212 protein-coding genes, 1 tRNA gene, 1 pseudogene and 1 riboswitch (2 of these 215 running past the window's edge) are annotated in these 230,686 nt (G+C 52.6%); of the genes and pseudogenes, 102 read left to right on the forward strand and 112 right to left on the reverse strand.

The genetic code is table 11. The features are described from left to right. The 4 genes in view from DHf2319_RS11135 to DHf2319_RS11150 are tightly spaced (at most 47 nt apart) and all read left to right on the forward strand, a layout consistent with a single transcriptional unit that may run on beyond the window. Nucleotides 1–45, forward strand: the end of a protein-coding gene (locus DHf2319_RS11135) for a penicillin-binding protein activator LpoB (protein WP_243478424.1). It extends 582 nt beyond the left edge of the window; the window shows 45 of its 627 coding nt (coding positions 583–627); its start codon lies beyond the left edge, outside the window; it ends in the stop codon at nucleotides 43–45. A gap of 32 nt (nucleotides 46–77) precedes the next feature. Beyond that, nucleotides 78–1,478: a DUF6844 domain-containing protein gene (locus DHf2319_RS11140; RefSeq protein WP_243478425.1), complete on the forward strand. Its 1,401-nt coding sequence runs from the start codon at nucleotides 78–80 to the stop codon at nucleotides 1,476–1,478. Next, a complete protein-coding gene (locus DHf2319_RS11145) occupies nucleotides 1,462–2,631 on the forward strand; it encodes a hypothetical protein (RefSeq protein ID WP_243478426.1) in 1,170 nt (389 codons plus the stop codon). Before DHf2319_RS11140 ends, DHf2319_RS11145 begins: the two co-directional genes overlap by 17 nt. A gap of 47 nt (nucleotides 2,632–2,678) precedes the next feature. Next, entirely contained in the window at nucleotides 2,679–3,761 is a 1,083-nt protein-coding gene (locus tag DHf2319_RS11150) for a peptidoglycan DD-metalloendopeptidase family protein (protein ID WP_243478427.1), read from the forward strand. 9 nt (nucleotides 3,762–3,770) lie between these two features. On the opposite strand, the gene DHf2319_RS11155 is transcribed toward DHf2319_RS11150, so the two are convergent. Continuing rightward, a complete protein-coding gene (locus DHf2319_RS11155) occupies nucleotides 3,771–4,376 on the reverse strand; it encodes a pyridoxamine 5'-phosphate oxidase family protein (protein ID WP_243478428.1) in 606 nt (201 codons plus the stop codon). A 274-nt stretch (nucleotides 4,377–4,650) separates the two neighbouring features. On the opposite strand from DHf2319_RS11155, the gene DHf2319_RS11160 reads away from it, so the two are divergent. Beyond that, nucleotides 4,651–7,374 (forward strand): cation-translocating P-type ATPase, encoded by a 2,724-nt coding sequence (locus tag DHf2319_RS11160; RefSeq protein WP_243478429.1) that lies wholly within the window; start codon nucleotides 4,651–4,653, stop codon nucleotides 7,372–7,374. Nucleotides 7,375–7,406: 32 nt separating this feature from the next. Here DHf2319_RS11160 and DHf2319_RS11165 read toward each other — a convergent pair whose 3' ends face one another. Beyond that, a complete protein-coding gene (locus DHf2319_RS11165) occupies nucleotides 7,407–8,351 on the reverse strand; it encodes a hypothetical protein (protein WP_243478430.1) in 945 nt (314 codons plus the stop codon). Nucleotides 8,352–8,727: 376 nt separating this feature from the next. Between DHf2319_RS11165 and DHf2319_RS11170 the strand changes: the two genes are divergently transcribed. Continuing rightward, nucleotides 8,728–10,083 carry a Glu/Leu/Phe/Val family dehydrogenase gene (locus tag DHf2319_RS11170; protein ID WP_243478431.1) on the forward strand — a complete coding sequence of 452 codons (1,356 nt, stop codon included), beginning with the start codon at nucleotides 8,728–8,730 and terminating at the stop codon, nucleotides 10,081–10,083. Nucleotides 10,084–10,183: 100 nt separating this feature from the next. Continuing rightward, entirely contained in the window at nucleotides 10,184–10,402 is a 219-nt protein-coding gene (locus DHf2319_RS11175; protein WP_243478432.1) for a DUF4143 domain-containing protein, read from the forward strand. 358 nt (nucleotides 10,403–10,760) lie between these two features. Here DHf2319_RS11175 and DHf2319_RS11180 read toward each other — a convergent pair whose 3' ends face one another. From DHf2319_RS11180 to DHf2319_RS11190, 3 genes are all read right to left on the reverse strand, one after another. Continuing rightward, on the reverse strand, nucleotides 10,761–11,294 hold the full coding sequence (locus tag DHf2319_RS11180; RefSeq protein ID WP_243478433.1) for a superoxide dismutase family protein: 534 nt from the start codon (nucleotides 11,292–11,294) through the stop codon (nucleotides 10,761–10,763). 322 nt (nucleotides 11,295–11,616) lie between these two features. After that, the gene (locus DHf2319_RS11185; RefSeq protein ID WP_243478434.1) at nucleotides 11,617–12,252 is read right to left on the reverse strand and encodes an NrsF family protein; all 636 of its coding nucleotides are present in this window, start codon (nucleotides 12,250–12,252) and stop codon (nucleotides 11,617–11,619) included. 10 nt (nucleotides 12,253–12,262) lie between these two features. Further along, nucleotides 12,263–12,832 (reverse strand): sigma-70 family RNA polymerase sigma factor, encoded by a 570-nt coding sequence (locus DHf2319_RS11190; protein WP_243478435.1) that lies wholly within the window; start codon nucleotides 12,830–12,832, stop codon nucleotides 12,263–12,265. Between the two features lie 123 nt (nucleotides 12,833–12,955). On the opposite strand from DHf2319_RS11190, the gene DHf2319_RS11195 reads away from it, so the two are divergent. From DHf2319_RS11195 to DHf2319_RS11225, 7 genes are all read left to right on the forward strand, one after another. After that, nucleotides 12,956–13,708 (forward strand): DUF3047 domain-containing protein, encoded by a 753-nt coding sequence (locus DHf2319_RS11195; RefSeq protein WP_243478436.1) that lies wholly within the window; start codon nucleotides 12,956–12,958, stop codon nucleotides 13,706–13,708. A gap of 91 nt (nucleotides 13,709–13,799) precedes the next feature. After that, nucleotides 13,800–14,813 (forward strand): arsenosugar biosynthesis radical SAM (seleno)protein ArsS, encoded by a 1,014-nt coding sequence (arsS, locus tag DHf2319_RS11200; protein WP_243478437.1) that lies wholly within the window; start codon nucleotides 13,800–13,802, stop codon nucleotides 14,811–14,813. Between the two features lie 5 nt (nucleotides 14,814–14,818). Next, nucleotides 14,819–17,086 (forward strand): dihydrolipoyl dehydrogenase family protein, encoded by a 2,268-nt coding sequence (locus DHf2319_RS11205; protein WP_243478438.1) that lies wholly within the window; start codon nucleotides 14,819–14,821, stop codon nucleotides 17,084–17,086. Next, a complete protein-coding gene (locus DHf2319_RS11210) occupies nucleotides 17,083–17,778 on the forward strand; it encodes a TIGR04283 family arsenosugar biosynthesis glycosyltransferase (protein ID WP_243478439.1) in 696 nt (231 codons plus the stop codon). Before DHf2319_RS11205 ends, DHf2319_RS11210 begins: the two co-directional genes overlap by 4 nt. After that, complete coding sequence (locus DHf2319_RS11215; protein WP_243478440.1) at nucleotides 17,769–18,383, forward strand: TIGR04282 family arsenosugar biosynthesis glycosyltransferase; 615 nt, start codon at nucleotides 17,769–17,771, stop codon at nucleotides 18,381–18,383. The genes DHf2319_RS11210 and DHf2319_RS11215 overlap by 10 nt, the downstream gene beginning before the upstream one ends. A 10-nt stretch (nucleotides 18,384–18,393) precedes the next feature. Further along, on the forward strand, nucleotides 18,394–19,500 hold the full coding sequence (locus tag DHf2319_RS11220; protein WP_243478441.1) for an FAD-dependent oxidoreductase: 1,107 nt from the start codon (nucleotides 18,394–18,396) through the stop codon (nucleotides 19,498–19,500). A gap of 16 nt (nucleotides 19,501–19,516) precedes the next feature. Continuing rightward, nucleotides 19,517–20,362 carry an MTAP family purine nucleoside phosphorylase gene (locus DHf2319_RS11225; RefSeq protein ID WP_243478442.1) on the forward strand — a complete coding sequence of 282 codons (846 nt, stop codon included), beginning with the start codon at nucleotides 19,517–19,519 and terminating at the stop codon, nucleotides 20,360–20,362. A 17-nt stretch (nucleotides 20,363–20,379) separates the two neighbouring features. Here DHf2319_RS11225 and DHf2319_RS11230 read toward each other — a convergent pair whose 3' ends face one another. Continuing rightward, nucleotides 20,380–20,916 (reverse strand): peroxiredoxin-like family protein, encoded by a 537-nt coding sequence (locus tag DHf2319_RS11230; RefSeq protein WP_243478443.1) that lies wholly within the window; start codon nucleotides 20,914–20,916, stop codon nucleotides 20,380–20,382. 114 nt (nucleotides 20,917–21,030) lie between these two features. Here DHf2319_RS11230 and DHf2319_RS11235 point away from each other — a divergent pair, with 114 nt between their 5' ends. Genes DHf2319_RS11235 through DHf2319_RS11245 form a run of 3 tightly spaced genes read left to right on the forward strand, consistent with a single transcriptional unit; the run spans nucleotide 21,031 to nucleotide 23,719 of the window. Further along, nucleotides 21,031–21,912: an AraC family transcriptional regulator gene (locus tag DHf2319_RS11235; RefSeq protein ID WP_243478444.1), complete on the forward strand. Its 882-nt coding sequence runs from the start codon at nucleotides 21,031–21,033 to the stop codon at nucleotides 21,910–21,912. Nucleotides 21,913–21,940: 28 nt separating this feature from the next. Beyond that, the gene (locus tag DHf2319_RS11240) at nucleotides 21,941–22,978 is read left to right on the forward strand and encodes an NAD(P)H-dependent flavin oxidoreductase (protein ID WP_243478445.1); all 1,038 of its coding nucleotides are present in this window, start codon (nucleotides 21,941–21,943) and stop codon (nucleotides 22,976–22,978) included. Between the two features lie 9 nt (nucleotides 22,979–22,987). Continuing rightward, a complete protein-coding gene (locus DHf2319_RS11245; protein ID WP_243478446.1) occupies nucleotides 22,988–23,719 on the forward strand; it encodes a sulfite exporter TauE/SafE family protein in 732 nt (243 codons plus the stop codon). Between the two features lie 23 nt (nucleotides 23,720–23,742). On the opposite strand, the gene DHf2319_RS11250 is transcribed toward DHf2319_RS11245, so the two are convergent. Then, a complete protein-coding gene (locus DHf2319_RS11250) occupies nucleotides 23,743–24,600 on the reverse strand; it encodes an SAM-dependent methyltransferase (RefSeq protein WP_243478447.1) in 858 nt (285 codons plus the stop codon). A gap of 146 nt (nucleotides 24,601–24,746) precedes the next feature. Next, entirely contained in the window at nucleotides 24,747–26,225 is a 1,479-nt protein-coding gene (locus tag DHf2319_RS11255) for an alanine/glycine:cation symporter family protein (protein WP_243478448.1), read from the reverse strand. A 271-nt stretch (nucleotides 26,226–26,496) separates the two neighbouring features. On the opposite strand from DHf2319_RS11255, the gene DHf2319_RS11260 reads away from it, so the two are divergent. Next, entirely contained in the window at nucleotides 26,497–27,252 is a 756-nt protein-coding gene (locus tag DHf2319_RS11260) for a ParA family protein (RefSeq protein WP_243478449.1), read from the forward strand. A 787-nt stretch (nucleotides 27,253–28,039) separates the two neighbouring features. Then, entirely contained in the window at nucleotides 28,040–28,567 is a 528-nt protein-coding gene (locus DHf2319_RS11265) for an adenine phosphoribosyltransferase (protein ID WP_243478450.1), read from the forward strand. 479 nt (nucleotides 28,568–29,046) lie between these two features. On the opposite strand, the gene DHf2319_RS11270 is transcribed toward DHf2319_RS11265, so the two are convergent. The 4 genes from DHf2319_RS11270 to DHf2319_RS11285 form a co-directional block, all read right to left on the reverse strand. Next, nucleotides 29,047–29,325, reverse strand: coding sequence for a DUF4936 family protein (locus DHf2319_RS11270; RefSeq protein WP_243478451.1), 279 nt, complete (start codon nucleotides 29,323–29,325; stop codon nucleotides 29,047–29,049). A gap of 42 nt (nucleotides 29,326–29,367) precedes the next feature. Continuing rightward, nucleotides 29,368–30,573, reverse strand: a complete 1,206-nt coding sequence (locus DHf2319_RS11275; RefSeq protein WP_243478452.1) for an MFS transporter — start codon at nucleotides 30,571–30,573, stop codon at nucleotides 29,368–29,370. Nucleotides 30,574–30,841: 268 nt separating this feature from the next. Beyond that, a complete protein-coding gene (locus DHf2319_RS11280) occupies nucleotides 30,842–31,360 on the reverse strand; it encodes a cupin domain-containing protein (protein ID WP_243478453.1) in 519 nt (172 codons plus the stop codon). 161 nt (nucleotides 31,361–31,521) lie between these two features. Further along, nucleotides 31,522–32,673 carry an oxygenase MpaB family protein gene (locus tag DHf2319_RS11285; protein ID WP_243478454.1) on the reverse strand — a complete coding sequence of 384 codons (1,152 nt, stop codon included), beginning with the start codon at nucleotides 32,671–32,673 and terminating at the stop codon, nucleotides 31,522–31,524. Nucleotides 32,674–33,030: 357 nt separating this feature from the next. On the opposite strand from DHf2319_RS11285, the gene DHf2319_RS11290 reads away from it, so the two are divergent. Beyond that, a complete protein-coding gene (locus DHf2319_RS11290) occupies nucleotides 33,031–34,734 on the forward strand; it encodes a carboxylesterase family protein (RefSeq protein ID WP_243478455.1) in 1,704 nt (567 codons plus the stop codon). 29 nt (nucleotides 34,735–34,763) lie between these two features. Further along, on the forward strand, nucleotides 34,764–35,108 hold the full coding sequence (locus DHf2319_RS11295; protein WP_243478456.1) for a hypothetical protein: 345 nt from the start codon (nucleotides 34,764–34,766) through the stop codon (nucleotides 35,106–35,108). 63 nt (nucleotides 35,109–35,171) lie between these two features. Here DHf2319_RS11295 and DHf2319_RS11300 read toward each other — a convergent pair whose 3' ends face one another. From DHf2319_RS11300 to DHf2319_RS11325, 6 genes are all read right to left on the reverse strand, one after another. Then, the gene (locus DHf2319_RS11300; RefSeq protein WP_243478457.1) at nucleotides 35,172–35,903 is read right to left on the reverse strand and encodes a response regulator transcription factor; all 732 of its coding nucleotides are present in this window, start codon (nucleotides 35,901–35,903) and stop codon (nucleotides 35,172–35,174) included. A 6-nt stretch (nucleotides 35,904–35,909) separates the two neighbouring features. Next, a complete protein-coding gene (locus tag DHf2319_RS11305) occupies nucleotides 35,910–37,946 on the reverse strand; it encodes a sensor histidine kinase (RefSeq protein WP_243478458.1) in 2,037 nt (678 codons plus the stop codon). Between the two features lie 70 nt (nucleotides 37,947–38,016). Further along, nucleotides 38,017–41,874, reverse strand: a complete 3,858-nt coding sequence (locus tag DHf2319_RS11310; protein ID WP_243478459.1) for a type VI secretion protein IcmF/TssM N-terminal domain-containing protein — start codon at nucleotides 41,872–41,874, stop codon at nucleotides 38,017–38,019. After that, nucleotides 41,871–42,542 (reverse strand): DotU family type IV/VI secretion system protein, encoded by a 672-nt coding sequence (locus DHf2319_RS11315; RefSeq protein WP_243478460.1) that lies wholly within the window; start codon nucleotides 42,540–42,542, stop codon nucleotides 41,871–41,873. Before DHf2319_RS11315 ends, DHf2319_RS11310 begins: the two co-directional genes overlap by 4 nt. A gap of 1 nt (nucleotide 42,543) precedes the next feature. Then, nucleotides 42,544–43,932 carry a type VI secretion system baseplate subunit TssK gene (gene tssK, locus DHf2319_RS11320; RefSeq protein WP_243478461.1) on the reverse strand — a complete coding sequence of 463 codons (1,389 nt, stop codon included), beginning with the start codon at nucleotides 43,930–43,932 and terminating at the stop codon, nucleotides 42,544–42,546. A gap of 73 nt (nucleotides 43,933–44,005) precedes the next feature. Further along, on the reverse strand, nucleotides 44,006–44,758 hold the full coding sequence (locus DHf2319_RS11325; RefSeq protein WP_243478462.1) for a type VI secretion lipoprotein TssJ: 753 nt from the start codon (nucleotides 44,756–44,758) through the stop codon (nucleotides 44,006–44,008). A 46-nt stretch (nucleotides 44,759–44,804) separates the two neighbouring features. Between DHf2319_RS11325 and DHf2319_RS11330 the strand changes: the two genes are divergently transcribed. Beyond that, a complete protein-coding gene (locus DHf2319_RS11330; protein WP_243478463.1) occupies nucleotides 44,805–45,551 on the forward strand; it encodes a hypothetical protein in 747 nt (248 codons plus the stop codon). Nucleotides 45,552–45,561: 10 nt separating this feature from the next. Here DHf2319_RS11330 and DHf2319_RS11335 read toward each other — a convergent pair whose 3' ends face one another. From DHf2319_RS11335 to tssF, 8 genes are all read right to left on the reverse strand, one after another. Further along, the gene (locus DHf2319_RS11335; protein ID WP_243478464.1) at nucleotides 45,562–45,954 is read right to left on the reverse strand and encodes a DUF4150 domain-containing protein; all 393 of its coding nucleotides are present in this window, start codon (nucleotides 45,952–45,954) and stop codon (nucleotides 45,562–45,564) included. 34 nt (nucleotides 45,955–45,988) lie between these two features. Next, nucleotides 45,989–46,645, reverse strand: a complete 657-nt coding sequence (locus DHf2319_RS11340; RefSeq protein ID WP_243478465.1) for a DUF3540 domain-containing protein — start codon at nucleotides 46,643–46,645, stop codon at nucleotides 45,989–45,991. Between the two features lie 38 nt (nucleotides 46,646–46,683). Beyond that, nucleotides 46,684–47,739 carry a pentapeptide repeat-containing protein gene (locus tag DHf2319_RS11345; protein ID WP_243478466.1) on the reverse strand — a complete coding sequence of 352 codons (1,056 nt, stop codon included), beginning with the start codon at nucleotides 47,737–47,739 and terminating at the stop codon, nucleotides 46,684–46,686. A 20-nt stretch (nucleotides 47,740–47,759) separates the two neighbouring features. After that, nucleotides 47,760–50,123 carry a DUF2169 family type VI secretion system accessory protein gene (locus tag DHf2319_RS11350; protein ID WP_243478467.1) on the reverse strand — a complete coding sequence of 788 codons (2,364 nt, stop codon included), beginning with the start codon at nucleotides 50,121–50,123 and terminating at the stop codon, nucleotides 47,760–47,762. Further along, complete coding sequence (locus tag DHf2319_RS11355; protein ID WP_243478468.1) at nucleotides 50,123–51,535, reverse strand: hypothetical protein; 1,413 nt, start codon at nucleotides 51,533–51,535, stop codon at nucleotides 50,123–50,125. Before DHf2319_RS11355 ends, DHf2319_RS11350 begins: the two co-directional genes overlap by 1 nt. A 36-nt stretch (nucleotides 51,536–51,571) precedes the next feature. Continuing rightward, nucleotides 51,572–53,263: a type VI secretion system Vgr family protein gene (locus DHf2319_RS11360; protein WP_243478469.1), complete on the reverse strand. Its 1,692-nt coding sequence runs from the start codon at nucleotides 53,261–53,263 to the stop codon at nucleotides 51,572–51,574. A gap of 88 nt (nucleotides 53,264–53,351) precedes the next feature. After that, nucleotides 53,352–54,362, reverse strand: a complete 1,011-nt coding sequence (gene tssG, locus DHf2319_RS11365; protein ID WP_243478470.1) for a type VI secretion system baseplate subunit TssG — start codon at nucleotides 54,360–54,362, stop codon at nucleotides 53,352–53,354. Next, nucleotides 54,326–56,056: a type VI secretion system baseplate subunit TssF gene (tssF, locus tag DHf2319_RS11370; protein WP_243478471.1), complete on the reverse strand. Its 1,731-nt coding sequence runs from the start codon at nucleotides 56,054–56,056 to the stop codon at nucleotides 54,326–54,328. The genes tssG and tssF overlap by 37 nt, the downstream gene beginning before the upstream one ends. Before the next feature lie 252 nt (nucleotides 56,057–56,308). Between tssF and tssB the strand changes: the two genes are divergently transcribed. The 8 genes from tssB to DHf2319_RS11410 all read left to right on the forward strand — a co-directional run bounded on the left by tssB (nucleotide 56,309) and on the right by DHf2319_RS11410 (nucleotide 65,208). Next, entirely contained in the window at nucleotides 56,309–56,797 is a 489-nt protein-coding gene (gene tssB / locus DHf2319_RS11375) for a type VI secretion system contractile sheath small subunit (RefSeq protein WP_243478472.1), read from the forward strand. Nucleotides 56,798–56,812: 15 nt separating this feature from the next. Then, nucleotides 56,813–58,291: a type VI secretion system contractile sheath large subunit gene (tssC, locus tag DHf2319_RS11380; protein ID WP_243478473.1), complete on the forward strand. Its 1,479-nt coding sequence runs from the start codon at nucleotides 56,813–56,815 to the stop codon at nucleotides 58,289–58,291. Between the two features lie 56 nt (nucleotides 58,292–58,347). After that, nucleotides 58,348–58,836, forward strand: a complete 489-nt coding sequence (locus DHf2319_RS11385; RefSeq protein ID WP_243478474.1) for an Hcp family type VI secretion system effector — start codon at nucleotides 58,348–58,350, stop codon at nucleotides 58,834–58,836. 32 nt (nucleotides 58,837–58,868) lie between these two features. Next, the gene (tssE, locus tag DHf2319_RS11390) at nucleotides 58,869–59,312 is read left to right on the forward strand and encodes a type VI secretion system baseplate subunit TssE (protein ID WP_243478475.1); all 444 of its coding nucleotides are present in this window, start codon (nucleotides 58,869–58,871) and stop codon (nucleotides 59,310–59,312) included. A gap of 109 nt (nucleotides 59,313–59,421) precedes the next feature. After that, nucleotides 59,422–62,046: a type VI secretion system ATPase TssH gene (gene tssH / locus DHf2319_RS11395; RefSeq protein WP_243478476.1), complete on the forward strand. Its 2,625-nt coding sequence runs from the start codon at nucleotides 59,422–59,424 to the stop codon at nucleotides 62,044–62,046. Between the two features lie 12 nt (nucleotides 62,047–62,058). Next, a complete protein-coding gene (locus DHf2319_RS11400; RefSeq protein WP_243478477.1) occupies nucleotides 62,059–62,850 on the forward strand; it encodes a hypothetical protein in 792 nt (263 codons plus the stop codon). Nucleotides 62,851–62,864: 14 nt separating this feature from the next. Then, nucleotides 62,865–64,505: a type VI secretion system protein TssA gene (gene tssA / locus DHf2319_RS11405; RefSeq protein ID WP_243478478.1), complete on the forward strand. Its 1,641-nt coding sequence runs from the start codon at nucleotides 62,865–62,867 to the stop codon at nucleotides 64,503–64,505. A 22-nt stretch (nucleotides 64,506–64,527) separates the two neighbouring features. Further along, nucleotides 64,528–65,208 (forward strand): response regulator transcription factor, encoded by a 681-nt coding sequence (locus DHf2319_RS11410; RefSeq protein WP_243478479.1) that lies wholly within the window; start codon nucleotides 64,528–64,530, stop codon nucleotides 65,206–65,208. Here DHf2319_RS11410 and DHf2319_RS11415 read toward each other — a convergent pair. Continuing rightward, complete coding sequence (locus tag DHf2319_RS11415; protein ID WP_243478480.1) at nucleotides 65,203–67,227, reverse strand: sensor histidine kinase; 2,025 nt, start codon at nucleotides 67,225–67,227, stop codon at nucleotides 65,203–65,205. The genes DHf2319_RS11410 and DHf2319_RS11415 overlap by 6 nt on opposite strands. A 73-nt stretch (nucleotides 67,228–67,300) precedes the next feature. Then, nucleotides 67,301–67,789: an Hcp family type VI secretion system effector gene (locus DHf2319_RS11420; RefSeq protein ID WP_243478481.1), complete on the reverse strand. Its 489-nt coding sequence runs from the start codon at nucleotides 67,787–67,789 to the stop codon at nucleotides 67,301–67,303. Nucleotides 67,790–68,159: 370 nt separating this feature from the next. On the opposite strand from DHf2319_RS11420, the gene DHf2319_RS11425 reads away from it, so the two are divergent. From DHf2319_RS11425 to DHf2319_RS11440, 4 genes are all read left to right on the forward strand, one after another. Continuing rightward, nucleotides 68,160–69,593, forward strand: coding sequence for an SLC13 family permease (locus tag DHf2319_RS11425; RefSeq protein ID WP_243478482.1), 1,434 nt, complete (start codon nucleotides 68,160–68,162; stop codon nucleotides 69,591–69,593). A gap of 146 nt (nucleotides 69,594–69,739) precedes the next feature. Further along, entirely contained in the window at nucleotides 69,740–70,606 is an 867-nt protein-coding gene (locus DHf2319_RS11430; RefSeq protein ID WP_243478483.1) for a hypothetical protein, read from the forward strand. Nucleotides 70,607–70,685: 79 nt separating this feature from the next. Next, on the forward strand, nucleotides 70,686–71,306 hold the full coding sequence (locus tag DHf2319_RS11435; protein ID WP_243478484.1) for a MarC family protein: 621 nt from the start codon (nucleotides 70,686–70,688) through the stop codon (nucleotides 71,304–71,306). 284 nt (nucleotides 71,307–71,590) lie between these two features. After that, on the forward strand, nucleotides 71,591–74,977 hold the full coding sequence (locus DHf2319_RS11440) for a DUF4114 domain-containing protein (RefSeq protein ID WP_243478485.1): 3,387 nt from the start codon (nucleotides 71,591–71,593) through the stop codon (nucleotides 74,975–74,977). Nucleotides 74,978–75,028: 51 nt separating this feature from the next. On the opposite strand, the gene DHf2319_RS11445 is transcribed toward DHf2319_RS11440, so the two are convergent. Continuing rightward, nucleotides 75,029–75,517, reverse strand: coding sequence for an Hcp family type VI secretion system effector (locus tag DHf2319_RS11445; protein ID WP_243478486.1), 489 nt, complete (start codon nucleotides 75,515–75,517; stop codon nucleotides 75,029–75,031). Between the two features lie 306 nt (nucleotides 75,518–75,823). Here DHf2319_RS11445 and DHf2319_RS11450 point away from each other — a divergent pair, with 306 nt between their 5' ends. Beyond that, complete coding sequence (locus DHf2319_RS11450) at nucleotides 75,824–76,186, forward strand: response regulator (RefSeq protein ID WP_243478487.1); 363 nt, start codon at nucleotides 75,824–75,826, stop codon at nucleotides 76,184–76,186. Here DHf2319_RS11450 and DHf2319_RS11455 read toward each other — a convergent pair. Together DHf2319_RS11455 and DHf2319_RS11460 are read right to left on the reverse strand one after the other, a co-directional pair. Then, entirely contained in the window at nucleotides 76,171–78,123 is a 1,953-nt protein-coding gene (locus tag DHf2319_RS11455) for a sensor histidine kinase (RefSeq protein ID WP_243478488.1), read from the reverse strand. The genes DHf2319_RS11450 and DHf2319_RS11455 overlap by 16 nt on opposite strands. A 162-nt stretch (nucleotides 78,124–78,285) precedes the next feature. Then, nucleotides 78,286–78,774 (reverse strand): Hcp family type VI secretion system effector, encoded by a 489-nt coding sequence (locus tag DHf2319_RS11460; protein WP_243478489.1) that lies wholly within the window; start codon nucleotides 78,772–78,774, stop codon nucleotides 78,286–78,288. Between the two features lie 499 nt (nucleotides 78,775–79,273). On the opposite strand from DHf2319_RS11460, the gene DHf2319_RS11465 reads away from it, so the two are divergent. The 8 genes from DHf2319_RS11465 to DHf2319_RS11500 all read left to right on the forward strand — a co-directional run bounded on the left by DHf2319_RS11465 (nucleotide 79,274) and on the right by DHf2319_RS11500 (nucleotide 85,781). Beyond that, nucleotides 79,274–79,561 (forward strand): EF-hand domain-containing protein, encoded by a 288-nt coding sequence (locus DHf2319_RS11465; protein ID WP_243478490.1) that lies wholly within the window; start codon nucleotides 79,274–79,276, stop codon nucleotides 79,559–79,561. 56 nt (nucleotides 79,562–79,617) lie between these two features. Further along, on the forward strand, nucleotides 79,618–80,775 hold the full coding sequence (locus DHf2319_RS11470; protein WP_243478491.1) for a paraquat-inducible protein A: 1,158 nt from the start codon (nucleotides 79,618–79,620) through the stop codon (nucleotides 80,773–80,775). Then, nucleotides 80,768–82,450 (forward strand): PqiB family protein, encoded by a 1,683-nt coding sequence (locus DHf2319_RS11475; RefSeq protein WP_243478492.1) that lies wholly within the window; start codon nucleotides 80,768–80,770, stop codon nucleotides 82,448–82,450. The genes DHf2319_RS11470 and DHf2319_RS11475 overlap by 8 nt, the downstream gene beginning before the upstream one ends. Continuing rightward, the gene (locus DHf2319_RS11480) at nucleotides 82,447–83,073 is read left to right on the forward strand and encodes a PqiC family protein (RefSeq protein ID WP_243478493.1); all 627 of its coding nucleotides are present in this window, start codon (nucleotides 82,447–82,449) and stop codon (nucleotides 83,071–83,073) included. The genes DHf2319_RS11475 and DHf2319_RS11480 overlap by 4 nt, the downstream gene beginning before the upstream one ends. 33 nt (nucleotides 83,074–83,106) lie before the next feature. Further along, a complete protein-coding gene (locus tag DHf2319_RS11485) occupies nucleotides 83,107–83,520 on the forward strand; it encodes a hypothetical protein (RefSeq protein ID WP_243478494.1) in 414 nt (137 codons plus the stop codon). A gap of 111 nt (nucleotides 83,521–83,631) precedes the next feature. Further along, nucleotides 83,632–84,228 (forward strand): UPF0149 family protein, encoded by a 597-nt coding sequence (locus tag DHf2319_RS11490; protein WP_243478495.1) that lies wholly within the window; start codon nucleotides 83,632–83,634, stop codon nucleotides 84,226–84,228. A gap of 18 nt (nucleotides 84,229–84,246) precedes the next feature. Then, the gene (locus DHf2319_RS11495) at nucleotides 84,247–85,053 is read left to right on the forward strand and encodes an alpha/beta fold hydrolase (protein ID WP_243478496.1); all 807 of its coding nucleotides are present in this window, start codon (nucleotides 84,247–84,249) and stop codon (nucleotides 85,051–85,053) included. Nucleotides 85,054–85,385: 332 nt separating this feature from the next. Continuing rightward, on the forward strand, nucleotides 85,386–85,781 hold the full coding sequence (locus DHf2319_RS11500) for a thiol-disulfide oxidoreductase DCC family protein (protein ID WP_243478497.1): 396 nt from the start codon (nucleotides 85,386–85,388) through the stop codon (nucleotides 85,779–85,781). A 3-nt stretch (nucleotides 85,782–85,784) separates the two neighbouring features. Here the strand turns inward: DHf2319_RS11500 and DHf2319_RS11505 are convergent, their stop codons facing one another. Both DHf2319_RS11505 and DHf2319_RS11510 read right to left on the reverse strand, forming a co-directional pair. After that, a complete protein-coding gene (locus DHf2319_RS11505; RefSeq protein WP_243478498.1) occupies nucleotides 85,785–86,534 on the reverse strand; it encodes a class I SAM-dependent methyltransferase in 750 nt (249 codons plus the stop codon). A gap of 95 nt (nucleotides 86,535–86,629) precedes the next feature. Beyond that, on the reverse strand, nucleotides 86,630–87,265 hold the full coding sequence (locus DHf2319_RS11510) for a trimeric intracellular cation channel family protein (RefSeq protein ID WP_243478499.1): 636 nt from the start codon (nucleotides 87,263–87,265) through the stop codon (nucleotides 86,630–86,632). A 236-nt stretch (nucleotides 87,266–87,501) separates the two neighbouring features. On the opposite strand from DHf2319_RS11510, the gene DHf2319_RS11515 reads away from it, so the two are divergent. After that, entirely contained in the window at nucleotides 87,502–88,269 is a 768-nt protein-coding gene (locus DHf2319_RS11515; RefSeq protein WP_243478500.1) for a class I SAM-dependent methyltransferase, read from the forward strand. 10 nt (nucleotides 88,270–88,279) lie between these two features. Here DHf2319_RS11515 and DHf2319_RS11520 read toward each other — a convergent pair whose 3' ends face one another. Together DHf2319_RS11520 and DHf2319_RS11525 are read right to left on the reverse strand one after the other, a co-directional pair. After that, on the reverse strand, nucleotides 88,280–88,573 hold the full coding sequence (locus DHf2319_RS11520) for a DUF411 domain-containing protein (protein WP_243478501.1): 294 nt from the start codon (nucleotides 88,571–88,573) through the stop codon (nucleotides 88,280–88,282). A gap of 430 nt (nucleotides 88,574–89,003) precedes the next feature. Continuing rightward, on the reverse strand, nucleotides 89,004–89,390 hold the full coding sequence (locus DHf2319_RS11525) for a hypothetical protein (protein ID WP_243478502.1): 387 nt from the start codon (nucleotides 89,388–89,390) through the stop codon (nucleotides 89,004–89,006). Between the two features lie 277 nt (nucleotides 89,391–89,667). Between DHf2319_RS11525 and DHf2319_RS11530 the strand changes: the two genes are divergently transcribed. Further along, entirely contained in the window at nucleotides 89,668–90,852 is a 1,185-nt protein-coding gene (locus tag DHf2319_RS11530; RefSeq protein WP_243478503.1) for a CaiB/BaiF CoA transferase family protein, read from the forward strand. A gap of 9 nt (nucleotides 90,853–90,861) precedes the next feature. Here DHf2319_RS11530 and DHf2319_RS11535 read toward each other — a convergent pair whose 3' ends face one another. Then, complete coding sequence (locus tag DHf2319_RS11535; RefSeq protein ID WP_243478504.1) at nucleotides 90,862–92,028, reverse strand: acyl-CoA dehydrogenase family protein; 1,167 nt, start codon at nucleotides 92,026–92,028, stop codon at nucleotides 90,862–90,864. A gap of 199 nt (nucleotides 92,029–92,227) precedes the next feature. Here DHf2319_RS11535 and DHf2319_RS11540 point away from each other — a divergent pair, with 199 nt between their 5' ends. From DHf2319_RS11540 to DHf2319_RS11555, 4 genes are all read left to right on the forward strand, one after another. Then, the gene (locus DHf2319_RS11540; RefSeq protein ID WP_243478505.1) at nucleotides 92,228–93,253 is read left to right on the forward strand and encodes an NAD-dependent epimerase/dehydratase family protein; all 1,026 of its coding nucleotides are present in this window, start codon (nucleotides 92,228–92,230) and stop codon (nucleotides 93,251–93,253) included. Nucleotides 93,254–93,266: 13 nt separating this feature from the next. Next, nucleotides 93,267–93,644: a cupin domain-containing protein gene (locus DHf2319_RS11545; protein ID WP_243478506.1), complete on the forward strand. Its 378-nt coding sequence runs from the start codon at nucleotides 93,267–93,269 to the stop codon at nucleotides 93,642–93,644. Nucleotides 93,645–93,648: 4 nt separating this feature from the next. Next, nucleotides 93,649–94,419: an enoyl-CoA hydratase/isomerase family protein gene (locus DHf2319_RS11550; protein WP_243478507.1), complete on the forward strand. Its 771-nt coding sequence runs from the start codon at nucleotides 93,649–93,651 to the stop codon at nucleotides 94,417–94,419. Between the two features lie 206 nt (nucleotides 94,420–94,625). Beyond that, the gene (locus tag DHf2319_RS11555; RefSeq protein WP_243478508.1) at nucleotides 94,626–95,090 is read left to right on the forward strand and encodes a RidA family protein; all 465 of its coding nucleotides are present in this window, start codon (nucleotides 94,626–94,628) and stop codon (nucleotides 95,088–95,090) included. An 11-nt stretch (nucleotides 95,091–95,101) separates the two neighbouring features. On the opposite strand, the gene DHf2319_RS11560 is transcribed toward DHf2319_RS11555, so the two are convergent. From DHf2319_RS11560 to DHf2319_RS11580, 5 genes are all read right to left on the reverse strand, one after another. Then, on the reverse strand, nucleotides 95,102–95,878 hold the full coding sequence (locus DHf2319_RS11560) for a ferredoxin--NADP reductase (protein WP_243478509.1): 777 nt from the start codon (nucleotides 95,876–95,878) through the stop codon (nucleotides 95,102–95,104). Further along, nucleotides 95,871–97,409: a hydantoinase B/oxoprolinase family protein gene (locus DHf2319_RS11565; RefSeq protein ID WP_243478510.1), complete on the reverse strand. Its 1,539-nt coding sequence runs from the start codon at nucleotides 97,407–97,409 to the stop codon at nucleotides 95,871–95,873. Before DHf2319_RS11565 ends, DHf2319_RS11560 begins: the two co-directional genes overlap by 8 nt. Before the next feature lie 29 nt (nucleotides 97,410–97,438). Then, nucleotides 97,439–99,541 (reverse strand): hydantoinase/oxoprolinase family protein, encoded by a 2,103-nt coding sequence (locus tag DHf2319_RS11570; protein ID WP_243478511.1) that lies wholly within the window; start codon nucleotides 99,539–99,541, stop codon nucleotides 97,439–97,441. Between the two features lie 11 nt (nucleotides 99,542–99,552). After that, the gene (locus DHf2319_RS11575; protein WP_243478512.1) at nucleotides 99,553–100,869 is read right to left on the reverse strand and encodes a tRNA-dihydrouridine synthase; all 1,317 of its coding nucleotides are present in this window, start codon (nucleotides 100,867–100,869) and stop codon (nucleotides 99,553–99,555) included. Between the two features lie 214 nt (nucleotides 100,870–101,083). After that, nucleotides 101,084–101,611 carry a MarR family winged helix-turn-helix transcriptional regulator gene (locus DHf2319_RS11580; RefSeq protein ID WP_243478513.1) on the reverse strand — a complete coding sequence of 176 codons (528 nt, stop codon included), beginning with the start codon at nucleotides 101,609–101,611 and terminating at the stop codon, nucleotides 101,084–101,086. A gap of 404 nt (nucleotides 101,612–102,015) precedes the next feature. Between DHf2319_RS11580 and DHf2319_RS11585 the strand changes: the two genes are divergently transcribed. The 9 genes from DHf2319_RS11585 (at nucleotide 102,016) to DHf2319_RS11625 (ending at nucleotide 113,158) form a co-directional block, all read left to right on the forward strand. Then, nucleotides 102,016–102,993: a TRAP transporter substrate-binding protein gene (locus DHf2319_RS11585; RefSeq protein ID WP_243478514.1), complete on the forward strand. Its 978-nt coding sequence runs from the start codon at nucleotides 102,016–102,018 to the stop codon at nucleotides 102,991–102,993. A gap of 126 nt (nucleotides 102,994–103,119) precedes the next feature. After that, nucleotides 103,120–103,590: a TRAP transporter small permease gene (locus tag DHf2319_RS11590; protein WP_243478515.1), complete on the forward strand. Its 471-nt coding sequence runs from the start codon at nucleotides 103,120–103,122 to the stop codon at nucleotides 103,588–103,590. Next, complete coding sequence (locus DHf2319_RS11595; RefSeq protein WP_243478516.1) at nucleotides 103,580–104,884, forward strand: TRAP transporter large permease; 1,305 nt, start codon at nucleotides 103,580–103,582, stop codon at nucleotides 104,882–104,884. Before DHf2319_RS11590 ends, DHf2319_RS11595 begins: the two co-directional genes overlap by 11 nt. A 333-nt stretch (nucleotides 104,885–105,217) precedes the next feature. Beyond that, the gene (locus DHf2319_RS11600) at nucleotides 105,218–106,309 is read left to right on the forward strand and encodes a TRAP transporter substrate-binding protein (RefSeq protein WP_243478517.1); all 1,092 of its coding nucleotides are present in this window, start codon (nucleotides 105,218–105,220) and stop codon (nucleotides 106,307–106,309) included. 23 nt (nucleotides 106,310–106,332) lie between these two features. Continuing rightward, entirely contained in the window at nucleotides 106,333–108,723 is a 2,391-nt protein-coding gene (locus tag DHf2319_RS11605; protein ID WP_243478518.1) for a xanthine dehydrogenase family protein molybdopterin-binding subunit, read from the forward strand. Next, complete coding sequence (locus tag DHf2319_RS11610; protein WP_243478519.1) at nucleotides 108,720–109,595, forward strand: FAD binding domain-containing protein; 876 nt, start codon at nucleotides 108,720–108,722, stop codon at nucleotides 109,593–109,595. The genes DHf2319_RS11605 and DHf2319_RS11610 overlap by 4 nt, the downstream gene beginning before the upstream one ends. After that, nucleotides 109,588–110,832, forward strand: coding sequence for a xanthine dehydrogenase family Fe-S subunit (locus DHf2319_RS11615; RefSeq protein WP_243478520.1), 1,245 nt, complete (start codon nucleotides 109,588–109,590; stop codon nucleotides 110,830–110,832). Before DHf2319_RS11610 ends, DHf2319_RS11615 begins: the two co-directional genes overlap by 8 nt. A 3-nt stretch (nucleotides 110,833–110,835) precedes the next feature. Further along, nucleotides 110,836–111,486: a TRAP transporter small permease subunit gene (locus DHf2319_RS11620; RefSeq protein ID WP_243478521.1), complete on the forward strand. Its 651-nt coding sequence runs from the start codon at nucleotides 110,836–110,838 to the stop codon at nucleotides 111,484–111,486. Next, nucleotides 111,479–113,158: a TRAP transporter large permease gene (locus tag DHf2319_RS11625; RefSeq protein ID WP_243478522.1), complete on the forward strand. Its 1,680-nt coding sequence runs from the start codon at nucleotides 111,479–111,481 to the stop codon at nucleotides 113,156–113,158. Before DHf2319_RS11620 ends, DHf2319_RS11625 begins: the two co-directional genes overlap by 8 nt. 1 nt (nucleotide 113,159) lies before the next feature. Here the strand turns inward: DHf2319_RS11625 and fdxA are convergent, their stop codons facing one another. Continuing rightward, nucleotides 113,160–113,489 (reverse strand): ferredoxin FdxA, encoded by a 330-nt coding sequence (fdxA, locus tag DHf2319_RS11630; protein WP_243478523.1) that lies wholly within the window; start codon nucleotides 113,487–113,489, stop codon nucleotides 113,160–113,162. A 237-nt stretch (nucleotides 113,490–113,726) separates the two neighbouring features. After that, nucleotides 113,727–114,464, reverse strand: a complete 738-nt coding sequence (locus DHf2319_RS11635; protein ID WP_243478524.1) for a GntR family transcriptional regulator — start codon at nucleotides 114,462–114,464, stop codon at nucleotides 113,727–113,729. A gap of 143 nt (nucleotides 114,465–114,607) precedes the next feature. Here DHf2319_RS11635 and pcaB point away from each other — a divergent pair, with 143 nt between their 5' ends. Beyond that, the gene (gene pcaB / locus DHf2319_RS11640) at nucleotides 114,608–115,987 is read left to right on the forward strand and encodes a 3-carboxy-cis,cis-muconate cycloisomerase (protein ID WP_243478525.1); all 1,380 of its coding nucleotides are present in this window, start codon (nucleotides 114,608–114,610) and stop codon (nucleotides 115,985–115,987) included. A gap of 27 nt (nucleotides 115,988–116,014) precedes the next feature. Here pcaB and DHf2319_RS11645 read toward each other — a convergent pair whose 3' ends face one another. From DHf2319_RS11645 to DHf2319_RS11685, 9 genes are all read right to left on the reverse strand, one after another. Then, nucleotides 116,015–119,695: a molybdopterin cofactor-binding domain-containing protein gene (locus DHf2319_RS11645; protein WP_243478526.1), complete on the reverse strand. Its 3,681-nt coding sequence runs from the start codon at nucleotides 119,693–119,695 to the stop codon at nucleotides 116,015–116,017. Then, the gene (locus DHf2319_RS11650) at nucleotides 119,692–120,183 is read right to left on the reverse strand and encodes a (2Fe-2S)-binding protein (RefSeq protein WP_243478527.1); all 492 of its coding nucleotides are present in this window, start codon (nucleotides 120,181–120,183) and stop codon (nucleotides 119,692–119,694) included. The genes DHf2319_RS11645 and DHf2319_RS11650 overlap by 4 nt, the downstream gene beginning before the upstream one ends. A 7-nt stretch (nucleotides 120,184–120,190) precedes the next feature. Then, nucleotides 120,191–120,940, reverse strand: a complete 750-nt coding sequence (locus DHf2319_RS11655; protein ID WP_243478528.1) for an ABC transporter ATP-binding protein — start codon at nucleotides 120,938–120,940, stop codon at nucleotides 120,191–120,193. Then, the gene (locus DHf2319_RS11660) at nucleotides 120,937–121,719 is read right to left on the reverse strand and encodes an ABC transporter ATP-binding protein (protein ID WP_243478529.1); all 783 of its coding nucleotides are present in this window, start codon (nucleotides 121,717–121,719) and stop codon (nucleotides 120,937–120,939) included. Before DHf2319_RS11660 ends, DHf2319_RS11655 begins: the two co-directional genes overlap by 4 nt. After that, nucleotides 121,716–123,617 carry an ABC transporter permease gene (locus DHf2319_RS11665; protein ID WP_243478530.1) on the reverse strand — a complete coding sequence of 634 codons (1,902 nt, stop codon included), beginning with the start codon at nucleotides 123,615–123,617 and terminating at the stop codon, nucleotides 121,716–121,718. Before DHf2319_RS11665 ends, DHf2319_RS11660 begins: the two co-directional genes overlap by 4 nt. A 21-nt stretch (nucleotides 123,618–123,638) precedes the next feature. Then, entirely contained in the window at nucleotides 123,639–124,799 is a 1,161-nt protein-coding gene (locus tag DHf2319_RS11670; RefSeq protein ID WP_243480099.1) for an ABC transporter substrate-binding protein, read from the reverse strand. A gap of 145 nt (nucleotides 124,800–124,944) precedes the next feature. After that, entirely contained in the window at nucleotides 124,945–125,532 is a 588-nt protein-coding gene (locus tag DHf2319_RS11675; protein WP_243478531.1) for an amino acid synthesis family protein, read from the reverse strand. Then, nucleotides 125,520–126,419, reverse strand: coding sequence for a UPF0280 family protein (locus DHf2319_RS11680; RefSeq protein ID WP_243478532.1), 900 nt, complete (start codon nucleotides 126,417–126,419; stop codon nucleotides 125,520–125,522). Before DHf2319_RS11680 ends, DHf2319_RS11675 begins: the two co-directional genes overlap by 13 nt. 11 nt (nucleotides 126,420–126,430) lie before the next feature. Further along, nucleotides 126,431–128,020: a 6-hydroxynicotinate reductase gene (locus DHf2319_RS11685; RefSeq protein ID WP_243478533.1), complete on the reverse strand. Its 1,590-nt coding sequence runs from the start codon at nucleotides 128,018–128,020 to the stop codon at nucleotides 126,431–126,433. Between the two features lie 181 nt (nucleotides 128,021–128,201). Between DHf2319_RS11685 and DHf2319_RS11690 the strand changes: the two genes are divergently transcribed. From DHf2319_RS11690 to DHf2319_RS11705, 4 genes are all read left to right on the forward strand, one after another. Then, complete coding sequence (locus DHf2319_RS11690; RefSeq protein ID WP_243478534.1) at nucleotides 128,202–128,975, forward strand: ferredoxin--NADP reductase; 774 nt, start codon at nucleotides 128,202–128,204, stop codon at nucleotides 128,973–128,975. A 9-nt stretch (nucleotides 128,976–128,984) separates the two neighbouring features. Beyond that, nucleotides 128,985–129,668, forward strand: a complete 684-nt coding sequence (locus tag DHf2319_RS11695; RefSeq protein ID WP_243478535.1) for a TetR/AcrR family transcriptional regulator — start codon at nucleotides 128,985–128,987, stop codon at nucleotides 129,666–129,668. Between the two features lie 13 nt (nucleotides 129,669–129,681). Beyond that, nucleotides 129,682–130,878, forward strand: a complete 1,197-nt coding sequence (locus tag DHf2319_RS11700; RefSeq protein ID WP_243478536.1) for an amidohydrolase family protein — start codon at nucleotides 129,682–129,684, stop codon at nucleotides 130,876–130,878. A 78-nt stretch (nucleotides 130,879–130,956) separates the two neighbouring features. Next, nucleotides 130,957–131,535, forward strand: a complete 579-nt coding sequence (locus tag DHf2319_RS11705) for an amino acid synthesis family protein (RefSeq protein WP_243478537.1) — start codon at nucleotides 130,957–130,959, stop codon at nucleotides 131,533–131,535. Here DHf2319_RS11705 and phnN read toward each other — a convergent pair. The 6 genes from phnN to DHf2319_RS11735 form a co-directional block, all read right to left on the reverse strand. After that, entirely contained in the window at nucleotides 131,532–133,313 is a 1,782-nt protein-coding gene (phnN, locus tag DHf2319_RS11710) for a phosphonate metabolism protein/1,5-bisphosphokinase (PRPP-forming) PhnN (protein WP_243478538.1), read from the reverse strand. The genes DHf2319_RS11705 and phnN overlap by 4 nt on opposite strands. 9 nt (nucleotides 133,314–133,322) lie before the next feature. Further along, the gene (nadC, locus tag DHf2319_RS11715; protein WP_243478539.1) at nucleotides 133,323–134,153 is read right to left on the reverse strand and encodes a carboxylating nicotinate-nucleotide diphosphorylase; all 831 of its coding nucleotides are present in this window, start codon (nucleotides 134,151–134,153) and stop codon (nucleotides 133,323–133,325) included. 2 nt (nucleotides 134,154–134,155) lie between these two features. Beyond that, the gene (locus tag DHf2319_RS11720) at nucleotides 134,156–136,090 is read right to left on the reverse strand and encodes a TRAP transporter permease (RefSeq protein ID WP_243478540.1); all 1,935 of its coding nucleotides are present in this window, start codon (nucleotides 136,088–136,090) and stop codon (nucleotides 134,156–134,158) included. A gap of 61 nt (nucleotides 136,091–136,151) precedes the next feature. Next, nucleotides 136,152–137,138, reverse strand: a complete 987-nt coding sequence (locus DHf2319_RS11725) for a TAXI family TRAP transporter solute-binding subunit (RefSeq protein WP_243478541.1) — start codon at nucleotides 137,136–137,138, stop codon at nucleotides 136,152–136,154. 227 nt (nucleotides 137,139–137,365) lie between these two features. Further along, on the reverse strand, nucleotides 137,366–138,154 hold the full coding sequence (locus tag DHf2319_RS11730) for an FRG domain-containing protein (protein WP_243478542.1): 789 nt from the start codon (nucleotides 138,152–138,154) through the stop codon (nucleotides 137,366–137,368). Nucleotides 138,155–138,253: 99 nt separating this feature from the next. Beyond that, on the reverse strand, nucleotides 138,254–139,114 hold the full coding sequence (locus DHf2319_RS11735; RefSeq protein WP_369810192.1) for an N-formylglutamate amidohydrolase: 861 nt from the start codon (nucleotides 139,112–139,114) through the stop codon (nucleotides 138,254–138,256). Between the two features lie 257 nt (nucleotides 139,115–139,371). On the opposite strand from DHf2319_RS11735, the gene DHf2319_RS11740 reads away from it, so the two are divergent. Beyond that, a complete protein-coding gene (locus tag DHf2319_RS11740) occupies nucleotides 139,372–139,755 on the forward strand; it encodes a VOC family protein (RefSeq protein WP_243478544.1) in 384 nt (127 codons plus the stop codon). 61 nt (nucleotides 139,756–139,816) lie between these two features. On the opposite strand, the gene budA is transcribed toward DHf2319_RS11740, so the two are convergent. Together budA and alsS are read right to left on the reverse strand one after the other, a co-directional pair. Next, nucleotides 139,817–140,674, reverse strand: coding sequence for an acetolactate decarboxylase (gene budA / locus DHf2319_RS11745; RefSeq protein WP_243478545.1), 858 nt, complete (start codon nucleotides 140,672–140,674; stop codon nucleotides 139,817–139,819). 17 nt (nucleotides 140,675–140,691) lie between these two features. Further along, nucleotides 140,692–142,365: an acetolactate synthase AlsS gene (gene alsS, locus DHf2319_RS11750; RefSeq protein ID WP_243478546.1), complete on the reverse strand. Its 1,674-nt coding sequence runs from the start codon at nucleotides 142,363–142,365 to the stop codon at nucleotides 140,692–140,694. A 546-nt stretch (nucleotides 142,366–142,911) separates the two neighbouring features. On the opposite strand from alsS, the gene DHf2319_RS11755 reads away from it, so the two are divergent. From DHf2319_RS11755 to DHf2319_RS11770, 4 genes are all read left to right on the forward strand, one after another. Then, complete coding sequence (locus DHf2319_RS11755) at nucleotides 142,912–143,664, forward strand: carbonic anhydrase (RefSeq protein WP_243478547.1); 753 nt, start codon at nucleotides 142,912–142,914, stop codon at nucleotides 143,662–143,664. 519 nt (nucleotides 143,665–144,183) lie between these two features. Continuing rightward, nucleotides 144,184–144,522, forward strand: coding sequence for a helix-turn-helix transcriptional regulator (locus tag DHf2319_RS11760; protein WP_243478548.1), 339 nt, complete (start codon nucleotides 144,184–144,186; stop codon nucleotides 144,520–144,522). Further along, entirely contained in the window at nucleotides 144,512–145,795 is a 1,284-nt protein-coding gene (locus DHf2319_RS11765; protein WP_243478549.1) for a type II toxin-antitoxin system HipA family toxin, read from the forward strand. Before DHf2319_RS11760 ends, DHf2319_RS11765 begins: the two co-directional genes overlap by 11 nt. Nucleotides 145,796–145,996: 201 nt before the next feature. Further along, nucleotides 145,997–147,169 (forward strand): ATP-binding protein, encoded by a 1,173-nt coding sequence (locus DHf2319_RS11770; protein ID WP_243478550.1) that lies wholly within the window; start codon nucleotides 145,997–145,999, stop codon nucleotides 147,167–147,169. Between the two features lie 146 nt (nucleotides 147,170–147,315). Here DHf2319_RS11770 and DHf2319_RS11775 read toward each other — a convergent pair. The 7 genes from DHf2319_RS11775 to tyrS form a co-directional block, all read right to left on the reverse strand. Beyond that, nucleotides 147,316–147,406: transfer RNA gene (locus DHf2319_RS11775), tRNA-Ser, on the reverse strand. A gap of 91 nt (nucleotides 147,407–147,497) precedes the next feature. After that, nucleotides 147,498–148,112 carry a riboflavin synthase gene (locus tag DHf2319_RS11780; protein WP_243478551.1) on the reverse strand — a complete coding sequence of 205 codons (615 nt, stop codon included), beginning with the start codon at nucleotides 148,110–148,112 and terminating at the stop codon, nucleotides 147,498–147,500. A 42-nt stretch (nucleotides 148,113–148,154) separates the two neighbouring features. Beyond that, nucleotides 148,155–149,318 carry a bifunctional diaminohydroxyphosphoribosylaminopyrimidine deaminase/5-amino-6-(5-phosphoribosylamino)uracil reductase RibD gene (ribD, locus tag DHf2319_RS11785; RefSeq protein ID WP_243478552.1) on the reverse strand — a complete coding sequence of 388 codons (1,164 nt, stop codon included), beginning with the start codon at nucleotides 149,316–149,318 and terminating at the stop codon, nucleotides 148,155–148,157. Between the two features lie 17 nt (nucleotides 149,319–149,335). Then, nucleotides 149,336–149,806, reverse strand: a complete 471-nt coding sequence (gene nrdR, locus DHf2319_RS11790) for a transcriptional regulator NrdR (protein WP_243478553.1) — start codon at nucleotides 149,804–149,806, stop codon at nucleotides 149,336–149,338. Between the two features lie 10 nt (nucleotides 149,807–149,816). Then, nucleotides 149,817–151,061 (reverse strand): serine hydroxymethyltransferase, encoded by a 1,245-nt coding sequence (gene glyA, locus DHf2319_RS11795; protein WP_243478554.1) that lies wholly within the window; start codon nucleotides 151,059–151,061, stop codon nucleotides 149,817–149,819. A 116-nt stretch (nucleotides 151,062–151,177) separates the two neighbouring features. Then, complete coding sequence (locus DHf2319_RS11800; RefSeq protein ID WP_243478555.1) at nucleotides 151,178–151,819, reverse strand: YbhB/YbcL family Raf kinase inhibitor-like protein; 642 nt, start codon at nucleotides 151,817–151,819, stop codon at nucleotides 151,178–151,180. A gap of 167 nt (nucleotides 151,820–151,986) precedes the next feature. Next, a complete protein-coding gene (tyrS, locus tag DHf2319_RS11805) occupies nucleotides 151,987–153,237 on the reverse strand; it encodes a tyrosine--tRNA ligase (protein ID WP_243478556.1) in 1,251 nt (416 codons plus the stop codon). Between the two features lie 210 nt (nucleotides 153,238–153,447). Here tyrS and DHf2319_RS11810 point away from each other — a divergent pair, with 210 nt between their 5' ends. Together DHf2319_RS11810 and DHf2319_RS11815 are read left to right on the forward strand one after the other, a co-directional pair. Beyond that, nucleotides 153,448–154,788: a M23 family metallopeptidase gene (locus tag DHf2319_RS11810; RefSeq protein ID WP_243478557.1), complete on the forward strand. Its 1,341-nt coding sequence runs from the start codon at nucleotides 153,448–153,450 to the stop codon at nucleotides 154,786–154,788. A gap of 12 nt (nucleotides 154,789–154,800) precedes the next feature. Then, nucleotides 154,801–155,901, forward strand: a complete 1,101-nt coding sequence (locus tag DHf2319_RS11815) for an anhydro-N-acetylmuramic acid kinase (RefSeq protein WP_243478558.1) — start codon at nucleotides 154,801–154,803, stop codon at nucleotides 155,899–155,901. A gap of 6 nt (nucleotides 155,902–155,907) precedes the next feature. On the opposite strand, the gene erpA is transcribed toward DHf2319_RS11815, so the two are convergent. Continuing rightward, nucleotides 155,908–156,276, reverse strand: a complete 369-nt coding sequence (erpA, locus tag DHf2319_RS11820; protein ID WP_243478559.1) for an iron-sulfur cluster insertion protein ErpA — start codon at nucleotides 156,274–156,276, stop codon at nucleotides 155,908–155,910. 234 nt (nucleotides 156,277–156,510) lie between these two features. On the opposite strand from erpA, the gene DHf2319_RS11825 reads away from it, so the two are divergent. Further along, nucleotides 156,511–157,950 carry an amino acid permease gene (locus DHf2319_RS11825; RefSeq protein WP_243478560.1) on the forward strand — a complete coding sequence of 480 codons (1,440 nt, stop codon included), beginning with the start codon at nucleotides 156,511–156,513 and terminating at the stop codon, nucleotides 157,948–157,950. On the opposite strand, the gene argC is transcribed toward DHf2319_RS11825, so the two are convergent. From argC to pmbA, 4 genes are all read right to left on the reverse strand, one after another. Further along, nucleotides 157,929–158,990: an N-acetyl-gamma-glutamyl-phosphate reductase gene (argC, locus tag DHf2319_RS11830; RefSeq protein WP_243478561.1), complete on the reverse strand. Its 1,062-nt coding sequence runs from the start codon at nucleotides 158,988–158,990 to the stop codon at nucleotides 157,929–157,931. The genes DHf2319_RS11825 and argC overlap by 22 nt on opposite strands. Nucleotides 158,991–159,181: 191 nt before the next feature. Next, nucleotides 159,182–159,574 carry a 30S ribosomal protein S9 gene (gene rpsI / locus DHf2319_RS11835; RefSeq protein WP_243478562.1) on the reverse strand — a complete coding sequence of 131 codons (393 nt, stop codon included), beginning with the start codon at nucleotides 159,572–159,574 and terminating at the stop codon, nucleotides 159,182–159,184. A 9-nt stretch (nucleotides 159,575–159,583) separates the two neighbouring features. Continuing rightward, nucleotides 159,584–160,012 carry a 50S ribosomal protein L13 gene (rplM, locus tag DHf2319_RS11840; RefSeq protein ID WP_243478563.1) on the reverse strand — a complete coding sequence of 143 codons (429 nt, stop codon included), beginning with the start codon at nucleotides 160,010–160,012 and terminating at the stop codon, nucleotides 159,584–159,586. Between the two features lie 173 nt (nucleotides 160,013–160,185). Continuing rightward, nucleotides 160,186–161,541 (reverse strand): metalloprotease PmbA, encoded by a 1,356-nt coding sequence (gene pmbA, locus DHf2319_RS11845; RefSeq protein WP_243478564.1) that lies wholly within the window; start codon nucleotides 161,539–161,541, stop codon nucleotides 160,186–160,188. A 78-nt stretch (nucleotides 161,542–161,619) separates the two neighbouring features. Between pmbA and yjgA the strand changes: the two genes are divergently transcribed. Both yjgA and DHf2319_RS11855 read left to right on the forward strand, forming a co-directional pair. Next, nucleotides 161,620–162,180 carry a ribosome biogenesis factor YjgA gene (gene yjgA / locus DHf2319_RS11850; protein ID WP_243478565.1) on the forward strand — a complete coding sequence of 187 codons (561 nt, stop codon included), beginning with the start codon at nucleotides 161,620–161,622 and terminating at the stop codon, nucleotides 162,178–162,180. Nucleotides 162,181–162,184: 4 nt separating this feature from the next. After that, nucleotides 162,185–162,856 (forward strand): alpha/beta hydrolase, encoded by a 672-nt coding sequence (locus DHf2319_RS11855; RefSeq protein ID WP_243478566.1) that lies wholly within the window; start codon nucleotides 162,185–162,187, stop codon nucleotides 162,854–162,856. Here the strand turns inward: DHf2319_RS11855 and DHf2319_RS11860 are convergent. Further along, nucleotides 162,853–165,309 carry a bifunctional acetate--CoA ligase family protein/GNAT family N-acetyltransferase gene (locus tag DHf2319_RS11860; RefSeq protein WP_243478567.1) on the reverse strand — a complete coding sequence of 819 codons (2,457 nt, stop codon included), beginning with the start codon at nucleotides 165,307–165,309 and terminating at the stop codon, nucleotides 162,853–162,855. The two genes, DHf2319_RS11855 and DHf2319_RS11860, sit on opposite strands and share 4 nt — an antisense overlap. 289 nt (nucleotides 165,310–165,598) lie before the next feature. On the opposite strand from DHf2319_RS11860, the gene gltX reads away from it, so the two are divergent. The 6 genes from gltX (at nucleotide 165,599) to DHf2319_RS11890 (ending at nucleotide 175,180) form a co-directional block, all read left to right on the forward strand. Beyond that, on the forward strand, nucleotides 165,599–167,026 hold the full coding sequence (gltX, locus tag DHf2319_RS11865) for a glutamate--tRNA ligase (RefSeq protein WP_243478568.1): 1,428 nt from the start codon (nucleotides 165,599–165,601) through the stop codon (nucleotides 167,024–167,026). Nucleotides 167,027–167,230: 204 nt separating this feature from the next. After that, a complete protein-coding gene (locus tag DHf2319_RS11870) occupies nucleotides 167,231–170,155 on the forward strand; it encodes a ribonucleoside-diphosphate reductase subunit alpha (protein ID WP_243478569.1) in 2,925 nt (974 codons plus the stop codon). 34 nt (nucleotides 170,156–170,189) lie between these two features. Then, a complete protein-coding gene (locus DHf2319_RS11875) occupies nucleotides 170,190–171,407 on the forward strand; it encodes a ribonucleotide-diphosphate reductase subunit beta (protein WP_243478570.1) in 1,218 nt (405 codons plus the stop codon). Nucleotides 171,408–171,655: 248 nt separating this feature from the next. Beyond that, a complete protein-coding gene (locus DHf2319_RS11880) occupies nucleotides 171,656–172,165 on the forward strand; it encodes a histone H1-like DNA-binding protein (protein ID WP_243478571.1) in 510 nt (169 codons plus the stop codon). Between the two features lie 125 nt (nucleotides 172,166–172,290). Beyond that, entirely contained in the window at nucleotides 172,291–172,854 is a 564-nt protein-coding gene (locus tag DHf2319_RS11885; protein WP_243478572.1) for a YggT family protein, read from the forward strand. Nucleotides 172,855–172,858: 4 nt separating this feature from the next. Then, nucleotides 172,859–175,180 (forward strand): mechanosensitive ion channel domain-containing protein, encoded by a 2,322-nt coding sequence (locus tag DHf2319_RS11890; RefSeq protein WP_243478573.1) that lies wholly within the window; start codon nucleotides 172,859–172,861, stop codon nucleotides 175,178–175,180. 70 nt (nucleotides 175,181–175,250) lie between these two features. Here the strand turns inward: DHf2319_RS11890 and DHf2319_RS11895 are convergent, their stop codons facing one another. From DHf2319_RS11895 to DHf2319_RS11930, 9 genes and pseudogenes are all read right to left on the reverse strand, one after another. Then, nucleotides 175,251–175,760 carry an outer membrane lipoprotein gene (locus DHf2319_RS11895; protein WP_369810193.1) on the reverse strand — a complete coding sequence of 170 codons (510 nt, stop codon included), beginning with the start codon at nucleotides 175,758–175,760 and terminating at the stop codon, nucleotides 175,251–175,253. A 45-nt stretch (nucleotides 175,761–175,805) separates the two neighbouring features. Then, a complete protein-coding gene (locus DHf2319_RS11900; protein ID WP_243478574.1) occupies nucleotides 175,806–176,741 on the reverse strand; it encodes a carbohydrate kinase family protein in 936 nt (311 codons plus the stop codon). Nucleotides 176,742–176,775: 34 nt separating this feature from the next. After that, the gene (locus DHf2319_RS11905; protein WP_243478575.1) at nucleotides 176,776–177,798 is read right to left on the reverse strand and encodes a DUF3426 domain-containing protein; all 1,023 of its coding nucleotides are present in this window, start codon (nucleotides 177,796–177,798) and stop codon (nucleotides 176,776–176,778) included. Nucleotides 177,799–177,852: 54 nt separating this feature from the next. After that, nucleotides 177,853–177,957: pseudogene (locus DHf2319_RS13210) on the reverse strand (MJ0042-type zinc finger domain-containing protein); the annotation flags it as partial. Nucleotides 177,958–177,960: 3 nt separating this feature from the next. After that, on the reverse strand, nucleotides 177,961–178,860 hold the full coding sequence (gene prmA, locus DHf2319_RS11910; protein ID WP_243478576.1) for a 50S ribosomal protein L11 methyltransferase: 900 nt from the start codon (nucleotides 178,858–178,860) through the stop codon (nucleotides 177,961–177,963). Nucleotides 178,861–178,885: 25 nt separating this feature from the next. Next, nucleotides 178,886–180,232 (reverse strand): acetyl-CoA carboxylase biotin carboxylase subunit, encoded by a 1,347-nt coding sequence (gene accC, locus DHf2319_RS11915; RefSeq protein ID WP_243478577.1) that lies wholly within the window; start codon nucleotides 180,230–180,232, stop codon nucleotides 178,886–178,888. A gap of 2 nt (nucleotides 180,233–180,234) precedes the next feature. Further along, nucleotides 180,235–180,690: an acetyl-CoA carboxylase biotin carboxyl carrier protein gene (gene accB, locus DHf2319_RS11920; protein WP_243478578.1), complete on the reverse strand. Its 456-nt coding sequence runs from the start codon at nucleotides 180,688–180,690 to the stop codon at nucleotides 180,235–180,237. Nucleotides 180,691–180,755: 65 nt separating this feature from the next. Beyond that, nucleotides 180,756–181,196, reverse strand: a complete 441-nt coding sequence (aroQ, locus tag DHf2319_RS11925) for a type II 3-dehydroquinate dehydratase (RefSeq protein WP_243478579.1) — start codon at nucleotides 181,194–181,196, stop codon at nucleotides 180,756–180,758. Nucleotides 181,197–181,363: 167 nt separating this feature from the next. Then, entirely contained in the window at nucleotides 181,364–181,927 is a 564-nt protein-coding gene (locus DHf2319_RS11930) for a TlpA family protein disulfide reductase (RefSeq protein WP_243478580.1), read from the reverse strand. Nucleotides 181,928–181,998: 71 nt separating this feature from the next. On the opposite strand from DHf2319_RS11930, the gene mpl reads away from it, so the two are divergent. The 7 genes from mpl to DHf2319_RS11965 are packed head-to-tail and all read left to right on the forward strand — an operon-like array spanning nucleotide 181,999 to nucleotide 189,676. Then, the gene (gene mpl, locus DHf2319_RS11935; protein ID WP_243478581.1) at nucleotides 181,999–183,363 is read left to right on the forward strand and encodes a UDP-N-acetylmuramate:L-alanyl-gamma-D-glutamyl-meso-diaminopimelate ligase; all 1,365 of its coding nucleotides are present in this window, start codon (nucleotides 181,999–182,001) and stop codon (nucleotides 183,361–183,363) included. Further along, entirely contained in the window at nucleotides 183,360–183,971 is a 612-nt protein-coding gene (locus tag DHf2319_RS11940; protein ID WP_243478582.1) for a YqiA/YcfP family alpha/beta fold hydrolase, read from the forward strand. The genes mpl and DHf2319_RS11940 overlap by 4 nt, the downstream gene beginning before the upstream one ends. Then, the gene (locus tag DHf2319_RS11945; protein WP_243478583.1) at nucleotides 183,972–185,855 is read left to right on the forward strand and encodes a ribonuclease catalytic domain-containing protein; all 1,884 of its coding nucleotides are present in this window, start codon (nucleotides 183,972–183,974) and stop codon (nucleotides 185,853–185,855) included. Nucleotides 185,856–185,872: 17 nt separating this feature from the next. Further along, complete coding sequence (locus tag DHf2319_RS11950) at nucleotides 185,873–186,754, forward strand: TonB family protein (protein ID WP_243478584.1); 882 nt, start codon at nucleotides 185,873–185,875, stop codon at nucleotides 186,752–186,754. Between the two features lie 7 nt (nucleotides 186,755–186,761). Continuing rightward, nucleotides 186,762–187,640: a shikimate dehydrogenase gene (gene aroE / locus DHf2319_RS11955; RefSeq protein ID WP_243478585.1), complete on the forward strand. Its 879-nt coding sequence runs from the start codon at nucleotides 186,762–186,764 to the stop codon at nucleotides 187,638–187,640. 9 nt (nucleotides 187,641–187,649) lie between these two features. After that, on the forward strand, nucleotides 187,650–188,831 hold the full coding sequence (lptG, locus tag DHf2319_RS11960) for an LPS export ABC transporter permease LptG (RefSeq protein ID WP_243478586.1): 1,182 nt from the start codon (nucleotides 187,650–187,652) through the stop codon (nucleotides 188,829–188,831). After that, nucleotides 188,828–189,676 (forward strand): symmetrical bis(5'-nucleosyl)-tetraphosphatase, encoded by an 849-nt coding sequence (locus tag DHf2319_RS11965; RefSeq protein ID WP_243478587.1) that lies wholly within the window; start codon nucleotides 188,828–188,830, stop codon nucleotides 189,674–189,676. Before lptG ends, DHf2319_RS11965 begins: the two co-directional genes overlap by 4 nt. 22 nt (nucleotides 189,677–189,698) lie before the next feature. Here the strand turns inward: DHf2319_RS11965 and DHf2319_RS11970 are convergent, their stop codons facing one another. From DHf2319_RS11970 to DHf2319_RS12000, 7 genes are read right to left on the reverse strand one after another with little or no spacing between them, the layout of a single operon-like run. Further along, complete coding sequence (locus DHf2319_RS11970; RefSeq protein ID WP_243478588.1) at nucleotides 189,699–190,448, reverse strand: lysophospholipid acyltransferase family protein; 750 nt, start codon at nucleotides 190,446–190,448, stop codon at nucleotides 189,699–189,701. Then, complete coding sequence (locus DHf2319_RS11975) at nucleotides 190,445–191,740, reverse strand: dihydroorotase (protein WP_243478589.1); 1,296 nt, start codon at nucleotides 191,738–191,740, stop codon at nucleotides 190,445–190,447. The genes DHf2319_RS11970 and DHf2319_RS11975 overlap by 4 nt, the downstream gene beginning before the upstream one ends. Beyond that, nucleotides 191,737–192,690 carry an aspartate carbamoyltransferase catalytic subunit gene (locus DHf2319_RS11980; protein ID WP_243478590.1) on the reverse strand — a complete coding sequence of 318 codons (954 nt, stop codon included), beginning with the start codon at nucleotides 192,688–192,690 and terminating at the stop codon, nucleotides 191,737–191,739. Before DHf2319_RS11980 ends, DHf2319_RS11975 begins: the two co-directional genes overlap by 4 nt. Further along, complete coding sequence (gene pyrR / locus DHf2319_RS11985) at nucleotides 192,690–193,226, reverse strand: bifunctional pyr operon transcriptional regulator/uracil phosphoribosyltransferase PyrR (RefSeq protein WP_243478591.1); 537 nt, start codon at nucleotides 193,224–193,226, stop codon at nucleotides 192,690–192,692. The genes DHf2319_RS11980 and pyrR overlap by 1 nt, the downstream gene beginning before the upstream one ends. 11 nt (nucleotides 193,227–193,237) lie before the next feature. Next, nucleotides 193,238–193,642, reverse strand: coding sequence for a Holliday junction resolvase RuvX (ruvX, locus tag DHf2319_RS11990; protein WP_243478592.1), 405 nt, complete (start codon nucleotides 193,640–193,642; stop codon nucleotides 193,238–193,240). Continuing rightward, nucleotides 193,635–194,198, reverse strand: a complete 564-nt coding sequence (locus DHf2319_RS11995; protein WP_243478593.1) for a YqgE/AlgH family protein — start codon at nucleotides 194,196–194,198, stop codon at nucleotides 193,635–193,637. The genes ruvX and DHf2319_RS11995 overlap by 8 nt, the downstream gene beginning before the upstream one ends. Before the next feature lie 6 nt (nucleotides 194,199–194,204). Beyond that, complete coding sequence (locus tag DHf2319_RS12000; protein WP_243478594.1) at nucleotides 194,205–194,369, reverse strand: rubredoxin; 165 nt, start codon at nucleotides 194,367–194,369, stop codon at nucleotides 194,205–194,207. 61 nt (nucleotides 194,370–194,430) lie between these two features. Between DHf2319_RS12000 and DHf2319_RS12005 the strand changes: the two genes are divergently transcribed. The 6 genes from DHf2319_RS12005 to DHf2319_RS12030 are packed head-to-tail and all read left to right on the forward strand — an operon-like array spanning nucleotide 194,431 to nucleotide 200,337. After that, nucleotides 194,431–195,264 carry a bifunctional hydroxymethylpyrimidine kinase/phosphomethylpyrimidine kinase gene (locus tag DHf2319_RS12005; RefSeq protein ID WP_243478595.1) on the forward strand — a complete coding sequence of 278 codons (834 nt, stop codon included), beginning with the start codon at nucleotides 194,431–194,433 and terminating at the stop codon, nucleotides 195,262–195,264. Then, nucleotides 195,261–195,911 (forward strand): thiamine phosphate synthase, encoded by a 651-nt coding sequence (gene thiE, locus DHf2319_RS12010; protein WP_243478596.1) that lies wholly within the window; start codon nucleotides 195,261–195,263, stop codon nucleotides 195,909–195,911. The genes DHf2319_RS12005 and thiE overlap by 4 nt, the downstream gene beginning before the upstream one ends. A gap of 41 nt (nucleotides 195,912–195,952) precedes the next feature. Then, nucleotides 195,953–197,233 (forward strand): glutamate-1-semialdehyde 2,1-aminomutase, encoded by a 1,281-nt coding sequence (hemL, locus tag DHf2319_RS12015; protein WP_243478597.1) that lies wholly within the window; start codon nucleotides 195,953–195,955, stop codon nucleotides 197,231–197,233. Nucleotides 197,234–197,263: 30 nt separating this feature from the next. Next, the gene (gene argJ, locus DHf2319_RS12020; protein ID WP_243478598.1) at nucleotides 197,264–198,490 is read left to right on the forward strand and encodes a bifunctional glutamate N-acetyltransferase/amino-acid acetyltransferase ArgJ; all 1,227 of its coding nucleotides are present in this window, start codon (nucleotides 197,264–197,266) and stop codon (nucleotides 198,488–198,490) included. A gap of 7 nt (nucleotides 198,491–198,497) precedes the next feature. Continuing rightward, entirely contained in the window at nucleotides 198,498–199,379 is an 882-nt protein-coding gene (locus tag DHf2319_RS12025) for an ATP-binding protein (protein WP_243478599.1), read from the forward strand. 4 nt (nucleotides 199,380–199,383) lie between these two features. Then, entirely contained in the window at nucleotides 199,384–200,337 is a 954-nt protein-coding gene (locus tag DHf2319_RS12030) for a Nudix family hydrolase (protein WP_243480101.1), read from the forward strand. On the opposite strand, the gene DHf2319_RS12035 is transcribed toward DHf2319_RS12030, so the two are convergent. Genes DHf2319_RS12035 through DHf2319_RS12050 form a run of 4 tightly spaced genes read right to left on the reverse strand, consistent with a single transcriptional unit; the run spans nucleotide 200,290 to nucleotide 203,840 of the window. Beyond that, the gene (locus DHf2319_RS12035; protein ID WP_243478600.1) at nucleotides 200,290–201,765 is read right to left on the reverse strand and encodes an efflux transporter outer membrane subunit; all 1,476 of its coding nucleotides are present in this window, start codon (nucleotides 201,763–201,765) and stop codon (nucleotides 200,290–200,292) included. The two genes, DHf2319_RS12030 and DHf2319_RS12035, sit on opposite strands and share 48 nt — an antisense overlap. A 29-nt stretch (nucleotides 201,766–201,794) precedes the next feature. Continuing rightward, on the reverse strand, nucleotides 201,795–202,544 hold the full coding sequence (gene zapD / locus DHf2319_RS12040) for a cell division protein ZapD (protein ID WP_243480102.1): 750 nt from the start codon (nucleotides 202,542–202,544) through the stop codon (nucleotides 201,795–201,797). Between the two features lie 29 nt (nucleotides 202,545–202,573). Next, a complete protein-coding gene (coaE, locus tag DHf2319_RS12045; protein WP_243478601.1) occupies nucleotides 202,574–203,176 on the reverse strand; it encodes a dephospho-CoA kinase in 603 nt (200 codons plus the stop codon). Further along, nucleotides 203,169–203,840, reverse strand: a complete 672-nt coding sequence (locus DHf2319_RS12050) for a prepilin peptidase (RefSeq protein WP_243478602.1) — start codon at nucleotides 203,838–203,840, stop codon at nucleotides 203,169–203,171. The genes coaE and DHf2319_RS12050 overlap by 8 nt, the downstream gene beginning before the upstream one ends. Before the next feature lie 227 nt (nucleotides 203,841–204,067). On the opposite strand from DHf2319_RS12050, the gene DHf2319_RS12055 reads away from it, so the two are divergent. After that, a complete protein-coding gene (locus DHf2319_RS12055; RefSeq protein ID WP_243478603.1) occupies nucleotides 204,068–204,697 on the forward strand; it encodes a hypothetical protein in 630 nt (209 codons plus the stop codon). Here the strand turns inward: DHf2319_RS12055 and DHf2319_RS12060 are convergent. The 8 genes from DHf2319_RS12060 to DHf2319_RS12095 form a co-directional block, all read right to left on the reverse strand. Beyond that, a complete protein-coding gene (locus DHf2319_RS12060; RefSeq protein WP_243478604.1) occupies nucleotides 204,612–204,977 on the reverse strand; it encodes a response regulator transcription factor in 366 nt (121 codons plus the stop codon). The two genes, DHf2319_RS12055 and DHf2319_RS12060, sit on opposite strands and share 86 nt — an antisense overlap. A 547-nt stretch (nucleotides 204,978–205,524) precedes the next feature. Continuing rightward, nucleotides 205,525–206,367 (reverse strand): pantoate--beta-alanine ligase, encoded by an 843-nt coding sequence (gene panC / locus DHf2319_RS12065; protein ID WP_243478605.1) that lies wholly within the window; start codon nucleotides 206,365–206,367, stop codon nucleotides 205,525–205,527. Between the two features lie 28 nt (nucleotides 206,368–206,395). Next, on the reverse strand, nucleotides 206,396–207,274 hold the full coding sequence (locus DHf2319_RS12070) for a segregation and condensation protein A (protein ID WP_243478606.1): 879 nt from the start codon (nucleotides 207,272–207,274) through the stop codon (nucleotides 206,396–206,398). Nucleotides 207,275–207,280: 6 nt separating this feature from the next. Beyond that, entirely contained in the window at nucleotides 207,281–207,469 is a 189-nt protein-coding gene (locus tag DHf2319_RS12075; protein ID WP_243478607.1) for a DUF3460 family protein, read from the reverse strand. 99 nt (nucleotides 207,470–207,568) lie between these two features. Next, a complete protein-coding gene (locus DHf2319_RS12080; RefSeq protein WP_305802158.1) occupies nucleotides 207,569–208,309 on the reverse strand; it encodes an amino acid ABC transporter ATP-binding protein in 741 nt (246 codons plus the stop codon). Nucleotides 208,310–208,340: 31 nt separating this feature from the next. Next, nucleotides 208,341–209,441 carry an amino acid ABC transporter permease gene (locus DHf2319_RS12085; protein WP_369810194.1) on the reverse strand — a complete coding sequence of 367 codons (1,101 nt, stop codon included), beginning with the start codon at nucleotides 209,439–209,441 and terminating at the stop codon, nucleotides 208,341–208,343. A gap of 2 nt (nucleotides 209,442–209,443) precedes the next feature. After that, complete coding sequence (locus tag DHf2319_RS12090) at nucleotides 209,444–210,637, reverse strand: amino acid ABC transporter permease (RefSeq protein ID WP_243478609.1); 1,194 nt, start codon at nucleotides 210,635–210,637, stop codon at nucleotides 209,444–209,446. An 84-nt stretch (nucleotides 210,638–210,721) separates the two neighbouring features. Beyond that, entirely contained in the window at nucleotides 210,722–211,738 is a 1,017-nt protein-coding gene (locus DHf2319_RS12095) for an amino acid ABC transporter substrate-binding protein (RefSeq protein WP_243478610.1), read from the reverse strand. A gap of 192 nt (nucleotides 211,739–211,930) precedes the next feature. Here DHf2319_RS12095 and DHf2319_RS12100 point away from each other — a divergent pair, with 192 nt between their 5' ends. Genes DHf2319_RS12100 through mutY form a run of 3 tightly spaced genes read left to right on the forward strand, consistent with a single transcriptional unit; the run spans nucleotide 211,931 to nucleotide 214,564 of the window. Beyond that, entirely contained in the window at nucleotides 211,931–212,602 is a 672-nt protein-coding gene (locus DHf2319_RS12100) for a cell division ATP-binding protein FtsE (RefSeq protein ID WP_243478611.1), read from the forward strand. Then, on the forward strand, nucleotides 212,599–213,507 hold the full coding sequence (locus DHf2319_RS12105) for a cell division protein FtsX (RefSeq protein ID WP_243478612.1): 909 nt from the start codon (nucleotides 212,599–212,601) through the stop codon (nucleotides 213,505–213,507). Before DHf2319_RS12100 ends, DHf2319_RS12105 begins: the two co-directional genes overlap by 4 nt. A 4-nt stretch (nucleotides 213,508–213,511) precedes the next feature. After that, entirely contained in the window at nucleotides 213,512–214,564 is a 1,053-nt protein-coding gene (gene mutY / locus DHf2319_RS12110; RefSeq protein ID WP_243478613.1) for an A/G-specific adenine glycosylase, read from the forward strand. Here mutY and rodA read toward each other — a convergent pair. The 5 genes from rodA to DHf2319_RS12135 all read right to left on the reverse strand — a co-directional run bounded on the left by rodA (nucleotide 214,510) and on the right by DHf2319_RS12135 (nucleotide 220,149). Then, nucleotides 214,510–215,679 carry a rod shape-determining protein RodA gene (gene rodA, locus DHf2319_RS12115; RefSeq protein WP_243478614.1) on the reverse strand — a complete coding sequence of 390 codons (1,170 nt, stop codon included), beginning with the start codon at nucleotides 215,677–215,679 and terminating at the stop codon, nucleotides 214,510–214,512. The genes mutY and rodA overlap by 55 nt on opposite strands. Beyond that, nucleotides 215,676–217,556 carry a penicillin-binding protein 2 gene (gene mrdA, locus DHf2319_RS12120; protein ID WP_243478615.1) on the reverse strand — a complete coding sequence of 627 codons (1,881 nt, stop codon included), beginning with the start codon at nucleotides 217,554–217,556 and terminating at the stop codon, nucleotides 215,676–215,678. The genes rodA and mrdA overlap by 4 nt, the downstream gene beginning before the upstream one ends. Before the next feature lie 13 nt (nucleotides 217,557–217,569). After that, a complete protein-coding gene (mreD, locus tag DHf2319_RS12125; protein WP_243478616.1) occupies nucleotides 217,570–218,133 on the reverse strand; it encodes a rod shape-determining protein MreD in 564 nt (187 codons plus the stop codon). Then, nucleotides 218,120–219,028, reverse strand: a complete 909-nt coding sequence (gene mreC / locus DHf2319_RS12130) for a rod shape-determining protein MreC (RefSeq protein ID WP_243478617.1) — start codon at nucleotides 219,026–219,028, stop codon at nucleotides 218,120–218,122. The genes mreD and mreC overlap by 14 nt, the downstream gene beginning before the upstream one ends. Nucleotides 219,029–219,105: 77 nt before the next feature. Continuing rightward, nucleotides 219,106–220,149 (reverse strand): rod shape-determining protein, encoded by a 1,044-nt coding sequence (locus DHf2319_RS12135; protein WP_243478618.1) that lies wholly within the window; start codon nucleotides 220,147–220,149, stop codon nucleotides 219,106–219,108. Between the two features lie 220 nt (nucleotides 220,150–220,369). Between DHf2319_RS12135 and gatC the strand changes: the two genes are divergently transcribed. Genes gatC through gatB form a run of 3 tightly spaced genes read left to right on the forward strand, consistent with a single transcriptional unit; the run spans nucleotide 220,370 to nucleotide 223,673 of the window. Next, a complete protein-coding gene (gatC, locus tag DHf2319_RS12140; protein WP_243478619.1) occupies nucleotides 220,370–220,678 on the forward strand; it encodes an Asp-tRNA(Asn)/Glu-tRNA(Gln) amidotransferase subunit GatC in 309 nt (102 codons plus the stop codon). Nucleotides 220,679–220,683: 5 nt separating this feature from the next. After that, on the forward strand, nucleotides 220,684–222,222 hold the full coding sequence (gatA, locus tag DHf2319_RS12145) for an Asp-tRNA(Asn)/Glu-tRNA(Gln) amidotransferase subunit GatA (protein WP_243478620.1): 1,539 nt from the start codon (nucleotides 220,684–220,686) through the stop codon (nucleotides 222,220–222,222). Continuing rightward, nucleotides 222,219–223,673, forward strand: a complete 1,455-nt coding sequence (gene gatB / locus DHf2319_RS12150; RefSeq protein ID WP_243478621.1) for an Asp-tRNA(Asn)/Glu-tRNA(Gln) amidotransferase subunit GatB — start codon at nucleotides 222,219–222,221, stop codon at nucleotides 223,671–223,673. Before gatA ends, gatB begins: the two co-directional genes overlap by 4 nt. Here the strand turns inward: gatB and pyrE are convergent. Continuing rightward, nucleotides 223,670–224,350, reverse strand: a complete 681-nt coding sequence (gene pyrE, locus DHf2319_RS12155; RefSeq protein ID WP_243478622.1) for an orotate phosphoribosyltransferase — start codon at nucleotides 224,348–224,350, stop codon at nucleotides 223,670–223,672. The genes gatB and pyrE overlap by 4 nt on opposite strands. A 71-nt stretch (nucleotides 224,351–224,421) precedes the next feature. Between pyrE and DHf2319_RS12160 the strand changes: the two genes are divergently transcribed. Together DHf2319_RS12160 and DHf2319_RS12165 are read left to right on the forward strand one after the other, a co-directional pair. After that, nucleotides 224,422–225,213: an exodeoxyribonuclease III gene (locus DHf2319_RS12160; RefSeq protein ID WP_243478623.1), complete on the forward strand. Its 792-nt coding sequence runs from the start codon at nucleotides 224,422–224,424 to the stop codon at nucleotides 225,211–225,213. Between the two features lie 29 nt (nucleotides 225,214–225,242). Continuing rightward, on the forward strand, nucleotides 225,243–226,109 hold the full coding sequence (locus DHf2319_RS12165; RefSeq protein ID WP_243478624.1) for a universal stress protein: 867 nt from the start codon (nucleotides 225,243–225,245) through the stop codon (nucleotides 226,107–226,109). Between the two features lie 2 nt (nucleotides 226,110–226,111). Here the strand turns inward: DHf2319_RS12165 and DHf2319_RS12170 are convergent, their stop codons facing one another. The 4 genes from DHf2319_RS12170 to DHf2319_RS12185 form a co-directional block, all read right to left on the reverse strand. Beyond that, entirely contained in the window at nucleotides 226,112–227,368 is a 1,257-nt protein-coding gene (locus DHf2319_RS12170; RefSeq protein ID WP_243478625.1) for a muropeptide transporter, read from the reverse strand. Next, a complete protein-coding gene (metW, locus tag DHf2319_RS12175) occupies nucleotides 227,355–227,981 on the reverse strand; it encodes a methionine biosynthesis protein MetW (protein WP_243478626.1) in 627 nt (208 codons plus the stop codon). The genes DHf2319_RS12170 and metW overlap by 14 nt, the downstream gene beginning before the upstream one ends. Beyond that, complete coding sequence (gene metX / locus DHf2319_RS12180; protein WP_243478627.1) at nucleotides 227,974–229,188, reverse strand: homoserine O-succinyltransferase MetX; 1,215 nt, start codon at nucleotides 229,186–229,188, stop codon at nucleotides 227,974–227,976. Before metX ends, metW begins: the two co-directional genes overlap by 8 nt. Continuing rightward, nucleotides 229,179–229,257, reverse strand: a riboswitch (SAM riboswitch). (Overlaps the previous gene by 10 nt.) Before the next feature lie 26 nt (nucleotides 229,258–229,283). After that, nucleotides 229,284–230,180, reverse strand: coding sequence for an AEC family transporter (locus DHf2319_RS12185; protein WP_243478628.1), 897 nt, complete (start codon nucleotides 230,178–230,180; stop codon nucleotides 229,284–229,286). Between the two features lie 108 nt (nucleotides 230,181–230,288). On the opposite strand from DHf2319_RS12185, the gene DHf2319_RS12190 reads away from it, so the two are divergent. Next, nucleotides 230,289–230,519, forward strand: coding sequence for a helix-turn-helix domain-containing protein (locus DHf2319_RS12190; RefSeq protein ID WP_243478629.1), 231 nt, complete (start codon nucleotides 230,289–230,291; stop codon nucleotides 230,517–230,519). Here the strand turns inward: DHf2319_RS12190 and DHf2319_RS12195 are convergent. Beyond that, nucleotides 230,494–230,686, reverse strand: the final stretch of a protein-coding gene (locus tag DHf2319_RS12195; RefSeq protein ID WP_243478630.1) for a hypothetical protein. The gene runs 335 nt beyond the window's last position; the window shows 193 of its 528 coding nt (coding positions 336–528); its start codon lies beyond the right edge, outside the window; its stop codon occupies nucleotides 230,494–230,496. The two genes, DHf2319_RS12190 and DHf2319_RS12195, sit on opposite strands and share 26 nt — an antisense overlap.

Raw genomic sequence — 230,686 nt, forward strand, 5'->3', positions numbered from 1 at the left:
ATTGACATCAAAAAGCTAGGTTCGAACAAGAAATTTGCGTGGTAACTCATCGATCGGTTGACCAAAAGGACTTGATCATGCAACGGCGAATAAAACAACCAACGAAGCACTTGATGCCCTTCATGCAAACTGGGCTCGCGTTGGCTATCTTGTTGACTGCTCAATCGGCTGTGTGGGCACAAACCACCCCAGCTGCGCCTGCGCAGTGCACAGACACGAGGACCGCAACAGACATCGTTCGTGCTGAACTAGATACCTGGCGCGATTCAGCCCTTGGTCAAGCACTCGAAGCTCGATCCGAGCGCGGTGAAATCGTGCTTGCGGTTAGTGATCCCATCATGGTGATGTCACAAGCCACCAGCTCTGATTTCGGGAAATCGAGGGTGTTTGCTTACGACAAAGCGCTGTTAAACGCTCAGGCGAAGTTTATCAAGGAGCGTCAGACCCGGACCGAAACAGAACTGGCCACCAGCCGCTTTGACTCAGCGCCAGCGATGGACCAAATGCAGCTTCAGGAGCAAGAGCGCGAAGGCAGGCTGATGCGAATCGGTGATAAGTTGTTCGCACTAACGGAAGCGAAGCTTGATAATGCCTTGCGTGAGGAAGGTGTCGATGTCAACACCATAGAGAATACCGAGCCGAGCAAAAAGCTAGACATCTATCGAGAACGGGTTGGCCGCAAAAGCGTCACTACAGCGATGGGCCAAATTGCTGGCATGATGCCGATCGAGAACATTGAGGCACTCGACTGCAACGGTACCGCGGCGGTTGCTACGATCGCTGTCTATTCCGACAAAATGCGTCAGTTTGCTCAGGATGTGGCAGCGGGCAAACCTATTGTGGCTGATCCCGCAAAAGCCTCTGGCAAGACTCTAAACGCGACTATTCGAGAGGAAATCCGGGTCGGCGATATTCCGTTTATCGCTGGTTTACGAGTAGTCAACGACCAAGATGGCTTTCCATCGCTAGTCAGCTACGGGCAATGGGCATTTGTGCCGGCTGGCACCACCCCACAAGCGCGTGAACGAGCGAAACAGACAGCTTTGAATTTCGCTGAGGATGCAGCACGTTCGCAAATCGCTCTGTATTTGAAAGGTAGCATGTCGTTAATGGATAGCTCTAGCATAGATGAGCAGTCTAGCGAAGTGGCTACGATCACTCGTAGCGACGTCACAACCGAACAGGTAAGTGAAATTATTGAGCAACAACTGAGAACTGCGTCGGCCAAGGCAACCATCACGATCACTGGCGTGCGTGAGATTGGACAATGGGTTTTAGACCACCCAGATCTGCCTGGCGTACAAATGGTTGGCAAAGTACTGGCTTGGTCGCCGCAATATGCTGACGCGATTCGCTCTGCCACGGGAGACAGTAAGCGCCAGGCCATCAACCCGGTTGCCCAACCCCAACCGCCCCAAAACCCGAGCGACACTACAGTGCGCAAGAGCAAGAGTAAAAACAATGCAGCTGATTTCTAAGCACACAAAAAACTTCGGCGCCAAGTGGCTGGTTGCGCTCTGTGTTTTGTTGTCTGGGCCAGTTCAGGCACAAGTCACTGAAGCCACGATGACTGCAACTGGCAATGGTTTGTCGCGCACTGAGGCTGTTCAAGCCGCACTAGTGAGTGCCGCGGGACAAGCCTTTGGCATCAAACTGGATGCCCAAACTTCAACATCAAGCCTCGCGCTTGAAGCCAATGGCACTCAAGGCAATGAAAATGTCTATTTGTCTGCTCTAAACAAGGTAATCACGCAACGGGTCAATGCACCAAATAACAGTCCAATTCTGGGCTACTCGATTGACAACGTGTCACAAAACGGACCTTCGTGGGAAGCCACCGTCACTCTGCGTTATGCCAAGTTTGAACAGATTGGCCCTCCATCAGATCGTCGCAGCATGATTGTGGTCACACAAGAAAAAAAATTTCGTGACCTGTTAATCAACAATATCGAGCAAGCTTTGGTAGCTAGCCGGCGGTTTGACGTGCTCAATCGAGACAATCAGGCATTATTTGAACAAGAGAAAGCATTTGTGACCGGCTCTGATGCAGCAGCCGCAGAAGTTGCACGTCTGGGGCAAGCCAGCGGTGCAGACTATCTGGTGGTCGCAAGTTTTCCCAGTATGGGCATCAGCAACAATCAGCGCGAAACCATTCGATTAACGGGCGAAGTGCTGGTGCAAAGCTCAGTGAGCGGATCAGTTTCGATTGAGGTCATCGAGTTCTCTTCACGCAAGCTGAAGTGGTCTGGCACGGAAAAATTCTCAGCCACCTACAAAGACGCTACGGCGGTAGGTAACCAGGCGCTTGGCAAACTGGTATCAAACGCATCAGCCAAGCTCGTTGATCAGCTCGTTGATGCGATCTATCCGATTCGAGTAGCCAAAGTCATGGGTAAAAACATGGCCGTGATCAACCGTGGCTCCGCCTCTGTGAAGAAGGGCCAATCGTTTGTGGTGTTTCTCATGGGCGAAGAGATCAAGGATCCGCAGAGTGGCGAGTCACTGGGAGCCCTTGAAATTGAAATTGGCACCGCCAAAGTGATCAACACCAATCCGAAGTATTCTGTTGTGAAACTTGACGACGGCGAATTCGATGCCGAGTCAGATTATCTAGTCAGGCCTGTGCAATAGTCATTCGGATTGGCACATCAGTCTGACCGAGCATCAAGGAACTGTTCATGGAGCAACAAGACATGAAGTCTGGGGCTAGGCTTTATACGATCACTTTTTCGCTAGCCGCAGCTGCAATGCTCGCTAGTTGTGCTGCACCCGAACAACCGCCGCGGAGTCCCGTCAATGATCCCAATGCCCCGATGCGGGTATCAACTGCCCGCGTCAGCACAGCCCAGCCCGATCCGGTCGGCCAGCTCTTTAATGACGGGCCACGACAAGTTGTCACCTACTCAGTCAATACCGATCCGTTGTCGGTACTATTTCGCGATCCAGCGTTCATGGTCAAGCTTTCGCCAACCACGAATGATCAGCGTGATGAACTGGCGGCAACTTCTGCGGCACAACTAACGACAACGCCAACAGCTGAATCCAGAGCTACTGTCACGCCACTAGCGCCTACCAACCAGCTGAGTCCAAAGCCAGTGACTCGTGCGAGCATGGCACCCGCAGAAGCACCCCCAGTTCAGACCCGAACCATGATCGAACCACAAGCGGTTGAAAAAACCGCGGCATCGGCTCCTGAATCCATGACGTCAAGAGTCCCAGTACAAGCTGAGACTCAAGCAAGCATGTCCAGCCCAACAAGCCCCATGAGCGATGCGCCGTCGGTGGCTGTTGCGGCTGCCACTGCCACCGTACCGGTTGCTACCACCACTAAAGCCCCGTCCGCTGCGAACGCACCCGTTGCCCTTGATGGCCTGCAACAAAAGTCTGCCAGCTGGCCAATTGCGACCAAGCCTGCCAATGTCTTCGGTGCCAAGGGGCCAGACGGCAGTGCATGGCGTGGTCTGGTTTACAAATCGCCAGCCAAGACCCCGGTTAAAGCTATTGAGCCAGGCAAAGTTGTATTTGCCCAACCACTTCGTGGCTATGGCAACGTCATCATTATTGACCACGGTAAGAACTACACCAGCATCTATGGTTACAACGAGGCTCTGACCAAGAATGTCGGTGACACCGTGCGCAAGGGTGAGACCATTGCGTTGGTTGGGGATACGGGGCCGTTGGCTGATGAAGCGCTTTACTTTGAAATCCGCAAAGGCAGCGTACCAATTGATCCGTCGATCTATCTGGCTAGCAACCCCTAAGCCTAGTCGTCAGGGGCACAGCCACTGACACTGCCCGGCAGCGAATCGGGCCCGGCGATGCCGCCCGAGCCCAAGCTCAAGCCAGTCCATCTCTTTGATTTGTGCGGTCAGAACGGCGAAGTAGTTTTCTGGTTCGTTTTCGTCGGACAGCGCAGCATCATCGATATTAGGCTTGTCGGTTGCATCAGACGACTTTATCTCTGGCATTGGCTCTCCCGGCGGCAAGTACCCGAGATAGTCACTTGCTGCCCTGGTTTGTTTGACTATTTGCCAAAGCGATTCAACATAAGGTCCGTCGGTTTGAATCGACATGTCAGCACGAACGCGCAATTGCCATTGCAACTTCGCACTCCAAAACACCAGACATGCCGATGACTGTTCAACGAGTTCAGCCACTTTAGCGCTGCGACGATCGGTATATATTTCCAGCATGCCGCCACCTTCAACTTGCTTGGCCCTGCGTAGCACCACTGTTCTGGCGTTAACTATGCCGTTGGCGCTAGCCGTGGCCAATACCGGCGTGCGCCAGCCATGGTGGCGATCATGAGTAGCTCGCAAAAGCTCTTTCCAAATCTGCTGTTGAATTTCTTCAGGTAAGTGATATGTGGGTCTCATCTTAGAGAGTGTGCACAGTACTTCTGTGACAAAAGAATATTAGGTTCAAACCAAATACGCTGTAACTCAAATACTCCTCAGGCAAACAAGGCTGACGTTCGTTTCTTGATAATCAAAGGGAAGACTGCTATGCGCCATAGACATTTCAGCCATGGTTTTAACACTGAGTGTACGTTAAATTAGAACATTGACTGTCTTTCAGAGTGCGCTATGGATACGCTTGGTTGCATGGCGATATGCCCCTGCGGCGGTAAACTGAAATACAGGAGCCACCTTGAAATCTGCTGACCTACTCACATCTGCACACACTGAATCAATCCAAGCCATATTAGATAAGGTTGAGTCAAGCCCACTCGGGCTTGATGAGTCTGTAGCTCAAGCCAGACAAAAAACATTTGGGCCCAACCAGCTACCCGAGGCAGTCAGCCCGAGCATTGTTAGCATCTTTATTCGGCAATTTAAAAGCCCTCTGATTTATGTCCTACTTTTAGCTGGCGTTATATCACTGGCGATTGAGGCGTTTAGCGACGCGGCTTTTATATTTGTCGTGCTCCTGATCAATGCTGGCATTGGCCTGTTCCAGGAATACCGTGCTGAGCAATCAGCCCAGGCGTTAAAGAGCTTAGCCGCTGGTCATGCCCTTGTCTTGCGTGGCGGTGAAGTATTTGACGTTGATGCACGCATACTGGTGCCAGGCGATATCGTGCTCGTAGAGTCAGGCGCCAAAGTACCCGCAGACCTGCGCTTGATCGATTCGCATGACTTAAGTGTCGATGAGTCGGTGCTCACTGGTGAGTCAGCTGTTGCCCACAAAGATGCCACGCTTTCACTAACAGCCGAGACACCACTAGCTGACCGGGACAACATGTTGTTCGCTGGCTCCCTGGTTAACACCGGACGAGGCCGTGGTGTGGTCACTGCTACCGGATTGAATACTGAACTTGGCAAAATTGCGACTTCGGTGCTGGGACGTGTAGCAACCAAAGCACCGCTGATTGTGCGCATGGAGAAATTCACGCACCGGATCACTATCGTCACTGGCCTGGTGTGCGTTTTATTGGTGGGGATCTCTGTTACTCAAGGCGCGAGTTTGACCTCAATGCTGCTTTTGGCGGTCGCCCTTGCCGTATCAGCCATTCCAGAAGGGCTGCCCGTGGCACTGACTGTGGCGCTTTCTGTTGGCATGGAGCGCATGGCCAAGCGTGGTGTGATTGTCAGACGTTTAGTGGCTGTCGAAGCACTTGGGTCGTGCACATACATTGCGTCAGATAAAACAGGTACCTTGACCGTCAATCAGCTAACTGTTCGACAAATCCAGTTTCCCGAACAAGATCAATGGGGGGTTTCAGGCGAGGGTCTCGAACCCGAGGGAGAAATAAGGGCAACGACTAGCCTAGATCAAGCCAGCGCTGATCTACTGGTCAGTAATCTTGCACAAACCATGACGTTACCCAACGAGGCAGTTCTATCACAACGCGATGGGCAATGGGAAGGCCATGGAGACAGTGTTGATCTTGCATTATTGGTCTTCGCACATAAAGCCGGTGTCAGTCCTACACAATGCCTAAACAAGTGCCCAGAGTTTGCAATGATTCCCTATGAATCTGAGCGACAGTTTGCAGCAAGCTTGAATCTGGTGGATGGCCAGCTCAAAGTATTTGTCAAAGGATCCCTCGAACGACTCTTGCCCATGTGCAACACCATGCGCTGCGCCGATGGCGAGAAAGACATCGATCCACAAACGATTACGCAGCAAGCCTTTAACCTCGCAGCACGCGGTTATCGGGTTTTAGCAGCTGCCAACGGACTTCTCGATATAGAGGTCAACGCAAACGCTAGCCATGAACTGACAACAGAACAACTTCAAGGACTTTGTTTTGTGGGGCTTGTAGCAATGAGTGACCCACCTCGACCAGAGGCTGCCATGGCTGTCGCCAATTGCCGGGCTGCTGGCATCACGGTGGCCATGGTCACGGGCGATCACCCACAAACCGCCTTGGCCATCGCTCGCGAAGTTGGGTTTGCGGATAAGCCAAACGAAGTAGTGACTGGCACGCAACTACAAGAAGCGGTCAGTGCAGGGCAAGATCAATTCGATGTCTTGTGCCGAGGTGCACGGGTGTTTGCGCGGGTTGAGCCACAACAGAAATTACAGATCGTCGAATCGCTGCAGCGGCAAGGTCACTTTGTTGCGGTCACAGGCGATGGTGCCAACGATGCCCCAGCGTTAAGAGCAGCTCAAGTGGGTGTAGCCATGGGCATGCGTGGCACGGATGTCGCCAAAGAGACCTCGGACATCGTCATTACCGACGATAACTTTTCTTCGATTGTCGCGGGCATCGAACAAGGCCGACTAGCCTACGCCAACGTCAGAAAAGTGATTTTTCTGCTGATTTCAACCGGAGCGGCTGAAGTTATTCTGTTCGCGCTGGCACTGATGGCTGGCTTGCCACTGCCACTGCTGGCGGTACAGTTACTTTGGCTCAATCTGGTAACCAATGGTATTCAGGACATCGCACTCGCCTTTGAACCAACCGAAGGCAACGAACTGAGACAACCGCCACGCCCCCCAAATCAAGGGGTGTTTGACAAAGTCATGCTGCAGCGCATGTTGCTCTCGGCAATTGCAATGGGCACGGTCGCGTTTGGTACATATTATTGGTTATTGAAGGCAGGCTGGAGTGTAGAAGGTGCACGCAATCTGGTGCTCTTATTAATGGTGATGTTTGAGAACCTTCATGCGTTTAACAGCCGTTCTGAAACCCAATCGGTATTCACCATGAATCCGCTTAAAAACAAATTATTGCTTTTTAGCGTCATCGCGGCGCAGTTACTACACGTAGGTGCCATCTATACGCCGGGCCTAAACGAAGTGCTTGGCCTACAAGCTATCAATTGGCAAGAATGGGCAGCGATGCTGGTCATCGCCCTGTCTCTTGTGCTGGTTAATGAGGCCTATAAAGTATGGCGTGTGAGCCGCACCCAATCATTGCCTTAACCTGAGCGACCGACTATTTACCTTGCTCCTCACTAGTGAGCTTTGAACGATTCACTGTCGTTACCATCCTCGTCGTCCTCTAGCGCCTGTAGATCAGATATCAACATTTGATAGAGTGCCCGCATCTCAAAATCGAGCTCAAGGTGCCAGGACTCACCAAGCTCATTGATGATGGGTGCAATTCGACTGTGGGCATCGGCAACTGCCTCTTGCACAAACTCAGGCAATACCGCAGGTGCCACACCGCAAAGCAGGTGCATATCATTAGCCGACACCACTTGAGCGTAGATCACGTCGCCCTCTTCAAGCATATCCACTAGCACTTGTGCATACACTTGCCTTTTTTGCGGCACGATCAAGTCTTCTAGAATCACAAAGGGGCCTGGGCCAACGGCGTTGACCTTAAAAAAGCTGTAGGGTGCTTGCGCGGCCGCCTCAATAAACTGACGCTCCTTGACCGACAGCACCAGGTTGGCAGCCGGACTGTCTGGACCATCTGCGCCATCCACCGAATTCATGAACATGATGGCAATGGGCGGTAAAGCTATCTGAGGCTCATCTTCATCCTCATTCGCCATTTCATCGTCATCTAGGGAATCAGACAGGATCTCGTCGATGTCCTCATTGCTTAAGACTTCAATCTCTTTGAACGAGTTGTGATCACTATCGTCGAGTTCGTTTTCTGGAAAATCTTTAACGCCCGCGAGCATTTCTTCGAGTCCGGCTTCAAGAGCAGACTCCGACACATCACGACGCCAATAGAATAATGCCCACGGAAAGAAATGTAACGCAGGCTCAGGATCCTCCAGATCCATCGTTATGCTTTCATACAGATTGAACTCATCCCAGGCCTCATCAAGTATCTGCAGCTCACCTACCTGCTCGATGTAATCGAGCAGCCGCGACTGTAATGTGACTTGGGTGTCAAAGAGTTCCTCGTGTGCAGCGACAGAAGCAGGGTCGAGTTGAGATTTCATAGCAGATATCCAGACAATGACTTGGCAGATGTTTGATTGTCGCAGATGTGGTCTGTGATGCAATGCCTGATGGATAGTGGCATTGACACCTCAACGTTTGTTAACGGCTTCTGAATGGCTTATCAACGTTATGGATACTCTGGGTCTGTTGCAATAAATCAGGTAAGGACATCAAGTAGTTGATACAACGACAACGACTTACATAACCCGACACCACCACACAGTTACGCGCGATTCACAACAGTATGGTTGGCTTACGGCGTGTCATCACCACTGGCGAACCACTTGTGAAAGATTTCTCTTGGCGAGCACACCATTATCGACCTAAGCTAATGAGGATGATTTACCTGATGGTTAACCGAATAAGAGTTAGACGATGACCAACACAACCACCGCAACCAACGCAACCCCCACAAACGCTACCAATGTAACTGCTATCGGGCAAACCGAGATCCCCAGTCACCCACTGCCCTCGTACCTCAACCCCAATGACCTGGGTCCCTGGGGCACGTTCTTGCAGCAAGTAGATCGAGTAACACCCTATCTAGGCAACCTGTCACGCTGGGTGGAGACCTTAAAGCGGCCCAAGCGCATCCTGGTGGTGGATGTACCAATTTTTTTAGATAACGGTACGGTTGCTCACTTTGAGGGTTATCGCGTTCAGCACAACACCAGTCGCGGCCCAGGCAAAGGCGGCGTTCGATTTCATCAGGACGTGACCTTGTCTGAAGTGATGGCACTGTCGGCTTGGATGTCGATTAAAAACGCTGCAGTCAATGTACCTTATGGTGGCGCCAAAGGCGGCATTCGAGTCGACCCCCGCAAGCTATCGATCGGTGAGCTCGAGCGGGTCACTCGTCGCTACACCAGCGAGATTGGCATCATCATTGGCCCAAGCAAAGACATTCCGGCACCCGACGTCAACACCAATGAAAAAATAATGGCCTGGATGATGGACACTTATTCCATGAATCAGGGCACTACCTCAACCGGTGTAGTAACTGGCAAGCCAATTGACTTGGGTGGCTCACTCGGGCGGCGTGAAGCCACTGGCCGTGGCGTCTTCACCGTTGGGGTGCAAGCAGCTCAACGCATTGGTTTGCCGATTGAGGGTGCTCGGGTTGCCGTGCAAGGCATGGGTAACGTAGGCGGCGTGGCCGCCAGACTCTTCTCTGAAGCAGGCGCACGGGTGGTCGCAGCACAAGATCATGGTGGCAGCATTTACAACGAAGCTGGACTGAACATGCCCGCCCTGCTTGAGCATGTCAGCAAAACCGGTACGGTCGCAGGTTTTGAAGACGCTGAAGTGCTGGCCAACGAGGCTTTCTGGCAAACGCCTTGCGACATCCTGATTCCAGCGGCACTCGAAGGCCAAATTACCGAATTAAATGCTCATCAGATTCAAGCCCGCATGGTGATTGAAGGCGCCAACGGACCAACCACACCTCATGCAGATGACATCCTGAATGACCGCGGGGTCTTGATTGTGCCTGACGTGATCGCCAACGCCGGTGGCGTGACCGTAAGCTACTTTGAATGGGTGCAGGACTTCTCGAGCTTTTTCTGGAGCGAAGAAGAAATCAACAAGCGCTTGGTGGACATCATGAAAGGTGCGCTTGATGCCATCTGGCAAGTCTCAGCTGAGCACAATGTGAGCCTCAGAACCGCTACCTTTATCGTGGCTTGCAAGCGTATCCTGCACGCCCGGGATCTGAGGGGCTTGTATCCGTGATCGGTGTCAGCTCAGTTCGGCTGTGAATAAAATTTTGCATCTTGCAAACAACATTGCAATCAGGACCGTTTAGCGCGTAAAGCTCCGTTCTTCAGTCCGAGTGGGTAGTCAAGTACGCGATAGTGGCGTCGTACACGCCCTCTTACATAGCAAGGACTACGACGAGTTGCTTGGCCACGCGTTTTGCGGCAAAAGTTGGGAAGGCTTCGTGATTGAAAACATTCTGAATATGCTGCCCTCACCTGTTCAGGCGTTCTTTTATCGAACCACCAATGGAGCAGAGATCGATTGGGTGCTTGAGCTTGCGCCCAACAAATGATGGGCTATCGAAATCAAGGCAAGCCACCTCCCGAAATATGCTGCCCTCACCTGTTCAGGCGTTCTTTTATCGAACCACCAATGGAGCAGAGATCGATTGGGTGCTTGAGCTTGCGCCCAACAAATGATGGGCTATCGAAATCAAGGCAAGCCACCTCCCGAAGCTAGAGCGTGGTTTGCAGGCGGCGTGCGAAGATTCATCGTTCGCAGAAAAATTTGTCGTGTACGCCTGCAGCGATGAGTTCCCATTAAAGGCGGCGTAACGGTTACGTCGCTTTCCGGAATCCGGCATCGAGTCGGGCAACTGCGACGCACAATTCACAACCAATACACCACCGGCCTGTATCACGATAAAGCTTTCAGTTGGCTCGTATGACACCGCATGCGATTCGACTGCCCGCGTTTCCTGCGGGTTGGGTCATATGGTCATCCGGATCAGCGTGCACCACAATCGTGCGACCGAGAACATTATTTGCAGCACCACTGGCTAACGAGACCTGTTGACTTATGGTTATCAGAGTTGCTCGTCCATCCTGAGTGGCTACCAGATTGGGTAAGTCACCGGCATGACTGTGCGACGAATTCGGGCCGCCGTGAGGCATATCCTTGGGATTGAAGTGAGGTCCTGCGCTAGAAGCATCTGCTGTGTCACAGTCAGTGCCTTGATGCACATGAAATCCGTGAGCACTGCCCGGCTTCAACCCCTCGACCTGAGCATCAAACTGAATCCCATCATTCGTTTGCATCAGTTTCACCGTACCGCTTACCGAAGAGCCCGAGCGTGGCTCGAGCTGCGTGCTCGCCGTCTGAGCGATTGAATTTTGTGGCAAGTATGCAAACGCTGTTGTCAGCATAAGAGCCAGAGCACTTGAATAGTGCTTCATGTCATGCATGATGAGTACCTCAATTAGTGTTCATGTTCTGTCCTTGAATCATAAAGTAACTTAAAGTCACTTTGATTGAATCTCTTCACCGGGCCTAAAAAAATCTCTCGCCAGCCGACCAGACCTAGGTAGCTCTTACACCGAGACCAAGAGAAATTATTCATTTTTTTTCAGTAGGTTGAGCTACCCACGCGCCTAAAATTTTTTAGACAAATCGTGGCATTTCTAAAAAATGGGCTCGGATAGGAACTAACTTAACCACCAAAATAATCGAGCGGATCCAGCATAGAGCGTGACGCACTCGACACTACAGGTTCCACAGAGCAACCAGCTACCACCTCAACACCACAGGCCCCACGATTCGGCCTACGAGCCCAGCCAACACGATGCCAGTTGTATACCAGATGGCGATAAAGGTCAGTGACGTCTCGGGACAAGCAAAGGAATAACCCAGCGCACCAATAGCACCGGCAAGCAATCCGGCTGCAAATCCTGTTGCTTTCAGATCAGTGGGCGCCAAGGCTCTGGCTGCATAGAGTAGTAATGCCAACCCTGGGATCGATAAGCCCAACACAAACCACGGGCAAACCAGCCAAGTCTGTCCAAATATAGCTTGGACTCTTAAAGACTCTGGTGTGACCATCAGGTAAACAAACCCAATGCCGGCCATGCAAAACAAGGTCGCAAGCGGCCACCTGACAACTGCCTTAACCGCCACCCCAGGTCGATACAGGCGATCTAACAGAAACACCAGCGTGAATGCTAACGTTAATCCATAAATGAACTTAGCCCAAATCACCGGCAATAAAAAGTCGTGGCTCGGCAAAAAACCCATCATAGTCACACTTAAAGAGGCGCTAATGGTAAGACCGATGGCAATTGGCCATGTCAATGCCTTGGCAACCGCTTGGACGTCAACAGGCTCGGCATTGGTAGCTAAGAGGCGAATCAGGTGGGATGTTTTCATGGGTGGATCGCTAGGACTTAATCAATTCATACAAACGTTTCATGCCTCGGTGCACATTGACCTTAATCGCAGACACTGACGTGTCCGTCTTTTTGGCGGCTTCTTTAACTGTCAGGCCGTGCAGCTTGGTCAACTCAATCGCCGTACGCTGGGCGGCAGGCAAACGCTGTAACAACACACTCAAATCATGCTCAGTGCCAACCTCAGTCTCGTGAACCACCAAAATCTCGTCGACATCATTAATGTCAACATGCAAGCTAGCGGTTCGCTCATGCCGTCGCCAGAAATCGATCAACTTGTATTTGCCGATCGCCAGTATCCAAGCTGTCACGGCATAAGTTTTGTCATACGTTGCGCGCTTGACATGAATCGCCATCAAAGTCTCCTGTACCAAGTCTTCCACTTCTGAGGGCATGGCCCGCAAGCGCCTGGCGAAATAACCGCGCAAGCGCTGAGCCAACAGTCCGAGAGCCTGCTCGTAAGCCGCGTTGTCACCAGCTAGCGCCGACAACCACAGCGGCTTAAGCTTAAGCTCGAAATCGGCTGGCCATTCAGAGGGTTGCGTCGTCTTATTCGTCAAAAGATTGCCAATGGTTACAACACGGTTAGATTTCGTTTTTTTGAGTTTGTCCTACTGCACTGTAACCAAATTTGGTACGCGACCGAATAATTGCCAATCATTGCGTACATGGAAACCTACGTCATGTTGAGTCGAACTTGCAAATCCAATCACAAACCTACCGTTTCGATCGCCGCGCTAACACTAGCGATGGTGGCCAGCGCAAGTGCTGCGACAGCTCAATCAATCGAGCTACCGCTGTCACCACAGCACTGGCAAGAAGTCAGGCTAGGCGAAGACATCCGTCCAAACAACTTTAAATTTCAGACCACAGACAACCAGCCCTTATTACGGATTGAATCAAACGCCAGCATGTCTATGATGGCCATACCCATCGATATCGACCTCACTAAAACCCCAGTACTGTGTTGGCGCTGGCGGGTTAATAGAGTGCTCGACAAAGCCGACATGACTGAACGCTTTGGCGACGACTATGCGGCAAGGTTGTATCTAAGTGTCGCTATCCCGGAAAGCGAACAAAGCCTGGGGCTGAGACTTCAACTTGGTCTAGCACGCTCTATCTGGGGTGATCAGGTGCCTGATGGCGCCATCAATTACGTCTGGGACAACCGCCAACCACCCGGCACTACGATACCGAATGTTTACACTGACCGCGTCACGATGGTGGTAACTGAGTCAGGTGACAGCAAGACTGGCCAGTGGGTGCAACAACGCCGTGACGTACGTAAAGACATCGCGCGGCTTTTCACACCATTGGCTAAACCAGTGCAAATTGCCCTCGCTGCTGATACCGACAACACCGGTGAAACAGTCATTGCCGAATTTGCCGACATCCGGTTTGTGTCAGTACAAAGTCAATGCGAGGTAAGTCCTTAACCCGAGCTTGTCACCTCGCACGTGTAACCTGCACTTGTAACCATTCCCGCGCCATGATCGAATAGTCAGACAGATGTCTAAAAGGATCCCCATGAAGTCCACCCTCCCGTTGTTACTGAAGACTGATTTCCCGGCGATTAACCGCAAGGCATTGCAGATCCTACAAGTCAATCTTGGGTATCTGTGTAACCAATCCTGTGAGCACTGTCATGTCAACGCCGGTCCCAACCGTACCGAACTCATGGATAAGGAGACGATTGATCTGGTGTTAAAGGTGCTAGACAAGCACCGAGTCGAACTGCTCGATTTAACCGGTGGCGCACCTGAGATGAACCCTCACTTTAGGTATCTCGTCGTTCGCGCCAGAGAACGTGGGGTCACTGTCATGGATCGCTGCAACCTGACGATCCTGTCTGAACCAGGTCACGAGGATCTTGCTGAGTTTCTAGCCAGACACCAAGTCCAAGTCACTGCTTCCATGCCATGTTATTCACCAGCTAATGTCGACAAACAACGCGGCCAGGGTGTGTTTGATCGTAGCATCAGTGGGCTACAGGCACTAAATCGCTTGGGCTATGGCATCGAAGGCTCTGGTCTGGAACTGAACCTGGTCTATAACCCCTTGGGACCGAACCTGCCGCCCCCACAAGCAGCCCTTGAGGCCGACTATAAGCGTGAGCTCAAATCGCATTTCAATATTGACTTCACCCGTCTCTTTACGATCACCAACATGCCGATTCAGCGATTCGGCGCGGTTTTGTTAAGCCAAGGCCAGTTCGAAGGCTACATGCAGTTGCTCAAAGGCGCCTATCGCCCAGAGAATCTCGAAACCGTGATGTGTCGTTCATTATTCAGTGTGGACTACCAAGGCTACCTCTATGACTGCGACTTTAACCAGATGTTGCAATTACCGGCTGTCAGCGGCACTGGTGATCGATCCCACTTGCGCGAGTTGCTTACCCGCGACGAGCTCAACTGCCCAATCCGGGTTGCAGACCACTGTTATGGTTGCACGGCCGGCCAAGGCAGTAGCTGTGGCGGCGCACTCGAAGGGAGTGTCAGTGCGCCAACTTCTGAAGCTATCATCGAATTCCATCCCAGCTGAGGCAGATGGTGAATAAGCTCAAGCCCTGGCATCGATGGTTGCTGTTGACCACTATCGCAGTCTTGGGCTTTTGGATTTACCGATTATTTGATTTAGGCCAGCTGCTAACACTAGAGAGCCTTAAAAACAGTCGTAACCAGTTATTGGGACTGTACGCGCACCAACCTGCACTCACCTTCAGCATCTACTTTGCGATCTATTTAATTGCCACGGCCGCATCATTTCCCGGTGCGGTCATTCTGACCTTGGCTGGCGGAGCCTTGTTTGGTTTCTGGTTAGGTTTGTTGGTCGTGTCGTTTGCGTCAAGCCTAGGTGCTTTGCTGGCGTTTCTGTTGGCCCGATATTTTTTACACGATGCCGTTCAAAGTCGATTTACCAGAACGCTGACACCCATCAATGAAGGCGTTAAGCGTGACGGGGTGTTCTACCTCATGACTTTGCGTTTGGTGCCGATATTTCCCTTCTGGCTTGTCAACCTGGTCATGGGGCTTACGCCCATGACCGCCACGCGTTACTACATTACAAGTCAGATAGGCATGTTGCCAGGCACAGCGGTGTTTGTCTTGGCTGGCACACAACTAGCTGGTATCGAATCGGTTGGTGACGTGTTGTCGCCGGGTCTGGTTGCAAGTTTGGTGTTGCTAGGCGTGTTTCCCATCCTTGCCAAGTACTGCGTCAGTTTTTTAAAACGTAGAAAGATCTACGCACGTTGGCCCAAGCCTAAATCCTTTGATCGCAACCTCGTTGTAATTGGTGCGGGTGCCGGCGGCCTTGTGACAGCCTATATAGCAGCTGCTGTTAAAGCCAAAGTCACCCTCATCGAAGGCCACAAAATGGGTGGCGACTGCCTGAACTATGGCTGTGTGCCAAGCAAAGCCCTGATCCGTTCCGCCAAAGTAGCCAAAGGGCTTAGGCAAGCAACTCAGTTTGGTTTCAAGAACGTTCAGGGCGAAGTAGACTTCGCCGCAGTCATGCAACGCGTGCATAATGTAATTAAAGACATCGAGCCGCACGATTCGGTTGAGCGTTATACCGACCTTGGTGTCGATGTTCTTCAAGGCCACGCCATCATCACCTCACCGTGGCACGTTCAGGTAACGCTTGCCGATGGCAGCCAGCAAACGCTTACCACTAAAAATATCGTTATTGCCGCCGGTGCCATGCCCTTTGTGCCACCTATCCCTGGACTAGCTGATATAGGTTTTTTGACGAGTGACACCATCTGGAACCTCACTGAGCTACCCAAACGACTCGTCGTGCTTGGCGGTGGTCCGATTGGTTGTGAGTTGGCACAAAGTTTCGCGCGGCTCGGTAGCATAGTGACGCAGGTGGAAATGGCACCTCGACTCTTAGTCCGTGAAGACCCGGAAGTCAGTACGCAGATCGAGCAGTCGTTAGCAGCCGATGGCGTGTCTGTGCTAGTTGGACATGAAGCTATGCGCGTTGAAATCCGTGATGGCCAGAAGACACTTCTCGTTACACACGCACGGCCAAATCAAACCACCTACAAAGTAATCGCTCAACTAGCCGAACAACCCATTGAGTTCGATGAAATTTTGGTGGCTGTTGGCCGCAGCGCACGAGTGACTGGCTACGGTTTGGAGGACCTTGGGATTGAACTGACGGCACGCAAGACCATCCAGACCAATGCCTATCTGCAAACGCTCTACCCCAATATCTATGCAGTCGGGGATGTAGCAGGGCCATTTCAGCTGACCCACACCGCTGCCCATCAGGCCTGGTATGCCGCCGTCAACGCTTTGTTTGGGCAATTCAAGTCCTTCAAAGCTGATTATTCTGTGATCCCCTGGACCATATTTACTGACCCCGAAGTGGCACGCGTGGGCTTGTCTGAATCAGAAGCAAAGGATCAAGGCATTGCCTTTGAGGTCACCCGATTTGAACTGGCTGAACTAGACCGAGCAATTGCCGACGGCAGCACGACTGGCTTTGTAAAAGTACTGACAGTGCCCGACAAAGACAAGATACTCGGCGCGACGATTGTCGGTGAACACGCTGGGGATCTGCTCGCCGAATATGTGCTGGCCATGCGCCATGGACTAGGCTTAAACAAGATACTTTCCACGATTCACACCTACCCTACCTTGGCCGAAGCAAACAAATATGCCGCGGGCCAGTGGAAACGTACCCACGCCCCTCAAAGACTGTTAGCTTTGCTAGAGAAGTTGCACCGCTTTAACCGAAGCCGTGGATGTGACAGTGAACGCAATAGCAAGCATGGTCCTGATAATCCACGAACGCTTGACTCATGACACCAACGTTATCGATCATCATCCCGGCACTGAACGAGGCCAAATCGATTGACCACACACTGCAGTCTGCAAGGGCGTCAGTTCGTGCAACCGATCTGAATGTCGAACTGATCGTGGTAGACGGTGGCAGCACGGACGACACGATTAGTTTGGCAAAGCCGCTTGCCGATCAAGTCATCGAATCACCTCGTGGCCGTGCACGCCAAATGAATACGGGAGCTGCAACAGCCCAAGGTAAGTACTTGCTGTTTCTTCATGCGGACACCACACTGCCAGCTGATGCTGGCAAGCAACTAGAAGTCGTTTTTACTAGAAAATCAGCATGGGGCCGCTTTGATGTAAAGATTAGTGGGCAGTCCCGTATGCTGCCGGTCGTTGCGTTCATGATGAATACGCGGTCCCGACTCACGGGCATAGCCACCGGTGACCAGGCAATGTTTGTGCGACGAGATCTATTTGAGTCTATTGGCAGGTTTGCCGATCAACCGCTCATGGAAGACATTGAACTGTCCAAGCGACTAATTGAACAGGCCCGCCCCGTTTGTCTTAAAGGTCCGGTTCAAACCTCAGGCAGACGCTGGGAGTCACGCGGGGTGTGGCGCACCATTGCCTTAATGTGGCGGCTGCGTTGGCGCTACTGGCGAGGCGAGAGTGCTGATCAATTAGCGAAGGAATATCACTCATGGGTGTGAGCGAGGTCGCGCTGATCATTATGGCCAAGGCGCCTGTACCTGGGCTAGCCAAGACTCGGTTAATCCCGGCGCTTGGTGCCGAGGGGGCGGCATCACTTGCCAAACAATTGCTTGCGCACACCGTAAACACAGCAAGAAAAGCCAGTAACTTCAGTCACAAGGAACTCTGTGTTACCCCTAACACCGATCATTCAGCGTTTGCAGATCTTTGCTTACCGTTTACCTTGACTGACCAAGGCGAGGGCGACCTGGGTGTGCGCATGCAGCGTGCGTTTGAGCGAGTACTTGAGCAATTTGATGCAACCATCATGATCGGCACCGACGCACCAGCGATGACGACCGGACTGCTCGACCAAGCGGTCGATGATCTCGCCAACTACAACGCGGTGTTTGTGCCAGCGCTAGATGGCGGGTACACCCTGATTGGTTTGAAGCAAGTACTGCCTGAACTGTTTGTCGAGATACCGTGGAGTACCAATCAGGTCATGGCGATTACCCGCGAAAGGTTAGGTCATGCCAGCGTCCACTGGCATGAATATCCGCCTATGGCTGATATTGATGAGCCCCGTGATCTTATACACCTGCCAGCGGATTGGCTGCCATGAGGTGTCTTTCATGAAAAAACTTGTTCTCGTCGGCGCAGGTCATGCCCATGCGCTCGTACTCAATGCATGGCGACAAGCATCGAATCCCGGTGTCGAGCTAATCCTCGTGGCACCGATCATACAAGCGCCTTATTCTGGAATGATTCCTGGGTGGTTAGCAGGACAGTACCGGTTTGAAGAGACGATCGTAGATTTTGTGGGGCTTTGCCAACGAGCTGGCGCACGACTGATCAAAGCAGAACTCGTTAAGCTAGATCCTGACACCAAAACAATTGAGCTGTCTGGTGGTCGATCACTTACCTATGATTGGCTTTCAATCAATGTTGGGTCGACATTGCGACCACCTGAGATTGATGCTAACGACGTGACCATGCTGGCTATGCGCCCCCTCTCGACTCTACAGAGTCGTTATGAATCGTGGCTTACTGCTTGGCAAGCGCACGCAGATTCCTCGCCCTTGCATGTCACCGCGGTGGGCGGTGGCGCAGCCGGCGTGGAAAGTATTTTGTGTGTCAAGCACAGACTTAAACAATTGCGTCCAGACAGACCCGTACGAGCTCAACTCATCACACGTAGCACTACTATCTTGCCAGGGTTTAGTCCTTGCGCTCGTCGTCTGGCTCTAAAAACCCTGCAACGAGCCGATATCACAGTGCAACTTGGCACTGACTGGCACCAGGCAAGGGGCCAAAGCGGTGGCCTGATCATTTGGGCTACCGGGGCACAAGCCCATGACTGGCAGAATGACCCTATTTCACGGGGCAGTCTGCACACTGACAGTTCTGACTTTATTGTCGTTGATGAACACTTGCGTTCAGTGTCGCACCCTAATGTATTTGCCGTAGGCGACTGTGCCGCTTTGCCGATACCCTTACCGAAAGCTGGCGTGTATGCGGTGCGTATGGGTACTACTTTGAGCAACAACTTAAAAGCAGTCATCCACGGACACGCACTTTCGCCTTTCAAGCGCCGAGGCATGGCACTCGCATTATTAAACACAGCCAATGGCAGAGCCATTGCCTCTTGGGGGCCGCTTGGCTGGCAAGGCAATTGGGTCATGCGCTGGAAAGATCGGATTGATCGCGGATTCATCGAACGTTTGACTTGCGGTATTTAAGACAAGGAGTTTAAGCATGCTGGCAATTGTGGGTGGCACTGGTCTTTATGACCTACAAGGCTTGAAGATTAAAGACCGCATATCTGGTCAGACACCATTTGGGCAAGCCTCGGGGGACGTGCTCATCGGTGAGATCGGACAACACCCAATCCTGTTTCTGGCGCGTCACGGCAGTAGCCATCGGTTACTGCCACATGAGATCAACTACAGGGCGAATGTTTTTGCACTTAAGGCTGCTGGCGCCACCATGATGCTGGGGTTTTCTGCGGTGGGGAGCCTGCGCATGGAAATAAAGCCCGGTGATTTGGTCATGCCAGAGCAATACATCGACTGGACCAAAGCAGATCGGTTACGCACGTTTTTTGGGGGGGGAGTGGCAGCGCATATATCAACAGCCAAGCCCGTAAGCCCGAACCTGGTACAAGCTGTGGTTAACGCGGGTGGTCGAATCAACGAGCGCATCACGCGCGGTGCAACTTACATCTGTGTGTCGGGTCCACGTTTAGGCACCCAGGCTGAAAGCCAGTGGTTGAGACAAATGGGTGGCGATCTGGTTGGCATGACCAACATCCCCGAGGTGTTTTTAGCCAGAGAGGCGCAAATGGCATACGCCACACTTGGCATGGTGACCGACTATGACTGTTGGCTAGAAGATGAGTCACAGCACGTCAGTGCGTTGGGGATCTTCGAACTTTACGGCGAGACGCTTGCCAAGGCCCGCGACGTACTTGACAGCTTGTTGGCTCATGCCCTGCCTGAACCTGAAGCCACGATTCGTCAATCACTATCGCATGCTGTCCTGACTGCAGATGATGCGATCACGCCCGAGCAGCGACAGTGGCTTGATGTGCTCAGGCGCTGATTAGCCTTGCCCTATACTCATACAGGACCGGTATATTCACCACGGGCGGGGTAGTTCTTGCTAATGGAGAAATCGATCGCCATCATGAGATCGGTAAATGACGGACGCGCAAACGGCATGGTTTGTACCGCACCGTAATACAAGGTGCGATCTGGACGCACCAGAAACACCCCAGGTTCAGCAAAACGCTTAGGCTCTTCAATACCAATCGAGGTTTTACCGATGCCCTCAGAGATGTAGAGACCCCAAGCTTTGGCAGTCACCAATGGCAAAGCGTAACCAAACCTTAAGTTCGATGCGTTGACCTTATTGGCCATTTCGCGTGCTCTGTGCTCATCATCCGAAGAAATCGCAATCACGTTTACACCGCGCTCTTGGAGTTCTGGCAACAGTGCGCCAAGTTCCTTTAAGTACTTCACACACAACGGGCAATGCAGTCCGCGAAAAAACACCACCAGAGAAAACCTCTCAGGGTTGTCAGTGGCGAGGCTAAAGGCGCCATGGTCGAGTGTGGGCAACTCTAGGCTTGGGACTGCTTGGCGGGGGATCAACATCTCGGCGCTCCATCAGGTTACGTGTCATGGAGCTAGATTACGATACGATTGATACTTATTAGTATTAATATATTTGCTATTCATCTCAAAACGCCTATCCAATATAGTTAATCCATGGAACGCATCGACCGCCTGACAGCCATCTTCGAGCGCTTTGCACCACAAGTTCAGGTGCAGTTTGCAGACCGGCTCTTTGGCTCATCGAACTTCCCTGCAGATCAACCGATTGGCCACATCCATTGGTTGAAATCAGGTCAAGTTATCTTGCATAGTCATGGCACTGACAGCATGAGCGTTGACCAACAAAGCGTGATTTTTGTGCCGGGGCCAACAGCGCACACGATTCACTCTACTGAAGGTGCAGAACTGGTGTGTGCACAATTCGAATTTGGCCAGCGGTTTCGTAATCCACTGACACTGCTTGAGCCAGCCATTATTGTCTTGCCCGTTGCTGAAATCCCGGAATTAGCAGCGGTCCACAACCTGCTAATGGATGAGGCTTTTTCTGACCGGTGCGGAAAGTCATTGGCAGCTAATCAATTGCTGCAGTATTTTTTATTGGTATTGTTTCGTCATCTAATTAAAACCAACACAGTACCCGTTGGACCGCTCAAAGCACTCGGTGACGAGAAGATTTTGCGAGCCGTCACAAGCATGCACCGCGATCCAGGTAATGCATGGACGCTCGAGCACCTTGCGGATATAGCGACAATGTCACGTGCCACATTCGCACGACGGTTTCGAGACCTCATGGGCAAGACCCCTCTGGATTATCTGACTGATTGGCGCATTGCTGTTGCGCAGTCATTGCTGGCCCAAGGTAAACCGACCAAGTCAGTCGCCCATGAAGTCGGCTATTCGTCAACAGCGGTACTCACGCGAATTTTTACGCAACGGGTTGGAAATGCCCCTCGACAATGGCTGGCACTCAATCAGACACCGGTAACAAATCAAACGGCGACAATCCATCGAACACTGACCCAGACCAATCTTTAATATGGTTGTATTCAAACCAGGATCTTAAATGTTCAATTTCAAACACCTCGCCCTACCCATCATCCAGGCCCCCATGGCTGGTGGTGTTTGCACACCTGAACTAGTTGCCGCTGTGGCCAATGCTGGTGGCGTAGGCAGCTTCGGATTTGCTTACAGTACCCCTAAAAAGATTGCCGAGGATCTGGCGGCTGCCCGTGCACTAACCACTGGACCGATTAACGCCAACTTCTTTGTGTTTGCGCCCGTAAGATTGCCAGATGTCGGTACCCAACAAAAGGCAATCTCTGCACTACGCGATCTCCCGATTGCCAAGAATGTATTAATAGACAATCTGACCGTGCCTATCGAGCCGTTTTATCCAGATCTCCACGAACAACTCGCCCCCGTCTGGGAACACAAGCCCGACGTGCTCACGTTTCATTTCGGGATTCCGGATGCAAGTGTTATCGACAAAGCCCATGCCTTAGGCATTACCGTTGGCCTGACCGCCACCTGCGTCACCGATGCTCTGACGATCCAAGCCGCTGGCGCTGACTTTGTCGTGGCGCAAGGTATTGAAGCTGGTGGTCACCGGGGAATTTTTGAGGTCGATGCTGCTGACGAACAACTCACGACGCTCGCGCTGACCATGCAGTTATCCATGCACTGCACGATTCCCATCGTGAGTGCTGGTGGCATCATGCATGGCACAGATATCCGTGCAGCGATTAATGCCGGTGCCACCGCCGCACAATTGGGTACTGCTTTTCTATGTTGCGATGAGTCCGGGGCATCGGCTGCGCATAAACACTATCTGATCAATGAACGCAAGCGTGCAAGCGTGATCACCAAGGCGTTTTCGGGTAGGCCTGCCCGTGGCATTGATAATGCCTACATCAAGCACATGAAGGATCAGGTCATTCTGCCCTTCCCGATTCAGAACACGTTGACTGGCCCAATGAGAAAGTGGGCTACTGACACCAATAACGGCGAATATCAAAGCCTATGGGCTGGCACTAAGTATCACCGATCGCGTGCAATGCCGGCAGCCGAGTTGATGCAAACTCTGTCTGGCGAGCTGGCATAACTTAGGGAGATGATGACGCTATTGATCATAGCGGTTGTCTTTGTCTTGGCCGGACTGGTCAAAGGCGTCTCGGGCATGGGTTTGCCCACCGTAGCAATCGCCTTGCTGAGCTTGTTCATACCACCAGCACAGTCTGCCATGCTGATGGTGGCGCCCACGCTAGCCACCAATCTGGCGCAATGTTGGGGACCCCACACCGCCTTGCTTGTGCGCAAGCTTGGATGGCTATGGTGCTGTCTGGCATTCGCAACCATCTTGAGTCCATTGCCCGATATCGCTGACGAAGGTTCCAACGCGCTGGTGTTTCTCGGCGTGGTCCTGATGGCTTATAGTGCGTGGGGCTTGACTAAGCCAAGCCTGCCATCACAAAGAAATCCGCATCCGGTTATCGGCGCAGTCATTGGCGGTATCACCGGTATGGTGACGGCTGCAACTGGTGTATTTGCTTTGCCCATGGTGCCTTACATACAAATGTTAGGCCTAACAAAAGAACAATATATACAAGGCCTCGGAATTAGTTTTATGGTTGCCACCATTGCATTGGCGACACGCCTTGGCGCAGAAATATGGTTAACGCCGTCAATGAGTCTACCTGTGATCTCAATTGCCGTAGGGGCAGCGTTTATTGGCATGTGGTCCGGCGCTCGCGTGCGTGACCGTCTAAATCCCATTCAGTTTCAGAAAGCACTGTATGCCGTGCTCGGTTCACTCGGCCTAATCATGCTCCTACGGGCGATTTAGACACAGTCAACCCAATTGCCACATTAACCGGCAAACCGCATCACCACCATCATGTAACGCATCACCCCGCGACGATGACACTCAGTTAATGCATTGCCGCCCACCATGTTGGCAAACATCGGCACACGTGCCAGGCCCAGCCAGTCAAGTGGCGGTGCAATCCAGTTGAGCATTCGATCCCAGGGCTGGTTTAACCGTAAAAACTCACCGAGATCTCTGTGGCCAACCACGTCAAACCCGAACTGACCCGCCTGGTTTAACACGTCCTCGACTGTCGGCACCTGCCCCATGCGCCAACCGCGCTTAAATGCATCTAGCAGCGCACGCTCTTTGCGCGACAGACCTGATCCGTCTGCGGCGAGCATGTCATCAACCAGAATCACTATCCCACCTGGCAATACATGGTCGCTAGCCGCCTTAAAAAAAACTGCAAGACTCGGCAGATGGGTATGGCTTTCAATAGCCATCACCAGCTCACTGCGCTTAGGTGACTCAAGTGCAGTGAAATCTCCCTGCCTGACCTCACAACGATCTTGCAAATGGCGCTGCTTGGCCAATGTTCGAGCGATTTGCACTTGGGCAGTACTTAAGGTGTAACCGGTCAAAGTCGAATGCGGCCAACACATCGCCAAGTGAAACAGGCTACCCCCCACACCGCAGCCCAGATCAGTGACCGAGGCTGGTTCATGCCCCAAGGCACTCACAGCGGCGTGCGCCACCAAGTCATTGATGTGTGCGGCAGCTTGCTCGGGTGTCTCAATACCCGGCGCCCAAAGCTTGCGGTGAATCGCAACTGCCTCTCCTGTATCGCCAGTCGCCAGGAAACGCCGGGTATTAGCGTCGTAGTACTGGGCAACAGGGTGATTGCTCGAATCGCTCATGGGGGTGTTTAGGCCAAAATTGAAGCTCACACTAAGAATATCACCCGGACCCTCAGTTTTTATGCAAAGACACTAGGCACTGCAGGCACCAAACCAGCGATGGGCAGTAGACGTCCCATCACTGACCAAACGTGATGGGACACCCTTCACTTCCACGCACCCCGATCAATGTCAAGATCCGCAAATCTGCATGCATCGAGCACCGGTTCATGCTTGCCACTGGCAAGTTGCTGGCGATAGTCAGCAAGCATTCGCAAGACCACGGGTAACAGCGTCACAATCACCATCAAGTTAACGACAGCTAGAAGGCCCATCAACGGATCTGAGAAAAAGAATACTGAGGTTGCTTGCGGTGCGGCAGCACCAAGCATCACGCATGCCACCACCAAAACACGGAGTACAAAAATGGCTGTCTTGGACTTGCTGAACTCGGTCATGGCTACTTCCCCAAGGTAGTAGTTGTAGATAATCGAGCTCAAAGAAAACATAAATAACAATACAGTCAGCAAATATTGCGCCCACTGCCCAAAATGCAAAGCCAGTGATTGCTGTACGAGAGGTGCACCGGTTAATTCACCACCCGGTTGATACACGGGACTTAACAACACGATGAATGCCGTGCACGAGCAAATCACAATGGTGTCGATAAACACTGACAATGATTGCAAAATGCCTTGTGATACGGGATGTTTTACATCGGCCGTGGCTGCCACGTTCGGTGCTGAGCCCAAACCGGCTTCATTCGAGAATAACCCGCGTTTTAGGCCGGCTGCCAATGCCGCCCCCATACCACCAGACACTGCCTCTTCCCAGCCAAACGCATTGGCCACAATCATGCCGACAAGCCTGGGCAATTCGGTGATGTTGATCGCAATGACGGCAAGCGCCATGAGAATATAGATAAAGCACATCACGGGTACGATCGCATCCGATGCCTTGACGATTCGCTTTAAGCCACCAAACACGATGAGTCCAGCCAGCGGACCAATAATCAGTGCCGTGGTGACAGTCGAGATCCCCAGACTATCTTCGACCGCGGTAGAAATGGTGTTGCCCTGGAATGCATTAAATCCAAAACCAAATGACGCCAACAAACAAAACGAATACACCAGCACGAGCCACCGATAGTTAGGACCTAGCCCGTGTTTAATGTAAGCAGCCGGGCCACCGCGAAACGTACCGTCTTCGGACCTGCGTTTAAACACCTGCGCCAATGTGCATTCGATGAGGCTGGTGCACATGCCCACCAGCGCGATTGCCCACATCCAAAACACCGCACCGGGCCCTCCCAAGGTAACTGCAACAGCAACACCTGCGACATTACCTCCGCCCACGCGACCACCGACTGACACCATCAAGGCATCCCAGCCACTGACCTGACCAGTTTTTGTCTGAGCGTCTGGCCTGGCCAGTTTGAACATACGCCCGAAATAACGCACCTGCACGAATCTGGTCATGAGCGTAAAGTACAGGCCGATCACGACCAATAGCGGCACCAGTGCCCAGCCCCAGGTCAAGTCGCTCAGGTAGTCAAATAAGGTTTGTATTGTCTCCACTGGTAATCCTTTTATTCTTTTGATCGACATGACTACCTGAAATGGCAGTCGCTGCTGATCAGAGTTCATCGTTAAGTAACCTTTAATTAGCTAGCTATTAATTTAGTTACCAATATGGAAATTATCTTAACAGCTAGTCAGTGCCCTATCTGCTTCCAAACATTGGGATCTTCCCCAACCATTAGTGATTTCCCCAATTTGCTGACACTTAGTCTAATGAACGTAAAACACAGTCCTACGCTGTGGCGTGAAAGTCACAGATATATGACATGAGATAGATCGGCTTGTTTGTGACATGTTGCAATCCTGTCATCTTTAACCAGCCGTAATGAAAAACGTTATGAAAGTAATCGCCTGCTACGCCAACAAAGGTGGCGTTGGTAAAACCTCAACCGCAGTCAACATTGCTTATGCCAGTGCTGCCGACGGCAAACGCACTTTGCTGTGCGATCTTGACCCACAAGGCGCGTCGAGCTTTTACTTCAAAGTAAAGCCATCGAAAAAACTGACACTTGGTAAATTCTTTGGTGACGAAGAGCGTTTCTTGAAAGCGATCTCTGAGAGCGAATATGTCAATCTTGACGTCTTGCCGGCAAACATGACGTTTCGTGACTTTGATGTGTTCTTGTCGCAACTGAAGAAAAGTGACTCGCGTCTTAAAAAGACGCTTAAAACAGTTAAAGCCGACTACGACGTGGTGGTGCTTGATTGTCCACCGACACTCTCAGCATTGTCTGAAAGCTTGTTCAAAGCCTCTGACGTCATTCTGGTGCCGGTGATCCCATCACCCCTGTCAGCGCGCACATTTGACCAATTGGTGGATTTCTTCAAAGAACAGGATCTAGATCCGACAAAGTTATTGCCATTCTTCTCCATGGTACAGATGGTCAAGGGCTTACACACGCAAACGATGACCCGGTTGCTCACCAGTTACCCGAAGCAATTTTTTAAGGCGATGATCCCTTATGCTGCCGATGTAGAAAAAATGGGGGTGCATCTTGAACCCGCCATTCACACCGCGCCCACCGGCACGGCTGCACTTGCCTACCAAGATCTATACGATGAGTTGCAAGGCCGATTAAAGCGAAACAAGTGACTGGAAACTAGACGCGTTGGTTTTAACCTTGGACCTAGCCTATTAGCGAGACCGATTCCCCAAGGTGGAGCGTCGGTTGGTATGAGTCTGGCTATAAACAGCCAGACACGACTTCTGCCAACCTTGAGTTTCGCGCTCTAATCAATAAAAAAATAATCAATAAATTCAATTGATTACGATTTATGTGTTTTTGAGTTTACGCACTAAACCGCACTAATTCCGCACTAATTCAAGTTTTGGCAATGGTCTTGGTCCGCTAGTCGGACCTGGCTTAAATCGAATTCACCAACAGACCGCCGGGGGCAAGCTTGCCGATCCTTGCCAAACCCTCCACGTATTGACAAAAAAGCAACATCTCGGGTGAATTAAAACCGAAGCAGACGAAACGCGTGATGTGGATACGCAAAAAAAGCAGTAGGGGCCGGCTGCTCCGAATTGACGCTTGGGGATGTCGCGGAAAGTCTCGCCTCTGAAAACAGTGCTGTGTTCAGCTCGATGACCTACGACCCCCCCCCGCATCAACCGCCATAGATGGGTTAGGTGGCAGTGTTATGCGTACTTGCAGCTTTACGCGGGATCTATGCAAATTAAAGTTAAGAACCTCAATTTGCAAAGATTGGGTCAAACTCACTGTTGTTGAAAGAAAAAGATGGTTCCGGGCTCGATAGGAGTCAAGGAAACATCGTGAAAAAGCGCTCCTGCATGGGGTTTTGATGCGCTAGCATCACAAGCAAAGCCCACCAAGCCATGTGTGCGCCAAATCCAAGGAATCGTCAAGGAAACCATCATGCCGATCAAGTCTCTGGTCAGAACCATCCCGAATCACCCAAAACCCGGGATCATGTTCCGTGACATCACCACCTTGCTCAAAGACCCGGTGGGGTTTCGGATCACCATCCAAGAACTAGTGAGCCGATATCTAGACTGGGGCATTCAAAAGGTAGTCGGTATTGAATCAAGGGGTTTCATTCTCGCAGCGCCGCTGGCCTACGCCATTGGCGCGGGGTTTGTGCCGATTCGCAAGCCCGGCAAATTGCCTGCTGACACCATTGGCCATGACTATGAACTGGAATATGGCTCAGACCGCGTCGAAATCCACACCGATGCCATTGCACCTAGCGAGCGAGTGCTCTTGGTAGATGACCTGATCGCCACGGGCGGCACAGCACTAGCCTCGGTGGAACTGATCGATCAGCTTGGTGGGCAGACTGTGGAATGCGCCTTTGTCATCAGCCTTCCGGACTTGGGCGGGGTAAAACTCCTGCAAGAGCGTGGCCTAGACTGTCACGTGCTGGCAGAGTTCGAGGGTGATTGACGGGGATTGACGCAGATCGGGATTGATAAGGGTATTTTGAGGGAACTTGATGATTTTTAGTGTTTCATACAAATTCGGAGTTGAACTCTGAATTTGTATATCTGGACTCACCGGCATACTTTCAAGTCAAATCCAGACCAAGTTTAAAGCTCAACTGACTGAATACCCAATCGTGATTGCGGTCGGTCCACGCCAGGCCGGCAAAACCACCCTCGTCCGCTCAGTACCGCCGGACTAAGCAAACGTCAGCTCAGAAAACCCCGGCACACGACAACTCGCTGCAGAAGATCCCAGAGCATTCTTAAAGCAATACCCAACCAAGCCCATCTTCGACGAAATTCAGCCCGCGCTCGAATCCTTTCATCAAAAAGTTCATCCACTTGCACAACGTTCAGTTGTATACAGCGGTGAGCCCATTGAGTTCAGTGACCGCACCACAGCAAAGAACTACAAAGAAGTTGCCAGCTTATTTATCTAGATCAGACCTCAACAAACCACTCAAGATGACGTTGAACCGGCAAACCGCTGCTAGTGACTAGCTCAGCCAATGTTGCCTGAATCAAGCTCTGATGTTTAGCATCAAACTCGTAGGTTTCCATCCAGGTGTGTTCACCAGCGCTACTGACTTCCGGTCGCTTTAATAACCGAGCCCGTGTACCAGGCACTGACTGCTCGATCTCGGTAACCAAAGCGCGGGCATCACGTGCCACATTGGGATAATCGTCAGGCTTGAACTTATAGTAAACAAACAGATGCATAGCGTATGAACCTAAGGACTCACTTCAATAATTTTTATTGCACTAGAGATCTTTTGCGGTAAGTAGCCGCTTAAACAATAGCAACCCCAGAACTGGTCCTGGCAGCAAATACCAGACCACCGCACTGCCCGCTGACTCGTACAAAGCCATCACCAGCATAATCGAGACTGTCGATATAAAAAAGCCGATGCTGTTTTGAATGGCGAGCGCACCACCGACTAGATTGGGTGGACAAAGCTTGGCCGACGTCGCAGAAAACTGCGCTGAGTCTGACACCACCGTCAGTCCCCAAATAATCAAAACCAGTGCCTTTATTACCCACAACGAATCCGGGATAAAGGGATAGGTCAGACACATTAAGCCAGAACTCAACAACGCGACAGCCGCCACCCTGGGGCTGCCCAAGTGTCGGCTCAAACGCCCGGCAGTCACTGCACCGATCGCCCCCATGACCCCCATCACCACAAAGGTCAGTGCCGAGGTCATTGCCGAACTTGGTGTTGAGGTTGCAGACAGCACCACATCAGCCACCAGAAACGGCAGCAGTGTCCAGAACGCATAAAGTTCCCACATGTGGCCAAAGTAACCCGAGGCACTAGCCCGAAACTTTGGATCGAGGAATACTTTTAACGCCGCTCCCCAGCGCGCCAAGCCAGCTGAGGCTGCCTGACGCTGAGCTTTAGGCAGGTTAGGCCCGTCACCCAACAAGTACACCATGACCGCAGCCATCAAGGCTAGCGCCGTTGATGTCAGCACCACACTCTCCCAAGCCCAGCCAATACCAGCGGCGCGTACACCATGGGGCAGTGCCGAGCCCAAGGTCAGCATGGCCACCAGCATGCCCAAAGTATTGCCCGTGTTCTGGGTCGACCAGGAGATGATCATCTTCATGCCCAGCGGGTAAATGCCGGCGATGGTCACACCCACTAGAAACCGCCAGACCAAGCCCTGATCAAACCCGGTGGCTGTCAATGCAAACAAGGCATTAAAGCAAGCACCGGTCAAACAACTCAACGCGCAAATGCGGCTTGCAGCAAACCGGTCAGCCAAACCAGTGGTAGCTAACAATAAGGTTCCAGCGATAAAGCCAAACTGGGTAGCGCTCGTTAACTGACCCAACTGAGCGGTACTTAAGCCCCACTGCAACATCAAGCTTTCGGCGGCACTATTGGGGCTAAACCACAGCGACGTGCCAAACAACTGGGCAATCACGATGATGGCGATGGGGTTCGATCGAAGCACGTTCATGGGTGAAGCCATCCACAAAAAGCGTCTTGAGTTTTTCGAATACTACGCTCAATTCGCGCTTGTTCTCGAATCAGGCCAGAGTAAGCAGTGACACACAAGTACAAAATGCCATACCCACATCAGCTAAAGCAACCAATGCTTGCATTATGCTTGACCCAAGCTGAGGTCGCAGCTCACATGGGCACCACATAGTCTGTTGTTACTCGGCTTGAAGAAACGCACGTTTCGCCATCAAGCGGACAGCGCGATGAATCGGACAAGATTGAAATCACGCACCTTTAGAGACGAGTAGCGATTCGATCATAGGCCATTGAACCGTATCGCGATAGCCAGCCTCAATGAGTTGGTCTTTGCTGGCAAGCTCAAAATCCTCGAACTCGAACCCGGGTGCCACCACGCAACTGACTAACGAGTGAGAATCGTTCTGAGCAAGGCGTGCTGCAAACCAAGTGCCTGCCGGGATCGTCAGTTCAAAACAACCACTGGCTACGCCCAGCGTCTGCGTATGCACTACCCGGTCCCTGTTGCCAGCAACTGGCAATAACGAGTGAACCTCAACGTCACTGCCCTCATGAAAAAACCAGCTCTCATCTGATGCTACTCGATGCCAGGCCGAATATTGACCTGCTGCCAGCATGAAATGAATGCTAGTAAAAGCCGAACGCAGCCCGCCATGAATTGATGAATGCACCTGCAGAGGTGCACGATATGTTTCACGGTAATAGCCACCCTCGGGGTGCGGGGCGAGTGCAAGCTTTTGAATAAGAGACTGGGTGCTAGGGTTCATGGGAAAGGCAACATTGGATATCAGCAGTTAATGGTATTTACTGGCGAATGATGGAGGTTATGTTCGATAGTTTTTAGTACAAGCTCACAAATAGCACTCACAAAAGCTACACTGGCAAGTCTAGGCTATAAGTCTTCGGGGAATCAAATCAAGCACAGCCTCTAACCGACATCACCCGATTCAACACGAGGCAATTCGGGCATGGTCAGACTCTTGGCCATCTCCTGATAAACAGTGGCATCCGGTAATCCAGCTTCAATCGCATCGAATGCCTTTAAAGATTGTGCCTGTATGCTCTCACGATAGGCTGGATCTTCTGCCATGCGCCTCATCCTGAAACGATTAGCATCGGCCATCATCGGGATTAGAGCTCGCGTCCAGTTACTTTGCATACCCAGCCTATCGGCAAATTCATCACCATGAAACAATCGACATAGCGATTCCATGAGCATCATCGACACATCTACAGGTAACTTAAATATTGGCGCCAAGCGATTGCCAAGCGCGACTAGCATGGCCTGAGTCAACACCCGCGAACTCTCATCGGGCTTGGGTAACCGAGCATCAACCACGTCCAGCAGTTCTAGGGCCACAGCATGATCTGTCACTTTTGAGAGTAGTGTTGGATCGATGCCTAACAAATGCCCTACAACACGCCAGGCGTCATAAAGGCGTTGAGTCTGTTCATGGTTCAAGGTCAACCCAATGCGATCAAATGCCTCAAACGGTACTACCGTGAAATCCAACCAGGTACGCAACATCTGCCATTGATCGATCGGCACTGCCTGCTGGCCATCCGGGCTGCTCCAGTCGCGTTGCAACAAGGTGGCCCTGACACGGGCATGCAACAAACGTACTTGCAGGGTATTGATGTACCCAGCACGGCCCACACTCATGCCACCGGGCTTGATGACACTGATTTTCCAGAGCTGGGTTTCAAGCAAACGCCGTGATACGGTCTGAGACAACAGATTCCCAGTACGCATTAAAACAGCTGCGATGAGCGGATCTGAATAGGTGTGAGCAAGCGATCCTGGACCTAGGGCAATACTCAACCAGGTTGGTCCGATCCAGGTATAGGGCTGCATGGCCAGATCAATTTCTTTAGACGGGACGGATAGCACTGCCGCCTCACAATCTTGAAGCAGTCGCCTGAAACTCTCTGGCAAACCGTCTGTCGCTAAGACACCTTGACGCATCCCTTGTTCAAGCAAAGCCCTGACCGCTGGCGATGCTTGCTGGTAGTCTGCCAAAGCCTTATCAGCTAGGGGGTCAGCCTGACTCTTAAGTTCACGCATCAGCTCGTCGAGCACACTGAACTCCTTCTGATCTTACTCTGATGTCGCCATCAACCCACCGATAACTGACTTTGACACCCATGATGGATTCCCAATGAATCGCCAATGAATCACCAAGGTCATCCTGCTTACAAAACGATAAGCGCTTAGGGAGCAGCACTCCAAGATCAATCGCATTACAGATCATTACGCAGAATAAGAATCGGGTAATTTCAACGCTAAAACAATGGCAAATGTTTTAATCTAGCCTTGGTATTCAAGAGAGTCTTGCAAATTAACCCCAATTATCTGTCTCGAGCGACACCAAAATTATCTGTTTAAGTACATAACATGACAAAATACCGGAGATGGCTACAAATAATTGTGTGGACCATGCTCTACGCAGGACTGACGGCCAACGTCTTTGCAAAAAATGTGCCTGTGGTGATTCAAACCCCTTCTGGCTCAATAAAAGGGCAGCACAATACCAATGCAGGCGTCAATGAGTTCAGGGGAATCCAGTACGCCACTGCTGACCGGTTTGAGCCACCTGTTCCAGTCTCGAACTGGGCTGGCATTCTAGCTGCCACCAAGTTCGGCAGCAATTGCCCACAAGCTGCCCGCTTTAATCTGACCGAGGAAAGCCTTGAGGAAAACTGCCTCTACTTAAATGTCACGACGCCAGATAACGCCAAGCCTGACGACAAACTACCCGTTCTGGTCTGGATACATGGCGGTGGATTTGTCGGCGGCGGATCAAACCTATACCGGTTAGACCGAATAGCGAGAGAGGCCAACGTCGTTGTGGTATCTCTTAACTACCGCACTGGACTGTTTGGATTTATGCCTCATCCGGCGATCGATGTGGGTATCAATGGCAATCTAGGGCTTGAGGATCAACGAGCAGCACTTCGTTGGGTACAAAAGAATATTGCTTCGTTTGGTGGTGACCCTGACAATGTCACTTTGGCTGGTGAGTCTGCTGGAACAGGATTGATTTGCCTGCACCTCGCCAGTCCGGAAGCTGTGCGTGGCGCGTTTCACAAAGCCATCTTGATCAGTGGCGCATGCCTGCAGCAAATACCCACGCTAGAACAGGCACTAGCCGATCCAATTTGGGAGGCTGTGTCGCACAATCCCAAGGATTCCAACAGAAAATTTCGTTGCCCGGTTCCGGGCGACAAAGATTACTCAGACCAAGCATCTCTGGCTTGCCTAAAAAACCAATCAGTCAGTGACCTGCTACAGGCGCAGACCTACGAGGCAGGTAACCGATTGTTGAGTTTTGTGCCGGTTACAGGCAACAAAACGGTGCCACGATCTTTTCATGAAGCAGTCGGATCAGGCAACATCATGAAAGTACCGATGATCATGGGCAGTGCCACCCATGAACTCAGGCTCTACATTGCCTATGATGTGTTGGGTGATAATGGCACAAAGACCGAATACCCCGTCACTATCGATAACGTCAACCAGTACTACCTGCCGGCTTTTTACGGCACCGACGCTGCCATCCACCAAAAAATCCTGCAACGATATTTCGGTGATGCCACGAATCCCATGAATCTGAATGGCGCCACCCTCGGATCCATGCTCTCGAGCTATAACCCGTATGTCGGCATCAATAACTGCCTGCATCTACAAACCGCCAATACGTTGAACGGTGTTGCTGGCATGCCGCCCATTTATCAGTTTGAATTCAGCGATCCCAATGCTTTAGTTCTAGGTGTAGGCCTCGCACCTGGCAAGGATCCTGGCTTTGAGCTTGGTGCCGTGCACTCGTCAATTCTGAACTACTTGTTTCCGAACTTTTCCAACACGATGGCTATCAATGCGCCTGATCTTCCGCCCGCCTCTGACGAACTAGCCTCGCAGATGATTGCATACATCAGCCGATTCATGCGAGGTGATGAGGATTTTTCTGGTTTCCCTGCCCAATGGAATGCCTACGATGGCTCACAAGCCTCACCAGCCTCTGAAAACGTGCTTCTTTTTAGACCCAATGAGATTAAGCTATTCAATGCATATGGTGGCTTAAGTCCTGACTCGACTGCGGGACACCAGTGTGCCTTCTGGAATTCTATGTATCCGAACTAAACCTGCTTAACTAAAAACCAAGGACTGAGATGACCTTCAAATATCTTCCGATCATTGCATTTGCCAGCATCCTTGCTGGTTGTGCCGCTACCACTGCCACAGCATTGAACAAAGCCGATGGCACCATCGAGCTTGTGAGCACATCGAGATCCGAAGATGATGCGCTTGAAGCCGCCCTGGACAAAGGAATTCAGCAGTGCAAGGCGAGCGGTAAAACCTTTGTGGTTCTCGATCGTCAATCCACTTATCGAGGTATTGATCCCAACTTGCGCGCTGCTATCAGTGTGGCTAGCGTTTTAACCAAGGGTGGATTTTATGGCGCAGGAACATCGTCAAGCGACTGGAGAGTAGTAGTTTTAGGTAAGTGTCAATAAATACGATAGCCTACCTAACCACACGGATCGAACACCGTTTAGTTTGATTTTGATTACCAATATTTAATTCCCCACCATCACTGGCGGACCCACGTAGGCGTAGCCTTTATTGCGCCAAGTCACAATCCGCAGCTCGGGATTGAACTGCACCAACCGCCTGCGTAGCCGACTGATCAAAGTATTTAAACGAATATCATTCAGATCCAGACCACTAAACCCTAGCACTTCATGCAATGTCTCTCGTGGGCAAACTGACCCGCGAGACTGCAGCATGGTTTTAAACGTCAGCGCTTCTAATGTTGTGAGCTCCAAAGTAGTGTGGTCTGGCGCCCTCAACAACCGGGAGGACTCAGAGAATGCCCACTCGGCCTGCTTGTCACCCAAACTTAGGCGAGCTAACAGACTCTTAATACAGGCATGTAGCTCCCTGAAATCAACCGGCTTGACCAAATAGACATCTGCACCTACCTCAAACCCAAGCACACGGTCATCGAGTTCAGCGCGGGCGGTCAGCATAATAATACCGACTTGGGGATGGCGCTGCTTGAGCTCTGATGCAATGGTATAGCCAGATCTGTCTGGCAAATTAATGTCGAGCACGATAATGTCAGGTAGCTGTGCGCTCAACTGACGGTCACTGCCTGCAGCATCTGCCGCTTCCATCACATCCATGCGATGGTAGCGAAGCTGAAACGCAAGTTCTGCCCTTAAGTCATCGTGATCCTCGACTAGCAACAAAAGCGGCTTTCGTTCAAGCGAATTACTAGCCGGCTGGTTAAGTGTTTGTGGTGTCATGATGGCTCACTGCGGTTGAGGATCACGTATCAATAGGGGTAACTCAATTCGGAACTGTATATGACCAGGCTTAAGTAGATGAACTGTCAAGTTTCCACCATGTGCCTCGATCGCTTGCTTTGCGACATAAAGTCCAATACCGGCACCTGGCACATTGCCTTGCTCACCTTTGCGATAGTATTTTTGAAATAACTTCGGCAGGTCTGCTTCAACGATCGCCTCATCGCAGATATTGGAGATAGTGACTACGACCCGAGGTGAGCCCAACGACTCGACTTGATCAATTTGCGCCAGGATCTCTTGGTCCTCCATGCTGTACTTCACAGCGTTGTCAAAGACATGATAGAAGGCGGCATCTAGCCAACTGGCCTGGGCATCAATCAACAACAAGTCAGGTCGTTTGATTTCATTCCAACTTAATCGCAAACGATGCTGATCACCTCGCCCTGCGTGTGATTGATAATCAAGCCACAGCGTGCAATCTCGATCGCACTTGAACTCGGTTGATGTGAATTCAGATAAGACCGCCTCAAGTAAGGCGGGTAATTCAAGCACTTGGCGTTTGGTCTGCGGCTCACTAAGGGTGGTTTTTTCTGCAACGACCGATCGCATCAACAGATCATTTAATCGGGCTACTGCCCGACGGATGCGCCCATAACGTAAATCCCGTTCTGTATTTTTTTCATTTTCGAGCATTCCAAGGCTTTGAACCGAGCTGTCAATCACCGCCAAGGGTGTCTTGAATTCATGGGTAAGCCTTTCTAAAAATAACTGCAGGTCTCGGCTGCGACGAGCCTCAGTATCGGCCTGGATCTTTAGGGCATCAAGTCGTGCTTGCTGTTGCCAGTTGCGCCATCGGTTCTGGCGACTATCGTTCACCAAAGCCATTTGTAAGAGCACCAAGTGGATCACTAGACCAATCTGCCACATGCCGGTATTGACGGGCGTTGCCGGCAAAAAACCGAACACGGTCGCCATACTGATCCATTGTGAAATGGCAAAGATCAGAAACGCAACAGCAAGGAGGATATTTTGTAGGTACAGATTTTGCTGCAGGTTGCGAATACTGACTGCCAGAGAGCCCATGCCGTAGACAAAAAAAGCAGCCAGAACGACCTCCCACACATAGGGGCGCCATGCGACCCAAAGGCTCGCCAACACCACGAGTAGCATCAACATAACGGCCATAAGGTCAGCAACTGTTTCAAGCCGAAGATGCCATTTACGTAACTGCAGCATTCGGGCTGCAAATGCAATCGCAGTAGCTGCCATGCCGGCAAACGCCCAGAGCTGGATCGTACTATGCTGCTCTGGCCACGCACCAAACACCAAGGCATGCAAGTAACCGTTGGCGGCCAAGCTTGCCAATAAAGAGAAGCCAACAAACCCCACATAAAGACCGTAGATTGATTGCCGAGTCGTTGCCCAGTTCACGACATTGACCAATAAAGCCAGCAAGAGCATGCCGTAAAAGATCCCATGCAAGGCCGTACGCCAAGCCTGGGACTGGTAGTAAGTACGTTCGTCCATCAGCTCAAAGCTGCCGAACATGCGGCCCCCTGTTGCCAGCCTAACAGTAACAACAGTCGGACTTTCTAAAGGCACGAAGGACGCAGCCAAATCCGGGAAACCCAACATGCGTTGATCAAACGACGCCAGCGTACCCAGTGCCATTGAGCTGCCGTCAGGGAGAAAAAACGTCACATCACGGGCATTGGGCGGATGAAAACGCAAGACCATGGGGACATTTAGCAAACGCGAGGGCACATCAATGATAAGCCTCACCCAGTAGACCTGTTCACCAAACCCCTGACCAAGCGGTTGGCTCAAGGCTTGCCAACCAGGTTGCGTTGAGCTTGGAGTATCAGTGACCGATAAATCGGTGTTAATGACCGAGGCATTGACGGTTACACCCGGTAACCCATCGACCACAACAGCATCTTTGGTTGTTTTAGCCAGCACCAAACCAGAAGTCGCCAGCAAGATGAGCATTGCGAGCAAACACCAATACATGGAAGGGGTAAAGCGGATAGTTGCTCTCATTGCCTTGTCTGTATGGCTCGCTATCAAGACAGCCTGCGCTAAAAAGTGCACCAACTACCAAAGCTTTGATCTAGTTTGCAGGGCCGACCACGTCCGGCCATATCGGCACCAGCAACTTCTGGCCTACAACGATCTTATCAGTCTTCAGGCTGTTGAGATCGCGCAAAATCATTAGATCAACCCGATAACGCCTACCAATCGAAAACAGCGTATCGCCTTCAACAATCGTTATTTCTTTGGTCGGCACCGGCTTTAATGGCTCGATAGGCGGCAACGGTGGCTCGGGAGGCTTGGGTGGCGGATTCACTTTCTTTTGCACTTGCTCTTCGATGATGCGGGGCACGGTCAGAGAAATCTGTGGCGCAGTGCTGGTTGTCCAACAGCTTCCCGCCCTAGCAGGCACCTCAATATCCAGTCTGGAAACAGCTGGCAAAGTTGAGGGCGTGGTTTGCTCCAGCACATAGCTATAATCTTCAGCGAGCCTTAACACATCATCACGACCCTGTATGTCATAACGCAACGTGATTTCACGTACGTTCAAATCATCGAGTTGCTGCATGGCAGCCGGAAAATCCGCTGGTGTAAAGACCCGTGCACCATCCTGAAATTCCTGCAGGAACATCGATAGCCCAAGTTGACCCGGATAACGCTTGGTCAATGTCAGGTTGTCGATCTCGATATCGAGCGTGACTTCACCGCATTGGTCTGGCTTCCACTCAAACGTATCGCTTGCTTCCATATTCAGGTTGCTTAACTCAATCGCTTCCTGAGCACACTGAATGCTGAGTATGGCCGCATAGGGCCTTGCTTTTGCACCGTCATTGACACCAATAGGAGACGCTGCGAGCGACAGTTTCGCGCTTTTGGTAGTTGAGGCTTTCGCCAACTGCTGTCGAACCACTGCGGACACGCGGTTGGTAACCGCCTGATTCAGAAACCCGATGTAGCCAGACGCAAACGGAAATTGGTAGCCAGAAACCGTGGCTGGCAGCAGTGAACCACCCACTCGAGTGATGAAATTTTTAGCGGGTCCATCCACGAAAGTCCAAACAGTGCCCTGCTCGCCAAAGAGTTGATTGCTTAATTCCTGTGGATTGACGGCAAGCTGGGTTTTCCACATCACGTCCTTTTCCCAGTCCTGCTGGATTTTGCAGGATGCCTGTTCAAGAGCGTAGTGCTTAATCGTATCGACTGGGCCTTCGATGACACGCCAAATGACCTCATCATCTGCGCTTGTGTAGCGTGAATTAGCCTTGAAAGCCTGGAAATTTTGGTCCATGCGCGCTAGAACCGACGCACTCGCCTCAGGCCCAGTTGTCCCTCCAAAATACTGCGAGCTCATGTCGTAAGCTGCGTTCACACCGCGCATGACTTCAACGGCTGCGGCTTGGCGCTCGGTGACATACTGCTCAAACAAGGTAATGTCATCACGTGCTCTGGTGATTTCGCCCGGTACAAGATTAGTGCCTTGCGCCAATGAGTCGCGCAAAGCTTGACCACCAACACTATTGACGGCATTGACCAAACCGGCAGCACCTTTTATGGTCGGATTAGACTTTGCCTGGTCAGCAAGCCTGATGTAGTAACGCGCAAACTCAAGCCATGATGGTGACTGATTAGCTGGCACGTCCTCAAACTCGCTCTGCAGTTTCTTGAAAAACAAATTAAATGGACTATTGACCGTGCCAAGGCTAGCCACGACATTACGGAAATCCGGCTCGGTCACCAGAAGGTTCTCTCCTTCCATGATTCCCCAAGCTAGACTGCGCCAAGCATTGAGGCGCTCTTCCCGATACCATACATAGAAATCGTTCGAAGCTTTCACAATCTCGTTACTGTTTTGTAAGGCTTTCTGCAACTCAGCGACGAACTCATCAATTCGACCCTTGCCGCGCAGTGTTAACCCTCCATCGATTTGCAACCCCACTCTAGTCACTACATCGGGGTTCCAGAACTCACCCAGCGTAATTGGCGAGACAACTGGCAAAGAATTCGCCCAATCCAGTAGCCATTCCATTTGAGGGGTTTTAAAAATCTCTGCCAGTAACATCTCCCGGTCTTCGCGCAGCGAATCCGTGAGGTAACGATCATCAGTTGGGGACCAGGCAATTGCCGCCACTAGTAAATCAGAAAAGCCAGCCGACAACCTCTTTGACAACTCCGGATCTAACGCATCAATGGTTTGCTGTGGCACTTGGGGCATGGCCAGAATTTGCTGGTAATCGGCACCATTGACCCTTGCCTGAACCATGTTGATATACCGAACCAAAGTTAACAACGCGTACGCCCTGGTCGTTGGATCTGGTGATTTCAGCAATGTCTGGACATCAATGTTGACACCAGATAGCGAGTTTTGTACTTGCCGAAACTTCCTGACATAAACCTGCTTGAGCTTATTTTCCAGGGCATTAACCTCTGGATTGAACGCCAACCATCGCGTATTCCAATTGCTCTCTTCTTTCAGAATCAGTCCAACCACCATCAGACCATTGCTTAGCTGTTCAATCTCAGTTTCTTTACTCGCACTTTCGCTCGACAACTCGCCAAAGTTCTCAGGAATAGCAGTAGCAAAGCGTTTGATCGTAGCTGAAGTCGACTGATATGACACCACCAAAAAAACCATAGCAGCCACACAGAGACTTAACCATGACACCAGCGCCATATTGGCGGTGACCCGGCGCCAGCGGCTGACAATCTGTCCGGGCAACGCAGTATTGCGTTCCTTAGGCAAAATCCGAGAAAAAATATCATGGATAAACAGACCCTTGGGCTTGGCCGTGCCCTGAGCGGCCTGAGGGACTGACGCCAGCAGTTGTCCCAGCAAACTCGGTAATGGTGAATCTTGCCGGCCACTGGTCAAAAACAACCCCCGCAAAAAGGGGTCTTCAAGGTAAGGGTTGTGACCAAGCGCAGATTTGAGAAACCACTGCAGACCTGAGTTCAAACGTGTGACCTCGTCTGGCAGAAGTAGCATCTCTGGCGTTAGCGCAACGCCTCGCATAGCCATATCAAGCCTTAAACGATCAAGACGATCAGACATGGTCTGAAGGGCATGTGTGGCGAAGTACTGCTCATCCCCGATCCCTTTGGCTTCTCCCGACAGAAACCCCATGGCCTCTTGCGACTGCTCATCAGTTAACTGCTCAGCCCATTCGGTAAAACCGTAGATCTGGTCACACTTGGTGACCATGATGTAAATCGGAAAACGTTTCTCGAACAGGCGCATCAACTGATCGATGCGATCGCGCAGTGACCGGCCCCGGCTCTCGATCGTCGCCACGTCACCGCCAAGAAGCGTCGGTGCATCAATCGCAACCACCAAGCCATTGAGGCCCTCACGAGCGCGATATTTGCCGAATAACTCCAGCAAATAATCCCATTCCTCGTGGTCGCGTGCATCACCATCGGGTGATACGTAGCGTCCGGCCGTATCGATTACCACGGCTTCACTAAAGAACCACCAATCGCAACTGCTTGTCTGGGCAATCTGCTTTGTTTGCGCTGTTTCGCGCAACATCGGAGTCAGACGTGAGCGAGTAATCGCCGTGGTTTTACCGGCACCGGACTCGCCCATCACCATGTACCAGGGCAGCACATAGAGCGGATTGCCGAACTTGCGCAACTGGGATTTCTTCAGCAGGCCAACGGCAGATTTCCATTTCTCCAGTAAGTCATGCTTGAAATCCAACTGCTGACTCGCAACCATCGCGGCTTTGCTCTCAGTCGCGAGCAATCTGGCCTTTACGCGGGTGCGTACAAAAATGGTTCGCAGCGCCTTTAATCCGAAATAGGCCGCGATCACACCAAAAAAAATTGCGAACACACCCCAAAAGGGCCATTGCAGGTAAAGAACCACCATCCAGCTCAGCACTGCTAGCAACGCCAGCAATACGATCACGAGTAGCGCGGTTAACACCTTGCGCATCATGGCAGTCTCCGTGTGATCTCGGAGACCTGCTCACCAAGCTGATGGTCAAACCAATAAGCCAACGCACCGATCACAAAAACTGGGACGACGATCACTAACAACCAGAAAAAACGTGAGCTTAGCCGCAAGTGCCGGCGTCCGACACTGCTCGTCACAAGGCGGTATGCCTCTGGAAACAGAGGCAACGAGGCATTATCCGATGTGCCCAACAGTTCGGGACGAAGCAGTTTGTATTGGGCTTGGCGCAATGCCATCAATTCAGGTGAGTTTGGATTCAGGCTATAGCGGCCAAGAAACCCTAAGGCCAGACATGTGACAAAGACCTCTCGCACATCTATATCGCTAGGCTCTAGTTTCTCGAGCCTCTCAAAAAACTGCACACCAGCCAAGCTCGTAGAAAAGAGCTTGCGCTGCAGCATCAATGATCGCCAGGGACGTGACTCTTGCCACTGCGGCAAGACAGACAATCGCTCATCGATCCAAGCCACGACTGGAAAGAGCGCAGCGTGAAATTGCTCAAGCTCAGCGCCTTGCGACACTGCTATATCTCGCGCCCGTTTGATCAAGCGCTGTAATTCATCATGAATGACTTGGGCTTGCGGCATTTCCTGTCGTTCAAGACCCTGTACATAAGCCATGAGTGGCACAAACAACGACGTGAGCTTCATCCTAGCTCCTGGTCGCAACGACAATGACACGCAAGCCCTCAGGCGCTTGTGGCCAGTAGAAAGCTATTTCGCCACCTTGCTCGATTTGCTCCCAGCCCTCGCTCATCTGCTCAATGCGGAAATATCTGGCGTCCGAACGCCTGGGCAGTCCTTGTGGCGGTCCCGGAAGCTCCATCAAATCCAAGCCCGGCAAAGCGTGGTCGATCAGGTCGGACATAACAGCGCTGGCAGCCAGACGAGCCACGCCGAGCAGGTCTCGCACATCGACGTCCTTCATGCCTTCAGACTGCAAGATCAGATAAAAGCGATGTCGGCTGCCTAAGTAGTCTGACGGGATCGTTCCGGTATAGACATCACCCTGCAGCGACAGTGCGACATGAAACTCAGGACCCACCGCAATTTCAGCGAGCAGCTGCGAGATGATTTCGCGCGCTTTGACAAAACACACACCTAGGGATTCATGGTCGTATGCAGGCAATCCATCATCACGGTCCAACAAGCGTCCATACACATCAAACCGGTGTGAGAAGGTGCTCAGTTCACCAACACACTGGCGCAATTGGCCGTAGACATGCCAGGGGTGTATGGCGCGGACCTCAAGCAGATGAGTCAATGCCGGCACATGACGGTTCAGAACTTGCACAGCCTGCATCATCATAAGGAAATTGGCGTCAAGATCCTCAGCGTTCACCCCCCTGGGGCTTTTGTATTCTTCGAGTTGACGCAACCGGCCAAGCATGTCGTCACGGATATCCTTGACAACGTTGCCAAGAAACGCTGATGAACTGAGACAAACCGCTGGTGGCACATGCTGGCTCGCCACTCTAACCTGATCACCTTCAAGCGTCAGGCGGGCAAGCGCCACCACATCATGGTCATCAAGCCCGGCAAGCTCACTCTCGAACACAAGCCTGGCAACATGCGTGATGGTGGGCACGAGCGCCTGACCCTCACCCGAATAAAGATCGCTAACTTCAGCAGGGTTTGACAGCGAGGCAAACCGGGTACGAACATCAGCCGCCTGCGGCATGGAATCAACCACCGTCACGTTGGCCTGACTGACTGAAAAACGCCGGATAGCGAGATACACGTTTAAGGGCAACTCCGGATCGGTCCAGATCTTATCGAATGATCTGGCCGCAATCACTAGGTTACCCGGGTATTCAAGGTAAGTCTGATCGGGCAAAATCAGCCGCAAGGCACGCACCTCTGCCATGCGATTGGCCAAGGCCGATTCAGCCATCTCCAAACGCTCGATACCCCAGGCAAACGGGTTGATCATGCGTACCAAAGGTTCACGAATAAAGCGCTGATGCATCTCCAACTGCTGGAAATGCTGCGGCTGCAAAAACAGCCCTTGATGCCAGTAGATACTCTGCTTGATGTTCATCTTTCCTAAGCCACGGAATGACTCAACGTCCCATTAACGGACCACTCAACCACGATGAACATTTACGTTCACGCTATTTGCCTAGCCTGATCAAAGATCCGGCGCGTTGCGCTGCCTGATTCATAACCTCAGGGGACAAATTGATCTGGAGGTTGTCATTGGTCAACGACACCTCTTCCTTAGGCTGCGGCGGCGCGTCTGCATCGTGGGTCAGGCTCTCAGCATTAACGATACGCTGAGATCCGAGGGCAAGACGCAACGCAAGCACAGAAGGCTCGGCTTTGTAATCTTTTGTAATGATTCCACTTGACTGCATATTCAACGGAATCCTGAAGTAGCGCGCTGACCGGGTCACGTCGAACTGGTAATAGCCGGCCACAATCCCGACAAACTTGGCGTCTTGCACCCTGTCAATCTCAAGCAGCAAACGCGCATCCGGACTGACCACATACCGGTCGAGTTGTAGCGCACCCGTTGGCAAGTTACCACTGGTTAATGCTTTCATCAGATCAGCCGGCTGTGTCAGCAGCTTGGGGAACGCCTTCTCATCGTCAAACTGCAACACACCGAGCACTAGCGTATGGGCACGGTTAGCGTAGAAGTTCAGATCCACATCACTGGCGAGTTCAATCATGATGCCGTTTTGTGCATAGGGCCACTTAACCTCGGCCTTGGCCTTGTCCTGTTTGTCTTCCTTGGACGGACCCGTCATGCCGCAGCCGGCTAGGCTAGCAGCCATCAACACCATCAAAACCACCAACACCAATCTGTTCAGTAGCGTACGCATGCAAGATCCGTCCGATAGCATTTCATATAGACTGTTCATTCAAAAATCCTCGCTGTATTATCGAGCGAATCTCAGCGATCGAGTCATGTTGCGAACCACTTGTAAACCAGCTAGCGATTTTTTCGAGCACTGTCAGTACAAAACACTGCTGGCGGGCCTGATATTTGCGAGCCCGATCGCTAGCGCTCAAATCGTCAGCGCCCCCGTACTGTCGGTCACCCAAGAAACGTTTAAGACGGTGACCCGGCCCCAGGTTTGCTGGCAGACCATCATCACCGCTCATGAAAAAGCAGTCCGACAAGAGCAAAGCACCCCCTGGATCGTTAAATACTGGCAACCGCTGCTTGGTGCTGCAATGGGTGGCGCGATTGGGTATCAATTCACGGCAAATTATGGACCGACGAGCCAAAAGTGGGTTTGGCCTACTGTTGCGGGCGGCGCCCTGATTGGTGGGGTTGCGGGTCCAGGTCCAACCGCTGGTGCCTATGGCCTGGGCACGCTTGCCCACGCCATCTGGCCAACCTCCCTGCCTCTGACTGTTGGATTCAGCATGGGCGGTGCGATTCTGGGCAAGATTCTCTGGGACATTGTGTTTCCGCCTAACAAAGACTTGCAGGCGCCGCAACCGGGTGAATTCATGCCCAACCAGACGTTTTATCTGGAGACGGCTTGCTCCAAGCCCGAGCGCATTGAGTATCGACAGGTGCCCTATCTGATTACCTACATACATGAAGGCAAAAAACAAACAGCCCGGGTCAAATACTACCCGGGTAAGCGCGTTGAGCTGACGGCAGCCGGTAGACCCTTTTACGAAGTGCCTGGGCCGAAGTAGGACAGACACGCTAGCCAAACATCACCTTCGCTTGACTTGGCTGCAACAACGACCCAAAGCAATTTCCCTTATTAGATTGCGCTTGGTCCATCTGTCGAATGGCGGGTTTGCCACCCACTTTGACTTTAAAGCTGCAGGTCATGAATTCACATTTACCCATAAATGACCCGGACACCACGCCACCGCCGGCCGTTCCAGCCTGATCACCGTTGCTCATCGAAATTTTGGAACCCTTGTTAATAGCTGGGCTGTTGGCAATCAACACCTTGATCACGGGCGGCGCGGCCATCATATTCATGGCGGTATTAGGATAAGGAATCGGCACGGGGCCAGCCGGCGTCGGGGTCTTGCAGACATCGGGCATACACATCACTTGCCCGGTTTGTATGGTGGCAGCAAACATCGCAATCTTCCTTAATCCTTAATCTCGAAATCGCTTAACCGATGTTGATGGACTTGCCATCAACCCGCACAAAACCCTCGGCGTTAACTGTTACATGCTCGGCATCAAGTTGGTGACTACCTTCAACGTAGACGCGAATCCGAGCGGCTTGGGTCTCGTCCAGACCCTCGACCTTACGCCAGCTTTCGCGCACTCGGGTAATCATCCTGCCCACCTGCTGGGTAAAGGTTTGGGTGACCGTCAAAATTCTTGTGGCAGTTGTCTCAATGGTATCGGACCAGCTCTGCATATGAAGAATGCGCGCGGTGGCTGCCACGGCATTGACATCGAGCCTGGCAGTGGTCATGCCCACCGAATCGCGCCCCTGAAGATTGATGTCGTCTGCAGCAACCGTCAGCTGACTGCCATGAGTAGACAGCGTGACCCCACCTGGCAGGCACACTGTTGAAACGTTACTCTCCTCACGCGCAAGGACATTTAGGATATAGCTGGTATCGCTATGCCCGGCATCGCACAGCAAAATCAAGTCGCCCACTTGTGGCTCGACCAGACAACCGACAGCACGACGAACCCGTTTAACTGACAGATCTTGTACAAAAAACCAGTCGTCTGCACGGCCCGATACGACCGTGGTAACTAGCGCTGCGGTGTTTGACGCAACAGGCAATTCATGTTGTTTAGGCAGATTCATTTTCTTTTATCCATTCATGTGTTTTGTTTTGAGCTTTGTCACTGAGTTTCCTTGGGTGCCGCCCACTCCTCAGCTTTTGCGCGAGGGATATCAAGCTTCGGGCTCTTGTCGAATTGGGCGCCATCCCACCGAGTATCTTGCTCATTTAACCCATGCAGAATGCTGACTTCAAACACTGCATTGGTGAAATTCGAACCTTGGACATCTGATCTAGATAAGTCACAAAACTTGAAATAAGCCTTCTCAAAATCACTGGCAGACGCCTCACAACGTTCCATGCCGCAAAAGACCCAGCGCGAACCGCCTGCCTTGACACGATTTAGCTTGGCCATCGGAAAGTCACAGTTGTCGAAACTAGCACCTTGCAGGTTCGCACCGGAGAGGTCCGCGAGTGAGAACATGACTTTTTCACACTGGGCGTCTGCGAAATTTGCATTGTTCAGTTTCGCCTCCCCAAAAATCACAGACGTCAGCGGCGCCTTGGAGAAATCAGCACCGGTCAAGTCAGCTTCCGAGAACACCGTCGTATTGAATTGGCACCCGGGAAACCGCTGACCCATCAGCTGAGCCTGGCTCAGAATCGTCTGCTCCATCAGGGTGCCCTGGAACACCGTAGTGCTCAAGTCAGATTGTTGAAAAATCGCCCGGCTGATGACTGCCTTGGTGAAGTCAACTTCTTTAAAGCTGCTGTTGACCGCCTTGAGAAACTCCAGATTCGCAGCCGCCAGTTTTGTCTGATCCATCACACACGTATCAAGCACTGTCATGCTCCAGTCCGACTGGACTGCTTGCATATTGGTGAGCTCACAATCCTTGAACTTAGCCGCCGTCCAGTTGGCGCCCTCCATGGTTGCCGAGGCCAGCTTGCACATCACCAGATTAGCCGAGGTGAAATTGACCTGTGCAAGGCTGGATTGCGAAAGGTCACACGACTCTAGATCCGCATTAGAAAAATCGCAGCCAGCCAGATTTGCCTGACTCAAATTGACCTTGCGCAACCGCAAACCGACAAATGAAGCGCCAGACAAATCAGCCTCGGCCAGATTATGGTTCTCGATCACACCGTCAACAATTAAATCTGCCAAATTCACCATGAGATTTCCTTCACTTGATGTCATAGCTGGGTCTGTCCCAGACGTTCAGCCAAGATGGTTCGTTCAATGTAGGAGCCGTCTAAGTTGACATTGTCAAACTCCACATCCAAAAAATTAACGCCGTAAAGATTGGCCGACTGCATGGCCACTGAGGTCAGTCGGGCACCTGAGAACGAGCCTTCCATGAAATTGCTCATTGACAAGTTTGACTGATCGATGGTGGCACGATCGAACCGAACGCCCTTGGCGACAGCGCGACGCATTGAAGTCTGCGACATCCCGCAGCCAGTTAGATCGAGAGCATCACCCGTGATGCGATCCAGATTCGCCCCCGACAGATTCACACCCTGCCAACTGGCTCGGTCCATGTTGGCATCCCTGAAATCCGCATACGTTGCGGTAGTGCCCTCGCTAGCAGCGCTATCGGTCAAATCTGCGCCAGTCAAACGCGCTTTGTGCAATTTGGCGACTTGAAAGTTCGCCTTGATGCATGTCGCTTTTGATAGATCAGCTTCCGACAAGTCAGCCCCGGAGAATACAGCCTCCACCAATTTCGCACCCGCCAGGTTGGTGCGTGTCATGACTGCACCCGTGAAGTCGGTCTGCATCGCCGTGGCTGCTGAAAGGTTGGCGTTTCGCAAACTTGAACTCGCGAGGGTTGCCATCGATAAATCAGCTCCCTCCAGCACAGCGTCAGTAAACGAACATGAGGACAAGTCAGCGCGGAAAGCGTTGATACCATTTAAAGTTGCCGCATCGAAATTCGCTTTGTTCAGGCTCGCCAGCGTAAAACTCGCCGCCCCCAGGTCAGCGCCTGTAAACATGGCCGCCACTAGAACGGATCGATCGAATTTTGCGTTTCTTAACGTTGCACCCACAAAACATGCGCCAGACAGCATCGACCCTGAAAAATCCATGTCGCTCAAATCAAGACCCGAGAGATCAGCATCGGCAAGGCTCAAGTCGCGGCAGTTCTGACCGTGGCTCTTGCGCCGAATAACCTCAAGCCGGCCCCGCTGGGCATCCTGACCCTTGGACGGATCAGACGGATTTAGTTCGTCCTTTAGGCTTTCATCATCGAGCATGGCCACCACGGCCTGCACCTCTTCAAAGAACTTCTCGACGCTGCCACTGGACTGCTCGATGGCCAATGCAAACGCACGCGTCTGGGGGTTTTGTCGGAGAGACTGCAGTACTTGCGCATCACTCATGCCAGCCGCCTTCATTCGAGCGGAGAAAGTTTGTCGCTCTTGGGTAAATTGCTGCATGAGCTCATCAAGACGCTGGCTTTCTTCAAGCTCGGTCGAAGGTTTGGGCGGTGGGCGACGAACTACGGGTCCCAAGGCCGACCTGATCACGGGCTTGTACATATTGACGTAGTCGATCGCCGCACGTGCGGGTTCAGACAGTGGCTCGGTTGCAGCACACAAACCAACGACTTCGCGGGCATCGGGTGTGGAGACCTGTATTACAGTCCGGTAGAGGGCAACGCCTGTAAGCTGGTCTGGCATCAAATAAACCGTTTCCAGACGGGTCTGAACTTCGGCTAATTCAACGTCCGTCTCAGACACGGCGACCACGGGAAACACCCTCACGCGCAGCGCAGGCAATTGCGCCTGCAGGACGCTGTGCTTGGGATGCATGTTTTGCAGGACAACTGTCTCGCCACCCTGCCAGAACCCTTCTGCCAGACGCTGATCGGGCGGAGCAACCTGAAAATAGGTGAAGTCAGTGTCCAGAGGAAGATGCGGCCAACGGGTTTTAGTCCACTGGTCATCAAACTTGCCAAGATATTGGGCACGCTGCGGCATGTCCGGGTAGTACTGCCAGAATCCGGCTACGCCTGGTCGACTCGTGGCCGAGGTCATGAGAGCATCAGGCAGCTCCACATTAGGCAAAGGCTGGCGCAGTGAACCGTCCTTTTCTTTGATCGCGACTGCGCCTTTGCCGTATGGGTTGCCGTCAAAGCCCTCGCCGCCAAGTGCCGTTGCCGGGGCTATCGGCATCCGTTCAAACGGCAGTGGATCTGAAATACCGCCTAGCGCATTGAAAAACCGATCACCAAACACCGCGAGCCGCTTACTCAAAGAACCGACCGTCACCTGAGCAGATACAGGTTGGGTTTTCCCAACTGACGCAGGATAGGCCGCACCAAAGACGACATACTCGCCGCGCAGTTTGGGCCAACCCTCATCAAACACCGAGTAGCCCTCGACAGCAGGCTTAATCGCTTCCCATACAGGCGAAGTAACTTTTGGCCCTGGCTTGCCCTCATCGTGCAGGTAAAAAGGAACCATAAAAGCCACTGCGAGCGAATACCGATCCGGAGCCAAAGAGATAACACGGTAGGTAAACTCGGTGGTTTCGGGTTTTAACAAGCGCATTATTTTGCCCCAGCCTGAACCGAAGCCTCACCAATCTTGGTTTCGACTGTGCGAATCACACCCGCTATCTTTTCTTTGACAGTCGCCTCTAGCGACTCTTTCAACTCATCAAGCTTCTTTTTTGTTTCTAATTGAAGCGCTACAGCAGCGGCTTTCGCCTGGTCTGCAGCTATCGTCGAAATTTTAGCTACATCCGGAATCGGCACTGTTGGGGAGAGTATGGTGACCGCACCGCTGGCGATACTGACGCCCATTGAGTCAACCTTGACTTCGTTGCCAGCGCCAAAGCTCAATATCGCTCCCTTATTTGACAAATCCACTTTCGCGCTGGCGTTTAAACTCTCGAGCGTGGCCGTACCGTTAGCCAAAGCTAAAGAGGCGTTTGCGGCCGCTGCGGTCGACGAATGGATTTCCACGCTATTAGGCTTAAGCGTCATCTTGCTTCCGCCGCTAGTGGATTCATCCGCATAGATAAAAGCTTCACCGGGCTGAGTCGTCAAACCTGCGTTTGCCAATGTATTCCTGGTAGCCAGGGCGGTCAATGCTCCGGGCGTGAGTAAAAACGTAGCAGTCGAAGGCGAGACGCCACCGGTTGTGGTGGTAACGTTGACTTTATTGCTACTCACAGCGACGCCGTTAGAGTCCCCCGTGATGACGCTTGCACCATCAGTATTAAATCCGATGATTTCGTGACCGTGGTTCCTATTAAACGCACGCTGACTGCCATCGAAAGACAACTTAAAGGCTTGCGGAGACAGGGCCAAACCAGATGATCCAGCTGCAACAGCACCCCCAGTCTGAGTAGCGCTCACGCCAAGAAAACCGTACCCCTGATGGTTGATCGACATGGCAGACATTGGATTAAGGTCGCTTTGCTTTTTAAGCAACCAATACAAGGCAACCGTCAGAATCACGGTCGCTAGTGATAGGACTTGGGCATTAACTGTCGTGATTGCGAAAAAGCCAGAGTTGCCGTCAATCTTGACCTCGTCTTTATGCTCTATTTTTGGAACCCAAAGCGTTTTTACGCCAATTGCAAAACCTGCAGCAGCGATAACCTGCGCGGCAACAATGGCCTTCAGCAAAAATTTCAGCTTTTTGAAAGCCGTCAAATCTGTGGATCCTGCTGTGACGCTGAACACGTGATCAAATACACCTCCTCCGTGCTCCGCCATCACGAAATGCCAGCCGCCAACCCATTGAATCTCGGCACCAAACTCAAGCTCAACCTTGGTGACCAATCCAACATCAGCGATTGCACCGATATTAAGTCTTGATTCCATGCCAATAACGGTCGTATTTTCAGACCCGATGACGTAATTCATCTCTTGGCCAAATACAAGCGAAATCTCAGTTCCGTGGTGCTCGGTGTAGCTCACACCTGTGTGATAAACGTGACTTCCCTCGCTCATTTTTTCTCCTATTTATCCATTCGATCGGCTATGAGCTCAGACACCAATCGCATCGGTAATCGAACCAGGGTCTGGCAAGTTTGGCATCTTGGGAGATGAAGCGTTTGCAGCCGAAGGGAATGCGCCCAGGGTGAAATAGGCTGAACCACTGGGCGAGTACAACGTAATGCCTCTACCCAACGTACTGTCATTCATGACGATCATGTTGCCTGAGGTGCTCTTGATACCGTTGTTTTGCGCGTTGTCATCCACCACCACGTTTTTATTTTCCGAGTTGGTGACCGCACCGAGGATGACCGGCTGATCAGGATCGCCCCCAGCAAAGCCAATCACAACTTCGGTTCCCTTAAGCAACGGAAAGTGCATCCCATGACCATCACCGGCATAAGGTGATGCCATTCTTAACCAGGTCGACCCCTTGTTAGCGCGCTTATCACTGAGGTCATATAACATCTGAACCTTGTACTGGCCGTACTCGTTAAGTTCTGCAGAACTACCCGATCCCTCGCTATCAACGATGCCACTCAAAAACCCAGCTACCGTCGGTCGTGGGGTTACTGGCTTGGCGCGAAACTGTTGGTTAGCACGTATCGCCCGAAACTTGGCCTGATAAGTCGTGCCCGTTTCACCGGCAGCATATTGCGTGGTTTGTCCCGAAAGAACAACACCTACCTGCGAGCCACGGTGCACGATCTCGGTCACTAAAAAGCGGCCATTGCAGTCTTTACGATAGTGACTTGAAAGTTCAATGAAGTAGCCCGACCGCATACCGACCGCCGGCGCCTCACCATGGAAGGTTTCCACCTCGCAGGCAAGTTGCTCGGCGCGCACTTTCGCGAGTCTGCTCGCTTCGGATTTTGCGCGTAAGTTGTCGCCAAAGTACATCACCTCGCCAGCGCGTCCACCTGAAACCGATTCGTCAGCCTTCAGATCGTCAGCCATCGCCGCCTTGCGGTAGTTGTAGTCCTGCACGATCACCTTCTTGGTGACTTGCTGGCGTTTCCACACAAACGACGTCACTGATTGGTCAAGCCTAGCTGTTTGAACGTTCTCCGGTGGCACGTATTTCAGCGAAAGGGTCTTGTCCGAGTGTGCCTCTTTGTAGTCAGTGATAACCACTTGCGCGCTGTCACTACCACCCAATCCAACGAGCGCCAACAGCCCAGGATCAGGCTCGTGATCGAAGTAGTAGTAAAGACCCTCTTTTTCCAACCATCGCGACATGAAGTCAAAGTGCGTCTCCTGGTACTGACAGACGAAACTGCGTTTGCGATAGTCAAATGGATTGCGAATTGCGATTTTGAAATCTGCGTTACTAAACTCACTGTCACGCAACAAATCAGCTATCAAATCAGGAATTGACTGTTCCTGTAAGTAAATCTCATTGATGCGGGTTAGCGTCAGACCCCAGAGTTTGGGTACGAGCACGACACGATAAAAGTAATAATCATCGACTTGACCAAGTTGCTCAGCTTCGCTAACGACACCGTGATACGGCGTGTACTGCGAGCCGGTTGCAGTACGCATGGCAAAAGTCGCTACATGGCTAGTCAAATCAACGAGATCCACATCGGCCGTGCTGGCAACTAGCGTGATGTCGAACCGAAACAGGCTCGAAATAGCCTCGCGCCCTTCGAATCTTACGACGTCAAACTGAGGTGCCCCCGGGGCTTGCGACTTAAAGGCAAACCGAGATTCCGCATTACGCCCTAAAAAAATATCCAACATGATCTAGTTCCTCCATGCCGCCAGTCTAGGCAAGCCTGTTACATCTTTCTACGATCGCGGATCGACTAATCACGACCAAACCCGACATTCATGCCGCGAGCGCTAACGGCTCGCGTAACCGCAACTCAAATGAGGTGCTCACACTTTCCTCATCCAGACCACTGACGAGCCACGTGTCAGCGCCCAAGCTCGACCATTCGATGCCAACAACGCGCGCTGGTGCAGCCTCACCTGCTTTGAGCCTGAGCCCAACCCGCACAGGCAATGGTTCAATCAGGTAGTAGTCCACCAAAAATCGGAAGCGCTCATGCCCCGTTCCACCAGGCAACAATTCGCGGTAGCTTTGAATCGAGAGATTGGTTAGTTCAATCGAGATACCATCTAGCGTTCGGCAACGAGCACCCAAATGCGCGTTGTCACCTAGCGTGCAAGCCTCGCGACCAAGACTGAATCTTTGCTCGGGTGCGATCGCTACCCAGGCCACCTGCAACTGCCGGACTTCTACCTGAGCGTTTGGCAATGACGCTTTGAGCACCGCCTTCAGACCCTCGGCCGTGCGGGTCTGCTGGTTATACAAGGCCCCACAGTAAAGAAGGGACCCAACGCCAGGCTGGGAAAACTTCGAATGGGGCTGCTCAATGCCGACAAAGGCATAGAGGATCTCAAGCATGCGCGTATCACCATATTCGATAACGCGCAAAGCTGGCCTAGACTTAAGCCAAGCCTCGAAAAACATGGGGTAAATCGATTGAGCAAAAACGTCGAGAAACTCGCGATTAACTGCATAGCCATCGGCTTGCTCATTAAGTAAGTCCTCTGTATAAAAGGTGGGCAACGGTGAATCAACACCATAGAGCCCCAGAAAATTGGCGGTAACCCGATACCGCTGGCGGCCGTGTTCCTCGATACCCTGCAGGTCTGTTTGCGGAAACCCCAGACCAAGGCGGGGCCTAACCCGGATGGCATCTTGTTCAGCAACGCCCTCTCGCTTGGCTAGCAAACGCAACAAGCGGTAAGCCTGGAAAAAGGAATACCGGTCGCCGCGGGCGAGTAGCCGTTTGGTCAGATCAGCGGCTTGGTGCCGAGCATCGCTGGCCATTTGAACTCCACCCCCGTGTTTCGATCTTTCATTTCAAAGCGGGTATATACATTGATGCTGGCATACGTCGCAAAAAACCGCGCCAGCACACAACCCCACAGATACATGGCGCCGACGGACGGCCAATTGGACTGATCGCACATTACGCTTACCACTTGACCTCGAATCACTGCTCCCCGATAAACGCGGGTCTCTGGCTGCGTCACGACACTCAATATGCCTTCGATCTGCCGATCATTAGCTAACCGGATCGTATGGTCGTTGGTACGGAAACTGTTATAGAGTCGCAAAAGCGACCTTGCGGTGTCAGTATTGCCAAGTGACATGAAATTCAGAGCCGTGTGACTGATGCAGGACCAGAGCAAATCCTCACCAATCGGCGCATCGACCGCCCCCTTGACTGACGTGATGTTGCGAAACGAGCAGCGCTCAGGTGATGTGTTGGTGGGCTCGCACACATCACCGAGCTTGAGTCGTTCAGGTAACCATCGATTGGTGCAAGTCAGCTCGATGGACAGTGTCTCTGGCCGGGGAACCTCATCAGGTTCGTAGGCTAAGGACAAATAAGTTTCGACCCAATCACCACTCATCGCAGGCTTGATACTGGCTCGATAGGTTCGCTCGCGCTTACTCGCGTCGAACTGCATCCAGGAAAACGGTATGTATGGCCGATGGTTGATATCGCCTTGACGCAAACCAATCACCGAATCAATCGAATAAATCTGATGATGCTGACGTGCCAACCCATCCGGCAGTACCAGGTAGTCCGGAATCTCATGGGTGACATTGACGGGCTCTGCGGATTGGCTGAACAAATTCACGGCTGGCACAACATTGATCATAAAACTGCTAGCAGCAAGCTCTGGCAGCGCGTGCGCAGACTTGCGAATGGTTACTTCGAGCGCGAAATCTGGTCCGCTTAACTTCTGTGCGACATCTGATAACCCACAGAACTCGACATAGAGAAATTTCTCCGGGAAAAACAACAACTCCCGAATCAACCCGAATCCGGGCATGCCATTGTCTGGCTGGGGCACAAGTGCCTCATCAAAACCGGGAAATGCCAAGCCCTGATTGAGACGAATCCGGCCAGCCTGTCGATCAACGAGCTCGATGCGCTCGCCGTAGTACTGCAAAAACATCAGGAGGTTGGCAGCGACTTCAGGGTTATCCCCAAGAAAAAAACGCAGCCTGTCAGGGACCTGGATCCCTTGTGTGCCTTGAACAGCCGAGACCTCGAGTCTTAAAAAACGCTCGCCACTGTCTGTCACTCGCCACTGGACACTGCGCAGCGACACTTGGTCAATCTGAAGGTCGACTGTCGTCGCAAAACGGCAACTCACCCCATCAACTGGTCTAGCCGCAAGCTCTGTACCCGCGGGAATGAGTGCCGCCTCTTTTAGCGATGCCTTGGGCTCAAACACCATCATCGTGGCCGCAGGCACAGGCCGCAAAATCTGTGGCATCAGAATGCTGGTAAGCTCTTGCGCGATCTCTGGGAACTCGTCCTGCAATTTCTGGCGAGTATGACCATTCAAAAAAGCAACGCCCTCAAGCAACCGCTCGATATCCGGGTCGACCGCCGGCGTGCCAAGCATCGGTGCAATCGCCGGATTGTCGCGCGCGAACTCCTGCGAGTAATGCCGCAACCGGCGCAACTCATCGGAATAAAAAGCTTTGTAGTCGGTGGCCATGGCACACAGGTAAGCAGGCAGAGTCTAGAGAAGATACCGGAGAATCATTGCTACGGCTGTGCGATTTATTACATCGCATTACATTGCGCGACAGTTGGCGATTTAGACGAACCACAAACGTTGGCGTCTGCCACAATCACCTCAGACTGAAATACCAACGATTAAGCCCAGATCGACGTTTTTGTATTCGCCACGCGTTGTAGATGGCACCTGTCGATTCAGTGGTCTGCTCTACAACACAAGGAGAATGGTATGGCTGGTGAAGGATCCGTCGCCCCGAAAGAAAGGGTCAATATTACGTATAAACCTGCCACGGGCGACGCTCAGGCCGAGGTTGAACTTCCATTGAAGCTTCTGGTGCTTGGTGATTTCACCCAAAAGCAAGATGATCGTCCTATCGAGGAGCGCAAGCCCATCAACATCGACAAGGACAACTACAACGATGTGCTTAAAGCGCAGAACCTGTCTCTGGATCTTGCGGTGCCAAATAAGCTTGAGCCCAACTCTGAAGACAACCTGGCGGTGAGCCTTAAGTTCGAGTCCCTCCGGGACTTCGAGCCCGATGCAATTGTCGAGAAGGTGCCGGAACTCAAAGAAATCATCGAACTGCGCAATGCCCTGAAAGCACTGAAGGGGCCGCTAGGCAACGTGCCGGACTTCCGCAAAAAGCTGCAAGCACTCATCTCAGACGAGGGCACGCGCGCCAAACTGCTTGCCGAACTCGGCATCGATCAGAAATAAAACGGGGTAGTTCAAATGAGTGAAGAAGCCAAGAAAGAAGAATCAGGTGGCGCAGCAGCCAGTGGATCGCTGCTTGACGAACTCTTGATGACCAGCAAGGTGCGCCCGGGTGGTGAGTCTTATGACATTACCAAGCAGGGTATTCAGACGTTCATTTCGTCATTGCTTGAGCCAGGACGCATCACTGACCGAGTGACCGCAGGCTTAGCCGATGAAATGATTGCCGAGCTGGATAAAAAGCTTTGCCGTCAGGTGGACGAAATTCTGCACAACCCGGATTTCCAGCGTTTGGAGTCGTCCTGGCGTTCGCTGAAGTTTTTGGTTGACCGCACCAATTTCCGTGAGAACATCAAGATCGAGGTCATGAACGCCAGTAAGGAAGACTTGCTAAGCGACTTCGAAGACTCCCCGGAAATCACCAAGTCTGGCCTCTATCGTAATTGCTACACCGCTGAGTACGGGCAGTTCGGCGGCCAACCTTACGGCGCCATCGTGGCCAACTACGAGTTTGGTCCAGGCGCATCCGACATCAAACTGCTACAAAACTGCGCTGCTGTTTCCGCCATGTCGCATGCACCATTTATCGCTGCTGCAGGTGCTGAATTCTTTGGGTTAGATGACTTTACGAAGTTGCCTGATCTTAAAGATCTGTCATCAATTTTTGAGAGTCCGCAGTACACGAAGTGGCAGGGTTTCCGCGAAAGCGACGATTCTCGTAATGTTGGCTTGGTTGTACCGCACTTCCTGTTGCGCACTCCTTATGGTCAGAACACCACGCCTTCGAAGAAGTTCAACTACGAAGAGAACGTCGCTGACGGTCACAACAAATTCCTATGGGGTAACGCAGCCTTTGCATTTGCCTCGCGCCTGACGCAAAGCTTTGCTGACTACCGCTGGTGCGCCAACATTATTGGCCCGCAGGGCGGCGGCACGGTGGGTGACCTACCGATCTATAACTATGAAGCCATGGGCGAGATCCAGACCAAGATCCCGACCGAAATGCTGATTTCCGAGCGCCGCGAGTTCGAATTGGCCGAGCAAGGTTTTATTTCACTGGCCATGCGTAAGAACAGTGACAACGCTGCGTTCTTCTCGGCCAATTCCTGCCAAAAGCCCAAGTTCTTTGGCAACACCAAAGAAGGCAAGGAGGCTGAGACCAACTTCAAGCTTGGTACACAGCTGCCCTACATTTTCGTGGTCAGTCGCTTGGCGCACTACATTAAAGTGCTACAGCGCGAGAACATCGGTACCTGGAAGGAGCGCGCTGATCTAGAGGGCGAACTCAATAACTGGATCCGTCAGTACGTGGCAGACATGGATGCTCCGGGGCCCGAGGTTCGTAGCCGCCGCCCGTTGCGCAGCGCCCAGATCGAAGTACACGATGTCGAAGGCGATCCGGGCTGGTACCGCGTTTCCATGCGTGTGCGTCCACACTTCAAGTACATGGGTGCGTCATTCACGCTCTCACTCGTGGGCAAGCTCGACAAAAGTTAATCACTAGCGGCTAATTGACAACCAAAAAACCGAATACCTCTTCAGGAGCAATACAAATGCCAATGCCAGGATATCTCTCAGTGACCGGTCAGACCCAGGGCAATATCGAGGGTGGCTGCACCATCGATGGCCACCAGGGCAAGATTCTTGTCCAAGCCGTTGATCACACCATTGAGATCCCTAAGTCGATCCAGACCGGCCTGCCCACAGGAAAGCGAATCCATGGCCCAATGTCCATTACCAAGGTAATTGACAAGGCCTCGCCCAAACTCTTTCAGGCGCTGACATCGGGCGAGCAGTTAACCAACGCAAAGCTTGAGTACTACCGCATCTCGCCACAAGGCAAAGAAGAGTTGTATTACACCGTGGAAATCAAGAACGCGATCATTACATCGATGCGTAAATTCGTACCGAACTGCCTTGACCCAGACAACAAGCCCATCGAGCACATGGAAGAAGTGGCGTTTACGTATGAAACCATCATCGAGACCTTCACGCCTGATGGCATCGAAGCCCAGGACTCTTGGAACGCACCCAAGTCATAAGCTGAAACTGATCTAAAGGATGCGAGGGCGCAATGCCTAGCCTGCGTCTCTCGGAGCGACTGACCTATGCCGTCAACCCACGCTTAACCGCCGGGATGACGGCAGACAGCCTAGGTAAAAAGTCCATTGTTGACCATCTCACCCGACTGCTGAACACGCGCCAGGGTTCTGTGCCGATAGATCCGAACTACGGCATGTCGGACTTGAGCAACATCGCAGGTTCGTTTGCAATGGGCACCACGGAGTCCATCTGTGAGGAAGTCGCCATTCAGATTAGTCGCTATGAGTCCCGGGTCACCAATCCCCGAATCACGGTAAACAACAGCACGGACGAAAGAAACGTGATCGCACTCAGATTCGATGTCAGTGCCCGACTAGCAGATGCGCAGCGCAAGCCGACCGATGAAATGCTGTCGCTCCTGATGCGAATCGATGCTAGCGGCCGAGTGCACTTAACGCCGCGGCAAGATTTCTAAATGCCGAACGTAAAAAAGCGGTAATAACACACGTAGACAAAAACACAGAAAGCAAAGCAGGCGAATACTCACAGGATATGTCCTGAGCCATTTTAAAAAGGTGAACTCCATGCAAGTCGTCGAATTCAAAGGCCTCGTTGACCGACTGAACCCTGCGTGTCGCGACGCCCTGGAAAACGCTGCAGGCACGTGCCTCTCGCGTATGCACTACGAGATCACGGTCGAACACATGCTGGCCAAGTTACTTGAAGACCCCAGAGGTGATCTTCAGCTGGTTCTAAAGCAACTCGACATGGATCCGGGCAGACTGGCAAGGGCACTAGAGCAAACCCTTGAGGGCTTCAAGACCGGTAACAGCGGCCGGCCACAGTTCTCCGGGCTTCTACCTGAACTGTTTGCTGATGCGTGGTTGATTGCCTCAGTTGAGTTGTTCGAGCAGTCAATCCGGTCGGGTGCGCTGTTAGCGGCGTTTGTCGCGCGTGCCTCGTTTTACTCAGGCGGTGTTTACACCAATCTACTGAAGGACCTCGATAAAAACCGCGTGATGGATGCGCTCGCCGTGATTGCGAGTTCATCAACCGAAGCTGCGGCAACTTCGGCAGGTGGTGTGGGCGGTGCCGCTGCAGGACCCGCTAGCGGTTCGGCCATCGCACGGTTTTGTGAGGACTTCACCGCCAAGGCCAAAGCCGGCAAGATCGACCCGGTGTTTGGCCGTGACGCCGAGATCCGGCAGATGGTGGACATTCTGGCCAGACGCCGAAAAAACAACCCCATCTGTGTCGGTGACCCCGGCGTGGGCAAGACCGCTGTGGTTGAAGGTTTAGCCCTGCGTGTGGTCGAAGATGATGTACCTGAAGTCCTAAAGGGTGTGACTATTCTTGGCTTGGATATGGGAGCGCTGGAAGCTGGAGCCGGGGTTAAAGGTGAGTTTGAAAATCGCCTGCGCGGTGTGATCACGGAAATCAAGGCCTCGCCCACCCCAATCCTGCTTTTTATCGACGAAGCACACACGCTGATTGGCGCAGGTGGCTCAGCTGGCACCAATGATGCGGCTAACCTGTTGAAACCTGCGCTCGCACGTGGTGAGTTGCGCACAATTGCCGCAACGACCTGGAGCGAATACAAAAAGTATTTCGAAAAAGATCCTGCACTAGCGCGTCGCTTTGAACTCGTGAAGCTCGATGAGCCGAGCGTGAGCATGGCAGTTCAGATTCTGCGCGGCCTGAAAGACAAATATGAGGAAGTACACCGCGTCATCATTCGTGACGATGCCCTGCATGCGGCAGCTGAGCTCTCTGACCGTTACATAACCGGTCGCCAGTTACCAGACAAGGCAATCGATCTGCTTGACACGGCGTGCGCGCGGATCAAGGTCAATTTGTCATCAAAACCTGACTTCATCGAAGATCGCGAGCGTCGCCAGCAGATGCTCGACCGTGAAAAGCGCGGGCTTTTACGCGACAAAGACAATCGCATAGCTGTCGATGAAAAACGCCTGATTGAGATCGATACCGAAATCGCCAGCGTTGAAGAGGAACTCGAAAAGCTGCGCGCCGAGTTTGAAACTCAACTGCAAGCAGCCAATCACGTGCTCGATCAGCGTCTGGCGTTGGCTGCTGCACGTGCGCAAGCGAACATGGAGCTGGCTACTGAAACAGAGAAAGTCCTCGAAACAGCTGAAAAAGAGCTAGAAGTCCTGCAAGCCAACCAGAAAATGGTCTTTATCGATGTCTCACCAGACACCATCGCTAAAGTGGTTTCAGACCGCACTGGAGTACCGCTAGGCAAGATGATGCGCGATCAGGCAGCATCGGCACTAGTCATGGAAGATACGCTGAAGGAACGCATCAAGGGCCAAGACGATGCGATGCAAATGATCGCTGAAGTCATGAAGTCAGCTCGATCGGGGCTGCGTGACCCGGATCAACCCATGGGTATCTTCCTGCTTGTTGGCCCATCAGGCACAGGCAAAACCGAGACTGCTCTAACTGTCGCTGACGTGATGTTTGGCGGTGAACAATCCCTGGTATCGATCAACATGAGCGAGTTCCAGGAAAAACACACCGTTAGCCGTCTGGTGGGCTCGCCCCCCGGCTATGTTGGGTACGGTGAGGGTGGCGTCTTGACCGAAGCCGTGCGCCAGCGTCCCTACTCCGTCGTGTTGCTTGACGAAGTCGAGAAAGCCCACTTGGATGTGGTGAATCTGTTCTATCAGGTATTTGACAAGGGCGTTTTGTCTGACGGCGAAGGACGCGAGATCAACTTCAGAAACACCGTGATGTTCCTGACCTCCAACCTTGGCCTTGATGTCATCACCGAACTTTGCCAAGGCGAAGAAATGCCGAGCGCGGAGACCATTACTGCAGCGATTCGCCCGATCCTCTCGAACCACTTCAAGCCCGCATTGCTTGCGCGCATGACGATTATTCCGTTCCTGACGTTGCCTCAAGCGGTGCTACGCCAGATCGTGGACCTGAAACTGAAGAAAGTCGCCCAGCGTATGCTGCGCAACAACAAGATTGTGTTTGAGGTCACGCCGGCGGCCGCTGATGCAATCACGGCTCGCTGTACCGAAGTGGAAACTGGTGCACGCAATATCGACTTTATTTTGAAGGGAACGATTTTGCCGTTGCTATCGAATAGCTTGCTAGCCAGCGTGTCGGGGACCGATACGCCCGAACATGCCAAGCTCGATGTGGGTGAAGACGGTCAGTTCCAAGTGCAGTTCAGCTAAGGAAGCAATAACATGGCAGAACGTTGCGCGTGGTTAATTGGGGTCGGTGATGCGGATGCGGCAGCCCAACTGGCTGCCTCGCAGTTGCGTGGCTACGGGGTGAATTTAAAGGGCCAAAAGTGGCCTGTTGGAGAAAAGCAGGCCTGGCTTGCCAGCGCCCAGGAAGCCGCTGGTGCTGGCGCCAGGCTGATACTGATTGTGGCGACCCCTGAGGACTACCAGAAACCAGAACTGCGGCGCGAACTTGCCCTGTTCCGTCTGTTTTTACAAACACTGATGAAATCACCCGTTGATGGTTTGGTCATCCTGACAGATCCCTCCAAAGCGGCGGAGATTCAAACTGATTTGCCTGGTACCCCCCTTCTAGGCGACTTTGAAATTGTTCAAGGCGCCGGCTGGCAGGCCAAGGCCGTGGCACGCCTGCATGCACCTCGCAAACCCAAATGGCCGGTACGGTTTGGCCTGTATGCGCAGGAAAAGCTCGGTGTCTGGCTCGAAGTCAAGCCCCAGCCCCTAGAGACGACGACCGGGTGCCTGGTGGGTGTTGGCGGCAACGAGTCAAATATCAGTTTTCATGCGGTTGGCGAGGCTGGCAGGCTGCCAGAAAAATCAATCAACGAGTACGAGATGAAGGGCATCGAGTTCGAGAGCGCTGGCCAGAAGTTCAAAGCCTGGGCCCTGCAAAACACCTTCACACCTGAAGATGCCTATTACGTTCGCCTCGAAGGTGAACCAGACGTTCTAGCAATCGGCACCTTGCCAGATGGTGAGGTCTCTGATGTTGACCTGTTTTGTTTGCGATAGGTGATCTAGTAGCCATGGCATTAGAACTAGATCCGCTGCTGCAACCTCTACCTGAGGGAAGTGACGCAGAAGAACCACGGGAATCCGAACGCTTTACTGAGCTTGAGCGTGAGATCGACAAGCTCAGTAGCCTAACTGCTGACAGCTTGCCAAACTGGGTTCGTGTCGAGCAGCTCGCCTGCGAGTTTCTAACCCTACAGTCCAAGGACTATCTGGTGGCGTCCTGGCTGTCAGAAGCCTGGACACAGCGCCATGCCATCTTGGGCGTGAGCGCCGGGCTCGGGCTTTTTGCTGGCCTTTCTGAAAAGTTCTGGGACACCAGCATCCCGCCGGTTGGGCGTCTACGTGGCCGACGCAATGCTATGTTGTGGTGGATCGATCGGGTAACCGACTGGCTGGAAAAGCAGACCGATGTGGCAATCGGTGCTGATCTCGCTGAGAAAATGATCTCAAGTGCCAAAAGGCTTGATGCGCTCATGGCAGAAAAAGACCCCGAAGCACCTTCATTGGCCAACCTTTTGTCGCATCTGCAGCGTATCCCAGTCGAGCAACCCGCAGTTACATCAATTGCTGCACCGCCGGTTTCACCAGCAACTGAACCGGCAGAGCCCGCCACGCCAGACTCGGGGCAACAGAGCACGGCAGCCACTGTTGACACCACCCCTGCCACCACCTCGCCCGCCACGGTATCTGCTACAGCCATCAAAGCCCCGAGTTTTTCCGGCTCAGTCGAGATCAACAGTTTCGATGACGTTGTACGGTTACTTAAACCAGCACAGGACTATATCGCTCAAATTGGGCCTGCCCTGTTGGCGTTTGACCATGCCCATCCGCTGGCGATTTACTTGTCGCGCTTTGCAGCACGAGCCGCGATATTTGAGATCCCGCCTGCAACCAATGGACAAACTGCGATTGCCCCACCACCGGTAGCGATCGTAGATGCCTTTGAGAAAGTCTCTGGCTCTAAAAATGCACAAAACCTGATCGAGTTCTGTGAGTCTCGCGTACGAGCATTCCCTTTCTGGCTCGATATGGACTATCACTCGGCACGCGGCTTTGCGATGATGGGTTCGGCTGGTGCCAAGATGCGCGAAGGAATCATCGACATGCTACTGGCATTTGTTAGTCGTATTCCTACCATTGAACAGTTCACATTCTCTAATGGCATGCCATTTGCAAGCCTTGAAACTATCAATTGGATCAAACAATGTCGCGATGAACGTGCTGGCAAAGGACATCAAGATACCTTCGACGAAGTACGCTCTAACGCCCAAGCTCAATTGGCTGAAGGGAAACTAGGCGATGCTCAAGAAATTCTGCAAGGCTATATCGCCAACAACCGTAGCCAACGTGAGCAATTTCGGGCACGGATCGAATTAGTACAAATGTTGCTTTCCCAAGATCCACAGGCTGACCTGCTGGCACTCGTAGAGCCGCTGATTGATGATTGCAAACGGCTAACGCTTGAGCAATGGGAGCCCGAACTTGCAAGCCAAGCCTGGTCGCTCAAGGTTCGCGCTGCACGCCAGGTGGTAGAGAGCAGCAACACCGAAATAGATGCCAATCGCAGGACGTTTGCCCGCACACAAATGGAAGAAGCACTTAAGCATCTGTCAGTCACGGACTTTGCAACAGCCGCCAGACTGGCGTCGTAAACACAACAGAGGATTTCTGGCCATGCCTTTGCGAGTGCTAATCGTGGAAGACGAGACTGATTTTCGGGAAGGGCTGTGTGATTTGCTAAACCTTGAAGGATTTCAGGCACACGGTGTTGGATCGTTCGGAAGTTATAAGGCATGGCGTGCGTCGAACTCTTGTGACCTTCTGATTCTGGATCGCAATCTACCCGATGGTGATGGGCTTGAAATCCTAAAGATTCACCGTCGTACAGAAAACACGCCCGCCATCATGCTCACCGGAGCAGGGCAAATCGAAGACCGCATTCAAGGCATGAATGCTGATGCAGACTACTACCTAGTCAAGCCCGTCATCACCGATGAACTGATTGCCATCTTGCGGCGCTTTGAGCGCAAGCTTGGTGAAGCGGGCCAAGCCGATGCCTGGGTGCTTGACCCCGTACGCTGGCATGTCACCACGCCTGGCGGCATCAAGATATCGCTCACCAAAAGCGAAGTGGCCATCATGGCCTGCTTTATTGAAAAAGCCGGTATGACAGTCAGCCGTGATGATGTCATCGAAGCGCTCGGTGGCGATCCGATGACCTATGACCCTCGTCGCCTTGAGATCGCCATTCGTCGGTTGCGCAAAAAGATGGAAGAAAACACTGCTGAAGCATTCCCGCTCACCACCGTTTACGGTGAGGGCTATTCTTTCAACAGCCCGATCTCAAGTTTATGAATGGGTTTGTAGATCCGAGTTGATGGGCAAGACAATCGTGAACCGAGTTCCCCGACCTGCTGGGTTGTCGCTAGCAGCAACCGACCCCCCGTGCAACGTCACAATCTTGCGCACAAACGGCAACCCGAGTCCGACGCCCAGCACCGGGCTATCCGGATCAATCCGGAAGTATTCATCAAACACCTTTGCTTGCAATTCTTTGGCAATACCAATGCCTTGATCAGTCACATCAATTCGTAGGCTGCTGCCCTCGCGCGTAGCAGTCACACTGACAGTGGTCCCAGCCGGTGAGTATTTACAAGCGTTATCAATCAGGTTCAGCACCGCGATTTGCAACAATCTCTCATCGGCATCAACAACCCCGATAGGTGAATTCAACGAACAATCGATTCGATGGTTGGCGTGGTAAGCGTGGCATTTGGCAACCAGTTCCTCAAACCACTCGTCAAACTCGATCGGCTGCGTGTGCAGCTTGTCTGTGGCGTTTTGCAGGCGATCACTCTGTAACCATTTCTCAAACAGAAGCGCCAAGCGCTGTGCAGCTGATCTCACAGTACCGATTCGTTTGCCTGAATTGTCGATACCGGCCGTCAGTTCGCGCTGCAAAAGCGAGGTCTGAGTTTCGATTACACCCAAGGGGTTGCGAAACTCATGCGAGATCATGGCACCAAACCGGACATACTGCTCGCGCAAGCGCTTCTCAGCATCAAGCGAAGCCTGCAACTGCGCTGTACGCTCGACTACAGTCGCTTCGAGCTTGCGCTCTGAATCCTGCAGGGTGGCAATGAGTGCCGCACGGGCAGCAAGCGCTTGCTGCTGCGCTAGTATCGTTGCCTGGTACTGCTGCCGAACCCGCACAAATAGTGCCACGGAAAAAAGCAACGCCGCCACGCCAGTGGCGATTTGCATCACATACAGGGTAAAGAGATTGCTCGCCACCCAGTCCATCGATCGCGTTGACGCAATTAAGGCACCTGCCCAAACCACCATCCAAGCCGCAAAAAAATAGGTCTCACTGCGCCGGCCCGCACGTGCAATCCACAGTACTGTCAGTACAACCACAGAACTGATGAGCGTAAAGACCGCGAACAGGCTATCGAGCACGGTGAACCTAAAGTCAAACATCCCACTGGCAGCAATCCCAAGCGCCAGACCCAGATAGGCCCAGGCAAACCAGCGCAAGGACTTCTTTAACAGCCCTGAGAGGTTCACATCCCGCAAAAACGCACTGGTCAACCATAGCGAGAAAGCACCAGCCAAGGCAAATGCCGTTGACTGCAGGACCAACTCAGGTAGCGTTAAGTGTGGCCACAAAAACACCCGACCAAGGCCATTACCGACGAATATTGCAAATTCACTGGCGAGCAAGTAAGCACTAAAAATCAGATAGGTCGCATCTTTGACCGACCACGCAAACAATAAAGCGTAAAGCAAGAGTGCCGCCAAGGAACCGAAATACAGCGCCTGTGCAAACAGGTGGTTGCCTTCCTGGACAAGAAATGCGGATTCAGTCTGTAGCTGTAAGGGCAAGGTCACTGGGCCATCAGGCACTACCCTGGCATAGATCGAAACAATGCCCGGGTGCAGCGTGATGGGCTGTGCATGATAGCGGTACTTTGAGAATGGCAATGACTTCTTGGCAGCCGATACAAAACCGGAACCCTCTTGGTGAGGAATAAACCATTCAATGTCTCGCAAGTTGCCATAAGGGATATCGAGGACCCAGTCTGGGCTCACCCCTTTAGAGACTTGCAGTTCAATGCGAAGCCACAGAACCCCGGCGTCTCGCGAAAGATTAAGCGCCGTGCCACTGACCTTGGGCTTGACAAACCGGGACTGCCAGTCCGGTGTGTTGATGGTCTCAATATCTAGCGCAGTAGGCGCATCGCGCAGGATAGACACTTCATGCGCAAGATTAATAGTGGAAGTGCCGGGCACGACGACAATTGCTGCCGTGGAAGACACTGGCAACAGCAACGCAAAAATGAGCGATAACAATGATAGATAACGATTTGTCATTGGCCTGTCATCAAAACAGCCTGACAGCATCGCTCAGATGCAGTCAGGCTTGAACCTCGTCAGACTTTATCGATCAGGACTTGGGTGCGTTCCACGAATCCTGAGCTTCGATGCCATCAGGCGTAAACGTTTCTACGATCGTCTCGTAAGTGAACGCCACCTCTTCCATATGCTCAATTGGCTTGTTGTCAGGATCGAGGCAGTTGGGCACAAACTTTCTCATGGAGGTAATGATCGCATTCTTGATCTCAACTGTGTAATACAGCTCCTCCTTACCCTGGGGCGAAATGCGGTAGTACTCAAGCTTGGCACTGGTCAACTGCTCACCTGAGGTCAAGGCTTGAAAGAGCTTGGGTGAGGACTTATCGATGGTCTTTAAGATGGTCAACGGTAGGTGAATGCGCTTGCCCGTGGGCAGGCCGGTCTGGATCGACTTTGGAATTTCAATGGTGTGATCTACACCCTGGACAAGAATCTTGCCCTCGTGGTTCTCGATAGTGCAGCCACCTTCAATACTACCTTGGGTCTGACCGGTGACTGAAAGGTATCCTGGCATTGGCATGATCGTTCTCCTTCGATAGGTTGCCTTGTATCAATTACCTTTATTAATTTCTTGTTGTCTTTAATTGGATTTACTTGAAATTCAACCTTGATTCAACATGGCTCCATCTTAAAAATCATCTACGGCTATGGCCATGCCCAGGCACCGAACAATTGCGACAAATAACGACATTAGGCAAACCAAACATGTATTTGAGTGTTGTCATCACCCCGTCATCGTGACACACCACTTAAGGCACCCACCAGCGAAATGTCATGGAATGTAATAAACAGTCAGCGCACAGCCTGCCAAACTCGAACAACATGAACATTGCCACCCCTTCGGACACAAGTCCGCGAGGGTAACTATTGTTCAAAGCGACGCAATACGTATGAGTGCCGACAAAACGGGATCCATTGATTTGACAACACAGGTAAGCAACTGGGAAATAGGGGGTTGGATCGCCACTTTGGTGCTCTCACCCGTTTGTTATGTGGTAGCGCATCACCTCGGCATGACGATGCAAGGGTCGCTCTTTACTGCCATCATGGCTACCGTTATTCTGATGTGGTTGTTTAACCTGGTTGACGATTACATTCCGCCCCTCATGGGCATGTTCGCGGGCCTATTTTTTGGGTTGGCGCCTGCTTCTGTAGCACTCGCGGGCATGGCATCACCGAGCCTCTTGACCCTCATGGGCGTGTTTGCGCTAGCGTCTGTGATAGCAGAGTCTGGGCTAAGCCGACGGGTCGTGCTGAGTCTGCTCCTAAAGTTGCCAAACCGGTTTTTCTGGCAAGAAAACATTCTTGTCTTCTGCGGCCTGCTGCTATCACTTGTGTCACCATCAGGCAACAGTCGTATCTCTCTGCTGCTGCCTTTATTCAAGGAAATGTCGCAGAGCTTGCACTTACCCAAAAGAGGGGTAGCGATCACGTCCCTAATGGCTGCTACTTATGGTGGTGCCATGCTGTTTTCTACTGCGCTAGCCAACAGCAAGTCGGCCAGTGTAGCCGCCATGAGCATGCTGCCAACCTACCTACAGAATCAATATTTGGGCATATTCTGGCTGATGGCCGCTGCCTTGCCAATCATTTTTTTAGTGGTGATTCATCTGGCGAGCATCAAGGTCATGTTTCGCGGCGAAACGCCCAGCAAAATTGACAAAGACACGGTACGAGCCCAGCTCAAGGCGCTTGGCAAACCTGGCTACAACGAGAAGTGTGGCGCCATTGCCTTCCTGTTTTTCTTCATCGGGTCGCTCACCACCGGGATTCACTTTGTCAATATCGCCAATATCGCCGGGATGACAATCTTACTGTTGCTTTTGGCTGGTGTTTTCACCAAAGCAGGGTTTCAGAAATCGATTGACTGGCCCATGATTTTTTTCATGCTAAGCATGGACAGCATGATGCGAACCCTGAGCTATCTTGGCCTGGACCAGCAATTGTCAAACTTTATGGGCAGCTTTTATACCTTTGTGGATGGCAGCTTCGTGCTCTATACCTTGGCAACACTAGCCACAACCGTTGTCATGCGACTGGCCTTTCCGGTAGCAGCTGGCATGTTGCTAAGCTTCATCATCCTTTTGCCAATCACAATCACCCAAGGCTACAGTCCCTGGATATGCCTGTTTTTAACAGCCATGTTCAGTGATATCTGGTTCTTTCGTTATCAAAGTTCAGTCTATCTGACCGCCTGGAACTCCAATGCCGTGCTCGACTTCGAACACAAATGGTTTATGCGGCATAACAATGTCATGAACCTCGCACGTGTGCTGTGTGTTTTTGCAGCGATACCCATTTGGCAATGGATGGAACTCATATGAGAGCGCGGGCACTTCAGTGGATTATCACCCTGACGGTTGCGTCATTTTTAGCTTGGGTTTTTGTTATAAGCGTGACAAAGCCCCGGATTCTTGTGCTTCAGTCACTCAGCCAGGATTCCGATTGGGCTAAGAAGATTGAGCACGGGATGCAAGAACAACTGCGACAAAATAAACTACCGGTGGCTGTCGACTTTCATTACATGAACCTTGATACCGACGGCACTCAGCCTAACGTTGCTGTGGCTGCTGCTTTGCGAGCAATTCGAGCGTCACAACCTGACCTGCTGATTTCTGTCGATGATGAAAGTAACAAGCTTGTCACCAGTCAGCTTAGTCCCACGTCACGTCCCGCTGTCGCATATCTGGCCATTCTCGAAACTCCGGCTACTTATGGCTATAGCCCCAACACTCGAGCAACTGGCCTAGAGGAACAAGTCCCTCATGAGGCAATTATTGATTTGCTGGCCAAGCTCAAGCCTTCAAAACCGCTTCGGATCGCCATTATCGGAGTAGATAGCGCCACTGGCAACGCAGAGATGAAGCGGCTCCTTGCTTCGGACTGGCAGCATCACAGCATTGGCCCTACCAAGCTAGTAGAAACCAATAAGCAGTGGCAGGAATTCGTTCTGAATGATGCAAAAGATGCCGATGTCTTGCTCGTGCTTGACACCGATATGCTTCAAGCCGAAGAGGTCGGTGTTTTAATGCCCGTCTCTGAAATTATTCAATGGACAGAGACGAATGCTCGAGCGCTACCGATTGGCATCCGGGAAAACTATGTTACGCATGGCGGTGGCCTGGCAATCAGCGCCCCCCCATCGGTATATGGCAAATTAGCCATGCAATTGGCACTTCAATGGATTGACGATGGGCTTGAGTCTGGCGTTCCTGCGCCAATCCAAGTGCCCTATTTCTATGTATCGATAAGGGCGTCAGCTACGGAGAAACGAGGCATCGAGCTACCATTGGTCTATCAGGAGCTGGCAAGGTCTACCGGTGGTCTGTATCCTTGAGGCAACCTGATGCAACTGTTGTGTTTAATTGCGAACACACCACACCCGAACAAACAATACGGCATATCACCGAACACTTATGTTCCCTTCAGACTTCACCTACGAGTTTTTTACGCTACTGGTCATTCTCGATCCGATCGCCACGGTGCCAATATTTCTGGCGGTCAGTTATGGGCTAGGCTGGCAAGACCGCTTGAGAGTTGCCTTGATGGCGCTCGGGGTTGCATTTGGCATCCTGACTGCGTTCATTTTTTTGGGACTAGAGTTCCTCAAGGTTCTCGATATCTCCACCACATCGTTTCAGCTAGCTGGCTCATTGATTCTATTTTTACTGGGCTTGGATATGGTCACCGGCAGGCTACAGGTGGAGATCGCGAAATTGCCAGCTAACGCAACGATCTTACAGCGATCTATTTACCCGCTAGCCATGCCCACCATTGCCGGTGCCGGGGCGATTTTGACGGTGGTAATGCTGTCAGACAATCATGCGAGAGTCCTGGCCGAGCAATTGCGGACTACGATGGTACTGGCTGCTTGTCTACTGGTTCATTTGGTTTCGTTTACGGTCAGTGGATTCATCATGCGCTATCTGGGTCTGGCCGGCATTCAAATCGTCACGCGGGTGTTTGGCTTGATGATTTGCAGCATTGCCGTGTCTGGTGTGGTGACAGCCATCAAGTTGAGTTTTGGATTGAGCTAGCGCAAGAAGAACAAGCTCAACCTCGATGTCTAGCCTCCCAAGCGGCCAGGCGCTTGCATGTTGCGCTAGCCCATCACAATTTCGGGGCGATTGACTCGTATTCGAACTACTTCCGACGAGTTCCGACAAACTCCGACATTGACTGAACGCCTGGCAATCATCCAAGCCTAAGTAAAGGCTAACGGCGTTCACGTTAGTACGATTGCACGTAACGCGCTGTAATGTACGTGAACCGGTTGAAACCCTAAACTAGTCTCAATAGATACCAAATTTAAATCTGAACTATGTCCACTCATCACGCGACTCACCTTTGGATCACTGACATTACTAGACGAGCACGTTCAGGCGAACTTAACAAAGCAATCGAGTCAAGTTTTGGAAGTGCTGACCGAGTTCAGGAAATTACGGCTGCCATCGAGCTGCTCGGACAAGGCAATGTCTCAGCTTTACCCAAAATTTCAGTCCTGAGCCAAGCGCAACTTGAAGGTCATCTCGGTGCGTACAGTTCAGAAACCGACACGATTTTCATCAGTCACGAAGCCTTGCAATATCCCTTGATTGCGCTTGAGGTGCTGACCCATGAGTTAGGGCATTCGGTTGCCAGCCGCTACTACGCCGATACAGTTGATCCTGAAGCTGCTTATCAATTCACCGAGGTACTACTGGGTCAAGACCACGCACTCGTGCTGTCTTCTAGTGCCCGCCACGAACACACGACGCAAAGCGATGAACACAGCGATCAATTCATCTTACCTGGTACACATATTCCTTCGGATCTTCAATGGTTCGACACATCGCTGCATATTGACTGGGCACGCGCGCAGCTGCCCATGCTCAATGCTCGAGCATTTGATTTACTCAAGCTTGGTCAGAATGATTCAGATGCCTTCGTCGGAGTCGCGCGGGTCGGGGTTTTTTCACCATACGGTCTGCAAACGGATAGCAGCACTCACTTTGATAACAATAACGTTCGCGGCAGCTTAGAGTCTATGCGCAAGCGCTGGACCAATGGGATTGAGCGCTTTGACGATACGGATATTGGTCGAAAGCTAAACCTACCATTTGTCGATAAAGCCTTGGTTGGTCCCTCATTCGATGGCGCCAACGCGGGCGTGGAGAATTTGCTTTATCGCTTTGGCCAGATTACTCACGCCATGCAGGATTTCTATTCACACTCGAATTGGATCGAAATGGTGCGCGGCACTCGCAATGAGTGGATAACGCCTGACACCTTGCTGGACGCTTCGTTCGATTTACCAGTGCAACTTAATCCAGGTAGTTATCTGAATAACGCACCCGATGTCATGGTCGCCATGAGCGGGCCCGATTACGACGCAACGCTTGCACTTGCTGGGACTGGCATCTACGCCACCGGGCCCAAGTCGGTTTACTGGTGGGTCAATGATCGGCAAGACGGCTGGGGTGAAACGTTTGCCAACCCGCTATCAGGTGGCGAAATAGGTGGTCTGATGACCGGTGCCGTGAATTCGGCAGTCTACTATGACACCAACTACAGCGTGCCACTTAGAGCGGTTGATCGGGCAGGGTTTCTCGACAAAGAGTATTACCGCGGCTTTTCTCACGGCGGCTTAGCCGGAGAGATCATAGGCCAGTGGATGAGCCCCTTATCCAAAGACAAAGCAGATAACGGGCGGTTTGCCGACAAAAGCGCGAATCGGGTTCTGTTTGAAGACGCACAAGCGTACGCCGCGCTACAAGTAAGACACGACTTTGACCGCATGGGTAACCTGATTTTCAAGAACCATGGCATCGATGGCCTGCAAAAGTTTGCCAACTTTGCCATTGTTGAGTCTGATCGCGATTTATTTGTCTCAACCTACAGCCAGCCTAATGCGCGCTGGGACTGGAATGCTACCGATGCGGCGTTTGCCCCGGTGATGGCATTTATGTCAGCCCCAGAAGATGAGGGCCATGATCACGCTGAAGACTTCCATTTCGATGAAGCAAACATGCGCTTTATCGAGGTTTTCTATACAAGCGATGCCCCCAATTTCACCACACAAGCTAACCGCACTTATCTTACCCAAGTCAATATTGACGGGCAGTGGTTTGATGCCGCAGAAGGCCTAATCAACACCCACCACGATCACATGCACGACTATGGGCCCGAAGCCTTTTTACCTGCGTCGGTACAACACGCTGACACCGGGGGACGCATGCTCTACAGCGACTCCAACCATGATGAGGGCCATTACCTTGGAACCATCTACTCAGTGGTCAACGTGAACTTTGACGCCCGCGTCTATATCAACCATTTCGATGTCGGTTTGGACGAGGTGCACGTAGTCGACACTCAAGGCGCTCTGATAGAGGCAGTTGACATCGATCGTGCAGACTATGCCCAAACGCGCCAGTATTTGCTGGACACCTATAACATCAAGCTCAATGCCCGCCCGGAAACCCAAGTACTCAGCCACGCACTGGCCATTCGTTCGTCAGAAGTCAACGGATCGGTGATTCTGCAAGCTTCTGATTTTTTTGCTAGCCCAGATTCTGTGCATGCTGCAAATCATGACCCTGACGCCGGCCTTCATACCGATGTGCGGTTCGCAGGACATGATCAGACACGAGCATGGCTCACCTTACTGGAGGATGGCACACTTGAAATCAGCGATGTCAGCCTCGCACCACAAGGGATCCATGAGATCTACGTCAGTGTGCACGATGAAGCTGGTTTACTTGAAGGAGCCATGATCACGCTAGCCATTGATCCAGAAATCACCGTGGGCTCAACAGCCTACGACCCCATGAGTCAAATCGATCTGTCGTTTCGAAATCCCAGCGAATCGGCCATTGGCATTTTTGGGCAAGTCGTCAACGATCACGGCCTACCAGTTTCATTCGTAGAACACTTCGGTGTGCGCATCGGGGATGCAGCTGGTGTACCCACTGGTCTAGACGCTAGCGCTATCTCCAGTAATCTCGCTGACTCAATCGACCATGGCACGATGCAATTTTTTGCGCTTCACTACGACACGCAACAGATGGTGGCCTTGGCGATCACTCAAACCGGCCAAGACCAGTATGCTCTATCTCAAGGTGACGAGATCTTGGCTGACTTGTCCGTCAGCCAGAGCACCGGCGTATCATCGACTTACATTGATGAGATCTACGTTAATGGCCTAGAAGACGTGCTACTCGGGATTCCGTTGAACACCTCGGTCGTTGAACCTGTTTCGAATTCGCCTAAACAAGATCACCAGATCAGCATCGAGGCAACCGCGGCGAGTGAGTCCTACTACAGCGGTGAGTTTGGATTTTTTGTGGCAGATTTGCAATCAGGTTATGTGATTGACCCAAACTCTGGCGTAAAACTCGAGAATGTTGGACTTTCTCCAAGCAACATCCGCGACTACTCAGTGTTTTCGATCGCAAACATAACCGAGGCAGCTTCTCGTATGACAGCCAGTTTTGTACTGAACGCTGACCTGAACCTCAATAATCTCGCACTTTTTCCCTATTACCAAGTTGAGACACATCAGGGTAGTCAACTGTTTATTTCTGGTGCGGGTGCTCAGCGCGATGGTACTAGTCACGTGGTGCGCGTTGCCAACAACACCTTCGGTGTGGAGGACTTGGTCGGTGGCGACTATGATTTTGATGATGTGGTGGTGACGTTGAATTCGATCATTGTTTCTGACTTCGTATAAGCATCTCCGGTAGCCGATGGTAACGGCTACCGTTACTTACAGCTCACTGAATCAGGCCTTCGGGGCGTTCCAGGAATCCTGGGCTTCAATCCCGTCTGGCGTGAAAGTCTCGACAATGGTCTCATAGGTAAACGCTACTTCTTCCATGTGCTCAATCGGCTTATTGTCTGGATCAAGGCAGTTTGGCACGAATTTGCGCATCGAGGTGATGATCGCATTCTTGATCTCCACCGTGTAATACAACTCCTCCTTGCCCTGCGGCGAAATCCGGTAGTACTCCAGCTTCGCACTCGTTAACTGCTCGCCTGAGGTCAAGGCTTGAAAGAGCTTGGGTGAAGCCTTGTCGATCACCTTGGTAATTGTCATCGCCCCGTGAATCCGCTTGCCTGTCGGTAGCCCCGTCTGGATCGACTTCGGGATCTCGATGGTGTGGTCCACAGCCTGAACTAAAACCTTGCCCTGGTGGCCGTCAATCGTGCAGCCACCCTCGATATTGCCCTGGGTCTGGCCGGTCACTGATAGGTATCCTGGCATTGGCATAATCATTCTCCTTAAGATGGTTTAGCCTTAACTTAATTACCTTGTTCAACGTTGTCTTCAGTTGACTTACTGTTTCAACCTCGATTCAACATGGCTCCATCTTAAAAACCCCCATCTCTCGCCACCACTCGTCAATCCCGTGAAATTGCGACAAATTCCGACTCGGCTCGGCGCTTGTCAGGATGCTTGTGAGGGCCCTTACCTGCCTATGCCGACCACGCTCACCATCTTTGGCAAATGATTTTGATCAACAGAAGTCACTAAAATCTGATACAAACATTACTTCACATTACAAAGTTGCTCAGCATGCGGGTGCTAGTAGTCGACGACGAAACGGATTTCCGTGAGTCACTAATCGAAATCCTCGAGATCAAGGGCCATACAGCGCTCGGCGCTGGGTCGGTGGCGGAGTATTTCACCCTGCAAGCGGCTAACAGGTTTGATTTAGTGGTGATAGACCGGCAGTTACCGGACGGGAATGGGCTCGAGATCCTGCAACACATCCGTAAAACCCACAAAGTGCCTGCAGTTCTGATTACAGGTTCAGCCGAATTCAAAACTGCTGACCCGGTATCAGAAGCTGTGCCCGATCTCTGCATTGCTAAACCGTTTGCGGTGCAACCACTTTTAGACTTTATTGAACAATTGCGCGCTCAAACGTCAACATAGCGCTTGACCCAGACAGTGAATGTTGAACCCTGATTGAGTCGGCTGTGAACCTCTACACGACCTTCATGCAGTTCAGCAATTCGTTTGACAAACGATAGCCCCAGCCCAACCCCTACAAGCCTGTCTGAACTAGGTAACTGAACATAGGGCTCAAAGATTTCCGCCTGTCTTTCCAAGGCGATACCCGAACCCTCGTCCTTAACAAACAAGCCAACCCAGTCGTCTCTGAGTTCTATGCCGACACAGACGGTAGTGCCCTTAGGGCTGTACTTGCAGGCATTGTCTACGAGATTGAGCAATGCCATACGCAAGAGACCGAAATCAGCTCGAATCACCAATGGCGCTTCGGTGCTAACACTCAAAATCTTATGATCTGGCTGATACGCGCGACTGCCCGTAACAACGTCCTGGATCAGGCCGATGGTGTCAATCGGCAGCGGTGTAATCTTGGCAAACGCCTGGCCTAGCCGATCGCTTTGTAACCACTGGTCAAACAAACTAGTCAAGCGTGTCACAGCACTGCGAATCACTCCAATCCGTTTAGTGATCTTGGCAGGCTCAGGTACGGGATCTAGTTCAAATAATGCGTTCTGTGCTTCGATGACATTTAGGGGATTGCGAAACTCATGCGCAATCATGGCACCAAACCGCACGTACTGCTCTCGAACCTGCTGTTCCTTGACCAGCATGGCCCTTAGCTCCTGTGTGCGAACATCAACCGCAGTCTCAAGCCGCTCCTCGGAGTCTTTGAGTGCCTCGACGGCCTCTTGCTGAGCCTGAAGCAGACGCTTTTGAGCAAGCTCGCGTTCTTGCCGCTCTGAGCGCAAGCGATCTGCTAACGCGAACGAGAAAAACAACGCCTCGAGACCGGAGCTAATCTGCATGGCGTAAAGTGTTAACACATTGCTTGGCAGCAAATCAAAGGCTCGCAACGTTGCGATTATCGCCCCCGCACACAAAAATCCCCAAGACAAGACAAAATACCGCGCTTCGTGAACGCGTTGCCAAACGGCCAGGTAAATCGATGCACCAAGACAGACCAGCGTGCCGATGGTTGAAAACCAGAAAAGGGTCATCAGCAGAAAATTCACTGAGAAATCAATCAACAAGCTCAACAATAAAGCGATGGCGATAGCAGCAAACACCACGATGGCAAGCAGAATCGCTTTATAGGCAAGACGTGCTCGCGTGTGCAGTTGCAAAAACTGAGCAGTAAACCAAAACGAGAATAGACCACCCAAGGAGAAAAATAGAGTCTGTGATATCCGATCGAAGTAAGGCCAATCGGGCCAGATAAACAATCGGCCGTAGCCGTTTCCAGCAAACATGCCCATCCAAGCACAGACGATGAACAAGCAGTAGACGAAATATCGCCAATCCCGGTTGGTCAAAAAAATCATGAAGTTGTAAAGCAACAAGCTCAGCAGCCCACCGTAATAGAGGAACTGCACCATGGTGTCAGTCAGTTGAGCTCGTCCGTATAAATCTGTTTGCATAAGCACCAATGGTGCAGTCAACGAGTATGACGATTGCAGTCTCAGGTAGAAAACCTGAGGCTCTTCAGAGACATCCACATAGAAGGCATGCACACGTGTAAAGATCTGCCGCTCATTAGAGTCGCGCATGGTGCCTGATGCTGCTCGGCTGTCGCCTGCCCCATACCATTGGACGTCATCGATGCCGACGTAAGGAATCTCGAGGATCCAGCGCTCGGGCGCAGTGGCATCACGTGAGAGCTCTAATTTGACCCAATAGGCTGCGGTCGTAAAACCAAACGCGAGCGCATCGGTACCAGCCGGCAAAGGCTTAAACCGGAATTTGGTGGGGTCTGACTCGATTTGCTCAAGTGTCAATTCACCGCTCTCATCAACAAGCAGTTGTGCATAAGGGGTCAGGTTGACTTCGCGATCGTTAGCCGTGAGCGTAAATGCTCGCACGTGGGAGACAACACCGATCAAGCAGAGAAAACAAGTAGCGAGCAAAACCCTTGCGAGAAAAACGCTGCACGATTGTGCATGCGCTCTCATCACTGCCCCGAACAAACTGCAACACCCCGGTTGCACAAGCAACCAGGGTGCAGAGCCAGTTGGCTCAGAGAATCAAGCCTTCGGGGCGTTCCAGGAATCCTGGGCTTCAATCCCGTCTGGCGTGAAAGTCTCGATGATGGTCTCATACGTAAACGCCACTTCTTCCATGTGCTCAATCGGCTTATTGTCCGGATCAAGGCAGTTTGGCACGAATTTGCGCATCGAGGTGATGATCGCATTCTTGATCTCCACCGTGTAATACAACTCCTCCTTGCCCTGCGGCGAAATCCGGTAGTACTCCAGCTTCGCACTCGTTAACTGCTCGCCTGAGGTCAAGGCTTGAAAGAGCTTGGGTGAAGCCTTGTCGATCACCTTGGTAATTGTCATCGCCCCGTGAATCCGCTTGCCTGTCGGTAGCCCCGTCTGGATCGACTTCGGGATCTCGATGGTGTGGTCCACAGCCTGAACTAAAACCTTGCCCTGGTGGCCGTCAATCGTGCAGCCACCCTCGATATTGCCCTGGGTCTGGCCGGTCACTGATAGGTATCCTGGCATTGGCATAATCATTCTCCTTAAGATGGTTTAGCCTTAACTTAATTACCTTGTTCAACGTTGTCTTCAGTTGACTTACTGTTTCAACCTCGATTCAACATGGCTCCATCTTAAAAACCCCCATCTCTCGCCACCACTCGTCAATCCCGTGAAATTGCGACAAATTCCGTCTTTCAATTCTGCAACAATAGCCTAGAAGACCGAGCTCTCGTGACACCAACCTCGAATCGACACACACCGTAATATTGTGGCCACATGGCGAGATCAAGGTAACCCAGTCTGCTTTCTTCAAATCAAGACCAGTGACTTTCATGACCAACCTTCAGGCTCAGATTGCTCTTCCCAAACTGCAAGCTTTTGCAAGTTTTCTGTTGCCCAACCCTGAATACTTGCGATACTGTAAGTATGCTAGCAGTCAAGCGCCATCGAACGGGTCGCCTGGACTTGCTAAATAGTCAATTCACTAGCACGTAAACGACACCATCTGACCTCAAATAAGACTCTTCTGATGACAAATCCCCTTATCGCAATTTCAAGCGCCGTTATCTTGGCATCCACTGTGCCACTGGCCGCATTGGCCCAGAGCAACGCTAACCTCCCGGCCACTCCCGCCAATGACGCCGAAGTCGCAGCACGTTTTAAAGCCGCCGACAAAAACGGCGACGGCAAAGTGACCAAAGAAGAAGCCGAAGCCAGCCTGCCCCGAGTCGCTCTAGCCTGGGAAAAAATAGACATCGACAAAAAAGGCTACATCACGCTTGAGCAACTTCAACTGATCGCTGCCAACAACCGCTAGTCCTCATGTCGCACACGGGTTCACCACTGATCTGCCATCACTGCGGTGCGTCGTTTATGCGTGTGCCGGTACAAAAGGACCATGTCGCGCTCTGCCGGCGTTGTGATACCGTACTTGAAACTCACGCCAGCCTAGGCCCTGACGGCTGGTGTGCGTTGGCGCTCACCGCTTTGATCACTTTCGCGCTAGCTAACCTCTATCCAATCGGTACTTTGCTATTTCAAGGCTCGGGCCAATCGGCAACATTTCTGCACACAGTCATCGTCGCCTGGGAAGCCGGTTATCCCTGGGTTGCTGTGCTGACCGGAGCAACTGGCTTTGCTTTGCCGGCTCTACACATCACCCTCTTACTGTGGTTATTGATTCCGCTAAGTTTTGGGCGCGTGGCCCCAGCGTTTGAGCGTGTCGCTGATCTGATTGACCGCATCACCCCGTGGTCAATGGTGCCGGTGTTTTTATTGGGCGCTTTAGTGGCGATCGTCAAGCTCGTCGATCTGGCCACCCTGAAATTGGGTGTCGGACTGTATGCCACGGTAGTGACGGCCGTCTTGCTAACGGGACTTGCGCGACTAAACGGCCAGAAACTCAGAAACATGGCACAGGATTCAGGACTTAATGTTGCCAACGCGCATGCACACCCACCACCTTCGCCCAAACTGATCAATCGCACCTGGGCGCTGCTGGTCACCGCCTGTATTCTCTATATACCCGCCAATCTGCTGCCGATTATGTATGTAGATGCCATCAACGGATCTTCTGGACACACCATTATGGGAGGTGTAATAGAACTATGGCATGGTGGCGCATGGGATATTGCATTGGTGGTGTTTATTGCCAGCGTGTTTGTGCCCACTCTCAAGCTCTTTGCGTTGGGCGTACTCGTGTGGCTCACCCAGAAACGATCCTCTTTGAACCTAAAAGCGCGCACCCGTATCTACGGAATGGTTGAATTCATCGGACAGTGGTCCATGTTAGATGTATTTGTCGTTATCTTGCTGGCTGCCCTCGGTAAGTTCGGCGCATTACTTGATATTTCACCAGGCGCTGGTGCGGCTGCATTTGGTGGTGTGGTAGTACTGACAATGATTGCAGCCATGGGATTTGATCCACGCCTGGCATGGCGAATCGCCGGCCATCGACGTCATCTAAGCCCTGCAGAAAAAGCGGATACGAATGACATACAAACCCACACAGGAATGGTGAGCCATGGTTGACCCAGCAGATAAACCTGCCCCTTCTGACCAGCAGCCCGCAAACATGGATCTTGCCAAATCAGCCCAACCGCCTCGTATTGTGCGCAAGCGCAAGGGCAACTTTTGGTTGGTGTGGCTAATCCCACTCGTGGCCTCACTGATTGGCTTATCCATTGTGTGGCACGATTGGTCAAACCGCGGGCCTACGATCTCAATTCGCCTGGACTCAGCCAGTGGCCTGGAAGCTGGGAAAACACAAATCAAGTTTCGGGATGTGGTGGTGGGCACCGTCACGAACATTCGGCTAAGTGATACCGGTGACGAGGTACTGGTCGATGCTGAATTGAATCTCGATGCGAAGGGGCTCGCCAAAGAAGGCACCCAGTTTTGGGTCGTTCGACCCACCATTGGACTGTCCGGTGTCAGCGGGCTTTCCACCCTTTTGTCCGGTGTTTACATCAATGCAGACACCAAAACCTTTAAAAGCAATGCCCCTGAAAAACTCAATTTCGTCGCCTTGACAGAGCCGCCTGCAATTTCTAGCGATCGACCAGGCTCAAGATTTAAGCTGCGCTCGGAAACATTAGGCTCGCTCGGGCCAGGTGCACCCATCTATTTCCTGCGCATCCCGGTGGGGGTGGTCACCAAATACGAACTTGAAGAGAATGGCAGCTTTGTTGATATCGAGGTATTTGTTGATGCGCCTTATGACAAATACGTTGGTGGCAACACGCGCTTCTGGAACGAGAGTGGTGTGTACGTCAACGTGGGCAGTGACGGCCTAACCGTCTCCACCGAGTCACTGGTCTCAGTTTTGGCGGGCGGCCTGGCATTTGGTAACTTCGGGCCACCCATCCCCTTGGCTACTAATCAAACTTTCAAGCTATACGGCAACAAAGCACTGGCCGATGAGGTTCCGATTGGTCTAGCGGTACCGGTAACCATGAAGTTCTACCAATCAACCAAAGGGCTAGAGGCTCAGGCACCGGTGACTTTCCAAGGCGTTGAAATTGGCATTGTGAACTCGGCCGATCTGGATTTCGACATCTACAAAGGTGAGTTTTTTACGCACGTTAAAGCAACGCTTTATCCGGCTCGCTTGGGTTCAGTGTTTCAAACCATGCAGCGTGCCAACCGGACTGTTGAGCAAGCCACCGAGTCACTGGCCATGATGGTCAAACGCGGCTTGCGAGCCGAGCTGAAAACCGCCAGTTTGCTAACGGGCAGCCTGTACGTGTCCATGTCGCTCGTGCGTGATGCGCCGCCGGTCAAAGAAGTGGCAGCAACCGTTCCACTGGAAATGCCAACTGTTGTCACTTCTGATCTCGAAGACATACAGAAACAGATTGCCTCGATCGTGGATAACATCAACAAAATCCCATTTGAGCAACTCTCTGCTGACTTGAGTGATTCATTGAAAGAACTGACCGAACTCGGGAAGTCACTGAACAACACACTGGCACCTGAACTGTCGGCAGTATTAAAAGACCTGCAATCCACACTCGGTCAGGTTGATGAGTTTCTTGGAGCCAGTGATGAATTACCTGCACGGCTCGACAGCAGCCTGAAGGAGATTGACAAAGCCGTGCGTGCTACTAAATCACTCATTGACGAATTACGCGCCCAACCAAACTCCATCATCTTCGGCGAACCTAGTCCGTCGTACTCACGTGACAATCTTGGGGGGACACCATGAAACACTGGCCACTACTACTGCTTGCCGCTGCCAGTCTCGCCACTGGCTGTAGCACAACGACCATCATGCACTATGACCTTCAACCAATCACCGATACGGTGCCGTCAAACCAAAGTAAAACCCTGGTGAAGTATCAGCTTGCAAGCATAGATGTGCCTGAGTCACTGGATGTGGAAACGTTGATCGTGCGCCAACCCAATAACAGCCTAATGGTGCTCTCACATGACAAATGGGTGGCACCACTTAGTCAAGTAATTCAAAATTCGCTATCAGTCACTCTCACGCAATCACTTGGCACCCCACCCATGCCAAGTACGATGCTGTTAGCTACTGAATCAAGCGCATCAGCCAACTCTGACAAGATCTTTGTGGATATGCAGCAGTTTGAAATGCAGCCTGCCAAGCTAGCCAGCATTGGAGCTCTGTGGCAAATCGATTTTGCAGGTAAGCCTGGCCAAATCATCACCTGCTACAGTGTGCTGTCTAGGCCGGTTACCCCCGGGGTAGCAGCATTAGTGACGGCCCAGCAACAAAACATGCAGCAACTAGGACAACAAATTGCTAATACCCTCCAGACCGGCACTCCACCCCAGGAAGTTAAATGCCAGGTGCAAAAAACCTAAAACTTAGCTCCCACAGTATTTGGCCCGATATACATGCCCACCCATCAAAAGAATGTCGCAGCGATTGTACTGTTCGCATTAGGCTGCATGGACTTGTTTCGCGGCCTAGCCCACACCTTCATGATCCACTGGGCAAACGACACCTTTGCGCATCTCGATTTAAGTATTAATGGCAATGATCAACTGATGCTGCTTGGCGCCTTTGGTATCTCGAACTGGCTAACCGGCATGCTGTTCATTCTGATTGCCATCAAAGCACGCGCCTTGGCAGGTGCCACGCTTGCCATTATCCTGATCGCCTACGCCATCGGCTGGCTCGGTATGCAATACGCAGGCGTTTCGCCTGAGTCGGACTTCTACGGCCGCTTCATCATGATGGGATATTTTGTCGTGTGTTTTACTGGCATTGTGTGGCAACACGTTGCCAACAGACAGGCGAACACATAGACGGGCGAACAGTCAAGAAGATGTATCTATTGATGCAGCATAAAACCTGCCTGATACCTGTTTATGCGCATTAGCTGCGTTACATTTTGGTGAATACACCGGAGAACCACATTGACCAAAAATTCCAAACAAACCCCTGCCACCCCACTGTCTGAGACCGAGATTGAAGTCCTCGACACTTTTCTGTCTGAACTCAGCGGTCCCATTCGCAGCCTTGAAGGCCTTGATGGCCTTATTTGTGCACTGAGCTGCGCCCCCACACAATTGGACTATGACCAGTACATGTCGGCAGTGTTAGGGACCGATGCATTTACAGATAAAAAGCAAAGTACTGCCATTGAGAAGCTCGTCACACAACATCAGGCTTCAGTTAAAGCCGGGCTTGATGAGACGCTCGCAACAGAGACGCTTTACACCCCAGCCTTGCTCGTCGATGAAGACGGCCTGGCACAAGGCAACCAGTGGGCACTAGCTTTTCTGCTCGGTGTGTCCATGACTGAAGGCGACTGGTCTGATTTCACCAAGGGTGACGAGATGGCTAGATTGCTATTGCCCATGATGGTGTTAGCCCATGAGCACCACCCGGATCCGCAAATGCGGCCATCGCCAATCCCCGATGAAGGTCGAGATGAACTCTTATTCATGATGACCAATTCTTTGGCTCTGATCTATGGGTATTTCAATGGCAAGCCGATAACGCCAAACTGATAAAGCCCAACTGACATCATGAGTGAACTAAATTTATCTGATGCGAACCTCTACTACGAAGTTCACGAGGCGACAAGACCATCAAACAATCCGCCATTGCTGCTCGTGGCAGGCTTAGCGAGTGACTCACAATCGTGGCAACCGGCACTTCATGCCTTGACACAGGATCGCCGTATCATCTTGCTAGACAATCGTGGCAGCGGACGAACCCGCGCACCCAACGAAATCACCCTTACCCAAATGGCGCAGGACTGTCTGGCGTTGTGTGACCACCTGAAGATCGACCAAATCGATTTGTTGGGCCATTCTATGGGCGGGTGCGTTTCGTTAAATGTCGCACGCATGGCGCCTGAACGGATACGCAAACTCATCATTTGCAACAGCACTTCACGCACTGGTGCACGCAATGACATGATGTTTACCGACTGGGCAGATGCCCTGGATGAGGCTGGTGCTACTGCACGTTGGTACCGGACGTTCTTTTACTGGATCTTCACGCGCGAGTTTTTTAACAACGAACAAGCCTTACAACAGCTCGTAAACTTAGTCATGAACTATGAATACGGTCCCAATGCAGTTACTTACCGCAGTCAGGTGAATGCATTGAAGGGGTTTGACGCAACAGCCTGGCTGTCGCAGATAACCACGCAAGCGCTGGTGATCGCAAGCAGCGAAGACTTGATATTTCCGCCGGGCGACGATGCCTCGGGCTTGGCTGCACTGCCCAACGCGCAAGTTGACGTTATACCGGGGCTCGCGCATAGTCTGCCATTAGAGGCACCTAGGGTGTTTGGTGAAAGGGTGTTAGGGTTTTTAAACAGGTAGGCTCGATCGCTTAAGCTCACTGGGGAGGATCTTTCCTATCTGATGATGCGGTAGGAGAGAACCATGGCGAAGGCTCAAAGCACGGAGTCCACGCCGCACAAGTAAATTTTTGAGGGTTTCCGAAATTGTCGTGTGACTCATGTTGAGCCCCGATCAATGCATACAACGTTATAGATCTGGCATCTATCTTGGTGTTGGCATCCTAGCTTTCTTACCATCCCCACCACCTTTCGCGGCTACACGACAAAGCTGCCCATCATTCATCCCCCACAAAACCACACGCAACGCTCAGGCCACTGCCTGATGGCAATCAACTGATTTAATATCGTGACATGGACACAGAGCAGACCGGACCGGGACGAGAGCAAATCGCCGTCTACTTCGACGGCGCCTGCCCCATGTGCGCCAAGGAAATCGCCTACTACCAGCGCTTGGATACCGCCCAACACGTGCAATGGGTCGACGTTGCCGGGCCGAACCCAAGCTGTCCTATCGGCTATGACCAGCAGACACTATTGGCGAGGTTTCATGTCAAGGACATGCAGACAGGCCAAATCTATGATGGTGCGGCCGGGTTTGCCAAGCTGTGGACTGCCATGCCTGCGCCTTGGAAGCATCTTGGTACAGCAGCCTCGCTGGCCCCGATCACTTGGCTGCTTGAATTGGGTTACCGATTAACGCTGAAGGTTCGGCCGATACTTGCCAAGCACCTTTTTAAGCGTTCCTAGGCATCACCGCTTTCTGGCCACAAATAATCCATACCCAAAATCTGGAGCGTGCTCACGCCGCACTTCAGGCTCTTTGGCAATTTCATCTAGTATCGCCAAGGCTTGCGAATCGTCAACGTATATGGATCGCTGCCGGTCAATCTCTGCAAGCATCGGTGTGTAGAAATCATCCCACCATGCTGCTTCAGGCAGGACAAAATGCCCCACATCGTCGAACTCTGATTGATCAAGTTTGCTCAAGACAGTGTCGATGTCTCTCATGGCAGGGTAATCAGCAAAGGCGGCTTGCACCACAGCAGCTGGGTTATCAGTTAGCCAAATCGCCTCGGAAAATACCAGGTAGCCATTGGGTTTGAGTAGGCCACGACAGATCGGCAAGGCAACATCTAATCCCAAGTTGTATAGCGCGCCTTCAGACCACACCAGATCGAAACTTTGTGCAGGCACATCGAGTGCCATCATGTCGGCAACGATTGCCTCGATTTGCCCAAGCAGCCCGGCGTTAGCCACGCGCTCACGCATCCGTGCAATGTTGGGTTCGTGGATGTCAACTGCAACGGCGTGACCACCGACTGCTTTAACCAAGTCGATGGTCTGGCCACCGGATCCACAACCGAGGTCAATAATGCTTGGGTTGGCTGGCAAGTCTTTGCATAGTGCCAGCGTACGCGTAAGAGACTCGGCGTTGCCTGGCCCCTGGCGCGGCAAGGCCTGCATGACTTCACAGAAAATTTCCCAGCTTCGATCGTCCATGTCACCTTTGCCTTAACCTGCCGATCATAATAGGCCAGACGATTAGCCAAACGACTCGCCAGCTCAACAAAGGATCACTCTATCACGCCCCCGACTTACTTCTTCAGGGTGGTGAACCAAAGTGGCAAGCGCAAGTTCCAGTAAATGGCGGCCGTACGCAATGTAAACGCAACCAATGTACCAATCAACAAGGCCTCAGATTTGCGTTCCGGGAAAAAGTGCAAGATTGCTGCCAAGAAGACACAACCAATCGCCACGGGCACGGCATAAACCTCATCGCTCATGAGCAGCGTCTTGCGTCCCGTCAGCACATCGCGGATAACGCCCCCGCCAATAGCACTGATGACCCCCATGATCAGCACACCTAGCGGCCAGGCAAACCCAAGCTCATAGGCTTTCATGGCACCAGCCAAACCAAAGAGCGCTGCGCCAATGCCATCGATGTAGAGAAAGGCTTTGTAAATTTGTGGATGGGACAGATAGTTCATCGTAAAAAAGGTCACAATGCTCGCCGCAACTGCCACTCGAATGAGCAGCAAGTCTTGTGACCAAAACACTGGCACATCCATGATCAAGTCACGCACAGTGCCGCCACCCACGGACGCAATCACGCCCAACACCACGGCAGAAAACAAATCAACCCGCTTTTCTGCCACGGCCATCACGCCCGTCACGGCATACGCCACCGTAGCCATGATCGCCAATATTTGTGTCACCAGATCGATTGACATTGCACTTGTCCTATAGGTCGCTACTTACGTGCATTTTTTGGAATTTTTATGGCAGCCAGCCGCGCACCACCAGGACGATAAAGACGTAACCACAAGACTACAACCACAGTTCAGTGGCATCATACACTGTCACATGCTCAATCCGTCACGGATTCTTGTACACACGCTTCTGTGCACTGGCGGGTACAACACGAGCTGCCGATTGCAATATTTAATCTCACCAGAGGTCACCACACATGGCACCAGAACTTGGATCAACTGCGCGAAACTGGTTTGAACAGGGTGGCAAACAATATGCGCAGTTCCGTCCTGAATATCCGTCTGAGCTAGCGGCGTTTCTTGCAACCGTGTCACCAGACCTGGGTATAGCTGTCGATGTTGGTTGTGGTAACGGACAACTCACAAACCAATTAGCCGGGCATTTCGAGCAGGTGTTTGGCATCGACCCAAGCGCTGATCAATTGGCGAACGCAGTACCGGGCAACAATATTTCATACGTTTGCGCCAGCGCTGAAATATTACCGATCGAAAACAATCGGGCCAGTCTTGTCGTGGCAGCCCAAGCAGCACATTGGTTTGACCTTCCTAGCTTTTACGGTGAAGTCAGACGAATATCCGTACCCAGAGCAACTGTCGCATTAGTTAGTTACGGTGTGTTAAGCCTGGATGGAGATATCAATCAACGGTTTGAAGATTTCTATTGGAAAGAAATTGGCCCCTACTGGCCAGCTGAACGCAAACTAGTCGATAGTGGCTATGCCGACCTGATATTCCCGTTTAATGAAATGAAAGCACCGTCCATGTCCATTCAAAAAGCATGGACCCTTGCCGAACTGCTTGGCTACATCGGCACCTGGTCAGCAGTCAAACAATTACGCGAGACTGGTCAAACAATGCTTCTAGAAAAGTTTGCTGCCGACATGACTGTCCTGTGGGGTGCTGCGGACACTCGCCGGGAAATACGTTGGCCAATCAATATGCGAATTGGGCATATCACGGCATGAAATATCTCAACTAGTCCCGAGAAAACGCCCGTCCTTCGAAATCTACCGTCACGAGATTGCCATCCATCTGACCCATACCAGGAGAGTTCACCGGCATGCCCGGTGCTGACACGCCCTTAACGGATGGATCAAGCAGCATCTTGCGCACAGCAGTGGCTGGCACATGACCTTCGATGACCTGACCCGTGCCTTTAACCACTGCGGTGTGACAAGAAGCTAGATTAGCCGGAACACCGAACTGCTGTTTGTACTGAGCCACGTTAGGCGTCTTGACCGACTCAACAACAAAACCTTCCTGTCGCATGTACTTCACCCATTCTGCGCAGCACCCACAATTTGGATCTGAATAAACCTCGATCTCCACGGGCTGTTGGGCCGATACAAGGCTAGTTACCAATGCGCCCAGGATAAACATCGCACCGGATATAGCTATCTTAATTGTTGAGGCTAGGCGGTTCACACTTGATCGTTTCATACTTTACCCTTGCGAATATTCTTTCTTAGCATAGAAATTCTAAGACCAAACAAGACTGCATGAGTTCCATCACATCCTGTCATTTGCTATCGATCAAGCACTAGAGCATCTCAGATAGAGAATATTTTTTGCACGACGGCGATATTGACTCAATAGCGAAAGCCTGACCATGTTCAAAGACAGTGCGCTGAGCGAATCCGATAAGACCAATTTCGGGGATAAGGGTTCGGAGACTGGACTGATCATTACATATGCACTATCAGGCTTGATGCCTGCGATCCCCGAAACGCTTGATCAGCAAAGTCCCCATGATCAATAAGGCGAAAAGACCTGCCAGACCCAGCGCCCAAACAACCCAAACCAACGGCGCAATCCATCCAAGTACTGACGTCAATAGCGGAACAGTGGCAGCGGCATTGTCAATTGCACTTTGAACAAACATGAAGACAGTAGCCCAATCTGAGGGCGCTAACCAAGCGCTTGCCCAACCAGGAATCACAATTTGATTGGTTGCCATCTCAAGTGCGCCTACAGCCCCTGTCGACAATCGATCAGAGGACCAAGCGATGGCCTGCGCCACTAGCGCAGCAAAACCAGTCCACACCAGAACGGCGAGCACAAAAACACCCCAAATCAGTACTTTCATGGATACACCCTGCAAGAGTTGATAGGAACACGTGCAAATTGATTAGGCCAGTGAATCGTATACACCGTGGCCATTATCCAAACCGTTAGACCGAAAATCTCGAACTCGGTTCGTTCCGATCGTATTTTAGGTAGGACCGAGAAATCATCATGAGGCTTAAGTGTGCGAATAATGGTTAAAGCTGGCTTGATCCAGGTGTTTTGCGATCTAAAACTGCCAACACTAGTGCCACGAAGTAACATGCAGACACGATTAAGTCACGGCACGCTACCAGAACATGAATCACTCCATTACTGCAAGTCAAAGCGATACCAACTCACCATCGCCCAAAGGTCCTCTTTCGGGCGTGCGCGTGCTTGACATGACCGCGGTTGTCATGGGACCGCTTTGCACTCAGGCGCTCGGTGACTATGGAGCGAACGTCATCAAAATCGAATCGACTGCCGGTGATGTGTTTCGGCATGCCCCACCGACACCGACGCCCGCCATGGGATCGCCGTTTATACAGTTAAACCGCAACAAACGAAGTCTAGTCTTGAATTTGAAGGAAACAGCAGACCTTCAAGTACTGCTTGATCTAGCCAAGCAAGCTGATGTGCTGGTCTTCAACATCCGACCACAATCCATGCGCAAACTTGGACTTGGGTACAACGAACTCGCCAAGCTCAACCCGCGCCTGATCTATTGCGGCGTTTATGGCTACTCAGAGCAAGGTCCTTATGCAGGTGAGCCCGCCTATGATGACATCATTCAAGCGGTCGGTGGCCTGGCTTCGCTACAGAGTAAAGATGGTGTACCGAGCTACGTAAGCTCGGTTATTGCAGACAAAATCGCTGGCCTGACAGCAACTCACGCGATCCTGGCTGCTCTATACGAACGTGAGAAATCTGGCTTAGGTCAAGCCATTGAGGTGCCGATGTTCGAAACGCTTGCCGCTTTCAATATGCTAGAGCACATGGGTGAGGCCACATTCGCTAAACCAGAGCCCCAGATGGGATACTCACGCGCGGTGTCTCCCCACCGACGTCCTTACCAAACCAAAGACGGTTATATCGGCTTGCTGCCCTACACCACTGAACAATGGCAACGATTCTTCCAGTTGGTTGATCAACCGGATCTGATAAAAGACGAACGTTTTTCCAGGCCTGAAGCGCGTGCGAGACACGTCAACGAGCTCTATACGATGCTCTCTGAGTTTGTGAAGACCAAGACCACCGAAGAGTGGCTCGCACTCTTGAAACAAGCTGACATACCCTCGGGCCGTATCAACAGCCTGAATGATTTGCTTGGGAATGAACACCTCACGGCCACTGGATTTTTTAAGCGCTACGAGGATCCAACGCTAGGTACAGTGATCATGCCTAAGTCACCGGTGAATCTATCGCGTACACCCACAGGCGTTCAGCGACTTGCGCCCAAACTAGGCGCGGACACGGAGGACATCAAACAAAATGGCTGGTAAACGGCCTGTCTAGTATGACTTGGGTAGTCCCAATACGCGTTCCGCGATGTAGCACAACACCAACTGTGGACTAACCGGTGCGATACGCGCAATCATGACCTCACGCAAGTAACGCTCGACATGATATTCCTTGGCGTAACCAAAGCCGCCATGGGTCATGACAGCTTGTTGGCATGCATTGAACCCAGCTTCGCCGGCGAGGTACTTGGCCGCATTGGCCTGTGCACCGCAGGGTTTGCCCTGGTCGAAGAGAGTTGCAGCGTGAAACACCATCAAGTTAGCCGCTTCTAGTTCCATCCAATTGGCTGCTAATGGGTGCTGTATAGCCTGATTCATACCAATGGGGCGATTGAACACCACGCGTTCCTTGGCGTAATTGGCTGCTCGCTTGAGCGCTGCCCGGCCAAGGCCAACTGCTTCTGCAGCAATCAGGATGCGCTCAACATTCATGCCATGCATGATGTACCCAAAACCTTTTCCTTCTTCACCAATTAGGTCACCAACCGGAACCGGCAGGTCATCGATGAACAACTCGTTCGAATCTACAGCCTTTCTACCCATCTTGGGGATTTCACGAGCTTGAACGTAGTTACGGTCAACATCGGTATAGAACAAGCTCAAGCCATCGGTGTGACTAGAGCACTCCTCTAACGGAGTCGTACGCGCAAGTAACAACATTTTGTCGGCAACTTGGGCCGTTGAAATCCAGACCTTGGTGCCACGCACAATGTAGTGGTCACCTCGGCGTTCTGCCTTGACCTTTAGCTGAGTCGTGTTCAGCCCCGTATTGGGTTCAGTCACTGCAAAGCAAGCTTTTTCTTTGCCAGCAATCAACGGCGCTAGCATGCGGTGCTTTTGTTCTTCAGTTGCAAACTGAACCACTGGATTGAGCCCGAAGATATTCATGTGCACCGCTGAGGCGCCACTCATGCCCGCACCAGACTCACTGATGGCTTGCATCATAATGGTCGCCTCAGTCACCCCAAGCCCCGAGCCACCGTAAGCTTCTGGAATACAAATGCCGAGCCAGCCATCACGCGCTAAAGCTTGGTGCAAATCGTGAGGAAACCCACCTTCATTGTCGCGTTCAAGCCAGTACTGCGCATCAAATGCTTCACAAATGCGCTCAATCGCGCTGCGTATCTCAAGCTGTTGTTCCGAAAATGAAAAGTCCATCTCTACTCCCAAACCCAGAGCATCGTTGCACGATGGTAAATATTGACTAGTGAGAGTGTAACGAGAGGCGAGCTGCCAGCGTTTGGCGTGCCCGAAGTCTCGCATCGCAAAATCAGAACACCACCCTCTAAGCAGCTTGAGTGTCTGGCCCGACAAAATGCTAAATTGGTGTTCTACTACAAGACCGAGAGTAAGCACGATGGGGACAAACTACAAAACCGGTCAATCACTTGACCTAAAAAATTCGACGGTATTGATTGCTGGCGCTGCCAGTCTAGTGGGATCTCATACAGCTGATCAATTGCTGGCTGCGGGCACTCGTGAAGTTATTTTGTTGGACAACTTCTCGTTTGGTTCTATGCAGGCTATCGAACATCTACGCGATCACGAACGCGTCAAGATCGTGCGGGCCGACCTATTGCGTTTGCCGGAAATCATTCAAGCCACTAAAGGGGTTGATGGGGTCGTCCATTTAGCCGCCTACATGAGCCTAGGGTTCTCACAAACGCCTTGGCAAGCGATCGATGTCAATCTTCGTGGCGTACAAAACATGCTTGAGGCTTGTGCCATCAATAACGTCAAAAAAGTCATCTTTGCATCGTCCAATGCGACCTACGGGTACGGCACTGGCATCAAAGGTGAACTGCACGAAAGTATGGCGTTTCACTCAGAAGGAGCGCCGCCAGCTGCCATTCTGTACGGCGCCTCAAAAATTATGGGTGAACAGTTGTGCCGCACCTACCTGCAGCAGCGCGGACTTGACTATCTGGTCTTGAGGTATTCAACCGTCTATGGTGAGCGTCAACACTACCGAGCTGCCAATGCACTCTACATCATGCAGACGTATGACCAGATCAAATCTGGTCAAGCACCTGTCATGCCCGGTGACGGCTCAGAGACCAAACATTTTGTGTACGTAACCGATGTGGCTCGTGCCAACGTTGCTGCTTTGCAAAGTCCAACGACTGACACTGCCATGAATATCTCTGGCCCTGATGCCGTCACCACGGGCGAGTTGGTACAACTGATTCTCGATTACTGTGGCAGCAACCTCAAACCCGAGATCAAGCCAGACCCTCCTGGTACCGTTCGACTGACATCGGGTGGCGCGTTTTACATCCCACACAACAAAGCCAAAGATGCTATCGGTTGGGAACCGCAGGTGCCGATCAAGGAAGGCATCAAACGTTTGCTAGATTGGCGCAAGCAAAACGACACTCCATAACAGCAGGATTGATATGACATCGAAATTTCTGATTCGTCCCCAGGACATAGAACCTTACCACCCGGCTAACCATACCGACACGAGCAATAAGCGCTTGATTTCCCGCCATAACGTGGGCGCCCAGCACATGGAAGTCATTCTTGGCACTCTCGGAAAATCGGGTGGCGCGTTACCCCATGCCCACCCGGGTGTGGAACAAGTCTGTTACATGCTTGAAGGCACTGCACACGTAGAGGTTGGCGACGAAACGTTTGAAATGACGCCTGGTGACACGTGTTTCTTTCCCGCAGACGTCATGCATAAGCTCGAAGTGACATCTGAGGAACCAGTCAAGCTGCTGGTCATATACAGCCCGCCCTATGAAGAGAACCCAGACAAAGTCAGGCGCTAACACCATGTCACTGATTAATTACACTAGCCACAACCACGTCGCTGAAATTCTCATTGACAATCCACCGGTCAATGCGCTGACTGAGACACTGCTCGATGACTACATCTCGGCTCTACACAAAGCGGCAGCCGACGACGATGTCAGAGCGGTAATTGTGTCTAGTGCCGTACCCGGCAGGTTTTGTGCTGGATTGGATCTAAGAGCGATTCATCTAGGTCAATCCAAGGTGACTGATTTGCTTGAGCGTCTCTATCGGCAGATGACGGATGCTCAACACGCATTGAATAAACCCTCGATCGCAGCCGTCAACGGGACCGCTCGAGGCGGTGGTATGACCATGTCGATTTCGTGCGATGTCATCATCGCATCGGATCAGTCAACCTTCGGCTATCCGGAAATTGATGCAGGTGTATTGCCATCAATACACTTTAGTCATCTGCCGAAGATTATCGGCAAACACCGCGCCTTTGAGTTGTTGTTCTCTGGAAGATCATTCGGACCTGAGGAAGCCAAAGAACTCGGTTTAGTGAGTCACATCGTGCCTGCCGACCAATTGATGACCGCAGCCCGTGAACTGGCTCAGGTGTTTTGTGCGAAGCCAAGAGATGTCATGCGGCTTGGCCGGCAAGCGTTCAAAGCGGCTGGGGACCCTGATCACCGAGCGGCTGTCAGTGCAGCGGTTGATAACTTTTGTCATGTAGCCAGTGGACCCGATGCCCAGGAAGGATTCGCTGCGTTTGCACAAAAACGCAAACCCAAATGGAACCAAGCATAAGCAAGAGTGACGATGAGAATCAAGCCTGTCAGTTTGTGGGATGATATCTGTCATCTTGCTCAACGTGATCGAGAAAACTTTAGCGCTCCTCGTGGCTTTAAAGTCAGTCTAATCAAGAAATGAATCCCACACATCGCGAGCATCGAGTCTACAATTGAGTTGTCTATGCAAATGTTATTCGGCTTATGTCCTCAGAGGGATACGAAATGACTCCTGAACAACGACTCAAGGAACTTGGCATTGAATTGCCAAAAGTTCCGGCACCTGTAGCAAATTTTGTGATGTGGCGACAAGCTGGAGACCTACTCTACCTCTCTGGACAGGGGCCACGACGCCCTGATGGCAGCATCCCACAAGGACGACTGGGCAAGGACTACAGCGTTGAGCAGGCATATGCAGACGCCCGCCAGATTGGTTTACAAATACTTGCCACAGTGCGTGAGGCTACCGGCTCGCTCGATAAAATTCAGGCAGTCATAAAGCTTTTAGGGATGGTAAATGCAGAGCCTGATTTCAAGGACCAACCTAAGGTCATCAATGGTTGCTCAGATCTATTCGTCGAGATATTAGGAGATCGGGGAAAACATGCAAGATCGGCAGTGGGCATGGGCTCATTGCCTGGTGGGATGCCGGTGGAAATTGAAGCCATCATTCAAATCAAGTCTGAATGATGGTTTTCTTATCACCGCTCGACAAACGCCCTCTCAAACACATAATCTCCAGGGACACCGGCACTTGGGGACACCTTAAAGCCTAGCGCATCGAGCATCTCTGAGGTTTCCTTCAACATGGCCGGGCTGCCACAAATCATACCTCGATCAGTTTCGGGCGATATGGGAGGCTGTTTGATATCGTCAAATAACTTCCCGGACTGGATTGCCTGGGTCAATCGTCCAGTGTGTTTGAATGCTTCGCGTGTAACTGTCGGGTAGTAAATTAACTGTTCAGAAACCATCTCACCAATGTATTCATGCTGCGGTAACTCATTCTTGATGAAATCAGCATATGCCAGTTCACTGACAGTTCTGACGCCATGAATCAGGATGACCTTTTCGAAACGCTCGTATGTCTCCGGGTCCTGAATAATGCTCATGAATGGTGCTAATCCAGTTCCAGTTGAAAAAAGAAACAGTCGCTTGCCCGGGTTCAGATCATCAAGCACCAAAGTTCCGACCGACTTTTGGCTTACCAATAGGGAGTCACCAACCTTGACGTGCTGCAGTCGGGAAGTCAAAGGACCATTCTCAACTTTGATCGAGAAAAACTCCAGATGCTCCGCATAATTTGGACTGGCAATACTATATGCACGCATCAAGGGTTTGCCGTCTACCTCAAGGCCAATCATCACAAAATGACCATTTTTAAAACGCAAGCCTGGGTTTCGAGTTGTCTTAAAAGAGAAGAGTGACTCGTTCCAGTGATGTATCTCTGTGATCGTCTCTTGATGATGATTAGCCATAACCACCGCCTCCTGGAAGTGCTAATTCCAATTTGTCACCCTCCTGCATTTCCACCACACTCTTTGGATTAGAGACTGGTTCGTCATTTAAATAAACGTGTCCAACCCGCCCGGGCTGTCCACCATGAATACCCTTGGCTGGAATACGCGTTCGATCAGTTAGTAAAGAGACCCTCAATCGACCCGGCCACATGGACCTGAGCGAAACAACCTGCCCAAGACCGCCGGTATGCTTACCTTGCCCACCAGAGCCATCAGCAAGTCTCTTCTCCCCAAAAATTACCGGCGCAAGCGTCTCCGCAACTTCAATTGGCGTATTAGAAATATTGGCTGGGAAACCTGCCGCTGGCGGACCATCTCTGTCACGCATAGCGCCCATACCACCATTGAAAAAAAGAATAGATGCAAACGATTTTCCGTTTTCAGCATCTACGCCACGCAAAAGTACGGACCATAATGGCGTACCGCTATCGGCTTGCACGCGATCTGGTAACACAGTTGCTAACGCATCGAACACAGCCGACTGGAGTTGATGCCCGATCAGATGCCTAGCACCTACTGCAGCTGGCGCTCGGGCGTTGACAATTGAGCCCTCTGGTGCAATCACAGTGAATAGTCGAGTGAACCCATCATTGTTGGGTAGATCTGGTGACAGCAGACATTTGAATGGAAAAATTGTGTAGGCGTACGTATGGTTATAAGTCTCGTTAATACCGTAACGCACCTGTGGTGTGCTACCTGAATAATCCACCGTAATTCCATCGGCTGACACGGTTAGGGTTGCATGAATGACGACCTTCTCGTCAAATCCATCAGACTCAACATATCCACGGTAGACCCCCGGTGGGATCAACTTTAACTCCCTGAGCGCTGCATCAGTAGATGCCTTGAAAATGGCGCCAGCAATTTCATCGATATCGAATAAGCCATACTCCTGTAGCATTTCAACGAGACGTCGCTCAGCTACTCTCAAAGCTCCCATTTGGGCCTCAATGTCACCGCGCACCTGCTGTGGGAGACGCACATTAGCCTCCAGCATTTGGAACACGAAATCATTGATTTTTCCAGCATCGCACAGTTTTATCACCGGGAACCGGACACCCTCTTCATACATTTCATTGGCATCCGCAGACCACTGACGACCACCAATATCCGATAGGTGTGCGACAGCTATAGCAAATGCAATCAGCTTACCCTTATAAAAAATGGGTGTTGCCATCGTGGCGTCAGGCAGGTGTCCAGTCCCAATCCATGGATCATTGGTAAACAACACATCGCCGGGCTGCAAGGTCTCCTTGGGAAAGACCTTTAGCATTGCCTTAAGCGACAGCGGCGCAGTCCCAATAAATCCTGGGATACTCAGAGAAGACTGTGCGACTAACCTTGCTTCAGTGTCGAGTAAAACACAGGCAAAATCATTGGACTCACGCACCACAGTTGAAAATGATGTCCGCTTTAATACTGCGCCAGCTTCGTCTGTGATAGAAATTAGACGATTCCAGTAAATCTCAAGGTCAATTGGGCTAATCATGCCTTGCTATCCTCGTTTAAGTTACGTCGTCAACTTTGCTTAAGGGTGACACGTAAATTGCCAAACTGATCGACCTCATATCGATCACCAGGACCAATTACTACAGTTGACCCAGACTGTTCGATCAATGCGGGACCAGCATAGTGCTTACCAGGAACCAATACGCTTTCGTGCAAAACGGGGGTATCGATGAATGCGTTGGCATCTGGGAAGTAGGCTTTGCGCGCTCTTTCAGTCTGGCTACGTTCAACTGTTGTGGCAACGCCAGCGAGTCGGGGTAATTTAGCGGATGGTGCCTCTGCTTGAACCCTCCAATTAACAATTTCAATTTTCTGATTTGTCAGGTGGCTACCAAAGAGCTGCGCATATGCATTGTTAAATCTAACTTCGATATCCTTTTTATCGAAGAACTCAAGATCATCCGACAGTTCTGTTTCGACCTCAAAGCCCTGTCCGACATACCGCATGTCAGCACTGTGCCGAAAAACTATTTTTTGCGGTTCAACACCGGCTGAAATGAGTTGCTCACTTAAACTCTGTCTGAGCTCCATCAACAGTGTTTTGATCGTGTCCCAATCAATTGAATCCAACCGGGTAAATCGGGTTCGCACTGCATCGACCCTCATCGAAGCCACCAATAACCCGAAAGCAGAAAAGACTCCGGCGTTGGCTGGTATGAGAAACTTATTGCAACCCGCTCGCCGAGCCACTTCACGCGAATGAATTGGTCCTGCGCCACCAAACGCCAATAGGGTGTACTTCCTGACATCCTTTCCTTTCTCAACAGCGTGTATCTTGGCCGCAGCTGCCATGTGCTCACAGACGATTCGATGCACTCCATTCGCTGCCTCAACGACTGACATGCCCAATGGCTGAGCTATGTGCTTGTCAATAGCAGCCTGCGCCAAATCGAGTCTGAGCTTAACAGTGCCACTGAGTGAACCGTTGGGATCAAGATAACCAAGCACCAATGCCGCATCAGTCACTGTAGGCAATTCGCCGCCAAGGCCATAGCAGGCCGGTCCAGGACTAGAGCCAGCACTATGCGGGCCTACCTTTAAAAGACCCGTCGAATCGATATGTGCAATGCTTCCCCCGCCGGCACCGATTTCGATTAAGTCCACGGTTGGCAAACGAACAGGTAGTCCGCTTCCTTTCTTAAAGCGCTTGAGCCTGGCTGCCTCAAACTCTGTTGTGACAGAGGGAGTCCCATGCGTTATCAAACAAGCCTTGGCCGTCGTACCACCCATATCAAACGCCAGAACGTCTGCCAGACTAGCCGTGCGGGCAGAGTGGGCAGCCCCCAATGCACCCGCAGCAGGTCCTGATTCCAACATGCGAATTGGCATACGCTCACCAAGTTCACGTGAGATGACGCCACCATTTGATTGCATGATTTGTAGGGTCGCGTTGATGCCTGCCTTGCGCAAGCCATTCTCGATCAGTCCCAGATAATCACCGACCATCGGCATTACATAAGCGTTTAGAACCGTGGCGACGGTGCGCTCATACTCTCGCAATTCACCTAACACCTCACACGATAATGAGATCGGAATCTCGGGCGCAATCCGCTGAGCGACACGCTTGATCTGCTGCTCATGTCTTGGATTGTTGTAACTATGCAGCAAGCAGACCGCGATTGCCTTGGCTCCGCCATCGATCAAGTGTCGAATCGCTCTTTCGATATCTGTATCAAGCGGCTCATGGATAACATCACCCGCGGCGGTTATCCTTTCATCTACTTCGACCCGTAATTCACGTGGAACCACTGGATCAGGCCCTGGTGCAGTCAAATCATAAAGGTCGTATCTTATTTCACGACCAATTTCGATCACATCACGAAAGCCTTTTGTCGCTATCAGTCCAGTTACAGCGCCCTTGCGCTCAATGATCAGATTCGTGACAGCCGTCGTGGCGCCGACTACCACTTCCTGGACTTGCCCGATGCTAATGTCGTGCTCGCTTAACATCCGTTCAAGGCCAGCAAGTATCGGGCCCACAACATGCTCATGATCACTCAAAACCTTGGTCGTGTGCACCGACCCATCTGACCCGAGAAGTACGCAATCGGTGAAGGTTCCACCAATGTCGAACGCATATTGGTAACTGTTGACCTCTTTAGTTTGCTGCATAGGGGGCTCTCTCAACGAACCTTGGATAACTTAATGCCTCGATCGAAGTTCTTCTCGAATTTGCCAAACTCGAACACTTCGTCAGGAATCTGGAAATATGTTTTTTCGCCTCGCTGCTCATCAGTGGTGGTGTGCATACTTGTCGAATCAAACGGACAGGTTTGGGTGCACATCTCGCAACCAATGCAGTTATCGCTCAGTGCCTTAACGTGTCCATCCTCACCCTGCGCCAAGGCATCATAGAAGCAGGTCTGAATACAAATCGTACAGGTTGGGTTCTTACAGGTATCAACATTGATCTCGCTATGCATCCGCGGCTTTTTAAATTGATCGCCATAATCCTTCACCGCCGCACGCGATGCAATTCCAACCATTGACTCGATATCTTTATACCCATGCTGATCCATGAAGTCAGATAGGCCTGAAATGATGCTTGGCAAATGTTTGATACCTTTGAGCATCAACACCGAGCCGACCTGTACCAGATGAGCGCCGGTCATGATGAACTCAACAACATCTTTATGATCATAGATACCGTTAGAACCGGTAATCGGCATCCCTAGTTCGTTGTATATGCGATGTACCCATCGCAATGACAACGGTTTAGCCCAAACGCCCCCAATGCCTGCAGGACCCCCCAGTCGAGGTTGACCGGTTTCTATGTCGACTGAAAATCCTGTATATCGGTTTGTCGCTGTAACAGCAGCCGCACCAGCATCGCGCACAGCGCGTGCAATATCCATGACTCTCGATTGATCCGGCGTCAACTTAATCACCACAGGGATATCGACCGCTTCGCAAACCCGTGCCGTTACCTCTGCAGCAACGTCAGGATCTTGTCCAATCATTGATCCGCCATGTACGCCAGGCATCATGGCGGGGTGAGGACAACCGAAGTTCAGTTCGACCATGGGTAAACCACAGTCTTCGATAGTTTTACAAATATCAACCCAACTTTGAACAGTCTTACCGCCGGCACTGCCGATCAGATGCGAGCCGTGGTCATTAGCGTATGCGTTGAGCTCTTTTAGATAAGGAATCCATTCACGGAATCCTGTGCTCGAGTATCCGGAACGGCTGTAGAAAACGAAGTTCTTATTTACCTTGCCTTTAATCAGCTCATTTTTCTCGTTCAGAATGGCATATTTCGAGTTTTGCGTCAGACGTGCCATATCTTCGATGTCAGTCAGCGTCTTAATGATCATGCCAGCAGCACCAGCATCTACACATTCACGAATAACTTCAGGACTGTTAGTCGTCTCAATTGATGCAATAACAATGGGAGACTTAAATTTGATGCCACAAAATTCTAGTGATAGGTCAGCCATGGTGAGAGCCTCCGAAGGTGCTTGATAGTAGTCGCATGTCGTTTAATTGTTTGCATACAAATAAATTGCTTGTTGCAAGGATAAGCCAAAGCCGTTCAAAAAAGCAACAGCTATTTTGTACAAAAACTCAATTGCTTTCGTTGCAGCGCAATAAACGTGCGCATCTGCGCAGACCAAGGTATGGGATGCCCCACTACCCGACGCGGATAGTGAATTAAATTTCGTTAAGCTTTAGAGCGGTTCGGCCGCGACTGTTGTTGCCTTCGACAAGACGTGACAACAAATCTACAAACAGCTTTCGATCTTGTACCGACAGGGGAGAAAGTAATCTGCGCTGGCATTCACGCATTTCATGGTCATGTTTAGCAACCAACTCCAGGCCTTTAGGTGTCGCAAGGCAAATTTTTCTGCGTCTATTGTTTGGATCAACCACCCTAGCAATGAGTTTGCGGGCTTCGAGGCGCTTCAATATACCCGTCACATTCGCCCGGTCCAGACCAAGTTGCTCACCAATCGTGAATTGGTCGATGTTTGGATTATTTGACAGGATGCTGAGCAGACCGAACTGAATCGGCGTGATATCACCCTGCGCCACGTTCTCCAGAAACATGGCTACGTGAATTTGATGCAAACGCCTCACCAGGTAGCCTGGTCGATCCCAAATGATGTGCCCTGGTTGTTGGGTGACATCATTGGCAGATTTTTTGCCGCTGTTGTTATTTGAAACCTTGCGCTTTTGCACGGATTTCTCCGAAAAACTTAACCAAGTTGAATCATATACAACTTTGTACTCGCAATACGGAAACAACGACTAACACGAAGTACAGCGGCAACTTGGTTCCAGCGCTACACATCGTTGTCTAGTGATCAACGAGGCGAGAACATAGGCGTTTTCCCTAGGGTCACTCCACTATGCTGAATAAATTAGTTTGTTTACAAACTAATTTATTGATTTTTGAAATGATCAACTTTATCCTGAGTTCAAGATGACACGTTTCAAATTCTCACCCAGTTGCGCTGACCATTTGGAATAGTTTTGCCATCTAGCTGCGGCGATAGCGCTTTTATCGGCCATGGATCACGCTGACTCAAAGTATCTATTGCGCTGACCTTACGTTTACCAATATTGGATCTGAGGAGCATGACATGCGTTATACGAACATTCCGAGTCTGCTTGCAGCTGCATTGGTTGCAGCGACTTTTTCAAGTGCCGTCGTGGCTCAGAATTGGGATTTACCGACGGGCTATGCGCCGACCAACTTCCACACTGTGAATATCAATAAGTTTGCAACTGCTGTAGGTCAGGCAACTGATGGCAAACTGAAGATCAATGTGCACCCGGGCGCATCGCTCTACAAAATGCCTGAAATCAAGCGGGCAGTTCAATCGGGTCAGGTCCCGATTGGTGAAGTTTTGATGGTCACTCTGAGTAACGAGAACCCACTGTTCGCCATCGACGGAATGCCCTTTTTTGCCAGCAGCTATGAGCAAGCCGAGAAACTTTGGAAGGTTCAAAAGCCTGAAATCGAGAAGATACTCGCTAAGCAGGGACTCAAACTATTGTTCGCAGTGCCGTGGCCACCGCAGGGCCTTATGGCCGATAAAGAAGTCAATTCCGTGAGTGATTTAGCGGGTCTGAGCTTTCGGGCCTACGACAGGCAGACCTCCCGACTTGCTGAACTATTCAAGGCACGTCCTGTCACCATTCAGGCTGCCGAAGTAGCGCAGGCACTTTCCACCGGAAAAATTAATTCACTCATCGCATCAGCCCAATCTGCAGTTGACTACAAGGCGTGGGAATCAATCAAGTATTTCTACGACATTCAAGCATGGCTTCCGAAAAATATGGTTGTTGTAAGCCTCGCGGAGTTCAACTCACTGTCGCCGACGCTGCAGCAGGCCTTGGTCAAGGCAGGCCAGGACGCTGAAGCAGCAGGCTGGATCGCTAGCAAAGAAATCGCTGCCCAGACCAAAAAGACACTAGAAAAAAATGGAATGAACGTCCTTACACCATCAAAAGAGCTGGTCGACGGCCTTAATCAACTTGGCACGATCATGCTTGAAGAATGGCTTGTCAATGCAGGGCCTGAAGGCAAGGCAGTGGTACAGGCCTTTAGGCAGTGAAGGCTTTTTTACTCTGAACGAATGGGCAACTCACACAATCGTGACGAATCATCGGTTCGAAGGAAACACTCCTTCAGAGTTGCCCTTGACAGGCTATATCTTTCTACGGCAGTTGCTGGCGCAGTATTGTTCGTCGCTATCGAGTTTTGGATTCTCTATCAGCTAGGCGGACAGTTTTTGCCTTACATCCCGCGCTCGGCTGATGAATTTGCTGGTTACTGCATGGGTGCATCTGCATTTTTAGCACTCGCATACACACTTCGAGCAAATGAGCATATCCGAGTAACCCTGATTGTTGACCGTCTGGGTCACAAACAGCAACAGTTCACTGTCAGATTAGCTGCTTCATTGGCAGTGATCTTATCGGGATATCTAGCGTGGCACTTTGTGAAACTCACTTATGTTTCCTGGAAACTTAATGACCTTAGTTCGGGGCTGATTGCGTTGCCACTTTGGATTCCTCAAGCAGCGATGGCTTTGGGTGCTACTGTTTTTTTTATCGCCCTGCTTGAAAGTGCATTCGATGCGTGGACATCTCAATGCACAAAGTTGCATGAAGACAGACACGAGGAGGCGATCAGTGTTGATGGGCGATGATTCAGGACTGCTGATCTCTTTTGCAATCATCGGGACAATGCTGTTATTGCTCGGTGTGGGGGTATGGATTGGGTTAGCACTTATCGGCGTCGCATTCGTGGCAATGACAACGGGCTCAAGCAGACTCCCCGGTGATGCCATGGCCACGACAATATTTGGTAGCCTCTCTAGCTGGACACTTACTTCGCTACCCCTTTTTATCTGGATGGGGGAAATCCTTTTTCGGTCGCGACTGTCTCAACTATTGTTTAACGGTTTATCCCCCCTATTCGGGAAATTTCCTGGTCGGCTAATGCAGGTAAATGTTGTGGCATCAACATTGTTTGCCGCAATTTCAGGCTCATCTGCAGCCACCTGCGCCACGATCGGAAAGATTACCGTTCCGGAGCTACGACAACGCAATTATCCAGAAAACATGATTATTGGCTCGCTGGCTGGCGCCGGTACTTTAGGCTTGCTGATCCCGCCATCCGTGATCATGATTGTTTATGGTGTCACTGCAGATGTATCCATCAACAAATTATTCATTGCGGGGGTGATTCCTGGACTCGTACTCGCCGTGGTGTACATGCTGTATGTAGGCGGCTGGTCTCTAATCAATGCAGACAAAGTACCTAAAAGCACAACGCAATTGGGTTTAATGCAAATGCTGGCGACGAGCCGGGATATTCTGCCTCCCTTTTTATTGATCCTTGCGGTATTGGGATCTATCTACGCCGGATTCGCGACAGCCACCGAATCTGCTGCCATCGGAGTGCTCGGTGCGCTGATATTGTCGATAAGTTACGGCGGATTTGGTTGGCGTATTTTCTTCACGACCATCATGGGCGCGCTTAAAACGACAACAATGATCATGCTGATCCTAGCAGGCTCTTCGTTTCTAACGATAGCAATGGGATTCACTGGCATCCCGCGTGATCTTGCACAGTGGGTCGGATCACTCGGTCTGTCTCAATGGCAACTGCTTGTAATTTTGACTTTAGTATTTATTCTGCTTGGCTGCATTCTCGATGGCATCTCCATGATTGTGCTCACCATGGCAGTGCTTCTGCCAGTCGTGCAAGCCGCACAGCTCGATCTTTTATGGTTCGGCATCTATCTGATTCTGGTCGTTGAAATGGCACAGATAACACCGCCGATTGGACTTAATTTGTTCGTACTCCAAGGACTGACCAAGCGCGATGTCGGCTTTATTGCGACAGCCTCCTTTCCGTTTTTCATCATTCTGTGCCTGATGGTGGTTTTAATTTATCTGTTCCCAGAGCTCGTATTTTGGCTTCCGAATCAGATCTAACTATCGTCGCACCGATACTGACAACAGACTGTTAACAAGTCTTGTACTAAGTTAAGCATGCCCATCTAGCGTTGAAATTGACGCACCATGGCTGCGCAAGATGGGACTGACCATGGATCTTACGAGCAACGCGAATGCACTTGGTTAGTGCTTTCCCTAATTTTTTAAGCTGCTCACTGAACAATTGTTTGCTTGCTAATTAATTTTGTTGATTTTTGAGTTTTGACTAAGTATGCTCATTCGTAACAAGGTTATTTATGTAGATGTTTTCGCAGTCTTCATTTCCACAAGCCGCTGGTTGTTTGATGTTTGGCCTTTTAAAAGGAGCTCTCCATGCAACGACGTCGATTCCTCTCACATGCTGCAACTATTTCCGGCGCTGGACTAGCCGCCGTAGCAGCACCCGCAGTAGCTCAATCCTCTCCAACGGTAAAGTGGCGTATGTCTACTAGTTGGCCTAAAAGTTTGAACACGATCTACGGATCTGCAGATGAACTCTGCCAACGTGTCGCCGCACTGACAGACGGCAAATTCGACATCCGCGCGTTCCCCGGCGGTGAAATTGTGCCTGTCCCGCAAAATATGGATGCGGTTGGAAACGGCACAGTCGAATGCAACCATGTCTTAAGTACCTTCTATGTCGGTAAAAACACCGCTTTAGCTTTTGATACCGGCCTGTCCTTTGGCATGAATGCGCGGCAACACAATGCGTGGATGCTTTATGGTGGCGGTTTGGACATGGTCCGAAAGATGTATGCAAATTACGGGATCACCAACTTCACCTGTGGCAACGTCGGCGTACAAATGGGTGGCTGGTTCAGAAAAGAAATCAAATCAGTCGCTGATCTCAGTGGTTTAAAAATGCGTATCGGTGGGATCGGCGGTATGGTCATGTCCAAGCTTGGTGTCGTGCCGCAACAAATTCCAGCGGGTGATATCTACCCAGCCTTGGAAAAAGGCACGATTGATGCGTCAGAATGGATTGGACCCTATGACGACGAGAGACTTGGACTGAACAAAGTTGCGCCCTTCTACTATGCGCCCGGTTGGTGGGAAGGCAGTGCTTCCATTACCACAATGGTTAACACCAAGGCGTATGAGGCCCTGCCACCCCAATATAAGGCTGCGTTTGAAGTAGCTTGTAACGAACAAACTCTCAAGATGCTTGCACACTATGATGCTGTGAATCCGGGCGCTCTTAAAAAGTTAATTGGAGCTGGCGCAAAGTTGCGGTTCTTCCCGAAGGATGTAATGGACGCCTGCTTTAATGCATCTCAAGAACTTTGGAAGGAGCTGATCGCCAAAAACCCAGACTTTGCAGCAATTTACCCAAGCTGGCAAGCCTTCCAGAAGGACGAAGCTAGCTGGTTCCGTGTTGCTGAAAACTCCTTGGATAACTTTACTTACGCAGCGGTCCTACGCTAGACAGTTGTTGGTGGCGGCGCGTTATGACTGAACAGAATCATCAAAGCGGTATCAAGGCTCAGGGTATCGGGGCACGGGTGCCGAGAAAAGAGGATTTTCGTCATCTGCACGGAAAAGGTAACTTTGTTGCCGATTTTTCGATGCCTGGGCTCCTGGAGGTTGCATTTCTCAGGAGCCCAGTCGCGCATGCCAATATCTCCCAGATTAATGTGCCTGAGCATTTGTCAGCGATGGTACGGACTAGAGAACAACTAGATGCACTAGACATCCGGGCAGACTCGACACTACCGACTTATCAGCCGTCATCGCAACCACCGTTGGCCGCGGGGAAAGTCCGCTTTGTCGGAGAGCCGATTGCCCTGGCATTTGCAAGTACTCGGGCTGAAGCAGAGGACATTCTTGAAGAAGTCTCAGTAGACTTTGTTGAGTTACCCGTTTACACGAGCCCAACAACTGCTGACCAGGCTGTCGACCACTTCATGCACGATGAGTGGGAAAACAACACGTTTTTATCATTAACTATTGATAAAGATTTCGAGGTTAATGCAGCTCAAGCTGAAGTGGTTGTTCATCGCACGATTGATTTATCTCGACATTGCATGGTACCAATGGAGGGCAAGGCCGCGCTCGCGTATTGGGACAATCAGGCCGACCAACTTGTATTGGTTACCTCTACTCAAGTGCCGCACATGATTCGCACCGCGATTGCACGATTTCTCAAACTCGACCAAGAGCAGGTTCGCGTCATTTCACCTGACGTCGGAGGTGCATTCGGATACAAATGTGTGTTGCAGCAAGAAGAAGTTTGCGTGGCCTGGCTAGCAAAAACTTTTCGCCGACCCTTTCGCTATATCGAAGACCGCCGTGAACACTTGATTGCTGGCGCGAATACACGCGAGCATCACTACGAAATGACCGCATACGCAGACAAAAACGGGAAACTACTGGCGCTCGATGCAAAGATAACCATAGATGGGGGTGCCTATTCCGTCTGGCCCTTCACCATAGGCCTTGAACCCGGGCAAGCCGTTGGCAACTTGCCGGGCCCCTATGACATTAAGGGATATCGTTGTGTTTCGAGATGTGTGGCTACGAATAAGCCCGCTTTTGTGCCGTACCGTGGAGTTGCGCGCACCGGTGTCTGTTTTGCGATCGAACTAACCATGAATGCCATTGCCAAGGAGATCGGTCGCGAACCTTGGGAGGTTCGTATGGAGAACCTCGTTAAGGCAGATCAAATGCCTTATACCAACGTTACCAACAAACATTTTGATAGTGGGGATTTTCCTGCAAGTCTTGAGCGTGCACTTGAGATGCTTAACATTAATGCACGTCGCGAACAGCAGCGTACTCAAGGGGATCGTGGAAAACTTTTGGGTGTAGGTGTAGCCACTTACACTGAACAAGCTGCCCATGGAACCTCGGTTTTTGCGGCTTGGGGGACTCCAATCATTCCGGGTTTTGATCAAGCATTTGTGCGCATCACACCAGATGGTGGGCTTGAAATTCGAGTCGGTGTGCACTCCCATGGTCAGGGCATGGAGACCACCTTTGCACAAATCGCCCATGAAACGCTCGGCATTGATATATCCCGCATTCGTATGTTGCACGGTGATACCGGACAAACTCCGTTTTCGACTGGAACATATGCCTCACGCTCACTTGTTATGTCTGGTGGAGCGGTCGCAAAGGCGTGTAAGACACTGGTCCCACGACTGCTAAAAATTGGTGCTCATCTACTTGGAACCAATGAAGACAAGGTTAAGTTAGAGGGGACAGACATTATCTCATCGACAGGATCGGTCTCGATCAGCGATGTAGCAAGTGCTTGGTACCTCAATCCCCAATTGTTACCGGCTGATGTTGACGCCCAGGGGTTAGAAGCGACGGTTGGATACCGACCAAAATCGGACGGCGGTTGTTTTACATACGCAACCCACGCCGCGGTCGTAGCGATAGATCCCGATATGGGCTCGGTGGAAATATTGGATTATGTCTGTGTTGAAGACTGCGGGGTGATGGTTAACCCAATGGTTGTTGAAGGTCAGACAATCGGGGGAATCGTCCAAGGCCTTGGTACTGCGATGTATGAACACTCGCCTTATGATGAACTTGGTCAACCGCTAGCCTCGACACTTGCCGACTATATGATCCCAGGGGCAGCCGAAGCACCAAAAATTCGTATCGATCATTTCCAAACCCCATCGCCGCATACCGAGTTTGGAGCCAAAGGGATGGGTGAAGGCGGGGCTATCGCACCACCAGCAGTGATTCTTGGGGCCATCAACGATGCCTTAAGCCGGATTGGCGCGCCAGAACTATTGCACACACCAGTCACACCGAGGGACATACTTGGCGCAATCAACAAGTGCCATGCTGAACAAGTCCTAACTAACACCAAGGGGCTGGTGTGAAGGCCGCCAAATTTGACCTACAGATCGCCGCTACGCTTGCAGCTGCGGGGGACGAACTTGTAGCGAGGGGATTTGACAGCAAGGTCGTTGCTGGCAGTCAGTCACTTGGTCCTATGCTCAATTTGCGTCTTGTGCGACCAACACAACTAATCGACATCAGCGGTCTGAGTGAATTGCGGGGTGTCACAACTGATCACCAAACTATTCGAATTGGTGCAGGTGTGACTCATGCCGAAATTGAGGATGGGATATACCCCGCATTACTAAACCATCCTTGGAAAAAAGTTGCCGCAAACATTGCTTACCGGTCTGTACGCAACCGGGGAACCATCGGAGGCAGCCTAGCTCATGCTGATCCTGCCGCTGATTGGGTGCTGGCTGCTACAGCGATGAACGCAGATATTGATATTGTTAGCGTAGACCCAAACGATGGCGCTCTGGCAATACGCACGGCACCTATGCAAAAGTTCATGATAGCTGCCTACACAACAGTACTAGAGCCGCATGACATCATCCATTCAATATCCTTGCCACTTAGCTCCGCTCATGCCAAATGGGGTTATTACAAATTCTGCCGCAAAGTAGGCGAATTTGCTCATGCGAGTTGTGCCGTGTATATCAATGATGTAGACAGATGCGCCAATATCGCCATCGGGGCACTCGATGGACCACCCAAACTTTTGCCGGAATTAGCCTCCAAAATCATTGACAGTGGGTGGAGCGCAATGCCAGGCTCCTTGCAAAATGAAGCTGTTGTTAAAGCTGTCTCTGCAGCCATACCCGAGCGTGATCCCATCGATCAAAAAATGTACACCACTGCTGTCATTCGAGCATTGAACAAGGCTTTTAATTCGGGAGCTGTCGATGACTGATACATCACTCGCCGACCCACAGGAAGGAATCCACACAAAAAGACATATCAATTTGGTAGTCAATGGGCAAGAAATCTCGGAAACGGTTACTCCTAGAACCCATCTAGGTGACTTTTTACGCGAGCAGCTTGGGTTGACGGGAACGCATCTGGGGTGTGAGCATGGCGTGTGTGGAGCCTGTGTCGTGTTGCTAGACAACAAGCCAGTACGCTCTTGTATTACCTATGCCGCATCCTGTAACGGACGCTCAATCACAACCATCGAGGGATACACGCAAGATCCGGTGATGGCATTGCTAAGACAGGCGTTTACCGATCATCATGCACTTCAATGCGGGTATTGCACACCTGGCATGCTGGCAACTGCAAGAGACATTGTTCTTCGGCTACCAGAGGCTGATGAACGCAAAGTTCGGGCTGAGCTTTCGGGCAACCTTTGTCGCTGCACCGGATACATGGGTATCGTCAATGCGGTAATGTCAGTACTTGCCAGACTGAAACTAGACCACGATCCTGCGATTGAAGCTCTCCGCGCTGCGCAGACTCAGGCACAAAGTAGCGCTGGCGCAGCTAGTCCCAAACCAATTGAGATCAAACGTGCGGTTGTGTCGACCACGGTCAATCAAACATCAGACAGCAAAACAACAAACACCAAGTCTGTGGCCGGATCGTCTGCCGCACCATCGGGTACCTCCATACAACACAAATTTAAACTGCCTCATCCGGCAGATGCAGTCTGGCGCCTAATGACTGACTTGCCCCGCGTAGCACAGTGTCTACCAGGTGCGCAGGTCTTGGAACAGAATGACGAACACGTCATCGGGGAAGTCGCCATCAAATTCGGTCCAATGAGCGCCAAATTCGAGGGGCAAGCCACCTTAAATCTTTCTCCCGACAAACAACAAGCAACCCTCATCGGTGCTGGAAGAGACAAACTTAGCAACTCAAGAGCACGCGCCGAGGTGCAATATACGATTGAAGCGCTCGGTCCGGATGAATCTGAAATAGCCATTGATATGCAGTACTCACTTCAAGGTCCGCTAGCGCAGTTTTCCCGATCAGGACTCGTACAAGATTTTGTGCAACGGATGATGGCTAGCTTCGCGGATAACGTGTCTCACTTACTGTCAGACCCTAACGCATCGGCACAATTACCACATGCTGCTATTAATCCGATTTCCATGTTTTTCAGCATTCTCATCATGCGTATCCGCAATCTATTTCGTAAAAAGGACTAGACGATGAGGGGCTTGCTAAAAATCTCTGCGGGAATAGATTGGCTCAATGAGACTGTAGGCAGGATTGTAATTTGGCTCTGCTTAATTGTGGTCTTGATTAGTTCAACTAACGCAGTGGTACGCAAGTTATTCAGTGTCAGTTCGAATGCATGGCTTGAACTGCAGTGGTATTTATTTGGAGCGATTTTCTTACTAGCGTCAGGTTATACGCTGTTGCGAAATGAACATGTGCGCGTTGACATCTTATCGGCAAGAATGTCTCGTCGCAATCAATTGCTGGTTGAGATCTTTGGTGTCCTGTTTTTCCTGCTGCCAATTGCAGTGTTGATTTTGATTCTATCGTGGCCCGTTTTTATTGATTCATTCATTGAAAACGAGCAATCATCCAATGCAGGTGGTTTAGTACGTTGGCCAATGAAGCTACTCGTACCGATTGGATTTCTTTTACTTGTGCTCGCCGGAATTTCTCACTTGATCAAATGCATAGGCTGCCTGCTAGGTATGTGCCCGGATCCGACACTGAAGGAGGCAAACAAATCATCTGAACAAGCCCTCGCCGAAGAAATTGCGATGTATGCAGACAACCAATCGATCCAACACAATCCGGTTGAGCCGATCGAACGGTCTGCCAAGGAGCGCAATCATCATGGTTGAACTGTTTGCCGCCAACCTTGCCCCAGTCATGTTTATCAGCCTGTTCATGCTGTTATTGCTTGGGTTTCCGATCGCATTTGCATTAGCCGCGAACGGATTACTTTTTGGTTTGATCGGCATTGAGCTCGGCTTGTTAACGCCAGCGTTGTTTCAGGCTCTTCCGCAAAGGGTTATCGGTATTATTGCTAACGACACCCTATTGGCCATACCATTTTTTACCTTCATGGGACTCATCCTAGAACGATCTGGAATGGCCGAAGATCTATTGGAAACTATTGGTCAGTTGTTTGGCTCCATTCGCGGTGGCTTAGCCATCGCAGTTGTTTTCGTCGGTGCAATGCTAGCGGCCACAACGGGTGTCGTCTCAGCCTCTGTTATTTCAATGGGGCTAATTTCATTACCCATTATGCTCAGATACGGCTACGATCGGCGGTTTGCAACCGGTGTCATTGCGGCCTCAGGAACGCTTTCACAAATTATTCCGCCATCCCTAGTTTTGATTGTGCTAGCGGACCAACTAGGGCGTTCGGTGGGTGACATGTATCTTGGCGCCTTCATTCCCGGGATGGCTCTGGCACTTAGCTACATGGCATATACCTTCGTACTTGCCTGGCTGAAACCTGATACTGCTCCGGCAATGCCACCTGAAGCTCGAACCTTTTTAGAACCATCTGGTGCTTCTGGAACTCGTTCGCTGGTCGTTTTATTAGGCATTTCATGTGCAATCACCTGGATAATCATGCAATCAGTCGCTGACCCGGATGGTCCCGTTGATGAGAGAGTCGTGTTGTCGATCTTGACGCTGGGCTTAAGCGCATTCGTGTTGGCAGGGCTGAACAGAATTTTTAAATTGAAGTTGCTTTCGCAGATCGCTGAGCGTGTGACGTTTGTCATGATTCCGCCGCTGGCGCTTATCTTTCTTGTCCTCGGTACGATCTTTATCGGCTTAGCAACGCCAACGGAGGGTGGTGCCATGGGGGCAGTTGGTGCCATTGTCATGGCAGTCGCACGCAAGCGACTATCTGTCAATTTGCTACGTCAGGCAATGGACACGACAACTAAGCTGACTTGCTTTGTAATTTTTATTCTTGTTGGTGCCACGGTATTTGGGCTCACTTTCCGTGCCGTCGATGGCGATCTTTGGGTAGAACATCTCCTTATCGATCTGCCAGGCGGAGAACTCGGGTTTTTAATTGTGGTCAGTATTCTGGTATTTCTTCTGGCGTTTTTTCTGGATTTCTTTGAACTGGCTTTTATTGTCGTTCCACTACTGGCGCCGGTAGCCGACAAGATGGGTATAGACCTCATTTGGTTCGGTGTCTTGCTTGCCGTCAATATGCAAACTTCATTTATGCATCCGCCATTTGGCTTTGCACTTTTTTACTTGAGGTCTGTAGCCCCTAAAAACGACTATGTTGACAAAACAACTAACAAGAAAATTGCCCGAGTAACCACCGGACAGATCTATTGGGGATCGGTACCGTTCATTTGTATTCAGCTAATCATGGTGGCCGCCGTACTCACGTTTCCTGGAATGGTCACTCACTATAAAGATGACACTCCGGAAATAGATCCCTCCACGGTTGAGATTACGATTCCAACGAATCCCTATGGAAATAGCGGTAACTACACTGGGTCTGACATGCCAGACCCATCCCAGATATTCCGTTAAGTTAGGCGTTTCGCTCGAGAAGTTTCAACTTATCTGCTTTGCCGTTCCAGTGCTCTGCTTCCTCGAGGGGTTCTTTCGAACTTGTGATGCTTTCAAATTCAGGAGAGAGCTCTGCATTTAGCGCGATGAAATGTTTTTGATGTTCCGGCACATCTTCCTCTGCAAAAATTGCATTAGCGGGGCACTCCGGTATACAAACAGCGCAATCAATACACTCCTCGGGGTCAATCACTAGAAAATTAGGGCCCTCCCGGAAACAGTCAACCGGGCATACATCAACGCAATCAGTAAATTTACATTTAATGCAGTTTTCAGTCACAACGTGAGTCATATTGCCCCCTTATTTCTGATAGTAAGTACACTAACAATTGTATCGTCAAACAGCATCGTCTCCAAGAGAATTCGCTACGCTTGTCCAAAAATCGTTACCTGTAAAGCTCGGGGGAGTTAACAGGCAATACGGTTGTACGATACCGCCCAGTAGGCAGAAAACCATCTGGCGTGGGCATCGGTAAGCGTTTTAGTTGCGTAGAAATTCACCGCAGCTTGTTCTTGCCTTGGTTCCAGACTAATCGTACGAGCGAGTCATTTCCATAGATAGCGTGAAGCGATCAGCTGGGTGAACGGATATGGAAATCTCAACGACATCCCCCGCTGCATTGAAGTAGTGACGCGTTACCTTGAGGGCTGGTGAGCCAACCTCGGCCTGCAGGTCCGCTGCTAGTTCGGTGGGCATCAGGATAGCTTGAGCCTCCTGGCGGATTCGCAAGATCGCTTGCCCATAATGCTCCTCAATCAACGAACTAATTAAAACCTCCGGCGCCTTGCATACCCACTTGGCGATGTCCTTAAATGCTGCATCAATGTAAACGTCGGTCCAGCAAATGGGGTGTGACTCTGATTGTGCATCCATACGCAAGCTTGAAACACGTAGCCAGCGGGAACCGCCTTCGCACCCTATTTCAAGGGCCACTGCCTCGTCAGCCACTATCATCTTTGTTGATTTTAAGACTCGTCGATGTCGAGCACCAAACTGCACCAATTCCTCGATAGTGGCAATTGACTGCCTAAACCCTGTGACTGGGTGCGCCGCTTCGACTCGTGTGCCTACATTCTTACGTCGCGAAATAAGGCCTAGTGCTTGAAGCTCCTGCAGCGCCTTGCGAACGGCATAGCGGCTCAGACGATGAGTAGCACACAACTCAAACTCCGTCGGTAGCAGTGAGCCGACGGTGTAGCGACCAGCTGCAATCTCCTCGGCCAAATGCCGTACAAGATCGGCATGTGAAACACAAGTTTTAGGCATACCAGCATTCATGCAATGCAGTCCATTGTGATATCAAACAAGGGCAAACCCTCATTTTATTTTGTTCGAACATATTTAAACTGTATATGTTCGAACATATCAATATGCTCAGATTTAATCAACCTTTTTAAATATCTACCACCATGGTTTCACCTTCCTCTAGCACCGTCTTCGATTCCGTTCTCTTCCGAGACGCCTTTGGCACACCCGCGATGCGCGAGGTTTTTTCTGATCGTAAGTTGATTGACCGCTATATTGAGGTGGAAGTCGCCTTGGCTCGTGCTGAGGCTCGCTGTGGTGTTATCCCAGTTGAGGCTGCCGAAGCTATCGCCCGGGAATCGCGTCTGGATCGAATCGACTTCGACCATATGCGGCACGAGACCGATATCGTGGGGTATCCGATCTTGCCATTGGTGCACCAGCTGGTTCAGATGTGCGGCGAAGCAGGTCGCTATGTACATTGGGGCGCAACCACTCAAGACATCATGGATACCGCCAATGTGCTTCAGGTGCGTGATGCGCTAGACATCATCGAGGCAGACATTCAAGCCCTACGTGGCATCCTTGGAGATCTGGCAAAAAAACATCGCGACACGCCTATGGCGGGTCGCACTCATTTGCAACACGCGCTACCAATTACCTTCGGCTATAAACTGGCGATCTGGCTGGCCATGTTCGATAGGCACCAACAGCGGCTTGCGCAACTGCGGGAACGTGTGCTGTGCGTTGAGTTTGCCGGCGCAGCTGGCACGTTGGCCTCTCTGGGAGACAAAGGGCTGGAAGTACAGCAAGCGCTGGCTCTGGAGCTCAACCTTGGCGTTCCAACCACGACCTGGCATGTGGCGCGCGATGGTTTCGCGGAAGCCGTAAATTTTCTGGCCCTAGTCACTGGCTCACTTGGCAAGATTGCACTAGATATCATGATCATGGCCTCAACCGAGTATGCCGAGGTCTACGAGCCATTCGTCAAAGGCCGGGGCGCGAGCAGCACCATGCCACAAAAGCGCAATCCAATCTCTAGTGAACTGATGCTGGCTGCAGCCAAAGGTGTGCGCCAGCATGCAGGTCTGATGATAGATGCCATGATTCAGGATTTTGAGCGGGCTACCGGTCCTTGGCATGCGGAATGGATTGCCATTCCAGAAAGCTTCATTCTGACAGCTGGCGCACTGCATCAGGCTAAATTCGCGCTTGGTGGATTAATCGTTGACACCGATCGGATGGGAGCCAATCTCGGCATCAGTCAGGGTTTGATCGTAGCTGAAGCGGTGATGATGGGATTGGCACCAGCGCTCGGTCGCCAACAAGCCCACGACATCGTCTACGATGCCTGCCGTGTCGTTAACGAACAAGGGGGCACGCTCGCCGACGCGCTCGCTGCCATACCGGTCGTGACACAACACTTTGACCGAGCTGCCATAGATCGCCTCACAGACCCGGCCAATTACCTCGGTCTTGCGCCGGTGATGGTTGATCGGGCATTGGCTGCCTCAGCCTTGGCGGGTAATCACCTAGATCACTAGCAAGCACGCCCCGTCCAATGGCGGACATCATTTGGCTAGTTGTGTCGCCTCTTTAACTGCCTCACGCATGCGCTTGACTGAATTTTCCAGATCAGGCCATGCGGGCTGTTGTGGTGCGAATCTTGCGCGCATGTAGCGAACCAAGCCAACGAGTTGCTCATCATTAAACTGATCAGCGAACCCCGCCATGAATCCGACAGCATCTGATGGTGGCGAGCGTACGCCTTCAAGAATGACTCGTATCAGATTGTCAGGCTGATCCGCGTGCAAATTCGTGTTCAATGCCAGCGGCACATTGGCACCAAGCAAAGTCGGACCGCTACCATCATGATGACAAGCAGCACAAGCAGCTTCAAATAAGCGGTGCGAACCATCGAGCAAGGCGGCGGGTGGCTGCGCGGTGATCGCTAGCTGTTGCTCAACAGCCTGATTGATGGTCTGGGTATCCACAGGTTGCTGAAATGATGCCAGATAGACAGCCATCGCCCGCAAGTCCTCATCGGGCACTGTACTTAATTGCTTGACCACATCGGCCATGGGTCCAAGGGCAGCGCCGTGATGATCGCTCACGCCTTGACGTAAGTAATCATAAAAAGCTTGTTCAGTCCATGGGACAGGACTGTTCGACGTTGCGGTCAAGTCGTGAGCCTGCCAGCCCTTGATATAGCCACCGGAGAGAAACTGTTTGCCAAACTTCTCAGCACCAGCCAAATCTCGCGGAGTGTGACAAGCCGAACAGTGCGCTGGTCCATTGACCAGATACTCACCCCTGAGCCAAACTTCAGAATCAACACCACTTGGCGCTGCCTCAGGCGCAAGTGCCGGTGGATAAATCGCATTCCATGCTGCTAACGCTGGGCGAACACTAAACGGGAACGAAAGCTCCGTTTTAGGATTGTCTTGGCGCACGGCTGGCTGTGACATGAAATAGGCATACAGTGAAGTGATCTCATCATCGCTAAACCGTGAGAACGCTGTGTAAGGAAACGCGGGATATAAATGACGACCATCTTGCGAGATTCCTTGACGCATCGCCCGCTCAAACGCTGCAAGTGACCAGTTTCCGATCCCGGTTTCTGGATCAGGTGTAATGTTCGTGCTGTAAATCACCCCAAACGGTGTAGGAAGTGCTACGCCACCTGCATACTTTTGTCCATCAGCCGTGGTGTGGCAGGTGGCACAGTTACTCAGAGCCGCGAGCTGACGACCACGCTCGATGGTCTCGGTGGCATACAAGCTAGCCGAAGGACGAGTCACGGGAGCGATCGGACTGCGCCAGCCAAACACACCAGCCACGATACCGACGGCACCCACTGCAAGTGCCAGTGCCCGCCATCCGATGCTCTTGCGGCGCGGATAAATCGCACCGACTGAAGGCGCTGATAGCCTGCGTTTTGCGACGCGCGGCTCTGGTGAATCAGTTGCCGCTGGCAAGGGATTAATTGCAGCACGCACCACCTCCGGCGTAAATGGGGGCTGTCTGAATCGCACGCCTGTCGCATCAAATATGGCATTGGCAATCGCGGCCGTACCCGGGACTGAAGATGACTCGCCAGCGCCAAGGGGTGGCTCCTCGGGCCTAGGCATCTGATAAACCTCAATCACCGGTACCTGCCTGAAACTCAGCACAGGGTAGGAGCCCCACTCTTGGTTGGCGACAGTGTTTTGGGTGGGCTCAGTGGTGACCTTTTCCTGCAAGGCCCGACTCGTTGCTTGTATGACATTGCCGTGAATCTGATGTTCAACACCCGCCGGATTGACGGTCAAGCCAGCATCATGCCCAACCACGACCTTGCGAACATGTACTTCACCCGTATTCGGATTAACCTCAACATTTGCTACCCAAGCAGCCCAGGCCGCACCGAAGCCTGGCCAACGGCTATGTACATAGCGCGCATAAGCGACACCCTGCCCCTGCAGCAAACCATTCTCGCCCTTGACAAGCCGAGGTCCAGTTCGTGGTTGCCAGCCTGCCCTAATCGCCGTCTCTTTCAACAGTTCGCTGGCACGTGGATCATCTAGGTGGCGCAGTCGAAATTCAACAGGATCCTCACCTGCCGCGGTCGCAAGCTCGTCCACAAACGACTCGTGCGCAAAGGAATTCGGTAACGCCGAAACGCCCCTAAGCCAGGACGCCCTTAAGATCGGCGGCATGTCATTGACTGTTACTCGCAAATTGGGCACGGTGTAAGGAGGACGTGCCGTTCGATCTCCCATAAAGTAGGCTTGCGCGTTGGGTTCGATCGTTCGAGTCAACAGTAATGCCAGTGGTGGCGCGCCATTCGAGGGGTAGGACGTAGAGAAGTCCCAGGCATTAATCTGCCCTTGCTCACTCACCGCACCATTGACTTCCATCCACTGAGCCGCACCTTTAGGCTCCCAGACATTCTCCTGTTCCCGGGTCAGTTGTACACGTACGGGTGCACCGACTGCACGAGATAACAACAAGGCATCGGCAGCAACATCATCGGCGCCATTTCGTCCATAGCATCCTGATGCCTCCATGCGGATCAGATCCACATCAATGTCTTGCAAACCCGCTAACCTCGCTAAATCGGCACGCAATACATGAGGGTTTTGTGTGCCGGCCCATACACGCAAGGTGAACTGATCCTCAGCAGTTCGCATCTCAGGCCCACGCCAATGGGCGACAGCGCATGAAGGACCGAGCGAAGCATGCATCTGATACGGCCATAGATAGGTACGGCTCATACCACCGCCAGAGGCCTGAAGACTGCCAAGTGCATCGCCCTCATTCACAACCTCTCGGGGTACGGCAGGATTGTTACTCAGCGCACCCTTGATATCTTTCACATCGGGCAAGCCCGGCCACGGTTTCCACCGAACCACCAACGCGCGCATGGCAGCTTCGGCCTGCTCCTCGCGCTCAGCCACGACACCCACGAAATCACGGATGACGACCACGGCCACCACGCCTGGAATATGGGATATCGATGATTCCTCGACCGACTCGAGCGTGTTACCGATAAAGTCACCGTGATCAGCACCTGCGTATGGTGGCCGGATAACGCGGCCATGCAACATGCCGGGCACGCGCATATCATGCACAAAGACCAATTCGCCGCTTGCCTTGGCAGGAATATCAACCCTTGGGACTGACTGCCCAATGATGCGGTGCGCCTTGCTGTCTTTCACCTCGACGGCCGTATCGAGCCTTAAGGCTACCTGTGCACCACGAATCAGTTCCCCGTAGGTCACCCGAATATTGCTATCCCGTACATGGCTAATCGTGCCGTCTCTGACTTGCAATTCATCGACTGGCAGGTTCAGCGTATTGGCGGCTTGGGCTAATAGATAAGCGCGCGCTTGAGCAGCCGCTTGACGCAGTACCATGCCATGGATTTGAATCGAAGCACTGGCGATCGTCGGGCCTTGATTGGGTGCCGTGGCCGTATCGCCCATCACCATCGTGACTTGTTTAACCGCCACATCGAGCTCTTCCGCTACCAGCTGTGTCAACGCGGTCCTCAAACCCGTACCCAAATCCACATGACCATGCAAACCCGTGACCGTTCCATCAGGCCATACTGCCAGCAAAACCTCGTCGCCCTCCAATGGATTGGACGCCACAGCCATTGGCTGCCCAGGTACTGCCGGCGCAGGCGCTGCTGGCTCTCTGAGAACCAGGAGCACTTCCTGAGCCTTTAGAAAATCAGCTCGTGTGGTCAGTCGGCTAAAGGATGTCATTCACGCTCCCGTGCCTTTAACAATATCCGGGCTGCCTGGCGTGCGGCCGCCATAATTTCGATGTGCGTACCACAGCGACAGATATTTCCGGAGAGTGCATCAACAATCTGCTGTTCGGTTGGATCAGGTACACGCTCAAGCAATGCTGCCACGGTCATGATCATGCCGTTTAGACAATACCCGCACTGAGCTGCTTGCTCTTGAACAAATGCCGCCTGCACAGGATGCAAGGTCTTTGCATTGGCCAGCCCTTCAAGCGTGGTAATGGCACGCAAGCCAACTTCACCAACTGGAATGACACAAGAACGGGCTGCGACACCATCAACGAGCACCGTACAGGCTCCACATTGCCCAAGCCCACAACCGTATTTGGGTCCGTTCAAAGACAAGTCATTACGCAATACCATCAACAAGCTGGCATCCGGTGATGCTGTGATGACATGCTTGGTTCGATTGATCTGCAGAATAATCTCGCGGGGCTTTCTCATGGTTGGTCTATACGCTCAGGTATGCCCGTCGAACTGACTCGTTGGCATCGAGTTCAGCCATCGTGCCTTCATACTGAATCACCCCCTTCTCGAGCACATAAGCCCGGTCACAAACCAGCTCGGCAAAGTGCAGGTTTTGTTCGGACAACAGAATGCTCACGCCACGCGCCTTGAGCTCAAGAATCATGTGTGCCATTTGCTCAACGATCACAGGCGCCACACCCTCAGAAGGCTCATCAAGCAACACCAGATACGGGTTACCCATCAGAGACCTCGCAACCGTCAGCATCTGTTGCTCACCACCACTCATCTGACTGCCCAAGCGTTGCTGCATATCTCTCAAGTTAGGGAATAACTCGAACAGTTGCTCAACTGTCCAGTATGGCGCGGGTGTCCCATCAGGCCACGCGCGAGCCCCCTGCCGACCGACTAGGAGATTTTCTGAAACGGTTAATGCCGTAAAAATGCGGCGATCTTCAGGCACAAAGCCCAAGCCACTTGACGCGATATCATGCGTTGGCCATGCTGATATATCCTGACCCATGAACCTGACTTGACCCGCCCGACGACTCATCATTGCCATGATGGTTTTCATGGTGGTGGACTTACCCGCACCGTTACGCCCCATGAGAGCAACCACTTCACCCTGCCTGATTTGCAGCGACACATCGAATAACGCTTGCGCTGCTGCATACCATGCTTGCAAGCCTTTGACTTCCAATAGCGGCTCTGACGTATTCCAGGGCAGATTACTCATGCTGACCCCTCCTTTGACGATTGCAGCTTCTCAAAGGTCTTGCCCGTCCCGAAATACACTTCCTGAACTTTGGGGTTATCACGAATTTGTGCCGGCGTGCCCTCAGCAATCAAACGCCCTCGCGCAAGGACAATGATGCGGTCAGCATACGCAAATACAACATCCATGCTGTGCTCGGTAAAAAGCACAGCGATGCCCTGATCGGTCACTAACTGCTTTGTTAGCGCCATCAGGGCATTGCGTTCGCCCGGAGCCATGCCTGCCGTGGGCTCATCCATCAGCAATAGCCGGGGGGAATTGGCCAGTGCAATTGCCAACTCGACCCTTTTGACATCAGCATAAGCCAACTCGCTACTTGATCGGTCGGCCTGATCAAGCATCCCAACAAGGTCAAGCAATGCCAATGCACGGTCACGTGCGTGACGCGATGCTCTTTTGAAGAAGGAATACAACTGCCGATCTGCGGAGATCAGTGCCATTTGCACATTCTCACAAACCGTCAGGGATTCAAACGTTTCGGCAATCTGAAAGGTACGCCCAACACCCAATCGCCAGATCTCGCGCGGGCGCATCCCGATCAATTCCTGGCCAGCCAATTCAATAGATCCGCGGTCAGCCAGAATTTGGCCGTTGACCATGTTGAACGTGGTTGACTTACCAGCGCCGTTGGGACCAATCAAAGCAAGCAACTCGCCGGGCCCAACCGAGAAATCGATGCCATCTACTGCTTTGACGCCACCAAAGGACTTACCTAGACCTTTAACCGTTAAAAGGCTCATGATGACGCCCCTTTCACACGACGAACCCGATCAAAAGCGATTCGAAAGTACCCAGCAATACCTTGCGGGAACAGCAATACCAACAGAAGGATCACACCACCGAGTACGGCTCGCCAGTATTCTGTGTTGCGCGCAACCATATCATGCAGCCAGGTAAAGCTGACGGCACCAACAATCGGTCCAGCCAGAGTTTGCACACCGCCAAGCAATACCATCACCAAACCATCAACTGACTTGGTTACAAACAGGCTTTCCGGCGACACACTGCCCTTGGAAAACGCAAACAAAGAGCCCGCCAATCCAGCAAATGCGCCAGCAATGATGAAAGCAACCCAGTGCACCCGTTTGACATCGATCCCGATGGCATCAGCGCGTACAAAGGAATCTCGCCCTGCACGCATTGCATAACCGAACGGCGCAAATAGCATGCGTCTGAGTGCCCAAAGACTTGCTGCCACCAGCACCAATGTCATCACATAGTAGGCTGGTTTGGCGCTCAGCCACGCTGCTGGCCAGACTCCAATTAAGCCATTGCTGCCTCCGGTAAAGCTATCCCACTGGTAAACAATCGCCCAGGCAATCTGCGCAAATGCAAGCGTGAGCATTGCCAGGTACACGCCCGACAAACGAACCGCAAACCAACCAAAGACGATGGCACCGATGACCGCGACCAGTGGTGCCAGCAACAAAGAAACCTCCATGGGCAAACTGACCTTGGTCAACAGGATTGCGGCAGCGTACGCCCCCAGGCCGAAGTATGCCGCGTGGCCAAATGAATGCAAGCCAGCAGGTCCCATGATGAAATGCAGGCTTGTCGCAAATAACGCGGCAATCAACAGATCAATAGCCAACACAACGGTATACGGCGATTCCGAGCTGTACCAAGGTAGTGCCAGCAAGATCAAAAACAGCAGCAAGCCCCAAAGCAAAGCCTGATTGCCTTTGCCCAGGCGGAAAGGCTCCTCGGCATGGCTGGTATGCCGTGACAGGGGTTGCGGCCTTCCAAACAAACCCCATGGTCGCAATACAAGCACCAGTGCCATCACTAAAAACTCTACGACCAGCGTGAGTTTAGAAAACGATACCTCTACACCTGCAATGTCCACCACACCTAGCCAGATACAGATTGCCTTGATCTCAGCAATGATGAGGGCAGCGACATAAGCCCCGGGAATGGATCCCATCCCACCAACCACCACCACCACGAATGCGGCTCCAATAATGTGCAGGTCCATCTCGAGGTTGGCCGGTTCACGCGGCAACTGCAAAGCACCGCCAAGCCCTGCCAGAAATGCGCCTAATGCAAATACGGCGGTAAACAACCAAGCCTGATTCACGCCCAATGCAGCAACCATGCCACGGTCGTGTGATGCAGCGCGCACCAATACGCCCCATCGCGTGCGGGTGAGTAATAACCAAAGCAAACCCAGCACAACAGGACCCACCGCCACCAAGAACAGGTCGTAAGCAGGGAACCGGCGACCCAGGATTTCCACAGCGCCCGACAGGCCGGGCGCACGCGGGCCTAATAACTCTTCAGGACCCCAGATCCACAAGGTCGCGTCTTTGATGACTAGCACCAGTGCAAAGGTTGCCAACAACTGAAATAGCTCTGGCGCTTTGTAGATCCGTCGCAACAAAAAGATTTCTGTCAGGGCACCGAGCACACCAACCACCAAGGCTGCCAGTAACAGCGACACCCAAAACCCCAGAGCCCCAGACCAAATCGATACGAGCGTGTAGGCGATATACACACCGACCATATAAAAAGATCCGTGTGCAAAGTTGACAATTCGCGTGACGCCAAAAATCAGTGAAAGCCCGGCGGCCACCAAAAATAAAGAGGAGGCAGACGCCAGGCCATTTAACAGCTGAACCAGAAAACCAGAGAAGTCCATGGAAAGACTCTCACTCCATGATTACTTGTTGGCTTGCGCTGGACGTAACTTTTGAACTTCTTGAGCAGATGGTAAGACGCTCGCGCCATCGACGTATCGATAGTCAACCATCACGCCCTTGCCATCGACATTTTTTGTCTTGCCAACATAACCGCCCATGGTGGACTGATGATCCTCGGGACGATAGCGAATCGGTCCAAACGGTGACATCAACTCCAGACCGCGAAACGCCTGAATCATGTCTTCTGTGTTGGTGTTTCCAGCTTTCTTGACGCCCTCAGCCAAAGACATAATCGTGGCATAGCCAACCACCGAACCCAAGCGGGGATAATCATTGAATTTCTGCTGATAAGCCTTCAAGAACGCATCATGCTCGGGCGTGTTAATGCCGTACCACGGGTAGCCAGTCACTAGCCAACCATTTGGTGCCTCGTTCTTTAATGGGTCCAAATATTCTGGCTCACCAGTCAACAGACTCACCACTTCGCGTCCTTCGAACAGACCACGCGTATTACCTTCTCGGACAAATTTACCGAGGTCAGCACCGAAAAGGACATTGAAGATCGCATCGGGCTTGGCGTCAGCCAACGCCTGCACGACACTGCCGGCGTCCACCTTGCCAAGCGGGGTGGCTTGCTCGTCGACAAATTCAATATCGGGTTGAGCGGCTTTCATCAAAGCTTTGAAAGTCGCTGCGGCTGACTGACCATACTCATAATTCGGGTAGACCAGCGCCCAACGCTTTTTATTCATGGCGACAGCTTCTGGTACCAGCATGGCTACCTGCATATATGTTGAAGGTCGCAAGCGGAAGGTGTACCGATTGCCGTTATCCCAGGTAATTTTGTTCGTGAGCGGCTCACTGGCCAGAAAAAAGACCTGCTTTTGTTTCGCGAAGTCAGTCAGCGCCAAGCCGATGTGAGACAGGAAAGTGCCGGTTAATAAATCCACCTGATCGCGCGACACCAATTCCTCAGCCACCCGAACCGCATCACCGGGATTAGCGTTGTCATCACGACGAATCAGTTCCACTTGTTTACCCAGCAACCCACCTGACTGATTAATCTGATCAACGGCCAGCTCCATACCCATGCGGTATGGCTCCAGAAAAGCCGGCTGCGCTTTGTAGCTGTTGACCTCACCAATCTTGATCACGCCTTGTGCGCTCGTGATGGTCGCCATACTCAATAACGAAACCGCCACCACCCATTTAAGGGGAGCAAAGTTTTGCAGAAAATTTTTCATCGAAATGTCTCCAGTTTGAACTGCACATCAAATCAAACGCCTGCTGCTTTTTTTATAAACCGTTGGCTTAAAAAGTATTGCACTATTTCAAGCCATCCTCCCCTTTGATTTCACTCACTTGTAATCCGCCAATGCGTGGTAACGGTCGACCACTATCGGTTACAGCGACGGCCACCAGGATCTCGTCAGCCGCTGGAGCATCGGTGACACGCGCCTCAACAGCATCGAAATGACTTCGCACATAGGCAGCGTCTTTATGGCCGAGCGGAACATCAATCGGCGTACCAGGGCCACCGCGCTTTTTAGATGAAGGCACTAAGGCAGCGCCTTTTTCTACAGCTTTGCGCAGGGGCGCACCGAGTTTGGGATGCAAAATCGCGGCTGCGTGTTCAAGCTCGCCGCGCTCGCCCACAATGGCCGCCTTGCCATAACTTTGTGCCTCATGCGGTTTAATCCCCAGTGCCTGAACGCAGCGCTCCCCAAGCAACTCCCCGAGCATCGCGCCCGCGTCCATCAGCATGCTCAAGTCTTGCTCATAGCGTCCTGCAAACGGATTCTGGATCACAGCAACTGCCACCGCTCGACGGGTGGGTGGGGAGATTGTCTGCCCCATTTCAATATGCGTCTCGTCCACACTCACGGTAATTTTTCTGATGACTATGCCTGACATAACGCTTCTTCTCCCATGCTCTGAACAATCTGACTAACGGAGACCACCTGGGACTGACACACCAGAACCACTGACTGCAAAATGCCTGCATCAACATAGTTCTGTGCGACGGCTTTACCACGCGCCAAGGCGACTGCAACTTTTTCAGGGGCCAGACGAGGTACACCTACTGTCACAAGATGATCACCCAAGTCAGTGTCATCTGACAAGAGGTTAGCGGGCCGACGGACAATCAATTCATCTTCAACATCCACTGCATTGGCAATCATCGTGGCACCCGCATCGGCCAACGCCGAACTTTCTGCAAACACAGTGACGCTATCGGCTATACCAAGTGAGTGGCTGCGGCCAGCCCAACCACTGGTCGCCACTCCCCCAATGCCTGTGTCAGCAACAATCGTTGCCATCGCATCCAGCGCTGGCAGGCGCGCCTGCATGATGACGGGCAATACACTGGTCAGATCGCTGAATAAGCCCAATCGAAGTCTGGTGTTAGCGGTCAAGTGCAAGGCGATGTCACCGCCATTGTTGACCCAGGCACGATCGATACCGCTACGCTGGTAGGGCGCTAGGATGTGCTGCGCTACTGAGCCAGCCACCGCTGCCATCGGGGTAATGAAATCCCGATGGGCGAACGGTCGGCATGCTAGCCACATACGCTTGGCCACGGGACCAATCATCGGGTTGGGACGAGAAGGATCCACCGGCTGACGCAAAAGGACCAATTCGGTTACCAGAGTTGGCAGCACTTCTTTAAACAGTCTCTGGGCCTCTTCATGAGCTGCTTGTACCGCTATCGGGTCTCCTTCAGCCTGAACGATGAGGTCGATGGGCCCATGCTGCATATGCAAACGGTTGCCTGGCAATGTTTCAAACATAGGGCCCATGGACGCAGTTCCTATCCGAGCATTGGCGGTTGACCAATCGGCCAGGGATGCGTCGGTGCGATCGACTGCCAGACCCGTGCTTGAGGAGCGCCGTCCGTATGCCAGCATCCGGTGCGAAGCACTGACTCCATGGATCTAACGTAATCCATATGCCCGCCGAGCGCCTGGTAGTCTGACAGTCGCATGGTGAATTCGATAGGCGCCACAATCGCTGGCGTGGGAACCGTCCCGAAACTGTTGTCTGGCATTCCGAGCACATCCGCCATGACGGTAATACCACCGCCTGGCCAAACGTAGGCTGGTGCACCGCCACAGGTGACATTGACCAAGGCCTGCTTGATTGACCGAGTCAAACCAATCGGATTGACAGTAACACCGGCGCGCAGACTGCCGCCAGCTCCACCTAAAAACAGGACCGAAACAAGCGAGGGCTCGCAGTTCTCGCCGATACGATCGACGATTTTTCTGACATCGGCAGGCATGTCTTCTTCGACCGGCTGTAATGCTTCATTCAAGCGATACCAGCTCGCATGCTCACCCGTGGTGGAAGTCATCAGCAACCGCAGACCAGGCCAAGCCTGCTCCGGATCCCAGCGCTCAATAATGGATAACGGATCAGCAATGTCCGTCCCGCCCCAACCGATGCCCGGGTTAGCCACTTGGAAGTAACGTCCCGGCGTAGAGCGTCGACCACGCATGACAATGCCAGAACGAGGCATATCTAGACATCTACCGGCTTGATGTTCGGTCAGCACACCGGTGATGTGATCATCGACCACCACCACCTCGTCAACCAGCCCATGAAACTGTTGCGCAAAGATACCAATGGCTGCGGACCCACAACCGACCCGCATGCGCTGCTCGGGCACGCCATTGACAATTGGCGCCTGACCGGCCTGAATAATCAGGTGCGAACCACCATCAATCGCCAACTCGACGGCCTGCTTATTGCCTAGAGCCGCCATCATATTCATGGTGACTTTACCTTCTTTTTTACTGCCACCCGTTAAGTGATGAACGCCGCCAAGCGACAACATTTGTGAACCGTATTCGGCAGTGGTGACGTGACCGACCACTTCACCTTCGCAGCGCACATTGGCTTGTTCTGGTCCGAGGTACCGATCAGTATCAATCTTGATTTTGAAGCTGCAGTAACTAAAGATCCCCTCGGTGACAACGGTGACCGTATCCACACCCTCATGCTGTGAACTCACAATAAAAGGTGCAGGCTTGTAATCCGGATAAGTGGAAGAGCAACCAATGCCGGTAACGAAAGCCTTGTTCGCGTGCAGCAGATCACCGTCCCAGCCCTCAGGGTTTTGCGCATCGGTTTGCACAAACGCGACCGGCTTGTTTTGCTCGGAGGCATCGACTGACTGTCTTAAAAAAACAATGGGATCAACTCGAATGAGATGACCATCCTGATTCGCATAACGATCACAGGCGCCGGTTCTGCCCTCGCTTATCTTGCAAAGAACGGGACAAGCATTGCATTCGACTTTCCCGAGGGATTTCAAGCCGGTGGCTGCCGGTTCCGAGGCTTGAGCCGCATTGGTTGGCAAGCCTTCTTCTGGTAACCCATCCGTTTTTGTGTGTTCCATACGTACTCGCTCACCCTGACGTGAATTGTTTGCGTGAAACAGATTGAAATTCTCGTGACTTTTATGTAGCATTTACTACATAATGTTGTAATTACTAAATGCGTATAACGACTTTAATGCAAGCATTCGCCAAAAGCAACAGATTTCCATCAACCCTGCCAACCCGATCGCCGAGGCCCACATGAGCGCATTCAACAATGAAAAAGTACTGACTGTTCACCACTGGACTGACCGGCTTTTCTCCTTCACCACCACCAGAGATCCCTCGCTTCGATTTAGCAACGGGCATTTCACGATGATCGGCTTGAGAGTTGAGGGCAAACCCTTATTACGCGCCTACAGCATCGTGAGCGCCAACTATGAGGAGCACTTGGAGTTTCTGAGCATCAAGGTACCGGATGGCCCCTTGACATCACGCTTGCAACACATCGAGGTTGGTGACGAAATCGTGGTGGGACGCAAACCGACGGGAACACTACTAATTGATTACCTACTGCCGGGCAAGCGGCTTTATCTGCTGAGTTCGGGCACCGGACTAGCACCGTTCATGAGCGTTATCCGTGACCCTGAGACATACGAAAAGTTCTCCGAAGTGATCCTGATTCACAGCGTACGAGAGGTCAAGGAACTCGCCTACCATGATTACATTACCAAGGAACTACCCGAACACGAGTTTCTCGGGGATCTGATTAAAACTCAACTCAAGTACTACCCTACCGTGACCCGTGAAGCATTCCATCAACAGGGGCGAATTACCGACCTGATTGAGAATGGGAAGCTTTTTTCCGACCTCAAGGTCCCGCCCCTAGATCCCGAACATGACAGGGGCATGATCTGTGGCAGCCCAGCGATGTTGCGCGATCTAAAACAAATGCTCGAGCACAGAGGCTTCAAGGAAGGCAATACCTCCACACCCGGCGATTTTGTGATAGAACGAGCTTTTGCAGATCAATGATCACACACAATGACTCAAGCGAAAAACCCCAAAGCAACCAGTAAAGCGGCGGTGGGTAACAAGCCGCTAAGCGCCCGCGCACGATCGGCTCAGCTGACTCGCGACAGTGTGCTCAAAGCCGCCATAAAAGTGTTTGCCAAGTACGGGCTCAATGGTGGCAGCATCGAGAAAATCTCAAGTGCCGCCAAGTCACACGATCGGATGATCTACTACTATTTCGGTAACAAGGAGGGTCTGTTTGTCGCCGTCCTTGAGGAAACCTACCGACGATTTAACGAGGCAGAGGCCAAAGTTGAGATCGACCCCAAAGATCCGGTATTGAGCCTTAAAAAGCTTGTGGAGTTCATCGTCAATTACTACCACGATCATCCCGAATTCGTGATCATCCTCAACAGCGAAAACCTTCATCGAGGCAAGCACATTGCCAAATCCGAACTCGCTCAAGAGTACTCATCAAAAGCGATCAGCGTATTTAGCGAAGTTCTGTTAGCCGGACAGAAAAAGGGTGTTTTCCGTGACGATTTAAGCCCCAGAGATCTGTACATGATGGTTGCCGCCATGGGGTATTTTTATCAATCGAACCGTTACACCCTATCGGCATTTCTTGGGGAAAAGCTGGAAAAAACCGAGACCTTCTCGGCTTGGGAACAGTTTGTTATGGATGCCGTGCTACGCACGGTCACAACCAAATAGGAGACACAAGAACATGGCAGAGGTCGCTGCAGCAGACAAGTCAGGCAAAGTAGTCATCCAGAACGTGGGGCTGATGCTGTCGGGGGATTTGGATAACCCCATCCTGTCAGCAGATACAGTCGTTGTGCAAGATGGCATCATCACCGCGGTTGGTCGCCACAAGGACTGTGATACCAGTCACGCCAAAACCGTGATCGATGCAAAAGGCGTTTGCCTGGCACCAGGTTTAATCGACAGCCACGTACATCCTGTGTTTGGTGACTGGACGCCACGACAAAACCAGCTCGGCTGGATTGAGTCCAACCTGCATGGCGGGGTAACCACCATGATTTCCGCCGGTGAAGTCCATTTGCCAGGTCGTCCCAAAGACATTGTGGGCCTCAAAGCGCTGGCCATCACTGCTCAGCGAGCGTTTGACAACTTTCGACCCGCTGGGGTGAAAGTGCTGGCCGGTGCGCCTGTCATCGAAAAGGGAATGACCGAAGATGATTTCCGGGAATTGGCTCACGCCGGCGTGAGCCTGCTCGGTGAGGTTGGTCTGGGCTCAGTCAAGGCTGGCGAAGAAGCACAAAAAATGGTTGCATGGGCACGCAAGTACGGCATCCAGAGCACCATTCACACCGGTGGCCCTTCCATACCTGGCTCAGGTCTGATCGATAAAGACGTGGTGCTTGAAGCCGATGCAGACATCATTGGCCACATTAACGGTGGACATACGTCCTTGCCCGAAGCCCATGTATGCGAACTTTGTGAGCGTTCAAGCCGTGGCATCGAAATCGTGCATAACGGCAATGAGAAAGTCGCCATCGCAGCAGCCAAGGCAGCACTCGAACTGAAATGCCCACACCGGGTGATTCTGGGCACCGATGCGCCTGCAGGGTCTGGCGTACAGCCACTGGGCATGCTGCGGTTAATCGCCATGCTCTCGAGCATGGGCAATATTCCAGCCGAACTCGTGTTTTGTTTTGCAACCGGCAATACCGCTCGCATGAGAAACCTCAACAGCGGTTTGATCGAGATCGGGCGTGCAGCAGACTTCGTGTTCATGGATCGCGCTCAGCACACCGCAGGTAAGTCCCTGCTTGAGAGTGTCGAGCTCGGAGATATTCCAGGTATTGGCATGGTGATGATTGATGGCATCGTGCGCTGCGCTCGAAGCCGTAACACACCGCCTGCAACTGAAATTCCGGTCGTTGTTGGTCACCATTAATTATTAATCACCATTCATGCTGTCTGAAGTTGTTTGCTGGCGCTGCACCCTCATCCACTCATTGGAGATCGAATCAACATGTCACTCATCAAAATCCGTAAACGTGCCCTCACCATAGAAACCACCTACCACGAAGGCGGTCCAGTTTCTGACAAGCCGCTCAAACTAGCAGCTGCAACTGCCGTCATAGAAAACCCGTACGCCGGGCGCTATGAGCCAGATCTAATGCCATTCATGAAGGAGTTACGAACCCTTGGCACTATGTTGGCAACTGAACTAGTTGATACCCTAGGCAAAGATAACATTGAGGTTTACAGCAAGGGCGCCATCGTCGGTATTAACGGTGAACTCGAACACGGCGCCGTTTGGCATGAGGCGGGTGGTTGGGCCATGCGCGAATTGCTAGGTAACCCCAAAGCGATTGTGCCCTCGTCCAAGGCAGTAGCCTCAGCCGGTTACCGTCTGATGGTACCAGTGCACTACATCCACGCCTGTTACGTGCGCAGCCACTTCAATACGATTGAAATTGGCATCCAAGACTCGCCTCGCCCTAATGAAATTTTGTTCTCTCTGGTGATGGGTACAGGTGGCCGTGTGCATTCTCGTCTCGGCGGCCTCACCAAGGAAGAGGTCTCCGTGCACGACGGTCAGCGTTAAACCGGTTCGATATCAAAGCCATGGCGCTCAGTCGCCATGGCCAGAGCCTTTTGCAAGTTGGCGTCATCGGATGCGTAGATGTCAAACAGCACATCCCCTGGCCTGACCTCATCGCCAACGCCAACCTGTAAGTAAACACCAGCTGCTTTATCAATCGGTGCCCCAGCCTGTCGCGCGATGCCCGAGATGACCTGACCATTAATGCCGCAGATAACGCCAGCCTCACGACTTTTGACGCTAGCTCGCTGAACCTTACTCCAGTCGATCGGCTGCTGCCTGCCCTGCAAATCAATGATGCGGTTCAAACGCTCAAGTGCCTGGCCCGACTGCAATAATTCCTCGGCCCGTTCCCGACCTGCCTGATAAGTTCCGAGCGCCGGGTCAAACGCTAGAATCTGCCCTGCAAAAAACAGCGCCTTCTCCAATAGGTCTGCAGGCGCCTGTGGGTCACTGGCAAGCGTCATCATCACATCCCGCGCCTCAAGGCCGGGACCAAGTCCGCGGCCAATCGGCAGATGGCCAGGCGTTGCAAACGCCTTGATCGTGAGGCCGAGCCCTGCCCCAACCCGCTCGAACAATTGCCCCAATTCCGTGGCCTGCTCGGCAGACTGCACCTTGCCGGTTGGCGAATACGGAATGTCGATGACCACGTGAGTCGCACCAGCACAGTATTTTTTTGAGAGGATCGACGCCACCGACCAGCGACGAGTGTCTAGACCCAGTGGGCGGGTAATTGCATTCATTGCATCGTCTAGCACCGAATGATTCAATCTGCCGTTCCAGGCGATACAACCATTGGTTGCCAGTGTCACTTGCCTGACTCTATCGCGGTCAAGATCGACTCTTGCCAACACCTCCATGGCATCAGCCGTACCAGCCGCTGAGGTAATTGCTCGCGACGAAGTCTTCGGAATTAACAAGCCATGTGCCGCCACAATCGGAATAACGATCATGGTCACGCGACTACCAGGCGTACCACCGAGCGAGTGTTTATCCACCACCATCGGCGTTGGCCATTGAATTCGTGGCATCAGCTCACAACGGGCCTGAGCAATGGCAGATAATTCCTCATCCCCAAGCTGATTGCAACACTCAATCAAAAACGCATTGATCTGTGCAGGTGACAGCTCACCAGAATTGATGCGCTCAAGGGCTTCGCTAATTTCCGATCGACTCAGACTGTGGCCGCTTATTTTTTTTTGGTGCGTCCGATTGGTGTGCTCAGACAACCCTGTGACGTGCAGGATGACAGCAACAAATCGCTCGATGCCAATCTCAAGCGACTGATCGTTTTGAATGCGATAGGTTCTGATGTCTGACGGCAACTCACTTACTTGACGCGACAGCCGTTGCCGTATTTCTTCTTCCGTCTCTCGGCCTCGCTGCGCAATTCGTTTAGCCAACACATCGACAGGCGCAGTCACCTCGATGAAGACCAAGTTCGGTACCAAGCCTTTGAGTTGTGCTGCGACCGCGCGAGAACCATTGGCGATGATGTGCTTGCCGGCCTGCTGAGCGTCGAGCAAACTCTTTGGCAACCCATAGGCCAAGTCATGCGCGTGCCATGTAATGAGAAATTCTCCCTGAGTCTCGCGCTGCTCGAACTGCTCGACAGTACAACTGTCATAGTCCTCACCGGGTTTACCGGGCGGCCGGGTAATGACTCGTCTGGCAAATACGAAGGCTTCAGATGGCAATCGCTGCCGAGCGCCATCCATGAGACTGTCCTTGCCGGCCCCGCTGGGGCCGACAACATAGAAGAAATAACCCGGGCTCATCTTCAAGCGCTATTCATCTAGCCCAATGTCCACTGCAGGTGCTGCCTGGGTGATTTTGCTGGTAGAAATGAAATCAACACCCGTCAATGCCACTTCGCGAATCGTCTTGATATTGATGCCACCGGAGGCCTCAACTTTGGCTGCACCATTGACAGTTTTAACGGCCGTGCGCATGTCTTCGAGTGACATGTTGTCAAGCATGATCACATCAGCGCCAGCAGCTAGTGCTTCGGCCACCTGATCTAGACGATCGCACTCTACTTCAATCTTGGTCAAAGCAGGCAGATGCTGTCTGACACGCTCAACCGCCTTGCCAATACTGCCAGCGATGGCGATATGGTTGTCTTTGAGCATGACACCATTATCAAGACCAAGCCGATGATTCAAGCCACCACCGCACGTCACAGCATGCTTTTCGAGCATGCGCAGGCCAGGCGTGGTCTTGCGGGTATCGAGCAAGCGCGCCTTGGTGCCTTCCAATTCCTTGCAGTAACGGGCTGTCTCTGAAGCAATGCCACAGAGTCGCTGCAAAATGTTCAATGCCGGCCTTTCGGCTGTCACAATGCTACGTGATGGACCCGATACGGTCAGCAACTTATCTCCTTTATTTAGGTGCTGCCCATCTTTGACCAACACAGTCACTTTCAGACGGTCGTCATACCGAGTGAAGACGCGCTCAGCAACTTTAATACCAGCGACAATCATCGGTTCACGCGCAACCATATGAAACGTACTGATGGCATCTTCGTCGAGCATCAGCTGGGCAGTGAGATCAAACTGACCAATGTCTTCGTGCAGCCAAAAATCAATCAGCCGATCGGCTTGAAATGAGTCGTACATTGCTAGGTTCCTTTGCGAGAAAGTTGGTCTTGTGATGTGGAAATTGAATAGGTCAGTTTCTGCCGAACGATGATGGCAAGCATGAGCAAACAACCCGCCACTGAAACCCAGCCAGAGCCGGCCAAGGCCAGCACGATGCCAATCAGTAAGGCTATCCGGGGCACTCGCTGCAAAGTCCCCATCATGTATCGTTCATTCACGCCTGCCAATGCATAGCAGGCCACTAAAGTGATCAGGAAGCTCTTGAGAATCTGCAGGACACCATCGTTTAGCAGTAGCGCCGGTGTATCGAGAAATAGCAGCGGGATGATAAACGCCACAATGCCGATTCGACATGCCTTAACCGCGATCGTCATGGGGTTCGCACCCGAGATCGAGGCAGCCGCAAAGGCTGCCACCGCCACCGGAGGCGTGATGGCCGAAATGGCTGCAAAGTAGACAATGAACAAATGGGCCGACAGCACATCACTTCCCAGTGACACGAGCGCAGGCGCTGCCAGAACGGCTGACAGGGCATAAACCGCTGGTACCGGCATCCCCATGCCCAACACGACAATCACGACAACCGCAGTGATCACTGTCAGGAAATAACTACCGCTTGCCAGCGCGAACATGGCTGAGCTGATCTTGCCAGTCAAATCAGTCATGGACAGTGTGCCAATCACCAACCCTGCCACTGCACACGCTACCCCGACTGTCACGATCCGCTCCACACCCTCACTCAGTCCTTCGCCAAGCTGCTTGGGCAATGACAGGATAGGTCTTGATTTCCAGAGCATCACGGGCACAATTGCCAGACAAGCGAGCGCGCCGGCAAATGAGGGACGGTTTAACGCCAGCACTGCCCAGGCAATCGTGATCAACGGAATCAGATATGGCCAATAGTGACGCAGCACATTGCCTACCGACGAGATAGAGACGTCATGGCCAGGCATTAGATTGTGCTTGGCGGCGTGGTTGTGAATCGAAAAATATACGCAAAAGTAATAAAAGAACGCTGGCAAGACAGCAGCGATCACGATTGAACTATAGGCAATACCGGTGAAATCACTCATCAAAAATGCTGCCGAACCCATAACGGGTGGCAAAATTGACCCGCCAGTCGAGGCGGCGGCCTCAATGGCCGAGGCACGAGTCTTGGTGTAACCGGTCTTGACCATCAATGGAATGGTGAACGATCCCGTGGTCACAACATCAGCAGTTGGTGATCCCGATACCGACCCATACAGCGCTGATGACACCACGGCTACTTTGGCTGTTCCGCCAACTTTGCGGCCGACCAGTGCATTAGCGAATTTATAAAAAAAATCTCCCCCGCCGAACTTGTCAAACAGCGCACCAAACATCACAAACACAAATACCAGGAAGGCTGCCACCTCCAGTGCAGGCCCAAACAATCCGTTCGGGGTAAAAACCAGGTGATCCACCATCTCTGGCAGACTCATGCCACGGTGAGCAAACGGACCATCAATTTTGTCACCAAGAAATCCGTAAGCTAAAAACAACGTCACCAAGATAACCAGCGTCATGCCGATGCAACGACGCGTTGCCTCGAGCACCAGCAAAATCAGCAGGATCGAAACCCCGATATCCATGGTGGTGAGCGGATCGAGCACAGGCAGTCTTTGGCTCAAACGCTCAAACGAATAGATCATGTATCCACAGCCAGCCAGACTCAACGTAACCAACAGGCCCGAAAAAATCGAGGTGCTCCTGGGCCGATAGACATTGCCGGTCTGATGCAAGAAAGCAAGTCCAAGCACAGTGCCTAAGAACAAGTACAACGCAATGAAAGGCTCAACATAAACCCCTGCTGCAATTGCCATGAACAAAACTGCCGCCGACAGGCTGATCACGCGGCTGATCGTTCGGGCAACTGGTCCGAGCGTTCGGGACTGACCCGGACCGATGTACTTGATAAACGAAATGGCTGACATTAGCGACTTGTCCTTAGCTTTCGAGCACCCGTAGAACTTCTGGCTGGCAAAGCCGCCCGACTTACTTCAGCACCCCGGCGGCTTTATAAGCTGACATAGCACCCGGATGCAGGGCAATCGGGGATGTCTGTGGCAAGGCATCCTTGGATAAACGCTTTAGCGTAGCGTGGGCGTTTTGAAGGAAATCGAAGTTCTTCAGCATGGCACCAACAATGTCGCCTGCTTCCTGGTTTGACATTGCGGTCGATGCCACCAGAATCACCTTGCCGCGAATCGTATTGACCTGGTTGGGCTGAAAGTCATAAGTATTGGCTGGAATAGAAATGCTCTCGGTACCGAGCTCTTCATTAAGCTTTTTGATGGCCTCGGCACTTAACCCAATCATGGTGAACTTGGTATCACGTGCGGCATTCAGAATATGACGTGCTGGGAATGCGAGCATGTTGATAATCACATCAGCCTGGCCGTTTTTCATGAGCTCAAGACCCTGGTTGTATGAGCCATAGGTCACACGGCCACCCCAGCTTTCAATGTCCTTGACTGTGATGCCGTAAGCTGCAAGCACAGCCTCACCGGTAATCGACATGAGAGTGCCACGCTGGTTCAGCGAAACTCGAACCGACATTTTTTTAGCTTTGATCTGAGCCAGATCGGTTATGCCTGAACTCTGAGTGGCCAGAATTTGCACAGCGGCTTCAGGATCAATCAGCGCAATCGCGCGGATATCGGTTAACGGTTTTTTGAACGGCTCCAGTCCTTTTTGAGCAATCAACGCCATCTGGGCATGAGCAATGCCTAGTTGCACTTTGCCCTCAGAGGTCAAGACCAGGTTACTGGTCTCACGCCCTGGTTCATACGTAAACGCGGAACCCGGATATTGTGTCTTGATAGTTTCGCCGATCGCTGTGCCGATTGCGCTCCATGCGCCACCGACCGAGCCGCCCGCCAACGTGATGTTGTAAGGACCACCGGCTTGCGCAATCGGTGATTGCGCCAAACCAACTACCAGTGCTGCTGAAAAAATTCCTGCATATCGCTTGATGTTCATAATCGCGGCTCCCTTGAAAAGTGCTTGCCTGATGAATCAAACTTCGTCTGGTTTTAGCGAAATGTAGTAAACACTACAAACACTATGACACTATCCTAGACGTTGTCGCGTCAAAGGACAACAAGTTTTTTCACTTGCGGGCAAGAGTCAGGGGAAACCACTATATGTGGACTGCATCAATCTGAAGCATTGACCGCACCAATGGAGCGCAAGCCATGCTTTTTTCTTTATTGGCTATCGGGCAATAGTGGTTGCCATACGATTTCCAACTCTTGGTTCATCGAAGACGCCAAACCATCGAGATCGGGACGAAGCGATGCATGCGTGACGTTCATTCGATAAAGTTCGCGCATGGCTTCCCTGCGCATCTGCTTACTCAGAATCAACTGAACCAGCAGTGGTTCATCATCTGTTGCGTATTGGTCCAGTAGCTTGTCAATTGGCAAATGAATCTGCCCAGGCACCACAAACAAGCCCGACTGAGCAATCAACCGGTGATCCATTTCGTTGGGCTCGCCAAACCATATGACGGGGAACTCGTTACTCAGAAAATATTTCTCAAGATTTTCTTCAGATCGCGGGTTAATGGCTGCTCTAGTCAGTGAGGGGTCGAACAATGGGTTACGTCTCCAGAGTGCAGGCGTGTTTAACGCGTACACTACCGCATCGCCAGTAGCTGACTCAAGCGCAAAAAAAGCGGCCACAAAGGGTGACTTGGTGAAATCCAGCAAACGCGTGGCTGCACCATGATGCTGCATGATTGCCATGCATCGAAACGTGTTTTCCAAAGCGCTCGGATCATGAATATGTACATGGGCCTTGCGCTTAAAAACCCGTATCGTTCTCTGCTCGCGTAGCGCCCATCCATCTTGAGGCTCATTGAGTTGTCGCAGGCGACGAGCAAGGGAGCTGTATAACGGCATATTCGCAAATGGTTGCCCTCGAAACGCCCACTGATCAAATTTGATAATTTCATGAAGAAACTGTGACCAGCTACTGATTTGCGTGACATTCATGCCTTGAATCCTTTGATACAACAAACTACAAAGCCAGACGTGTCAGCCATGACCATGCACTGACGACCAGACCATATAGTAGTCAGACAGATCGATCTGTCACTTGAGTCGAGATTTCACAAAGTCTGCTATCTCAGCAATCGCTTCCGATAAATGTCCCTGCAAAACAGTAAAGTTCTCGTTGCGCTCACGAGTCGCCTCATTCATGTACAACGGCCGCTTCACTTCAACTTGCAGACTGTGCTGATTAAGGCTTGGCTTGCCAAGATCAGCAAGCACAGCAACACCCTTGTATGGATCGTTGCGCGCAACCGTATAGCCATGTCGGCGCAGGCTTTGCTCCACCACTTCAATAAACTCGGGCTCACAGGTTGTGCCGTCCCGATCTCCAAGCACGAAGTCCGCTAGCACCTTGTCTTTGCCTAGCCCTAATCGCTCATAGGCATTGACTGGCATAGAGTGAAGATTCAGATGCCATACTCCACCGAACTGTGCACGAGCTCGATCAAAGGCGCCGGATAACGCAGATCGATACGGTTGCCAGTAGTTTTGAATACGATGTTGAACTGCTGCTACCGAGAGCTTTTTTGTATAGATGGGGTTTGACGCATCCATTTTTTTCCAGACCAGCCCATAACCGAGACGGGTTTTCTCGGAAGGGCTTAAAGGATCTGGCCACTGACCGTCGAGCAACTCGGGATCAATATCGTCAACGGCACGATTGGGGTCGATGTAAGTGCGCGGGAAATTGGCGCTGATCAGGGTACCCCCCACCTTCGGTACATCTGACCACAGCACATGAACATCGGTATCTTCGCCACTACGTAGCAAGGCAAAGGGAACCTCATACTCAAAATCTTCGGGGTAGTTGATCCCACTATGCGGCGAATCGCAGACCAGCGGCAATGCAGATACCTCTGGGTAAAGAATCGTTGCTGCAGTCGATGTCAACATAAGCATTCCCACTTTTTTTATTAGACAAGTAAAAAATTATTTAGATGAATTATCTGTCAAATTCTACCTAATGCGCATCCTGGATCGAAACAGCTGGGATGGCGCCAGCAGCCGAGGCCGATCGGTGTCTTTTTAGCCAGGTTCAATTCTACGTTGGCTTATAAGATCACTTGCAAAAATGGGCCGCTAACTCGGTAGCCAATTGCCTGATCTTTAGGATTACTCTATGAATTCCGCTATCGCTTTTATTCCCTGGAGATGAGATGTTTAGTCACGTAATGGTCGGAGCAAACGATTTGGAGGCCTCAAGAAAATTCTACGATGCTGTCTTGGGGACTTTGGGAATCACACCCGGTGTATTGAATCGTGACACCCGCTATTTCTACAGAACACCGACGGGCGTGTTCTCTTTTACGTTGCCACTAGACGGAAAGACCGCCACCCCACCAAATGGCGGCACGATCGGATTTGCTGCAAAGTCGGCGACAGAGGTCGACGCATTTCACGCCGCAGGCGTTGCCAATGGTGGCGTCAGTTGTGAAGACCCTCCAGGCTATCGCGAGGGTCCCGCAGGGAAACTGTATCTTGCTTATTTACGTGACCCGATCGGCAACAAGATTTGCGCGTTGTTTAGAGAACCTGCTTGAAGACTTGGAGATGATACAAAGGCTATGCAGTCAAGCTGCACAGCCTTGTATTGCATTGCACTTATGTTTTTGCTCCCTCTGCCTTGCTGAGTGCTGCGGTTGGATCCGCTGAGAGATCAGCCTTTAAAAAATCCGGTGACTCTGGCAGAGCGATGACCACATTGTTGGCATTCATTACCTGAACTTTCAGGTTGCGTGCCTTGATGCCAAGCACATGACCGCCGTGCTGATGGTCATGGCTAAGCAAGTGCAGGTGATAGCCCGGAACGTTAAGCGTCTTAGCGTAGGCAGGTGACCAAAACCCCATCAATGTGCCTTCGCAATCGTTTAAGGTAAATTCAGCCTGATGGCTAGTCGCAGTCACCAGATCCTCGCCGGGATTGGCCTTGCAGGCAACCCGGTAGTGGATCTGGTCAAACTGTCCATCAATGCGAAACGCAACAAAAAGGTTTTGTGAGTCGCGCATGGCATCAAGTTGCGACAGCAGGTCATCCCAGCTCTCTACGGCTGCCAGTGTTTCAGTCTTGTCAGCCTCAAAGGTGGTGCATGCCCAAAATGGTGCAGTGGCGCTGTCGTCGGGTTTAACCACAGAGCCATCTGACAGAGCCTGCCAGACTTCGCCTTCAAGCATCAAGCCTTCACCGTCCAGTGAATCATAGGTACCCAACCCGAAGTTGCCGTGGGTTTTGACGTCACCCACGGTAACGCAGCCTTGATAGACGCCTTGCACCAATGCCGTCGAGGTGGAAACCTGATAGATCGTATGGTGTTCCACTCCGAGTGCTTGCGCAAGCGCACGCTGAATGGTGTGATCGATGCTCTCACCAGTTCTCTCACAATGGGCTTTTAACTGCGCGACTATTGACTGCGGCAGATTGACGCCTAACGAACTGAAACCGGGTAATTTATGGTTATCCATGGCTAGTTTGCCCATCTTTAGTTCAGATAAGACTGAATCACGTCCTGCATTAGTCGCTGATTCAGGCTGTAATCAACCGGCACATTGATCAGCACTGGCACATCAGACTTGAAGGCCTCTTCAAACACTCCAGCCAATTGATCGGCTGAGGTGATCTCGTAGCCCTTACAGCCAAACGCCTCGGCAAATTTGACCACATCATAGTTACCCAAGTTAACGCCGGCAGTTTCGCCATAATGGGCCTGTTCTTGGAATGCCACCATGTCATACGAGTGGCTGTTCCAAATTACATGCACGAATTTCACACCCTCGCGAACTGCTGTTTCAAGTTCGGTTGCGGTAAACAAAAACCCACCATCGCCCGATACCGACAAGACCCGTTGATTCGGATAAAGCATGCTTAAGGCAATTGCCCATGGAACTGAGACGCCAAGCGTTTGCTGGCCGTTGCTGACCAGTAATTGTCTGGCATCGTCACTTGCACAATAGCGATTGGTCCAGATGTAGTTCGAACCGACGTCGAGCGCAACATGGGTGTCATGAGTGATTTGCTTTTGAATTTCACGCACCAAACGGATGGGCTGCACCGGGAATTTATCCATCACATCGCCTTCAGCGAGCGTTTGCAGAATCTCACCGCGAGCTGCTTGAGCCGCCGCCAAGTAATCTGGCGAGATGTTGACCTTAAGAGAAGGGGTGATGTTTTCCAATGAAGAGGCAACGTCACCCACAAGCTCTACGCTGGGTAAAAACGCATTGTCCTGATCAGAGGCGATGACATCGACTGCGATGATGGGTCGCTTGATGCCGGTGTTCCAGATCGAGGGGTCATACTCAATGGGGTCGTAACCGATGGTCAACACACAATCAGCTTGATCGAGCAGTTTGTCAGCCGGTTGATTGCGAAACAAACCTATACGGCCGGCATAAGTGGCGCCAGACTTATTCGCAAGCCAGGCACCCGCGCCCTGAAAGGTAGAAATGTATGGGATGCCGGATTTCTTGAAAAACTCAATCAAGGCATCACGATAAGCAGCCAAGGACGATTGCATTCCCAGAATGGCCACTGGCTTGCTGCTAGCGTTCAGTAATGCAACACCTTGGTCTACGCACGCCTTGGCAGCCGATCCTTGAGGCCAGCTCTGTCCCCAATTGGCGTCTGTATCACCCGCAAAGTCTGCTAAGCCGATGTCTTTGGGTAGCGACACAAAAGCAGCACCGGGACGACCGCTTTCTGCCGTTCGAATGGCGTTGCCAATCACTTCAGCCAAAGACTCCGTGCTCACAATCTCCGCCGAGAACTTGGTGGCGGCTTTCATCAGTGAGGTTGCGTCCAGTGACTGGTGGGTTTTTTTCAGGCGCTCATCAAGCGGCACTTCACCGCCGATCGCCAGCACGGGATCGCCTTCGCTGGTCGCAGTGGCCAAGCCGGTGGTTAGGTTGGTCACGCCAGGCCCAGAAGTAGCCAGGCAAACGCCCACTTTGCCGGTCAGGCGTCCAAAGGCCGCTGCCATGAAGGCGGCATTTTGCTCGTGGCGACACAACACCAGCTTGATTTTGGAGTGCTTAAGCGCCACAAACAAGCTGTCAATCTTGGCGCCGGGTACGCCAAACGCGTGCGTGACACCGTGGTTCTCGAGAATCTTGACGATCGCATTAGCGCAGTTTTTGGTGTTGTTTGGCTCAGTCATTCCGTGTTTACCTTGTGATCAAACATGAATAAATTCTGACAGCTGCAAATCACAAAAGCGATAGCAATTGAACTAGCACATTTGTCAGACGTTTTAAGAGATGATCGATCATCAAACATATGGAAAAAAACTCGGTGATCGCTACTCTTAGTTTTCGCGCTACGCATCGTACTCTCTTTTTAAAAAAATAATCACAAAGTAAAACTATGCCAGTCGATGCCTCATACATAGTCAACTGCGCCAATGGGCGCGGTCGCATCGCCAACTTAGAACAAGATCGCGGATGTTTGGAATTGATTCTTATCTGGACCTTTGCGCCCGGACTTATCGCGCCCCACTCACAAGCATTGCTAAGGAATTTAATCTAAATATTAATTAGTTTATTGAGAGTCTATGAGAGGTCCGTGCCGAGTCATTCGGTAATGTATTGAAACGGGTAGGCGAAGGCAGCGATCGTAGCTAATCGTTACGCCACTGGTTCAGCTCAAGAATGGCTATACCTCTCGTGTAACCGTGATTTACGATGACTATCTTAAGGAGACCTCCATGTGCATTTCATGTAACACCAAATCTGTGTTTACTGGCGAGACCGTCGCATCCCCTGCAAGGCGGAGTTGGCTGAAAGCGGCCAGCGCTGTTTCTCTGGCTGCACCGCTTTCTCTCGGTGCAACCGCCGCTTTCGCGAGCTCCCCTCCCAAGCCTGCCAATGTGCTGACGCCTGACCAGGCACTTGAGCGCTTGATGCAGGGCAACGAGCGCTACGTCTCAGGCAAGACCGAGCCAGTGAACTTTGCCAAAACACGGGCAGCACTGGCTGGCGGGCAAAACCCCTACGCTTGCCTGGTCAGTTGTGCCGACTCCAGAATTGGGCCGGAATATGCATTTGATGAGGGGCGCGGGGATCTATTTGTCACGCGCGTGGCTGGCAATTTTGTGAACACGGATATTTTGGCGAGCCTCGAATACGGTACGGCTGTTTTAGGCGCCCCTTTGGTTATGGTGCTCGGGCATACCAGCTGCGGCGCTATTGATGCGACTGTAAAGGCGGTTACTCAGAACGCAAGCTATCCAGGCCATATTCAAGCGTTAACGACTGCGCTGTCACCCGCTGTGCGTCAGAGCCAGGCTGCTGGCGCCAAAGACCTGGTGATGGCCGCGACGCTTGAGAATGTTCGCCTAAATGTCCTTCAGTTGCAGCAATCAAACCCGATTCTGGCTGAACGGGTATCCATGGGTCAACTGAAAGTAGTGGGAGGCCTCTATCACCTGGACACCGGTAAGGTTGAGATGGTGGTTTAGGCATTAGGACTTCTGTTATTTGCGGTTCGAACTAGGTAATTATTGTTGGACAGAGGAACAACCCAACCGCAGAGGCAGCGTGGGAGGATAGAATCCACCAACTGAACCACTGAACTTGATCTGACATACAGGCACCGCAAACTGGGGGACTGTCAGGTCAAGTCGCGACTACAACAGAATAGTCAGCCGCAATTGACAGCAACGGTCACCGCAATCGAAGGCTGTACTGATGAGTTCGCAACCAAAGATGGTGTAACAGTCACATCGGCATAAGTAGCCTGGGCTGTCCAATGTTTCATGCTCTCAATCGTCTGTGCGCTCAATACGCCAACCGCGGTTCCACCGATGCTTACACTATGCCTAACTTCTAAATTAGACTCATAAATAATACGATAAATTATTTAGTGATCTATTTATGGTACAAGTTTTCTTTATGATCTGATTAAATCGTGATATCGTTATCTATAAATGAATCATTAATTTATTTAATGAATTATTAATAGAACAAATTGGATATCAATGGCAAAGCCGACTAGTCGATCCTATTCCCGCTACGGACTTCAAGCTGCCCAACTGCTTGGGCTTTTAATTCATGAAGCGCGCACAGGTCGCGGGCTCACCGTCGAAGAGGTGGCCGAGCGTGCTGGCATTTCGCGCGGTCTGGTTCACAGGATCGAACGCGGCGAAATGGGATGCTCCATCGGTGCCGCCTTTGAGTTGGCCGCCATTGTCGGTGTGCCACTTTTTGATGAGCAGCCCTCCTCTCTGGCTCAGCATATTGCAACGACACAAAACAGACTCATGCTTTTGCCCAAGCGGGTGCGCAAAAGAACAAAGGCAGTAAAGGATGACTTCTGACACCGCTGATCGCGAGGCTTACGTCTGGGTATGGCTGCCTGGCGCAACATCGCCGGTTGTCGCTGGTCGAATTGCCCGCGATGGCGACACCTACGTATTTAACTATGGTCGCAGCTACTTGGCACTTGAGGGCGCGATCCCTCTGTACCTACCAGAACTGCCACTGCGTCCTGGCGCCATTACCCCTGAGCCAGGCCTGACCATGGCCGGGTGCTTACGCGATGCTGCGCCCGACGCTTGGGGGCGGCGGGTGATCCTGAACAGGGCCTTTGGCGTCGGGGACCGAATTAAAGGTGAAGTCGGCGATATCGGCGCCATCGACGAGCTAACCTACTTGCTTGAGTCCGGTTCAGACCGCATCGGTGCTTTGGATTTCCAGAGGTCACCAACAACGTATATTCCTCGCACACCCAGGCCTGCGACACTGGAGGAATTACTTAACGCAGCAGAGAAAGTCGAACAAGGCATACCCCTGTCGGCTGACCTAGATCGAGCACTGTTTCACGGCACTTCGCTCGGTGGTGCTCGACCCAAAGCCATGATTGAGGATGGCGATAAGAAGCTCATCGCGAAGTTTTCTTCTTCGTCAGACACCTACAACATCGTCAAGGCGGAGTTTATCGCCATGCGACTAGCGGCCAAGGCAGGGTTAGACGTCGCGCCGGTCAATTTAGTCCATGTGGCGGGCAAAGATGTGCTGATCATCGAACGGTTTGACCGCTTTCAGACCCATGAGGGCTGGCAGCGCAAGGCCATGGTCTCAGCACTCACGATGTTCGGACTCGACGAGATGATGGCCCGCTATGCCAGCTATGCCGATTTGACCGAAATTATCCGCCATCGTTTCGATCAACCAAAGCAAACACTGCGCGAACTGTTCGGGCGACTGGTGTTTAACATCCTGTGCGGCAACACAGACGACCATGCTCGCAATCATGCCGCCTTTTGGGATGGCAAGACGCTTCGTCTGACGCCCGCCTATGACATCTGCCCGCAAAGCCGAGTTGGCAACGAGGCAAGCCAAGCCATGCTGATAACCGGCAACGACCGTAGTAGCAATTTGGCGACATGCTTGGCGGCAGCACCAAACTTTCTGCTAGACAAGCAGGCAGCGACCACCATTGTTCAGAATATGCTTGCAACGGTACGCGCCGAATGGCAAGCAACCTGCGATGAGGCAAACCTATCGGCCATCGAGCGCAACCTACTCTGGGAACGGGTATTTCTGAACCCGTGCATTTTTGAGGGCCATGAGGGTCATGAGGGGCGTTAGGGCGTTCATCCCCTAATGGCTGCTTGGGCACTAGGGGCAGCCCCTACCGCGATACAGCACGATTACCGCAGACGCCATCGCTTGGCCATCGCAGGCACTGAACCATCCATGGGCAAATCCGGACAACCTCGGCACATGGTCATTTGATCTCTTTACAAATTCAGAGTTGAACTCTGGATTTGTAAATGTTATGGTCTACATATGATTCCACGACATCTACAGACCGAACTGAAAACTCAACTGTCGGAATACCCAATCGTGACAGTGCTTGGTCCACGTCAGGCCGGCAAAACCACACTGACACGAGCCGTATTGCCAGAGTATGCCTACGTCAGTCTCGAAAATCCTGACATGAGACAACTGGCTACGGAAGACCCCCGTGCATTTTTAAAACAATATCCAAATCGCGTTATTCTTGACGAAATCCAGCGAGCGCCAGAGCTGCTGAGTTACATACAGGGCATAGTTGATGAGAACCGGACTAACGGCCAGTTTGTCCTGACAGGATCCCACCAATTACAACTGCGCGAATCCATCAGTCAGTCGCTCGCAGGTCGCACAGGTGTTCTTCACTTGCTGCCGTTGACCATTGCCGAATTATCCGAGGCAGGAATCTATCTCGACGATGTGTATCACTATCTCTTTCAGGGTTTCTTACCTCGGGTCTATGACCAAAATCAACGACCACACATCGCTTACGGCAATTACTTCCAAACCTACGTGGAGCGAGATGTAAGACAGCTAATCAAGCTCAAAGATGTGGTGCTATTCGAAAAGTTCATGAAACTCTTGGCGGGAAGGGTCGGGCAGATCATAAATTATCAGTCGCTCGCCAACGACACGGGTGTTGACGGCATGACCATTAAATCGTGGCTTTCCATCTTGGAGGCGTCTTACGTCGTGTTTCGCTTACCCCCCTATTTTGAAAACTTTGGCAAGCGTATTATCAAAACACCAAAAATCTATTTCACCGACACGGGGCTACTTTGCTACCTGCTTGGCATTGAGCGTGTGGAGCAGCTTTCACGCGACCCGCTCATTGGGAATGTGTTTGAAAACCTAGTCATCCTAGAGGCTTTGAAGACTAGGTATAACGCAGGTCTATCGGCCAACCTGTATTTCTATCGGGATAACCAAGGCCATGAAATCGATCTGCTGTGTCCCCGGGGACATGAGCTGTTGGGCGTTGAAATCAAGTCGGCAAGCACTTGGAACAGCAGCTTTAAAAAAGCTTTGGAGATTTTCAATCAAAAAGTGCATCCGTTAAGCAAACGAACCGTGGTCTACAACGGCCAAACCATCGATTTCAGCGATGGCTCGACGGCCAGGTCGTACAAGGAAATGGCGATGGTAGTGGATAGCAGCGGACGCTAAAAAGCCTCAGCGAAGTTACCGCTTGAGAGTCTTGGCTCTATGCGGTTGGGATGCTGTAATCAACAGAGTTTGATGAGTGCTCATCCCCCCTTTATGGGGTAGAGCCGAGCCAAAGCACCCCGATAGGCGCATGTTTGCTGGATACTTGGCGGACAGAGGGGGATTCGAACCCCCGATACGCTTTGAACGTATACACGCTTTCCAGGCGTGCGCCTTCAACCACTCGGCCACCTGTCCTGTCTGAACCGGAGAAGAACATCCCCGATGACATAAGCGCTGAAGTTTAACAGACCTGGCGACTCAAAAAGCTGTGACGTTCAATTCGACATCACTTAAACGCCATCATCCGCTGCACGTAGCGCGCAATCGTATCGACCTCAAGGTTGACCGCGGCTTCAGGCTTCAGATGCTTAAGCGTGGTCACCTCGACCGTGTGCGGAATGAGGTTGATGCTAAATTCTGTACCGTCTTGCTTGTCCGTCACCCGGTTAACCGTCAAACTCACACCATTGACCGTAATCGAGCCCTTGTAGGCGAGATACATACCGAGCGCTTTGGGGGCGGTGATGACCAACTCCCACGACTCCCCGACTGGCTCAAATCGCTTCACAGTGCCGAGGCCATCCACATGACCAGATACCAGATGACCACCTATCTGATCACCGATGCGTAATGATTTCTCAAGATTGACTGGGCCAGGCTTGTCTAGCCCAGTGGTCTTGTTCAAACTCTCGCGCGACACATCGACAGTGAAGTGCTGGTCATCCGGCATCGAGGTCACCGTCATACATGCACCCTGAATTGCGATTGAATCACCCAAGCCGACATCGGCCAGGCTCAGGTCATTGGCGTGAATCAACAAACGCACACCACTCTTGTCATCATGAGCGATCGGTTCAACAGACTCGATTTGACCTGTGGTGGCGACTATCCCGGTAAACATGATCTGCCCTACTGTTGGTTGATGGTCTTTGTTGATTGGTGATTACAACGCGTGTTGCGCATTGCTGCTCTCTATATGCTCGACGAGCTCCTGCCAGCGATCGAACTTGCGCGCACGAATGCGGATGTCTTGGCCAACATTGTCGTGATCAATAAAGCTTAACTGATCGGCCTCAGATAACTGATCAATCCCAGGGATATCAAGCATAGGCAGACCGTGCCCTAAAAATGTAGGTGCCAAATACAGGATTAATTCATCAATGCAGCCTGCACGCCACAGGGCACCATTGATACCAGCACCTGCTTCCACATGCACCTCATTGATGTCATATTCAGCTAACCATTGCATCACCGCATTCATATCAACACGATCGGGGTTGTTCTGATCAGGCACATTAACCACCACCGCTTCTTTTGATGTGAGCTGTGTCACTCTGCCCTCATCCGGGTTTGCTGCAAAGAGAATCAAGCCTTCCGTTTGCAGCAGCTTGGCATTGTCAGGAATTTCCAGTTTGGGATCAATCACTGCCCGTCTAGGCTGGCGATGTGTCTCTATCGCACGCACATTCAGTAGTGGATTATCAGCTTTAACGGTACCAATACCCGTCAACACGAGACAACTGCGCGCACGCCAGTGATGGCCATCAGCGCGAGCCTCGGCGCCCGTAATCCATTGCGACTGTCCATCGGGCAAAGCGGTGAATCGATCCATGGATGCCGCGATTTTTGCCCAAACATAAGGCTTGCCGCGTACCATCCGAGAGACAAAACCAGGATTAATCTCCAGAGCTTCTTTGGCAAGCACACCAACACTCACCGCTATCCCTGCGCTGCGCAACGCCGCGATGCCGCGACCCGACACAGCCGGGTATGGGTCAACATGGGCAATCACCACCCGCGCGGGCTTGGCATGAATTAACGCATCCGTGCATGGAGGTGTCTTGCCGTGATGGCTGCAAGGCTCAAGCGACACATAGACAGTTGCACCTTCAGCAGATCCACCTTTTTGTTTGAGGTCTCTCAAGGCCATTACTTCAGCATGCGCGTGACCAGCGGCTTGCGTAACACCTTCGGCAACCATCTGTCCATCTTTGACGATGACGCAGCCAACCCGCGGATTAGGCGTGGGCACGTACAACCCGGACTCCGCTAGTTCTAGCGCGCGCGCCATGAACTTGATGTCGAGGGATGATTGGGTGTCAGACATGCCGTCGATTGATAGGCTTAGCCGTCGCGCTTTCGCAGCGGCTTTTGCATTTCCTTGATCGCCTGCACGAACTCACCGATGTCCTCAAAGCTTTTGTAAACGGACGCGAAACGCACGTAGGCGACCTTGTCGAGCTTATTCAGTTCCTGCATCACGAGCGAACCGATTTTTTCGGTTGATACTTCACGCTCACCGCTTGTCAGGAGGCTCTCTTCTATACGATGAACAACCTGATCGATCTGGTCAGTACTGACCGGGCGCTTGCGCAGGGCCAACCTGAGACTTGCCTGAAGCTTTTGCGGGTCGTACTCATTGCGGCTGCCATTACGTTTGACCACCGTAGGCATGGCCAATTCGGCACGCTCATAAGTCGTAAAGCGCCGGTCACACTTCTCGCACCGACGTCTGCGACGCACGAAATTACCATCTTCGCCAGTGCGCGAATCAACCACTAACGTTTCGGCATGACCGCAAAACGGACACTTCATTGAACAACTCTCAGCGATAGACCGGAAAAGCTGATGTCAACGCATGCACTCGCTCACGAACGGCATTCAGATTTGCAGCGTCGGTGGGCTTATCCAGAACATCAGCAATCAGATTGCCGGTCAATTCAGCTTCTGCCTCCTTGAAACCACGCGTGGTCATGGCGGGCGTTCCCAGACGTACACCGCTAGTCACGAAAGGCTTTTCCGGGTCATTTGGGATAGCGTTCTTATTCACCGTAATATGGGCTTCGCCCAATGCCTTCTCAGCATCTTTACCGGTAATGCCTTTGGCACGCAAATCGACCAGCATGACGTGACTTTCCGTCTTGCCAGAAACAATGCGCAAACCACGCTTGACCAATGTCTGCGCTAACACCTGAGCATTTTTGACGACTTGGGCGGCATAGTCTTTGAAGCTCGGGTCCAACGCCTCTTTAAATGCCACCGCTTTTGCAGCAATCACATGCATCAATGGACCACCCTGAATACCCGGGAAGATCGCTGAATTAATAATCTTCTCGTGCTCTGCTTTCATCATGATCACGCCACCGCGTGGGCCACGTAGCCCCTTGTGAGTTGTGGAGGTCACAAAGTCTGCATAAGGCACCGGGTTGGGATAGGCGCCGCCGGCGACCAATCCCGAGTAATGAGCAAGATCGACTAAAAAGAGAGCGCCGTTATCCTTGGCGATCTGGGCAAACCGCTCAAAGTCCATTTTCAGCGAATAAGCCGAAGCACCCGCCACGATGAGCTTGGGCTTATGCTCTTGGGCCAAAGCCTCAACCTTGGCGTAGTCGAGCACCTCGTTGGCATCTAGCCCATACTGATGAAAGTTATACAACTTACCCGAGGCATTCACGCTAGCGCCGTGGGTCAAGTGACCGCCTTCAGCCAAACTCATGCCCAACACCGCATCACCTGGCTTTAGCACCGCCAAATAAACGGCCTGGTTGGCCTGCGAGCCGGAATTAGGCTGCACATTGGCTGCCTCGGCACCAAACAGTTGCTTCAGACGATCGATCGCGAGCTGCTCAACAATATCAACGTACTCGCAACCACCGTAATAACGCTTGCCCGGGTAGCCCTCGGCGTACTTGTTGGTCATTTGCGACCCCTGAGCCTGCATCACCGCAGGGCTGGTGTAGTTCTCAGAGGCGATCAGCTCGATGTGCTGTTCCTGACGCTGATCTTCTTTCTGGATAGCGCTCCAGACCTCCGGGTCAACTCGGTCAAGCGTAAGAGTACGGTCAAACATGGACGTGTCCTGGCAATATGAAAGTAAAAAGATATGCGTGATGGCAATATGCCACCACGCAGAAGTCTTGTTCTTGTTTCAGGCGTCTATTGTACCGTCACGCCTGCCAGTTGCTGTTAGCCGACCTGAGCAGGAGCCAAGCGCTGATTCAAGGTGTAAATCCCCGTCAGACTAGCCTTGTCCAGAACGTGCCCGTCCATGGCCTCTAGTACCTGCTGGCCATTGAACTTGCCCTCTAGGGGCAGTTTCTCAATGTCAAGCGCATAGACCGTGAACACGTAGCGATGCAAAATCGAGTCATTCCAGGGTGGGCATGGACCGTCATACCCAAAATAGTCACCGGACATGTCGTGATCGGTGGCGAACCAGTTGGTGTAGTCGTTCACGCCTTGGCGGGTGTCATGAGGCGCAAGTGGTCCACCCTTGCCACGAGGCGTGACTTCGCAGCTGTACTCACCTTCTGCTATCTCGGTTTTATCGGCTGGCATGTCCACGAGCACCCAATGGAAGAAGTCGATTCGCGCCAAATCCTCAGGTATTTCGCGGCCTTCCTGATTGACGTCATCTGCTTTGCTTGGCACATCCGGGTCATGACAAATCACCACGAAAGACTTGGTGTGGGCCGGTGCCTGTTCCCAAAGCAGATGAGGGTTGATGTTTTCGGACAAGGCCACATGAGATTGGGGATCGATTTTGCCAAACGCGAATTGCTCAGGAATCCAGGCCTGATCTGCGAATGAATGGCTAGATAACTTCATATGCTTCTCCTAATCAAATTGGAGTGGGACAGCCACCCCTGCGGACCGACCAAATCAGTCCGAACTGCATCTTTTTAATGTCGGCTATCAGCCTTATCTTTTACCAAACTTATGCGAGTTTGGTGTTGCGGCAAGAACCGTACTTGAGGACGGCTTGATCAGAGCTTTCATCCAACCTTAACACGAGCAAATTTCCGCTTGCCTACTTGCAGAACATAAGTACCTGAACCTAGGGTTAACCCTTTGTCAGATACTTTCTCGCCGTCGATACGAACGCCACCTTGCTCGATATTACGCTGCGCTTCTGATCCAGAGCTGACAAGTCCTGCCTGACGCAACGCTTTTAAGACGCCAATCTCAGGCTCGGCAATGGTGACTTCAGGCATATCCTCAGGAATAGCACCATCCCTGAAGCGAGCTTCAAATGTCTCGAGTGCCTTTTGTCCAGCTCCAGCCCCATGAAACCGGTCCACGACTTCGATTGCCAACATAACCTTGGCATCACGTGGATTGCGTCCGGCCTCAGTGTCAGCGCGCAAGGCCTTGATGTCTGCGACTGGCTTAAACGAAAGCAAGTCGTAATAGCGCCACATCAGTATGTCAGAGATTGACATCAGCTTGCCAAACATGGAATCCGGGGGTTCGCTGATGCCGATGTAGTTACCCTTGGACTTGGACATTTTCTCTACACCATCGGTGCCCTCGAGCAAGGGCATAGTCAGAATACATTGTGGTTGCTGACCATACTCCTTTTGCAACTCCCTGCCGACAAGCAAATTAAACTTCTGATCAGTGCCGCCTAGCTCCAAATCCGCCTTTAACGCCACAGAGTCATACCCCTGCATCAAGGGGTAGAGAAACTCATGCACCGAAATAGAAACACCATTGCGAAACCGCTGTGTGAAATCCTCTCGTTCCATCATCCGCGCGACGGTGTAGCGCGAGGCAAGCTCGATCATGCCACGTGCACCCAACGGATCACACCACTCTGAGTTGTAGCGAATCTCGGTGCGCTCAGGATCAAGGACCAAGCTCGCCTGAGCGTAATAAGTTTTAGCGTTCTCTTCAATTTGCTCCCGCGTCAGCGGCGGGCGAGTGGTATTGCGCCCGGATGGGTCGCCGATCATTGAGGTGAAGTCACCAATCAAAAAAATCACCGTGTGACCGAGATCCTGCAGTTGTCGCAGCTTGTTCAAAACCACCGTGTGCCCTAGATGAATATCAGGTGCAGTGGGGTCAAGGCCAAGCTTGATGCGCAAAGGTGTCTTGGTCGCCTCACTACGCGCAAGTTTTTGGACAAATTCGTCTTGAACCAGCAACTCATCGCAACTGCGAAGAGCCACCTCCAGACTGTGCTTGACGCGGTCGGTAATCGGATAGATCACGGTGTCTGGCTTGGTGCTCGTTGGATTGCTCATGTCAGTGAAACGAAGAACAGTTCTTAAACACGCCAACGCGTCGAATTCCCGACTGAGGAACCCTGACGCTTGTGGCAGGTCAATGGTTGTTAAGTATTTGAGAATTAAGCTAACATTATGACAGGAATCGCTTCGGACACTGAAGGTGCCCGTGGTTTTGTACTGACAAATACGAGTCAACCCCACTGCATACACCGAGGTTTTATCTTAATGCCAGCGAAATCCAGACGACCCATAAAAACTGTGCTCGGCGTGTCTGCCGGAGGATTATTGGTCGCTGCTGGGGCATTCGCGATGGTCACACCGGAGCGCGGTGCGGCTCCCTCTCAGAACCTGGTTACTGACACGTTGGTGTTTCAGTTGCCGCCTCTGGAGTCCCGCGACACCACGGCTTTAGAGTTCGAACAAAAAATCGAAACCAGGATTCGCTCTGGCGATACTGTCGCTAGCATTCTGGAAAGACTCGGTATCCAGGAAGAAGGCTTCATGGCCTTTATTTCCTCACAGGCGGTCACTCGCAAGGCCGCTCGGGGGCTTGTGCCAGGTCGCACCGTGCAAGCAGCACTTGACGGCGATGGCAGCATGAAATGGATACGCTATTACCACACGCCGATCACGGAGAACAAAGGCAAATACCAAACCGAGTACCTTTTGATTACCAAACTGGGTGACAAATCATTCACAGCAGAAGAGGTATCGGCTAACACAGAGTCGCAAATGCATTTGGCTGCCGGGGTGATCAACTCGTCACTTTTCGGGGCAACCGATGCGGCTGGCGTACCCGATGGCGTGACCATGCAAATGGCTGAAATCCTGGGCGGCAAAATCGACTTTCTGCGCGACATACGCAAGGGTGACGAATTCCGGGTTCTGTACGAAACACGCATGCATGAGGGCCGACCAACCGGATCAGGTCGCGTGTTGGCCGTTCAATATATCAATGACGGCAAGCTCATTGAAGCCATGTGGTTCGCCCCCGAAGGTCAACATGGCGGCTACTACGATAAAGACGGCAAGAGCCTGAAAGCAGCCTTTTTGCGTAGCGCTATTCCATTTACCCGTGTCAGCTCCAAGTTTGGCAAGCGCATGCACCCAATCCACAAACGCTGGAAAGCGCACAATGGAATCGACTTCGCGGCACCAACGGGCACACCGATCCGAGCCACCGGCGATGGGGTTGTGGACTTCATTGGAACCAAGGGTGGATTTGGCAAAACCATCATCTTGCGCCACCCAAACAACATCACAACCTTGTTTGCGCACCAGAGCCGCTTTGCCAAGGGATTAAAGCGTGGTGATCGAGTCGCTCAAGGCGAAATCATCGGCTATGTGGGGTCAACAGGGTGGTCAACAGGCCCTCATTTACATTATGAGTTCCGGGTGAACAACAAGCCGGTGGATCCCCTTGGGGTCAGGATGCCTGAAGCGGTAAAGCTTGATGACAAACAGCGCCAACAGTTTTACGCGCATGCCTTGCCCTGGCGCGATCAACTCGAGCGAATTGCTGAATTGCAAGACCTTGACCGCAACCTACAGGTTGCTGAACGCTAACGCCGCCTATCCATGACCGCCTGCCACACCATCGGCCTGATGTCAGGCACGAGCGTCGATGGCGTGGATGGCGTGCTGTCTTATTTCTCAGAGTCTGGACGGCCTCAAATCCTCTCCAAAGCCAGCGAGCAGATTCCCGTTAGCTTGCGCCAAGAGCTATTGGCGCTAAACACGCCTGGTGACAACGAACTGCATCGATCTGCGCTTGCTGCTAACGCGATATCAGACCTCTACGCTCGGGTCGTGTTCAACCTGCTGGAACAAGCGGGCTTAAAGCCTGTAGACATCGCGGCAATTGGAGCGCACGGCCAAACAGTGCGGCACCGTCCGGAACTCGGATACACCTCACAGCTTTTAGCACCCGCCCGATTGGCTGAGCTATCGGGCATTGCAGTCATTGCAGATTTTCGTAGTCGTGATGTGGCAGCCGGCGGCCAGGGCGCCCCGCTAGTACCAGCATTTCACCGAGCCGTGTTTGGTACCGATACACCACTTGTGATTCTTAATCTCGGTGGGATTGCCAACGTCACCCTGTTGCGACCTGACCGTCCTGTGATCGGCTTTGACACCGGACCGGCCAACATGCTGCTTGACCTTTGGTGTCAACGCCATACCGGCAAACTCTATGACGCAGATGGCAAATGGGCAGCGTCTGCCCCTTCCCATCCAAAACTGCTTAAGCACTTGATCGAATCGGAGCCCTGGTTTGCCCTGCCACCACCGAAATCCACCGGACGCGATCTGTTTAATCCACAGTGGTTAGACAGCCGTCTATCGGGGTTTGAGTCAGTCGAGCCAGCCCACACGCAGGCCACTCTACTGGCACTGACCGTTCAATCTATCGTGGCGGCACTCGGGCAACAAGACCTTGTCGACGTGCCTATCTACGCCTGCGGCGGTGGCGCTCGGAACCTCGAACTCATGCAGCGGTTAGCCCAGGCGTGGGAGGGACCGGTGAGTACGACCGACACACTGGGTATCGGTACTCAAGACATGGAAGCGTTGGCATTTGCCTGGCTGGCTTGGGCGCATCTGAACAAAAACGCCGGTAACCTTCCTGAGGTGACCGGCGCCAATGGCTTTAGGATTCTAGGTGCGTGCTGGCCCGCTTAGCTCTCATTAAACAGAGAAAGAAGACCCACAACCACACGTCGTCGTGGCATTCGGATTACGAATCACGAACTGAGCGCCCTCGAGATCTTCCTTGTAGTCGATCTCAGCGCCCACTAGATATTGAAAGCTCATCGGGTCAACTAACAACTGCACACCATTTTTCTCCAGGGCAGTGTCATCGTCATTGATGTCTTCATCAAACGTGAAACCATACTGAAACCCTGAACAACCACCGCCTTGCACAAACACGCGTAACTTCAAGTTTGGGTTGCCCTCGTCGATGAGCAAATCCCTCACCTTATCGGCGGCAGACTCCGTAAAAATGATCGGTTCTGGCGGCGACTGCAGATCAACAGTTTCAGTGACATTACTCATGATTTTTCCTTACTACGCAATTTCGGAGGGCATTTGTCCGTTATGTGGAAGATACGCTGAATCCAACACTTTCTCAGTATAAACCCTAGTCATATCAAGGGCATGTGCCGTCAATCGCATGTCGTCTTGCACGCGGCGACATTGATATATAAATTATTTAATTTCTTATTTGGCAAATATTATCAAAAAGAAATAAACTGCGAACCCGCCGTTCATCCAATTCACAACAGACTCATGTTCTATCGCTTCTTCCACAAAAAACCCCTGCCGAATCCAACATCCGAATCCGCCAAACAGCAACTGCCTCGCACCATCAGTCTGACTCAACTCACCCTGGTTGGAGTCGGCAGCACCCTGGGCACAGGGATTTTCTTTGCCATGGCCGAAACTGTTCCAATCGCAGGCCCTGCCGTCATTATTTCGTTTTTACTGGCCGCCATCACGGGTGGGCTGACCGCACTTTGCTACGCCGAGGTCTCGAGTGCGCTACCGGTATCTGGCGCCTCTTACACCTTCACGTACATCACCATGGGCGAGGGAGCCGCCGTGCTGGTCGCTGCCTGCCTTTTGCTGGAATGGGGCATTGCCGGTGCAGCCGTCGCTGTTGGCTGGAGCACCTATCTAAATCAGTTGATTGAGATGGTGACAGGCTCAGCTATCCCCGAGATGTGGCGTACACCGCCACTTCTATCAGACGTCGAAGGGCTTGAGTTCGGTGGTACGGGGGTTGTGAATCTACCAGCCATCGCGGTGGTGTGGCTGTGCACCTTGCTACTGCTGCGGGGCTCGCAAGAATCGGCTCGCTTGAACGCTTGGCTCACCATCACCAAAGTCAGCATCTTGCTGCTGTTTGTAGCGATGTCATTAACAGTGTTCAGAATCGAGCACTTCGCACCCTTCATGCCATTTGGCATCAGCGGTGTCAGCGCTGCTGCAGCCATCATCTTCTTTAGCTTTGTGGGCCTTGACTCCGTCGTTAACGCCAGCGAAGAAGCAATCAACCCACAAAAAAATATCCCCCGGGCGATCTGCACGGCGTTATTGATTGTCACCACTGTCTATGTGCTCGTGGCCGTCAGTGGTTTGGGGGTACAAACATACGATCAGTTTGTGGGTGTCGGCGGAGCACTGCCCGCTATTTTGATGCGAGCTACCGAAAGTCCGGCAACCGCCATCATGCTGGCAACCGGTGCGGTGATCTCCATATTTAGCGTCACATTTCTCACGCTATTTGGGCAAGCAAGGATCTACTTTGCCATGGCACGTGATGGACTATTGCCGAAGTGTTTGGCACGCACGGATCCCAAAACGCATTGCCCTAAAGCCGGCACACTCTTAGCAGGCTTGGCTATTACACCGTTAGCAGGATTTTTCCCAAGCCACGTCTTGTGGGCGATGGTGAGCCTTGGAACACTGATGGTGTTTATCGCCGTGGCGATTTCCCTGATCCTGTTGCGCCAGCGCAAACATACGCCACCAGAGTTTCGTGTTCCACTGTATCCGGCCACACCAATCATTAGCATCGCTGCCTGCATTTATCTGATTGCCAACCTAAGCGGCACCGTATTTACATTATTTTTACTCTGGCTGAGTTTGGCGCTACTTTTTTACGCCGCATTTGGTCAACGCGGCGCACACAAGCTCGCGCAACATCAGGGTAGTATGGCGACCTGAGATAACCCAGTGGCCTCTGGCAAGCCAAACATCAGATTCATGTTCTGCACGGCTTGCCCGGAGGCACCTTTGACTAGATTGTCTTGAATCGCCAACACAATTAGACGATCAGGATGACCAGGCGGACGATGAAGCGCGAGGCGCAACTGATTGGAGGCACGCACCGATCGGGTTTCTGGCAGACTGCCAGCAGGCATGACATCCACGAATGTCTCGTTGGCGTAGAAGTGTTCATATAGCGCCTGCAGGTCAACACCTTGCGCACCCGGTAAAAGTTTGACATACAAGGTGCTTAACATGCCACGCACCATAGGTACCAAATGGGGTACGAACGTGAGATTCACTGATGCATTTGCCAACAAATCGAGTTGCGCCTTAATTTCCGGGTGATGGCGATGGCCGGATACGCCATAGGCCTTGAAACTGTCGCTAACTTCAGAAAAAAGACTGCCAACTGAGGCACCCCGGCCAGCGCCACTGACTCCACTCTTGGAGTCTGCAATGATGTCCTTGGTATCAATCAACACGTTAGGTTTCAGTAACGGTGCCAAGCCAAGCAACACTGTGGTCGGATAGCAACCCGGATTACCCACCACTTTGGCACCTGCAATTGCCTCGCGATTCAACTCCGGTAAACCATAGACTGAGTCTGCCAGGATATCGGGGCAGGCGTGCGGCATTTTGTACCAATGCTCAAACACTGCCGTGTCCTGCAACCTAAAGTCTGCTGCCAGATCAATGATTTTGACATTGGCAGCCAAGAGCTCTTTTGCCTGGCTCATGGCCACACCATGTGGGGTGGCAAAGAAAACCACATCACAACTGGTTAAGTTTGCTTGTTCAGGCGTACAAAACGCCAAGTCCACCTTGCCGCGCAAGTTGGGATACATATCGGCCACCAACACTCCAGACTCTTTACGCGACGTAATCGCGGTCAACTTTACATTCGGATGCTGGCTTAGCAAACGCAAAAGTTCCACGCCGGTGTAGCCCGTGCCACCAACAATGCCAACTTTGATAGGGGTGTGAGATGAGGACATGACCTAAACCCTGTAACTGAATGCTCAAAGCGTCATTCTAGTGCGTAGTCATGGTTAGCGAACCAGACTTTTTGGAGAAGTCGACAATGCACCTTAGCCATAAAAAATACCGCCCCGAAAACAACACTGGGGCGGCATTTTTGTGCAACAGGGATCGCAACCAAGGTTGCAACCAAAGTTGAGCTTGCAGCTTAGCGCTTGCTGAACTGCTTGCGGCGACGTGCCTTGCGCAAACCAACTTTCTTACGTTCAACCTCACGGGCGTCACGGGTGACGTAGCCTGCGTTGGACAATGCGGGCTTGAGCGTTGCGTCGTAATCAATCAGCGCACGGGTGATACCATGACGCACCGCGCCGGCCTGACCGCTTTCGCCACCGCCGTGTACGTTGATATGAAAGTCAAACGATTCTAGATGGCCAGTCAGTTCAAGCGGTTGACGCACGACCATGCGGCCTGTTTCACGAGCAAAGAACTCATCAACGGGCTTGCCGTTGACCATGATCTTGCCAGTACCTTTTTTAAGAAACACGCGAGCCACCGAAGTCTTGCGGCGGCCAGTGCCATAGTTCCAATTACCAATCATGACGCGTCCTTAGAAGTCGAGAGGCTGCGGTTGTTGTGCAGCATGGGGATGCTCGCCACCAGCGTAGATCTTGAGCTTTTTGATCATCGCGTAGCCAAGCGGGCCGTTAGGCAACATACCCTTGACTGCTTTCTGGATCGCACGACCCGGGAAACGCTCTTGCATCTTGGCAAAGTTCGTCTCCGAAATACCACCTGGGTAAGTCGAGTGACGATAGTATTTCTTGTTCAATGCCTTGTTGCCGGTGACAACGATGTCAGCCGCGTTGATGATGACGATATAGTCACCCGTGTCAACGTGTGGTGTGAATTCAGGCTTGTGTTTTCCGCGCAAACGGCGTGCGACTTCGCTGGCCACACGACCCAGGACTTTGCCCTTGGCGTCAATCACAAACCAGTCACGCTTTACTTCATGCGGCTTAGCCACGAAGGTTTTCATGATTGGATCCTAAATACGTTACGAACCGAAGACCATCTTCAAGTTCTGCTTACTTACCCTTAGTCTGTCCGCACCCGTCAAGACGTGTAACCCGTCCGTACCACTGCGGCCTTTCGCAAGGTAATCGAAGATTCTATCATGAAATCAGTGACTTTCGTGGTTCCCGAGGCCCCTCAAGTTCCAGCAATCGACATACGTTCGATCAGGATTGAGCCAGTCGTCTTGCTGCCTCGCGTGAGCTCATCTGCACCCACTTTCACAATCTGACGAAACATGTCTTTCAGATTCCCCGCAATGGTGATTTCCTGAACGGGATATTGGATTTCCCCATTTTCTACCCAGTAACCAAATGCACCGCGAGAATAGTCGCCCGTGACATAGTTCACGCCCTGCCCGATTAACTCTGTCACCAAGAGCCCCGTACCCATCTCTTTCAACATACCTGCAAGATCATCGGACGGGTTTGTTTTGGTGGAGTAAAGCCTCAGATTGTGTGAACCCCCAGCGTGGCCAGTGGTCTGCATGCCGAGCTTACGTGCCGTGTAGGTGGACAGGAAGTAGCTTTGCAAAATCCCCGCTGACACAATCTGACGCAGTTCGGTACGCACACCCTCATCATCAAATGCCCCAGAACCTAACGCGGCTGGAACAAATGGGTTTTCATCAATAAACACATGGTCCGGAAATATCGATTGCCCCAGCGAATCAAGCAAAAACGTTGTCTTGCGATACAGAGCACCGCCGCTGACAGCCTGCGTGAGCGCACCAAGCAACCCTAGCGCCAATGGCGCCTCGAAAAGTACCGGAACTTGCCGGGTCGACAAACGTCGTGCATTAAGCCGCGACAACACCCGTTGCGCCGCATATCGCCCTACCTCGGCTGGTGCAGCCAGCCGATGCGCAATGCGATCACTGGTATACCAATAGTCACGTTGCATATTGTCACCACGCCCAGCGATAGGCACCACCGACAGGCCGTGACGGGTATATGTGTATCCATCCAGAAATCCACGGGTGTTACCCATCACAAACTGACCCTCGTGGCTGTCAACACTTGCCCCTTCTGAGTTGGTGATCTGTTTGCTCACGCCGCGCGCTGCCTCTTCAGCCTCAATGGCGAGCCTGGCGGCTTCATCAACCGTGATAGCCCACGGGTGGTAGAGGGATAGGTCGGGACTACCCTGTAACATAAGCTTATCCGCCTCTGGTAAGCCAGCGGCAGGATCTTCAGCGGTGTATCGTGCGATGTGCCAGGCTGCCTGAACAGTTTGCTCAAGCGCGACCCGGGAAAAGTCCGAGGTTGAGGCCGACCCGCGCCGTTGACCGGCATACACCGTAATAGACAGCGAGCGGTCGCGTGTTTGCTCAACCGTCTCGACTTCGCCCAAACGCACATTGACGGCCAGGCCTTGGCCCTCTGAGACCTCGGCCACGGCATCACTGGCACCCAGCGTTTTGGCGAACGCAAGGGCTTGCGTGACAAGGTCTTCAAATTGGGCTCTATGTTCTTGGTGAGGCAGTGGCTGCATGTGCAATTGACCTTTGGATGATCTAAGTAAATAGCGTAATCCCGTATGATACTGAAGGACAGGTAATCAACGCATCAAATGACCCAAGAAGATCACGACAATCAGGAATTCGATGAGCGCCCGAGCAAATCGCAAGTCAAACGCGAAATGCTGGCATTGCAAGAGCTTGGCAAAGCGATCGTTGAGTTAAGTGCTGAACGCGTCAAGCAGTTGCCACTAAGTGAAAAACTGCGCGATGCTGTGCTTCTGGCCCAGCGCACCACGGCCCGTGAGGGACGCCGGCGACAAATTCACTACGTTGGCAAGCTCATGCGCGATGCGCCGGCCGAGCAAATCCGTCAGCAGATGGACACCTGGGCCAATGGCTCTCGCCAGGAAACCGCCTATCTGCATTCGATTGAACGAGACCGGGACAAACTGATCGCTGACGATGCCGCGCTGACGCCCTGGTTAGACGCGCATCCGAATGTGGACGTGCAGGCCTTTCGATCATTGATTCGCGCAGCGCGCGCTGAGCACAAGAAAAACCTGGCGCTGCTACCCGGTCAGGAACCCCAGCGCAAGCACTATCGTGCCCTATATCAGGCCATCAAAGCTGCCACACCAGCCCCTGAGAACAACCAAACCACTATGGATTGAAGCAATGACTGACGCACACCGTGTATTGCAATGCCTCGAGCGAGAGACTGGACCGAACCCGACTCAGAGTGTGATCTGGCTACATGGGCTAGGCGCTGATGGGCATGATTTTGAACCACTGGTACCCGCCCTGGGCATGACGACACCGACACGCTTTATCTTCCCGCATGCACCTGTGCGTCCGGTAACTATTAACGGGGGCATGGCCATGCGCGCATGGTATGACATCCTGACCCCCGCGCTGGTGCGCCTGGAGGATGACGCCGGCATTCTGGAGTCTGAGCAGATGATCAGTGACTTGATCAAACGAGAAAACGAGCGCGGGGTGGTGAGTGGCAACATCGTGCTCGCTGGCTTCTCGCAAGGCTGTGCAATGACGTTGCACACCGGTCTGCGCTATCCGGAAAGACTGGCTGGCTTGATTGGACTGTCAGGGTACCTGCCACTGGCCGATCGAGCCGCGCCGCATTGGGCGCAGGCCAATCAGCCAACGCCAATCTTTCTAGCCCATGGCACTCACGACCCGGTCGTTGCCTTAGAACGTGGCCAAAGCACTCAACAGCTTTTAATGTCTCACGGGTACTCGGTTGATTGGCATACCTACCCTATGCCCCATAGCGTTTGCCCAGAGGAAGTGCACGATATCGCGCAATTCCTGCAATCAGTGCTGCACTAGAAAACGGCCGGCTCCAGACTCATCCAAACGCGGCGCATGGATGAGTCATCTGGATCAGGATCGTTGGTCATTCCAAGTTTAGTCATCAAAGACAACATCGGCCGATTGTTCGATAGCACCATACCCTCGATGTACTCCAACCCCTGTTCACGAGCGGCATCGATCAAGCGACTCATCAAGCGACGACCCAAACCATGGCCCTGCCAATCATCACCAATCACCAATGCATACTCAGCCCCACGACCGTCGGGATTACGCAGGTAATGCGCCAAGCCGACAATCGTCTCATGCGGTTGGCCCTGGCCTTGCGCTAGTTCGCACGTCGCCACCAACGCCAATTCGCGGTGATAATCAACGTGGGTGTAGCGCGACAACATTCGCGGCGTCAGTTCACGCATCATGGACACGAAACGCATGTACCGCGCTTGCTCTGACAGCCCACGGATAAAGTCCTGCAAAGCCTGTGCATCATCTGGCCGGATCGGCCGCAAAACACCCACTTTGTCATCGCCAAGCGGCAGACGCTGCACCCAACGCCGAGGATAAGGGTGCACTGACATGTGAGCGTATCCATCTACCGCCGGATCTTTAGCGCCATGGGTCTGACTGATTTGGATATGAATCGCTGATGTCATCAACGCCTGCCCACGAACCACGATGGGATCAATGCGCAGGCTCAATACTTCTGGGCACTCACTCACCAAGTCTGAGAGCAGTTCGAGCAACATGAGTAACTGCTCAAACACCGGTTCCGGGTAAAAGCCCCGTGGTAGCTTTTTCCAGAACTGGCTACGCTTGACCATGCGTCTAGCCAGAAAATAATTTAACGGCGCAAGGTCAGCCGCAGCCTGATCAGGTGCAAACCTCCCTAAAACACCCCCAGCCCCGAAACGGATGACGGGTCCGAAGTTGGCATCGCGCTCAACCCAAACGGCGGCTGGCAAGTCATCAATCGACAAAGGCTTGATGCTTGGTTTGTCGAGCTGCTGTAGAGGCACATGGAAATCACGCATCAGTGCCCATGCAGCATCGGGCTCAAGCCACTCGTTACCGTGGCCCAGCGATTCACGGATCCGTGCACGAGCCTGCTCAATCATCGGCTTGCCGTGCTCTGGCTCAGCTGGCTGAATCTGCAGCAGCAACTCTTGGTTGTAGTGATAGGCCGCCAAAATGCCAAAGGCATTGGCCGCTGATTCTGGCGTGCGAAACGCAGAAGTGCCGGCATCGTCTAGGCGTCTGCGGATAGGTCGCATACCGGCATCACCCATAAAACAGCTAATCACCGGCTTAGATGCTTTGGGCGCAAACTCGGCCAAAGCTGCTGACACTCGATTAAAGTCCGAGCGCGGGTCGGGCGCAAACATCACTAAAACGCCGTCAACGCCAGCATCCTCCATCAGCAGCTGCAAAATCTCTCTGACCAACGGCTCGGTTAGGGGCTGATGGGTAACGACCGGATTGTGTGTCTTTGACCCGGGCTCAAGCAACTTGGACAGTCTTCGAATTGTCTTGGCATCTAACTCTGCTCTGATGATCGGTCCGTCTTCAGCGGACATATCTAGCGCTAACCTCGCTGGTGCCTCGCCGTTGGCGAATACGGCTACTCGACGCCCACGAGGACGACGACTGTAGTTAAACACCTTCAAGGCAGAAAAGAGCTGAATAAAGTAACGCACCCGCACCGCCCCGGCACGGCGCAAGGCCGCGTCAAACGCCAGATCGGCCTGTCTGGGTTCATTAGCGGCACCTGCTTTAAGGACTACCACGGGCTTCACACTGGCTGCGGCCCGGATGGCACTCATAAACTCTCTGCCCGATTCGAGCTCGTCATCGATGTAAATCGCAATACTGTCAGTTCGTGTGTCAGTTGCAAGATAATCAAGTACGTCAGGTAGGCGCGTCACTGACTCCTGCCCGAGCGCAATCGCGGCAGAGAAGCCCACATGAACATCATCTGCCCAATCCAGCACACTGGCCATGATGGTGCGTGATTGAGCAACCAGAGCCGCGCGCCCCGAGTGAGCCAGCAAAGGATGCTGGCTCAAATTCAAGCCAAGGCTAGGTCGTTGTAGACCAAATGAGAATGGACCTAGCAACGCACAATGATTGGTGCGAGCCCAGTCACCGCATAAGCGGCGCGTTCGATCGGGATCTGGATCGATCACTTCATGTGCCATCACAATCAGTGCCATGGGACGATAACGCTCTATGGCCTCAAACACCTCCTCTAACATGAGCGGTGGCATACAGACGACAGCCAAATCAAGCCGACTACCTGGCTTGACACCAGCAAGCGTTGCGGGGAAGTCAGGCAACTGACCAGGCTCGGCATCTACTCGGGTAGTATTTGCCCGAATGCCCGAGGGTAAGGCTTGGAACACTGGCAGTGGATTGTCACTGACAATCAGCAGACTTTTGGGCTGAAACAGCGGGTCGAGTTTGTGGCGAAACATGATGTCGGCTTCAGGCAGCTGTTATTTAATTCTGCCTCTAAAATATGAATATTTTGATACTAACAGCACTATGTTGCGCCGCAACATGCTCTAAGTCAAATAAAAGTCAGTTTTGTGTCAGTTTTATGCGAGGCATTTTGTTCGATCTTGTCGGTTTCTAGCTAGCAACCTTTGTGCCGGATCAAATTTCTGAAGCAATGCTTCAATATGCCTGCAGCAGACGCTTTCCAAACACTCTCTATATATTGATGTCATTTCTGCACATTGCACCGGACAGAGCGAACCATCCATGACTGAACTCTCAAATCAAACCTCTCGCGTACGTACCCGCTTTGCACCCTCGCCCACTGGCTTTCTGCATTTAGGGGGTGCGCGCACCGCGTTATACAGCTGGGCTTATGCCAAGCATTTCGGTGGCGACTTCATTTTGCGGATTGAAGACACGGATCTCGAGCGCTCAACGCCAGAAGCAGTGCAAGCCATTCTTGATGGCATGGCATGGCTGGGCTTTACCCCCGATGAAGGTCCGTTCTACCAAATGCAGCATATGGATCGGTATCGAGAAGTGATCGCTCAGATGCTCGAAAGCGGCACGGCCTACTACTGCTACAGCTCGCCTGAGGAAGTGGATGCCATGCGCGAGGCAGCCAAAGCGCGCGGGGATAAGCCCCGTTATGACGGTACTTGGCGCCCTGAGCCCGGCAAAACCCTGCCCCCCATTCCCGAAGGTCGCAAGCCCGTGGTACGGTTTAAAAACCCTGAGTCCGGCGTCACTTGCTGGGATGATTTGGTCAAAGGCACCATCAGCATCCGCAATGAAGAGCTCGATGACCTGATCATCGCGCGCCCCGACGGCACACCCACCTACAATTTCTGCGTAGTAGTCGATGACTGGGACATGGGCATCACCCACGTGCTGCGTGGAGATGATCATGTTAATAACACCCCGAGACAAATCAATATCCTCAAGGCACTTGGCGCACCCATTCCGACCTACGGGCACGTGCCGATGATCCTCGGACCCGATGGGCAAAAGCTGTCCAAACGCCACGGTGCGGTCAGCGTCATCGAATACGACAAAGCGGGCTACCTGCCCGAGGCCATGGTGAACTACTTGGCGCGACTCGGTTGGAGCCACGCTGACGATGAAATCTTTAGTCGTGAACAACTCATTCAATGGTTTGACGGCCACAATCTGTCAAGATCAGCCGCGCAGTGGGACCCCAAAAAGCTGAACTGGGTGAATGCGCACTATATAAAAGAGGCTAGCAATCAATGGCTAGCCAAGGAAATACGGGGCCGAATCATTGCGCGAGAAGGCGACCCCGATTCGGTTGACTTGCCAGCTGCGGTCAGTTTGCTCAAGGATCGTAGTGAAACACTCGAACAATTGGCCGAGGCAGCCATGCTGTTTTGTGGACAAGCAAAACAGCCAGATCCAGAGCTTATTGCCAAGCATATGACGCTAGAGGCCAAACAAGCCGTGGCTGATTTTTGGGCAAAGAGTCAAGCCACCGAATGGACCAGTAGCGAAATCGGATCAGCCATCAAGACAACTTTGGCAGAGCATGGCCTAAAAATGCCGCAAATTGCCATACCTCTGCGACTAATCGTGGCGGGAACCCCACAAACACCCGCCATTGATGCCGTGCTCGAACTCATGGGTCGCGAGCGCGTTGGCCAAAGACTGCGGGCATTTGGGCTTGTGACTGACTAATCAGTGCGGGAATACCCGTACGACTTTCGAGGTAACCAACTGTTGCTCCTAAGGCGAGTAAACACTAGAATTTGTGAACGAATCGTAGAAATACACAACATCTAGTGTTTTATGTCTCACGAATGTCGCGTCTGGCTCGCGGCATTTTTACGCCAACACAGGCTTTCCGCACACGGTGAGCCGTGTCCTTAAGCAGGAGTCCACATGCAAGTTGCCAACACCGCCCCCACCGCCGATCCAGTCGGTCAAATACCGACACCCCCCGCCGCTGCGCCAACCACGCCACAGAGCACCTGGGCACACTACAGCATCATTCGACGTAATGGTGCTGTGGTTGGGTTTGAGCCCAGCAAAATCGCGATCGCCATGACCAAGGCATTCCTGGCCGTCAACGGCGGCCAAGGTGCGGCGTCTGCCCGTGTGCGCGAACTTGTCGAGCAACTGACGCATCAAGTAGTCAACGCCCTGGTGCGTGGCCGTCCAAATGGCGGGACATTTCACATCGAAGATGTACAAGACGCTGTTGAACTAGCGCTCATGCGCTCCGGCGAGCACGATGTAGCCCGTGCTTACGTGCTGTACCGCGAGCGACGCGCCCAAGAGCGCGCCGCCGAGCGGGCCAAATCGGGCGCACCGGAGCAAGCACCGGTTGAGCACACATTCAATGTCACCGACAACGGTGTTACCAAGCCACTAGATATGGCCAAATTGAAGGCCACCATCGAGGCTGCAGGCGAAGGACTTGGCGAGTTTGTGGACACTGAGCTGATCCTGAAGGAGACCTTAAAAAACCTCTACGACGGTGTGCAAATTGAAGAGGTCTATAAATCAGCGATTCTCGCGGCCCGGGTGCTAGTAGAGAAAGACCCAGCCTACAGCAAGGCAACGGCACGACTGTTGTTGCACAGTATCCGTAAAGAAGTACTGGATCAGGAAGTCTCGCAAGAGGCGATGGCAAAGGAATACGCTAATTATTTCCCCAAATTTATTAAAAAGGGCGTTGAAGGTGGGTTACTCAATCCCGAACTGGCCCAGTTTGACTTAAAGCGTCTTGGTGAGGCACTAGATAGCAAGCGTGATCTGCAGTTTGATTACTTGGGCTTGCAAACTTTGTATGACCGCTACTTCTTGCACATCAAGGGCCAGCGCATCGAGCTGCCCCAAGTGTTCTTCATGCGAGTCGCCATGGGCCTGGCTTTACGCGAGATTGACCGCGAAGCCCGTGCCGTTGAGTTTTATGAGATTTTGTCGAGCTTTGACTTCATGAGCTCCACACCGACTCTCTTTAATTCAGGCACATTGCACTCGCAGCTCTCGTCTTGCTATCTGACTACCGTATCCGACGATCTGGATGGCATCTATGAAGCCATCAAAGAAAACGCGCTGCTGGCGAAATACGCGGGCGGCCTAGGCAACGACTGGACACCCGTGCGCGCCATGCGAAGCCACATCAAAGGTACGAATGGAGAAAGTCAGGGCGTGGTGCCATTCCTGAAAGTGGTCAACGACACCGCCGTTGCAGTCAACCAGGGCGGCAAGCGCAAAGGTGCGGTGTGCTGCTACCTCGAGACCTGGCACCTGGACATCGAGGAATTTCTTGAGCTGCGCAAAAACACCGGGGATGAGCGTCGCCGCACACACGACATGAATAGCGCCAACTGGATTCCAGACCTGTTCATGAAACGCGTGATGGAGGGTGGCGATTGGACGCTATTCTCGCCCTCTGACTGCCCGGATCTGCATGACAAGTTTGGTGACGAATTCGAGAAAGCCTACGTTGCCTACGAAGACAAAGCAGCTCGGGGAGAGCTCACGCTGTTTAAAAAGATGCCAGCATTAAATCTCTGGCGTCGTATGCTGTCGATGCTGTTTGAAACCGGTCATCCCTGGATTACGTTCAAGGATCCATGCAACATCCGTTCACCGCAGCAGCATGCGGGTGTGGTTCACAGCTCCAACCTGTGCACAGAAATCACGCTGAACACCAATGATTCCGAGATCGCTGTTTGCAACCTCGGCTCAATCAATCTCGTTGCACATCTCAAAGAAGATGGACAGGGTGGCCACACGCTTGATCACGACAAACTGCAAAAGACCATCAATACCGCGATGCGCATGCTCGATAACGTGATTGACATTAACTACTATGCGGTAAAGAAGGCTCGCAATTCAAACCTGCGTCACCGCCCGGTAGGCATGGGCATCATGGGCTTCCAAGATTGCTTGCACGTGATGCGTGTTCCTTATGCATCGCAAGCGGCAGTCGAGTTTGCTGATCGTTCAATGGAAGCGGTTTGCTATTACGCATACAGCGCATCAAGCGATCTGGCTGCTGAACGCGGCCGTTATGAAAGCTACGATGGCTCGTTGTGGTCGCGTGGCATCTTGCCGCAAGACACACTTGCGATGTTGCGTGAACAACGAGGTGGCTACGTTGAAGTAGATGAATCGAGCACGATGGATTGGGATTCGTTGCGTGCACGCATCAAACAACAGGGTATGCGCAACTCAAATTGCATTGCAATTGCCCCAACTGCAACAATTTCAAATATCATCGGTGTATCAGCGTGCATCGAACCTACTTATCAAAACTTGTACGTCAAATCGAACCTATCCGGCGAGTTCACTGTAGTTAATGACTACCTCGTACGTGACCTCAAGAAGCTGGGACTCTGGGACGAAGTCATGGTCGCCGACCTGAAATACTTCGACGGTAGTCTGTCCCGCATCGATCGCATCCCGACCGATTTGCGCACGCTATACGCCACCGCATTTGAAGTGGACACCTCGTGGATTGTTGAGTGTGCCGCACGTCGCCAGAAATGGATCGATCAGGCACAGTCATTAAACATCTACATGGCGGGCGCTTCAGGCAAAAAGCTTGATGACACTTACAAGCTTGCCTGGCTGCGTGGCTTGAAGACAACTTATTACCTGCGTACGTTGGGAGCCACCAGTGCCGAGAAGTCCACAGGCCGTGGTGGTGAGTTAAACGCTGTCAGCATGGGTGCTGGCAGTTCGTCAAGTGCTGCTGCCAGTAGTGCGATGCCCGAGCCGGAAGTGGTGGGTGTGGCCTGCACCATGAGACCAGGTGACCCTGGTTTCGAAGAGTGCGAAGCTTGCCAATAACCCAGACCACGAACACGACAAAGGATAAATCGAGATGTTGAACTGGAACGACGAAATCACCCCAACTGCACAACCATCGGCTACACCAGCGGCTGCTGAGCCCACCGGTTTGCGTCAAGCAACTGGCGTATTCGGCGACGCCGCCATGCCTACCCCCGGAGTCACGCAAAGCGCGACCGCTGACCATGCGCCGACTGGCCCCATGGGCGGTATCGGTGGCGCCGATGCCTCTCAGCAACGTGTCAATGTTGCTGACAAGCGCATCATCAACGCCAAGACCGATGTCAACCAGCTCGTGCCCTTCAAATACAAATGGGCATGGGAGAAGTACTTAGCGACTTGCGCTAACCACTGGATGCCACAAGAGATCAACATGGCGCGTGACATCGCGTTGTGGAAAAACCCCAACGGCTTGACGGAAGACGAGCGTCGCATCGTCAAGCGTAATCTCGGCTTCTTTGTGACGGCCGACTCTCTGGCAGCCAACAATATTGTGCTTGGCACCTACCGCCACATTACTGCCCCCGAATGCCGACAGTTTTTACTGCGTCAGGCATTTGAAGAAGCCATCCACACGCATGCCTATCAGTACATTGTAGAAAGCCTTGATCTGGATGAAGGTGAAATCTTTAACGCCTATAACGAGATTCCGTCCATTCGCGCCAAAGATGAGTTCCTGATTCCTTTTATTGACGTCATCGCTGATCCTAACTTCAACACGGGCACACCGGAAACTGACCAGAAACTCCTGAAGTCTCTGATCGTTTTTGCGTGCCTGATGGAAGGGCTGTTTTTCTACGTTGGTTTTACACAGATTCTGGCGCTTGGCCGTCAAAACAAGATGACTGGCGCTGCCGAACAGTACATGTACATCCTGCGCGATGAGTCCATGCACTGCAATTTTGGTATTGATCTGATTAACACCATCAAACTCGAGAATCCGCACTTATGGACTCCCGAGTTCCGCGAAGAGATTCGCGAGCTGTTTAAACAAGCTGTTGACCTTGAGTACGCTTATGCCGAGGATACGATGCCTCGTGGCGTACTGGGCTTAAACGCGCCGATGTTCAAGTCATATTTGCGTTTCATCGCCAACCGTCGTTGCCAACAGATTGGCATAGAGCCTTTGTTTGCCCAGGAAGAGAATCCCTTCCCGTGGATGGCTGAAATGATTGACTTGAAGAAAGAGCGTAACTTCTTTGAGACGCGTGTCATTGAGTACCAAACCGGTGGTGCCCTAAATTGGGAATAAAGAGCTAGTCAGGTACTGACACGCACGTGCCAAATTTGGTTGGTGACCAGACAAGTTGCCAACCATCGATTGCCAAACGACTCTGATTGAGTGGTTTGGTGGTCGTGCAGAATTCGCTAGAGTCGTCTGTCGGTCGGTACCAGACAGCAGATGGCTTTGGTGAATAGCGCGAGCCTTGTGGTCGACTCCATTGAGTGGATCTCAAGGCGCGCGTTCCATTTAGGTACCTGATCTATAGGAGTAAGACCATGGCAACAGCCAAAAAAGCAGCAAAGAAGGCCGTCAAAAAAGCGGTGAAGAAGGCTCCGGCAAAGAAAGTCGTCGCCAAGAAGGCACCAGCTAAAAAAGTCGTCGCCAAGAAAGCAGTGAAGAAGGTGGTCAAGAAAGTTGCAGCTAAAAAAGCTGTGAAGAAGGCCGTCAAGAAAGTCGCTGCCAAAAAAGCACCGGCTAAAAAAGCCGTCGCTAAAAAAGCGCCTGCCAAAAAAGTAGCTGCTAAGAAAGCGCCCGCCAAAAAAGCTGCCGCTAAGAAAGCCGTCGCTAAAAAAGCGCCCGCCAAAAAAGCGCCTGCTAAGAAAGCAGCCGCTAAAAAGGCACCAGCAAAGAAGGCTACGGCAAAAAAGGCTGTAAAAAAAAGCGCTAAAAAAGCTGCCGTAAGAAAACCTGCTGCCAGCAAGCCCTCAACGGCTGCTGCCCCGGGTGCAAAAACGGCACTGAATCCGGCCGCTTCTTGGCCATTTCCGACCGGCGGCCGTCCGTAAATCGGACGACTGATTAGGTCAACAAACCGCTCGGCATTCACTTGCCGGGCGGTTTTTTGTTGATGTGTCAAAGCATCATGCGACAATGCGGACATGGCAACAATGAGCACAAGGACAGCATCTAAATGACGGGCGACATCCTGACATTTCTGATTGAAATCAGTTTCACGATTCTGGGCGCAGCATTCCTGGCGCGTGCATGGTTGCACGCCATCAGGTTTCATCCCTTTAATCCTTTTGCGCAACTGATCTACCGAATGACAGAGTGGCTATGCAAGCCGCTGCGAGCGGCGCTACCAGCTAGCCGCTCCATCGACTGGGCGAGCTTGCTTGGTGTTTATCTGGTCGCTTTGTTTTATTTGTTTTTTATGTGGGTACTAGCCACTCGCAGCATGCCGCCATCGCAACTGATAGGACCTGGCATGCTGGCGGCTGCGGTCACCATGGGGCGTTGGGCATTAAATCTGGTCATCTGGATGACGCTGATTCAGGCAATACTGTCTTGGGTCAACCCAATGGCGCCTATCATGCCAGTACTGCGAACGCTGACTGATCCAATGCTTGAGCCGATTCGCAGAATACTTCCCAACTTTAGCGGCTTCGATTTTTCTCCTTTAGCACTTCTGATTTTGGCTCAAGTTGCACTGATGGTGCTTAATCGAATCAGCTATACACTCGTTGGGCTGTAGTGGCATGCGACTAGCCCTTGTTCTGAGCTTGACGATTGCTGCCCTATTAACTTCAGTGCAAGCGTCAGCCCAAACGAGCGTGTTTTCGGGGATGATGCGTGGCTCTGACGCAGCGACCATTGCTAGCCAGCAAACACCTCGCCCAGAGGATATTGCGCAACAAATCACGACCTTGCAAGGCGATTTGGCAGACGCCAAGCGTGAAGTGGCATTGCAGCGTGCCCAATTCGAGACGTTTAAACAACAGGCTTCAAGCTTGACGTCGCTGGCACAAAGTCTTCTTGATGTACAAGAGCTCAGCGTCCAGCGTTATCACCACGCGATCGATGGGCTGCACAGCTTGCAACGCCTGATTATGGAAGCGCGCCAGCGACAGCAACAACTGACCGCTTGGCAGCCGCCGGCTGATGGTCCACCGTGGCCATTGCAATTAGCCGATGACACCTACCTCTTGATGACAGAGTCGCGAGTTCTGGCTGATCAATACCTGCTTCATGGACAACTGCTGCAGAACTCGCGCCAGGCCCTGCTAAATGAGAAACAAACACTGGAAGCCCAAATCAGGCAGACTCGATCGGTGCCCGGGACGGCCAGCGATCTGCTTGATCAACGACAAGAGCTCGCCGTGCGATTGCAACAAGCTGAGCTCAAGGCGGTCGATCTAGAGTTGGTATTTGCTGATATTTTTGTTCAAACCAATGACTTAAACCGGGTAATCGCTGAATTAAGCCACCAAATCAGTCGCAAAGATTGGCTCTACATGGATAACCGGTTCTACCTTGATGAGCCTGCCTTTAGCCGGATTGAACAACAAGTACAACAAAACATCACGGGGCTGCTCGTGCAGCAGGAAGGAATCCGCGAAGACAACGACAAGGCGATCGCCGCGTTCAACGAGGCATCGGCAGAGTTACAAAGGATCCAATCGGCAGATACGGTCAACACCGAAACGGTGGTGGCAGCAGAGCGGGCAATGATGCTGGCCAGTGATCAGGCAAAGCTGCAGCGCCTGCGTCGTGACGTCGCTTTTTACCGCTATGAAATGCTGGAAATCACCAAGCAGCTCTGGCAAATTCGCTTCGATCTCTATCAAAACCAACACAGCAGCAGTAATCTCGCTGAGCTCAACACCGTATTTGGGGACATGGCTGCACAGATTGCAGGTTGGGAGCAGTACAACCAGACAGTATCGGCACAAACACAGCGCGAGCGACAAGCATTTCTCGACGGTGCGGTTTTGTCGCCCACTAAAGCTGAGGGAGACTACTTACGAGCACGCGCTGACATCATGCAACAGTACATCGACACCTTGGCGCAAGCCATGTCGCAGCTGACCAGCACACAGTTTCTTTTGAACATCACGCTTAGGGAAGTCGAGACATTTGAGCACCAAGCGCCGTTGTGGCAGCGTGTATTGAACCTTGGCGGTGATGTTGCTGACATTGCGAGCGATATTTGGCATTACGAGATTTTTACGGTGTCCGATACTGTCACCGTTGAAGGACGCCCCATCACCACACTACGAAGTGTCACGGTCGGCAAGAGTATCGGGGCATTGCTGATTCTGGTTGTCGGTCTTTTACTGGTTAAACGAATCGTGTCTAGCGCCATGAACATGGCCTTAAGACGCAACCGAATTGGTGCCAGTACCTCAATCATCATCACTCGGTGGATTTCCCTATTCGCAGGCCTGACACTGATTGTCTTTAGCTTGGTACTCATGGATATCCCCTTGAGTATTTTTGCATTTGCTGGTGGGGCATTAGCAATAGGCATTGGCTTTGGTGCTCAGCACCTGCTGCAGAACCTGATCAGCGGGTTGATTCTCTTACTGGAAAAACCAGTCCGGGTTGGAGACTGGATAGAAATTGGAGGTGTGACCGGAAGCGTTACCTCCATTGGCATTCGCTTCTCCACACTCACTAGTGCCACCGGCACTGAACACCTGATCCCAAATAGTGCTCTCGTACAAGAAAAGCTGGTTAATTGGACCTATTCATCACCGGACGTGCGTCGCGAGGTCCACGTATGGGTCGACTATCGCGCTGATGCACAAACAGTCAGCAATATTCTGATCAATGTGGCAAAAGATCATCCGGTGGTGATGGATGTGCCTGAGCCACGTGTTTTGCTTGACGGCTTTACTGAGCGTGGCATGCAATTCAAATTACAGTTCTGGGCGCCCATGCTAGCGAAGGTGAGCGGCCCGGTTGTCATGAGCGAAATACGCAAAGAGATACACGCTCGATTTACGGAGTACGGTATCGCGTTTGCGCACCCGATGCGATCAATTACGCTAGAACAAAATACGGGAGAACAAACCTGAGGCTAACGCTTTTGCGCCGCCGCTTTACTGGATATGTCAGGGCAGTTTTAAAACAGCGTTAACCCAGTGTTCAGCCACCTGAGGCTGGAACGACTCGAACCGGACCAGCACCGCTGATGACTTGTACCCGAGAACCAATCGCAAGACGCTGATCGTCTTCTTGTGCAATCACACGTGTCTCACCGTTGTCTAGGCGAACCGTGATTTCAACGCCCTGGGTCTTACCAGCTTGTTCTTCGATTTTCTCGCCGGCTAGAGCACCGAGGATAGCCCCACCAACAATGGCCAGGTCACGTCCGGTGCCACCACCGACAGCGCTACCCGCCACGCCACCCAACGCACCACCTGCAATCATGCCTACACCTGAGGAACGATCCTTCTGAATCACCACAGGGCGAAGACCCGTGACCGTACCAAACCGCACGATTTGCTCTGACTGCGCTTGCCCATAGGTGTAAACACCTGCCGAAGCACTAGGGGTGCTACAACCCGAGACATGGATTGATATGGCAAGCACGGCGCCGACAATGGCCAGGCGCTGAAATACCTTCATGGTTGTAAAAGCATTAGTCGTTTGCATGATTCTCTCCCATAGGCTTACTGGAACGGACCAGCCTTACCTCCATTAGAACGCAACACCGAAGTTTTGTTGCATGATCTGGGCAATTTGCTCGCGTGTAGGGGCGTGATTCTGGGGTCCCCGATGTGCTATTTTGATCGAACCCATCACGTTGCCAAGCATGCAGGACTTCTCCCAAGACCAGCCCTGGGTTAGGCCAAATAACAGGCCCGCTCGGTGAGCATCACCACACCCGGTGGGATCAATGACAGCTTGCGGTGAAACCGGCGCGATATCAATAATCTGTCCTTGGGTATATAACGTAGCGCCTTCACCACCACGAGTAACCACCACCGCTTGCAGCGTTTGTGCAAGCTTGTCAATCGACAGGCCTGTGCGCTGCTCAACCACACTGGCTTCGTAATCATTCAGTGCCAATGCGGTTGCTTTGCTAAACACACTCAGCAGGTCATTGCCATCAAACAAAGGCATGGCCTGCCCCAAGTCAAATATAAACGGCGTACCCGCTTGTGCAAACCGGTTGACATGCGCCATCATGCCGGCCTTTGAGTCCGGTGCCACGATCGCCCAACGAGCCTTGTGCTCACCAATATCATTGTCAGCACTTCGATCCATGGCACCTGGATGAAACGCACTGATCTGATTGTCATCAAGATCCGAGGTAATGAAGCACTGCGCGGTAAACATATCCGAATGCACCTTGACATGCCGCGTGTCAATGCCAAACTGAGCAAAGCGTTTGAGATAGTCTTCGGCGTCACTGCCAACCGTTGCCACTGGCAAAGGCTGACCACCGAGTAACTTTAGGTTGTAGGCAATGTTGCCTGCACAGCCACCAAACTCGCGCCGCATTTGCGGCACGAGAAACGACACGCTTAGCGCATGAATTCGGTCAGGCAAGATGTGTTCTTTAAAACGACCATCAAACACCGCAATAGTGTCAAAAGCGACCGACCCGCATATCAAAACTTCATCAGACATAATTGACTACCCGTTACACGGGCCCTATGGAAACCTATGGAAAAAATCGTTCTAGCTCGTAACCGCTAATGCTTAAACCATCAACAGTCAATGGTATGTCTAGGCCCACTTCTTTGCGCGCAATCATGGGGCCCTCAAGCAGATCAGGTGGCAAGAATTCTGATGGTAATAACGCTTTTTTGATAACAGCCGTACCCGAAGCATCTGTGAGCGTCAACATGAGAGCTGGCCAAGGCTGCGGATAAGTGGATCGGTTTTGCAGGGTCAGCCGCAACACATAAGCACGCTGGTTGCCAACAGGCTGGGCATCAGGTGCTTGTTGTAACGATGACCCTACGATAAAGATTCGATCAATCTGCCGAACATAACCGACCTCGCAAGACAACGGCTGACAAAGTTGCACAAGCAATGGTCGCAGACTAGGTGCTGCCGCCACAATGTCATTTCTAAAAACCACCAAGCTCTGGCCGATGATCGCAAGTGCCAATACAATCGATGCCACCAACCACATCACACCAACGCCTTCAGAGACCTCTTCCTCCTCTTCGAGAAACTCGGGCACCTGGCGACCAAAAGCTGACGGATCATCCCCTTTGAGTCGCGACTCACCAAACACCTGTACTTTAGGCTCAGGCACAGGCTCTACCTTCGCATCAGTGAGCGCCTGTGCTCGCGCTGCGATCGCACCCAAACTCGGCTCGCGTGAATCGGGCGTTACAGTTGCCTGCTCAAGGCTACCAAAGCCGGGCTCCTGTCGACCGTATCCTGCAAAACCTGCTGCAGTTGATCGGTCGACACTCGGTATAAATGGACCTTCCTGCCCAAGCGGGGTCGATGTGGTCGATGTCCTGGTCGTCTGAGATGTCAAAGTGCCAGAGAAAACAGAATCCGTTGCAGGTGTACTGCGTGACTCTACTGGCGATGGCTTGGATGCTTTTGTGGGGATGTCATCTGGCTCCACCGGGTCAGGGGCTGGCTTGATCGGCTCGACCAATGCGTTTAACACGGGCGTAGAGGACGGTGCATCAACCGCACTGGCCGCCGAATCCTGAGCCACCTTTCGCGTCAACGTAGGCAACGCATTTTTAAGACAAGCAAAACCGTCAAAGACGTGCGAACATTGGCCGCACCGAACCAGTCCATCATGCAGTTTGAGCTGATCGGCGATAACTTCATATTCGCTGTTGCATTTGGGGCAACATGTCACCAAGGGCATTGGCTAACCCTCCTGACGCTGACCAGCCAGACAAACCCACCCATCGAGCTCTTCGTAAACAGACAAATGCAACCAGGGTGAATAAAACTCAGCCACTTCCTGCGCTTGGCGAGCCAGGATCCCGGACAACACCAGGTAACCACCTTGACGCACCCGATGACTGAGCATGGGCGCCAACACCTTCAAAGGATTTGACAGAATGTTCGCGACCACCACATCGAAAGTACCAGGCGCAAGCTCGTCCGGCAGCATCGCCTGCACGCTGACATGATTAGCGCTCGCGTTGTAGCGGGTTGATTGCACGGCCTGCTCATCAATATCGACACCCACGACCTCAGCTGCACCGAGCAACTTGCCAGCAATCGCCAGAATGCCCGAGCCACAGCCATAGTCCAGTACACGACTTGCCTGCGGCATTTCACTTTGCAACCATTTGAGACAAAGATGCGTGGTGGGGTGGCTACCCGTACCAAATGCCAGGCCGGGATCAAGCTCTATGCGCACCCGATCACCCGTCTGCGCCTCGCTACGATGCCAGGTAGGCACAATCACTAACCGCTCGCCAATGTTGATTGGATCAAACTGGGATTGCGTTAGCTTGACCCAGTCTTCATCCGGCACTTCGCGCAAGTGCCAATGCTGACTCACCGCAAAACCGACAACATGCTGGGCGTGTACCAGTAACTGTGCTGGGTCTAGCCCATCTGGCAACAAGGCCACGACACGGTTAACAGCCCATCCCTGCGGTGAGGCATCGCCACCGGGCTCACCGAATATAGGCTGCTCGTTAGGTGTGTCAAGCTCAGCGTCCTCTGCGCATGCTGACAATGCTCCAGCCTCCAACAAAGCGTCGGTCAGGATGTCAGCTTGCTCGCCAGAGCACTCTAAAACCAATTCACGCACACGCAATCCCTATCGAGTTGAGCTGTTATGGACGCTCAGCGAGTTTGTGCTCCAAATAATGAATGCTGGTGCCGCCCATGATGAAACGTGAATCAACGAGCAACTCCCGATGCAAAGCAATATTGGTGCTGATGCCTTCGACTACCATCTCTGACAAAGCAATACGCATCCTGGCAAGCGCCTGATCGCGTGTATCGCCATAGGTGATGACCTTGGCAATCATCGAATCGTAATGCGGCGGCACAAAATAACCATTGAATGCGTGTGAGTCGATACGCACCCCAGGTCCTCCGGGTGTATGCCAATTGGTAATACGACCCGGGCTGGGAACAAATTTAAACGGATCCTCAGCATTGATACGGCACTCAATAGCATGCCCCTTGAATTGAATATCACGCTGCTTGAGCGTGAAAGGTTCGCCTGCAGCTATTCGGATTTGCTGCTGTACCAAGTCCACACCCGTGATAAGTTCCGTCACAGGATGCTCAACCTGGATCCGTGTGTTCATTTCGATGAAGTAGAACTCTTCGTTCTCATACAGAAACTCAAACGTGCCAGCCCCGCGATAGCCCATCTTTCGGCAAGCTTCGGCGCAACGTTCGCCAATTTTTTCAATTAGCCGCCGAGCGATGCCAGGCGCAGGCGCCTCCTCAATCACTTTCTGATGACGACGCTGCATGGAGCAGTCGCGTTCACCGAGCCAGACAGCATTCTTGCCACCGTCAGCAAGCACCTGAATTTCGATATGCCGGGGGTTCTCAAGGAACTTCTCGAGATAGACCTCCGGATTATTGAATGCAGCACCTGCTTCGGTTTTGGTGGTGGTGACTGCATTGATCAAAGCTGCCTCAGTGTGCACCACGCGCATGCCACGGCCACCGCCACCGCCAGCAGCCTTGATGATGACTGGATAGCCCACCTCGCGCGCAATACGGACGATCTCCTGCGGGTCATCAGGCAGCGCCCCTTCAGAGCCCGGCACCACGGGCACTCCTGCCTCAATCATGGCTTGCTTGGCACTGACTTTATCACCCATCAAACGGATCGACTCCGGTCGAGGACCGATAAATACAAAACCGCTTTTTTCGACGCGGTCAGCGAAGTCAGCGTTTTCCGACAAAAAGCCATAGCCAGGATGAATCGCTTCAGCATCAGTCACTTCGGCTGCCGAGATAATCGCCGGCATACTCAGGTAGCTATCTTTAGATGCCGCTGGACCAATACACACTGACTCATCAGCCAGCCGCACGTATTTGGCATCGCGGTCTGCCTCGGAATGCACCACGACTGTCTTGACACCAAGCTCGCGGCAGGCACGCTGTATGCGTAAAGCGATTTCGCCACGATTGGCGATGAGAATTTTTTCAAACATGATTAACCAATCACAAAGAGGGGCTGGCCAAACTCGACCGGTTCACCATTTTCCACAAGCACTTCTTTGATCACACCCGACTTGTCAGCCTCAATCTCGTTGAGCAGTTTCATCGCCTCAATGATGCATAGCGGCTGGCCTTCCTTCACTGTTTGGCCAACCTCGACAAATGGCGAAGCACCTGGGCTCGGGGCGCGGTAAAACGTCCCCACCATCGGTGCTTTGACAACGTCACCTTGCGGGACCACCGGGGCAGCTGGAGCAATTGGCTCAGCAGCAGATGGCACGGCAGCAGGTGCTGAAGCTGGAGCTGCTGCGTAGGTGACCGGCGCAGCCATCACTGGCGCAGCAGTGGCCTTGACAATACGAACTTTGTCGTCGCCTTCTGTAATCTCGAGCTCGGCAATATCAGATTCGCCCACGAGATCGATCAATGTTTTAAGTTTTCTGAGATCCATGCTTTGTTTCCCCAAACAAACGGGTCGTTAAAAATTCGTCGATGGCTTAAGACCAGTCTCAAGCATCACGCTGGCTGCTGCAAAACAAACCGAACTGCCGCGCAATAGCCTTCAGCGCCTAGACCGGCAATGACTGCTACGGCAATATCGGACAAATATGAATGATGTCGAAACGGCTCTCGGCGATACACGTTTGACAGATGCACTTCGATAACCGGACGCGTGACTGCCGCGAGTGCATCGCGGATAGCCACACTGGTGTGGGTGTATGCCCCCGCGTTGATCACAATGTGCGTGGTGCCATCGGAAGCTGATGCCTGAATACGGTCAACCAGTGCTCCCTCATGATTACTCTGAAATGAGGTGAGTTTGGCACCAGCCTGCTCGGCGAGGGTTCTCAGGCGAGCATCGATGTCTGAGAGAGTGGTTGTGCCGTAGACCTCGGGCTCGCGTGTGCCGAGCAGATTTAGGTTGGGACCATGCAAAACCAGAATATGATGAGCCATATGAGACCGAGCCAGCAAGCCTGAACAGGTTGAAGTGAGAAAAACCAAACAAAACGCCGCAAAGCAGCCCAATCCCGGCGCCATTCACCACAAAATGTGACATGTCTATGAAATTAGCAGCCAATTCGGCGTTATTTTTAGCCTAACTGCACTTAAGTTTATACTTTTTACGCCGAACTTGCCACCAAACGCCCAATCTGCTGATCAAGCGAATCCGGGTCAACCATCCCCATGATGACTTCAAAGATAGTGCCATCAGGGCGAAACAGCACCGTGAAAGGTAGGCCACCTGCAGTATTGCCCAATGCACGCACGAGCTCAATGCCTTGATGCCCTGCGACGACCGAGTGGTAATCGATGGGCACGTTCACCACAAACTTGCGCACATTGTCTTCCGTATCGATCGCCACACCCAGAAAATTAGCCCCGGTATGCTTGGCGGCTAACCGGTTCAGGTCTGGAATCTCCTTCACGCATGGTGGACACCAAGTCGCCCAGAAATTGACCACGAGCGGCTGCCCTTGCCACTGCGACATGGGTTGTTCGCCTCCCAGCAAATCGGGCAGTCTGGCTGCAAAGAACCTTTGTGGATCGGGCTCGACAGCTGCCATGGGCCTAACCGCCCGATTGGCCTGCGGTGCTCGGCGCGAACTCTCGCGCCAGCCAAGCCACCCAACCGCGACCATGCCAGCAAGCCCTATTCCACCAATGATCAACGTGCGTCGTTTCATGCATCAAATCATAGCGCCTGTTGGACTCACATATAGGAACATCCCTCTACAATGCCATCAAGGAGGGGGTTATGCATCTGCACGTACTGGGCATTGGTGGCACATTCATGGGGGGGCTCGCGTTAATCGCTCGCTCAGCCGGTCATCGGGTAACGGGCTGCGACCAAGCGGTTTATCCACCCATGAGCACGCAACTCGCCGAACAAGGCATAGAGCTCATAGAGGGCTTTGAGCCTGATCAACTTGCGCTAAAGCCCGATGTGTTTGTAATCGGCAACATTGTGAGTCGGGGTAACCCACTCATGGAAGCGATCCTTAACGCCAACGCCCGTTACATCTCGGGGCCTCAATGGCTAGGAGAAAACATTCTCACATCGCAACAAGTTTTAGCCGTCGCTGGCACCCACGGCAAGACAACCACAAGCTCCATGCTGGCCTGGATATTGCTGCAAGCTGGATTGAATCCCAACTTTTTGATTGGGGGCATTGCACCCGGACTTGCTGTATCAGCCAAATTTGATCCGGACGTCTCCACATTTGTGATCGAAGCCGACGAATACGACACGGCATTTTTTGACAAACGCTCAAAATTTGTCCACTACCGTGCGCGCACAGCGATCCTGAACAACCTTGAATATGACCATGCAGACATTTTCCCTGACCTAGCGGCTATCGAAACCCAGTTTCACCATTTGGTGCGTACCGTACCGAGCCACGGGAGCATCGTTGTGACCAATGGTGAACCCGCCATTGATCGAGTGCTTGAGCGCGGTTGCTGGAGCCCCGTGACACGCGTCGGCCTGGAGACAGGTTGGCATGCCAAGGAAGTTGATAGACAAAACGTCATTTTTTTAGGCGACCAGCCAATTGGTCCCCTGACATGGTCACTGACTGGTTCGCACAACACCAAGAACGCCTTGGCCGCAATGGCTGCCGCACAAGGCGTTGGGGTTACGCCAACTGACGCACTGAATGCCCTAAACCGATTCGAAGGGGTCAAGCGTCGCATGGAAGTGCGCGGCACTGTGGCTGGCGTGACGGTGTACGACGACTTCGCGCACCACCCCACGGCCATCGCGACGACACTGGCGGGTTTACGTCAGCAGGTTGGCACGGCCAGAATACTGGTTGTGCTTGAACCGCGTTCAAACACCATGAAGCTCGGTGCCATGGCCGCACGACTGCCCGCGGCTCTGAAAGACGCTGACCACACGTTCTGTTTTGCAGGAGGTCAGGGTAAACAATCACTGGGATGGGATCCGCGGACTGTCATGGTTGAACTTGGGGACAAGCTAACAGTTGATCAGGACCTCAGTGAGTTGGTGTCGCATGTCGTTGCTTACGCGCACGCTGGAGATCACGTGGTCATCATGAGCAACGGTGGATTCGGCGGCGTGCACGACAAACTCATCGCTGCCCTGGAGCAGCAATCATGATGATGCTTTATTTGCATGGCTTTCGCTCATCACCGAGCTCCTTTAAAGCCCGCCTGCTTGACGACTATTTCAGCACCCATGGGCTGATTGAACGTTGGCGCTGTCCGCAACTACCTGCTAGCCCAAAGCAGGTAGTAGATCTTGCCCGCGCCCAAGCGCAGGAACTGCTGCAAACCTGTCATGAAACGCCACAGTCGCTCACAATTGTCGGATCCTCTTTGGGTGGCTATTACGCTATCGCGCTAGCTGAAGAGCTTGATTGTCGCGCAGTGCTCATTAACCCAGCAGTTCACGCAGCGCGTGACCTAGCCACCCAGGTAGGCGAGCACACGCACTATCACAGTAACGAACCGATGACATTTGAGCCACAGTACGTAGACGAACTCGCTGATATGGCTGTACCCAAGATCACGAAGCCTCAACGGTATTTGCTGATTGCCGCCACCGGTGACGAGTTGCTGGACTGGCGTGAAATGGTTAAGTTCATGGATGGCGCCCACCAAATTATTGTCCCCGGAAGCGATCACGGTCTATCCGATTTTGAGAAATACATGCCACGTGTGCTCGCATTTGCCGACGGACTCACCCCTTCAAGCCAGGTAGATTGAATGTTTGTGTTGTACGAAGACAGCGGCAGCTTTAAGGTTGGCCTGATCAAGTCGGAAACCGATGCTAGCCTGCAAGTCGAGGCCTCTTCTGGCAAGCGCAGCAAAATCAAACGCTCTAGTTGCATCCTGACATTCGAATCCCCCGATGCGGATGAATTATTGCGACAGGCACCCATCAACGCCGCGGAGATCGACCCCGCATTTCTGTGGGAAGTTGCGCCGCAAGATGAGTTCGAAGTCTCTGACCTTGCCAACGACTATTACGGTCATACTCCCACGGCGCTCGAAACCGCAACGCTCCTATGGTGTGTGCATGACGCACCGATTTATTTTCATCGGCGTGGCAAAGGGAAATACCGTGCTGCCCCACCCGAGATCTTGCAAGCTGCACTGGCTGCCCAAGAGAAAAAGCGTGCGTTAGCAGAGCAACAAGCTCATTGGGCCAGCGAATTGATCCGTGGTGAACTGCCCGATGAAATCGCTCAGGTAGCTTTGTCACTGGTCACACGACCTGACAAGAACACCCAGGCCTACAAAGCAGTCGAGCAGGCCAGTCAGCAAAGCGGTCTGACAATCGAGGCACTGCTACTTAAATGCGGTGCGTGGCCTGATGCGCTCAGTCTGCACCGCGGCAAGTTTTTAACCATGCATTTTCCCAAAGGCACGGGATTTGCTGAAGTAGCGAGCCTGCCAGCGCATGATGATTTACCGCTTGCTGACGTTACTGCTTACTCCGTTGACGACATTTCCACAACAGAGATAGACGATGCAATTTCGGTACACGCTCTCGAAGGCGGTTGGTTACGCGTAGGCATTCATGTGGCAGCACCCGCACTTGGGATTGCGCGAAACAGTGACTTAGACCAAATCGCCAGAGCGCGCATGTCAACTGTCTACACCCCCGGTGAAAAAATCCCGATGCAACCGGATGAGGTCATTGATCATTACTCACTGGTTGCCGGTCAGGCTGTACCCGCCCTGTCACTTTACGTTGAGGTGCATCCCGACACGGCTGAGATTCGATCGCATCACACTCGCGTTGAGCGTTTGATGGTCACCAGTAACCTGCGTCACAACGAACTTGACCACGAGATCACACTCGAAGCACTCGCAGACGATGCCAAATCTTTTCCGTATGACCAATGGGTGCGCCCCCTGTGGACACTAACCTTGGCCCTGTCTGCCCAGCGCGATCAGCGGCGTGGCAAGCCCGAGTCAAACAACCGGGTTGACTACAACTTTTATCTCGACGGTGCAGCCCACGACCCGGACACCCCGGTACGAATCGAGCCGCGCATGCGCAATGCCCCGCTAGATCGCATCGTGGCTGAGTTCATGATTCTTGCCAACCGGCTCTGGGCTGAACAGCTCGCGACTCATCATTTGCCTGGGGTATTTCGTTCACAACAGGCCGGGCGGGTTCGCATGAGTACACATGCCCTGCCCCATGAGGCCATCGGCGTTGAATATTACGCCTGGTGCACCTCGCCATTGCGTCGTTATGTTGATTTGGTCAACCAGCGTCAGTTACTGGCGCTGGCTGAGCATGGCGTATCAGCCCCCTTGGTTGCACCCTATCAACCGCGCGAGGACGACCTGTTTGCCATCATCGGTGGATTCGAGGCGCAGTACGGTGCCTGGTCTGATTATCAGCGACAAATGGAACGGTACTGGTGCCTGCGCTGGCTCGATCAGCAACAGGTTAGCTGCTGCCAGGCAAGCGTGATGCGAGACAACCTGGTTCGGCTGGTTGATATTCCGCTGACGATAGAGATTAGTGGCTTGCCTGAGCTAGAACGTGGTGCTCAAATCACGATAGAAATCACCGATACTGATGAATTGAACCTGACTGTCCAAGCCCGTTATGTGACACATGTGACATAGGCCCCATTGATCCCGGCATGAAAATCCTGACACCACTGGTTCGATGGTTTACCGCCCCTGAGCAAAACGCGTTGCGTTGGGGTGTGGCACTGTCGTTGCTGGTTCACGGCCTGGTATTGGCATGGCAGCCTCACATCATGTCTCCTATCGCAAACAGGCCCACCGCGCTCGATGTGGTGCTGGTCAATACGTTCAGTGAACAAATACCCCTAACACCCCAAGTCATCGCCCAAGACAACCTCGAGGGCGGTGGCGAGGTTGCCGACCAACGCATTGCCAGCAACCCGATGCCGCGCGTGGGCATCGAGGACGAAGACATTTCGTTAGTAGAGCTAACCCGTCAGCGCAGGCAACTTGAGGCCGAACAACAACAATTGCTCAAGCAGTTACTGAGCATTTGGAATGCACGTCCGAACCAACTCCAAAGTGATGCGTCTGAGGATGCCCTCATATCGGGGACGGATGAGGTTGACCAGCAGGCGCTCGAACAAAACTCTAGAATCGCTGCCATTCTGGATCAAATTGAACGCTATAACGAGCGACCACGACGCTACTACGATGCCCCATCGGCCATTGCCAATCCATTTGCCGGCTATGTCGATGCCTGGCGTTTACGCGTGGAACAAACTGGCAGCCAGCACTACCCGACGAGTGCAGGGCAGCGTCCACGCGGTGATTTACAGGCCAGCGTGACGATCAATGCGAATGGCAGCGTGGCCGAGATTGTGATTGACAGACCGGCGGCTGACGCACGACTTAACCAGGCTGTGAAACGTATTATTGAACTGGCACAGCCATTTCCACCATTTCCCGAGCAATTAGCCGCTGAAGTCGATCAATTGGTGATTACTCGAACCTGGCGTTTCACGCCAGGACTTTTGACAACACAGGTTCCATAAAACGCCCATGACCAAGCAGCCCATCTTGAGATTCGCCGTGATCGGTCACCCCGTGGCTCACAGTCGGTCGCCCGATATTCATGCTGCCTTCGCGGCTGAAGTTGGCGTCAACCTGATCTACGACCGTCTTGATTGTGAGCCGCACGAGTTTGAAACCCGCGTACAAAAGTTCTTTGATTCAGGCGGTACAGGACTGAATGTCACCGTGCCGTTCAAAGAACGTGCGTGGCAACTTGCCAGACAAAATTTGAGCGAACGGGCGCAACAAGCCGGTGCGGTCAACACATTGTGGATGGCCAATGGTCAATTGCATGGCTGCAACACCGATGGTGTGGGACTGATCAATGACTTAAAACGCTTATCGATGCCAATCAAAGACGCCAGAATTTTATTGATAGGGGCAGGAGGCGCCGCCCGTGGCGTGATCGGGCCGTTGTTGGAGGCAGACTGTCAGCACCTTCTGGTCGTCAATCGAACAGCGGCGCGCGCTGACGAACTGGTCGATGACTGGCTCGCAACGCACGCACACGACTCAACTCGTCTATCGGCAAATAGCTTGTCAGCGCTTGGCCAGGCAAACCTCCATCACTCAAAAGACTTTGACCTTATCGTGAATGCCACGGCAAGCAGCCTGCAGGGCGATCCATTGCCTTTGCCTGCCAGCCTGTTCGGGCCGTCGGTCGCAGCATACGACATGATGTATGGCCGTGGCTTGACTACCTTTTTAAGGCAGGCCAATGAGGCCGGCAGCACCGAGTTGGCAGATGGACTAGGCATGTTGGTTGGGCAAGCTGCTGAGAGCTTTCGGATCTGGTTATCGAAATCGCCCAATGTTGAGCCAGTCATTACAGAGATTCGTGCCCAACTTGAATCGGCAGTCCGTTAAACTAAAAACATGTCGACTGCTCGCAACTACATAGCTAAAGAGCTTTACCGCGCCACATTCGTGGTCATGCTTGCACTTATCGGTTTGTTTTCTTTTTTTACGCTGGTGGACCAGCTCGACAGGGTCAGCGAGCGTTTATCGTTGAAATCATTACTTTATATAGAGTTACTTGCTTTACCGACGCGAACCTATGAGTTGTTGCCGATCGGCGTATTAATTGGTGCTGTACTTGCACTCGCGGGCTTGGCGCAACGCAATGAACTGGTGATTCTGCGGGTCTCTGGCGTCAGTGCCACCCGACTGCTGGGCATGCTCTGGATGGCATGCGTCCCAATCATCGCGCTGGCCATCATCTTGTCAGAGTACATGACTCCGGCCGCCGAGATTCGCTACAGCGAAGCCAACCTTGTTTTACGAGGCAAAGTCGAGGGTGGACGCCTGATCAGTGGCTACTGGTTTCGCGAGCCCACTGCCCAAGGCGGCTCGCGTGTTCTGAACATCGGTGAACTACTAAGTTCTGGCGAAGTGGCTAACCTGACCATCTATGAAATGGGAGCAGATGATCGCCTCACTCTACTTTCCCAGGCGCAGCGAGGAGTGTTTGAAGGCGACAAACTGCGGCTTTTTAATGTTTCGGACAACATCATTGATGACAACGCCCTGCAAGCGCTCGCTGATGGGCTACCAGCCTCAGAGCCGCTGATGATCGTCCAGACCGAGCCGACCCGCCTGCTGACTACCTCGTTAACGCCAGCAAGACTCGTGGCTAGGATTGCCACCCCAGAAAAGATGTCATTACTGACGCTGTGGGACTATATCGACTTTTTGCAGTCCAACAATCAAGACGCCACCCGCCAGATTGTGGCGGTATGGCGCAAAATCGCCTACCCTTTTACGTTGTTGGTCATGCTCACCATTGCAGCCCCAATTGCCTATATGCAAACGCGCCGTGGCGGTATTGGCGCCAAGGTATTTGCAGGTATCTTGACTGGCACCGTTTTCTTTATGCTCGGTCAGCTCACCTTGAATATGGGTATGCTTTACCAATGGCCACCGGTTGTCACAGCGCTTGCGCCCAATGTGATTGCGTTTGTATTGGCATTTGGGACGCTACTGGCCATGGAAAGGCGCTTCAAATGGCCTAGAAAAACGGTTCGCGCGCCCACCAACAGCGCGGGAGGCATGGCATGAGCGCGCCCGATATCTGGATGATTGGTGATATCCAGGGTTGCTATGCGCCACTGGACGCGTTGCTTTCGCAGCCGACCATCGCAGACAATCCTCAGGCGCGTTTCTGGTTTGCTGGCGACCTGGTTAATCGCGGTCCAAGCTCATTACAGACGCTCAGACGACTGATGTCACTCGAAGACCGTAGCGTCTTCCTGCTCGGCAACCACGACTTGCATTTGTTAGCGGTTGCTGCGGGTATTCGGGCCCCTGGTAAAAACGATACGTTTCATGAGGTCCTGACCGCACCGGACGCGGGCGACATTATTCATTGGTTGCGCCATCGTAAACTTGCCCATTTTGAGCTCGATCATCTGATGGTTCACGCCGGGGTTTTACCCAAATGGACCGTCAAAAAAACGCTATCACTTGCTGCAGAAGTAGAGCAGGCACTTCGCAGTGACAACTGGGCCAAGTCATTGCAAAAAATGTACGGTAACGAGCCCACGCGCTGGAAAGAAGGCCACACGGGCACCAAACGCCTGCGGGTGATCATCAATGCATTGACGCGATTACGCATGTGCAACCCCAAGGGCCACATGATGCTTGCGGTCAAATCTTCACCCAAGGATCGTACCGACGATTTGATTCCTTGGTTTGATATGCCAGGCCGCGCAACAAGCGATGTCACCGTTGTATTTGGTCACTGGTCAACGCTGGGACTGCTGAACCGGCCAGATGTCATCTGCTTGGATACGGGTTGCGTCTGGGGTGGTCATTTATCAGCTATGCGCCTGCAAGATCGCCGATTGCTGCAAGTCGCCTGCCATCAAGAGTTGGACCCCCTGGCCGCATCACTCGTGCCGTGAATATGGCAAGATGCGAGGAACGTCAAGCCTGATTCACCAGAACAACCTCACGAATGGACTGCCTGGCGTGGCTAGCGAGCTCGGCACGAGGTGGTTTAGCCTGATCAGGTGTGCCTATTAGAGGCAAGAATACGAGCTCAACACTCACGCCCGTCGTACCGAGCAAACGCCAGAGGTTTTGAAGAAGAGACTCCTCACCGACAAATGCGGGCAATGCACTACGCTCACCGCGATGGTAGTAACGCAACGCCACCGGCTGAATAGCGATATCCGGTTCACGTGCTGGCTCAAACAAGTTGCCATAAAAGTTCAGCACATCAAACCCCTCGGAGGTAGTCCCTTCCGGGAAAAGACCCACGGGCTGGTTACGGCTAAAACGCAGTTTCATGGCCTGACCCGCGCGATGGACAGCATGCCGATAACCACGCTCTATAAAAATCGTGTCCGCACCCGCCGCTAGCCAACCAATGATGGGCCAGTGGCGAATTTCTTGCTTGGCAACAAATGCGGTAGCACGCACCACATTCAAAACGAAGATATCAAGCCAAGAGACATGGTTCACTGCCCATAAGACTGGACCCGTTTTAACTGGATCACCCTGTATACGGGTACGAACCCCACACAACATCAATAAGACCCGGGACCAGTGTTTCTTTAAGCCAAGCCTGCCTGAGCGTCCTGCCCAAGGAAATACCAGACCGATCGTCAGCAGACCGCACAGCACCCACAACGCCACGACCGGCGCTCTGAGTGCAAACAATGCCACCCTCACCCGGCTCGCTCCCAGACCACGCGGCCACGCATGATGGTGGCTTGAACCCGGCCAGGCAACTCCATGCCAAGAAAGGGCGTGTGCCGACTTTGGCTGACCAGCGATTGCCTGGCCACAATCCAGTGATCATCAAGGTTAACCACGCAAAAATCTGCGGGTGCGCCCACCACCAAAGAACCCACCGGCGGCATGGCCTGTGAGCAGGTGCGCAACACAGCAGCAGGTCCTGAGGTGACCCGCGCCAGCGCCTGGGTCAGCGGTATGTTGTCCTCCCGCGCCCACTTGATGGCCAGGCTCAATAAAAGCTCCAAGCCAGTAGCACCAGACTCTGCCTCTGCGAAAGGCATCTGTTTGCCATCGTCATCAACGGGTGTATGGTCCGAGCACAACGCATCGACCGTACCATCGGCTAGCGCTTGGCGCAAAGCCTCGCGGTCGCGTTGAGTTCGCAATGGTGGATCCAACCGATAATGGGTGTCGTAGTAGCCGATATCCACATCGGTCAGATGTGCATGATTGACTGTGGTGTCGCAAGTCACTGGCAGACCTTGGGCCTTGGCTTGGCGAATGAGTTCCACACCTGCTGCGGAACTGATGCGACAGATATGTAACTTCACACCCACGCTTCGCTGCAATTCAAATAGCGTATGCAACGCAATCGTCTCCGATTGCACCGGTACGCCCGAGAGTCCGAGCCGAGCTGCATAAGCACCGCTAGCCACCACACCCTTCGAAAGCCATGGGTCAATCGGACGCAACCAAAGCGTAAAACCAAACGAACGCGCATACTGCATGGCTCGCAACATCACAGCAGTGTCTACGATTGGCTCATCGGCTTGGGCGAACCCGATACAACCCGCCTCAGAGAGCTCAGCCATCTCGGTGATGACCTGTCCTTTCAGACCTACCGTCATGGCACCCAAAGGATACAGATTGACCTGGTCGAGCTGACGAGCCCGGTGTTTTAACATCTCGATCAGGCCAGGCTCATCAAGCGGCGGATCCGTGTCTGGCGGCAATACCAGGCTGGTAATGCCGCCAGCCATGGCTGCCTTCAATTCGGACTCCAGCGTGGCGCGGTACTCATGACCTGGCTCTCTGAGTCGAACCGCGAGGTCAATCAAACCCGGCATCAGGCACAAGCCACCATAATCCAATGTCTGCTGAACTTCAAACCCTGACGGGGCTTGGCCGATCGCTGCAATTCGACCCCCGGCAACCCAAAGATCTGACTGTTGGTCCATGCCTGTGGCTGGGTCAAGCAAGCGGGCGTTTTTGATATGCAATCTCACGATGATGCTCCCGCCACAATACTCATAACGGCCATACGAACTGCGATTCCGAACGTCACCTGATTCAGAATCACCGACTGAGAACCATCAGCCACCGCAGAATCTATTTCAACACCTCGGTTCATGGGCCCTGGATGCATCACGATCGCATCTGGCTTGGCAATGGCAAGCTTTTGTGGGGTTAGCCCATAGTGTTTGAAATACTCATGTGAGGACGGCAGTAACGCGCCGCGCATGCGCTCGTTTTGCAGGCGAAGCATGATGATCACATCCACATCGCGCAGGCCCTGCGCCATATCGGTGTAAGTCTTCACACCCATTTGCTCAAGACCACTAGGAAGAAGCGTTAGCGGCCCGATTGCACGCACCTCTGCCACACCTAGTGTGGTCAACGCGTGAATATTGGAGCGCGCCACTCGTGAATGCAAAACATCGCCCACAATCGCCACGGTGAGATTGGAAAAGTCCTGCTTGAAATGCCGAATCGTGTACATGTCAAGCAGTGCTTGCGTCGGATGCGCATGTCGGCCGTCACCCGCATTAATGACATGCACATCGGGCGCCACGTGCTTGGCAATCAGGTAAGGTGCACCACTTGCCTCGTGACGCACCACAAAAATATCAGCCTGCATCGCTGAGAGGTTGGCGATGGTATCAAGCAGCGTCTCGCCCTTGGAGGCAGAGGATACGTTGATGTTCAGATTAAAGACATCAGCTGATAGCCGCGTAGCCGCAATCTCGAAAGTGGTACGGGTGCGGGTGGAGTTCTCAAAAAACAAATTAAAAACACTCTTGCCGCGCAACAGGGGTACTTTTTTGACATCACGTTCCGCGAGCGGCACAAATGTTTGAGCCGTATCCAGAATGTGAGTCAGAATATCGCGTGGAATGCCTTCGGTGGTGATCAAATGTGTCAACTCACCGTGGCGATTTAACTGAGGGTTACGCATCACGCTTCCTTGGATTCAACGTGCAGTGTAAATTCACCCGTCTCGGTCTGAGCCAGGACGAGGTTATCAGCCACCGCTGCCTCGAACCGCCAGGCCGCAAAGTCCGCACAGATCGGCAGCTCGCGTTGATCACGATCGATCAGCACGACTAATTTGATCGATGCCGGGCGACCATAGTCAAACAATTCATTCATGGCGCCTCGGATGGTGCGACCGGTATAGAGCACATCATCGACTACCACCAAATGCTTACCGACCACATCAAAGCCGATGTCCGATGGCTCAACTTGCGGATGCAAGCCAATACGATCAAAGTCATCGCGGTAAAAACTGATGTTTAGCGTACCTAGTGCGGTTTGCATCTGCAGATCGCGATGTAACCGTTGCGCAAGCCAGGCACCGCCGGAGTGAATGCCCACGAGGTGCACCTCGTCTGCGGGCAGGTCCTTGATAAGCGCTGCCACCCCTAGCCGCAAGGATAGATAAAGATCTTCGGCAGCGGGCAGCGCTTGGGTTGACTCAGCTGGCGGTGTCATGATCATGTTCCTTATTCCTGGCGCGGCAGCGCATCAAAATATCTTTGCAGAATAATAGCCGCTGCAGCCGCGTCATCGGGAGCATTGCCAACGATCTCCTGGGCGGCCAGACTGGAACCGCGCTCATCGACCAGCGTCACCGGTAATCCGTATCGACCCTCGAGCTGGTTGGCGAACCGTCGCGCCTGACGCGTGGCAATCTGCTCACCACCAGATTCCGTCAACGGCAAGCCCACCACCAGCATGTCTGGTTGCCATTGCACAATCAGCTCCTCGATGCGCGCAAATCGTTTGACCTTTTCGGCTGAGTCAATGATTTCCAGCGGCCTGGCACTCCCGATCAGAACATTGCCAAGTGCTACGCCCAGGCGCTTGGTGCCATAATCAAACGCTAGTATGGTTCGCTCATCAGGCATGTCCTGCCGATCCTGCCAGCATTGCAGGATCCACACCAAGCAGCCGCATGGCAGCAGGATAGCGAGACTCTGCAGGCTCCTCAAAAATAATCGACTCTTTGGCGGGCACGGACAACCAGGCGTTTTGTGCAAGTTCTTGCTCAAGCTGACCAGCACCCCAGCCGGCATAGCCCAGTGTCACAAAAATCTTTTCAGGTCCCTCGCCACTGGCCACAGCCTGCAACACATCACGCGAAGTCGTCAAGGCCAATGTATCGCCCAAGCGGATGCTGGAACTAAAGTCGCCAGCCGGCTTGTGCAATACAAACCCTCGATCGCTTTGAACGGGCCCGCCAAAATGCACCGGCAAATCGGATTGGCATGTGCTCGTTTGTTCCAGGTCAACTTGCTCGAGCAGACTACCCAAACTCAGATCCGTCGGCCGGTTGATGACCAAGCCCAGCGCCCCCCGATCTGAATGCTCGCAAACGTAGATCACCGTGCCGGCCAGGTCGCCCTCAACCATGCCAGGCATCGCCATCAAAAAATGGCCAGATAGATCCACGCTCGCACTCATTTAATCTTAGACTTCCATCATTTCAAAGTCTTCTTTACGTGCGCCACACTCAGGGCACACCCAGTTCGGTGGCACGTCCTCCCACTTGGTACCCGGGGCGATGCCCTCTTCCGGGCACCCCTCAGCTTCATCATAAATCCAGCCGCAAATCAAACACATGTAAGTACGCATAGTTACCTTGTCAGTTCTTTTACAATGCAATCCTGTGTAATCTTACCTAAAGTCTAGCCAATTGCTCGTTGCAACCCCACCCACTGTGCTTGTGTTTGGCCTGTTCGATCCGACCGGCCGCACCGACATTCCAGCTGACAGCATCACCTGCGCGGCTCATGGCGCGCATGCGCTATGCGTACCCACGGCAATGGCCATCTCGGATACAGCTGGCATTCACGGACTTGAGCGCGCAAATGCTGAGCAAATCGACGAGCAGGCACGTTGCCTGCTTGAAGACATGCCGGTGGCGGCTATCAAGGTCGGCACCGTGATGTGCCCTGAAATCGCTAGTGTCATTGCCAGCGTGGCAGCCGACTACAGCGATGCCCCCATGGTGTTACAGCTTGGCCCACAAGAAAACCCTCAAGACACGCCAGATCAGGACATGGAGGGTGGCGAGGTAGCACCTAGCGTCGGGGCCACCCTGGAGCTGCTGTTGCCACAGGCCTCGGTCGTCGTGATGCCAGCTAGCGCCATGACGCGTTGGCTAAACGACGAGGTGTTGAATAATTTCAACCCCGCGGACGGCCCTGCAGCTCTATTAACGCTAGGCGCCACCTGGGCGCTGGTCACGGGATTTGCCCAACGACCGGGGTCTCTGGTCAATCTGCTGCTAGGCCCTGAGGGCGAGACAATCGCCTTGCCATGCCCGCCCAACGCCGCGCTGCCACAGCGCCTACAGGATCTCAGTGGACTGACCGCAACGGCGCTGGCCTGTGGCTTGGCTCAAGGCATGACGGTGATCGACTCTGCCAAACTTGCCTGTGACTATGCCGAGCAGGCTGCCAGCAAAGCATTTCAGGCTGGTATGGGACAAAAGCTCGCCAACCGCCACAAGTCCGGCAAACCATGAAACAAGCGCTGCGATTTCCGTCTGGTCTTTATGGAGTTACGCCCGATTGGCATGATGCCGATCGATTAGAGCAGGCGATACGACAGGCCGCGGCTGGCGGCATGACAGCCGTGCAATTGCGGCTTAAAGAGGTGACCCCGACGCAACGCCGAGCGATCGCCCAGCACCTCTTGCCAGTTTGCCGAGACCTGCAAGTACCACTCATCATGAATGATGACTGGCAGCTAGCGATAGAACTTGGAGCAGATGGCGTACATCTGGGCAAGGATGACGCTGATCCGGCCCAAGTGCGCAGTCAACTACCCCCGTCAATGCTGCTAGGTGTGTCGTGCTATTCAGATTTGGATAGAGCCCGACAGATGCTGGCTGTTGGCGTGGACTACATCGCATTTGGAGCCATGTTCAGCTCGGGCACCAAACCACAAGCCTCTCGAGCCCAGCTCACGATACTGACCCAGGCGCAGGCGCTCGTCAAATCGATGGCACCCAGACCAGCAGTGGTTGCCATCGGTGGCATCACGGCCGACAATGCTGCTAGCGTACTGGCAGCGGGTGCCGATAGTCTGGCGGTCGTCGGTGGGCTATTTATAACTGACGATATTACAAACACCGCACATCGTTTTAATACGCTTTGGCCGACCGTTTGAGGCCAGTGACTGTATGAGTTAACCCAAGCAGGAGAAGATGGATGAGTACCAACGCTGAACTGTTCGAACGCGCCTGTCGCAGCATTCCGGGCGGAGTCAACTCACCCGTTCGGGCGTTTCGCTCAGTCGGCGGCACCCCACGGTTCGTCGCACGTGCTCAGGGTCCTTACTTCTGGGATGCAGAGGACAAACGTTACATCGACTACATCGGCTCGTGGGGTCCTGCCATCCTCGGCCACGCACACCCGGCTGTGGTCAAGGCAGTTCAAGAGGCAGCTGTGCACGGCTTATCGTATGGCGCACCCACAGAGGCGGAAATCGAGATTGCAGAGCTTTTGATCGAGCGCTTGCCCAGCATGGAACAAGTGCGTCTGGTCAGTTCAGGTACAGAAGCCACCATGAGCGCCATACGCTTGGCACGCGGGGCAACCGGCCGCAACAAAATCATCAAGTTTGAAGGTTGCTATCACGGCCATGCTGATAGTCTTCTGGTCAAAGCAGGCTCTGGCTTGCTGACATTTGGCAATCCAACCTCTGCCGGTGTGCCAGCCGAGTTTGTGTCACACACCATCGTGCTGGACTATAACGACAGTCAAGCTGTGCGCGAGGCATTTCAGACCCATGGCAAAGAGATCGCATGCGTGATTGTTGAGCCCATGGCAGGCAACATGAACCTGGTCAAGCCAGCGCCAGGGTTTCTGGAAACCTTGCGTGAGCTTTGCACCGCCTATGACTCGGTGTTGATCTTTGATGAGGTGATGACTGGGTTTCGGGTCGGGCCTCAAGGTGTGCAAGGCATCACAGGGGTCACGCCAGATCTCACCACGCTGGCCAAGGTCATTGGTGGCGGTATGCCGATCGGTGCATTTGGCGGGCGGGCGGACATCATGAATCATATTGCACCGCTAGGCGGGGTATATCAGGCAGGCACTCTGTCGGGTAACCCGGTGGCTGTGGCAGCCGGCATCAAAACACTGCAGTTACTTGGCGAACCGGGTTTTTATGACCAACTTGGTGCACAAACCCGCAAGCTGACTGAAGGGCTCACGCAACAAGCCAAACGCCATGGCATACCATTTAGTGCCGACTCTGAAGGCGGCATGTTCGGCATTTACTTTGCCCAGGCGGTTCCCAAAAGCCTGAATGATGTGTCTGCTAGTGACATTGAGCGATTCAAAAAGTTTTTCCATGGCATGCTTGACCAAGGGGTGTATTTCGCACCATCAGCCTATGAAGCAGGTTTTGTCTCAGCCATGCATGACGACAGTGTCATCGATGCCACCATCTCGGCTGCAGATGCCGTATTCAAATCACTTGTCTAAAGATATCAAGGTCCAAAGGTTTTAACCATCATGGCTGTCAACCTCGTCATTCCTGAACGCAACACGATCTACGCAGTGCCTGGCGTAGAAATCGGCATCACAGCGGCTGGCATCCGCAAGAAAGACCGGCCAGACCTGACCGTGTTCAAGTTGGCGCCTGGCACCACCGTAGCGGGTGTCTTTACGACCAACCGCTTTCGTGCAGCGCCTGTCATCGTCTGCGAAGAGCACCTCGGCGCCAGAACATCTATCGGCGCGCTGGTGATCAACACCGGCAACGCCAATGCTGGTACGGCAGAACAGGGGATGGTTCGGGCTCGCCGTATGTGCGCAGCCACTGCACAAGCGCTAGGCATTGATGCGCAGGCGGTATTGCCATTCTCTACTGGCGTGATCCTTGAGCCCCTGCCGATTGATCGCATCGAAGCCGGAATTCCAAAGGCAGTCAGCGGTCTGAGTGCCGAGAATTGGTATGAAGCTGCACACAGCATCATGACCACGGACACGTTGCCCAAGATTTACTCCTCACGCATCCAGATACAAGGCAAAACAATCACCATCACCGGCATCAGCAAGGGCGCTGGCATGATTCGACCCAACATGGCAACCATGTTGGGCTACTTGGCCACGGACGCCAGGATTGCGCAACCGCTACTGCAATCGCTGACTCGCGAGATCGCCAACCAGTCGTTTAACCGCATCACGGTTGATGGTGATATGTCAACGAACGATTCGTTCATCGTGATGGCAACTGGTCAATCCGAGCTCACGATCCAGGCCGAGACGGACCCAGGCTACGATGAACTAAAGGCTGCACTGGCCCATGCCGCCAAAGACTTAGCCTGCAAGATTGTGCGAGACGCCGAAGGTGCCACCAAGTTCATGACAATTACGGTAGATGATGCAGGCTCTCACGAGGAGGCACTAAAAGTCGCGTATGCAATCGCTCACTCGCCGCTGGTTAAAACAGCTTTTTTTGCGAGCGATCCGAATCTCGGGCGAATTCTCGCAGCGATTGGCTATGCTGGCATTGCCGACTTAGATGTCTCCAAAACCCGGCTTTGGCTAGGCGATGTGCTGGTGGCCAGCGCGGGTGGACGCGACCCAAACTACCAAGAAGAAGATGGACAGCGCGTGATGCGAGAGCCGGAGATTTTGGTGCGCGTCTCGCTTGGGCGTGGTGCGGTATCCGAGACCGTCTACACCTGCGACTTTTCTCATGAATATGTCAGCATCAACGCTGACTACCGTTCTTGATCACATCATGTCACAAACAACCAATTCACAAGATATCTCCGAACTCATCACGCTAGCCAATGGCGTGCTCAAACAGTTGCAAGCCTGGCTGCCGCCAGCGCCACCCCCGGTTGACTGGAATGCCAGGGCATTTCGTTGGCGCAAGCGCGGCACTGCCCACGGCTGGTTAGATGCCATTGCCCACCCGCACCGCATCACCCTGGAGGATCTGCAACATATCGAGCGCCAGAAAACCGTGATTGAACGCAATACGCTGCACTTTGTGCAGGGTAAGCCAGCCAATCATGTGCTGATGACAGGATCGCGCGGCACCGGTAAAAGCTCGTTGGTCAAGGCCATGTTGGCGCAGTTTGGGGATCAGGGCCTGCGCCTGATCGAGGTTGACAAAGCAGACCTTGGTGATCTGGCTGATATTGTGGATTGCGTGGCTGACCGTCCTGAACGATTTATCGTGTTTTGTGATGACTTGTCATTTGAAGAAGGCGAGTCAGGCTACAAGGCCCTGAAATCCGTACTGGATGGATCAGCCGCCGCGACGGGTGACAATGTGCTGATCTACGCTACGTCGAACCGACGCCACCTGATGCCTGAGTACATGAATGAGAATCTTCAGGCCAAACACCAACCAGACGGTGAAGTCCACCCGGGCGAAACAGTCGAAGAAAAAATCTCCCTCTCAGAGCGCTTCGGGTTATGGCTGTCGTTTTACCCATTTCGCCAAGACGATTATCTTGATATCGTCGCGCATTGGCTGCGCGAGCTTGGGTGCTCGGAAGCCTCCATCACCGAGGCGCGCACCGAAGCCCTGCAATGGACGCTGGAACGCGGCTCACGTTCCGGACGGGTAGCATGGCACTTTGCGAGGGACTGGGCTGCCCGTCATGCCTGAGGCAGTGACTGATCCCATCATTGACGTTGCCGTTGGCGTATTACTCACGGATAACGGCAAGGTATTGCTAGGTGATCGACCCGCGGGTAAGCCATGGGCTGGTTGGTGGGAGTTACCTGGGGGCAAGCTCGAACCCGGTGAGTCGGTGATGCAAGCGCTTGGGCGTGAGCTCAAGGAAGAGCTCGGCATTGAGCTGACGGATGCCACACCATGGGTGACCTACATTCACCGCTACCCAACCACGACTGTCAGGCTGCACTTTTGTCGTGTCACTGGTTGGGTGGGCGAGCCACAAACACTTGAGCAACAACAACTCAAATGGGTGGATATTGCAACGGCTACTGAATTGCCAGACCTATTGCCAGCCGCATACCCTCCGTTGCGTTGGCTGAAATTGCCAAGCAAGTACCTGATTTCATCAGCACACTCATCAATGGGCCATGCTGCCTTTTTGGATAAGCTTCAAGTCGCGATGGCACAAGGCGTCAAACTCGTCCAGTGGCGTGAACCAGCTTGGGACACACCGGATATGCATGCCGTATTTGAACAGGTTAAATCCTGTTGCCACGCCCATGGCGCCAAACTACTCATCAACAGCGTTCATGACAAGGCACTCTGGCATCTGGCTGACGGCGTACATTTGCGAGCCGAAGACGCTAAAAAGCTCTCGGGTAGACCTGTAGCGCTGCAAGGCAAGCTAGTCGGGGTGTCAACGCATAACGAACAAGAGTTAGCGATTGCCCGTGCCATTGAAGCTGATTTTGTAGTGCTTGGACCTGTACTGCCAACCGCATCACATCCGGGCGCCGCTACTCTGGGCTGGGATGAGTTCGAACGGCTCAACCAGTTAGCTGGTCTACCCGCATTTGCCATCGGAGGCCAAAGTAGTGCTTCGTTGGCGCTCGCTCAATCACGGGGCGCTCACGGCATTGCTGGTATTGCTCATCTGATCGACTGACCAACCACCACCGAGCGCTGTCACCAGCTTGACGCTGGCCGACAAGCGATCGCCCATAACACCGATCGCGTTACGTTCGTTATTTAACAGCGTTGTTTCCAGCAGCGCCACACTTAAATAATCCACCAAGCCTTTCTCATACTGATTACGCCGAATCCGCAAAGATTCACGAGCAGCTGCCACCGCAGAGGCCTGCACTTGCTGAACTTGCGCAAGCACCCTTAATTGCACCAGCGCATCCTCAACTTCTTGCAGGGCTCGAAGTGATGTCAAGCGGTAGCTGGCCGCTTGTGCCCTGAATCCGGCTTGTGCGTCTTCAATCTGGGCTTGACGTCGGCCACCATCAAATATCGCCATGGCCAAGGCGGGACCCAAAGCCCAGAACTGGGCCGGCGCATTAAACCACTGCGTGAACTGACGCGATCGGTAACCGCCGCTGGCGGAGATGGTCAAGTCTGGAAACCAAGCAGCAGTCGCTACGCCGATTCGCGCATTGGCTGCAGCGGTGCGTCGCTCGGCTGCTGCGATGTCAGGACGCCGTTGCAGCAGCGCGGACGGAACGCCCACTGGAATCTGAGGCGGCTGGACACTCAAGTCGACTTTGACCGCTAGTTCAAAGCTTGACGGTGCCTCACCAAGCAGCACAGCAATGGCATTTTCAAGTTGAGCACGACGCCACTGCAGGTCCAAACGCTGCGCTCGTGCTGTATCAAGCTGTGTTTGTGCAACCGCCACGTCACCTTTGTCAGTCAAACCAGCCTTTTGCAGGCTTTCGGTCATGCGCAACGATCGCTCATACGAAGTAACTGTGCGGTCGAGCAAGTCAGCCTGAACATCTAGCACTCGAACCTGAAAGTAAGTACTTGCCAGTGCGGCCTGTGCACTTAGCTTGGCACCTGCAAGATCTGCCGCACTGGCCTGCGCGGAGGCTTGTGCAGACTCCACGCCGCGACGAATGCCACCCCAAAGATCAATCTCCCAGCTCAGACCAAGGCTGGCGTCATATTCGGTGTAAGCACCGGATCCGCCGGCCACAACGGGCGATCCGGGTAGCAAGATTGGTGCATCGGCTCGCACGAGATCGGCATTTAAACCCAACGTCGGATAAAGCGCCGCGTTGGCCGAGCGCACTGAGGTGAGTGCCTGGTCGTATTGCGCCTGTGCCTGCTCAATGCTTAAGTTTTGTGCATTCAACGTGGCCATCAGACCATTGAGCACGTTGTCATTAAAAATTTGCCACCACTGCTGACCGATCGCCGGTGTTCCCGGCTTTGCAGGCATCCAGCCTGGGTTGTCCTGTAACTGCTCGAAAGCCGTGCCGAGACTTACCTCCGGGCGCTGGTAATCCGGTCCGACCGTACATGCAGCCAACACGACTGAGAGAAACAGTGGGATTAAACGGGCTGAACGACCCGTGCAGTTGGACATCGATTGCTACCTAAGCATTACAAACAGCACTAGAGTGCGCACAGCGCATATCGAAATGCGATGTCACGTTGGACTGGCTGAGGTTTGGATTGCCCTGACTGTTCAGAAAACCGAACCCATGCCATGTACTTGTTGGCGCTCATCTCTGGAAAAACATTAAGCTGCGGGTCAATCCAGACTCGCAGCAACTGGTAAGACTTGCCACCAAGCATTTGCTGAAACGCACCATTGCGAGCGATCTCGTCATGGGTTTCGCCAGCTTGCCGTAATAAGCGCATGATAAGGCCAATGCCTTGATCCAATGGCAACAGCGGCTCGATCCACTGCCGCAGATCAGCACATCGTACAGCTTCAGGCTGGCATTGCCACGCGTGAAATGAAGGCATGTCGACTTGCGTGCCGCCACCAGCAACCGCTAGTCGGCCTCGTAGGCTCGTTAGCCAATCGTTGTCGCGCAATGTCTGACCGGTACGACCCTGCCCGGTTAGTGCTGCATGGGCGAGATCAATGTCGTCAATCACCTTGCAAAGTGCCTGATCATCAACCCCGGGGTGATCTTTCAGTGCCGAGAACGCGGCCTTCTGTCGCTCAAGATCCTGTAACACGCCACCCTTGACGTCTGTACGCTCAGTGGCATCAAGCACATCGAACAGTGCACTAAGTGCAACTTGGTGAAGACGAGCATCACCCGGACCAGCAAAAAACTTGAGCCTGTCCAGCAAATACTCTAGACGCATCCAGGCCCGCACGCGCTCATTGAAGGGATATTCAAAGCGCATCACGGCCTAGCACATGTCGACATAAATGATCATCCCGTTAGGTTACACCACTGCTGGTGCAAACCCAAGACCTGAGCCCTAAGCTCAGTCGTAGATATGTGAGCCCCATTGTCGAGGACATCGTCAGCAGCGGCGAGCCGCTGCTGACGGCTAGCCTGAGCCTCAATAATTTGTTCAATACGCTCACGGCTCAGACCACTGCGCGTCTGAACCCGCTCAATCTGAGTCTGTCGGTCGCAGTCAACCACGCAAACCCTGTCCACGCGGTCAACCCATCGCCCTGACTCAATGAGCAAAGGCACCACAAACACCACATAGCAACCGCTCGCCTGCGAGGTCTGACGTTGCACTTCCTGGGCAATCAGCGGATGCAAAATTGCCTCTAGACGCTTACGATCGCGAGGTTCATTAAATACGCGGTCGCGCATGTAATCTCGGTCCATCGCCCCCGCCGCCGAGATGGCTTGCTCTCCAAAAGCGGTTCGAATTGGCTCGATCGCTTGCCCACCAACGGCAGTGAGCGCATGAGCGATCACATCAGTGTCAATCACGGTGGCACCCAACTCGGCCAACATGTCTGCCACCTTGGTTTTACCGGAACCAATTCCGCCCGTGAGTCCTAACTTAAACATGATTTAGCAACATGACCGTACTTGCTCCCACCGCCAAAAACGGGCCGAACGTGACATACGCGGGTCGTCCATGACCTGCCAGCACTACCAGTGCAGTATAGACAAGCATGGCCAGACATGCGATGACCCAGACTAGCGGTAAAGACTGCAGCCCCAGCCATGCCCCAATGCCAGCCAGTAATTTGGCATCGCCCTGCCCGATAGCAAGGGTACCGCGCCAGCGCTCATGTAAGTCATTAAGCAACCATGGCAACAACCAGCCCAACACCATACCCCAGGCGTAGTTTGCAGCGGGCAGCCAAGTGTCGTTTGTCATTGCATGCCAAGCCAAGCCAGCTATCATCATTAGCAAGTTGAGCTCATTGGGCAATAGCCCCGTATTTGCATCAATCAGACCAAGCAAGCCCAGCACAGCCAGCCATAGCACCCAAGGGGCAAGCGCAAACGCTGAACCAGGCACCACAGTCGTCAAGCCCGCGATGTTAACGACGTACCAGACTGCAAACCAGACATAAGCACCACGCATTTTTGGACAATGTGATGGGGCGCCATAAACCAAGACGGCTTCTTGCATTAACCGCACGGAGCAGCGCTGGGCTGTCAATGCCACCAAACCACCCAAGGGCAGCGCCCAAAGCCATGTCACAAAAACATCACTCAACATGGCGGATCAAGATCAATCGATCGATTGCAACATATCTGCCGGACAAAGAATCAGTTCCAGTTAGCAGTCGCTTGATCCCCCGAATATGCGTAGAATGCGTGGTGTTACTAAACGATTTTGTGCGGCCTGCCATGCGTGTGTTCATGCCTACTCTTAAATGGTTTTCTAAAAGATCCCACTCTGTCGGCGTCGCGGCCGCCATCTTGGGTCTAACAGGCTGCGCGCAAATGCAGCAACCGGGGTATTACAACCCCCCTCCGGCTAGCTCAACTCAGGACGCGATTGTGTTCGCAGAGGGCGGTGTCACCCGCCAAACAGTCAATGCCCCCTCTCAGATACAGATCAAATTACGCTCCAATGAACCGGTCCAATCCCAAAGCACCACAGTTGCTCAGGCAGACGGGCTAACGCCGGCTGGGCAAAGCGCGCTCGCGCAGAAGATCCAACAAGACGAAGTCACCCCACAAAACACGCTGTTTGCCAAACCTGAGACGTTTTTTGGGACACTGCCTTGCTTTCATAAAGATATGCGTTGCATCGCGCAGCAGGTCACGCTCACGCTAGCGCCGAATGGCCGATGGCGAGCAAGAGTCAGTTATCTCGAAAACCAACAAGCTAGCGGTGGCGCTCAAACCATGCAAGGATGCTGGCGCGGCGTTCTCATGCGCCCGCCGCGCCTCATGCTGCTAGGTGAGGACAAAAACGTGCGAGCCGAATTGACCATGACATCGTCCCAAGTGCTTCAACTTCGCAGCATCGACGGCCAGACGCCTAACCTGACTTACACGCTGAGCCGACAACCCGATCTTGATCCGATTTCTGAACTCGACGGGGTCGCCGCCCCGTCATGTAATTGAGTTTGGGATCAGAGACGATCAGCGCCTGGCCGGTGCGCATTTGGTCTGCAAGGCTCGGGTCGCCATAAATTGCCCTAGCCAGTTGGACGGCGTTATCTACATTCATCTTGCGAAAAATCCTTGCGCGATGTGACTCCACCGTACGCATTGAAATACCGAGCTCCATGGCAATCACCTTATTGGCTTTACCTTCTGTAACGGGATAAAGCATTTGACGCTCACGAGCTGTCAAGCCATCCCAACCAATCCCATCAATAATCCGTTCTTTTTTTCTTCGCATACTGCCTATCCTTAAAATAGTTGCGTATTGCTTCGCACAAGATGTTCTGGTCTTGGTTAATGCGCTTGCGCGCTCAATCCAAGCTCCTGACGCTCAGTTGCACCGCAGAACGTGTCGCAAAAATTCAATCCAATTTCTCATCGCGGTGAAACTCGCGTTCTTTCGAAGTTTTCCGCTACCGACGTACTGAAGGCGGCGTTACGGTTAGCTTGGACAATGTCACCGTGGTGCACGGTAAAACTTGACTCCTTCACGCTTGCTAACGGCAAACTGTTAGTCGAGTCCATATATGACGGATATGCCCTACTCGCCAAAGACCACCTGGTTTTACACCAGCCACGCTCGGAGCCCAGAGCTTTGGTGCAAGCGCATAAAGCTCAACAACTCCTCGAGTGTTTGAATGAACCCTCGTGCAAGGGCTGCCGCTAAGGCAGCAGTCCTTGGAGGATTTTGTAGGTGGTAGTCTCTCAAACCTGGATCGGGGGCGAAAGCTGTCAAATCTGACAGCTGGGGGTTACCCTAGATGGGGATTGACATCGAGGCTAGTTTAAATTTCTAGATTGTCGATTAGACGCGTTGCACCAAGCTTGGCTGCGGCAAGTACTACCAAGGGCTCGCGAGCGGCGACCTCTGCTTCGGTAGGAACTAACAAATCGCGCTGACGACGAATGGCAATGTAGTCCACCTGCCAGCCATTGGCCGTTAAGGTATCAATGGCTCGGCTTTCAAGTGCTGCGGTCTCGACGGCACCATCATGAACAGCCTTCTGTATTTGTTTTAACTGCGCATAGAGAGTGGGCGCTTCTTGTCGGTCGGTATCGGAGAGATAGACGTTGCGCGAAGATAGAGCCAACCCGTCTTGAGCACGCACCGTTTCATGTGCCAGGATGTCAACTGGTAGCTGAAACTGTCGACACATGGCACGTACCACCATCAGTTGCTGGTAGTCTTTTTTTCCGAACACTGCCACACGTGGTTGCACACAAGAAAAGAGCTTGAGCACCACCGTACTTACCCCCTGGAAAAAACCGGGCCGATAGTGCCCCTCCAGAATATCGCCAAGATCACCTGGCGGCTGGACTCGGAAAGTCTGTGGTTCTGGATAGAGCTCACGCTCATCGGGCGCAAACAGGACGTATACATCACGAGCAGTTTCAAGCTTGGCGATATCGTCAGCCAAGGTGCGCGGGTATTTGTCAAAATCCTCATTGGGCCCAAACTGCAAACGATTAACAAAAATGCTGGCAACGACTGGGTCACCATGTTGCCGAGCGGTTCGCATGAGCGCCAAATGCCCCTCATGCAGGTTGCCCATCGTTGGCACAAAAGCCACGCGGTTTTGGCCACGCAAGTGATCGCGTAACTCTTCTATGGTGTGAACAACTTTCAAGGTTTCCTCCAGCCCTTTTGCTGCCAACTTAGGCCGGCATACTTGAGTAGGATAGGCGTACGTAGATGGGTGCGTAGGGTTCGGCCTGAGTAATTTCCAGCAACGACTCCCGGGCGAGCTCAAGCATCGCCAGAAAATGCACCACGACCACTGCCACGGGTGCACCTTCGTTTACGCGGCTCATAAATAGGTCGCTGAATTCGATAAATCGCACCCCCGAGAGATGCCTCAGGATATGGGTCATGTGCTCACGTACAGACAACTGCTCACGAGTGATGTGATGGTGCGCATTGAGTTTGGCTCGACGAATGATGTCAGCCCAGGCCGCTTGCAAGTCGGCGAGTTGCACCATCGGTAAGATTTTCTCGACCTCAAAGTCGGCACTGGCTTGCGCATTGTAAAAATCCCGACCAATACGAGGCAATTCATCCAGCTTTTGTGAGGCGATCTTCATCTGCTCATACTCCAGCAGCCGCCGAACGAGCTCTGCACGCGGGTCTTCTGGCTCTTGACCGTCTTCACGTGGCGCTACTGGTAAAAGCATTCTGGCTTTAATTTCAATGAGCATCGCAGCCATGAGCAAATACTCGGCGGCAAGCTCAAGATTAGTCGCCCTGATTTGCTCGACATACGAGAGGTACTGACCGGTGACTTCTGCCATCGGAATGTCAAGCACATTGAAATTCTGTTTGCGAATTAGATAAAGCAACAGGTCGAGCGGCCCTTCAAATGTCTCGAGAAACACCTCAAGCGCATCGGGAGGGATGTACAGATCTTGCGGAAGATTAAAAAGGGGCTCGCCATACAGGCGAGCAATGGCCACCGAGTCAACCACATCAGGGGTTGAGTCCACCGGTGGCGCAACTAGCGCCTCGAGTGCCTGGTCATTTGAGCCGGGATCGGACATGAATCGTCAATCGTTTTGATAGACGTACGGTCGTTGCGGCACCTTGGCCTGCTTGAAACCCTCAAGCAGCTCAGGGTCCTGGGGACGATCCCACAGGCGCGCACGTCCCTCTCGCTGCTTTTGCTCAGCATCGGGGTGCTGCTGCTTGTATTGCTTAATAAACTGCGTGATGTCGGACTCGTAATGACTAGCCATGGTGGAAGTATCCCTGCAGAGAACCAAATCTGAACCTTAGTGTGCTAATTCTACTGTAGGGAGGCGCCGATTTTGCGGCGCACAAGATCAAAACCTCGCCTAGTGCAGAATCTGACTTAAGAACAACTTGGTTCGATCTGATTGCGGGTTGTCGAAGAACGCTTCAGGATTGTTTTGTTCGATGATTTCACCCTGATCCATGAAGATCACTCGATTGGCGACCTTGCGAGCGAACCCCATCTCGTGGGTGACGCAAAGCATGGTCATACCGCTTTGCTCGGCAAGCTCCACCATGACATCAAGCACTTCCTTGACCATCTCCGGGTCAAGTGCTGAAGTTGGCTCATCAAACAGCATGATCTTGGGGTTCATGCAAAGCGAGCGGGCAATCGCCACCCGCTGCTGCTGACCACCAGAGAGCTGACCAGGATACTTGTTGGCCTGCTCAGGAATACGGACCCGCTCCAGGTATTTCATGGCTTGTGCCTCAGCCTCAGCCTTAGGCTTTTTCAAGACCCAGATCGGTCCAAGCGTGAGGTTCTCCAACACCGTCAAATGGGGAAACAGATTGAAGTGCTGAAACACCATGCCGACTTCACGCCTGATCGTTTCAACATCTTTGATATCGCTCGTTAATTCCGTACCGTCAATGATGATCTGACCTTGCTGGTGCTCTTCGAGACGATTCAAGCACCGTATCAGGGTGGACTTACCCGACCCGGATGGGCCGCAAATCACGATACGCTCCCCGGAGGCTACCGACAAATTAATGTCTCGAAGTACGTGAAACTTGCCGTACCACTTATTGACATTGATCATTTGAATCAGATCTTGATCCATCCCCTATTTCTCCACGCTTGGACTCAGCCTGCTAACGGCTGTGTCCGGTTGCCAGCCGCCGCTCAAGCGCCTGGCTGTATTTGGACATCGAATAACAAAACACAAAATAAATCGCCGAGATAAACACATAGACCTCAACCCCGAAACCTTGCCAGGCTGGATCAGTCAATGCCGCTTTGGCTGCCAGGGTCAAATCAAAAATTCCGATAATGACTACCAGTGATGTGTCCTTGAACATCGCAATAAACACACTGACCAAAGGCGGAATCACTATCTTGAGTGCCTGCGGCAAGATAATGAGTCGTGTCTGCTGCCAATAGGTCAAGCCCAATGAATCAGCGCCCTCATATTGACCTTTCGGAATGGCCTGCAAGCCCCCTCTGACAGTCTCTGCGACGTAGGCGGCGGCAAACAAGATAATAGCGATTAAGGCTCGCAACAACTTGTCGATAGTCAACCCCTCTGGCAGAAACAGTGGCAGCATGACTGACGACATAAAGAGCAGGCTAATCAGTGGCACACCACGTATCAGTTCAATGTAGATCACGCATATCGACTTGATAGCAGGCAATTTAGATCGCCGTCCAAGTGCCAGCACCACCCCAAAGGGAAATGCCAGAGCGATGCCAAAGGTCGCCAGAATCAAGGTCAGCGGCAAGCCGCCCCAGAGGGTGTTCTCAACGTAGGTCAAACCGAAGACACCACCCCACATCAGCACGGCGACAACAGTCAAGCCAACCACCCAAAGCGGCAATAACCAGATATTCCAGAGTCTGCGCCAGCCACTGGCCACGATCATCGCGACCAGAAGCACCATCGATACCAGCGGCCGCCACTGTTCATCAAACGGGTAAGTGCCGAACAAGATCAGCCGATGTTTTTCTGCGATAAATGCCCAACAGGCTCCCGAGGCCTCGTGGCATTCAAGACCATTGGCCGCCGTCAGCTTGGCCTGGAAAAACGCCCACTCGAACAGGGCTGGCACAGCAATCACCAGCAACCAACCAGAGAGAAATGTCAGCACGCTATTGAACGGACTGGAAAACAGGTTTTGTCGCATCCAGCCAACTGCACCTACCTGACTGGCTGGTGGCTCGCGACTGGGGATGGCATTGATCGGTTCGGTCGTCATGATCAACGCTCCACTAGCGCAATGCGCGCGTTATACCAGTTCATGAAGAACGAAATCGACAAACTCACCGTCAGATAGGCAGCCATGATGATCATGATTCCTTCAATCGCTTGGCCGGTCTGATTCATGGTGGTGTTAACAACCGAGACAATGTCCGGATAGCCGATCGCCACCGCTAGCGAACTGTTCTTGGTGAGGTTTAAGTACTGACTGGTCATGGGCGGAATAATGACGCGCAGCGCCTGCGGTAGCACCACCAGTCTGAGCGCCAGATTACGTCTCAAACCTAATGATTCAGCTGCCTCCCACTGCCCACGACTGACCGCTTGAATACCTGAGCGAACCACCTCGGCGATAAACGCGGCGGTGTAGATCACCAAACCTAGAAGTAGTGCGGCAAACTCTGGAGTCAAGGTTAAACCGCCACGGAAATTAAAGCCCTGCAACACAGGCACGTTCAGACTCAAATTCGACCCGCTGATCCACCACGCCAGAAGCGGACAGGCAACCATCAATCCAATCCCAACCCGCCAGACTGGAAACAGTTGTCCGGTCTGCTCTTGACGTCGACGCGACCAGTTTGCCAGCACCAAAGTCGCCAAGACAGCCAACACAAACCCACCGGCCAGCCATGTCAAACCATCGCCCTCTAGCGCTGGCAGCTTAAGACCCCGATTTGATAAAAATACGCCCGGCATCGGGTTAAGCGCCTGTCGCGGTCCCGGCAGGTTCTCTGCAATGATTGCGTACCAGAAAAAGAGTTGCAACAAGAGGGGCACATTCCGCATCACCTCTACGTAAATGCTGGCGATTTTGGCCACCAGCCAATTGCTCGACAAGCGAGCAATGCCGATGATGGTACCCAGTAGGGTGGCCAAAACAATCCCTATGGCTGCTGCGCGCAGCGTGTTGAGAAGCCCAACGCTTAATGCGCGTGAATAAGTGTCCGCTGGCGTGTATTCGATCGGCGCCTCACCAATCGCGAAACCAGCTTCACGATCCAGAAACCCAAAACCGGTGGCGATATTACGCACTGACAGGTTATGCAGGGTGTTGGACACCAAGTACCAAACGCCGATCGCAACCAAGCCCACCACCAGAACCTGGTAGGCAATGGCTCGTACTTTAGGGTCGTTCCAGGCACGCTTTGGTTTACTGGCTGCTTTGGCAGACACGCCAGTGGTTGGATTACTCATGGGCATTGAACAACTGAGGTTAGCTGGCCATGGCTTATGACCAGCTTGCGCAACGGGTCAATCCCGTTGCGCGATTACACCAAATTAACGAATGGGCCAGCCGTACATCAGGCCGCCATTGCGCCACGTGGCGTTAAGACCACGCTCCAGCTTCATTGGACTGCCTTGACCGACATTGCGCTCAAAGCTCTCGCCGTAGTTACCAATTTGGCTCACGATGTTGTAGGCCCACTGATCATCAACACCGAGGTTTTTACCCATACCTGGGGTCACACCAAGGATACGCTGAACGTTGGGATCGTTGCTCTTGAGCATCTGATCAACGTTCTTTGATGTAATGCCATACTCTTCGGCCTCGATCATGGCAAACAAAGCCCAGCGAACGACGTTAAACCAGGCTTCGTCACCCTGACGCACCATAGGGCCAAGTGGCTCCTTGGAAAACGTCTCGGGCAAGATCAAGTAGTTATCCGGATTAGGTAGCGTGGTGCGAACCGACGCCAGCTGAGACTTGTCGGTGGTAAAAGCATCGCAGCGGCCAGCCGTAAATGCACGCACGGTCTCGTCAAGCTTCTCTACCACGACCGGCTGGAACTGCAAATTGTTAGCACGGAACCAGTCAGCCAGGTTCAGCTCGGTGGTCGTGCCAGGCTGTACGCAAATCGTGGCACCGCCCAACTCCTTGGCGCTTTTTACGCCTAGTTCTTTCTTGACCATGATGCCCTGACCATCATAGAAGTTGATCCCGGCGCCGATCAAACCAAGCGTCGTATCACGGGTTAGCGTCTGGGTCGTGTTACGCGTGAGCACATCGATTTCACCAGACTGCAGTGCGGTGAAACGCTGCACTGGCGTAAGCGGAGTGACCTTGAACTTGGATGCATCGCCAAACATGGTCGCCGCCACGGCGCGGCACATATCAATGTCTAGTCCAGTCCAGTTACCCTGGCTATCGGGGTTAGAGAATCCGGCCAAGCCAGTGGACACACCACATTGCACAAAGCCTTTTTGTTTAACCGCGTCAAAAGTCTGACCAGCTTGCGCCACGGTGGCTGTGGCAAACAGGGCGGCGCCAATGGCAGCCAGTTTAAGAGTTTTCATGTAAAGCTCCATCAAAGAGTTGATTGCGACGCAACCACATCACCAGATCTGAGGATATATAGATCCCCGAGCTGCGATCGTAGCCGCACCTTGCCAGAATCGGCATGGGGGAAAACCCCCTATAGGCTTACAAAAGCAAATTTCACGCCAACCTGAAGGTTTACACTAGCGCAACTACAAAACAGCCTCATCATGATCGAGTTTCAACACGTCTCAAAGTCCTACGGCACCGGCTCCCACATCCTGGAGGATATTTCGTTCAGGGTGACAGCCGGAGAGTTTGTGTTCATTGCCGGTCCCTCCGGGGCAGGCAAGTCCACCTTGCTTAAACTAATCGCTGGCCTTGAGCCCTGCTCCAAAGGCAGCATCCACGTCAATGGGCAAAGGCTGGACCAAATCACCGCTAGGGCAAGACCCTATCTGCGTCGCGCCGTTGGCGTCATCCTGCAAGACACCCATTTGTTGTATGACCGTAGCGCATTGGATAACGTCATGCTCCCTTTAGCAGTGGCTGGCCACCCGACCGGTATTGCACGCTCTCGCGCGCGCGCCGCCCTACAAAAGGTCGGGCTCAGCGGCAAGGAAGAAGCCAATCCGATTTCATTGTCTGGCGGTGAACAGCAAAGACTGGCTATTGCGCGTGCGATTGTGAATCGTCCCGCGTTGCTAATCGCTGACGAGCCCACCGCCAACCTAGATCGGGAAACTGCGCGCAAGGTCATGTCAGTCTTTAGAGACTTTAATCAAGTGGGGGTGACCACGCTGGTAGCGACCCACGATGAGGACTTGATGGCACAGTACGCGCAACGCGTGTTTGTGGTGGAACCGGGGCGTTTCCGGGATTTTCCGGTGTCTAAAACATGAAGCGGCTGCTTGAACATCATCGCTACGCTCTGGCAGTCACCGTACGACGCTTAATTGGGCAGCCATTTTCATTTTTTTCCAACGTTGTTGTCATCGCACTGGCCTTAACACTGCCCCTGCTTGGTGCATCGGTGCTGGTATCGGTGCAACCACTGACCCAACATGTATCAGCTAACCCGGCCATCACCGTTTTCATGACACCCGATGCTAGCCTTGAGCAAGCACAAGCGGTCGCGCAGGAAATTCGCAGTCGTGACGACCCAGTGGTCCTTGAGGTCCGCCTGATCTCAAAAGAGACCGCCTATGAGTTACTGCGCGGCAATCAGGCATGGCGCCAGGCGCTTGAGGTATTGCCAGACAATCCACTCCCACATGCTGTGAGTGTCACCATCGCTGCCGATGAGGCCATGGCTACCAACGCCGATGTACTCGCGCGGCAGTGGCAGCAACTCGATGGCGTTGCCTTTGTCCAACTCGACAGCATCTGGGTGCAACGAATCGAAGCACTATTGCGTATTGGCAATATCGGGCTGGCCATGGTCACACTCATCATCGCGTTAGTCGTACTGGCTGCCGTCTTTAACACGGTACGTATGCAGGCTTTGTCATTGCGCGAAGAAATCGCCGTGGCGCGCCTTGTAGGCGCTACCGAGTCATTTGTCAGAAGACCTTTTTTATATCAGGGTGGCATCACCTGCGCGATTGCAGCGTTGATTGCCATCGGGCTTGCAAGTGCCGCACTGACGCCCTTAAATGAGGCATTAAGCGGGTTATCTCGCACATACGATGCTCTGTTTGCTTTGCACCTACCCGATGCCCTAAGCCTTTTTCTCTATGTACTGGCAGCCATCAGCCTTGGCGCTTTTTCTGCTCGCTGGTCTGTGACACGTCACACCCGCTATTAAATCGATGGCAACACAGCGCCTTGCCTTGCGAATCGTCAATTGGCAGCGAACCCATGGGCGCAATGAGCTGCCCTGGCAGAACACCCGTGATCCTTACCGGGTCTGGCTGTCAGAGATTATGTTGCAACAAACCCAGGTCACCACTGTCATCGACTATTACCACAGGTTTGTAGAGCGTTTTCCGTCGGTCAAGTCCTTGGCAAACGCAGACATTGATGAGGTTCTCGCGCTTTGGGCAGGTCTGGGCTATTACGCCCGCGCGCGCAACCTGCACGCTTGCGCCAAGACCGTCGTTGACCTGTGGCAAGGAGAGTTTCCAGAGCTCGCGGCCGATCTCGAGACCTTACCAGGAATCGGTGCCTCGACTGCAGCGGCCATTGCAGCTTTTTGTCATGGCCAGCGAGTCGCCATACTGGATGGCAACGTCAAACGTGTTCTGACTCGCTACTTCGCGATTCGTGATGACATCACCCTAACTGCCACGAATCGGCGCCTTTGGGAAATCGCGCAAAACGAAGTGCCAAGCCATCAACTCATCAGTGCCCAGCCTGATGCCATGGCTCGCTACACCCAAGGCATGATGGATTTGGGTGCCACCGTGTGCACCCGCCACAAGCCCAAATGCAAGCAGTGTCCTGTACAACAGCACTGCCTCGCCAACGAACTCGGGGTGCCTGAGGAGTTCCCGGTCAAAACAGTCAAAAGGCGAGACAAGCCCGTGCGAGATCTCAACTTGCTATGGCTAACGGTGAATGGACACGTGCTGCTCGAAAAACGTCCAGACCAAGGCATCTGGGGAGGACTATGGTGCCTGCCAACTGACACAAACATCTGTAGCCAACTCGGACTTGGAGCCGCTGTGCCAATGGCAAGCTTCGCCCATGAATTGACTCACTTTCGAATGGTCATTACCCCATGGCGCTTGCACCACGCCGCAGCATCGCAAACCTTTCAAACGCTCAACAAAAACCAGCGTTGGGTTCCATTGCTCAGCCTTGATGGCTACGGGCTACCCAAACCGGTGCGGGCATTACTTGCGGGCATTGATGATCGGTGAGCGCTGACACTCATCAAGATCCCAAGTGCTAGCGCTAACGTGAGTAATGCAGTGCCGCCATAGCTAAAAAACGGCAACGGTACACCCACCACCGGCAAGATACCGATCACCATACCGATGTTTACAAATACGTAGACAAACAACACCATGGTGAGACTGCTAGCTGCCAAACGACAAAACGTCGTCTCAGAACGCTGCGCGATCACCAAGCCTCGAGCAACCATCAATAAAAATAAAAACAGCAGGGCCACGGAGCCGTACAGCCCGAACTCCTCAGCAAACACCGCAAAAATGAAGTCAGTTGTACGCTCCGGTATGAAATCCAACTGCGCTTGCGTGCCTTCCATGTAACCACGACCATACAGCCCGCCTGAACCGACTGCAATGGTTGACTGAATGGTGTGAAATCCTTTACCCAGTGGATCCTTGGCAGGATCGAGCAATGTACAAACGCGACCTTTCTGGTATTCGTGCAAGACTACCCAATCGGTCTGCGGAGCGCACAACGAGTCCTCGTAGGCCAACACCAAACCAATGCCAAGTACGGCTGCGATCGTAACTGGAACAAGCAACTTGAAAGACAGCCCTGCAAAATACAACACAAAAAATCCTGCGCTAGCGACCAGCAAGGCTGTGCCGAGATCGGGTTGACGCACAATCAATAAAAACGGCACCGCGACAAGCACCAGCCCAATCAGGTAGTCAAGCGGGTTGCGCTTGCCTTCGCGCTTTTGAAAGTACCAAGCCAGTAGCAGTGGCAATGCTATTTTCATGATCTCAGAAGGCTGCAAGCGAACGAAGCCGAGGTCTAACCAGCGAGTAGCGCCTTTACTGGTATCACCAACAAACATGACCGCCACTAAAAGGAACAGGCCAGCGCCATACAAAAGGGGTGCCATCTTGGCTAGCCACTGTGGCGGAACCAACGCAACTGTCCACATCAACACGAGTGCAAACACAAAATATTGGCTTTGATCTTCAAACCGCCAGTCGGTGCCGCCAACAGCCGAGTGCATCACCAGCAGACCGATGCCAGACAGACATGCCACGATCAGCAGCAAAGGCCAATCAATGGCACGCAACCCCTGCATGAGCCAGTTAAAGAGGCTAATCATCTCGCTGTCTCACCAACGGGTGCTTTTGCAACATCAGCCGTTTCAGGCATCAGCCATGCGTCAAACACTGCTCGGGCAATAGGGGCGGCCACTTCGCTGCCCCACCCTGCATTTTCGACTAAAACTGCCAGGGCAATGGTCGGGTTTTTGCTCGGCGCATAGCCCATGAAGGCCGAATGATCTCTGAGTCGCTCATCAACCTCATCGCGCTTGTACTTGGCGCCCTTGAGGTTAAAGAGCTGAATCGTGCCAGTTTTGCCGGCGACTTCGTAAGGTGCCGTTGCAAATGCTTTGCGAGCGGTACCTACCTTTGTGACATCCACGAGTGCATCGCGCACAGCACTGACCGCTTTAGGATCCAGATCAATTCTATGCATCACTTCCGATGGCACCGGCTCAGCCGAGCCGCCACGCTTGATTGCCCGTACGAGCTGAGGACGATAGTAGGTACCACCGTTTGCAAGCACTGCAGTAGCCTGAGCCAATTGCATCAGTGAGAAAGCGTTGTAACCCTGCCCAATCAGCACAGACACAGTTTCGCCCGGATACCAGCGTTGCTGCTCGGCATCTTTAAAAGCTGATTTCTTCCAGTCGGTCGAAGGTAAGATGCCCGTGCGTTCACCAACCAGATCAATGCCAGTTTTTTGTCCGAAACCGAACGGTTTCATGAAGTCATGCAGCGCATCAACCGTGATCTCCTCAGCCATGGAGTAGTAATAAACGTCTGACGACACCACTAGCGACTTGTGCACATCGACATGACCGTAGGGCACGGAACCGGCGTTTCTAAACCGGGTTTTACCCATCTCGTAATAGCCAGGATCGTAGATTTTTGTATCGGGTGTGCGTTTGCCAAGGGCCATCGCTGCTAACGCCACGAATGGTTTATATGTCGAACCGATAGGGTAGGTACCGTACACAGGCCGGGTAATCAGCGGCTTGTCTTCTGATTCATTCAGTTGCTTCCAACTCTCATGGTCGATCCCATCGACAAACAAATTGGGATCAAACGAAGGTTGCGACACAAAGGCCAGAATCTCGCCATTGTTCGGATCGATAGCCACTAATGCACCACGCTGCCCCTCAAAAGCCTGCTCCGCAATACGCTGCAGCCGCAAATCCAACGAAAGGACCAGGTCATGACCCGGCACTGGGTCAATTCGGTGCAAGGTTTGAACTGGCTTGCCGCGAGCCGTGACCTCGAGCGATTCGATGCCTGTCTGACCGTGCAACTGGGTTTCCCAGGATTTTTCAATGCCTTTTTTTCCAATCACATCTGTGCCGCGGTAATTCCCAAGCTCATTACTGGCATCCAGGTTTTGCAGGTCTCGCTCTGATATGCGACCGATGTAGCCCACCACGTGCGCTGCACTCTGACCTTGAGGATATTGACGCACCCACCGCGCTTTTAACTCTACGCCTGGAAATCGGAATGCCTGAGCCGCAAAATATGCGGCCTCCGTATCAGACAGGTCGTTACGCAGCAAAACTGGCGCAAACGGACCCGCTTCACGCAAACGGCGTTCGAATTGACGTTTTTGTCGATCAGACAGCGATACCACCCGTTCAAGATCCGCCAAGAGTCCATCCATGGAATCAACCTGGGCCGGTACCACATCGAGTGTGTAACTCAAATAATTGCGCGCCAGTACCTCACCGTTTCGGTCCAGAATTTCACCGCGACGCGGCGGGATAGGTACAACAGCCGTGCGGTTGTTGTCGGCTCGCTGCAGCAGGCCATGATGCTGCTGAACCTGTAAAACCCACAAACGCCAACCGAGTAAACCGAATGCCAGCAATACAGCGAAGCCAGCCACCCAGACCCGAAGGCCGAAGCGGTTACGTTCACGTTCGTTGGCACTTTTAAAGTCAAACATGCAAAATAGATCGTCAATCCGTCTGCGAGTTCATTGCAGCGAGTCGGTTGCCCGGCAACAATAGGATCCATCCTACCGGCACCCACAGCAGCGAGGCAAGCAAAATGGCTGCTGCCCACCACCATCCCGGCCATACGCCCATCAGCGAGGCAGTCAGCGCGAGCGTCAGCGTGCGAGCCAACACGAAGACTGGCAGCATGTGCAGAGCCTGCCGCCAAAGGTTAAACCGCAACAGGCGTCGCCGCAGGACCACCGCCCCGTAGCACACCAATACATAGGTGAGCGCATACTGGCCCAAGGGTCCGGAATCATGGACATCAATGAGTAGACCGAAGACAAAGCCAGCGACCAGACCCACCTTATTACCCTCATGCACCACCCAAAAAGCGATCACCAGCATCAGCAGGTCTGGGGCCCAGATCGCCATACGCCATGGCAATAGGCTCAATAAAAACACCAGCAATATCGAACCCCAGACAACCCAACCATCAGTGTGCACATCCCTGCTGTCAGCGCCCATGCCCACCGTACGCAGCAATCCGGCGCGCGCCTCTACGCCACCGTTATCTCGTCGCATCGGCTGGCTCCTCGCTCGATAGCTGATTCGCTTGAGTATCTTTTTCTGTTGCCTGATTTAACGGCACTTTAAGTACCAGAAAATGCCGATACCTCTCTGGATAGGCAGTTGGTTCGGCCAATGCTCTGGCAAATCCTGAAGCCGCATCGCGCTCCACACTTTGCACGGTAGCCACCGACAAACCGGACGGGAAACCACCCCCCACGCCACTGGTCACCAAAGCATCACCTACGCGGATATCTGCATCCGATGAGAAATAACGAACCTCTAGCTTGCCAGGCACGGTGGATCCAAAGGCAATCAGGCGCAGTCCATTGCGCAGCAATTGCACCGGTATCGCAAGTTGCTCATCGGTGAGCATGGCGGCCTCGGCAGAAAACGGCGTCACCCGAATCACCTGACCAACCACACCACCCTCGTCGATCACGGGCATGCCGGGAGCGATGCCATCGCGACTACCCTTGTTAAATACCAGCCGGCGGCGAAATGGCGTCACCGGCTCATACAGGACTTCGACCACCACAGTGGGATAAGCAGGCCGTTGCTCGACCACGCCGAGCAAGCGTCGCAACTGTTCGTTCTCGGTCAATAACTGGGCGGCATTGGTTACAACTTGGGACAGCTCGATGCGCTGGCGTCGCAGGTCATCACTTTCTTGCTGCAGCATACGAGCCGCATTGGTGTAGTCCTGCACCAGCGTGACAGCGTCACGCGGCAGCATTACAGCACGCTGAAACGGGTAGAGTCCAATACCGATCGCCTGGCGCACTGGATTAAGTAGGCGCGAATTGGCATCCACCACCAGCAAAACGACACAAACCAAGCCAAGCAAAACAAGCTTGACCTCGGCCGGCACACTGCGCCGAAACAATTGCAGATCAACGTTGCGAGCCATGACTAGTCGCTTTTAAAACAAGCTCTTGATGACCGCCCCGCACACACTGACCTATGCTGTGGCCAGCCTGGCAGAATTTAGTCGTCGATAAAGATCGCACCAAGCTTTTCCAGGTGCTCCAGAGCATCGCCGCAGCCGCGCACCACACACGTCAAGGGATCCTCAGCCACCACAACAGGCAAACCGGTCTCTTCCTGTAACAGTCGGTCGAGGTCTGCGAGCAAAGCACCACCGCCGGTTAAGGCGATACCTTTGTCAGTGATGTCAGCACCAAGTTCAGGTGGCGTGTTTTCAAGCGCAATTTTGACAGCAGACACGATCTGATTCAGGGGGTCGGTCAGCGATTCGAGTATCTCGTTAGAGGACACGGTAAAGCTGCGCGGCACACCTTCAGCCAGATTACGGCCTTTGACTTCGATTTCACGTACTTCAGCGCCCGGAAAGGCTGAACCAATCTCTTTTTTAATCAACTCTGCAGTTGGCTCACCAATCAGCATGCCGTAATTGCGGCGGATGTAATTGACAATCGCTTCATCAAATTTATCGCCACCGACCCTGACCGAGCCCTTGTAGACCATCCCGCCAAGCGAGATCACCGCCACCTCGGTCGTACCACCACCGATATCAACCACCATGGATCCACTGGCGTCTGAGACGTTCAGACCAGCACCAATAGCCGCCGCCATGGGTTCCTCAATCAGGTAAACCTCACTGGCCCCCGCACCTAGGGCTGACTCGCGGATCGCGCGACGCTCAACCTGCGTTGAACCACAAGGCACGCAAACGATAATGCGAGGGCTTGGCGCAAAGATATTACGCGGGTGGACCATGCGAATGAATTGCTTGAGCATTTGCTCTGTGACGGTGAAGTCAGCGATCACGCCGTCCTTCATCGGACGAATGGCTTCAATGTTACCCGGGACCCGACCAAGCATCTGCTTGGCCTCGCGACCAACCGCCTGAATGATGCGTTTACCACCCCCGCCACTTTCGTGCCGGATCGCGACCACCGAAGGCTCATCAAGCACAATGCCCTTGCCACGAACATAGATCAGCGTATTGGCCGTACCGAGGTCGATAGCCATGTCGCTGGAAAAGTAACTACGCAGGAATCCGAACATGCAAAAGTAGCCAAAAAAAGAAGATAAAGACAGCCTGACGCCAGGTCGGTTCTTACCAAAATTAACGCAATACCAGCTTGGTGTTTCATTTGCTGAAATTGCGGTCAGTGTCAGCCGCCGATTAGCTCTAAATGATAACTTATAATTGTGGGTTTCACGTACTGAAATCGCCAGCTCATCGATGTTCTTATCGTCTGCGCCGGCACAGGAATCTCCCATCATGGCATTGACTGAAACCGACGTGACTCGAATTGCACGACTCGCGAGGCTGCATCTTCAAAATACTGAGGTGCCAGCGCTACAAACCGAGCTAAATGAAGTCATGGGTCTTATTGAGCAACTGCAATCGATCAACACCGAGGGTATCGAACCGATGGCCCATCCCTTATCGGCCATTGGCGACATTGGCCTGCGTCTTCGGGAAGATCGAGCGTTGCCGACTAACGATGAGGCCACGCGCGAGCACTTCATGCAAAACGCCCCCGCTCGTGAAGCGGGTGTGTTTCTCGTGCCAAGAGTAATTGAGTGAGCCTCATGAGCAGATTCCTAAAAGAATTCCCCACCATTCGGGCGTTTCGTCAAGCGCTTGGTCAAGGTCAGTTCTCTGCGCAGGAAGCAGCCTCCACGCTGCTACAGGAAATCGAACAAAACCAGGCACTGAATGCCTTTGTGGATATCAACAAAGAGCTTACGCTGGCACAAGCCCTATTGGCCGACAAACAACTGACCGTGGGTGCGGATAGCGCCAACAGGGTTTTGCTGGGAACGCCGCTGGCGCACAAGGATATCTTTGTCACTGAAGGGTGGCGCACTACCGCCGGCAGCAAGATGCTGCGAGACTACCTGAGCCCTTTTAATGCCACTGTTATCGATGCCTTGAATGCAGCAGGCACCGTTAGCCTGGGTAAAGTCAGTTGTGACGAATTTGCGATGGGCTCGGGTAATGAGCACGCTGCGATCGGGCCAGTCTTGAACCCTTGGGATCATGAAGTCGTTCCAGGCGGATCATCAGGCGGCTCCGCAGCGGCCGTGGCTGCAGGGCTGGTGCTAGGGGCCACCGGTACTGACACGGGCGGCTCGGTCAGGCAACCAGCTGCGCTATGTGGGATTTGCGGTATCAAGCCGACTTACGGTGTGGCTTCCCGATTTGGGATGATTGCATACGCATCAAGCCTGGATCAGGCTGGCGTGATGGCCAATAACGCCGATGACCTGGCACTACTTCTCGATGCAATCAGCGGTTTCGACCCGCGTGACGCCACCAGCATCGAAACATGCCACGGCACCGCCAATGCACCTGGACGTATCCTCGCTGATTACAACAAATGCCTCCAATCGTATGTAGGCGACAAGCCATTAAAGGGCATACGCATCGGCGTACCGAAAGAATATTTCGGTCAGGGACTGAACAACGATGTGGCAACCGCAGTGCAAGCAGCCATTGCCGAACTTGAGGCGCTTGGCGCATCGCGAGTCGACATCTCACTGCCAAACACGGCCTATGCCATTCCCGCTTATTACGTCATCGCACCGGCTGAGGCCTCTAGTAACCTAGCCCGATATGATGCGGTGAGGTATGGGCATCGAACCAGCGAATACAGTGATCTTGAAGACATGACAGCGCGCTCGCGTACCGAAGGGTTTGGGGCTGAAGTCCGAAAGCGCATCATGATTGGCACCTACGTGCTTTCTCACGGTTACTACGACGCGTACTATTTGCAAGCCCAAAGAGTGCGGCGGCTAATCGCTGAAGGATTCCAGACCGCGTTCGCTAACCAGTGCGATGTCATTCTCGGCCCCGTGAATCCGACGGTCGCACCAGCGATCGGTAGCGTGGCACAAGATGCCACCGCTGAGTGGCTTGGTGACATCTATACATTGAGCGTTAATCTCGCTGGCTTGCCCGGCATGTCTATTCCATGTGGCTTTGCCCCCGGACACCGAGGTCAACCACTACCCGTTGGTTTGCAATTAATTGGAAATTATTTCGACGAGGGACGGATGCTGGCGATTGCTCACACCTACCAACAAGTCACGGATTGGCATACTCGCCGCCCCGGAGGTGCAGCATGAAGTGGGAAGTCGTCATTGGGTTGGAGACGCACGTCCAGTTGCGCACCCACAGCAAAATCTTTTCCAGCAGCTCCACCCGATACGGTGCAGCGCCAAACACGCAGGCCAATGAAGTTGACATGGCGTTGCCTGGCTCATTACCGGTACTGAACCGCCAGGCTGTTGAACACGCGATTCGATTCGGTTTAGCGATCGGTGCGCACATTGCACCGCGCTCCATTTTTGCGCGTAAAAATTATTTCTACCCTGACCTCCCCAAAAACTACCAAATCAGTCAGTATGAAATTCCGGTGGTGTCAGGCGGAACGATCAATTGTGTTGTAGGCGATGAGCCACGCACATTTGCCCTCACGCGGGCGCACCTTGAAGAGGATGCTGGCAAATCCTTACATGAAAACTTCACCGGTCCAGACGGCAAACCATGTTCTGGCATAGACCTGAACCGCGCCGGCACGCCACTGTTAGAAATTGTGTCAGAACCAGATATGCGCTCGGCTGCAGAAGCCGTTGCGTATGCCAAAGCACTGCATGCCTTGGTGACGTGGCTAGGCATCTGTGATGGCAACATGCAGGAGGGCTCGTTTCGAATCGACGCCAACGTTTCCGTGCGCCCATTCGGCCAAAAAGAGTTCGGTACCCGTACCGAGACCAAGAACGTCAACTCGTTCAGATTTCTCGAGCGCGCCATCCTATTCGAAGTGCAACGTCAGATTGAACTGATCGAAGACGGTGGCACAGTGACACAGGAAACCAGGCTCTACGACGCCGATCGCGATGAGACCCGGAGCATGCGTAGCAAAGAAGACGCGCATGACTATCGATATTTCCCAGACCCTGATCTGCCGCCATTGGTGATTAGCAACGAGTGGATCGAGCAGGTTCGTGCCAATATGCCTGAGTTGCCGGAACAAATGCGTGAGCGCTTTGTCAACGACATGGGACTGGCGCCGGCCGACGCTGCTCAGATCTGCCAGGATCCCGAAGCAGCGCAGTATTTTGAAGCGGTGGCAAAAGCACTACCTGCCGGCCAAGGCAAATTAGCGGCCAACTGGTTGATGGGAGAAGTCTCAGCTGCTCTAAATCGTGATGACCTTACATTAAGCGCTTGCCCCGTCACACCAGAACAACTGGCAAAGCTGCTAGAGCGTATCATCGACGGCACGATTTCCAACAAGATCGCCCGAGATGTGTTCAGTCAGATGTGGACTTCAGCAGACAAAGATGCCGACCAGATCATTGAGTCAAATGGCTTGAAGCAAATCAGTGACACGGGTGCAATCGGTGCCATGGTAGATGAAGTGATCGCCAACCATGCTGCAATCGTTGAGGAATACCGCGCTGGCAAACAAAAAGCATTCAACTCACTGGTCGGTCAGGTCATGAAACTGGCCAAGGGCAAAGCGAATCCAGCGCAGGTCAATGATCTGCTGAAACAAAAACTTGACGGTTAAATGCCGTAGCGCTGGCGGTAAGCGAGCACGGCTGCCTCATACTGGGCAAACTCAGCACGCTCGCGGATAACCGCCAAAATGTTCTCCAGATTTGCAATTGCGATCACCGGCATACCATGACGCAAGGCAACCTCTTGCACAGCAGAGTTTGTCGATAACTCATGATCGTTGCCCGCTCGCTCCATGCGATCGAGCGCGATGAGAACGGCCACTGGTTCTGCACCTGCACTGCGAATAATATCGACCGATTCGTTGACAGAGGTGCCTGCTGTAATCACGTCATCAATGATCACCACTTTGCCTTTCAGGGGTGCGCCCACTAGCGTGCCGCCCTCGCCATGGGCCTTGGCTTCCTTACGATTGAATGCAAACGGGATACTACGACCCGCTAGGCGCGGATGAGATGAAAGTGAAATTGCAGCTGTTGTGGCCAGAGGTATGCCCTTGTAGGCCGGACCAAACAACATGTCAAAGTCGATGCCGGCATCAATCAGGGCTTGTGCGTAAAATTGACCCAATCGCCCGACGCTTGCGCCATGATTAAACAGGCCTGCGTTAAAAAAGTATGGGCTCAAGCGACCCGACTTGGTCATGAATTCGCCAAATCGCAAAACGCCCTCTTGCAACGCAAAGTCGACAAATGACTCACAGTTTGAGGCCGATATTGAAGTTGCCATGCGTATTTCCTCGAAATTATCGTCGGGTATTGTGATTTTGATTTACAGCGATTATCGCATTGGGGGACCACTTGCTTCGCGTTACATCTCTAAATGTCAATGGCTTGCGCTCAGCCTTCCGCAAAGGCCTATCCCAATGGCTAGACTCACACCAGCCAGACGTGGTTTGCCTTCAGGAAGTCAAGGCACACGAGATCGACCTGGATCAGGCACTTCTACGACCCACCCCCTACGACGGTCATTTTCATTGCGCCGAGAAAAAAGGCTACAGCGGTGTAGGCATCTACACCCGACACGCGCCGAAGACGGTGTTCTCCGGTATAGGACTTGAGGAATTTGATCGTGAAGGTCGGCTGATCGCTGCAAGTTGGGAGAACCTCACCATCGTGAGCGCTTACCTGCCGTCGGGCTCTAGCGGTGACGAACGTCAAGCGGTCAAAATGCGCTTTCTGGATGCATTTGCTCCCTGGTTAGACAACCTGATGCGCACGCATCGGGAGTCCGGTCACGAGTTCATCATTTGCGGTGACTGGAACATCGCCCACAAGGAAATTGACCTCAAGAACTGGCGTGGCAACCGAAAGAATTCAGGATTCTTGCCCGAAGAGCGTGACTGGCTAACGCATGTATTTAACGACATTGGTTTTGTGGATGTATTTCGCCAGCTTGAGCCTGGGGAGGATCATTACACTTGGTGGAGTAACCGGGGGCAAGCCTGGGCCAAGAATGTAGGTTGGCGTATTGACTATCAAATCGCCACACCGGGCATCGCTGCCAGCGCAAAACGCACCGAGATTTTTAAGGCTGAGCGTTATTCGGATCACGCGCCTCTTACGATCGACTACGATGTGTCTATCGGCTGATCTTAATTGACCCTGAACCAGGAACCTGTATGGCTGTCCATGACCCTATCCGAGCACCCATTTTGCTGATCACCGATTTGAGTGCTCGGTGTGACCGGGCCATGGATCGGGCAGCAGCGCTGGCGAAATCGCATGGGGTGCGATTGATCGCACTGCATGTTGTAGAGACTCCCTGGTTAACTAAATTGGCAGACCCCACCTGGCGCAATATGCTGCAAGACAGCACCGAATTTGCCAAGCAGCGTTTAACCGATGATCCCGCCCTGGCCGACGTTGATCTGACTGTCTTGGTTGAGCCAGGTAACCCGCTAGAGGTCATCGAACAGGTCGCAAAAACCAACCATTGCAGCCTGATTGTCTCAGGCACTGCCCGCGATGAAACGCTGGGTCGCATCGTATTGGGCAATACGGTCGAGCGTCTGGCCAGGCGTACCCCCACCCCATTTCTCGTTGTGCGATCACGCCCCTTCACGGCGTATCAAAATATTGTGGTTGCGACTGATTTCTCGGATGGAGCCAGCCAAGCATTGGCATACGCACGTACTGTGTGCCCCTCGACCCCAATGACGCTTTATCATGCATTCGACCAAATCGCAGGCATTTATGAGCTCGATTCACCAACAGTGGCTGAAGAGACTGAGGCCTTGCGCGCCCGGACCAAGCAGTTTGGCCAGTCCACACTTGGCCTTGAAGCCAACAAGTTTCCCATCGTGATTGAACATGGCGCGGCCGATCACTGTTTGCCAGAATACGTCAAGGCACATCGCGTCGAGCTTGTGGTGATGGGCACACACGGCGCCACCGGTGTCAGTCGAACTGCCATGGGTAGTATTGCTGAGAAGCTTCTGAGCCGAGTGCAGTGTGACGTCTTGCTCGTGCCACACGCCAATCGTTGACATCAACTGTTAGCCTCTGCCTTGACCCGATCATCGAGCGCGTCAATCTCTGTGCGTCGTTGCCACAACAACCATAGACCTGGCAGAGCAATGACCACCGTCATCGCAAAAAATATTGGCCACCCAAAAGACTCAACCAAGGGCGGCGTCAACGGTCCGGCCAAATAGGTTCGGCCCACAGCAGACAACGCAGACAGTAAAGCAAATTGCGTGGCGGAAAACTGATGGTTGCACAACCCCATCAGCAGAGCGACGAAAGCAGCGGTCCCCATTCCACCGCACAGGTTTTCTAGTCCAACACCAAACGCCATCAACCAGATGCTTTGGGGACCCACCGCAATTAACCAATAGCCAAAATTAGAGACCGCCTGCAAAATTCCGAATGCCATTAGCGAGCGGTACAACCCGAGCTTTGCCATCAGAGCACCACCGGCGAGTGCGCCTACGATGGTTGCACTTAAACCAAGCAGCTTATTAACAGTACCTACTTCAGTCGGCGTAAAGCCCGCACCCCGAATCAAAAAAGTTGTCGAAAGCGCTCCTGCAAAGGCATCGCCTAATTTATAGAGCACGATCAGCAGCAGCAACATCCACACCTGCGGCCGAGCAAAGAATTCTTTAAATGGCTCAATCACAGCTTCGGTTAACGACACGGGCGCTTGGCCCGGGCGCTCAGGCTCTGGCGCCCAAAGCGTTGCAAGCACGGCGACCAGCATAAGCAAACCCATGAGCGCGTAAGTACGCCCCCAACCAAGCCACTGATCAGCCACGATCAGCGCCAGACCGCCCGACACCAACATAGCCAAACGGTAACCAAGCACTGACAATGCGGCACCGGCTCCTCGCTCGGCTGGCCGCAAAACATCAGTGCGGTAAGCATCGAATGCAATGTCTTGCGTGGCGGAAAAAAAAGCCACCATGACCGCCAGCAGCGCAAGGGGTCCAAGCGATTGTCCGGGCGACAGCATGCCCATCGCGATTAAACCGAGTGCTAGCAATATTTGAGTCACTGCCATCCAACCTCGACGGCGTCCGAGAAGCGGTGGCACATATCGGTCAATGAACGGCGCCCAGACGAACTTCAGCGTGTAGGCAGTTCCCACCAACGTCAAAAAGCCAATTTCTTGCAGTGACACATTCTCCACGGTTGCCCACGCTTGCAGCGTGCCGCCAGTCAACGCCAGCGGCAAGCCACTGGCAAATCCTAGCGCCAACAGTGGCGCGACCCGTCTACCAAAATAGAGACTACTGAGGTTCACGCAAACCACCTGCGGAATTGGTTGCGCTCGCAAACCGATACAACGCCAGCGTTGCACGCCAGCCGGCCAGCCACTTTACCTCGTGCGTCGGACTAAAGGTCACACGCTCAAGAATCTGTAAATCAAGCTTTCTGCATAAATCCTCGAAATCCTTCAGCGTACAAAGATGAATGTTAGGGGTGTTGTACCAAGCGTAGGGCATCTGCCCCGTCACTGGCATCCGTCCTTTTAAAATTGACCAACCATGGGGCCAATAGCCAAAGTTCGGAAACGACACCACCCCAGTGCGCCCGACCCGCACCATTTCGCGCAGAACATGCTCAGTCTGGTGTACCGCTTGCAATGTCTGTGACAGCACGACCGTGTCAAACTGCCGATCACCAAACATGGCCAAGCCATCATCGAGGTTCTGTTGAATGACATCCACACCACGTTCCACGCAGGCAATCACTCGCTCGTCACTGATTTCAACACCGACGCCCCTGATTTGCCTTGTGTCCCGCAGATAACCAAGCAAGGAGCCGTCGCCACAACCAAGATCAAGCACTCGGCTGCCGCGATCGACCCAACTGCCGATGCGCTCGAAGTCGCGCCGAACGTTGAACTCAGTCATGAGACACCTCCTTGGCGATACGCTTGAAATACTCTCGTACCACCGCGTGATAACGCGCATCATCAAGCAAGAATGCGTCATGGCCATGCGGCGCATCGATTTCAGCGTAGGTCACCGGTGTTGCGTTATTCAACAAGGCCTTAACAATTTCGCGTGAGCGCGCGGGCGGGAAGCGCCAATCGGTCGCAAATGACACCAGCAGAAAACTCGCCTCAGTCGGTGCAAGCGCTTTCGTGAGATCACCGCCCGAACTGCGAGCCGGATCAAAGTAGTCTAGTGCCCGAGTAATCAGCAAATAGGTGTTGGCATCGAAATACTTGGAGAACTTCTCACCCTGATAACGCAAATACGATTCAACTTCGAACTCAACATCAAATCCATAGCGCCAAGCACCATCCTCGGCCGGTGCACGTTGCGCTCGGCCAAATTTTTCTGCCATATCATCATCAGAGAGGTACGTGATATGCCCGATCATTCGTGCCACCGACAAACCACGTTTTGGCACTACACCATGGGCGTAGTAATCACCACCATGAAACTCCGGGTCGGTGATAATGGCACGCCTTGCGACCTCATTAAAACCAATATTTTGTGCCGACAATCGGGGCGTGCTCGCAATCACCACGCAATTGGCAACACGCTCGGGACACGTGATGGACCAACTCAGTGCCTGCATACCACCAAGCGAACCGCCCATCACTGCGGCAAACCGTTCAATGCCAAGGCGATCAGCCAAACGGGCTTGCGCCATTACCCAATCCTCGACAGTCACCACCGGAAATGCTGCTCCCCAAGGCTTGCCCGTCTCACTACGAATAGATGCAGGACCGGTGGAACCGAAGCATGAGCCAATGTTGTTGACGCCGATGACGAAGAACTTGTCGGTATCCACGGGCTTACCAGGCCCTACCATGTTGTCCCACCAGCCAATCTCGTTGGGATCATCGGCCGAAATCCCCGCAACGTGATGTGACGCGTTTAACGCATGACAAATGAGAACGGCGTTGCTTTTGTCGGGATTCAACGTGCCATAGGTATGCACGGCTAGCGTATAACGCTCAAGCACCTGCCCAGATGACAGTCGCAGGGGCTCGTCAAATTCGAAATACTGGGTTTTAACCACACCCACCGATCCGCAAGCCGTAGAGCCGGTCCCCGGGTTGGGCGAATCAGAGCAGGTCAGTTGAGGATCAATAGCATTAACCATGATGGACCTCTTTAGCTGGATTTATGAGGCGCCCGCAAGCGGATCAGGCAAATCGGCGCCAAAACGTCTGTAAATTCTAACACCAGCTTTCTGGCTTATTGGCCAACACCCCCAAGCCATAACAACAAGGGCGCAAGCAGGAGAAACACCAAGGTCGAGATTAATACGGCACCAGCTGCTGCATCACCGCCATTGCCATGCAAACGCGCAAACAGATAGCTATTGACCGCACAAGGCATCAGCATCTGTAAGGCTATCGGCGCAGCAATCAAAGGATCAATTCCTATTGGCGCAAATAACAACAATGCCACCACGATACCGCTGACAAATCTGGCCACCGTTACGCCTGAACCCGCCATAAAGCCTGAACGAGGAAGTTGTGACAGCGTGTGCCCGAGCGTTACCAGCATCAAGGGCACTGCCATACTGCCCAACAATTTGGCACTATCCAATGACCACTGCGGTGCCTGCATATCAAGAGCACGAAGTCCTATGCCAATGAGCGTCGCCCAGACAACTGGCTGGCGCCAAACTTTACCGACCGAGCCGGTCAACCACCGCAACCCGAAGGTGAAACTGACGAACGATGACGCCGCAAAAAAAGCAATCGCAATCGTCAGCCCCTGAACACCGAATACAAGCTCTGACATTGGCAAGCCAAGATTGCCTGCGTTGGGTATCCAGGCGGTTTGCCCCAAATCGCGACCAGACAAGCCCAATAAACGCAAGACCACTGCGACCACGACACCGGCAACCAGCAACGCAATCACGGACAAAGCCAGCACCCATGTCATGGTACTAGCAGCTAGTGGCGTCGTCATTAAGGTGTGAAACGTGAGTGCAGGTATCGCCACGTAAGTCACAAGCGTCGAAACAAATGCCGTCGGATAAGGCTGCTCACGGCGCCCCCAAATAAAGCCGACCACGACACAGGCCACCAAGGGCATGAGTCGGACCAGCATGGCAAGGTAGGCAGAAATCAAAACGCTCATGACAAATGTAAGTAATTGTTACGGGATTTTGCGAATTAACAAATAGAACAACTGCAGTCAAACTATTGCCAGTTGTTTAATCATTACTAAAAAGATGAGGGTAGTAACATGACGCAAACACCTTTAACCGGGCGAGAGCTGCAATGTCTGGCGTGGGTGTCGCGCGGCAAAACCAGCTGGGAAACCGCCACCATATTAGGCTTAAGCGAGCGCACCGTAAATTTCCACTTATGCAACGCGAGTCGCAAATTAAATGTTTACGGGCGCCAAGCCTGCGTTGCGCGCGCCATTCATCTCGGACTGCTCGAGCCATTTACCGCAACTTCAACGACCGCATGAACTCTGTCGCGAGTTCTTCCGTGAGCACTTCGGGCGGGCCTGAGGCGACTACTCGCATCACGATGTCGTACTGAACCAACACTCTGGCCACTAAAGCCAGCGTGCGACCATCGCGATCAGTTTGCAGACGAAACACCTCTGCTTCATAAGCTTGCGCCGGAGCTACT

This window comes from Orrella daihaiensis (assembly GCF_022811525.1).
Lineage (GTDB): Bacteria > Pseudomonadota > Gammaproteobacteria > Burkholderiales > Burkholderiaceae_B > Algicoccus > Algicoccus daihaiensis.

Excerpts from the sequence above, each read along its gene's own strand:
- arsS (WP_243478437.1), top strand. The coding sequence starts at position 13,800 with ATGAAGTCCACCCTCCCGTTGTTACTGAAGACTGATTTCCCGGCGATT.
- DHf2319_RS11945 (WP_243478583.1), top strand. The coding sequence starts at position 183,972 with ATGTTTGTGTTGTACGAAGACAGCGGCAGCTTTAAGGTTGGCCTGATC.
- DHf2319_RS11680 (WP_243478532.1), bottom strand. The coding sequence starts at position 126,419 with ATGGGCCCTATGTTTGAAACATTGCCAGGCAACCGTTTGCATATGCAG.
- DHf2319_RS11310 (WP_243478459.1), bottom strand. The coding sequence starts at position 41,874 with ATGATGCGCAAGGTGTTAACCGCGCTACTCGTGATCGTATTGCTGGCG.
- DHf2319_RS11720 (WP_243478540.1), bottom strand. The coding sequence starts at position 136,090 with ATGTCAGCCATTTCGTTTATCAAGTACATCGGTCCGGGTCAGTCCCGA.
- DHf2319_RS11280 (WP_243478453.1), bottom strand. The coding sequence starts at position 31,360 with ATGAACCCTAGCACCCAGTCTCTTATTCAAAAGCTTGCACTCGCCCCG.
- coaE (WP_243478601.1), bottom strand. The coding sequence starts at position 203,176 with ATGTTTAAGTTAGGACTCACGGGCGGAATTGGTTCCGGTAAAACCAAG.
- DHf2319_RS11255 (WP_243478448.1), bottom strand. The coding sequence starts at position 26,225 with ATGAACTCTGATCAGCAGCGACTGCCATTTCAGGTAGTCATGTCGATC.
- DHf2319_RS11585 (WP_243478514.1), top strand. The coding sequence starts at position 102,016 with ATGCGTTATACGAACATTCCGAGTCTGCTTGCAGCTGCATTGGTTGCA.
- metX (WP_243478627.1), bottom strand. The coding sequence starts at position 229,188 with ATGGTTAATGCTATTGATCCTCAACTGACCTGCTCTGATTCGCCCAAC.
- DHf2319_RS11220 (WP_243478441.1), top strand. The coding sequence starts at position 18,394 with ATGAAAAAACTTGTTCTCGTCGGCGCAGGTCATGCCCATGCGCTCGTA.
- DHf2319_RS11360 (WP_243478469.1), bottom strand. The coding sequence starts at position 53,263 with ATGTTGGATATTTTTTTAGGGCGTAATGCGGAATCTCGGTTTGCCTTT.
- DHf2319_RS11155 (WP_243478428.1), bottom strand. The coding sequence starts at position 4,376 with ATGAGACCCACATATCACTTACCTGAAGAAATTCAACAGCAGATTTGG.
- DHf2319_RS11235 (WP_243478444.1), top strand. The coding sequence starts at position 21,031 with ATGGAACGCATCGACCGCCTGACAGCCATCTTCGAGCGCTTTGCACCA.
- DHf2319_RS11505 (WP_243478498.1), bottom strand. The coding sequence starts at position 86,534 with ATGGACGATCGAAGCTGGGAAATTTTCTGTGAAGTCATGCAGGCCTTG.
- DHf2319_RS12190 (WP_243478629.1), top strand. The coding sequence starts at position 230,289 with ATGACGCAAACACCTTTAACCGGGCGAGAGCTGCAATGTCTGGCGTGG.
- DHf2319_RS11620 (WP_243478521.1), top strand. The coding sequence starts at position 110,836 with ATGAGGGGCTTGCTAAAAATCTCTGCGGGAATAGATTGGCTCAATGAG.
- tssK (WP_243478461.1), bottom strand. The coding sequence starts at position 43,932 with ATGAACATCAAGCAGAGTATCTACTGGCATCAAGGGCTGTTTTTGCAG.
- DHf2319_RS11880 (WP_243478571.1), top strand. The coding sequence starts at position 171,656 with ATGGCAACAGCCAAAAAAGCAGCAAAGAAGGCCGTCAAAAAAGCGGTG.
- DHf2319_RS11470 (WP_243478491.1), top strand. The coding sequence starts at position 79,618 with ATGCGTGTGCCGGTACAAAAGGACCATGTCGCGCTCTGCCGGCGTTGT.
- tssC (WP_243478473.1), top strand. The coding sequence starts at position 56,813 with ATGAGTGAAGAAGCCAAGAAAGAAGAATCAGGTGGCGCAGCAGCCAGT.
- hemL (WP_243478597.1), top strand. The coding sequence starts at position 195,953 with ATGAGTACCAACGCTGAACTGTTCGAACGCGCCTGTCGCAGCATTCCG.
- DHf2319_RS11645 (WP_243478526.1), bottom strand. The coding sequence starts at position 119,695 with ATGACATCCTTTAGCCGACTGACCACACGAGCTGATTTTCTAAAGGCT.
- DHf2319_RS11205 (WP_243478438.1), top strand. The coding sequence starts at position 14,819 with ATGGTGAATAAGCTCAAGCCCTGGCATCGATGGTTGCTGTTGACCACT.
- DHf2319_RS11340 (WP_243478465.1), bottom strand. The coding sequence starts at position 46,645 with ATGAATCTGCCTAAACAACATGAATTGCCTGTTGCGTCAAACACCGCA.
- DHf2319_RS12100 (WP_243478611.1), top strand. The coding sequence starts at position 211,931 with ATGATCGAGTTTCAACACGTCTCAAAGTCCTACGGCACCGGCTCCCAC.
- DHf2319_RS11335 (WP_243478464.1), bottom strand. The coding sequence starts at position 45,954 with ATGTTTGCTGCCACCATACAAACCGGGCAAGTGATGTGTATGCCCGAT.
- aroE (WP_243478585.1), top strand. The coding sequence starts at position 186,762 with ATGACCAAGCAGCCCATCTTGAGATTCGCCGTGATCGGTCACCCCGTG.
- DHf2319_RS12105 (WP_243478612.1), top strand. The coding sequence starts at position 212,599 with ATGAAGCGGCTGCTTGAACATCATCGCTACGCTCTGGCAGTCACCGTA.
- DHf2319_RS11460 (WP_243478489.1), bottom strand. The coding sequence starts at position 78,774 with ATGCCAATGCCAGGATACCTATCAGTGACCGGCCAGACCCAGGGCAAT.
- mreD (WP_243478616.1), bottom strand. The coding sequence starts at position 218,133 with ATGCGACGAGATAACGGTGGCGTAGAGGCGCGCGCCGGATTGCTGCGT.
- rpsI (WP_243478562.1), bottom strand. The coding sequence starts at position 159,574 with ATGATTGGTAATTGGAACTATGGCACTGGCCGCCGCAAGACTTCGGTG.
- DHf2319_RS11195 (WP_243478436.1), top strand. The coding sequence starts at position 12,956 with ATGTTGAGTCGAACTTGCAAATCCAATCACAAACCTACCGTTTCGATC.
- tssE (WP_243478475.1), top strand. The coding sequence starts at position 58,869 with ATGCCTAGCCTGCGTCTCTCGGAGCGACTGACCTATGCCGTCAACCCA.
- DHf2319_RS11245 (WP_243478446.1), top strand. The coding sequence starts at position 22,988 with ATGATGACGCTATTGATCATAGCGGTTGTCTTTGTCTTGGCCGGACTG.
- DHf2319_RS11425 (WP_243478482.1), top strand. The coding sequence starts at position 68,160 with ATGAGTGCCGACAAAACGGGATCCATTGATTTGACAACACAGGTAAGC.
- DHf2319_RS11980 (WP_243478590.1), bottom strand. The coding sequence starts at position 192,690 with ATGCGTAACCCTCAGTTAAATCGCCACGGTGAGTTGACACATTTGATC.
- argJ (WP_243478598.1), top strand. The coding sequence starts at position 197,264 with ATGGCTGTCAACCTCGTCATTCCTGAACGCAACACGATCTACGCAGTG.
- mpl (WP_243478581.1), top strand. The coding sequence starts at position 181,999 with ATGCATCTGCACGTACTGGGCATTGGTGGCACATTCATGGGGGGGCTC.
- DHf2319_RS11760 (WP_243478548.1), top strand. The coding sequence starts at position 144,184 with ATGGCAAAGCCGACTAGTCGATCCTATTCCCGCTACGGACTTCAAGCT.
- tssA (WP_243478478.1), top strand. The coding sequence starts at position 62,865 with ATGGCATTAGAACTAGATCCGCTGCTGCAACCTCTACCTGAGGGAAGT.
- DHf2319_RS12165 (WP_243478624.1), top strand. The coding sequence starts at position 225,243 with ATGGCTGTCCATGACCCTATCCGAGCACCCATTTTGCTGATCACCGAT.
- DHf2319_RS11210 (WP_243478439.1), top strand. The coding sequence starts at position 17,083 with ATGACACCAACGTTATCGATCATCATCCCGGCACTGAACGAGGCCAAA.
- DHf2319_RS11615 (WP_243478520.1), top strand. The coding sequence starts at position 109,588 with ATGACTGATACATCACTCGCCGACCCACAGGAAGGAATCCACACAAAA.
- fdxA (WP_243478523.1), bottom strand. The coding sequence starts at position 113,489 with ATGACTCACGTTGTGACTGAAAACTGCATTAAATGTAAATTTACTGAT.
- glyA (WP_243478554.1), bottom strand. The coding sequence starts at position 151,061 with ATGTTTGACCGTACTCTTACGCTTGACCGAGTTGACCCGGAGGTCTGG.
- DHf2319_RS11740 (WP_243478544.1), top strand. The coding sequence starts at position 139,372 with ATGTTTAGTCACGTAATGGTCGGAGCAAACGATTTGGAGGCCTCAAGA.
- DHf2319_RS12070 (WP_243478606.1), bottom strand. The coding sequence starts at position 207,274 with ATGTCCGATCCCGGCTCAAATGACCAGGCACTCGAGGCGCTAGTTGCG.
- thiE (WP_243478596.1), top strand. The coding sequence starts at position 195,261 with ATGAAACAAGCGCTGCGATTTCCGTCTGGTCTTTATGGAGTTACGCCC.
- alsS (WP_243478546.1), bottom strand. The coding sequence starts at position 142,365 with ATGACTGAGCCAAACAACACCAAAAACTGCGCTAATGCGATCGTCAAG.
- DHf2319_RS11170 (WP_243478431.1), top strand. The coding sequence starts at position 8,728 with ATGACCAACACAACCACCGCAACCAACGCAACCCCCACAAACGCTACC.
- accB (WP_243478578.1), bottom strand. The coding sequence starts at position 180,690 with ATGGATCTCAGAAAACTTAAAACATTGATCGATCTCGTGGGCGAATCT.
- DHf2319_RS11810 (WP_243478557.1), top strand. The coding sequence starts at position 153,448 with ATGCCAGCGAAATCCAGACGACCCATAAAAACTGTGCTCGGCGTGTCT.
- DHf2319_RS12000 (WP_243478594.1), bottom strand. The coding sequence starts at position 194,369 with ATGCGTACTTACATGTGTTTGATTTGCGGCTGGATTTATGATGAAGCT.
- DHf2319_RS11515 (WP_243478500.1), top strand. The coding sequence starts at position 87,502 with ATGGCACCAGAACTTGGATCAACTGCGCGAAACTGGTTTGAACAGGGT.
- DHf2319_RS11535 (WP_243478504.1), bottom strand. The coding sequence starts at position 92,028 with ATGGACTTTTCATTTTCGGAACAACAGCTTGAGATACGCAGCGCGATT.
- DHf2319_RS11465 (WP_243478490.1), top strand. The coding sequence starts at position 79,274 with ATGACAAATCCCCTTATCGCAATTTCAAGCGCCGTTATCTTGGCATCC.
- DHf2319_RS11475 (WP_243478492.1), top strand. The coding sequence starts at position 80,768 with ATGGTTGACCCAGCAGATAAACCTGCCCCTTCTGACCAGCAGCCCGCA.
- DHf2319_RS11520 (WP_243478501.1), bottom strand. The coding sequence starts at position 88,573 with ATGCGACAGGAAGGTTTTGTTGTTGAGTCGGTCAAGACGCCTAACGTG.
- DHf2319_RS11540 (WP_243478505.1), top strand. The coding sequence starts at position 92,228 with ATGGGGACAAACTACAAAACCGGTCAATCACTTGACCTAAAAAATTCG.
- DHf2319_RS11595 (WP_243478516.1), top strand. The coding sequence starts at position 103,580 with ATGGGCGATGATTCAGGACTGCTGATCTCTTTTGCAATCATCGGGACA.
- DHf2319_RS11995 (WP_243478593.1), bottom strand. The coding sequence starts at position 194,198 with ATGAGTGCGAGCGTGGATCTATCTGGCCATTTTTTGATGGCGATGCCT.
- DHf2319_RS11885 (WP_243478572.1), top strand. The coding sequence starts at position 172,291 with ATGACGGGCGACATCCTGACATTTCTGATTGAAATCAGTTTCACGATT.
- DHf2319_RS11300 (WP_243478457.1), bottom strand. The coding sequence starts at position 35,903 with ATGACACCACAAACACTTAACCAGCCGGCTAGTAATTCGCTTGAACGA.
- mrdA (WP_243478615.1), bottom strand. The coding sequence starts at position 217,556 with ATGTTTGACTTTAAAAGTGCCAACGAACGTGAACGTAACCGCTTCGGC.
- DHf2319_RS11270 (WP_243478451.1), bottom strand. The coding sequence starts at position 29,325 with ATGCATCTGTTTGTTTACTATAAGTTCAAGCCTGACGATTATCCCAAT.
- DHf2319_RS11345 (WP_243478466.1), bottom strand. The coding sequence starts at position 47,739 with ATGGTGAATTTGGCAGATTTAATTGTTGACGGTGTGATCGAGAACCAT.
- DHf2319_RS12135 (WP_243478618.1), bottom strand. The coding sequence starts at position 220,149 with ATGTTCGGATTCCTGCGTAGTTACTTTTCCAGCGACATGGCTATCGAC.
- DHf2319_RS11870 (WP_243478569.1), top strand. The coding sequence starts at position 167,231 with ATGCAAGTTGCCAACACCGCCCCCACCGCCGATCCAGTCGGTCAAATA.
- DHf2319_RS11555 (WP_243478508.1), top strand. The coding sequence starts at position 94,626 with ATGACTCCTGAACAACGACTCAAGGAACTTGGCATTGAATTGCCAAAA.
- pcaB (WP_243478525.1), top strand. The coding sequence starts at position 114,608 with ATGGTTTCACCTTCCTCTAGCACCGTCTTCGATTCCGTTCTCTTCCGA.
- DHf2319_RS11765 (WP_243478549.1), top strand. The coding sequence starts at position 144,512 with ATGACTTCTGACACCGCTGATCGCGAGGCTTACGTCTGGGTATGGCTG.
- DHf2319_RS11410 (WP_243478479.1), top strand. The coding sequence starts at position 64,528 with ATGCCTTTGCGAGTGCTAATCGTGGAAGACGAGACTGATTTTCGGGAA.
- DHf2319_RS11950 (WP_243478584.1), top strand. The coding sequence starts at position 185,873 with ATGAAAATCCTGACACCACTGGTTCGATGGTTTACCGCCCCTGAGCAA.
- DHf2319_RS11430 (WP_243478483.1), top strand. The coding sequence starts at position 69,740 with ATGCAAGAACAACTGCGACAAAATAAACTACCGGTGGCTGTCGACTTT.
- DHf2319_RS12085 (WP_369810194.1), bottom strand. The coding sequence starts at position 209,441 with ATGACGACCGAACCGATCAATGCCATCCCCAGTCGCGAGCCACCAGCC.
- DHf2319_RS11770 (WP_243478550.1), top strand. The coding sequence starts at position 145,997 with ATGATTCCACGACATCTACAGACCGAACTGAAAACTCAACTGTCGGAA.
- DHf2319_RS11965 (WP_243478587.1), top strand. The coding sequence starts at position 188,828 with ATGAGCGCGCCCGATATCTGGATGATTGGTGATATCCAGGGTTGCTAT.
- DHf2319_RS11350 (WP_243478467.1), bottom strand. The coding sequence starts at position 50,123 with ATGCGCTTGTTAAAACCCGAAACCACCGAGTTTACCTACCGTGTTATC.
- erpA (WP_243478559.1), bottom strand. The coding sequence starts at position 156,276 with ATGAGTAATGTCACTGAAACTGTTGATCTGCAGTCGCCGCCAGAACCG.
- DHf2319_RS12025 (WP_243478599.1), top strand. The coding sequence starts at position 198,498 with ATGTCACAAACAACCAATTCACAAGATATCTCCGAACTCATCACGCTA.
- DHf2319_RS11545 (WP_243478506.1), top strand. The coding sequence starts at position 93,267 with ATGACATCGAAATTTCTGATTCGTCCCCAGGACATAGAACCTTACCAC.
- DHf2319_RS11605 (WP_243478518.1), top strand. The coding sequence starts at position 106,333 with ATGACTGAACAGAATCATCAAAGCGGTATCAAGGCTCAGGGTATCGGG.
- tssF (WP_243478471.1), bottom strand. The coding sequence starts at position 56,056 with ATGGCCACCGACTACAAAGCTTTTTATTCCGATGAGTTGCGCCGGTTG.
- DHf2319_RS11215 (WP_243478440.1), top strand. The coding sequence starts at position 17,769 with ATGGGTGTGAGCGAGGTCGCGCTGATCATTATGGCCAAGGCGCCTGTA.
- DHf2319_RS11550 (WP_243478507.1), top strand. The coding sequence starts at position 93,649 with ATGTCACTGATTAATTACACTAGCCACAACCACGTCGCTGAAATTCTC.
- DHf2319_RS11165 (WP_243478430.1), bottom strand. The coding sequence starts at position 8,351 with ATGAAATCTCAACTCGACCCTGCTTCTGTCGCTGCACACGAGGAACTC.
- DHf2319_RS11315 (WP_243478460.1), bottom strand. The coding sequence starts at position 42,542 with ATGAAGCTCACGTCGTTGTTTGTGCCACTCATGGCTTATGTACAGGGT.
- DHf2319_RS11570 (WP_243478511.1), bottom strand. The coding sequence starts at position 99,541 with ATGCAGCAAACTAAAGAGGTCAACAGTTACCAATATGCGTTCGACATT.
- DHf2319_RS11400 (WP_243478477.1), top strand. The coding sequence starts at position 62,059 with ATGGCAGAACGTTGCGCGTGGTTAATTGGGGTCGGTGATGCGGATGCG.
- DHf2319_RS11575 (WP_243478512.1), bottom strand. The coding sequence starts at position 100,869 with ATGGCTGACCTATCACTAGAATTTTGTGGCATCAAATTTAAGTCTCCC.
- nrdR (WP_243478553.1), bottom strand. The coding sequence starts at position 149,806 with ATGAAGTGTCCGTTTTGCGGTCATGCCGAAACGTTAGTGGTTGATTCG.
- DHf2319_RS11930 (WP_243478580.1), bottom strand. The coding sequence starts at position 181,927 with ATGAAACGACGCACGTTGATCATTGGTGGAATAGGGCTTGCTGGCATG.
- DHf2319_RS11655 (WP_243478528.1), bottom strand. The coding sequence starts at position 120,940 with ATGAGTAATCTGCCCTGGAATACGTCAGAGCCGCTATTGGAAGTCAAA.
- DHf2319_RS11325 (WP_243478462.1), bottom strand. The coding sequence starts at position 44,758 with ATGAACAGTCTATATGAAATGCTATCGGACGGATCTTGCATGCGTACG.
- DHf2319_RS11725 (WP_243478541.1), bottom strand. The coding sequence starts at position 137,138 with ATGAACATCAAGCGATATGCAGGAATTTTTTCAGCAGCACTGGTAGTT.
- DHf2319_RS11290 (WP_243478455.1), top strand. The coding sequence starts at position 33,031 with ATGCTCTACGCAGGACTGACGGCCAACGTCTTTGCAAAAAATGTGCCT.
- DHf2319_RS11260 (WP_243478449.1), top strand. The coding sequence starts at position 26,497 with ATGAAAGTAATCGCCTGCTACGCCAACAAAGGTGGCGTTGGTAAAACC.
- ruvX (WP_243478592.1), bottom strand. The coding sequence starts at position 193,642 with ATGCCTGATGAGCGAACCATACTAGCGTTTGATTATGGCACCAAGCGC.
- gltX (WP_243478568.1), top strand. The coding sequence starts at position 165,599 with ATGACTGAACTCTCAAATCAAACCTCTCGCGTACGTACCCGCTTTGCA.
- DHf2319_RS11445 (WP_243478486.1), bottom strand. The coding sequence starts at position 75,517 with ATGCCAATGCCAGGATACCTATCAGTGACCGGCCAGACCCAGGGCAAT.
- DHf2319_RS11525 (WP_243478502.1), bottom strand. The coding sequence starts at position 89,390 with ATGAAAGTACTGATTTGGGGTGTTTTTGTGCTCGCCGTTCTGGTGTGG.
- DHf2319_RS12090 (WP_243478609.1), bottom strand. The coding sequence starts at position 210,637 with ATGAGTAATCCAACCACTGGCGTGTCTGCCAAAGCAGCCAGTAAACCA.
- tssB (WP_243478472.1), top strand. The coding sequence starts at position 56,309 with ATGGCTGGTGAAGGATCCGTCGCCCCGAAAGAAAGGGTCAATATTACG.
- DHf2319_RS11140 (WP_243478425.1), top strand. The coding sequence starts at position 78 with ATGCAACGGCGAATAAAACAACCAACGAAGCACTTGATGCCCTTCATG.
- DHf2319_RS11435 (WP_243478484.1), top strand. The coding sequence starts at position 70,686 with ATGTTCCCTTCAGACTTCACCTACGAGTTTTTTACGCTACTGGTCATT.
- DHf2319_RS12050 (WP_243478602.1), bottom strand. The coding sequence starts at position 203,840 with ATGTTGAGTGATGTTTTTGTGACATGGCTTTGGGCGCTGCCCTTGGGT.
- DHf2319_RS11330 (WP_243478463.1), top strand. The coding sequence starts at position 44,805 with ATGTTGCGAACCACTTGTAAACCAGCTAGCGATTTTTTCGAGCACTGT.
- DHf2319_RS11495 (WP_243478496.1), top strand. The coding sequence starts at position 84,247 with ATGAGTGAACTAAATTTATCTGATGCGAACCTCTACTACGAAGTTCAC.
- DHf2319_RS12035 (WP_243478600.1), bottom strand. The coding sequence starts at position 201,765 with ATGTCCAACTGCACGGGTCGTTCAGCCCGTTTAATCCCACTGTTTCTC.
- mutY (WP_243478613.1), top strand. The coding sequence starts at position 213,512 with ATGGCAACACAGCGCCTTGCCTTGCGAATCGTCAATTGGCAGCGAACC.
- DHf2319_RS11665 (WP_243478530.1), bottom strand. The coding sequence starts at position 123,617 with ATGGACTTCTCTGGTTTTCTGGTTCAGCTGTTAAATGGCCTGGCGTCT.
- DHf2319_RS11510 (WP_243478499.1), bottom strand. The coding sequence starts at position 87,265 with ATGTCAATCGATCTGGTGACACAAATATTGGCGATCATGGCTACGGTG.
- DHf2319_RS11230 (WP_243478443.1), bottom strand. The coding sequence starts at position 20,916 with ATGTTGATCCCCCGCCAAGCAGTCCCAAGCCTAGAGTTGCCCACACTC.
- DHf2319_RS11650 (WP_243478527.1), bottom strand. The coding sequence starts at position 120,183 with ATGAGAAAGCCCCGCGAGATTATTCTGCAGATCAATCGAACCAAGCAT.
- DHf2319_RS12055 (WP_243478603.1), top strand. The coding sequence starts at position 204,068 with ATGCAGCAACCGGGGTATTACAACCCCCCTCCGGCTAGCTCAACTCAG.
- pyrE (WP_243478622.1), bottom strand. The coding sequence starts at position 224,350 with ATGGCAACTTCAATATCGGCCTCAAACTGTGAGTCATTTGTCGACTTT.
- DHf2319_RS11895 (WP_369810193.1), bottom strand. The coding sequence starts at position 175,760 with ATGCAAACGACTAATGCTTTTACAACCATGAAGGTATTTCAGCGCCTG.
- DHf2319_RS11415 (WP_243478480.1), bottom strand. The coding sequence starts at position 67,227 with ATGACAAATCGTTATCTATCATTGTTATCGCTCATTTTTGCGTTGCTG.
- DHf2319_RS11305 (WP_243478458.1), bottom strand. The coding sequence starts at position 37,946 with ATGAGAGCAACTATCCGCTTTACCCCTTCCATGTATTGGTGTTTGCTC.
- DHf2319_RS11875 (WP_243478570.1), top strand. The coding sequence starts at position 170,190 with ATGTTGAACTGGAACGACGAAATCACCCCAACTGCACAACCATCGGCT.
- tssH (WP_243478476.1), top strand. The coding sequence starts at position 59,422 with ATGCAAGTCGTCGAATTCAAAGGCCTCGTTGACCGACTGAACCCTGCG.
- DHf2319_RS12185 (WP_243478628.1), bottom strand. The coding sequence starts at position 230,180 with ATGAGCGTTTTGATTTCTGCCTACCTTGCCATGCTGGTCCGACTCATG.
- aroQ (WP_243478579.1), bottom strand. The coding sequence starts at position 181,196 with ATGGCTCATCATATTCTGGTTTTGCATGGTCCCAACCTAAATCTGCTC.
- DHf2319_RS11180 (WP_243478433.1), bottom strand. The coding sequence starts at position 11,294 with ATGCATGACATGAAGCACTATTCAAGTGCTCTGGCTCTTATGCTGACA.
- DHf2319_RS11705 (WP_243478537.1), top strand. The coding sequence starts at position 130,957 with ATGTCACTCATCAAAATCCGTAAACGTGCCCTCACCATAGAAACCACC.
- DHf2319_RS11275 (WP_243478452.1), bottom strand. The coding sequence starts at position 30,573 with ATGAACGTGCTTCGATCGAACCCCATCGCCATCATCGTGATTGCCCAG.
- DHf2319_RS11440 (WP_243478485.1), top strand. The coding sequence starts at position 71,591 with ATGTCCACTCATCACGCGACTCACCTTTGGATCACTGACATTACTAGA.
- DHf2319_RS11690 (WP_243478534.1), top strand. The coding sequence starts at position 128,202 with ATGAGCGCATTCAACAATGAAAAAGTACTGACTGTTCACCACTGGACT.
- DHf2319_RS11755 (WP_243478547.1), top strand. The coding sequence starts at position 142,912 with ATGTGCATTTCATGTAACACCAAATCTGTGTTTACTGGCGAGACCGTC.
- budA (WP_243478545.1), bottom strand. The coding sequence starts at position 140,674 with ATGGATAACCATAAATTACCCGGTTTCAGTTCGTTAGGCGTCAATCTG.
- lptG (WP_243478586.1), top strand. The coding sequence starts at position 187,650 with ATGTCGACTGCTCGCAACTACATAGCTAAAGAGCTTTACCGCGCCACA.
- DHf2319_RS11560 (WP_243478509.1), bottom strand. The coding sequence starts at position 95,878 with ATGGCTAATCATCATCAAGAGACGATCACAGAGATACATCACTGGAAC.
- DHf2319_RS11500 (WP_243478497.1), top strand. The coding sequence starts at position 85,386 with ATGGACACAGAGCAGACCGGACCGGGACGAGAGCAAATCGCCGTCTAC.
- DHf2319_RS11815 (WP_243478558.1), top strand. The coding sequence starts at position 154,801 with ATGACCGCCTGCCACACCATCGGCCTGATGTCAGGCACGAGCGTCGAT.
- DHf2319_RS12075 (WP_243478607.1), bottom strand. The coding sequence starts at position 207,469 with ATGGCTAGTCATTACGAGTCCGACATCACGCAGTTTATTAAGCAATAC.
- gatC (WP_243478619.1), top strand. The coding sequence starts at position 220,370 with ATGGCATTGACTGAAACCGACGTGACTCGAATTGCACGACTCGCGAGG.
- DHf2319_RS11420 (WP_243478481.1), bottom strand. The coding sequence starts at position 67,789 with ATGCCAATGCCAGGATACCTTTCAGTCACCGGTCAGACCCAAGGTAGT.
- accC (WP_243478577.1), bottom strand. The coding sequence starts at position 180,232 with ATGTTTGAAAAAATTCTCATCGCCAATCGTGGCGAAATCGCTTTACGC.
- DHf2319_RS11635 (WP_243478524.1), bottom strand. The coding sequence starts at position 114,464 with ATGCCTAAAACTTGTGTTTCACATGCCGATCTTGTACGGCATTTGGCC.
- DHf2319_RS11530 (WP_243478503.1), top strand. The coding sequence starts at position 89,668 with ATGAATCACTCCATTACTGCAAGTCAAAGCGATACCAACTCACCATCG.
- DHf2319_RS11450 (WP_243478487.1), top strand. The coding sequence starts at position 75,824 with ATGCGGGTGCTAGTAGTCGACGACGAAACGGATTTCCGTGAGTCACTA.
- DHf2319_RS11730 (WP_243478542.1), bottom strand. The coding sequence starts at position 138,154 with ATGAATGTCACGCAAATCAGTAGCTGGTCACAGTTTCTTCATGAAATT.
- DHf2319_RS11265 (WP_243478450.1), top strand. The coding sequence starts at position 28,040 with ATGCCGATCAAGTCTCTGGTCAGAACCATCCCGAATCACCCAAAACCC.
- rodA (WP_243478614.1), bottom strand. The coding sequence starts at position 215,679 with ATGATTAGCCTCTTTAACTGGCTCATGCAGGGGTTGCGTGCCATTGAT.
- metW (WP_243478626.1), bottom strand. The coding sequence starts at position 227,981 with ATGACTGAGTTCAACGTTCGGCGCGACTTCGAGCGCATCGGCAGTTGG.
- DHf2319_RS11485 (WP_243478494.1), top strand. The coding sequence starts at position 83,107 with ATGCCCACCCATCAAAAGAATGTCGCAGCGATTGTACTGTTCGCATTA.
- DHf2319_RS11855 (WP_243478566.1), top strand. The coding sequence starts at position 162,185 with ATGACTGACGCACACCGTGTATTGCAATGCCTCGAGCGAGAGACTGGA.
- DHf2319_RS11625 (WP_243478522.1), top strand. The coding sequence starts at position 111,479 with ATGGTTGAACTGTTTGCCGCCAACCTTGCCCCAGTCATGTTTATCAGC.
- DHf2319_RS11860 (WP_243478567.1), bottom strand. The coding sequence starts at position 165,309 with ATGTTTCGCCACAAACTCGACCCGCTGTTTCAGCCCAAAAGTCTGCTG.
- DHf2319_RS11695 (WP_243478535.1), top strand. The coding sequence starts at position 128,985 with ATGACTCAAGCGAAAAACCCCAAAGCAACCAGTAAAGCGGCGGTGGGT.
- DHf2319_RS11940 (WP_243478582.1), top strand. The coding sequence starts at position 183,360 with ATGATGATGCTTTATTTGCATGGCTTTCGCTCATCACCGAGCTCCTTT.
- DHf2319_RS11250 (WP_243478447.1), bottom strand. The coding sequence starts at position 24,600 with ATGAGCGATTCGAGCAATCACCCTGTTGCCCAGTACTACGACGCTAAT.
- DHf2319_RS11660 (WP_243478529.1), bottom strand. The coding sequence starts at position 121,719 with ATGAGCCTTTTAACGGTTAAAGGTCTAGGTAAGTCCTTTGGTGGCGTC.
- zapD (WP_243480102.1), bottom strand. The coding sequence starts at position 202,544 with ATGCGCTTTGAATATCCCTTCAATGAGCGCGTGCGGGCCTGGATGCGT.
- DHf2319_RS11600 (WP_243478517.1), top strand. The coding sequence starts at position 105,218 with ATGCAACGACGTCGATTCCTCTCACATGCTGCAACTATTTCCGGCGCT.
- DHf2319_RS11900 (WP_243478574.1), bottom strand. The coding sequence starts at position 176,741 with ATGTCTGATGAAGTTTTGATATGCGGGTCGGTCGCTTTTGACACTATT.
- mreC (WP_243478617.1), bottom strand. The coding sequence starts at position 219,028 with ATGGCTCGCAACGTTGATCTGCAATTGTTTCGGCGCAGTGTGCCGGCC.
- ribD (WP_243478552.1), bottom strand. The coding sequence starts at position 149,318 with ATGTCTGACACCCAATCATCCCTCGACATCAAGTTCATGGCGCGCGCG.
- DHf2319_RS12060 (WP_243478604.1), bottom strand. The coding sequence starts at position 204,977 with ATGCGAAGAAAAAAAGAACGGATTATTGATGGGATTGGTTGGGATGGC.
- nadC (WP_243478539.1), bottom strand. The coding sequence starts at position 134,153 with ATGTACGACTCATTTCAAGCCGATCGGCTGATTGATTTTTGGCTGCAC.
- phnN (WP_243478538.1), bottom strand. The coding sequence starts at position 133,313 with ATGAGCCCGGGTTATTTCTTCTATGTTGTCGGCCCCAGCGGGGCCGGC.
- DHf2319_RS11185 (WP_243478434.1), bottom strand. The coding sequence starts at position 12,252 with ATGAAAACATCCCACCTGATTCGCCTCTTAGCTACCAATGCCGAGCCT.
- pmbA (WP_243478564.1), bottom strand. The coding sequence starts at position 161,541 with ATGCAGCCACTGCCTCACCAAGAACATAGAGCCCAATTTGAAGACCTT.
- gatA (WP_243478620.1), top strand. The coding sequence starts at position 220,684 with ATGAGCAGATTCCTAAAAGAATTCCCCACCATTCGGGCGTTTCGTCAA.
- DHf2319_RS11145 (WP_243478426.1), top strand. The coding sequence starts at position 1,462 with ATGCAGCTGATTTCTAAGCACACAAAAAACTTCGGCGCCAAGTGGCTG.
- DHf2319_RS11700 (WP_243478536.1), top strand. The coding sequence starts at position 129,682 with ATGGCAGAGGTCGCTGCAGCAGACAAGTCAGGCAAAGTAGTCATCCAG.
- gatB (WP_243478621.1), top strand. The coding sequence starts at position 222,219 with ATGAAGTGGGAAGTCGTCATTGGGTTGGAGACGCACGTCCAGTTGCGC.
- DHf2319_RS11480 (WP_243478493.1), top strand. The coding sequence starts at position 82,447 with ATGAAACACTGGCCACTACTACTGCTTGCCGCTGCCAGTCTCGCCACT.
- DHf2319_RS11670 (WP_243480099.1), bottom strand. The coding sequence starts at position 124,799 with ATGGCGACCATCACGAGCGCACAAGGCGTGATCAAGATTGGTGAGGTC.
- DHf2319_RS11890 (WP_243478573.1), top strand. The coding sequence starts at position 172,859 with ATGCGACTAGCCCTTGTTCTGAGCTTGACGATTGCTGCCCTATTAACT.
- DHf2319_RS11295 (WP_243478456.1), top strand. The coding sequence starts at position 34,764 with ATGACCTTCAAATATCTTCCGATCATTGCATTTGCCAGCATCCTTGCT.
- DHf2319_RS11825 (WP_243478560.1), top strand. The coding sequence starts at position 156,511 with ATGTTCTATCGCTTCTTCCACAAAAAACCCCTGCCGAATCCAACATCC.
- rplM (WP_243478563.1), bottom strand. The coding sequence starts at position 160,012 with ATGAAAACCTTCGTGGCTAAGCCGCATGAAGTAAAGCGTGACTGGTTT.
- DHf2319_RS11565 (WP_243478510.1), bottom strand. The coding sequence starts at position 97,409 with ATGATTAGCCCAATTGACCTTGAGATTTACTGGAATCGTCTAATTTCT.
- argC (WP_243478561.1), bottom strand. The coding sequence starts at position 158,990 with ATGTCCTCATCTCACACCCCTATCAAAGTTGGCATTGTTGGTGGCACG.
- DHf2319_RS11800 (WP_243478555.1), bottom strand. The coding sequence starts at position 151,819 with ATGAAGTTATCTAGCCATTCATTCGCAGATCAGGCCTGGATTCCTGAG.
- yjgA (WP_243478565.1), top strand. The coding sequence starts at position 161,620 with ATGACCCAAGAAGATCACGACAATCAGGAATTCGATGAGCGCCCGAGC.
- DHf2319_RS12095 (WP_243478610.1), bottom strand. The coding sequence starts at position 211,738 with ATGAAAACTCTTAAACTGGCTGCCATTGGCGCCGCCCTGTTTGCCACA.
- DHf2319_RS11735 (WP_369810192.1), bottom strand. The coding sequence starts at position 139,114 with ATGCTTATGTTGACATCGACTGCAGCAACGATTCTTTACCCAGAGGTA.
- DHf2319_RS11225 (WP_243478442.1), top strand. The coding sequence starts at position 19,517 with ATGCTGGCAATTGTGGGTGGCACTGGTCTTTATGACCTACAAGGCTTG.
- DHf2319_RS11385 (WP_243478474.1), top strand. The coding sequence starts at position 58,348 with ATGCCAATGCCAGGATATCTCTCAGTGACCGGTCAGACCCAGGGCAAT.
- DHf2319_RS11685 (WP_243478533.1), bottom strand. The coding sequence starts at position 128,020 with ATGGAACACACAAAAACGGATGGGTTACCAGAAGAAGGCTTGCCAACC.
- DHf2319_RS12080 (WP_305802158.1), bottom strand. The coding sequence starts at position 208,309 with ATGGATCAAGATCTGATTCAAATGATCAATGTCAATAAGTGGTACGGC.
- pyrR (WP_243478591.1), bottom strand. The coding sequence starts at position 193,226 with ATGACACCGCCAGCTGAGTCAACCCAAGCGCTGCCCGCTGCCGAAGAT.
- DHf2319_RS11780 (WP_243478551.1), bottom strand. The coding sequence starts at position 148,112 with ATGTTTACCGGGATAGTCGCCACCACAGGTCAAATCGAGTCTGTTGAA.
- DHf2319_RS11355 (WP_243478468.1), bottom strand. The coding sequence starts at position 51,535 with ATGAGCGAGGGAAGTCACGTTTATCACACAGGTGTGAGCTACACCGAG.
- tssG (WP_243478470.1), bottom strand. The coding sequence starts at position 54,362 with ATGGCCAGCGATGCTCGGCACCAAGCCGCTGATCTGACCAAACGGCTA.
- DHf2319_RS11240 (WP_243478445.1), top strand. The coding sequence starts at position 21,941 with ATGTTCAATTTCAAACACCTCGCCCTACCCATCATCCAGGCCCCCATG.
- DHf2319_RS11675 (WP_243478531.1), bottom strand. The coding sequence starts at position 125,532 with ATGTCAGGCATAGTCATCAGAAAAATTACCGTGAGTGTGGACGAGACG.
- DHf2319_RS11150 (WP_243478427.1), top strand. The coding sequence starts at position 2,679 with ATGGAGCAACAAGACATGAAGTCTGGGGCTAGGCTTTATACGATCACT.
- tyrS (WP_243478556.1), bottom strand. The coding sequence starts at position 153,237 with ATGAGCAATCCAACGAGCACCAAGCCAGACACCGTGATCTATCCGATT.